The organism is Virgibacillus natechei (genome assembly GCF_026013645.1).
GTDB lineage: Bacteria > Bacillota > Bacilli > Bacillales > Amphibacillaceae > Virgibacillus_L > Virgibacillus_L natechei.
On the sequence record NZ_CP110224.1, the window covers coordinates 1,787,815 to 2,018,500 of the forward strand.

General features: G+C 35.7%; 245 protein-coding genes, 1 other RNA gene, 3 pseudogenes and 1 riboswitch (1 of these 250 cut by a window edge). Of the genes and pseudogenes, 120 read left to right on the top strand and 129 right to left on the bottom strand.

Annotated elements, in window-relative coordinates; translation table 11 throughout:
- Positions 1–268: 268 nt before the first annotated feature.
- From OLD84_RS09315 to glnA, 30 genes are all read left to right on the top strand, one after another.
- Complete coding sequence (locus tag OLD84_RS09315) at positions 269–994, top strand: GntR family transcriptional regulator (RefSeq protein ID WP_209461538.1); 726 nt, start codon at positions 269–271, stop codon at positions 992–994.
- Positions 995–1,088: 94 nt separating this feature from the next.
- Complete coding sequence (locus OLD84_RS09320; protein WP_209461286.1) at positions 1,089–2,192, top strand: BMP family lipoprotein; 1,104 nt, start codon at positions 1,089–1,091, stop codon at positions 2,190–2,192.
- 154 nt (positions 2,193–2,346) lie between these two features.
- Positions 2,347–3,873 (top strand): ABC transporter ATP-binding protein, encoded by a 1,527-nt coding sequence (locus tag OLD84_RS09325; RefSeq protein ID WP_209461285.1) that lies wholly within the window; start codon positions 2,347–2,349, stop codon positions 3,871–3,873.
- Positions 3,873–4,919 carry an ABC transporter permease gene (locus OLD84_RS09330; protein ID WP_209461284.1) on the top strand — a complete coding sequence of 349 codons (1,047 nt, stop codon included), beginning with the start codon at positions 3,873–3,875 and terminating at the stop codon, positions 4,917–4,919. Before OLD84_RS09325 ends, OLD84_RS09330 begins: the two co-directional genes overlap by 1 nt.
- Positions 4,920–5,879: an ABC transporter permease gene (locus OLD84_RS09335; RefSeq protein WP_209461283.1), complete on the top strand. Its 960-nt coding sequence runs from the start codon at positions 4,920–4,922 to the stop codon at positions 5,877–5,879.
- A 120-nt stretch (positions 5,880–5,999) separates the two neighbouring features.
- Positions 6,000–7,298: an EF-P 5-aminopentanol modification-associated protein YfmF gene (yfmF, locus tag OLD84_RS09340; protein ID WP_209461282.1), complete on the top strand. Its 1,299-nt coding sequence runs from the start codon at positions 6,000–6,002 to the stop codon at positions 7,296–7,298.
- Positions 7,291–8,574 carry an EF-P 5-aminopentanol modification-associated protein YfmH gene (gene yfmH / locus OLD84_RS09345; RefSeq protein ID WP_209461281.1) on the top strand — a complete coding sequence of 428 codons (1,284 nt, stop codon included), beginning with the start codon at positions 7,291–7,293 and terminating at the stop codon, positions 8,572–8,574. The genes yfmF and yfmH overlap by 8 nt, the downstream gene beginning before the upstream one ends.
- A 10-nt stretch (positions 8,575–8,584) precedes the next feature.
- Complete coding sequence (gene ymfI / locus OLD84_RS09350) at positions 8,585–9,304, top strand: elongation factor P 5-aminopentanone reductase (protein ID WP_209461280.1); 720 nt, start codon at positions 8,585–8,587, stop codon at positions 9,302–9,304.
- A 79-nt stretch (positions 9,305–9,383) separates the two neighbouring features.
- A complete protein-coding gene (locus tag OLD84_RS09355; RefSeq protein ID WP_209461279.1) occupies positions 9,384–9,644 on the top strand; it encodes a DUF3243 domain-containing protein in 261 nt (86 codons plus the stop codon).
- Between the two features lie 207 nt (positions 9,645–9,851).
- Positions 9,852–10,646 carry a YmfK family protein gene (locus OLD84_RS09360; RefSeq protein ID WP_209461278.1) on the top strand — a complete coding sequence of 265 codons (795 nt, stop codon included), beginning with the start codon at positions 9,852–9,854 and terminating at the stop codon, positions 10,644–10,646.
- Positions 10,647–10,663: 17 nt separating this feature from the next.
- Complete coding sequence (locus tag OLD84_RS09365; RefSeq protein WP_209461277.1) at positions 10,664–11,566, top strand: helix-turn-helix domain-containing protein; 903 nt, start codon at positions 10,664–10,666, stop codon at positions 11,564–11,566.
- Positions 11,567–11,644: 78 nt separating this feature from the next.
- Positions 11,645–12,223 carry a CDP-diacylglycerol--glycerol-3-phosphate 3-phosphatidyltransferase gene (gene pgsA / locus OLD84_RS09370; protein WP_209461276.1) on the top strand — a complete coding sequence of 193 codons (579 nt, stop codon included), beginning with the start codon at positions 11,645–11,647 and terminating at the stop codon, positions 12,221–12,223.
- Positions 12,223–13,470, top strand: a complete 1,248-nt coding sequence (locus tag OLD84_RS09375) for a competence/damage-inducible protein A (RefSeq protein WP_209461275.1) — start codon at positions 12,223–12,225, stop codon at positions 13,468–13,470. The genes pgsA and OLD84_RS09375 overlap by 1 nt, the downstream gene beginning before the upstream one ends.
- A 171-nt stretch (positions 13,471–13,641) precedes the next feature.
- The gene (recA, locus tag OLD84_RS09380; RefSeq protein WP_209461274.1) at positions 13,642–14,697 is read left to right on the top strand and encodes a recombinase RecA; all 1,056 of its coding nucleotides are present in this window, start codon (positions 13,642–13,644) and stop codon (positions 14,695–14,697) included.
- Between the two features lie 243 nt (positions 14,698–14,940).
- On the top strand, positions 14,941–16,506 hold the full coding sequence (rny, locus tag OLD84_RS09385; RefSeq protein ID WP_209461273.1) for a ribonuclease Y: 1,566 nt from the start codon (positions 14,941–14,943) through the stop codon (positions 16,504–16,506).
- A 173-nt stretch (positions 16,507–16,679) separates the two neighbouring features.
- Complete coding sequence (locus OLD84_RS09390; protein WP_209461272.1) at positions 16,680–17,477, top strand: TIGR00282 family metallophosphoesterase; 798 nt, start codon at positions 16,680–16,682, stop codon at positions 17,475–17,477.
- Between the two features lie 105 nt (positions 17,478–17,582).
- Complete coding sequence (locus OLD84_RS09395) at positions 17,583–17,843, top strand: stage V sporulation protein S (RefSeq protein WP_209461271.1); 261 nt, start codon at positions 17,583–17,585, stop codon at positions 17,841–17,843.
- A 346-nt stretch (positions 17,844–18,189) separates the two neighbouring features.
- Positions 18,190–19,758: a tRNA (N6-isopentenyl adenosine(37)-C2)-methylthiotransferase MiaB gene (miaB, locus tag OLD84_RS09400; protein WP_209461270.1), complete on the top strand. Its 1,569-nt coding sequence runs from the start codon at positions 18,190–18,192 to the stop codon at positions 19,756–19,758.
- Positions 19,759–19,760: 2 nt separating this feature from the next.
- Positions 19,761–20,189, top strand: coding sequence for a YlbF/YmcA family competence regulator (locus OLD84_RS09405; protein ID WP_209461269.1), 429 nt, complete (start codon positions 19,761–19,763; stop codon positions 20,187–20,189).
- 149 nt (positions 20,190–20,338) lie between these two features.
- A complete protein-coding gene (locus OLD84_RS09410) occupies positions 20,339–20,902 on the top strand; it encodes an outer spore coat protein CotE (protein ID WP_209461268.1) in 564 nt (187 codons plus the stop codon).
- A gap of 120 nt (positions 20,903–21,022) precedes the next feature.
- Positions 21,023–23,599, top strand: a complete 2,577-nt coding sequence (gene mutS, locus OLD84_RS09415; protein ID WP_209461537.1) for a DNA mismatch repair protein MutS — start codon at positions 21,023–21,025, stop codon at positions 23,597–23,599.
- Positions 23,600–23,626: 27 nt separating this feature from the next.
- Positions 23,627–25,486: a DNA mismatch repair endonuclease MutL gene (gene mutL / locus OLD84_RS09420; RefSeq protein ID WP_209461267.1), complete on the top strand. Its 1,860-nt coding sequence runs from the start codon at positions 23,627–23,629 to the stop codon at positions 25,484–25,486.
- Positions 25,487–25,544: 58 nt separating this feature from the next.
- On the top strand, positions 25,545–25,994 hold the full coding sequence (locus tag OLD84_RS09425) for a Dps family protein (RefSeq protein ID WP_209461266.1): 450 nt from the start codon (positions 25,545–25,547) through the stop codon (positions 25,992–25,994).
- A 23-nt stretch (positions 25,995–26,017) separates the two neighbouring features.
- A complete protein-coding gene (gene miaA, locus OLD84_RS09430; protein WP_209461265.1) occupies positions 26,018–26,953 on the top strand; it encodes a tRNA (adenosine(37)-N6)-dimethylallyltransferase MiaA in 936 nt (311 codons plus the stop codon).
- A 38-nt stretch (positions 26,954–26,991) separates the two neighbouring features.
- A complete protein-coding gene (hfq, locus tag OLD84_RS09435; protein ID WP_209461264.1) occupies positions 26,992–27,216 on the top strand; it encodes an RNA chaperone Hfq in 225 nt (74 codons plus the stop codon).
- Between the two features lie 151 nt (positions 27,217–27,367).
- The gene (gene spoVK, locus OLD84_RS09440; protein ID WP_209461263.1) at positions 27,368–28,312 is read left to right on the top strand and encodes a stage V sporulation protein K; all 945 of its coding nucleotides are present in this window, start codon (positions 27,368–27,370) and stop codon (positions 28,310–28,312) included.
- Between the two features lie 367 nt (positions 28,313–28,679).
- The gene (gene hflX, locus OLD84_RS09445; RefSeq protein ID WP_209461262.1) at positions 28,680–29,915 is read left to right on the top strand and encodes a GTPase HflX; all 1,236 of its coding nucleotides are present in this window, start codon (positions 28,680–28,682) and stop codon (positions 29,913–29,915) included.
- A gap of 9 nt (positions 29,916–29,924) precedes the next feature.
- Positions 29,925–31,157 carry a methionine gamma-lyase family protein gene (locus OLD84_RS09450; RefSeq protein ID WP_209461261.1) on the top strand — a complete coding sequence of 411 codons (1,233 nt, stop codon included), beginning with the start codon at positions 29,925–29,927 and terminating at the stop codon, positions 31,155–31,157.
- A 246-nt stretch (positions 31,158–31,403) separates the two neighbouring features.
- Positions 31,404–31,799 (top strand): MerR family transcriptional regulator, encoded by a 396-nt coding sequence (locus tag OLD84_RS09455; RefSeq protein ID WP_209461260.1) that lies wholly within the window; start codon positions 31,404–31,406, stop codon positions 31,797–31,799.
- 241 nt (positions 31,800–32,040) lie between these two features.
- Positions 32,041–33,378 (top strand): type I glutamate--ammonia ligase, encoded by a 1,338-nt coding sequence (gene glnA, locus OLD84_RS09460; RefSeq protein WP_209461259.1) that lies wholly within the window; start codon positions 32,041–32,043, stop codon positions 33,376–33,378.
- Between the two features lie 45 nt (positions 33,379–33,423).
- Here the strand turns inward: glnA and lexA are convergent, their stop codons facing one another.
- A complete protein-coding gene (gene lexA / locus OLD84_RS09465; protein WP_209461258.1) occupies positions 33,424–34,047 on the bottom strand; it encodes a transcriptional repressor LexA in 624 nt (207 codons plus the stop codon).
- A 514-nt stretch (positions 34,048–34,561) separates the two neighbouring features.
- Here lexA and OLD84_RS09470 point away from each other — a divergent pair.
- From OLD84_RS09470 to OLD84_RS09495, 6 genes are all read left to right on the top strand, one after another.
- On the top strand, positions 34,562–35,200 hold the full coding sequence (locus tag OLD84_RS09470) for a YneB family resolvase-like protein (protein WP_209461257.1): 639 nt from the start codon (positions 34,562–34,564) through the stop codon (positions 35,198–35,200).
- 113 nt (positions 35,201–35,313) lie between these two features.
- Positions 35,314–35,547 (top strand): DUF896 domain-containing protein, encoded by a 234-nt coding sequence (locus OLD84_RS09475; RefSeq protein ID WP_209461256.1) that lies wholly within the window; start codon positions 35,314–35,316, stop codon positions 35,545–35,547.
- Positions 35,548–35,672: 125 nt separating this feature from the next.
- On the top strand, positions 35,673–37,676 hold the full coding sequence (gene tkt / locus OLD84_RS09480) for a transketolase (RefSeq protein WP_209461255.1): 2,004 nt from the start codon (positions 35,673–35,675) through the stop codon (positions 37,674–37,676).
- A 141-nt stretch (positions 37,677–37,817) separates the two neighbouring features.
- Positions 37,818–38,246 carry a sporulation inhibitor of replication protein SirA gene (gene sirA / locus OLD84_RS09485; RefSeq protein ID WP_209461254.1) on the top strand — a complete coding sequence of 143 codons (429 nt, stop codon included), beginning with the start codon at positions 37,818–37,820 and terminating at the stop codon, positions 38,244–38,246.
- Positions 38,247–38,321: 75 nt separating this feature from the next.
- Positions 38,322–38,558 (top strand): YneF family protein, encoded by a 237-nt coding sequence (locus OLD84_RS09490; RefSeq protein WP_209461253.1) that lies wholly within the window; start codon positions 38,322–38,324, stop codon positions 38,556–38,558.
- A gap of 132 nt (positions 38,559–38,690) precedes the next feature.
- Complete coding sequence (locus tag OLD84_RS09495; RefSeq protein ID WP_209461252.1) at positions 38,691–39,593, top strand: tyrosine-type recombinase/integrase; 903 nt, start codon at positions 38,691–38,693, stop codon at positions 39,591–39,593.
- A gap of 812 nt (positions 39,594–40,405) precedes the next feature.
- On the opposite strand, the gene OLD84_RS09500 is transcribed toward OLD84_RS09495, so the two are convergent.
- On the bottom strand, positions 40,406–40,618 hold the full coding sequence (locus OLD84_RS09500; protein ID WP_209461251.1) for a helix-turn-helix domain-containing protein: 213 nt from the start codon (positions 40,616–40,618) through the stop codon (positions 40,406–40,408).
- A 137-nt stretch (positions 40,619–40,755) separates the two neighbouring features.
- Between OLD84_RS09500 and OLD84_RS09505 the strand changes: the two genes are divergently transcribed.
- The 49 genes and pseudogenes from OLD84_RS09505 (at position 40,756) to OLD84_RS09745 (ending at position 76,404) form a co-directional block, all read left to right on the top strand.
- Complete coding sequence (locus tag OLD84_RS09505; protein WP_264917446.1) at positions 40,756–40,890, top strand: hypothetical protein; 135 nt, start codon at positions 40,756–40,758, stop codon at positions 40,888–40,890.
- On the top strand, positions 40,887–40,991 hold the full coding sequence (locus tag OLD84_RS09510; protein ID WP_209461250.1) for an anti-repressor SinI family protein: 105 nt from the start codon (positions 40,887–40,889) through the stop codon (positions 40,989–40,991). The genes OLD84_RS09505 and OLD84_RS09510 overlap by 4 nt, the downstream gene beginning before the upstream one ends.
- Positions 40,988–41,194: a hypothetical protein gene (locus tag OLD84_RS09515; protein WP_209461249.1), complete on the top strand. Its 207-nt coding sequence runs from the start codon at positions 40,988–40,990 to the stop codon at positions 41,192–41,194. The genes OLD84_RS09510 and OLD84_RS09515 overlap by 4 nt, the downstream gene beginning before the upstream one ends.
- A 9-nt stretch (positions 41,195–41,203) precedes the next feature.
- Complete coding sequence (locus tag OLD84_RS09520; RefSeq protein ID WP_209461248.1) at positions 41,204–41,707, top strand: hypothetical protein; 504 nt, start codon at positions 41,204–41,206, stop codon at positions 41,705–41,707.
- A gap of 140 nt (positions 41,708–41,847) precedes the next feature.
- Positions 41,848–42,492, top strand: coding sequence for a YkyB family protein (locus tag OLD84_RS09525; RefSeq protein WP_209461247.1), 645 nt, complete (start codon positions 41,848–41,850; stop codon positions 42,490–42,492).
- Positions 42,493–42,522: 30 nt separating this feature from the next.
- Positions 42,523–42,759 (top strand): hypothetical protein, encoded by a 237-nt coding sequence (locus OLD84_RS09530; protein ID WP_209461246.1) that lies wholly within the window; start codon positions 42,523–42,525, stop codon positions 42,757–42,759.
- Positions 42,760–43,151: 392 nt separating this feature from the next.
- Positions 43,152–43,697: a hypothetical protein gene (locus OLD84_RS09535; protein WP_209461245.1), complete on the top strand. Its 546-nt coding sequence runs from the start codon at positions 43,152–43,154 to the stop codon at positions 43,695–43,697.
- Positions 43,698–43,769: 72 nt separating this feature from the next.
- Positions 43,770–43,964, top strand: coding sequence for a DUF5659 domain-containing protein (locus tag OLD84_RS09540; RefSeq protein ID WP_209461244.1), 195 nt, complete (start codon positions 43,770–43,772; stop codon positions 43,962–43,964).
- A gap of 45 nt (positions 43,965–44,009) precedes the next feature.
- Positions 44,010–44,942, top strand: coding sequence for a hypothetical protein (locus tag OLD84_RS09545; protein ID WP_209461243.1), 933 nt, complete (start codon positions 44,010–44,012; stop codon positions 44,940–44,942).
- Between the two features lie 374 nt (positions 44,943–45,316).
- A complete protein-coding gene (locus OLD84_RS09550) occupies positions 45,317–48,055 on the top strand; it encodes a hypothetical protein (protein WP_209461242.1) in 2,739 nt (912 codons plus the stop codon).
- 596 nt (positions 48,056–48,651) lie between these two features.
- The gene (locus tag OLD84_RS09555; RefSeq protein WP_209461241.1) at positions 48,652–49,224 is read left to right on the top strand and encodes an HNH endonuclease; all 573 of its coding nucleotides are present in this window, start codon (positions 48,652–48,654) and stop codon (positions 49,222–49,224) included.
- Entirely contained in the window at positions 49,225–49,536 is a 312-nt protein-coding gene (locus OLD84_RS09560; protein WP_209461240.1) for a hypothetical protein, read from the top strand.
- Positions 49,537–49,795: 259 nt separating this feature from the next.
- Positions 49,796–50,113 carry a hypothetical protein gene (locus OLD84_RS09565; protein WP_209461239.1) on the top strand — a complete coding sequence of 106 codons (318 nt, stop codon included), beginning with the start codon at positions 49,796–49,798 and terminating at the stop codon, positions 50,111–50,113.
- A gap of 102 nt (positions 50,114–50,215) precedes the next feature.
- Entirely contained in the window at positions 50,216–50,614 is a 399-nt protein-coding gene (locus OLD84_RS09570; RefSeq protein WP_209461238.1) for a hypothetical protein, read from the top strand.
- Positions 50,615–50,679: 65 nt separating this feature from the next.
- Positions 50,680–50,874: a hypothetical protein gene (locus OLD84_RS09575; protein ID WP_209461237.1), complete on the top strand. Its 195-nt coding sequence runs from the start codon at positions 50,680–50,682 to the stop codon at positions 50,872–50,874.
- Positions 50,875–50,909: 35 nt separating this feature from the next.
- Positions 50,910–51,200: a hypothetical protein gene (locus OLD84_RS09580; protein ID WP_209461236.1), complete on the top strand. Its 291-nt coding sequence runs from the start codon at positions 50,910–50,912 to the stop codon at positions 51,198–51,200.
- Between the two features lie 220 nt (positions 51,201–51,420).
- Positions 51,421–51,780, top strand: a complete 360-nt coding sequence (locus OLD84_RS09585; RefSeq protein WP_209461536.1) for an HNH endonuclease — start codon at positions 51,421–51,423, stop codon at positions 51,778–51,780.
- A 31-nt stretch (positions 51,781–51,811) separates the two neighbouring features.
- Positions 51,812–52,060 (top strand): hypothetical protein, encoded by a 249-nt coding sequence (locus OLD84_RS09590; RefSeq protein ID WP_209461235.1) that lies wholly within the window; start codon positions 51,812–51,814, stop codon positions 52,058–52,060.
- 3 nt (positions 52,061–52,063) lie between these two features.
- On the top strand, positions 52,064–52,228 hold the full coding sequence (locus tag OLD84_RS09595) for a hypothetical protein (protein WP_209461234.1): 165 nt from the start codon (positions 52,064–52,066) through the stop codon (positions 52,226–52,228).
- Positions 52,229–52,418: 190 nt separating this feature from the next.
- On the top strand, positions 52,419–52,799 hold the full coding sequence (locus tag OLD84_RS09600) for a phage terminase small subunit P27 family (RefSeq protein WP_209461233.1): 381 nt from the start codon (positions 52,419–52,421) through the stop codon (positions 52,797–52,799).
- A 16-nt stretch (positions 52,800–52,815) separates the two neighbouring features.
- A complete protein-coding gene (locus tag OLD84_RS09605) occupies positions 52,816–54,396 on the top strand; it encodes a terminase large subunit (RefSeq protein ID WP_209461232.1) in 1,581 nt (526 codons plus the stop codon).
- Between the two features lie 16 nt (positions 54,397–54,412).
- A complete protein-coding gene (locus OLD84_RS09610) occupies positions 54,413–54,580 on the top strand; it encodes a hypothetical protein (RefSeq protein ID WP_209461231.1) in 168 nt (55 codons plus the stop codon).
- A 14-nt stretch (positions 54,581–54,594) separates the two neighbouring features.
- Positions 54,595–55,866, top strand: a complete 1,272-nt coding sequence (locus OLD84_RS09615) for a phage portal protein (protein ID WP_209461230.1) — start codon at positions 54,595–54,597, stop codon at positions 55,864–55,866.
- Positions 55,863–56,459, top strand: coding sequence for an HK97 family phage prohead protease (locus OLD84_RS09620; protein WP_209461229.1), 597 nt, complete (start codon positions 55,863–55,865; stop codon positions 56,457–56,459). The genes OLD84_RS09615 and OLD84_RS09620 overlap by 4 nt, the downstream gene beginning before the upstream one ends.
- A 53-nt stretch (positions 56,460–56,512) precedes the next feature.
- Positions 56,513–57,643, top strand: a complete 1,131-nt coding sequence (locus OLD84_RS09625) for a phage major capsid protein (RefSeq protein ID WP_209461228.1) — start codon at positions 56,513–56,515, stop codon at positions 57,641–57,643.
- 17 nt (positions 57,644–57,660) lie between these two features.
- On the top strand, positions 57,661–57,933 hold the full coding sequence (locus OLD84_RS09630; RefSeq protein WP_209461227.1) for a head-tail connector protein: 273 nt from the start codon (positions 57,661–57,663) through the stop codon (positions 57,931–57,933).
- The gene (locus tag OLD84_RS09635) at positions 57,920–58,258 is read left to right on the top strand and encodes a phage head closure protein (RefSeq protein WP_209461226.1); all 339 of its coding nucleotides are present in this window, start codon (positions 57,920–57,922) and stop codon (positions 58,256–58,258) included. Before OLD84_RS09630 ends, OLD84_RS09635 begins: the two co-directional genes overlap by 14 nt.
- Positions 58,255–58,644 carry an HK97-gp10 family putative phage morphogenesis protein gene (locus OLD84_RS09640; RefSeq protein WP_245301407.1) on the top strand — a complete coding sequence of 130 codons (390 nt, stop codon included), beginning with the start codon at positions 58,255–58,257 and terminating at the stop codon, positions 58,642–58,644. Before OLD84_RS09635 ends, OLD84_RS09640 begins: the two co-directional genes overlap by 4 nt.
- A complete protein-coding gene (gp17, locus tag OLD84_RS09645) occupies positions 58,637–59,020 on the top strand; it encodes a tail completion protein gp17 (RefSeq protein WP_209461225.1) in 384 nt (127 codons plus the stop codon). Before OLD84_RS09640 ends, gp17 begins: the two co-directional genes overlap by 8 nt.
- Positions 59,021–59,052: 32 nt before the next feature.
- The gene (locus tag OLD84_RS09650) at positions 59,053–59,649 is read left to right on the top strand and encodes a major tail protein (RefSeq protein WP_209461224.1); all 597 of its coding nucleotides are present in this window, start codon (positions 59,053–59,055) and stop codon (positions 59,647–59,649) included.
- 71 nt (positions 59,650–59,720) lie between these two features.
- Positions 59,721–60,059, top strand: coding sequence for a phage tail assembly chaperone G (gene gpG, locus OLD84_RS09655; protein ID WP_209461223.1), 339 nt, complete (start codon positions 59,721–59,723; stop codon positions 60,057–60,059).
- A gap of 14 nt (positions 60,060–60,073) precedes the next feature.
- Complete coding sequence (locus tag OLD84_RS09660) at positions 60,074–60,253, top strand: hypothetical protein (protein ID WP_209461556.1); 180 nt, start codon at positions 60,074–60,076, stop codon at positions 60,251–60,253.
- 22 nt (positions 60,254–60,275) lie between these two features.
- Complete coding sequence (locus tag OLD84_RS09665; protein WP_209461222.1) at positions 60,276–61,289, top strand: phage tail tape measure protein; 1,014 nt, start codon at positions 60,276–60,278, stop codon at positions 61,287–61,289.
- A 66-nt stretch (positions 61,290–61,355) separates the two neighbouring features.
- On the top strand, positions 61,356–62,210 hold the full coding sequence (locus tag OLD84_RS09670; RefSeq protein WP_209461221.1) for an HNH endonuclease: 855 nt from the start codon (positions 61,356–61,358) through the stop codon (positions 62,208–62,210).
- A 217-nt stretch (positions 62,211–62,427) separates the two neighbouring features.
- Complete coding sequence (locus OLD84_RS09675; RefSeq protein WP_264917493.1) at positions 62,428–65,649, top strand: phage tail tape measure protein; 3,222 nt, start codon at positions 62,428–62,430, stop codon at positions 65,647–65,649.
- Positions 65,650–65,694: 45 nt separating this feature from the next.
- A complete protein-coding gene (locus tag OLD84_RS09680) occupies positions 65,695–66,477 on the top strand; it encodes a hypothetical protein (RefSeq protein WP_209461219.1) in 783 nt (260 codons plus the stop codon).
- A 13-nt stretch (positions 66,478–66,490) separates the two neighbouring features.
- A complete protein-coding gene (locus tag OLD84_RS09685) occupies positions 66,491–66,673 on the top strand; it encodes a hypothetical protein (RefSeq protein ID WP_209461218.1) in 183 nt (60 codons plus the stop codon).
- Between the two features lie 216 nt (positions 66,674–66,889).
- Positions 66,890–67,213 carry a hypothetical protein gene (locus tag OLD84_RS09690; protein ID WP_209461217.1) on the top strand — a complete coding sequence of 108 codons (324 nt, stop codon included), beginning with the start codon at positions 66,890–66,892 and terminating at the stop codon, positions 67,211–67,213.
- Positions 67,214–68,029, top strand: coding sequence for a phage tail domain-containing protein (locus tag OLD84_RS09695; RefSeq protein ID WP_209461216.1), 816 nt, complete (start codon positions 67,214–67,216; stop codon positions 68,027–68,029).
- Between the two features lie 26 nt (positions 68,030–68,055).
- Positions 68,056–71,460: a phage tail spike protein gene (locus OLD84_RS09700; RefSeq protein ID WP_209461215.1), complete on the top strand. Its 3,405-nt coding sequence runs from the start codon at positions 68,056–68,058 to the stop codon at positions 71,458–71,460.
- Between the two features lie 10 nt (positions 71,461–71,470).
- Positions 71,471–71,920 carry a DUF1617 family protein gene (locus tag OLD84_RS09705; RefSeq protein WP_209461214.1) on the top strand — a complete coding sequence of 150 codons (450 nt, stop codon included), beginning with the start codon at positions 71,471–71,473 and terminating at the stop codon, positions 71,918–71,920.
- Position 71,921: 1 nt separating this feature from the next.
- On the top strand, positions 71,922–72,155 hold the full coding sequence (locus tag OLD84_RS09710; RefSeq protein WP_209461213.1) for a hypothetical protein: 234 nt from the start codon (positions 71,922–71,924) through the stop codon (positions 72,153–72,155).
- A gap of 40 nt (positions 72,156–72,195) precedes the next feature.
- Complete coding sequence (locus tag OLD84_RS09715) at positions 72,196–72,486, top strand: hypothetical protein (RefSeq protein WP_209461212.1); 291 nt, start codon at positions 72,196–72,198, stop codon at positions 72,484–72,486.
- The gene (locus OLD84_RS09720) at positions 72,487–72,723 is read left to right on the top strand and encodes a phage holin (RefSeq protein ID WP_209461211.1); all 237 of its coding nucleotides are present in this window, start codon (positions 72,487–72,489) and stop codon (positions 72,721–72,723) included.
- Between the two features lie 70 nt (positions 72,724–72,793).
- Positions 72,794–73,801 (top strand): peptidoglycan recognition protein family protein, encoded by a 1,008-nt coding sequence (locus tag OLD84_RS09725; protein ID WP_209461210.1) that lies wholly within the window; start codon positions 72,794–72,796, stop codon positions 73,799–73,801.
- Between the two features lie 403 nt (positions 73,802–74,204).
- Positions 74,205–74,306: pseudogene (locus tag OLD84_RS09730) on the top strand (YneF family protein); the annotation flags it as partial.
- Positions 74,307–74,667: 361 nt separating this feature from the next.
- Entirely contained in the window at positions 74,668–75,375 is a 708-nt protein-coding gene (locus OLD84_RS09735; RefSeq protein ID WP_209461209.1) for a cytochrome c biogenesis CcdA family protein, read from the top strand.
- Positions 75,376–75,535: 160 nt separating this feature from the next.
- Complete coding sequence (locus OLD84_RS09740; protein WP_209461208.1) at positions 75,536–75,922, top strand: response regulator; 387 nt, start codon at positions 75,536–75,538, stop codon at positions 75,920–75,922.
- A 14-nt stretch (positions 75,923–75,936) separates the two neighbouring features.
- On the top strand, positions 75,937–76,404 hold the full coding sequence (locus OLD84_RS09745; RefSeq protein ID WP_209461207.1) for a CcdC family protein: 468 nt from the start codon (positions 75,937–75,939) through the stop codon (positions 76,402–76,404).
- A 55-nt stretch (positions 76,405–76,459) separates the two neighbouring features.
- On the opposite strand, the gene OLD84_RS09750 is transcribed toward OLD84_RS09745, so the two are convergent.
- Complete coding sequence (locus OLD84_RS09750) at positions 76,460–76,927, bottom strand: DUF2621 family protein (protein ID WP_209461206.1); 468 nt, start codon at positions 76,925–76,927, stop codon at positions 76,460–76,462.
- A 362-nt stretch (positions 76,928–77,289) separates the two neighbouring features.
- Here OLD84_RS09750 and OLD84_RS09755 point away from each other — a divergent pair, with 362 nt between their 5' ends.
- The 7 genes from OLD84_RS09755 (at position 77,290) to OLD84_RS09785 (ending at position 83,588) form a co-directional block, all read left to right on the top strand.
- Positions 77,290–78,411, top strand: coding sequence for an ATP-binding protein (locus tag OLD84_RS09755; protein WP_264917465.1), 1,122 nt, complete (start codon positions 77,290–77,292; stop codon positions 78,409–78,411).
- A gap of 272 nt (positions 78,412–78,683) precedes the next feature.
- On the top strand, positions 78,684–81,395 hold the full coding sequence (gene acnA, locus OLD84_RS09760; protein WP_209461204.1) for an aconitate hydratase AcnA: 2,712 nt from the start codon (positions 78,684–78,686) through the stop codon (positions 81,393–81,395).
- A gap of 182 nt (positions 81,396–81,577) precedes the next feature.
- Positions 81,578–82,168 carry a TlpA disulfide reductase family protein gene (locus tag OLD84_RS09765; RefSeq protein ID WP_209461203.1) on the top strand — a complete coding sequence of 197 codons (591 nt, stop codon included), beginning with the start codon at positions 81,578–81,580 and terminating at the stop codon, positions 82,166–82,168.
- A gap of 64 nt (positions 82,169–82,232) precedes the next feature.
- The gene (locus OLD84_RS09770) at positions 82,233–82,379 is read left to right on the top strand and encodes an FbpB family small basic protein (RefSeq protein ID WP_209461533.1); all 147 of its coding nucleotides are present in this window, start codon (positions 82,233–82,235) and stop codon (positions 82,377–82,379) included.
- A 132-nt stretch (positions 82,380–82,511) separates the two neighbouring features.
- Positions 82,512–82,742 (top strand): small acid-soluble spore protein Tlp, encoded by a 231-nt coding sequence (gene tlp, locus OLD84_RS09775; protein ID WP_209461532.1) that lies wholly within the window; start codon positions 82,512–82,514, stop codon positions 82,740–82,742.
- Positions 82,743–82,863: 121 nt separating this feature from the next.
- Positions 82,864–83,286, top strand: coding sequence for an acyl-CoA thioesterase (locus OLD84_RS09780; RefSeq protein ID WP_209461202.1), 423 nt, complete (start codon positions 82,864–82,866; stop codon positions 83,284–83,286).
- Positions 83,287–83,288: 2 nt separating this feature from the next.
- Positions 83,289–83,588 carry a hypothetical protein gene (locus OLD84_RS09785; protein WP_209461201.1) on the top strand — a complete coding sequence of 100 codons (300 nt, stop codon included), beginning with the start codon at positions 83,289–83,291 and terminating at the stop codon, positions 83,586–83,588.
- A gap of 63 nt (positions 83,589–83,651) precedes the next feature.
- Here OLD84_RS09785 and OLD84_RS09790 read toward each other — a convergent pair whose 3' ends face one another.
- The 4 genes from OLD84_RS09790 to plsY all read right to left on the bottom strand — a co-directional run bounded on the left by OLD84_RS09790 (position 83,652) and on the right by plsY (position 85,846).
- The gene (locus OLD84_RS09790) at positions 83,652–83,939 is read right to left on the bottom strand and encodes a HesB/YadR/YfhF family protein (protein ID WP_209461200.1); all 288 of its coding nucleotides are present in this window, start codon (positions 83,937–83,939) and stop codon (positions 83,652–83,654) included.
- 39 nt (positions 83,940–83,978) lie between these two features.
- On the bottom strand, positions 83,979–84,203 hold the full coding sequence (yidD, locus tag OLD84_RS09795; protein ID WP_209461199.1) for a membrane protein insertion efficiency factor YidD: 225 nt from the start codon (positions 84,201–84,203) through the stop codon (positions 83,979–83,981).
- Positions 84,204–84,221: 18 nt separating this feature from the next.
- The gene (gene folE2 / locus OLD84_RS09800; protein WP_209461198.1) at positions 84,222–85,154 is read right to left on the bottom strand and encodes a GTP cyclohydrolase FolE2; all 933 of its coding nucleotides are present in this window, start codon (positions 85,152–85,154) and stop codon (positions 84,222–84,224) included.
- A 104-nt stretch (positions 85,155–85,258) separates the two neighbouring features.
- Positions 85,259–85,846 carry a glycerol-3-phosphate 1-O-acyltransferase PlsY gene (gene plsY / locus OLD84_RS09805; RefSeq protein WP_209461197.1) on the bottom strand — a complete coding sequence of 196 codons (588 nt, stop codon included), beginning with the start codon at positions 85,844–85,846 and terminating at the stop codon, positions 85,259–85,261.
- A 591-nt stretch (positions 85,847–86,437) separates the two neighbouring features.
- Between plsY and OLD84_RS09810 the strand changes: the two genes are divergently transcribed.
- The 15 genes from OLD84_RS09810 to OLD84_RS09880 all read left to right on the top strand — a co-directional run bounded on the left by OLD84_RS09810 (position 86,438) and on the right by OLD84_RS09880 (position 106,133).
- On the top strand, positions 86,438–86,851 hold the full coding sequence (locus tag OLD84_RS09810) for a CoA-binding protein (RefSeq protein WP_209461196.1): 414 nt from the start codon (positions 86,438–86,440) through the stop codon (positions 86,849–86,851).
- 239 nt (positions 86,852–87,090) lie between these two features.
- A complete protein-coding gene (gene parE / locus OLD84_RS09815) occupies positions 87,091–89,055 on the top strand; it encodes a DNA topoisomerase IV subunit B (RefSeq protein ID WP_245301404.1) in 1,965 nt (654 codons plus the stop codon).
- Positions 89,056–89,174: 119 nt separating this feature from the next.
- Positions 89,175–91,625: a DNA topoisomerase IV subunit A gene (gene parC, locus OLD84_RS09820; protein WP_209461194.1), complete on the top strand. Its 2,451-nt coding sequence runs from the start codon at positions 89,175–89,177 to the stop codon at positions 91,623–91,625.
- Positions 91,626–91,744: 119 nt separating this feature from the next.
- On the top strand, positions 91,745–92,377 hold the full coding sequence (locus tag OLD84_RS09825) for a TetR/AcrR family transcriptional regulator (protein WP_209461531.1): 633 nt from the start codon (positions 91,745–91,747) through the stop codon (positions 92,375–92,377).
- 59 nt (positions 92,378–92,436) lie between these two features.
- The gene (locus OLD84_RS09830; protein WP_209461193.1) at positions 92,437–93,579 is read left to right on the top strand and encodes an acyl-CoA dehydrogenase family protein; all 1,143 of its coding nucleotides are present in this window, start codon (positions 92,437–92,439) and stop codon (positions 93,577–93,579) included.
- Positions 93,580–93,606: 27 nt separating this feature from the next.
- Positions 93,607–94,959, top strand: a complete 1,353-nt coding sequence (locus OLD84_RS09835; RefSeq protein WP_209461192.1) for an acetyl-CoA carboxylase biotin carboxylase subunit — start codon at positions 93,607–93,609, stop codon at positions 94,957–94,959.
- 14 nt (positions 94,960–94,973) lie between these two features.
- The gene (locus OLD84_RS09840) at positions 94,974–95,189 is read left to right on the top strand and encodes an acetyl-CoA carboxylase biotin carboxyl carrier protein subunit (protein ID WP_209461191.1); all 216 of its coding nucleotides are present in this window, start codon (positions 94,974–94,976) and stop codon (positions 95,187–95,189) included.
- Positions 95,190–95,227: 38 nt separating this feature from the next.
- Positions 95,228–96,028: an enoyl-CoA hydratase-related protein gene (locus tag OLD84_RS09845; protein WP_209461190.1), complete on the top strand. Its 801-nt coding sequence runs from the start codon at positions 95,228–95,230 to the stop codon at positions 96,026–96,028.
- A 17-nt stretch (positions 96,029–96,045) separates the two neighbouring features.
- Positions 96,046–97,575 (top strand): acyl-CoA carboxylase subunit beta, encoded by a 1,530-nt coding sequence (locus OLD84_RS09850; RefSeq protein WP_209461189.1) that lies wholly within the window; start codon positions 96,046–96,048, stop codon positions 97,573–97,575.
- Between the two features lie 167 nt (positions 97,576–97,742).
- Positions 97,743–101,381, top strand: a complete 3,639-nt coding sequence (locus OLD84_RS09855; RefSeq protein ID WP_245301420.1) for a dynamin family protein — start codon at positions 97,743–97,745, stop codon at positions 101,379–101,381.
- Positions 101,382–102,245: a 5'-3' exonuclease gene (locus tag OLD84_RS09860; protein WP_209461187.1), complete on the top strand. Its 864-nt coding sequence runs from the start codon at positions 101,382–101,384 to the stop codon at positions 102,243–102,245.
- 285 nt (positions 102,246–102,530) lie between these two features.
- Entirely contained in the window at positions 102,531–103,868 is a 1,338-nt protein-coding gene (locus OLD84_RS09865; RefSeq protein WP_209461530.1) for a D-serine ammonia-lyase, read from the top strand.
- Positions 103,869–103,918: 50 nt separating this feature from the next.
- Complete coding sequence (locus tag OLD84_RS09870) at positions 103,919–104,335, top strand: PH domain-containing protein (RefSeq protein ID WP_209461186.1); 417 nt, start codon at positions 103,919–103,921, stop codon at positions 104,333–104,335.
- 35 nt (positions 104,336–104,370) lie between these two features.
- On the top strand, positions 104,371–105,294 hold the full coding sequence (gene cysK, locus OLD84_RS09875; RefSeq protein WP_209461185.1) for a cysteine synthase A: 924 nt from the start codon (positions 104,371–104,373) through the stop codon (positions 105,292–105,294).
- 467 nt (positions 105,295–105,761) lie between these two features.
- Entirely contained in the window at positions 105,762–106,133 is a 372-nt protein-coding gene (locus tag OLD84_RS09880) for a VOC family protein (RefSeq protein ID WP_209461184.1), read from the top strand.
- 218 nt (positions 106,134–106,351) lie between these two features.
- Here the strand turns inward: OLD84_RS09880 and OLD84_RS09885 are convergent, their stop codons facing one another.
- Positions 106,352–106,486 (bottom strand): hypothetical protein, encoded by a 135-nt coding sequence (locus OLD84_RS09885; protein ID WP_264917477.1) that lies wholly within the window; start codon positions 106,484–106,486, stop codon positions 106,352–106,354.
- Between the two features lie 297 nt (positions 106,487–106,783).
- On the opposite strand from OLD84_RS09885, the gene mce (OLD84_RS09890) reads away from it, so the two are divergent.
- Complete coding sequence (gene mce / locus OLD84_RS09890) at positions 106,784–107,215, top strand: methylmalonyl-CoA epimerase (RefSeq protein ID WP_209461183.1); 432 nt, start codon at positions 106,784–106,786, stop codon at positions 107,213–107,215.
- 423 nt (positions 107,216–107,638) lie between these two features.
- Here mce (OLD84_RS09890) and OLD84_RS09895 read toward each other — a convergent pair whose 3' ends face one another.
- A complete protein-coding gene (locus OLD84_RS09895; protein WP_209461182.1) occupies positions 107,639–109,168 on the bottom strand; it encodes an FAD-dependent oxidoreductase in 1,530 nt (509 codons plus the stop codon).
- Between the two features lie 121 nt (positions 109,169–109,289).
- Here OLD84_RS09895 and OLD84_RS09900 point away from each other — a divergent pair, with 121 nt between their 5' ends.
- A complete protein-coding gene (locus OLD84_RS09900; RefSeq protein WP_209461181.1) occupies positions 109,290–109,574 on the top strand; it encodes an acylphosphatase in 285 nt (94 codons plus the stop codon).
- A 46-nt stretch (positions 109,575–109,620) separates the two neighbouring features.
- Here OLD84_RS09900 and OLD84_RS09905 read toward each other — a convergent pair whose 3' ends face one another.
- From OLD84_RS09905 to OLD84_RS09955, 11 genes are all read right to left on the bottom strand, one after another.
- Positions 109,621–109,857, bottom strand: coding sequence for a ferredoxin family protein (locus tag OLD84_RS09905; RefSeq protein ID WP_209461180.1), 237 nt, complete (start codon positions 109,855–109,857; stop codon positions 109,621–109,623).
- Between the two features lie 89 nt (positions 109,858–109,946).
- Positions 109,947–110,498 (bottom strand): histidine phosphatase family protein, encoded by a 552-nt coding sequence (locus OLD84_RS09910; RefSeq protein WP_209461179.1) that lies wholly within the window; start codon positions 110,496–110,498, stop codon positions 109,947–109,949.
- Positions 110,499–110,616: 118 nt separating this feature from the next.
- Complete coding sequence (locus OLD84_RS09915; protein WP_209461178.1) at positions 110,617–110,820, bottom strand: DUF6501 family protein; 204 nt, start codon at positions 110,818–110,820, stop codon at positions 110,617–110,619.
- Positions 110,821–110,891: 71 nt separating this feature from the next.
- Positions 110,892–111,851 carry a peptide-methionine (R)-S-oxide reductase MsrB gene (msrB, locus tag OLD84_RS09920; RefSeq protein WP_209461177.1) on the bottom strand — a complete coding sequence of 320 codons (960 nt, stop codon included), beginning with the start codon at positions 111,849–111,851 and terminating at the stop codon, positions 110,892–110,894.
- An 85-nt stretch (positions 111,852–111,936) separates the two neighbouring features.
- Complete coding sequence (gene vrrA / locus OLD84_RS09925) at positions 111,937–112,377, bottom strand: VrrA/YqfQ family protein (RefSeq protein WP_209461176.1); 441 nt, start codon at positions 112,375–112,377, stop codon at positions 111,937–111,939.
- A 350-nt stretch (positions 112,378–112,727) separates the two neighbouring features.
- Positions 112,728–112,946: a YozE family protein gene (locus OLD84_RS09930; protein WP_209461175.1), complete on the bottom strand. Its 219-nt coding sequence runs from the start codon at positions 112,944–112,946 to the stop codon at positions 112,728–112,730.
- Positions 112,947–112,959: 13 nt separating this feature from the next.
- The gene (gene tatC / locus OLD84_RS09935) at positions 112,960–113,724 is read right to left on the bottom strand and encodes a twin-arginine translocase subunit TatC (protein ID WP_209461174.1); all 765 of its coding nucleotides are present in this window, start codon (positions 113,722–113,724) and stop codon (positions 112,960–112,962) included.
- Positions 113,725–113,789: 65 nt separating this feature from the next.
- A complete protein-coding gene (tatA, locus tag OLD84_RS09940) occupies positions 113,790–113,987 on the bottom strand; it encodes a twin-arginine translocase TatA/TatE family subunit (protein WP_209461173.1) in 198 nt (65 codons plus the stop codon).
- Positions 113,988–114,010: 23 nt separating this feature from the next.
- Positions 114,011–114,217 (bottom strand): twin-arginine translocase TatA/TatE family subunit, encoded by a 207-nt coding sequence (locus tag OLD84_RS09945; protein ID WP_209461172.1) that lies wholly within the window; start codon positions 114,215–114,217, stop codon positions 114,011–114,013.
- Positions 114,218–114,341: 124 nt separating this feature from the next.
- On the bottom strand, positions 114,342–114,830 hold the full coding sequence (locus OLD84_RS09950) for a dihydrofolate reductase (protein WP_209461171.1): 489 nt from the start codon (positions 114,828–114,830) through the stop codon (positions 114,342–114,344).
- Between the two features lie 28 nt (positions 114,831–114,858).
- Positions 114,859–115,815 (bottom strand): thymidylate synthase, encoded by a 957-nt coding sequence (locus OLD84_RS09955; protein WP_209461170.1) that lies wholly within the window; start codon positions 115,813–115,815, stop codon positions 114,859–114,861.
- Between the two features lie 133 nt (positions 115,816–115,948).
- Between OLD84_RS09955 and OLD84_RS09960 the strand changes: the two genes are divergently transcribed.
- The gene (locus OLD84_RS09960; RefSeq protein ID WP_209461169.1) at positions 115,949–117,055 is read left to right on the top strand and encodes a C40 family peptidase; all 1,107 of its coding nucleotides are present in this window, start codon (positions 115,949–115,951) and stop codon (positions 117,053–117,055) included.
- 138 nt (positions 117,056–117,193) lie between these two features.
- Here the strand turns inward: OLD84_RS09960 and OLD84_RS19320 are convergent, their stop codons facing one another.
- From OLD84_RS19320 to OLD84_RS09970, 3 genes are read right to left on the bottom strand one after another with little or no spacing between them, the layout of a single operon-like run.
- Positions 117,194–117,442 carry an HD domain-containing protein gene (locus tag OLD84_RS19320; RefSeq protein WP_319962240.1) on the bottom strand — a complete coding sequence of 83 codons (249 nt, stop codon included), beginning with the start codon at positions 117,440–117,442 and terminating at the stop codon, positions 117,194–117,196.
- 28 nt (positions 117,443–117,470) lie between these two features.
- Entirely contained in the window at positions 117,471–117,779 is a 309-nt protein-coding gene (locus tag OLD84_RS19325) for an HD domain-containing protein (RefSeq protein WP_319962242.1), read from the bottom strand.
- Positions 117,779–119,452, bottom strand: coding sequence for a formate--tetrahydrofolate ligase (locus OLD84_RS09970; RefSeq protein WP_209461168.1), 1,674 nt, complete (start codon positions 119,450–119,452; stop codon positions 117,779–117,781). The genes OLD84_RS19325 and OLD84_RS09970 overlap by 1 nt, the downstream gene beginning before the upstream one ends.
- 333 nt (positions 119,453–119,785) lie before the next feature.
- On the opposite strand from OLD84_RS09970, the gene OLD84_RS09975 reads away from it, so the two are divergent.
- On the top strand, positions 119,786–119,986 hold the full coding sequence (locus OLD84_RS09975) for a cold-shock protein (protein WP_209461167.1): 201 nt from the start codon (positions 119,786–119,788) through the stop codon (positions 119,984–119,986).
- Between the two features lie 729 nt (positions 119,987–120,715).
- On the opposite strand, the gene OLD84_RS09980 is transcribed toward OLD84_RS09975, so the two are convergent.
- The 9 genes and pseudogenes from OLD84_RS09980 to OLD84_RS10020 form a co-directional block, all read right to left on the bottom strand.
- Complete coding sequence (locus OLD84_RS09980) at positions 120,716–121,231, bottom strand: isoprenylcysteine carboxyl methyltransferase family protein (RefSeq protein ID WP_209461166.1); 516 nt, start codon at positions 121,229–121,231, stop codon at positions 120,716–120,718.
- Between the two features lie 2 nt (positions 121,232–121,233).
- Positions 121,234–122,319 (bottom strand): type III polyketide synthase, encoded by a 1,086-nt coding sequence (locus OLD84_RS09985; RefSeq protein WP_209461165.1) that lies wholly within the window; start codon positions 122,317–122,319, stop codon positions 121,234–121,236.
- 382 nt (positions 122,320–122,701) lie between these two features.
- A pseudogene (locus OLD84_RS09990) lies at positions 122,702–123,013 on the bottom strand (zinc ribbon domain-containing protein); the annotation flags it as partial.
- A gap of 479 nt (positions 123,014–123,492) precedes the next feature.
- A complete protein-coding gene (locus OLD84_RS09995) occupies positions 123,493–124,629 on the bottom strand; it encodes a THUMP domain-containing class I SAM-dependent RNA methyltransferase (RefSeq protein ID WP_209461164.1) in 1,137 nt (378 codons plus the stop codon).
- Between the two features lie 812 nt (positions 124,630–125,441).
- Positions 125,442–125,820, bottom strand: an RNA gene (gene rnpB, locus OLD84_RS10000) — RNase P RNA component class B.
- Between the two features lie 75 nt (positions 125,821–125,895).
- Positions 125,896–126,225, bottom strand: a complete 330-nt coding sequence (gene gpsB, locus OLD84_RS10005) for a cell division regulator GpsB (RefSeq protein ID WP_209462763.1) — start codon at positions 126,223–126,225, stop codon at positions 125,896–125,898.
- 248 nt (positions 126,226–126,473) lie between these two features.
- A complete protein-coding gene (locus OLD84_RS10010; RefSeq protein WP_209462764.1) occupies positions 126,474–126,875 on the bottom strand; it encodes a cytidine deaminase in 402 nt (133 codons plus the stop codon).
- Positions 126,876–126,959: 84 nt separating this feature from the next.
- Complete coding sequence (locus OLD84_RS10015; RefSeq protein ID WP_209462765.1) at positions 126,960–127,310, bottom strand: DUF1798 family protein; 351 nt, start codon at positions 127,308–127,310, stop codon at positions 126,960–126,962.
- A 37-nt stretch (positions 127,311–127,347) separates the two neighbouring features.
- A complete protein-coding gene (locus OLD84_RS10020) occupies positions 127,348–127,584 on the bottom strand; it encodes a hypothetical protein (protein WP_209462766.1) in 237 nt (78 codons plus the stop codon).
- 159 nt (positions 127,585–127,743) lie between these two features.
- Between OLD84_RS10020 and OLD84_RS10025 the strand changes: the two genes are divergently transcribed.
- On the top strand, positions 127,744–127,848 hold the full coding sequence (locus OLD84_RS10025) for a spore protein (protein WP_209462767.1): 105 nt from the start codon (positions 127,744–127,746) through the stop codon (positions 127,846–127,848).
- A 90-nt stretch (positions 127,849–127,938) separates the two neighbouring features.
- Here OLD84_RS10025 and OLD84_RS10030 read toward each other — a convergent pair whose 3' ends face one another.
- On the bottom strand, positions 127,939–128,901 hold the full coding sequence (locus tag OLD84_RS10030; RefSeq protein ID WP_209462768.1) for a DUF2515 family protein: 963 nt from the start codon (positions 128,899–128,901) through the stop codon (positions 127,939–127,941).
- Between the two features lie 110 nt (positions 128,902–129,011).
- Between OLD84_RS10030 and recU the strand changes: the two genes are divergently transcribed.
- Positions 129,012–129,599 (top strand): Holliday junction resolvase RecU, encoded by a 588-nt coding sequence (gene recU / locus OLD84_RS10035; RefSeq protein ID WP_209462769.1) that lies wholly within the window; start codon positions 129,012–129,014, stop codon positions 129,597–129,599.
- Positions 129,600–129,617: 18 nt separating this feature from the next.
- Positions 129,618–132,359 (top strand): PBP1A family penicillin-binding protein, encoded by a 2,742-nt coding sequence (locus OLD84_RS10040; RefSeq protein ID WP_209462770.1) that lies wholly within the window; start codon positions 129,618–129,620, stop codon positions 132,357–132,359.
- Between the two features lie 56 nt (positions 132,360–132,415).
- Here the strand turns inward: OLD84_RS10040 and nth are convergent, their stop codons facing one another.
- The 14 genes from nth to OLD84_RS10110 form a co-directional block, all read right to left on the bottom strand.
- A complete protein-coding gene (gene nth, locus OLD84_RS10045; protein WP_209462771.1) occupies positions 132,416–133,069 on the bottom strand; it encodes an endonuclease III in 654 nt (217 codons plus the stop codon).
- Positions 133,070–133,072: 3 nt separating this feature from the next.
- Entirely contained in the window at positions 133,073–133,753 is a 681-nt protein-coding gene (locus tag OLD84_RS10050) for a DnaD domain-containing protein (RefSeq protein ID WP_209462772.1), read from the bottom strand.
- 160 nt (positions 133,754–133,913) lie between these two features.
- On the bottom strand, positions 133,914–135,206 hold the full coding sequence (gene asnS, locus OLD84_RS10055) for an asparagine--tRNA ligase (RefSeq protein ID WP_209462773.1): 1,293 nt from the start codon (positions 135,204–135,206) through the stop codon (positions 133,914–133,916).
- Positions 135,207–135,225: 19 nt separating this feature from the next.
- Entirely contained in the window at positions 135,226–136,407 is a 1,182-nt protein-coding gene (locus OLD84_RS10060) for a pyridoxal phosphate-dependent aminotransferase (protein WP_209462774.1), read from the bottom strand.
- Positions 136,408–136,429: 22 nt separating this feature from the next.
- The gene (locus tag OLD84_RS10065; RefSeq protein WP_209462775.1) at positions 136,430–136,969 is read right to left on the bottom strand and encodes a cell wall elongation regulator TseB-like domain-containing protein; all 540 of its coding nucleotides are present in this window, start codon (positions 136,967–136,969) and stop codon (positions 136,430–136,432) included.
- A 278-nt stretch (positions 136,970–137,247) separates the two neighbouring features.
- Complete coding sequence (gene dinG / locus OLD84_RS10070) at positions 137,248–140,049, bottom strand: ATP-dependent DNA helicase DinG (RefSeq protein ID WP_209462776.1); 2,802 nt, start codon at positions 140,047–140,049, stop codon at positions 137,248–137,250.
- A 77-nt stretch (positions 140,050–140,126) separates the two neighbouring features.
- Positions 140,127–140,510: an aspartate 1-decarboxylase gene (panD, locus tag OLD84_RS10075; protein WP_209462777.1), complete on the bottom strand. Its 384-nt coding sequence runs from the start codon at positions 140,508–140,510 to the stop codon at positions 140,127–140,129.
- 13 nt (positions 140,511–140,523) lie between these two features.
- Entirely contained in the window at positions 140,524–141,396 is an 873-nt protein-coding gene (panC, locus tag OLD84_RS10080) for a pantoate--beta-alanine ligase (RefSeq protein ID WP_209462778.1), read from the bottom strand.
- A 13-nt stretch (positions 141,397–141,409) separates the two neighbouring features.
- Positions 141,410–142,237, bottom strand: coding sequence for a 3-methyl-2-oxobutanoate hydroxymethyltransferase (gene panB / locus OLD84_RS10085; protein WP_209462779.1), 828 nt, complete (start codon positions 142,235–142,237; stop codon positions 141,410–141,412).
- A complete protein-coding gene (locus OLD84_RS10090; RefSeq protein ID WP_209462780.1) occupies positions 142,227–143,231 on the bottom strand; it encodes a biotin--[acetyl-CoA-carboxylase] ligase in 1,005 nt (334 codons plus the stop codon). Before OLD84_RS10090 ends, panB begins: the two co-directional genes overlap by 11 nt.
- Entirely contained in the window at positions 143,207–144,409 is a 1,203-nt protein-coding gene (locus OLD84_RS10095; RefSeq protein ID WP_209462781.1) for a CCA tRNA nucleotidyltransferase, read from the bottom strand. The genes OLD84_RS10090 and OLD84_RS10095 overlap by 25 nt, the downstream gene beginning before the upstream one ends.
- A gap of 22 nt (positions 144,410–144,431) precedes the next feature.
- A complete protein-coding gene (bshA, locus tag OLD84_RS10100) occupies positions 144,432–145,562 on the bottom strand; it encodes an N-acetyl-alpha-D-glucosaminyl L-malate synthase BshA (RefSeq protein WP_209462782.1) in 1,131 nt (376 codons plus the stop codon).
- Positions 145,563–145,595: 33 nt separating this feature from the next.
- Positions 145,596–146,381: a 4-hydroxy-tetrahydrodipicolinate reductase gene (gene dapB, locus OLD84_RS10105; RefSeq protein ID WP_209462783.1), complete on the bottom strand. Its 786-nt coding sequence runs from the start codon at positions 146,379–146,381 to the stop codon at positions 145,596–145,598.
- A 37-nt stretch (positions 146,382–146,418) separates the two neighbouring features.
- On the bottom strand, positions 146,419–146,739 hold the full coding sequence (locus OLD84_RS10110; protein WP_209462926.1) for a nucleotide pyrophosphohydrolase: 321 nt from the start codon (positions 146,737–146,739) through the stop codon (positions 146,419–146,421).
- A gap of 981 nt (positions 146,740–147,720) precedes the next feature.
- Between OLD84_RS10110 and OLD84_RS10115 the strand changes: the two genes are divergently transcribed.
- A complete protein-coding gene (locus OLD84_RS10115) occupies positions 147,721–148,593 on the top strand; it encodes a YitT family protein (protein WP_209462784.1) in 873 nt (290 codons plus the stop codon).
- A 77-nt stretch (positions 148,594–148,670) separates the two neighbouring features.
- Here the strand turns inward: OLD84_RS10115 and OLD84_RS10120 are convergent, their stop codons facing one another.
- From OLD84_RS10120 to sleB, 34 genes and pseudogenes are all read right to left on the bottom strand, one after another.
- Positions 148,671–149,357 carry a zinc metallopeptidase gene (locus OLD84_RS10120; protein WP_209462785.1) on the bottom strand — a complete coding sequence of 229 codons (687 nt, stop codon included), beginning with the start codon at positions 149,355–149,357 and terminating at the stop codon, positions 148,671–148,673.
- A gap of 60 nt (positions 149,358–149,417) precedes the next feature.
- Positions 149,418–149,699 carry a sporulation protein YpjB gene (locus OLD84_RS10125; protein WP_209462786.1) on the bottom strand — a complete coding sequence of 94 codons (282 nt, stop codon included), beginning with the start codon at positions 149,697–149,699 and terminating at the stop codon, positions 149,418–149,420.
- Positions 149,700–149,763: 64 nt separating this feature from the next.
- A complete protein-coding gene (locus OLD84_RS10130; RefSeq protein WP_209462787.1) occupies positions 149,764–150,345 on the bottom strand; it encodes a lipoprotein heptaprenylglyceryl N-acetyltransferase LhaT in 582 nt (193 codons plus the stop codon).
- A 116-nt stretch (positions 150,346–150,461) separates the two neighbouring features.
- A complete protein-coding gene (locus OLD84_RS10135; protein ID WP_209462788.1) occupies positions 150,462–151,238 on the bottom strand; it encodes a menaquinol-cytochrome c reductase cytochrome b/c subunit in 777 nt (258 codons plus the stop codon).
- A 16-nt stretch (positions 151,239–151,254) separates the two neighbouring features.
- Positions 151,255–151,929, bottom strand: a complete 675-nt coding sequence (qcrB, locus tag OLD84_RS10140; RefSeq protein WP_209462789.1) for a menaquinol-cytochrome c reductase cytochrome b subunit — start codon at positions 151,927–151,929, stop codon at positions 151,255–151,257.
- Between the two features lie 6 nt (positions 151,930–151,935).
- Positions 151,936–152,448 (bottom strand): QcrA and Rieske domain-containing protein, encoded by a 513-nt coding sequence (locus tag OLD84_RS10145; protein ID WP_209462790.1) that lies wholly within the window; start codon positions 152,446–152,448, stop codon positions 151,936–151,938.
- Between the two features lie 153 nt (positions 152,449–152,601).
- Positions 152,602–153,072 carry a DUF2487 family protein gene (locus tag OLD84_RS10150; RefSeq protein WP_209462791.1) on the bottom strand — a complete coding sequence of 157 codons (471 nt, stop codon included), beginning with the start codon at positions 153,070–153,072 and terminating at the stop codon, positions 152,602–152,604.
- A 94-nt stretch (positions 153,073–153,166) separates the two neighbouring features.
- A complete protein-coding gene (locus tag OLD84_RS10155; protein WP_209462792.1) occupies positions 153,167–153,742 on the bottom strand; it encodes a ReoY family proteolytic degradation factor in 576 nt (191 codons plus the stop codon).
- Positions 153,743–153,848: 106 nt separating this feature from the next.
- Positions 153,849–155,117, bottom strand: coding sequence for a tetratricopeptide repeat protein (locus OLD84_RS10160; protein WP_209462793.1), 1,269 nt, complete (start codon positions 155,115–155,117; stop codon positions 153,849–153,851).
- A 159-nt stretch (positions 155,118–155,276) separates the two neighbouring features.
- Positions 155,277–156,566 (bottom strand): 3-phosphoshikimate 1-carboxyvinyltransferase, encoded by a 1,290-nt coding sequence (gene aroA, locus OLD84_RS10165; RefSeq protein WP_209462794.1) that lies wholly within the window; start codon positions 156,564–156,566, stop codon positions 155,277–155,279.
- A gap of 14 nt (positions 156,567–156,580) precedes the next feature.
- A complete protein-coding gene (locus tag OLD84_RS10170) occupies positions 156,581–157,681 on the bottom strand; it encodes a prephenate dehydrogenase (RefSeq protein ID WP_209462795.1) in 1,101 nt (366 codons plus the stop codon).
- 2 nt (positions 157,682–157,683) lie between these two features.
- The gene (gene hisC / locus OLD84_RS10175) at positions 157,684–158,784 is read right to left on the bottom strand and encodes a histidinol-phosphate transaminase (protein WP_209462796.1); all 1,101 of its coding nucleotides are present in this window, start codon (positions 158,782–158,784) and stop codon (positions 157,684–157,686) included.
- Between the two features lie 104 nt (positions 158,785–158,888).
- Positions 158,889–159,974 carry a 3-dehydroquinate synthase gene (gene aroB / locus OLD84_RS10180; RefSeq protein WP_209462797.1) on the bottom strand — a complete coding sequence of 362 codons (1,086 nt, stop codon included), beginning with the start codon at positions 159,972–159,974 and terminating at the stop codon, positions 158,889–158,891.
- Positions 159,974–161,143: a chorismate synthase gene (aroC, locus tag OLD84_RS10185; protein WP_209462798.1), complete on the bottom strand. Its 1,170-nt coding sequence runs from the start codon at positions 161,141–161,143 to the stop codon at positions 159,974–159,976. The genes aroB and aroC overlap by 1 nt, the downstream gene beginning before the upstream one ends.
- 372 nt (positions 161,144–161,515) lie before the next feature.
- A complete protein-coding gene (locus tag OLD84_RS10190) occupies positions 161,516–162,292 on the bottom strand; it encodes a CheR family methyltransferase (protein WP_209462799.1) in 777 nt (258 codons plus the stop codon).
- A 67-nt stretch (positions 162,293–162,359) separates the two neighbouring features.
- Entirely contained in the window at positions 162,360–162,806 is a 447-nt protein-coding gene (gene ndk / locus OLD84_RS10195) for a nucleoside-diphosphate kinase (protein WP_209462800.1), read from the bottom strand.
- Between the two features lie 75 nt (positions 162,807–162,881).
- On the bottom strand, positions 162,882–163,853 hold the full coding sequence (gene hepT, locus OLD84_RS10200) for a heptaprenyl diphosphate synthase component II (protein WP_209462801.1): 972 nt from the start codon (positions 163,851–163,853) through the stop codon (positions 162,882–162,884).
- 81 nt (positions 163,854–163,934) lie between these two features.
- Positions 163,935–164,639 (bottom strand): demethylmenaquinone methyltransferase, encoded by a 705-nt coding sequence (menG, locus tag OLD84_RS10205; RefSeq protein ID WP_209462802.1) that lies wholly within the window; start codon positions 164,637–164,639, stop codon positions 163,935–163,937.
- 2 nt (positions 164,640–164,641) lie between these two features.
- The gene (locus tag OLD84_RS10210) at positions 164,642–165,439 is read right to left on the bottom strand and encodes a heptaprenyl diphosphate synthase component 1 (protein WP_209462803.1); all 798 of its coding nucleotides are present in this window, start codon (positions 165,437–165,439) and stop codon (positions 164,642–164,644) included.
- A gap of 174 nt (positions 165,440–165,613) precedes the next feature.
- Complete coding sequence (locus OLD84_RS10215; RefSeq protein ID WP_209462804.1) at positions 165,614–165,886, bottom strand: HU family DNA-binding protein; 273 nt, start codon at positions 165,884–165,886, stop codon at positions 165,614–165,616.
- A gap of 361 nt (positions 165,887–166,247) precedes the next feature.
- Positions 166,248–167,726, bottom strand: a complete 1,479-nt coding sequence (gene spoIVA, locus OLD84_RS10220) for a stage IV sporulation protein A (RefSeq protein ID WP_209462805.1) — start codon at positions 167,724–167,726, stop codon at positions 166,248–166,250.
- A gap of 366 nt (positions 167,727–168,092) precedes the next feature.
- Positions 168,093–168,818 carry a hypothetical protein gene (locus OLD84_RS10225; protein ID WP_209462806.1) on the bottom strand — a complete coding sequence of 242 codons (726 nt, stop codon included), beginning with the start codon at positions 168,816–168,818 and terminating at the stop codon, positions 168,093–168,095.
- Between the two features lie 21 nt (positions 168,819–168,839).
- Complete coding sequence (locus tag OLD84_RS10230) at positions 168,840–169,037, bottom strand: DUF2768 family protein (protein ID WP_209462807.1); 198 nt, start codon at positions 169,035–169,037, stop codon at positions 168,840–168,842.
- Between the two features lie 289 nt (positions 169,038–169,326).
- Positions 169,327–169,587: a stage VI sporulation protein F gene (locus tag OLD84_RS10235; RefSeq protein WP_209462808.1), complete on the bottom strand. Its 261-nt coding sequence runs from the start codon at positions 169,585–169,587 to the stop codon at positions 169,327–169,329.
- Positions 169,588–169,646: 59 nt separating this feature from the next.
- Positions 169,647–170,684 (bottom strand): NAD(P)H-dependent glycerol-3-phosphate dehydrogenase, encoded by a 1,038-nt coding sequence (locus OLD84_RS10240; RefSeq protein WP_209462809.1) that lies wholly within the window; start codon positions 170,682–170,684, stop codon positions 169,647–169,649.
- Between the two features lie 17 nt (positions 170,685–170,701).
- On the bottom strand, positions 170,702–172,012 hold the full coding sequence (gene der / locus OLD84_RS10245; protein WP_209462810.1) for a ribosome biogenesis GTPase Der: 1,311 nt from the start codon (positions 172,010–172,012) through the stop codon (positions 170,702–170,704).
- Positions 172,013–172,156: 144 nt separating this feature from the next.
- Positions 172,157–172,446: pseudogene (locus OLD84_RS10250) on the bottom strand (YIEGIA domain-containing protein); the annotation flags it as partial.
- Positions 172,439–173,041 carry a YphA family membrane protein gene (locus OLD84_RS10255; RefSeq protein WP_209462811.1) on the bottom strand — a complete coding sequence of 201 codons (603 nt, stop codon included), beginning with the start codon at positions 173,039–173,041 and terminating at the stop codon, positions 172,439–172,441. The gene OLD84_RS10255 and the pseudogene OLD84_RS10250, both read right to left, overlap by 8 nt.
- Positions 173,042–173,138: 97 nt before the next feature.
- Entirely contained in the window at positions 173,139–174,269 is a 1,131-nt protein-coding gene (gene rpsA, locus OLD84_RS10260; RefSeq protein ID WP_209462812.1) for a 30S ribosomal protein S1, read from the bottom strand.
- Positions 174,270–174,402: 133 nt separating this feature from the next.
- Positions 174,403–175,008 carry a lysophospholipid acyltransferase family protein gene (locus tag OLD84_RS10265; protein WP_209462813.1) on the bottom strand — a complete coding sequence of 202 codons (606 nt, stop codon included), beginning with the start codon at positions 175,006–175,008 and terminating at the stop codon, positions 174,403–174,405.
- 252 nt (positions 175,009–175,260) lie between these two features.
- Positions 175,261–175,941 (bottom strand): (d)CMP kinase, encoded by a 681-nt coding sequence (gene cmk / locus OLD84_RS10270; RefSeq protein WP_209462814.1) that lies wholly within the window; start codon positions 175,939–175,941, stop codon positions 175,261–175,263.
- A gap of 164 nt (positions 175,942–176,105) precedes the next feature.
- A complete protein-coding gene (locus OLD84_RS10275) occupies positions 176,106–176,765 on the bottom strand; it encodes a flagellar brake protein (protein ID WP_209462815.1) in 660 nt (219 codons plus the stop codon).
- A gap of 78 nt (positions 176,766–176,843) precedes the next feature.
- Positions 176,844–178,193: a germination protein YpeB gene (gene ypeB / locus OLD84_RS10280; protein WP_209462816.1), complete on the bottom strand. Its 1,350-nt coding sequence runs from the start codon at positions 178,191–178,193 to the stop codon at positions 176,844–176,846.
- 15 nt (positions 178,194–178,208) lie between these two features.
- Positions 178,209–179,165: a spore cortex-lytic enzyme gene (gene sleB / locus OLD84_RS10285; RefSeq protein ID WP_209462817.1), complete on the bottom strand. Its 957-nt coding sequence runs from the start codon at positions 179,163–179,165 to the stop codon at positions 178,209–178,211.
- A gap of 298 nt (positions 179,166–179,463) precedes the next feature.
- Here sleB and OLD84_RS10290 point away from each other — a divergent pair, with 298 nt between their 5' ends.
- On the top strand, positions 179,464–180,426 hold the full coding sequence (locus OLD84_RS10290) for an asparaginase (protein ID WP_209462818.1): 963 nt from the start codon (positions 179,464–179,466) through the stop codon (positions 180,424–180,426).
- Between the two features lie 167 nt (positions 180,427–180,593).
- Here OLD84_RS10290 and OLD84_RS10295 read toward each other — a convergent pair whose 3' ends face one another.
- From OLD84_RS10295 to OLD84_RS10495, 41 genes are all read right to left on the bottom strand, one after another.
- Positions 180,594–181,571 (bottom strand): YpdA family putative bacillithiol disulfide reductase, encoded by a 978-nt coding sequence (locus tag OLD84_RS10295; RefSeq protein ID WP_209462819.1) that lies wholly within the window; start codon positions 181,569–181,571, stop codon positions 180,594–180,596.
- Positions 181,572–181,670: 99 nt separating this feature from the next.
- Entirely contained in the window at positions 181,671–182,951 is a 1,281-nt protein-coding gene (locus OLD84_RS10300) for a Glu/Leu/Phe/Val family dehydrogenase (protein ID WP_209462820.1), read from the bottom strand.
- Positions 182,952–183,124: 173 nt separating this feature from the next.
- Entirely contained in the window at positions 183,125–183,709 is a 585-nt protein-coding gene (locus tag OLD84_RS10305) for a genetic competence negative regulator (RefSeq protein ID WP_209462821.1), read from the bottom strand.
- Positions 183,710–184,085: 376 nt separating this feature from the next.
- Positions 184,086–184,403, bottom strand: coding sequence for a hypothetical protein (locus OLD84_RS10310; protein WP_209462822.1), 318 nt, complete (start codon positions 184,401–184,403; stop codon positions 184,086–184,088).
- Positions 184,404–184,416: 13 nt separating this feature from the next.
- On the bottom strand, positions 184,417–184,983 hold the full coding sequence (locus OLD84_RS10315) for a CPBP family intramembrane glutamic endopeptidase (RefSeq protein ID WP_209462823.1): 567 nt from the start codon (positions 184,981–184,983) through the stop codon (positions 184,417–184,419).
- A complete protein-coding gene (locus OLD84_RS10320; RefSeq protein ID WP_209462824.1) occupies positions 184,983–186,515 on the bottom strand; it encodes a RecQ family ATP-dependent DNA helicase in 1,533 nt (510 codons plus the stop codon). The genes OLD84_RS10315 and OLD84_RS10320 overlap by 1 nt, the downstream gene beginning before the upstream one ends.
- 13 nt (positions 186,516–186,528) lie before the next feature.
- Positions 186,529–187,581, bottom strand: a complete 1,053-nt coding sequence (locus tag OLD84_RS10325) for a YpbB family protein (protein ID WP_209462825.1) — start codon at positions 187,579–187,581, stop codon at positions 186,529–186,531.
- A gap of 134 nt (positions 187,582–187,715) precedes the next feature.
- The gene (locus tag OLD84_RS10330; RefSeq protein ID WP_209462826.1) at positions 187,716–188,231 is read right to left on the bottom strand and encodes an ECF transporter S component; all 516 of its coding nucleotides are present in this window, start codon (positions 188,229–188,231) and stop codon (positions 187,716–187,718) included.
- A 4-nt stretch (positions 188,232–188,235) separates the two neighbouring features.
- Entirely contained in the window at positions 188,236–188,658 is a 423-nt protein-coding gene (locus OLD84_RS10335; RefSeq protein WP_209462827.1) for a DUF4430 domain-containing protein, read from the bottom strand.
- Positions 188,659–188,824: 166 nt separating this feature from the next.
- Positions 188,825–189,007, bottom strand: a riboswitch (cobalamin riboswitch).
- 53 nt (positions 189,008–189,060) lie between these two features.
- Complete coding sequence (locus tag OLD84_RS10340; RefSeq protein WP_209462828.1) at positions 189,061–190,830, bottom strand: ATP-binding protein; 1,770 nt, start codon at positions 190,828–190,830, stop codon at positions 189,061–189,063.
- Entirely contained in the window at positions 190,830–191,552 is a 723-nt protein-coding gene (locus OLD84_RS10345) for a response regulator transcription factor (RefSeq protein WP_209462829.1), read from the bottom strand. The genes OLD84_RS10340 and OLD84_RS10345 overlap by 1 nt, the downstream gene beginning before the upstream one ends.
- Positions 191,553–191,696: 144 nt before the next feature.
- Complete coding sequence (ccsB, locus tag OLD84_RS10350; protein ID WP_209462830.1) at positions 191,697–192,896, bottom strand: c-type cytochrome biogenesis protein CcsB; 1,200 nt, start codon at positions 192,894–192,896, stop codon at positions 191,697–191,699.
- A 21-nt stretch (positions 192,897–192,917) separates the two neighbouring features.
- Complete coding sequence (gene resB, locus OLD84_RS10355) at positions 192,918–194,564, bottom strand: cytochrome c biogenesis protein ResB (RefSeq protein ID WP_209462831.1); 1,647 nt, start codon at positions 194,562–194,564, stop codon at positions 192,918–192,920.
- Positions 194,565–194,638: 74 nt separating this feature from the next.
- A complete protein-coding gene (gene resA / locus OLD84_RS10360; protein WP_209462832.1) occupies positions 194,639–195,214 on the bottom strand; it encodes a thiol-disulfide oxidoreductase ResA in 576 nt (191 codons plus the stop codon).
- Between the two features lie 52 nt (positions 195,215–195,266).
- Entirely contained in the window at positions 195,267–196,007 is a 741-nt protein-coding gene (locus OLD84_RS10365) for a pseudouridine synthase (protein WP_209462833.1), read from the bottom strand.
- 75 nt (positions 196,008–196,082) lie between these two features.
- Positions 196,083–196,613: a spore maturation protein gene (locus OLD84_RS10370; protein ID WP_209462834.1), complete on the bottom strand. Its 531-nt coding sequence runs from the start codon at positions 196,611–196,613 to the stop codon at positions 196,083–196,085.
- Between the two features lie 2 nt (positions 196,614–196,615).
- Positions 196,616–197,200 carry a nucleoside recognition domain-containing protein gene (locus tag OLD84_RS10375; protein WP_209462835.1) on the bottom strand — a complete coding sequence of 195 codons (585 nt, stop codon included), beginning with the start codon at positions 197,198–197,200 and terminating at the stop codon, positions 196,616–196,618.
- A gap of 2 nt (positions 197,201–197,202) precedes the next feature.
- A complete protein-coding gene (locus OLD84_RS10380) occupies positions 197,203–198,294 on the bottom strand; it encodes a D-alanyl-D-alanine carboxypeptidase family protein (protein ID WP_209462836.1) in 1,092 nt (363 codons plus the stop codon).
- A 138-nt stretch (positions 198,295–198,432) separates the two neighbouring features.
- A complete protein-coding gene (locus tag OLD84_RS10385) occupies positions 198,433–199,305 on the bottom strand; it encodes a superoxide dismutase (protein WP_209462837.1) in 873 nt (290 codons plus the stop codon).
- A 96-nt stretch (positions 199,306–199,401) separates the two neighbouring features.
- The gene (scpB, locus tag OLD84_RS10390; protein WP_209462838.1) at positions 199,402–199,986 is read right to left on the bottom strand and encodes an SMC-Scp complex subunit ScpB; all 585 of its coding nucleotides are present in this window, start codon (positions 199,984–199,986) and stop codon (positions 199,402–199,404) included.
- A 2-nt stretch (positions 199,987–199,988) separates the two neighbouring features.
- Positions 199,989–200,726: a segregation/condensation protein A gene (locus OLD84_RS10395; RefSeq protein ID WP_209462839.1), complete on the bottom strand. Its 738-nt coding sequence runs from the start codon at positions 200,724–200,726 to the stop codon at positions 199,989–199,991.
- A gap of 148 nt (positions 200,727–200,874) precedes the next feature.
- Positions 200,875–201,249: a GNAT family N-acetyltransferase gene (locus OLD84_RS10400; RefSeq protein ID WP_209462840.1), complete on the bottom strand. Its 375-nt coding sequence runs from the start codon at positions 201,247–201,249 to the stop codon at positions 200,875–200,877.
- A gap of 221 nt (positions 201,250–201,470) precedes the next feature.
- Positions 201,471–201,950, bottom strand: coding sequence for a site-2 protease family protein (locus OLD84_RS10405; RefSeq protein WP_209462841.1), 480 nt, complete (start codon positions 201,948–201,950; stop codon positions 201,471–201,473).
- A gap of 45 nt (positions 201,951–201,995) precedes the next feature.
- Positions 201,996–202,430, bottom strand: a complete 435-nt coding sequence (locus tag OLD84_RS10410) for a peptidylprolyl isomerase (RefSeq protein WP_209462927.1) — start codon at positions 202,428–202,430, stop codon at positions 201,996–201,998.
- A 73-nt stretch (positions 202,431–202,503) separates the two neighbouring features.
- Positions 202,504–203,829, bottom strand: a complete 1,326-nt coding sequence (lysA, locus tag OLD84_RS10415) for a diaminopimelate decarboxylase (RefSeq protein WP_209462842.1) — start codon at positions 203,827–203,829, stop codon at positions 202,504–202,506.
- A gap of 81 nt (positions 203,830–203,910) precedes the next feature.
- Positions 203,911–205,392: a spore germination protein gene (locus OLD84_RS10420; RefSeq protein WP_209462843.1), complete on the bottom strand. Its 1,482-nt coding sequence runs from the start codon at positions 205,390–205,392 to the stop codon at positions 203,911–203,913.
- A 26-nt stretch (positions 205,393–205,418) separates the two neighbouring features.
- Positions 205,419–205,847, bottom strand: a complete 429-nt coding sequence (locus tag OLD84_RS10425) for a stage V sporulation protein AB (protein ID WP_209462844.1) — start codon at positions 205,845–205,847, stop codon at positions 205,419–205,421.
- Positions 205,825–206,445 (bottom strand): stage V sporulation protein AA, encoded by a 621-nt coding sequence (locus OLD84_RS10430; protein ID WP_209462845.1) that lies wholly within the window; start codon positions 206,443–206,445, stop codon positions 205,825–205,827. Before OLD84_RS10430 ends, OLD84_RS10425 begins: the two co-directional genes overlap by 23 nt.
- A 242-nt stretch (positions 206,446–206,687) precedes the next feature.
- Entirely contained in the window at positions 206,688–207,443 is a 756-nt protein-coding gene (sigF, locus tag OLD84_RS10435) for an RNA polymerase sporulation sigma factor SigF (protein WP_209462846.1), read from the bottom strand.
- A gap of 12 nt (positions 207,444–207,455) precedes the next feature.
- A complete protein-coding gene (gene spoIIAB / locus OLD84_RS10440; protein ID WP_209462847.1) occupies positions 207,456–207,896 on the bottom strand; it encodes an anti-sigma F factor in 441 nt (146 codons plus the stop codon).
- Positions 207,893–208,246 carry an anti-sigma F factor antagonist gene (gene spoIIAA, locus OLD84_RS10445; protein WP_209462848.1) on the bottom strand — a complete coding sequence of 118 codons (354 nt, stop codon included), beginning with the start codon at positions 208,244–208,246 and terminating at the stop codon, positions 207,893–207,895. The genes spoIIAB and spoIIAA overlap by 4 nt, the downstream gene beginning before the upstream one ends.
- 106 nt (positions 208,247–208,352) lie before the next feature.
- Positions 208,353–209,537 carry a D-alanyl-D-alanine carboxypeptidase family protein gene (locus OLD84_RS10450; RefSeq protein WP_209462849.1) on the bottom strand — a complete coding sequence of 395 codons (1,185 nt, stop codon included), beginning with the start codon at positions 209,535–209,537 and terminating at the stop codon, positions 208,353–208,355.
- A 108-nt stretch (positions 209,538–209,645) separates the two neighbouring features.
- Complete coding sequence (locus OLD84_RS10455; protein WP_209462850.1) at positions 209,646–210,950, bottom strand: pyrimidine-nucleoside phosphorylase; 1,305 nt, start codon at positions 210,948–210,950, stop codon at positions 209,646–209,648.
- A 21-nt stretch (positions 210,951–210,971) separates the two neighbouring features.
- Complete coding sequence (locus OLD84_RS10460; protein WP_209462851.1) at positions 210,972–211,793, bottom strand: purine-nucleoside phosphorylase; 822 nt, start codon at positions 211,791–211,793, stop codon at positions 210,972–210,974.
- A gap of 38 nt (positions 211,794–211,831) precedes the next feature.
- Entirely contained in the window at positions 211,832–213,007 is a 1,176-nt protein-coding gene (gene deoB / locus OLD84_RS10465; RefSeq protein ID WP_209462852.1) for a phosphopentomutase, read from the bottom strand.
- A gap of 95 nt (positions 213,008–213,102) precedes the next feature.
- Positions 213,103–213,996 (bottom strand): site-specific tyrosine recombinase XerD, encoded by an 894-nt coding sequence (gene xerD / locus OLD84_RS10470; protein ID WP_209462853.1) that lies wholly within the window; start codon positions 213,994–213,996, stop codon positions 213,103–213,105.
- 5 nt (positions 213,997–214,001) lie between these two features.
- The gene (locus OLD84_RS10475) at positions 214,002–214,208 is read right to left on the bottom strand and encodes a YqzK family protein (RefSeq protein WP_209462854.1); all 207 of its coding nucleotides are present in this window, start codon (positions 214,206–214,208) and stop codon (positions 214,002–214,004) included.
- Positions 214,209–214,438: 230 nt separating this feature from the next.
- Entirely contained in the window at positions 214,439–214,897 is a 459-nt protein-coding gene (fur, locus tag OLD84_RS10480) for a ferric iron uptake transcriptional regulator (RefSeq protein ID WP_209462855.1), read from the bottom strand.
- Between the two features lie 108 nt (positions 214,898–215,005).
- Positions 215,006–215,644, bottom strand: coding sequence for a stage II sporulation protein M (gene spoIIM / locus OLD84_RS10485; RefSeq protein WP_209462856.1), 639 nt, complete (start codon positions 215,642–215,644; stop codon positions 215,006–215,008).
- 99 nt (positions 215,645–215,743) lie between these two features.
- Entirely contained in the window at positions 215,744–216,913 is a 1,170-nt protein-coding gene (locus tag OLD84_RS10490; RefSeq protein ID WP_209462857.1) for an endonuclease Q family protein, read from the bottom strand.
- 1 nt (position 216,914) lies between these two features.
- Positions 216,915–217,460 carry an NUDIX hydrolase gene (locus OLD84_RS10495; RefSeq protein ID WP_209462858.1) on the bottom strand — a complete coding sequence of 182 codons (546 nt, stop codon included), beginning with the start codon at positions 217,458–217,460 and terminating at the stop codon, positions 216,915–216,917.
- Positions 217,461–217,612: 152 nt separating this feature from the next.
- On the opposite strand from OLD84_RS10495, the gene OLD84_RS10500 reads away from it, so the two are divergent.
- Complete coding sequence (locus OLD84_RS10500) at positions 217,613–218,530, top strand: aldo/keto reductase (protein ID WP_209462859.1); 918 nt, start codon at positions 217,613–217,615, stop codon at positions 218,528–218,530.
- A 749-nt stretch (positions 218,531–219,279) separates the two neighbouring features.
- Here OLD84_RS10500 and OLD84_RS10505 read toward each other — a convergent pair.
- The 3 genes from OLD84_RS10505 to OLD84_RS10515 form a co-directional block, all read right to left on the bottom strand.
- Positions 219,280–220,068: an SDR family NAD(P)-dependent oxidoreductase gene (locus OLD84_RS10505; protein WP_209462860.1), complete on the bottom strand. Its 789-nt coding sequence runs from the start codon at positions 220,066–220,068 to the stop codon at positions 219,280–219,282.
- Positions 220,046–221,023 carry an MBL fold metallo-hydrolase gene (locus OLD84_RS10510; protein ID WP_209462861.1) on the bottom strand — a complete coding sequence of 326 codons (978 nt, stop codon included), beginning with the start codon at positions 221,021–221,023 and terminating at the stop codon, positions 220,046–220,048. The genes OLD84_RS10505 and OLD84_RS10510 overlap by 23 nt, the downstream gene beginning before the upstream one ends.
- A gap of 69 nt (positions 221,024–221,092) precedes the next feature.
- Complete coding sequence (locus OLD84_RS10515; RefSeq protein ID WP_209462862.1) at positions 221,093–222,715, bottom strand: M20/M25/M40 family metallo-hydrolase; 1,623 nt, start codon at positions 222,713–222,715, stop codon at positions 221,093–221,095.
- Positions 222,716–222,783: 68 nt separating this feature from the next.
- On the opposite strand from OLD84_RS10515, the gene OLD84_RS10520 reads away from it, so the two are divergent.
- From OLD84_RS10520 to OLD84_RS10530, 3 genes are all read left to right on the top strand, one after another.
- Positions 222,784–223,527 (top strand): glycerophosphodiester phosphodiesterase, encoded by a 744-nt coding sequence (locus OLD84_RS10520; protein WP_209462863.1) that lies wholly within the window; start codon positions 222,784–222,786, stop codon positions 223,525–223,527.
- A 154-nt stretch (positions 223,528–223,681) separates the two neighbouring features.
- The gene (gene rnz / locus OLD84_RS10525) at positions 223,682–224,608 is read left to right on the top strand and encodes a ribonuclease Z (protein WP_209462864.1); all 927 of its coding nucleotides are present in this window, start codon (positions 223,682–223,684) and stop codon (positions 224,606–224,608) included.
- Positions 224,609–224,621: 13 nt separating this feature from the next.
- The gene (locus tag OLD84_RS10530; protein ID WP_209462865.1) at positions 224,622–225,992 is read left to right on the top strand and encodes an aldehyde dehydrogenase; all 1,371 of its coding nucleotides are present in this window, start codon (positions 224,622–224,624) and stop codon (positions 225,990–225,992) included.
- A 33-nt stretch (positions 225,993–226,025) separates the two neighbouring features.
- On the opposite strand, the gene OLD84_RS10535 is transcribed toward OLD84_RS10530, so the two are convergent.
- From OLD84_RS10535 to mce (OLD84_RS10550), 4 genes are all read right to left on the bottom strand, one after another.
- A complete protein-coding gene (locus tag OLD84_RS10535) occupies positions 226,026–227,276 on the bottom strand; it encodes a DNA polymerase IV (RefSeq protein WP_209462866.1) in 1,251 nt (416 codons plus the stop codon).
- 107 nt (positions 227,277–227,383) lie between these two features.
- Positions 227,384–228,508, bottom strand: coding sequence for a M20/M25/M40 family metallo-hydrolase (locus OLD84_RS10540; protein WP_209462867.1), 1,125 nt, complete (start codon positions 228,506–228,508; stop codon positions 227,384–227,386).
- Between the two features lie 27 nt (positions 228,509–228,535).
- Positions 228,536–230,083, bottom strand: a complete 1,548-nt coding sequence (locus tag OLD84_RS10545) for an acyl-CoA carboxylase subunit beta (protein WP_209462868.1) — start codon at positions 230,081–230,083, stop codon at positions 228,536–228,538.
- Positions 230,083–230,686 carry the 3' portion of a methylmalonyl-CoA epimerase gene (gene mce / locus OLD84_RS10550; RefSeq protein ID WP_209462869.1) on the bottom strand. It continues 221 nt past the right edge of the window, so the window shows 604 of its 825 coding nt (coding positions 222–825); the start codon falls outside the window, past its right edge; the stop codon is at positions 230,083–230,085. The genes OLD84_RS10545 and mce (OLD84_RS10550) overlap by 1 nt, the downstream gene beginning before the upstream one ends.

Below are 230,686 nucleotides of genomic sequence, written 5' to 3' on the forward strand. Positions count from 1 at the left end.
CGTATTAATTGCATACGTTCCACTACTCAAAGCTACGCCGCCTTGAACTTCTCGGTCCTTTTTATCCTCCTTTTTGAACACGCATTTATAGGACTAGTTTTGAAGAAAATTGTTATAACATGAGTAATATTTAATGAATTTGTCCTATAACTATTTCTTTATTTTTGTAAGAATGATATAGTTATGTTGAAGATTAAAGTGAGTCTTACGTCTGAGGTCGGATCTCTTTAAAATCTAGAAACTTACAAATTAAAAAGGAGGGATTATCATTTCTATTAAGACGGATTCACGTCAATTGTATTTACAAGTTATTGATGAAATTAAACGCGGAATAGAAAATGGTAGATATGAAGAAAGGCAAAAACTACCCTCCGAATTCCAGCTATCTAAGTATATGGGTGTGTCACGTGCAACATTAAGAGAGGCCTTACGTATATTAGAGGAAGATAATGTTGTAACAAGAAGGCATGGTGTTGGTACATTTGTGAATCCCAAGCCGATCTTCTCGTCCGGGATCGAAGAATTAAATAGTGTCACATACATGATAGAGCAATCAGGAAAGACGGCCGGTACACAATATTTAACTACAGAATTTCTTGATCCAACCGATGATGATCAAGTCAAGTTCTCCCCTAAACAAATTAACAAGCTTGCAAAGATTGAGCGAATTCGTACTGCGGACAATGACCCGGTGGTATTTTGTATTGATAAAATCCCAGAAGGTTTGATTCCATTGGAAGCAGTCCATAAAAGAGACTCCTTATTCAAAGTAATGGAAGATTATTCGGATAGACGTATTAATTATGCAGTAACTTATATAGAGCCTATTGGATACCATGATCGAATCCATGATTTATTAAAATGTGATCCTGGCCAACCGTTACTGTTGTTAAAGCAGGTGCATTACACAGAGGAAGATGAGCCAGTCCTCTATTCAGCAAATTACTTTCGTCCCGATGTATTTAGTTTCCACGTTTTAAGAAAACGTGTGTAAGGGTTGACTAAACCAGGGAGGTGATCGAAAAATTAGCCTGCAGGATTGTTTCTTTTTAATTTCCAATTAACCAAAAAATAGGGAGGTACATTAAATGAGAAAAAACCAATTTATTCTATTATTTGTCTTATTATTAAGTCTTGGTGTATTTTTAGCTGCCTGTGGCAATGGAGCTGATGAAGAAACAGATACGGGTTCTGATAATGATGAATCTGCAGAGGAAACGACTGACTATAGTGCTGCATTAGTTACAGATGAAGGTGGTGTAGATGATAAATCATTTAACCAATCATCATGGGAAGGTTTACAGGCATGGGGGGAAGAGCATGGTCATACAGAGGGAGAAGGATATGATTATGCGCAATCCGATGCGGCTTCCGATTATGAACCAAACTTAACACGTCTGGTTCGCAATGATTATGATTTGATTTTTGGAATTGGTTTCTTATTAGAAGATGCGATTGCGAATATAGCTGAGCAGAATCCTGAAACAGACTTTGCAATTGTAGATACTGTAGTTGATGCACCAAATGTGGCAAGTATAACATTTGCTGAACATCAAGGATCTTTCTTGGCAGGTGTTGCTGCAGCTGAGAAAACGAATACAGATCAAGTAGGATTTGTTGGTGGAGTTGAATCAGATTTAATCAATAAATTCGAAACAGGCTTTATTGCTGGTGTCAAATCTATTGATCCTGATATTGAAGTAGACGCTCAATATGTAGGTGACTTTAGTTCTGCAGATGATGGCAAATTAATTGCAACTCGTATGTACAATGATGGAGCAGATATTATTTACCATTCTGCTGGAGCAGCTGGTAATGGTGTGTTTTCTCAAGCCAAGGACCTTAAGCAAAATGACCCAGATCGTGATGTATGGGTGATTGGGGTAGACCGTGACCAACATGAAGAAGGCGTAATTGGAGACGAAAATGTTACCTTTACTTCTATGGTTAAACGTGTCGATATTTCAGTTCAAGAGGTAAGCGATTTAGGCCTCAATAGTGAGTTTCCGGGTGGTGAAGTGATTGAGTTCGGACTTGAAGATGAAGGTGTAAGTATTGCTACTACAAATGATGAAGCGCTTACGGATGAGATTATAGTTGAAGTAGAAGATTGGGAAGAAAGAATTATGAATGGCGATGTAGATGTTCCACAAACGCATGAAGAATTGGAAACTTATTTGGATTCATTATAAAAATATAAAAAAAGGCTAGTAAGGTAGCCTTTTTCAACCTTAATATTCATTGAAAATCGCCGAATGAAGCGTTTGTCATTACTTTCATCCCTCTTCATTTGGTGATTTTCTTATTAAAAATGAAAAGGGTTTTTAGTAAAGGAGTGAACAAAAGGTGGATTATGTAATTGAAATGCTAAACATACGTAAAGAATTCCCTGGTGTTGTTGCGAATGATGACATAACAATACAATTAAAAAAAGGTGAAATTCACGCGTTGTTGGGCGAAAATGGAGCTGGAAAGTCGACGTTGATGAATGTACTTTTTGGTTTATACCAACCGGAAAAAGGCGAAATTCGTGTCAGAGGTGAAAAGGTACATATTACGGATCCAAACGTTGCAAATGACTTGGGAATTGGAATGGTCCATCAGCATTTCATGTTAGTAGAACCTTTTACTGTAACACAAAATATCATTCTGGGTAGTGAACCTAAAAAAAATGGGAAGATTGATATAAAAAAAGCAGAAAGAGATGTTCAAGCATTATCAGACCAGTATGGACTAAAAGTTGATGCAAGAGCAAAAATAAGTGATATCTCTGTAGGCATGCAACAACGTGTGGAAATACTGAAAACGCTTTATCGAGGAACAGAAGTATTGATTTTAGATGAACCTACGGCTGTTTTAACCCCCCAGGAAATTATTGAATTAATGGATATTATGGAATCGTTAATTGCAGAAGGCAAATCTATTATTCTAATTACACATAAATTAAAAGAAATTATGAAGGCATGTGATCGTTGTACGGTTATTCGTAAAGGGGCAGGTGTGGATACCCTGAATGTAGCAGATACTACTGTCACAGAGCTTTCATCTCTCATGGTTGGTCGAGAGGTTAGTTTTAAATCCAATAAAACACCTGCGAGTCCTCAGGAAACTGTTCTTAAGGTTGAAAATCTAGTTGTTAAAGATTCTAGGAAAGTAGATATGTTAAAAGGTCTGAACCTTGAAGTACGTGCTGGTGAAATACTCGGGATAGCAGGGGTTGATGGTAACGGGCAATCCGAGCTAGTGGAAGCAATAACTGGATTAATAAAATCTGAAAAAGGTTCCATCCATTTAAAGAATAAAACGATAAAAAACTTACCACCTCGTAAAATTACCGAAAGTGGTATTGCTCATATCCCTCAGGATCGTCATAAATTTGGGCTGGTACTTGATTTTCCAATCGGGGAGAATCTGGCTTTACAAAATTATTATCAAAAACCATACTCCAATAAAAAAGTATTGAATTATAAAGAAATTTATGAAAATGCAGAGAAACTAATTGGAGAATATGATATCCGAACTCCCAGTGCATACACACTTGCTAGAGCATTATCAGGTGGGAACCAGCAAAAAGCAATAATTGCTCGCGAAGTGGATCGTTCACCAGATTTATTAATTGCAGCTCAGCCTACAAGAGGCTTGGATGTTGGGGCTATTGAATTTATTCATAATAAATTAATCGAAGAAAGAGATAAAGGAAGGGCTATTTTATTAGTCTCTTTTGAACTAGACGAGATATTTGACGTTAGTGATCGAATTGCTGTGATTTTTGATGGAGAAATTGTAGCAGATCTGAAACCGGAGGAAACAACTGAACAAGAGCTAGGCCTTTTAATGGCAGGAAGCAAGAAAGAAAAGGTTGGTGGAGAATAATGACTTCAAATAAAATGTTTAATATCCTTGTTCCACTAATCTCTATTTTTATTGGTTTGTTTGCGGGTGCCATTATTATGTTGGTTTTTGGTTATAATCCGATCGAAGGTTATGTAGCATTATGGCATGGTGCGTTTGGTGATTTGTACTTTATCGGTGAAACAATCCGTCAAGCCACGCCATATATACTAACTGGTCTTGCAGTTGCCTTTGCTTTTCGAGCTGGCTTATTTAATATAGGTGCAGAAGGACAGGTTTTTGTTGGTTGGATTGCAGCTGTGTGGATTGGTACTACAATGGATGCACCAATGTATATTCACTTACCTGTAGCAATAATTGTTGCAGCGGTTGCTGGTGCTTTGTGGGGATTCATTCCTGGATTATTAAAAGCAAGACTGGGCGTGCATGAAGTTATTGTAACAATTATGTTGAATTATGTAGCCCTATATAGCTCAAATGCTATCGTACGAACTGTCCTATCTAATAACGAGGATAGGACGGAGAATGTTGCTCCCTCAGCTTCACTCGCATCGGATTGGTTACAAGAATTAACTTATTTCTCACGTATGCATTATGGAATATTAATTGCTTTATTTGCAGCGGTTATAATGTGGTTTATTATCGAAAGGACAACGATTGGATACGAACTCAAATCCGTTGGCTATAATAAACATGCATCAAAATATGCAGGAATGAGTGTTAAACGGAATATTATATTAGCAATGGTTATTTCGGGAGCGTTTGCAGGGTTAGCTGGTTCCATGGAAGGATTGGGAACATTTCAGCATATGACAACCCAAAGTGGCTTTACGAACTTAGGGTTTGATGGAATAGCGGTTGCTTTGCTAGGGGCAAATACAGCCCTGGGTGTTGTACTGGCCGCACTCTTATTTGGCGCATTGAAAGTAGGCGCTTTAAATATGCCGACTGAATCTGGAGTACCTAATGAATTAGTAGATATTATTATTGCGTTAATCATTTTCTCTGTAGCTTCCAGTTATATCATTCGCCTGCTTATACTTCGCTTTAAAAAGGAGGGAAAATAAATGGGGTTTGTTGATCTATTACAATCTATTATTCCACCAGCACTTTTCTTTTCAGCACCTCTTATATTTACAGCGTTAGGCGGAGTATTTAGTGAACGATCTGGAGTTGTAAACATTGGTTTAGAAGGTTTAATGATCATGGGTGCGTTTGTCGGCATCGTGTTTAATCTAACGTTCGCAGATGTCTTTGGTGCATGGACACCATGGGTATCCATTATTGTTGCTACCATTGTTGGAGCGATATTTTCAATTATTCATGCAGTGGCTTCTGTATCTTTTAGAGCTAATCAAGTTGTTAGTGGTGTAGCAGTAAATTTCTTGGCACTAGGTTTGGGTGTTTTCCTTACGAAACAATTTTATGGAAAGGGTCAGACTGATATGGTTTCAGAACCATTTTATACGACGAACATTCCGTTATTAGCTAACATCCCAATTATTGGACCGATATTTTTTCAGAATATATATGTCTCATCATATCTTGCGATTGTATTAGCTTTTGTAGCATGGTATGTACTTTACAAGACCCCATTTGGATTACGTCTACGTGCAGTTGGGGAACATCCAATGGCCGCTGATACAAATGGTATTAATGTTTCTAGAATGCGCTATATAGCTGTTATTATTTCTGGAGCATTAGGAGGTTTGGGTGGTTCTGTATTTGCTTTGACAATCGCCCTAAACTTTTCCCATGCAACGATTGTTGGCCAGGGATTTATGGCACTAGCAGCTGTTATCTTTGGTAAATGGCATCCGCTGGGAGCGATGGGCGCCGCATTATTCTTTGGCTTTGCCCAAAGTTTAAGTGTTATTGGAGGAGGTATTCCTCTTCTGGCAGATGTACCTCAGGTCTACTTATTAATTGCACCGTACGTTCTAACCATTCTTGCTTTAGCAGGATTTATCGGACGTGCAGAGGCACCGAGAGCAAATGGAGAGCCCTATATTAAAGGCAGTAGATAAGCGATATTTAACTGACTTGTTGTCTAATAATAGCAAGTCAGTTTTTTTTCGTCTATAATGGATTACAAATGGTAAATATGTGCAGGATAAAGGTGATTATGTAGTATTGGAGGATGTTCAATGAATAAAGTTGAGGAAAAAGTAGTAAATGAAAATGGGATGAATATCCATTTTATTCAAAGCAACAAATTTAAAACAATTAATATAGTAGCTAAATTTAAATCTCCATTGGAACGTGAGACGATAACTAATAGAGCTTTACTTCCTTATATTTTGAAACAAGGAACAAAAAGTTACCCAAGCAGGCAGAATCTACAGTTGAAGTTAGATGATTTATATGGTGCAGTACTTTCAATTGATGGAGCAAAAAAAGGTGAAAATCACATTATCAGTTTCCGTTTGGAGCTGGCAAATGAAAAGTATATCCCGGAAGAATCCTCTATACTTGAAGAGGGTATTTCATTATTTAGTGAACTTTTATTTCAACCAAATGTTTCCAACAATGCTTTTGAGGAAGCTGCATTCAATCGGGAAAAAGATACATTAAAACAGAAGATGAACGCCATAAAAGATAATAAAATGAGTTTTGCAAATATGCGTCTAATCGATGAAATGTGCGAAGGAGAACCTTACCAATTACATGTACATGGATATGAAGAAGATCTTCGGTCCGTAACAGCTGAAACATTATATGATTATTATAAATCGATGCTTACAGAAGATATGTTGGATATCTATGTACTAGGTGACTTTGACGAAGCAGACGCAAAAGAAAAACTAATAAAATCGATGAAACGAAAAGAAGAAAAACCAAAATCAGAAGAGGCACAGCAAAACAAATCAGAAAGAAAACAAATAGATGAGCCTAAAGAAATAATAGAAGAGCAAAAGATTCAACAGGCAAAACTGCATATCGGCTATCGGACAAATGCTACAGTTCGAGATCAAGATTATTATGCTTTGCAGGTATTCAATGGAATGTTCGGAGGGTTTCCGAGTTCGAAATTATTTATCAACGTAAGAGAAAAGAACAGCCTCGCTTATTATGCTGCATCGCGACTTGAAAGTCATAAAGGGTTGTTATTGGTCTTAAGTGGTATTGCACCGAATGATTTTGAAAAGGCCAGGGATATTATTAAAGAGCAAATGAGTGCTATGAAAGCCGGAGATTTTACGGATACAGAATTAAATGAGACGAAAGAATTAGTAGTAAATCAGCTGTTGGAAATAATGGATAATCCACAAGGTATGATTGAGCTTCTATACCAGCAAGTACTGGCCGACAAAGAAATGAAACCTGATCAACTAATCGCCAATATTAAAAAAGTGACGAAAGATGATGTTTTAAATGTTGCAGGTAACATTGAAGAAGATACCGTTTATTTATTAACAAGTGAGGGAGGAAATTCTAATGAATAAACAAACGTACAATGATATGGATGAAACCATCTATACAGAAACGCTAGATAATGGTTTAACCGTTTTTTTGCTACCGAAGCAGGAAATGTCTAAAACATATGGTGTGTTCTCTACAGATTATGGTTCCATCGATCAAAGGTTCGTTCCGATTAAAGAAAATGAGACAACCACTGTACCTGAAGGTATCGCCCATTTCTTAGAGCACAAACTGTTTGAAAAAGAAGATCGAGATGTTTTTGCTGATTTTGCAAAACAAGCTGCTTCTCCAAATGCTTTTACATCATTTACAAAAACAGCTTATTTATTTGCTGCTACAAATCATATCGAAAAGAATGTAGAAACACTGATTGATTTCGTTCAAGATCCCTATTTTTCAGAGGAATCAGTTGAAAAGGAAAAAGGAATTATTGCTCAAGAAATTAATATGTTTGATGATGAACCAGATTCGCAATCTTTTATGGGAACGATTAAAGCTATGTTTGAAAAACACCCTGTAAACATAGATATTGCAGGAACAGTCAAATCAATCAACACGATCACAAAAGATGATCTGTATACGTGCTATAATACATTTTATCATCCGGCAAATATGACGTTATTTATTGCTGGAAACTTTGATGCGGAGAGTATGATGAACTTAATTCAAACGAATCAGCAATCAAAAGAATTTGAGGAAATGGATACTATAGAACGAGAGCTTCCAGATGAACCAGCTGAAGTGGCTAAGAAGGAGAATAAAATTTCCATGCCAGTATCTATTCCGAAATGTACCGTTGGAATAAAGGAATCGTCTTCTGAGTTAAAAGGTGAAGCATTTTTAAAGAAGGACTTATTACAAAGTATGATAATGGATCATTATTTTTCAAAAGGTGGATCATTTTATCAGAAGCTATATAGTGAAAACCTTATTGATGGAAGTTTTTACTTTGAAACGAATTTAGAAAAGAGTTTTGGCTATTCCCTGATAGGGAGTAATACGGAAAACCCTGATGATTTTGCAGAAAAAGTTAAAGCGTTATTGAAGTCCACAGCTTCAGATTCACTTTCCAGCGAAGAATTCGAACGTATGAAGAAAAAGAAGGTTGGTCAGTTATTAAGAGCAATGAATTCGTTGGAATTTATAGCGAACAAATATGTTGATTACCATACATTGGATATAGATCTATTTGACGTACTCCCAACGCTGCAAGCTATAACGCTTGATGAAGTAAATGATTTCTTGCAGGATTGGATAAAAGAAGACCGTTTAGCTGTATGTAAAATAGCTGCAGAGTAAGGAGAACCGTATGGGGGAAAACGTATTAATTATCGGGGCAAGCGGAGATATAGGCCTTGCGATAGCAGATCAGCTTGCAAGCGAAGGGTATCAATTATTGCTTCATTATAATAAAAACAGAAAGAGGATCGACGATTTCAAGAATATGCTTGAAAAAGAATGTCTGCTTACTGTCATACAAGCAAATTTAAGTAATGATGAAGAGATTAAAAAATTATTGAACCAACTGGTATTTCCAGTGGATTACATTATTTTTGCAAGCGGGGCGGCACATTATGGGTTATTTCAGGATACAAAAGAACAAGTTATGGATGACATGCTCACATTACATGTAAAAGCGCCGTGGATGATTACACAATATTTATTACCAACCATGATTCAAAAAAATACAGGTAAAATTATTGTCATTACGTCGTTATGGGGAGATATAGGTGCAAGTAATGAAGTAGTTTACTCTACCGTGAAAGGAGCACAAAATAGCTTTGTAAAAGCTTTAGCAAAAGAGATCGCCCCTTCCGGAATTTCTGTAAATGCTATTAGTCCGGGCTATATTGAAACGAAAATGAATAATCACTTAGCTGATGATGAAAAAGCAGCACTCATTTCTGAAATTCCAATCAATCGTGCTGGGTTGCCCAGTGAAGTAGCGCATACAGTTCGTTTTTTATTGGACCAGCGCTCCAGTTATATTCAAGGTGAGATAATAAATATGAACGGTGCTTGGAAGTAAATATTAATCCCCTTCTTTCATGTATAAATGAAGAAGAAATTCAAATACTATTCATGAAGTAATGGAAGGAGGCATATATATGTCAGTTCTTGATAATTTTGATTCATGGAAAGGTTTCTTAGCTAGTAAACTTGATCAGGCACAGCAGCAGGGAATGAGCGATCAAACGGTCTCCACTCTAGCTGAAGAGGTAGGAGATTACCTTGCCGCTAATGTAGATGCAAAGAATGAGGAAGAGGCAGTGCTAAGAGAACTCTGGAATGCCGCTTCTGAAGATGAACAACAGGCACTTGCTAATACAATGATCAAGATGGTGAAAAGTCAAGGAAATACAAATTAATTTCTTTAATGATGAAGAAGCTGTAAAACGCAGCTTCTTTACTTTTATCGGATAACGAATAACAACATCCCCCCACTAAATGTAGTTTTACTTTATACAGGTGAATCGCTTTTCACTGAACAGAAAATCATTTATTATGTAATATAGATATATTGTTTGCCTTTATATGTTAATATTAATACAGTATGCAATAAAAGGAGCTTTTTTATGGAAAAAACAGAATGGTACCTTGAATATGAAATTCAACATAACCGTCCTGGATTACTTGGTGATATATCTTCTTTATTAGGGATGTTATCCATTAATATTATAATGATAAATGGAATTGAGAATTCACGAAGAGGAATACTCATTCTCTCCAAATATGATGAGAATATCGCTCGTTTAAAGTCAATATTAGAAACAATGACTACGATTAGGGTAACGAAGATACGTAAACCAAGGCTATTTGATAAACTAGCTGTACGACATGGAAAGTATTTACACAGGGATACAAATGACCGAAAAACAATTCGTTTTGTTCGAAATGAATTAGGATTATTAGTAGATTTTATGGCAGAAATTTATAAAAAAGAAGAGCATAAATTAATTGGTATTCGCGGAATGCCGCGGGTAGGGAAAACTGAATCTGTTGTTGCTGCGAGTGTTTCGGCAAATAAACACTGGTTATTCGTATCTAGTACACTACTGAAACAAACTGTACGCAGTCAATTAATTGAAGGAGAACATGACCCCAATAATATTTATATTATTGATGGTGTTCTGTCAAAAAGACAAATAGATGATGAAAAGCATTGGCAATTAATTAGGGAAATTATGCAACTTCCATCTATCAAAGTTGTAGAGCATCCAGATATATTTGTGCAAGCAACACAATATACAATTGATGATTTCGATTACATTATTGAGTTGCGCAGTCATGAAAATGAAGAAATTACATACGAACCAATAGAAAGACAAGAATTTACTCAAAATGACGGTTTTTCCATGTTTGATTTTTAGAATAGGCGGTGTTATATATGGAATTAGGAGAAAGGCTACGTGAGGCTAGAGAAGCAAAAAACATATCATTGGATAGTTTACAGGAATCGACAAAAATACAAAAAAGATATTTAGCTGCTATAGAAGAAGGCAATTTTGATATACTTCCAGGGAAGTTTTATGCTAGAGCCTTTATCAAGGAATATGCTAACGCTGTTGGTATAGATCCAAATGATGTTTTAGAAGAATATAAGGAAGATATTCCCAAAACGGAAAATGAAAAAGATGTGCAGTATACACGAATACAACGGACGCGAAAAGAAAACAATACAGAAAAGAACCCAGCTATATTCTCACTTATGCCCACAATAATCGTCGTAATATTAGTAATCGGTATCATTTTGGCAGCATTTTTTTTCTATCAACAAGCGTCCTCTGATGAGGATGAGAGCATAACGCAAGGGGAACAAAATGATAATGAAGTTATTATAACGAACCCTGATGACGAGAATGGAACAGAAGAAGATGATGAGTCAAATGAAGCATCAGAGGACATAGAAGATACGCCGTCAGAAGAGGAGGAGGAAGAACAGCCTCAAGCTGAATTTAATTTGACGGAGGAAGGTAGTGGAACAGTACCTGTATCTACTTTTGAATTAAATAACGTGGGCGAAGAGCTCTCACTAGTTATGGAAGCAGATGGAAGCTCATGGGTGAGCATAACAAATGAAAATGAAGAAGTTTTGTATACAGATACGTTAACGGAGGAAGATTCACCTTTAGAATTAGACCTAACGGGTGAAGATAGAATTGAGTTTAATATTGGCTATACACCAAATATTCAAATTATGATGAACGATGTTGAATTAGAATATGCGGTTGATCCTGATGATCGAGATCATCAAAGAATATGGGTAGACATCAACAGCGAAACCGAATAATGCTTATAAACCCTTCCCTACATGTATGGTGGAAGGGTTTTATACCTTGGAAGATAGGAAATAGGAGGATATGACGTCATGAATATACCAAATAAGATTACCTTGTCACGTATTTTTTTAATTCCCGTATTTATTGTTTTATTAAGTGTGCCTTTTGATTGGGGTCAGTGGAATATAGGGGATACACAATTACCTGTTTCTCATTTTGTAGCGGCTTTACTGTTCATTTTCGCTGCAGCTACGGATTGGGTAGATGGGTACTATGCCAGGAGGTATAACCTTGTAACTAATTTAGGTAAGTTTCTCGATCCACTTGCAGATAAACTGCTTGTATCGGCAGCCTTGATTTTATTAGTAGAAATGGGATTAGCGCCGGCATGGGTTGTTATATTAATTATAAGTAGAGAGTTTGCCGTAACAGGAATCCGGTTAGTAGCGGCAGGTGAAGGTATAGTACTAGCAGCAAGTAGTATGGGTAAATTAAAAACAGTCACTCAAATTGTTGCAGTTGCAGCCCTGCTGCTTCATAATTTTCCTTTTTCCGATATAGGATTTCCGTTTGCTACGATTATGCTTTATGTAGCTTTATTTTTCACGGTATATTCTGGTTGTGATTATTTCGTTAAGAATTGGCATGTTATGAAGGAGTCTAAATAATGAAGAATGTTAAAGCAGAGTTTATTGCAGTTGGTACTGAATTGCTGTTGGGACAAATCGCGAATACCAATGCACAATGGTTATCACAACAGCTCGCTCGATATGGAATTAATGTTTATAATCATACAGTGGTCGGTGATAATCTATACCGGGTGGAGGATGCCTTTTCCGAGGCACAAAGTCGTGCGGATATTATTATAGTTACAGGTGGTCTAGGCCCTACAGAAGACGACTTAACACGTGAAGCATTCCAGCAAATAAGTGATTTAGAAATTATGGAGCACACACCTTCAATGAATAAAATAGAAGCGTTCTTTGAAAAGCAAAAATCTACGATGACACCAAATAATCGAAGACAAGCACGTGTTTTTAAAGGTTCCGAGGTACTCGATAATACAGTTGGAATGGCCCCTGGAATGATTGTCAAATATGAACAAAAAACATGGATTTTCTTACCCGGTGTTCCAAGGGAGATGAAACAACTTGTAAAAAGTGATGTCATTCCTTATCTTCAAAAACTAACTGGAAATGAAGAAATTATTAAATCAACTATTTTAAAATTCACCGGTATAGGTGAGTCCTCCCTAGAGCATGAATTAAGTGATATTATTCAAGCTCAAAGCAACCCAACTATTGCCCCATTAGCTCAGGATGATAGTGTTGTTATTCGTCTTACAGCAAAAGATCGTTCAAAGGAAAAAGTAGATGAATTACTTAAAGGTACGAAACAGGAGATATTAGCAAAGGTTGGTTCTTATTTCTATGGAGTGGATGATCAAACCATTGAAAGCCAGATAGTTGCATTACTGAAAAAGGAAAATAAGCATATTGCTGTTGCTGAAAGTCTAACAGGTGGTATGTTAACAGATAAGCTCATTTCAGTGGAAGGCGCTTCTTCTGTTTGTCATGGTGGTATTGTTTGTTATGACACAACAGTAAAACAGGATCTTCTAGGTGTTTCCAAAGAGCTTATACAAAATAAAGGAACAATTAGCGAGGAATGTGCTTTGGTGATGGCTGAAAATGTACGTGAAAAGTTGAATGCTTCTATAGGAATTAGTTGTACTGGAGTAGCGGGCCCAGATGAAGTAGAAGGGAAGTCTGCAGGGCTGGTTTATATTGCAATTTGCGATGATACTGGAGAAAAATTTGTTGAAAAGTTTAACTTTCAAGGTAATCGCAACTCGATTAGACGTCGAACGACTTTAAAAAGTTTAGAAATTCTTTTCAAACATTTAAAAGGCTAAAATAGAAGCTTATTTTAATAGAAATTGATGTTTTACGATAGGAACCTATTCTATTTATCTATTTTTGAGGGGAAAACATGGCGAAAACCAGAGAACGTTTATTCGATTTTTCTTGGCAAATCTTAAAAAACAATGTATGATGTAAGTAGATAATTAAAGGAGGCAAATACGGTGAGCGATAAAAAACAACAGGCTCTAGATATGGCGTTAAAACAAATAGAGAAACAATTTGGTAAAGGGTCTATCATGAAATTAGGAGATCAGGAAGTCCAAAAAATAGCAACAATTCCAAGTGGATCACTAGCACTAGATGTAGCACTGGGAATAGGTGGATACCCACGAGGAAGAGTCGTAGAAATATACGGACCAGAATCATCTGGTAAAACAACGGTGGCGTTACATGCAATTGCAGAAGCACAGCGAAAAGGTGGACAAGCTGCATTTATTGATGCAGAACATGCGCTTGATCCGACATATGCAAGGGCGTTAGGCGTGGATATTGAAGAATTACTTTTATCACAGCCTGATACTGGTGAGCAAGCGTTAGAGATTGCGGAAGCACTTGTGCGAAGTGGGGCAGTAGATATTGTTGTGGTTGATTCAGTTGCAGCTTTAGTGCCTAAAGCAGAAATTGAAGGTGATATGGGTGACGCTCACGTTGGGCTGCAGGCTCGTCTTATGTCCCAAGCATTAAGAAAACTATCTGGATCAATTAATAAATCGAATACGACTGCTGTGTTCATCAACCAAATTCGTGAAAAAGTTGGTGTGATGTTTGGTAATCCAGAAACAACTCCAGGTGGACGAGCCCTTAAATTCTACTCTTCTGTCCGCTTAGAAGTACGTCGTGCGGAAACGTTGAAGCAAGGTAACGATATAATGGGAAATAAAGCTAGAATTAAAGTAGTTAAAAATAAAGTAGCAGCACCATTTAAGCAAGCAGAGGTCGATATCATGTATGGGGAAGGAATTTCAAAAGAAGGTGAAATTATCGATATTGGATCCGATCTGGAAATCGTTCAAAAAAGTGGTGCATGGTATTCATATAATGGAGAAAGACTCGGTCAAGGTCGTGAAAATGCTAAACAATTTTTACAAGAAAATAAAGATATGATGGCAGAAATCCATGAATCTATTCGTAAACATCATAATTTGGATGAAACGCAAGAAGAACCAGACAAAGAACCAGAAAAAGAATTAGAAAAAGAAAGTACAGATGTAAAATAGGTTTATATAGTTCATTACCAGTGATCCCCTACCGATATTTAGTAGGGGATCATTTGATTTTAACTAATCCCCTACATGATTAGTTGTGACGTTTCCTTGACATTAAACATATAGACAATTAAAATTAAGATGTATATTTATAATTTCCATTATAAGATATATTATTATTTATGCATTGAACATGGTACATGCCGACAATAATGAATGGTACGTAAAATTTTATAGCAATAGGAGGTGAAAATCGTGGACAATCCTTTAATCATCTCCATTTTGCTTGCTCTAATCCTAATCGTCGGTATTGTTGTTGGTTATCTGATTCGTAAATCTATTGCTGAAGCTAAGATTTCCAGTGCAGAATTTTTAGCAAAACAGATAGTTGATGAAGCACATCGAAATGCGGATGCCGCTAAAAAAGAGGCGCTTCTTGAGGCGAAAGATGAGAATCATAAGCTTCGCCAACAGTCAGAAGAAGAATTACGTGAAAGACGTTCAGAAGTACAAAAGCAAGAAAATCGTCTGATGCAGAAAGAAGAAAATCTGGACAGAAAAAGTGAAACACTGGACAAGCGTGAACTCTTGTTAGAGGAAAAAGAACAATCACTTACAGAAAAACAACAACAAATTGAAGAAATGGAAAGCAAAGTGGAAGCTACGAAACAGGAGCAGCAAACTGAGCTTGAGCGCATTTCGGGATATACAACTGACCAAGCAAAACAGATTATTTTAGAACGAATTGAAAAAGAGGTTACACATGAATCAGCATTAATGGTAAAAGAAGCTGAAAACCGTGCGAAGGAAGAAGCTGATAAAAAGGCGAAAAATATTCTTTCATTAGCTTTACAGCGTTGTGCTGCGGATCACGTTGCTGAAACTACAGTATCTGTTGTAAACCTTCCTAATGATGAAATGAAAGGTCGTATCATCGGTCGTGAAGGTCGTAATATACGAACACTAGAAACATTAACTGGTATTGATTTAATTATTGATGATACACCAGAAGCGGTGATTTTATCCGGTTTTGATCCAATACGTCGAGAAACAGCTCGTATGGCGTTAGAAAAACTGGTACAAGATGGCAGAATTCATCCAGCAAGAATTGAAGAAATGGTGGATAAAGCCAGACGTGAAGTTGATGAATATATACGAGAAATTGGAGAAGAAACAACATTTGAGGTTGGTATACATGGACTGCATCCAGATCTAATAAAAATACTCGGTCGTTTAAAATATCGTACAAGTTATGGTCAAAATGTCTTGAAGCACTCAACAGAGGTTGCTTACCTCTCTGGTTTACTGGCTGCTGAATTAGGTGAAGATGTAACGTTAGCAAGAAGAGCTGGTTTACTTCATGACATTGGAAAAGCAATCGATCATGAAGTGGAAGGTAGTCACGTTGAAATTGGTAAAGAGCTAGGAGTCAAGTACAAAGAGCATGAAGTAGTCATTAATTCGATTGCTTCTCACCACGGTGATGAAGAAGCAACTTCCGTCATTTCGGTATTAGTAGCTGCTGCAGACGCTTTATCTGCCGCACGTCCTGGTGCAAGAAGTGAAACATTAGAAAACTATGTGAAGCGTTTGGAAAAGCTTGAAGAAATTTCGGAGTCTTTTGCAGGTGTAGAGAAATCATTTGCAATTCAGGCCGGAAGAGAAATTCGTATTATGGTTAAACCTGATGAAATCGATGATATTGAATCCGTAAGTATTGCCCGAGATATTCGAAAACAAATTGAAGGGGAACTTGATTATCCAGGTCATATAAAAGTAACTGTTATTAGAGAAACAAGATCAGTTGAATATGCGAAATAAAAGCGGTCATATGACCGCTTTTATTTTTAGGAAGTTTTGATATTTTGGCAGATAGAAAAGCTAAAACTTTGTGTAACAAAGGCCTAAAGGCTGGCTAATGCCAAGTTTTTCTAAACAATGCATAAGCATTATGAAAAACTGATTCTATTAATGAAGATAGGAGAATTTATACGATGAAGATTTTATTTATTGGAGACGTAGTAGGTTCCCCAGGCAGGGATGCGGTACAAGAATATTTACCTAAACTAAAAGAAAAATACAAACCGAATATGACCATTATAAATGGAGAAAATGCAGCCTCAGGAAATGGAATTAATGAAAAAATTTATAAACAATTTTTAGAATGGGGAGCCCAAGTTATTACAATGGGAAACCATACATGGGATAAGAAAGAGATTTTCGAATTTATTGATGATGCAAAATATATGATTCGACCAGCAAACTTTCCAGAAGGTACACCTGGGAAAGGTTTGGTATTTGTGAATTTTAACGGAATAGAAATAGCAGTTATTAATCTGCAGGGACGTACATTTCTGCCTCCTATTGATGATCCGTTTCGCAAAGCTGATGAATTAATTGATGAAGCCAAAAAACGAACAACTATCATTTTTGTAGATTTTCATGGGGAAGCGACCAGTGAAAAACAAGCTATGGGTTGGTATTTAGATGGTAGAGTAAGCGCTGTGGTTGGTACGCATACACATACACAAACAGCGGATGAACGCATTTTACCACAAGGGACTGCATATATATCAGATGTGGGGATGACAGGTCCTTATGATGGGATATTGGGTGTAGATAAAGATGCAGTGATGAAACGATTTTTGACGTCACTACCAGTACGTTTTGAAATTACAAAAAAGGGTAGAACACAATTAAATGGTTTTATGGTTACAGTTGACAATTCCAATGGAAAAGCGACGAAGGTAGAGCGAATTTTAATTAACGATGATCACCCATTCTTCGGTTGATTAATTGAAACTTTCAAATTATTGATGCATAATAGGGAATAAGCTAACATCTCCAGGAATATAGTAGCAATAGAACTACAATAGTGAATGAGGGAGGTACTAGTAATGGACGTATTAAAAGTTTCAGCAAAATCAAGTCCAAATTCAGTAGCAGGTGCACTTGCGAATGTATTACGTGAAAAAGGCTCAGCGGAGATGCAGGCAATCGGTGCTGGTGCATTAAATCAATCCGTTAAAGCGGTAGCTATAGCGAGAGGGTTTGTGGCCCCGAGTGGAGTAGATTTAATTTGTATACCGGCATTTACGGATATTATGATTGATGATGAAGAAAGAACAGCAATTAAGTTAATTGTAGAGCCAAGGTAATCCTAAAAATAGTAATAAGTAGTGTTGCGTATATGCGTAGCACTATTTTTTATTTTGACTGTTTTTGATTAAGGTCTATAGAACGCGGCTAATCGTAACCTATCGCTGCAGGAAATACATTGCGCGCAACTTAGAGGGCTGAAGATCTTATTGTTGCTAATGCATTTCGCACCTATCCTATGCCTTTTCTATACCTTACTTAAATATGACGTTTTCATGACAGTTCTTTAAATATGAAGATGTTTTGTTTGCGCTCAATATAGGATGTATTGTTTAATTTACATATAGCCTTTATACTGAAACAATACAGATTTATACACAGATCTATAATGAAAGGAGATTCATTATGAATGAAGAACAGCGAAAACAACAATCGCAAATAAAGCAGGTAGATGTTACAGATGTAAGAACAGATCAACACAAACCCCTGCATGACAAAACAAGTGATGATTTTGCAAAATATTTCGAGACAACATATGAACCTCCTAATTTAAATAAAGCTCGTAAACGTGGGCGAGATCAAGTGAATGTTCATTATGATTTCGGTATCCCTGAAGATATGCAAAACATAGGAGAAGGAAAAAAATTCTTAATTCGTACATATGGGTGTCAAATGAATGAACATGACACAGAAGTAATGGCTGGAATTTTAACTGAAATGGGTTATGAAACAACTTCAGACACAAATGAAGCGGATATTATACTATTAAACACTTGTGCGATTCGGGAAAATGCTGAAAACAAGGTCTTCGGTGAAATTGGGCACTTAAAGCCACTTAAACTAGAGAATCCGGATTTAATCTTAGGTGTCTGTGGGTGTATGTCCCAAGAAGAATCCGTAGTAAATAGGATTTTGCAAAAGCACCAGCACGTTGATTTGATTTTTGGAACACATAATATTCACCGCTTACCGCAATTGGTGAAAGAAGCAATGTTTGGCAAAGAGAAAATAGTTGAAGTGTGGTCTAAAGAGGGAGACATTATTGAAAATCTTCCAAAGCAACGTAAAGGAAAAATTAAAGCATGGGTTAATATCATGTACGGCTGTGATAAGTTCTGCACCTATTGTATTGTCCCAATGACCCGCGGCAAGGAGCGTAGTCGGCTACCTGAAGATATCATTCAAGAGGTGCGTCATTTAGCTGCTCAAGGGTATCAGGAAGTTACATTACTTGGACAAAATGTTAATGCATACGGAAAAGATTTTGAGGATATGACTTATGGCCTTGGTGAATTGATGGATGATATTCATAAAATCGATATACCACGTGTGCGTTTCACAACATCACATCCAAGAGACTTTGATGATCGTTTAATCGAGGTTTTAGCTCAGGGCGGAAATCTCCTAGATCATATTCACTTGCCAGTTCAATCTGGGAGTAGTGAAGTTTTAAAGAAAATGAATCGAAAATACACGCGAGAAGAGTATTTAGAGTTAGTTCGTAAAATACGTGAAGCTATACCAAATGCAACGCTTACTACAGATATTATTGTAGGGTTTCCAAATGAAACAGAAGAACAATTTGAAGAAACAATGACATTGGTGGAAGAGGTTGGCTTTGAAGCTGCATTTACATTCATTTATTCACCGCGTGACGGCACACCAGCCGCACGTAAAAAAGATGATGTGCCTGAAGAGGTCAAGAAACAGCGCTTATATCGTTTGAATGATCTTGTAAACAAGCAAGCCGCGGCGTCAATGAAAGAATATGAAAATGAAGTTGTTCAGGTGCTTGTTGATGGCGAAAGTAAAAAAGACCCAGATGTTCTAGCTGGTTATACAGAAAAGAATAAACTGGTAAACTTCAAAGGCCCAAAATCATCAATTGGTAAAATTGTTGATATCGAAATTACAGAAACCAGAACATGGTCATTGAATGGTAAAATGGTTGAAAACACAGTAGAGGTGAATTAAAGATGGTTAAATATACAAGAGCTCAAGTATTAGACGAAGCTAAAAAATTAGCAGAAATGCTTGCTAGTACAGAAGAAATTGATCGATTTAAACAAGTGGAAGCAAAAATCAATGATAATAAAAAAGTGCAGCAATTAATTAAAAAAATAAAAACACTACAAAAACAAGCGGTTAATTTTCAAGCATATGAAAAAACGGAAGCACTCAAGAAAGTAGAGGCTGAAATTGACAGGTTACAAGAAGAAATTGATGAAATTCCAGTTGTTCAGGAATTTAAAGAAACGCAAATTGTTGTAAATGATGTCCTGCAGCTAGTATCGGGAACGATTGCCAGAGAAGTTACCAATAATGTAATTGAATCAACTGGTGGCGATATTTTAGCAGGAGAAACTGGTTCTAAAGTAAGTAACAGTCCAGGAGGCTGCAGCTAAATAAAGAAACAGACAGGAGGAAAAACACCTGTCTGTTTCTTTATTTTTGCTTCATAATTTTATCTTTTCTTGTATTTAAGAAATAGCTATGCACTTTAGGTATTTGTCTTGCATAAAATGACAATGAAAAAGAGGAGGTAAAAGTAATTATGACTTTTCTTGATAAAGAGTATAGAGAAATCATTACAAAAGCTGTCTGTGGCAAGGGGCGCAAGTTTACGCAAGCTACTCATTCCATCGCACCATCACATCGCCCGACAAGTATTTTGGGGTGCTGGGTGATTAATCATTTATATAATGCCAAGAAAAAATCAGAGGATACGGTAGAAATTAATGGTAGCTATGACATAAATATTTGGTATTCGTATAATGATAATACAAAGACAGAGGTGGTGACAGAGAGGGTAACTTACTCTGATATTATTCCACTTTCTGTTAAAGATGATAACAGCATCAATGATGAATACGATGTTATTGCTAAGGTGATCCAACAACCAAATTGCCTGGAATGCAAAATTGGTAGTAAAGGGCAAAAGATTTCTGTTGAGATTGAGAGAGAATTTGTAGTGCAAGTCATTGGTGAAACCAAGATTAATGTAAGAGTGGATCCAAAATGGGATAAACACGATGACGATGATGATGGGTGGGATTTTGAATTAACCGATGAAGAGTTGGGTGACGTAGATCCTGATTTCCTAAATGAAAAGGATTAGCTGAATTACGAGGGATAATCTTCCTCGTAATTTTTCTGTCGTCTAACATCAACATCTCGATTAACCTGCTAACAATGTGTTATAGTAGTAGAAGTATATATCGGTTTTGGAGGATAGATGATGGCAAAACACACACCAATGATGGAACAATATTTAAAAATAAAAGCAGAACATCCGGACGCCTTTTTATTTTATCGATTAGGTGACTTTTATGAGATGTTTTTTGATGACGCAATAAGTGCTGCCAGAGAATTGGAAATAACACTGACGAAACGTGATCCAGGTCAAAAGGAACCTATTCCTATGTGCGGGGTACCCTATCATGCAGCGGAAAACTATATACAAATTTTAATCGAAAAAGGCTATAAGGTAGCTGTATGCGAACAAGTGGAAGATCCAAAAACATCAAAAGGCGTTGTGAAAAGAGAAGTTGTACAACTTGTCACACCAGGAACTGTAATGGAAAGTAAAATGTTAAATGAAGGTGAGAATAATTACATTGTCAGCCTGTCGCATTTTAGCGATGGGTCATATGTCATTGTATATAATGATTTGTCTACAGGCGAAAATCGGATTGCGCTTATTACAAATGGTTGGAATGCCGTTATTCATGAATTATATAATCAACCGGTTAGTGAAATTGTCATTTCCTCCAATTTACCAGAGGATTTAAAAGAACAGTTACGTGATCGGTTGCAGGTTACATTATCTTATCAGGATGACGTTAAGTTCAATGCTGAATTTCGTATGCTTAGTGAAAATTTAAATGATGAACGGTTAATGAAAGCTTTTAGTAGACTATTGAATTATATTCAACATACGCAGAAGCGTTCGCTTGATCATCTACAACAGGTGGAGGTGATTGAACTAGATCATTATATGTCACTTGATATGTATTCAAAACGTAATCTTGAATTAACAGAAACGATTTTAAAAAAAGGAAAGCATGGTAGTTTATTATGGGTTCTTGATAGATCAGTAACGGCTATGGGCTCACGAATGCTAAAAAAATGGTTGGAGCGGCCTTTATTAAATCAGAAGCATATTGAAGAAAGGCTTGAAATTGTAGAAGGTTTTTATCAGGGCTTTATGGAACGTGATACATTACGTGATATCTTAAAATCAGTTTATGACCTAGAGCGTCTTGCTGGACGTATTGCTTTTGGTAATGTGAATGCTCGCGATCTTATTCAATTAAAACAGTCACTACAGAAGATTCCTGAGCTAAAATCAACCCTGGATCAGTTTCCTCATGAAGAGATTAAAGCAGTAGCTGATAACCTGGTTTATCCTGAACATTTAGTAGATTTATTACATTCAAGTTTAGTAGATAACCCGCCAATATCCGTTAAGGAAGGATCACTTATTAAAGATGGATACAACGAGCAGCTTGATACCTATCGATATGCTTCTAGAAACGGAAAAAACTGGATTGCCCAACTGGAGCAAAAGGAGAAGCAGGAAACACAAATTAAATCTCTTAAAATTGGTTATAATCGAGTATTTGGGTACTATATTGAAGTGACAAAAGCGAATTTACATCTATTACCAGAAGGAAGATATGAGAGGAAACAGACACTAACGAATGCTGAACGTTATATAACACCAGAGTTAAAAGAGAAAGAGCAACTAATATTAGATGCCGAGGAACAAAGTGTAGAACTGGAGTACAATCTATTTATCGAAATTCGTGAACAAATCAAAGAAGATATACCACGGTTACAATATTTGGCGGATATGGTTAGTACGATTGATGTACTGCAGGCCTTTGCAACAGTGAGTGAAGCAAATAATTATAAGCGGCCTCAATTTGGGAAGAATCATCTAACAATAACGAGTGGTCGACACCCTGTGATTGAACAGGTTATGAAAGAAGGTTCATTTGTTCCTAATGATATTTCATTGAATGATAACAAAAATATATTATTAATAACCGGACCCAATATGTCGGGAAAAAGCACCTATATGCGTCAATTGGCATTAACAGTAATTATGGGGCAAATTGGATGTTTTGTTCCGAGTGACGAAGCCGAGTTAATTATATTCGATCAAATTTTTACAAGAATTGGGGCTGCTGATGATCTTGTATCTGGCCAGAGTACGTTTATGGTAGAAATGCTTGAAGCGAATCATGCGATTGCCAATGCGACCGACAGAAGTTTAATTCTACTAGATGAGATCGGTCGAGGGACAAGTACATATGATGGAATGGCATTAGCACAATCAATTGTTGAATATATTCATAATAATATCCAAGCTAAGACGCTTTTTTCAACCCATTATCACGAATTAACAACTTTGGAAGAATCCTTATCAAATTTGAAGAATATTCATGTACGTGCTGAAGAACATGAAGGAAGTGTCGTTTTTTTGCATCAAATTAAAGATGGGGCAGCAGATGAAAGCTACGGAATTCATGTAGCTAAATTAGCAGATCTTCCGGAGCCTTTAATTGAACGGGCAAGTTCGATTTTAGAGGAATTAGAAAGCAATGATAAGCCCAAACCAATTACAGGGAAAATAGAGTCTGGACAGTTATCATTTTTCGTAGAAGAAAAGAAATCAGCAAAGAGAGAAGTTATACCTGAATCCAATGAAAAAGTAATTGATGATTTAAAAGAGTTGAATCTATTTGAAATGACTCCTTTAGAAGCCATGAATGCATTGTATAAATTACAAAAAAACGTAAAAAAGTAAGTGATTTTCTCAGAAAGGATTGTTTGCATGAAAATTGTACAAATGCCTGATGCATTAGCTAATAAAATCGCGGCTGGCGAAGTTGTTGAACGGCCTGCATCTGTTGTGAAGGAATTAGTGGAAAACAGTATTGATGCAAACAGTACATGGATTAAAATTGAAATCTCGGAGGCAGGATTACAGCAAATAAAAATAACGGATGATGGGGATGGCATGTCTGAAGAGGATGGTGAAAAAGCCTTTTTACCTCATGCCACAAGCAAAATAAAAGAAGAAAATGACTTGTTTCATGTAAAAACACTTGGTTTTCGTGGGGAAGCACTTGCCAGTATTGCATCAGTTAGCCGATTAACTGTAAAGACATCTCAAGGGGACGCGGCAGGTACTTTGTTATCATTAGAAGGCGGAAAAATCGTCGATAAAACAAAAAGTGATGCGCGAAGGGGTTCAGAAATTGTTGTTAACGATTTGTTTTATAATACACCAGCAAGGTTAAAATATATGAAAAGTCTTCATACGGAACTAGGACATATTACAGACCTGCTTAATCGAATAGCCTTAGCTCATCCTGAAATAAGGTTTGAAGCAACACATAATGGGAAATCGCTGTTTCATACGCCTGGTACTGGTGACATGCTTAACGTTATTTCACAGGTATATGGGATGGGTACAGCAAAAAAAATGTTACGAATTAAACAGGAGACACTTGATTTTTCTATTCAGGGTTATATCGCTAGACCGGAAGTGACAAGGGCGTCAAGATCCTATATTTCTACTATTATCAATGGTCGTTTCGTTAAAAGCATTCCGCTAAATAAGGCTATTATTCAAGCCTATCACACCTTATTGCCAATTGGTCGTTCGCCAATTGTTGTGCTATCCATTCAAATGGACCCTATTTTAGTTGATGTTAATGTACACCCAACAAAGCAGGAAGTCCGCTTTAGTAAAGAAAAGGAATTATTTGCAGCAATTGAAGAGACGATTAAAAATAAATTCAGAGAAATAACCCTAATTCCAGAAGTGCATAAACAGCAATTCAAAAAGGATAAATCCGAGCAACATACCATGCGTTTTGAAGAACCCATTAACCAAGCTCAGTCATCTGTAAGGACTACAGACGACACCATAATCAATGAACCGCAACCTGTAATGATGGACAATCAACAGCAGGAACCGCACAGTGGAACACCATTTCTTCAGAAAAGTGTTCAAACGGAGCAGTCACCATTAGAAGCAGAAGCAGAAGCAGAAGCAGAGTTAAAGGATAACTCGAATTATAAGGAAGAGGAGTTCACGAAACAACGCATTCCTGCCATGTACCCAATTGGTCAACTGCAAGGAACCTATATACTAGCGCAAAATGAAAATGGCTTGTATATGGTAGATCAGCATGCTGCCCAGGAACGAATTAAATATGAATTCTTTAAGAAAAAATTAGGGGATACGAATAATGAATTACAGCAACTGTTACTCCCACTAACATTTGAATTCTCCAAACAAGAATCTATTTTTATAGAACAATATAAAGCGGAATTAGAGAATGTAGGTTTATTTTTTGAATCGTTTGGTCAGCAAAGCTATATTATACGTTCACATCCAAATTGGTTCCCGAATGGATTTGAAGAAGAGGTAATACGGGAAATGATTGACCAAATTATGCAAGACGAAAAAGTTAATGTAGAAATAATTAGAGAAGACGCGGCAATTTTAATGTCGTGCAAACGATCGATTAAGGCAAATCATTATTTAAATCATGATGATATGTTTCGGTTATTGGATGATTTACGGCAATCAACAGATCCATTTACATGTCCACATGGTAGACCGATAATTGTACACTTTTCTACGTATGAACTCGAAAAGATGTTTAAACGTGTGATGTAAGATGTATAAATAATCTGTGCCACGTTAAAGCTATAAAAAAAGCAAAACGAGGTGCACGATGGAAAATCAAAAGCTTGTTAATTTCTTGAATCAATTATTATCAAATCACTTTGTTATGTACGTTAAGTTACATCGATATCATTGGTTTGTTCAAGGACGGCATTTCTTTGTGTTACATGAAAAGTTCGAAGAGTTGTATCAGGGTTTCGCAGAAGATCTTGATGAAATTGCGGAGCGTATACTAATGATAGGCGGGAAGCCCCTGGCAACCATGAGTAAATTTTTGAAAGAAGCAACTTTAATTGAAGCGAATGCAGATGATAAGGAAGATGAAATGATAGCCCAGCTCATCCAGGACTTTGAACAAATAATTTCAGAAATTCGTAATGAAGGGATGACTTATGCAGAGGATCAAAAAGATGAACCTACTATTGATCTGCTAATTTCTATTCAAGCGAAAATGGAGAAACATATTTGGATGCTTAGGGCTTATCAAGCATATGAATAAAAGGATCATTTAGGGGAATACGAATGAAAAAAACGGTAATAGTCATTGTCGGACCAACTGCAGTAGGTAAAACTAAATTAAGTATTGAAATTGCCAAACGATTTAATGGTGAGATTATTAGCGGTGACTCTATGCAGGTCTATAAGGGCATGGATATAGGTACAGCAAAAATTACTGAAGAGGAAATGCAGGGAATTAAACATTATATGATTGATATGAAAAATCCTGATGAAGATTTTTCTGTGGCTGACTTTCAATATTACGTTCAAACATATATTAATGAAATTTCTGCTCGCGGAAAAACACCTATTATAGTTGGAGGCAGTGGTTTATACATTCAGGCTGCACTATATAATTATAATTTCTCCAATCAAAAAAGAGATGATTCTGTTACAAATTATTTGGAGAAAGTAATAGAGAAGGAGGGAATTCAGCCTCTTTACGATCGCTTGAGAAAATTAGATCCAGGTCAGGCTGATAAAATTCATCCAAATAATCATCGCCGGGTTATTCGAGCGCTGGAAATCTATGAAACAACAGGCATGACGATGACTGAATACCAGCAAGAACAAAAACGTGATTCAGTATATAACGAAATCATGATTGGATTGGAGATGGATAGAGAACTTCTATATAAGAGAATCAACCAGCGTATTGATGTGATGTTGGAAAGTGGCTTAGTAAATGAAGTGAAGCATTTATATGAACAAGGCTTTGAAAAATGTCAATCCCTGAAAGCAATTGGCTATAAAGAATTTATACCTTACATAAATGGGGAGCAACAAATTGGTCAGTGTATTGAGTTACTAAAACGAAATTCCAGAAGGTATGCCAAACGCCAATATACATGGTTTAAAAATAAAATGGATATTACATGGTATGGCCTTACACCAGAAACAAGTGATATAACATTTGAAATAATTTTAAATGAACTAGCAGGAGTTTTAAAAAACAAATAGAATTATATAGATATAGATAGAAAAGAGGAGGAAGGGTTATGGCTCAAACAGTGAATATCCAAGATCAATATTTAAATCAACTAAGGAAAAATCACATCTCAGCTACTTTATTTTTAACAAATGGATTTCAATTGAGAGGAATTGTTAAAGCTTTTGACAATTTCACTATAGTGTTTGAAACGGATGGAAAAGAGCAACTTATTTATAAACACGCGATATCTACATTTGCGCCTTCTAAAAATATTAGCCTTGAAAAAGAATGAAAATAAAGAACAGACGCGGCAACGCGTCTGTTCTTTATTTTTATCGCAGTTTAACGAGCAGTAAAACCCTCACTGAATAAGTTTTACTTTATAGGCATTTGTCACAACATTTTATATACAGCGTATACTGTTTTGAATAAGGAGTGATGGTATGGAGACACAAATGATTCGAAATAAAAATGGAAAAATTAATATCGTGCTACAGGATAAAAAAGAATTGAAAATGGAAAACCACAATCAAGTGCACTATATTGAAAACAGTCCATATTCTCATATCGATCAGCAATTTTCATCGTTTATAGCTATGAATGAATTGAAACGAACGATAAAGGAAATATATGCTACTATTATAATTAACGAAAAGCGAAAAGAAATAGGATTAATCAGTTCAAAGCAAGTGCTTCATATGCTTTTTAAGGGTAACCCAGGTACAGGTAAAACAACGGTTGCAAGAAAACTTGCTAAAATATACTTTGAGATGAACCTTTTATCAAAAGGACATTTTATTGAAGCAGAAAGAGCTGATCTGGTAGGTGAATACATTGGTCAAACTGCGCAGAAAACGCGAGCTATTATTCAAAAATCAATGGGTGGAATATTATTTATTGATGAAGCCTATTCATTAGCACGTGGTGGCGAAAAAGATTTTGGCAAAGAAGCAATTGATACATTAGTAAAACACATGGAAGATGATCATAATGATTTTGTGTTGATTTTAGCAGGATATCCATATGAAATGGATCGCTTTTTAACATTAAATCCTGGGCTTCAATCCAGGTTTCCATTTATCCTGGATTTTGAGGATTATGAGGTGGATCAACTAATGGATATTGCCAGGCAAATGGCTTCAGAAAGAGAATACAGGTTAACCAAGGAAGCTGAATGGGAATTAAGAAGTCGGTTATATAAAAAAACGACTGAAATGAAAAGAAACTTTTCTAATGCACGTTATGTGCGAAATGTTATTGAGAACGCAATTAGAAAGCATGCAGTGAGATTATTGGCGCAGAATCAAATTTCCACCGAAGATTTAATTCAGTTAAGTTGGAAGGATATAAAAGGAGAATTATCGGATTCACAGTCGAGGTATATATAGCTTTTTGTACTATGCATTCTTTGGTATGATATAAAGTATAGCATTATGATGTTCTTGCAGATAGGGAAGTATAACTTACCTACTGCTCACTGGATAAACCGTCATGTCCTGGGACTGCGCGTAAATGCTCGCCCCACCGAAAATCATTGGGACTGCGCGTAAATGCTCGCCCCACCGAAAAACAGTGTCGAAATGCTGGCATTAGCAAGCACGTCGTATGCGTCATAAGTGCGGGCTAGGACATTCGACTAAAGTTTTGCACTCCAAGTATAAGGGAGTCTAAGAAAGCAATGAACTTATTTCTAAGAATCCCTTTAACGAAAGCCACGTTTTCTAATAAGTGTGTTACAGAAAGAGGTTAGCATAAATGTCAGAAGAAAAAATACTAATCATTGCAGTTAAAAGTCCAGAACAGACCGATGTACGGTTCCAATCCTCTCTAGAAGAGTTGGTAGCTTTGAGTAAAACAGCGGGTGGTACAGTTAATAAAGTTATGACTCAAAATCGTAGTCGTATCCATCCTGCTACTTACATTGGTGAGGGAAAAATCGATGAAATTAAACGAGAGATAGATGAATTTGATATTGATCTAGTTATATCTAATGATGAATTATCTTCAGGGCAATTGAGAAACTTAGGTAATCGTTTTGGTACTCGGCTAATTGATCGCAGTCAGCTTATTTTGGACATTTTTGCACAACGTGCCCAAACAAAAGAAGGAAAACTCCAAGTGGAACTTGCTCAATTGGAATATCTGTTACCAAGACTTCATGGTCAAGGTGAAGCAATGTCACGCCTGGGGGCAGGAATTGGTACTAGAGGGCCTGGTGAAACAAAATTAGAAACAGACCAACGTCATATCAGACGCAAAATATATGATGTTAAAAGACGATTGAAATTAGTTATAGCCCAACGTGAACAATATCGCAAACGAAGAAAATCAAATGAGGTTTTCCAAATAGCTATTGTAGGCTATACAAATGCAGGAAAGTCCACTTTGTTTAACCAGTTAACCAATAGTAATTCATTAGAAGAAAATAAATTATTCGCCACACTTGATCCATTAACACGTGAAATACAGCTTCCATCTGGTTTTCACTCCTTAGTTACAGATACAGTAGGATTTCTTCAGGATCTGCCTACATCCTTAATCGCATCCTTTCGTTCTACTTTGGAAGAAGTTACCGAAGCAGATTTCATATTGCATGTTGTAGATAGTTCACATCCCGACCAAGTACAGCAACAAGATATTGTGATGAAGCAACTCGAGGATTTAGAGGCTCAACATATACCAATGCTTACCATTTACAATAAAAAAGATTTAGTTATGAATGATATAATTCCAGTTAATCATCCGTATATCTTTATAAGTGCATATGAAAGACCTGATTTACAATCGGTACTGGAGAAAATAGAAGCTATTTTAAAAGAACAATGGGATAGATATACAATAAAATTAGAACCTCATGAGGGTAGAACACTTAAGCGCCTTGAATATGAGACCATCGTAATAGATCAATATTTCGATGAAGAAACGGACCAATATATTACGAAAGGCTTTATGAGGAAGGCACACCCATTCACAGGATTGTTAAAGGAGTAGTAGCAACAAATGATTGACCACATGATAAAACAGGCAGAAGAAGATTGCGATATCGAATACAAAAAAATCAATTCCATAGTTGAGAAAAACCAAAAGCGGGTTCTCGATGCATTCAAGAAAAACAGGATAAGTGATGGCCACTTTAGTTCAACTACAGGTTATGGTTATGATGACTTAGGGCGTGAAGGTTTAGAAGCGGTCTACGCAGACGTATTTGGAGGAGAAGATTCCTTAGTAAGGCCGCAGCTAGTTTCAGGAACACACGCAATATCCACTGCTTTATTCGGCTTATTGCGTCCAGGTAATGAACTACTGTATATAACAGGTAAACCTTACGATACTTTAGAAGAAGTGATAGGCAAGAGAGGGGATAACACCGGTTCATTAATGGATTTTAATATTACATACAATGAAGTGAATTTAAATGAAAATGGAACTGTCGATTTTGAAGCGGTCAAACATCATATTTCCAACCAAACGAAGGTTATCGGGATACAACGCTCCAAAGGTTATGATGAACGTCCATCTTTTACAATAGCTGAAATTGAAAAAATGGTTCGCTTCATCAAAAATTTAAATGAAGACTTAATTGTTTTTGTAGATAACTGTTATGGAGAATTTGTGGAAGAAAAGGAACCACTACATGTAGGTGCAGATATTATTGCAGGATCATTAATTAAAAACCCAGGAGGAGGCATTGTTCGTGCAGGAGGCTATATTGCCGGAAATGAGGAATTGGTTTTTCAGTGTGCGAACCATTTAACAGCGCCAGGTCTGGGAAAGGAAACTGGCGCAACCTTAAACATGTTGCAAGAAATGTATCAGGGTTTCTTCTTAGCTCCGCATATTGTAGGCGAAGCATTAAAAGGTGCAGTTTTCACGGCTAGATTTTTGGAATTAAACGGTTATTTAACTGTTCCTCATTATCAAGCCAAACGGACAGACCTCATTCAATCGGTTACATTTAAGCAACCGGATCAAATGATAGCTTTTTGCCAAGCCATACAGCAAAACTCTCCAATCAATTCTTATGTAACACCGTATCCAAGTGCTATGCCTGGGTATGAGGATGAGGTTATTATGGCAGCAGGGACTTTCATTCAAGGAGCAAGCATTGAATTATCAGCTGATGGCCCTATTAGAGAGCCCTACACCGCCTTTGTGCAAGGTGGGCTTACATATGCTCATGTTAAGCTTGCATTAATTGAATCTGTAAAAGTATTGGAAAGGAATAACCGTTAGCGAAAAAGAAGAGATCATTCATGAATGTTCTCTTCTTTTTTAATGCAGGATCTTTCGTAAGTATTATTGTATTTATATTGTCGGATTGATATAAAAGACGACGTAACTACTGTTCTTTTCGGTGTGACGAGTAACCGCAGTCACAATCTTTTAGAAAACAGCCTTAATGTAAGAAATACTAACATAAAATTGACACATTATCTCACATCAAATATACTACTAATAAAAGGTTAGGAGGATTACTGATTGAATGATAAAGATCGTCGTTCTATGCCCTTGTTTGGAATAAGTATTGTTAGAAAGCTCACGGATCTGACAGCTAGACAAATTAGATATTATGAAGAGCATAATTTAATTCGTCCAGAGCGAACGTCGGGAAATCACCGTTTATTTTCTTTCAATGATGTCGATCGCCTGCTGGAAATTAAAAATTTATTAGATAAGAGACATAATGTAGCGGGTATTAAATTGTTGTTTGATACAGGAGAGAATAAGAAAGTTGGATCACCCAAACAATCCAACTTATCGGACAAAGAACTTAGAAAAATATTAAGAAATGAATTAGTTGACGCTGGAAGGTATGGGAAAACTAGTCTAAGGCAAGGTGAGTTATCTGGTTTTTTGACACATAGGAAAGCATAATACCTTTGTATGAAAACACATATATTTTACAGGATAAATGCCTACTACGTGAAGCGGATCCATTGGTTTCCTATCTGTATAAATGCAACTAAAGAAATCCTTTAAAGGCTTATCCACGTCAAGTTTTCTAATTAAGCATTAAGGGTATCAAAAAAACATAAGCCCTGTTTTTAACTTAAGACTAAGAATTAGCTCAGATCTCTGAGTACATACTTATAATAAATCCTTAGGAGGAATATGAATGGGAAATAGATTTTCAAAAAAAGAAATCATGAAACAAATTGAAGAGGAAAACGTTAGGTTTATCCGCTTGCAATTTACTGATATCCTTGGAACAATTAAGAATGTGGAAATTCCGCTCAGCCAATTGGATAAAGCTTTGGATAATAAAATGATGTTTGATGGATCTTCAATTGAAGGGTTTGTTCGCATCGAAGAGTCTGATATGTATTTATATCCTGACTTAGATACTTTTGTCGTATTTCCATGGACATCTGAGAAAGGGAAAGTAGCACGTTTTATTTGTGATATTTATAACACAGATGGTACTCCTTTTGCTGGTTGCCCAAGGTATAACTTAAAAAGAAATGTCGAGAAGATGGAAGAATTAGGCTTTGATGCCTTTAACATCGGAACAGAGCCGGAGTTCTTTTTATTTAAGTTGGACGAAGCAGGCAACCCTTCATTAGAGCTTAATGACCATGGTGGTTATTTTGATTTAGCCCCGACAGATTTAGGAGAAAATTGCCGTAGAGATATTGTTCTTGAATTAGAAGAAATGGGTTTTGAAATTGAAGCTTCTCACCATGAAGTAGCACCAGGACAACATGAAATTGATTTTAAATATGCAGAAGCTGTTAAACATGCAGACGATATTCAAACATTTAAATTAGTTGTAAAAACAATTGCTAGAAGGCATAACCTGCATGCGACATTTATGCCCAAGCCATTATTCGGTGTAAATGGATCAGGAATGCACGTTAATATGTCTTTATTTAAAAACGGTGTAAATGCATTTTTTGATAAACAAGGTGAAATGGAATTAAGTGATATTGCATATCAATTTACAGCGGGAATTATTAAACATGCTACGAACTTTACAGCCATTACAAACCCGACAGTAAACTCATTTAAAAGACTAGTGCCTGGATTCGAAGCCCCTTCTTATGTCGCATGGTCCGCAACAAATAGAAGTCCATTAATTCGTATACCATATTCAAGAGGAGTGAGTACGCGAATTGAAGTTCGAAGTGTTGATCCTTCCGCTAATCCATATATGGCTTTGGCAGTTTTGCTTGCTGCAGGTTTAGATGGTGTGGAAAATAAACTAACACCACCAACAGCTGTTGATCGAAATATTTACGTGATGACGAAAGCTGAGCGCGAGGAAATCGGAGTAAAAGATTTACCAGCAACATTGATGGATGCATTGAACCAACTACAAGAAAGTAAAGTAATTGTAAATGCTCTAGGTGAACATTTATTTGAACACTTCATCGAAGCGAAAGAGATTGAATGGGATATGTTCCGTACACAAGTTCACCCATGGGAGAGAGAACAGTACTTGAGAACTTACTAGGATTGGAATTAAAAATAAGCTGCCTATTAAACAGGCAGCTTATTTTTAGTGAATATTACGATACAGACCAATAACTTTACCAAGAATAGTGACATTATTGTAAAGTAATGGATCCATGGTTGCATTTTCAGGTTGCAGACGTATGTGGTCTTTTTCTTTGAAGAAGCGTTTTACTGTAGCTTCATTCTCTTCGGTCATTGCAACGATAATATCGCTATTTTGTGCTGTGTTTTGTTGTTTAACAATAACCATATCTCCATCTAATATTCCGGCCTCAATCATGCTTTCACCATCAATCGCAAGTATAAATAAATTGTCATCTGGACTAGCAGTTGAGGTTGGTAATGGTATGAACTCTTCTATATTTTCAACTGCAGTAATAGGAAGACCTGCTGTAACCTTACCAATTACTGGTGCATATCTTGGTGCTTCTCTCGGAATATCGCTACCTTCTGATAGATCTAACACTTCAATTGCTCTTGGTTTAGTTGGATCCCTTCTAATATAGCCCTTATCTTCAATTCTAGCAAGATGGCCGTGTACGGTGGAGCTTGAGGCTAGTCCAACTGCTACTGCTATTTCACGTACGGAAGGGGGATAGCCTTTTTTACTTACTTCATCTTTAATGTACTCAAGTATCATTTGCTGTCTTTTAGAAAGTTTTGTCATCTTGTAACACCTCGCTTATAGGATTTTATCGCAGTTTAACTGGCGGGTTGTCTAAATACGGCGCGCATCCTTGAAACAGAAAACCACCTTTTTGCGTGTGATGTTTCTCAAGGGGCCTGTGCCAACCTCTGCACTAGCACGTCATGTGCATTGAAAACTTCCAATGAATCATTAATTATAGTTTACCATTTTCATACAATGAATGCAAACGTTCGTTCGAATTATTATTGACATGATACGACAGTTCATGCAATACTATATAAAATTCGTTTAGTTCTTTTAGGTGTATAAACATAAATTGTAGAAATATATTCCAAGTATATCATACCACTAGTTTCTCGTAAGTGCTTTAATACAACCCACGTCGTGTGGATCGAACAAACATTCAGTGGGGAGGCAGACTAAATACGCCACGTCCTGGGACTGCGCGTAAATGTTCGGGCACCGAAACCATTTGTGCGCCGGAACCCCTACTGAATGAAATTTTACTTTATATAAGGTAGGGGAGATCGGATTGAAAGCAATTTTGTATTGTCGTGTTAGTACAAATAAAAAAGAACAAGAGACATCATTAGCTAGACAAAAAGAGGAATTAACAAAGCTTGCAGAACGTTATGGTTATTCGGTGGTGGCATGTATAGAGGAACAGGTAAGTGGTTATGAGGTAGATCGTGACGGTATATTTCAAATGCTTGATTATTTTTCTTCAGGAGCAGCAGACACCCTTTTTATACAGGATGAAACTAGATTAGGTCGTGGAAATACAAAGATTGCTTTATTTTATCAATTGGAAAAGTTGGATATATCCATCTATACAGCAATTCATGACGGTGAGCTTGAGTTATCCGAATCTGACTCGATGGTATTACAAATCGTTGGAGTTGTAGAAGAATACCAACGGAAGATCCATAACGCAAAAATTAAAAGAGGGATGAATAAAGCAATAAATGAAGGCTATAATCCTAGTCTTAATCTATCTAATCAACATAAGGCACCGGGTAGAGAAAGAATCGCATTTCCAATCGAAGAAGTCGTTCGATTAAAGCAAAATAATTTAACATTTGAGGAAATTACAGCAACATTAAATGGCATGGGTTATTCAGTGTCTAAAGCTACAGTAAACCGAAGATACCAGGAGTTTCATAATACGTGATAATAGGGTATAATAAAGAGTGACTCACGGGACGGGCTGTCAAAAAGGCAAAATTTTATTTTTGACCTTTTACTATATAATTTAAAGTAATTCTACCTGGAGGTTAAAGCTAAATGCTGTCCAAAGAAAAAATAGAACGTATAAATAAACTATCGAAAAAATCCAAAGAAAATGGTTTAACCAATGAAGAAAAAGAAGAGCAGAAAGAGCTTCGTGAAGCATATCTCAAAAATGTACGCAGTTCATTTAAAAATCAACTCAAATCTGTGAAAGTAATGGATCCTGAAGGAAAAGATGTTACGCCTGAAAAAGTAAAAAATATGCAAGATCGAAATAATAAACATTAGAGCAAACGCTAATGTAACGGATTTTTTTAAAAGCTTCTTCTTATTACTTGTGACAGAAGGAGTTTCATTATAGAATAGTATAGGGGATAAACTAATTAGTCGTTAAACACGAAAGGAGAATAAAATTGTCAAATAATACAGAGCAACTATCAATTAATACAATTCGAACTATCTCTATTGATGCAATAGAAAATGCCAATTCTGGTCATCCTGGCCTTCCGATGGGTGCAGCGCCTATGGCTTATACTTTATGGACAGATTTTATGAATCACAACCCAAAGAATTCAAAATGGTTTAATAGAGATAGGTTTGTTCTTTCTGCAGGCCATGGATCAATGCTTTTATATAGCTTACTTCATTTATCTGGCTACAATGTAACAATGGATGATTTAAAAGGATTCCGTCAGTGGGAATCAAAGACTCCAGGACATCCTGAAGTACACCATACAGATGGAGTAGAAGCTACAACTGGCCCTCTTGGTCAAGGATTGGGTATGTCTGTTGGGATGGCAATGGCAGAAGCGCATCTCGCTGCCAAATTTAATAAAGAAGATATTTCAGTTGTTGATCATCATACATATGCTATTGTGAGTGATGGTGACCTAATGGAAGGTATTTCTCATGAAGCAGCTTCTTTAGCAGGCCATCTTGGTCTAGGAAAGTTAATAGCTCTATACGATTCCAATGATATATCACTAGATGGTGATTTAGATCGTTCATTTTCCGATAATACGGAGCAAAGATTTAAGTCATATGGTTGGCAGGTTATTCGTGTCGAAGATGGCAATGATGTAAAAGCGATAAGAAATGCAATTAGTGAGGCACAAAATAATACGGAGCAACCAACATTAATTGAAATTAAAACAGTTATCGGGTATGGGTCACCCAATAAATCAGCTTCGGCAGCTTCACACGGAGCCCCACTAGGTGAAGATGAAGTAAAACTTACAAAAGAATATTACAAGTGGACACACGAGGATTTCCAGGTACCAGAAGAAGTGTACTCAGATTTTAATGAGAAAATCGTTAAAAAAGGTGCCGAAGTAGAGCGTGAATGGAATCAACGACTAAAGAAATATAATGAGAAGTATCCAGAGCTTGCAAATGACCTGGAACTTTCAATGAAAGGTGAACTTCCTGCACAATGGGAAAAAGAATTACCAGTATTTGAACCTGAAAAGGATACAGTTGCGACAAGAGCCTCTTCAGGTAAAGTTCTAAATGCAATTGCTAAAACGATACCGAATTTATTTGGAGGTAGTGCGGATTTAGCCGGTTCAAATAAAACAACACTTAATGATGATGATGATTTCACGCGTGAGAATCCAGCAGGCAGAAATATATGGTTTGGTGTACGAGAGCATGCAATGGCAGCTGCCTTAAATGGCATGGCATTACATGGTGGATTGAAAGTTTATGCTGGAACATTCTTTGTCTTTAGCGATTATTTAAGACCATCGCTTCGTCTCTCGTCAATCATGAATACACCAGTCACATATGTATTCACACATGATTCAATAGCAGTCGGTGAAGATGGTCCAACACATGAACCTGTTGAGCATTTAGCTGCATTACGTGCAATCCCTGGTTTTTCACTAATTCGACCAGCAGATGGTAATGAAACTCAAGCAGCGTGGAGGTTATCTATGGAATCAGTAGATCAGCCAACTGCATTAGTTTTAACTAGACAGAACCTTCCTACTTTAGAAGGAACAAAAGAAAAAGCATATGAAGGTGTGAAAAAAGGTGCCTATGTAATAAGTAATTCTGAAAAAGAGACACCTGACGCCCTATTACTTGCAACAGGATCAGAAGTACAATTAGCTGTTGATTCACAAAAAGCACTGACAGAAAAGGGAATTGACGTACGAGTGGTTAGTATGCCTTCATGGGATCGATTCAATGCTCAAGATAAAGCATATAGAAATGAAGTGATTCCTGCACAAGTGAAAAGTCGGTTGGCCATTGAAATGGCCTCACCATTTGGCTGGGAACGCTACGTGGGTGATGAAGGAAAAGTGTTAGGTATTGATACATTTGGAGCTTCTGCAAATGGAGATAAAGTAATTGAAGAATATGGTTTCACAGTTGAGAATGTAGTTCAACATGTAGAATCATTAATTAAGTAGAAATTAGAAAAGATGGTTCCATATATTATGGAACCATCTTTTCTGTGTGTTCGACAAAACTAGTGAAATCCAGCACTATAAACTGACATGATTTTAAAAATAGAATACGTATAATAGATTGTAAAAAGGGGACTGGCTACAATGTATGAGTATTCTGTTTTTTGGATAAAAGAAGATATTGCCAAACATTACTTTCATAAAAGTGATATCTTATATCGTTTTATTAAAGCGTATCAAAAAAGTCATGATAGAATCGACTTGAAGAAACAATATGACTATATTACAAATGATTTCCCTGAAACCGAATTGATCTCACACATGAAAAATTATCATCTGAATAATGTTGCAGTTCAAGTAGAAGGATCCCAAATTAAATTAAACAAGAATTTACATCTAATTTCTTTACATATCAGTGAAAAACATTTAAAATTTCGTTGTGAAACATTGCAGGATGCTGAAGAAACATTATTCCCTATCCTGAGACAGTTTCAGTCAATTCTTTTCATTATAGGAAATAATATAGAAAATTACGGATGGATTTCCCCAGTACCTTATATTAGCAAATATTAAAGGGTACAAGTATTGTATTCTTGTATGTAATTTACTATACTATGTAAGGGACAACACGAAGGAGGAAAGCAAGACATGAACACAATATGGGTTGTATTAATAGCTATAGCAGCATTAATTGCTGGTGTTGCGCTTGGGTTTTTTATCGCAAGAAAATATATGATGAATTATTTGAAAAAGAATCCACCAATCAATGAGCAAATGCTGCGTACAATGATGATGCAAATGGGACAAAAACCATCACAGAAAAAAATTAATCAGATGATGCGTTCAATGGAAAACCAAAATCAATCTGATAAAGGAAAAAAATAACGCAATATGCTGTTATGCCAACCTTTATAAAGCTATAATTAATTTTTTTCATCACTTAAAACTTGATCCGATTGATTTTTTAGAACCACTTTTTCTGCTAGGAAAGATAAAGCAGAGAAGGTGGTTTTTTTGTTGTTATTAGAAGATGTTTTAGAAGAATATTACTATCACTGTTTAGCAAGTGGATTCACAGATAAAACAATGATCAACAAAAATCAGGAATATAAGCAACTTAACAAATTCATTATCGAGGAAAGACAAGTAACAGAATTAGAATCTATCACACATCACGATTTAAAAAGCTATATCAGATCAAAGCAGATGAGTGGACTTCAACCATCATCTATCGTATCGATGTCAAAGCAAGTGAGAGCATTCTTCAGTTGGTGTGTAAAAGAAGAATATATACAGATTAATCCTATGGATAAAGTTACGCTTCCTAAAGTTGGTACAAAGATGCTTACTGGATATACAACACAGGAAGTCACAACGATGATCAATTGCTTCAACAATAAAGAATATTTAGAGATACGTAACAAGGCTATAGTCTCATTAATGGCAGATTGTGGCTTACGCTCAATTGAGATCAGGAGATTCACTCATTCATCTATTCACGACAATTTTATATTGATCAGTGGAAAAGGAAACAAAGAGAGAATAGTCAATCTCAGCTCTATCGTCAAGAAAACACTGATCAAGTATGAGCGTGTGAAAAAGCAATATTTTAAAGGAAAAAATGTCCCATACGAGAATTATTTTCTGAATTATCGTGGGGAAGAGATGAGTCATGTTGGCATTCACAATCTAGTTAAAGAAGCTGGCAGACGAGCAAAAGTTAAAGAGGCTAGACCGCATAAATTTAGGCATTTCTTTGCTGTTCAGAGTTTGTTGAATGGGATCGATATTTATAGTTTATCTAAGTTGTTGGGACACTCAGAAGTGAATACAACTGAGCGCTATCTCACTAGTCTCAACGTAAAGGATTTGCTTGAGGATTCAGTTAAAACTAGTCCATTGACTAATATGAAAAAATAACACAAAAAAGGCTCAGTAGGTGCTACCAACACCACTCAGCCAACGGATTATCAAAGCTTCACAACGCTAATTGAATAGGCTCTGATACCTTTCATTATACCATTTAATCTGGTGTATGGCAAGGTGTTTGAGCAGACGTGGACTGCCCAATAATACGTCTATAATCTAACCTTGATATGTTACGGCTTATCAGATGCATAAACTAAGCCTAGGATACAAAAACACCTCCCTGTTGGTGTGGTATCTGAAGGGTGAAAGCTACCATAACGCTGATCGAAGGAAGGGTATGCATCTAAGGATGCGTAGGACAAGCCACATACAATCAAACTCTGATTATCGGAGTTTGATTCAACTGTCAGGGATACTTGAAACAGTAGGCTTGTTTAGAAGAGATTCTAACGATAATAGGGGTGCTATACGGATACTTCGGGTCAGACTAGACCATATATCACAATCGGCTGCTACTTACATTGATAATTTTATATTTTTATCCGTGTAGGTAGTCGATTTGTGTCTAGCCGTTGCTTGGTATCGCCTACCCATATATGGGGAAGTCAAGAGATAAAGTCAAGTAATAACAACCATATAAGATAATTAATTATGGTCTGATGGTGGACGTGTCATATTTCAGCTAGCTAGCGCAAAGGTTTTTGAGAAGTATACTTCTCAATTTGATTACAACCACCTTAAATGCACTTTAAATCTATAAGCTGTAACACTAACACATTAAATGTACCTTAAGTCTGCATTAAGAATTAAAATATATCGCCAAGAAATCTTAGCGATAAAAAAGACTGAGCAACATAAGTCACTCAGTCATCATCCGATACAAATTCAACAATATCACACGAAGAATCTACATCCAGAGCCTTACAAAGTAGATCCAGTGTCTCAAACTGTATTCCATTAGAATTGCCATTGAGTAGCTTGCTGATAGTATTACGATGTACTCCAGTCAATTCAACTAATTTAGAAGTTGATAATCCTTTTGTCTCCATTTGGTATCTTAAATTTAATTTAATCATGTTAGCCTCCAGTTCATGTGTCTGACCTTAGTATACATCATGATGTGCATTTATTACAAATAGATGTTGACATGCACACTATGATGTGCAATAATAAGGTTAGTTAAGAAATACGAAAAAAACAGGAGGTATTTAATATGAAGCTGATTTATAAAATGAACAACTATTTCTTTGATGAAGATACAATCCTACTATCAGATGCACTATGGTTCTATGCTCTAGTACCATCATCTATGATTATCGTCTTAATTATGCTGGGAGGTCTCACATGAATAACCAAGAGTGGACTGAGTTAATCAAAGAAGCAAAAAATCTAGGATTAACAAAGGAAGAAATATCACATTTTCTAAAACGTGAAGGAGGTCTCAGATGAAGATTGAAAAATATTTTGCAAAGGATAACAACTATATTCGTCAACTATCAGTAGAATCTTCAGAAGAAATGACTGCAATAGAATTAGCATTGCAGCAATACAAGCAGACTTTAAATGATCTCAATGCTGATCAAGAAACTGGCCACATGAGAAAAATATATAACGCAACTTGTCGCATGATTGATGAGATTGAAAAGAAATAGGAGGGAAATATGGACATACTTAAAAAGCGTTTAGATGTCATTCTGGCAGTAATTGTAGTAGTAGGTATTTGCATCGGGTTACTCATTTCAGCCATTCAAGAGGATATGGAAGTGGCTTCTAATGAGGAACCTGAGATAGTTGGAGATGAAAGTGTAGTAGAAGCTGGAAAAAGAGAATCAATACCAATATCACTGGAAGATTTTTTATATGAATATACTCTAATCGCTATCAATAAAAACATGACTTATCCTGATACCGACAGTGACAAAACGCATATTTCTTCGGCTAACACTACGCTTTATGTTGAAGGAGAGTCTGACGAAGCAACAATCATGATTAGTTTTGAAGATGACGATAGTTACACGGTTAATAGCATCACATGCTTTGACTGTACGCAAGAATACAGAAAAGCGATAAACGATTCCTTAGAAATAAATGGGTTAGAAGTTGATGAGGATTATAATATCGGATATAAAAAGGAAACAAAGTCCTTGTTAATCAGAGGGATTTAATGTGACAAAATTGTGAACAAATATAGAGTTTTATACCATGTATAGTATAAGAATATTCTGACAAGTCTATTGACAATTAATAGAAACCGATGTAATATAGTAGATAGATACAAAATAATAATAGAAAAAGGGGACATAACATGACAACAACTGCAAAAGAAATCCCGCATTTTAAAGGATGGTCTAAAATTCCTGAAGGTTACTATACAAAAACAGCCTTAAAACGTGACATGAAATTAAAGCCAGTTGACGAAAGCAAGCATGATGCTACATTGTGGGCAGTAGGTGGTGGAAAATGGAAAGATTTTGTTCTGTATCACATTGATAACACTATTGAGATTAAGCAGCGTAAAGTGAAATTATTGGACGTTACAGACAAGAATATTGCTGAAGCGCTTTACACAATAAATAAATCAGCTAAATTAAGTAGGGATACGAAGCAATCAAGCTATCACAATAAAAACTTTCAAGTGGTCGGTGCATCGAAAACTAGGCAAAATAAACTGTATGATCTTAAAGATGAGGTAATTAAGAAGTTGTTAAATGAAGATAGAATGAATATTGAAGGGTATCATGAACAAGAATCTTACAATGGAGATACAAATTATTTAATGATGTTAAAACTGGAAGGTTTTACTTTTCACATTCCGACTAGTGAAAAAGAAACAGCTGGCTTAAAATCACTCGGTGAAATAGGTGTGATATCGGCAGAAAAAACTAGAAGTACAACTATTAATTTCTATGAGTCTGAAAAGCTACTAAATCACTTTGTAAATAATCAATAAAAATAACAACACAAAAGGGGATAAACTAACATGAAAACAATCAATGATGTAAAATTCAACCAGAAAAACCAAGAGGATAACACATATTATGGAGAAATCACATTGTCGGTAGCGATTAAATCATCTGATCCACTTCACGAAATCCAATCTAAGCTAGATGAAGATGGACTCAGAGCAGAACTATCATTAGATCCAGTAGGAGGCAACAAAGTAAATACTGAAGTATTAGCCGTATGGAAAACCGAATGGAGCAACATGGATGACTAACACAACAGTATTTACAACACAAATAAACCCAGCTAATGTAGGTGTTTGACGAAACTATTAATCTATGTTAAGCTAGAGAGTACGTATGATATACATTGACAGACGTATATACTTATAGAATGTGAGGGCTGTTGAACAGCCTTCTAGTTTCTTTTACTATTTTTTTGGGAGGATATAGTTTACCACTATGTATGGTATAACTCGATGATATTTCTTATTATATAGCTTAGTTTTCTGAATGTCAATGTTATACCACCATGAATTTAATTTTTATACCACCATACAATTTTTTAAGGAGGTGATCTATGAGTAAGGACAAGTTGATTCATTACCTAGACACAATGTCACTATAGCCAATAAGGAAAAATAATAATAAAAAAGGGGAAATTAAAATGACAAAAGTATACAGCTTTGAGAATGCGGTAAAAGCTAAAACAAAATTAGAGCAAGTTAAAGAACAACTAGTTGGTGGGAATGTGTCGGATGCTATCAAGGATCAGATTTCAAATGTGATTGAAGAATTATTTCAGGAATCATCTGAGGGCATGGAAGGAATAACTGAGAGCTTGGAGGGAATATCTGAGGGATATAAGAAACTAACTATTCAAGCACAGGATCAGGCTGAAGAGGCAATCAGAAACTTTAATAAAGTGAGTGAAAACAATGAATGGCTCACTGAAAAATTTCACACAGCTCACAATATAATCGAACGACGAACAGCTGAAAATGCATTACTTACCTACTTTATCGATAAACAGGACTTACATGGAGAATTTCTGAGTTTTGTTCAACACATAGCTGACACTGAGAATGATCGAGAAGATATTAAACAGGCTGCCAATGATTTATATAGAGATCATGAAGACTACATGTTTGCTGAATATAGGTGGTATCGAGAAGAAAAGGAAAATGAAATAGAGATGGCTGAGACTGAATGATGGTTGCGGGGCAGTATCTGCCTCTGATTATTATATTGCGGTATTAATATTAGAAAGGGGAGGAATGTTGAAATGGAACAACAACTAACTAAGAATTACGTAGTATTTTCACAAACAATGGCAGGTTACATGATGTTAAACGGTTGTAGATTAATAAAGGCTGCACCACATCGGAAACAGCCTACTAAGAATGTATACTACTTCCCTGACACAGAATACGTTAGGGAATTTGCCAACAATTACATAGAATTACGAAAGAATGCTTAAACATAATAAACTAATCTAAGAAATCAATCAGAAGGAGAAAATTACATGAGCAATACATACGAGGAAATTATAGAAATATTGAATTATAGAGAACAAGAAAAAATACACTTTATGCCCAATGAAATATTTGAGGATTTGCAGACAAATTTATCTAAGAGTCCTCATATTACATTTGCGTATAGTTACTATTATTTAATTAGTTGGCTATATAGAAATGCCAAATATGGTACACAGAGTATAGATGTTGCAACGATTAAGCAACTATTAGGATACAGCCCAACCACCAAAACAATCAATCATATCATCAAGAATGGTGGTGTATTGGATTTGTTGGGATATACAGAAACAACTAGTAATTATCCAATAGCTTGGGGAATGGATGAATACAATGATCCTGAATTCTTCTTGATTGATGATGCAGATTATTTCATGAAGAAAGAAATAAGAATGGAAAATGGCAATAGGTTTACTGCGAAATATCCAATTAAGCATCTTCATATCAATCAAGAAGATTATGAGGATGAGATGAAAACTGGTGTATTCTATGATGTTAGTAATACTCATATGATTGACTTTGAGACATTTATACATTGTATGAGTATAGAAAAATTAGGAGTTACAGGCTTCTATTTATATGGCTTCTTAAAGAATAAAAATCAGATATATGGTGAGGGATATGATGTTCCTTTGCCTAAGTTATGCGAAGAGACTCAGCTATCATATCAGTCATTAGTCAGCTACTTAGATGCTCTGAGAAAATACAACCTTATCGATGTTGTACATAATCAAGATTATTATGCGCCGGGCTTAGAGGATGAATATAGGAAAGCTAATACATACATAACAAACGATCCAATTAGATTTACTTTCATAGAACAAGGATATAAGAAGATGAATGTTAAGACTTATGATGAACATATCAAGATAATTTCTAAGAAGAAAAAGAAGGTTGCATTTGGAGAATTACCATTCAATTAATGCAAACCTGAAAGGTAGTTTATTTGTACAAGATGAAACTCGGTTTAACAGTAGTATTCCGAAAGGTAGTTTATTTGTACAAGATGGAATCCAGGTCATAACTTAGATTTATATTAACAATATACAAATAATAACAACTATATAATATGTATTATATGTAGTCAAAATAAACTACCTTTCAAAAATAACAACTAGTAGATAACTGTATTATATGTAGTCCAAATAAGCAACCTTTTGGATTCTATAGTTTAATCAATGTAAATACAATGTTACTAAAAAGCGTTACATAAATCAAGGGGAAACTAGCTAAGTCAGACATTCAATCTGACTTAGCCGACCAAAAAACACATAAATCATAAAGGGGAAATTATATAATGGCTAACTTAACGAATCAAGTATTAGTATACTCAGTTTCAACAGATGCATTTTTCAATAACGAGGAAAATCAAATTGGCAGCAAGCTAATGGATCTACGTATAAAAAAGAATGAGCTATTGTCTTCCGAAGAGAATACAGGTGAGGTTGATGATCTACTCAAAGATGTCAACGAATCGATCAACACTTTAAGCAAAGAATTAAATGTTCTACTGGATAACAATAAGGATATCAGAACACTCAGACGTGACCATCTATATACATATAATAAAGAACAGAAGAAAGAAGTCAACAAATCTAACAAAGTTGTAGCACTGTTTGAATCATCATTTACTAGGCTACTAGGATTGAGTACAAAGGATGTAAATGAAAGTGTTGTTATCGTCAAGGCTTACCATTATAAGGCTCTTGAGAATCTTATTAATAAAGGGTTCTACTACGGTGATGATAATGAAGAGTTTGTGTTTTGGTCATCAAGTGCTGGCCAAATGAAAAATAAAAAATGTGTTTTCGTCAAGAAGACAATTTTGGATCAGAAAAGGGTTAATGATCAAGGTGTAGAATATACAGCCAAGGATTCTCTAATCGCTGGACTGGATTGGGGTAGGATCAATAACACTAAGTTTAATAAAGGTGAAGATGTTGAATATGGCATCAATATTAATAAGTATCTGGCATATTTAAGTCTACAGAATACAGCAACTGTTAAATGGGATGATTTTGATATAAATCAAGTTATAGTTGTTCCTGACTTAGAGATTGATGTTACTGATACAGTTGAATTTATCGACAGAGATACGTATCAGATACATCCACCAGAAGAGAAAACATTGCCTATGAATGTATCTGATGGAGTTGGATTAATTTTACCCACTTTAGCTGATAAGAATTTTCAGTTTAGGATTCCGTTTGGGAAAGGACTTTTATCTCCGTATGACTTCTTGGCACATGCTAAAAAGGTTGGTAATTATGAGGTTGTAGATGTTTGGGGAGAAACACATCATTTAGTTAACGATAACGTGAAAATTATATTATCTGCAAGCCAATTAAAGACTTGGAAATATTATAACAGTATGGAAGAATATCGTGAGTTGTTCCGGAAGTACGAGTGTGAAGCCGGCAAATGCAACGAAGAAGTTGTGACAAAGGATATTCATCTTAACTATCAGTACATACAGAGTTTAGACATGGAGTTTGACGAGCTTGAAAAAATTGCTGAGAAAACAAATGATGATATTAAGCAACTAGGAAACAAGAAAAATGTAATGTTACGGTCATTAGGAGCGACAGAGGAAAATGAGAAGAAGAATAATTTCCAACAAGCATTGTTAATGTATGACAACTTGTTAAATGATTCCCATGCTAAAGAAATGATCAAAAGTAAGAAGTCATCAATGGTTAAGGATGCTAAATCAGGAACGTTGAGAGCAGATGGAAAAAGAATGTTTATACTGCCTGATTTGTATGCTTACTGTGAGTTTTTACTAACAGGTAATAAGAATCCCGAAGGTTTGTTAAATAAAGGTGAGGTGTATACCAAGAAGATTAAAGCAGGTACTGTTGATATTCTAAGATCACCACAGCTCTACAGAGAGCATGGGATACAGAAGAATACTAGAGGTAGTGATTTGAGCAAATGGTTTAACACTGGTGCTATTTATATTAACAATAAAAATTTTCTCGCACGTTTGCTTCAATGTGACTTCGATGGGGATCAAGTTAATGTGGTCAACCCAAATACTAAATTTGTAGAAGTTGCCAAACGTAACATGGAAGCTGATAAGATTGTTCCATTGTACTATGAGATGTCTACAGCGCCTTTACAGACGTTATCTGAGAAGTCTATATACACTAGTCTCATATCCAGTTTTGGGTCTGCCATAGGGTCGATTAGTAATGATGTGACGAAGGTGTGGAACTCGGGAAAACTGGACAAGGATAAACAGGATGCAATAAAATTTTTGACCATGTATAACAACTTTATGATAGATTTTAGTAAGACTAATTTCTTGCCGAAGCCAAAAGGTGATGCTAAGAGACTGATACGACAATACACTAAAGCCAAGTCTCCATACTTTTTCCAGTGGGCAAAGGATAAAGAAGTATTCGAAGATAAAGTTGTTGCTGAGACAGAAAAGGATGTAGATGAAAATGGCAAAGAGTATGACAAAGTGATTAGTGAGTACATGCCAGTTATGAATATGCTAGAAGATATTATTGTAGATAAAAGGATTACATTCAAGAGTGTGGCCGACACATTCGATTACACTAAGCTGATGAGTGTGGTTAATTTTAAAAGTGAGGGCAAGGATCTAGACAAAGCTATTGTCAGTGCCTATAAGAAAATCAACAGAAGAAAAAAGTCTATGATCGATCAAAACTCTGAGACAGATAAGGAAAATAAGTATGTGTACGCTGCTAGAGCAATGAAGGATGAGATAATGGATGCCGCAAGAGAAATAGAAGAAGATGTGTCTGATGTTTATGTTGCTGATTGCTTGATTTATCATTTTCATGTAACAAATAAGAATGGCAATAAGAAGACAATGTGGGAAGCATTTGGAGATATTATAGTGACAAATTTAAACTATAAGCTGAATGGAATTAAGATTTGTCAGTATTGTAGTGATGGATTTAAGGCTAAGAGTCATAAGAATAAGTATTGTTCTGATGCGTGTTCTAAAGAAGGAGAGAAGATTATTAAGAAGGTTAAGAGAAAAAAAGCAAAAAATAATTAAAAATGGCGATTGACAAAATTTCAATCTGTTAAAATACCGATCAATACTATGTTTTAACAGATTGAGATAATCGACTATATAGGGGAGAGCAGACAGAAGATTAATAGATCACAAAGAGTTTATAAGTCTGCTTTTCCTTTTATTATTTTTAACTAAAATTGTACATAGGTAATTTTATTATATCACAGGTTAAATAACATTACAAGCAAAATATCAAAATTAATCAAAAGAAATTTTACAGGAGTTTCACTTCCTTTAAACGTGAGCTTTAAAATACATACTGACAGAACCCACCACGCCTCTTCACAATGCGTACCAAGGTGGGACTATTTATTTTTTATTTAAATTTATTTATACGATTCCGTAATTAAATATTATCACAGGTTAAAAGTAAAGTAAAGAGGTAAATTAAAATAAATTAAAATAGTACAAGTGTTCTTATTATGTCGTTGATTCAGCGACTATAAATAAGTGGATTCCCCGATTAAACCACGCAACATTTCCCCGAATTTAATAGTCAATAACTGGCTGAGATCATTATCCCCTTTTTGATCTTGGCTTTTTGTTGATTAAAAAAATTTAGAGGAGATAGGAAAATGGAAAAGACAGTAGAAAATTTTAGAGACGATTTAATCATAGTAGATGGGCAGGAACTATATCCTATTCCAAATTTCAGCAGGTATTATGTTGATCTTGATGAAGGCAGAATATGGAATAACAAATCTGAAAGATGGATAACTGCCAATCCAAATTATCTTGGATACTGTTACGCAAGAGTGAAGGCAGATGACGAGGGAAAAAGTAAATCTATATCAGTACATAATTTAGTCATGATGGCTATGACAGGAAAAGATAAGACGATGTGGAGATCACAAGGACTAGAAGTGCATCACATAGATAATGATACGAAAAATAACGAAGCGACCAATTTAATGCTTGTCTCTAGAAGTCAACAATATCAAGACCCAATCACAAAAATTACGCTATCAAATCGAAGTAATAAGCGATTAACTAAAATTGATGTGATTGCTATTAAAACTGATTGGATTGAATGGGAAGGTAGAAAAGGCGAGTTTTATAGTAAGTGGGCAGATGAGTTAGGGATGCATACACGAGGAATACAAGATGTCATTTTGGGTAACACATGGAAGAATGTTGAGGTTGAATAAATGAATAAAGAGACCAGAGGAGAACTTTTAATTCGTATGGAAGCCGCATTAGATCGTATGGAGTTAGATGGAGCTAAAGAGGAAAAAGATGAGGATTACATAAAATTTAAACGTAAGTATGATGCCATAAAGGATGGAGCAGATTATACGGTTAGAAGCGTAGCACTAGAAATGATTGCAGCATATGCTTGTATGATACCTTTATGTAATTATGGCTTTAACAACAAACCTATTAAACCTAGAGGTGATATACGTAAGGTGGTAGAAAATGCATCTGCTTTTGTGAAGGAATTAAATGGGTGGAAACAATGACTTCTCAATCAGAGTTGTTCAATAAGCTTAGGAGAATAGTACAGAATCAGATGAAAGAGACAGATACTACATATCAAGATGTGCTGGATGTTATTAAGAAAGAGAATACATAATAAAATTTTCAAGAGTGTAAACATTTTGTATACATAGGATAAATTACTACATATTAATATAAAATAGTAAAATGGTAGAAGGAATATAGTCATACCTTGTCGAATATTGGTAGTGGAAGATAATATTTGATAAGGGGTGTTGTTGGATGAGCGCTGAGGACATAAGAACACAAGTTACAGATGAGTGGTTACAAGAGTTAAAAAAAGAATTACAGGATAAAAAAATGGAACTGGAGAAAAAGGAAACAAAGTTACAAAGGTTAGAGGTAATGAAAAAGACAATCAATACTGTTTCATCCTGCTTTTCAAATGAAGAAGGATATCAGGACAAATATCTACAGTTTTTCAATTTTGATGAATTGCTCAGTGAAGTAGAAACTATAAATGAAGGAAGAAATGACCTTGAAACCAACGATGAATTATATTTTTTGAAAACTACTATAGATGAATTGGAAAGAAAATAAATTAAATTAAGGCACTCGCTAATGTGGGTGTCTTTTCACCTAGCTTATATTGCAAAATACTTTCATCTAAATCATAATAAGCTTATGAAGGAGGTTTGTAGGATGAAGAAGATATTGTTGATGCTATCATTATCTTTAATATTATTATCTGCTTGCAATAGCGTGAACATACATGAAGATGTAGATGAAGAAGTAGCAGAAGATGCATTGCAGTTGATGGATGTTGTTACTACCAATGTTGACAAAGGAACACTATACGAAGATGCAAGCAGCGAAGATCAAAACGTTGTTGATAGTTACTATAGTAAATATATGGGTGAGTTTAGCACTAAGAAAGATTTGTATGATGATGTAGACGAAGACATATTAATCATATCTAACGCAACAACAGCAAGATATATGGAAGGAATAACCCTAGAAACTGAAAAGGATAGTTTAAAAGATAGCGAAGAACGATTGAAAGAATTTGTTGAGTCTGGTGAAGGATATAATATTGATTAGTTAAGACACTTGCTATTGCGAGTGTCTTTTATTATGGACAAATTTAGTTATTGGAGGAAGCTGAGATGTTAAAAATTGGAATTGAATCTGAAGGTGCTAATTATTTTGTTTTTATAGATTTTCCTCCTGATATGGGAATGGTTGGATTTAATACATTAGAAGATGCTGAAAAGTATTTGGCTGAACAAAAGTTAAATTCAGTTGATGACAGTGTTCTTGATCATTACATTGTTAAATTTGTAAAAAAGGAATCGTTTTGAATTAGTGAGTTTAAAAAATAAAGGGGATATGGATAATGGACTATGAATTTTTATATGGCAAGGATGCAGAAGATTTAACATCAAGAAATTACTACAGTCACTATCACATTATAAATAATATGAGGAATAAACTCATAGAAATTGGTTGTATCAAGGAAAGTGAGATTACAGCAGAGGTCATTAAAGACATTGATATGATTAAAAGATTGACCGATCAACTGGACTCAAAGATTGATCAAGTCAAAGATACATGGAGGGTTATTGAAAAGGTTGAAGATAGTGAAATGAATGAAGAAGAATTAGAAAAGTTAAAGGGGAATGGATAATGAGTAAAATTGATAAGTTGGTAGTTTGGCATGTGAGCTTAATAATAGGATTACTGATGATAATAGGAATGATATCTATCGTTAATACTATATTCGGGATCAGTGTGAGTTATACAGTTGCAGCTATTGTGTATGTAGTTGTTAAGATTATTGATTCGGTTGTGAGTAGTCTGAGGGAACGGTCACAGTCTGTGAAGGTGGTAAGCGATGAGTGAGCCAGATGATTAGTAAGAAGCCATTGAAGCCATGCAATAAGTCTGGGTGTGCTGAATTGGTACGTGATGGAGCATATTGTGATAAGCATAAAAACGATAGAGTTAAACAGTATGATAGGTATGAACGGAATCAAGAGAGTAGGAAGTTTTATCAGAGCAGCAATTGGAAGAAGGTTAGAGATTACATAAAGGCTAGAGATGATGGATTGTGTCAGTGGTGCTTAAAGGATAAGAAGATAACTAAGGCTGATGTTGTCCATCATATTATAGAGTTGACTGAGGACATGAGTAAGGCATTAGAGCCTAGTAACTTAGAGTGTGTCTGTCATTCATGCCACAACGAACATCATAGTAGTAAAGGATAACAATAATATAATAGAAGGAGATTGATTAATAATGGAACAAAACAAAGAGAAGTTACTGGTAATAGAGTTGGATAAGGTAAAGAGTTTGCCGAGAGTATACTACAAAGGTGAAGAGATCAATATGAAACAGAAGATACAGTTTGAATGGGAAACTGGAGATGAGTCTGATGAAGGGTTTGCGGAGTTTTTAATACAAAATGTTACAGATGATCTGACTACAGAGATTGCTAAGAGTATACATAATTCTTTTCGTAGTAAGTCGAGGATCAAAGGAGAGTAAAGAATGAGCATAGAGAGATTAGAAGATAAGATGGATAGATTGATTGAGAAGCATGAAGAAACAATGAAACGATTCGATGAGGTTGTTAGTAGGACTGATAGCATATTAGAAGAAATGAAATATCAGAGTCGTTTATATAGGAAAAAAGAAGGAATCGAATATCGATAAATAGAATATCGATAAAATAAAATCATAAAAAAGTAAAAAGTTGGAAAATAAATTTGAAAAAGAGGATCGGGGCTTGGTAGAAACTTTATTTAGATTTCGCTCTAGACCCCCTGCCAATCAACTGTGCAACTTTTTGAGGTTTTTAATAGGGGCGGTTTCAAAATTTTACAAAAAAGTAGGTGAAAATCATATGGAAGAAATTAAACCACCAACATTTTTAAACGCAGCTACAAAAAAGAAATATATTCAAGTAGCTCAAATGTTGATGGAAGATGGGAATTGGAAAGATGGTGATGATATAGCTCTGTCAGCTTTATTTGCTAATTACCAGAGATGGATTCAAGCAGAACGAGCCATCAAGAAAAATAAAAGTTTAACATTTACCACAGACTCAAATTATTCTCAACAAATACCAGAGATATCAATCGCAAACAATGCCATGAAGTCGATGCTATCATTCATTAAAGAGTTTGGCTTATCACCAAAAGAGCGAAAAAAATTAAAGGATACATTAATGGGGGATGGGTCGAGTGGTGGAGATGATGAGTTAAACAACATGATTGTAAAATAGAAAAAGGTGAAGAAAGGTGGAAAATAACAAGTATTATTTTGATGAAAATGAAGCAGAAAATGTAATCAAATTTATAGAAAAGTTAAACTTACCCAAAGGAAAACAAGGTCAGAAAATTAAATTGTTGCCATACCAGAAGAAAATTATAACAGATTTAATCGCTACTAAACGTGTTAAAGATGATTTAAGACGTTACAGAGAAGCCTTTATTACAATGGGTAGGAAGAACTCTAAATCATTCATAGTAGCCTGTCTGTTTGTCTATGTGTTATTTACTGACAAGGAAACTGGACAGGAAAATATTATAGTAGCCAACTCCAAAGATCAAGCGAACAATATTTATAATATGGTTGAGTTCATGATTAGAACGAATAAAACATTGGCTAAACATTGTACAATCGTGAATAGCAGAAGAAAAATCTTAAGGAAAACTACAGATTCCTATATACAAATCTTATCCTCTGATACATCTAAACTTGACGGATATAATCCTTATTTTGCTGTAGCCGATGAAACACACGAGGATAAAACAGGTGGCAACAACTATACTAAATTACAAACAGGTATGGGCGCACGTAAACAGCCTCTAATGATTAGTGTTACAACAGCAAGTAACGGACAAGACGAATATAATACTGAATATAAAAAGTATCAATATGCCTTAAAGGTAATCAATGGTGAAGTAGAAGATGATTCATTTTATTCAGCTATCTTTGCAGCAGATGATGACTGTAGATTGGATGATGTAGAACAATGGTTAAAATCAAATCCTGCATTAGATACAGAAGAAGGTGGCTTTAGATCATCGGAAGAGTTGGAAAGGTTATCTAAGCAAGCACTTGCTAATCCAATTGAAGAAGCATCATTCAGACGTTATTACCTTAATCAACACGTTGTACTGGATAATGAGCAAGCTATCAATATGTCTAAGTGGAAACTCTGTGGTAAAGACTTTGATATGTCATTCTTAAAAGGAAAAGAATGCTATGCTGGACTAGATTTATCAATCAAAAAAGACTTCTCAGCATTTGTAATGGTATTCCCAATTGACGATAATTACTATATCGTTCCCCATTTATTCAAGCCTGCCGATACACTTCAAACTGATGAAAAATTAGATAGATTCCCTTATGTTAAATATGCTAATCAAGAACGTTTACATGCTACAAAAGGTGATCATGTTAACTTTAGATATGTTCGACAAATCATAAATGAATTAAGCATGGAGTATGATATCAAACAGATTGCATTGGATAAATTTGCTAGTGGTGGCATTGCTTCAGATTTAATGAATGATGGGCATATTATGGTAGATACTAAACAAGGATTCTATTTAAGCCCAACTATATCAGACTTCTATGAGTTGCTATTTGATCAAAAGCTAGTACATAACAACAATCCTGTTATGAATTGGATGGCTCAGAATGTTGTCGCAAAGGAAAATCCAAACGGAAAAATTATGTTTGATAGGGAGAAGGCTAGTTTTAAGATTGATGGAATAATAGCTTTGTTGATGGGATTGAATAGAGCTGTGTTAAGTCAGAAAAATAGTGATTATGATTCAAACGAAGCAATTGATGACTGGCTTGATATGTAGGAAAGGAATGTGATAAATGAAATTTATTAATAATTACATAGTAGAAATTTTAGTGATATTAGGGGTGCTGCTGATCATAACAGCTACTGCATTGATTAATCCAATTGCAGCAGTGTATGTATCTGGAGTGCTTTTTATTTTGTCTGCCATTTGGTTGATGAAATGGACAAAACCTAATGATTGAATGGGGGTGAATAAATGAATCTATTTGGAAGAGAAATAAGAAGTAACAGTAAAACAAGAACAACATTTACATCTGATGATGCAGCATTTGCAAAGGCATTAGGAATTGATATAGACGGTATCTCAGCAGATAAAGCAAAGGAAGCAACCTTTTATACTTGCTTAAGAATACTGTCTGATGCAGTCTCTAAATTGCCCTTAAAGTTACATCAGTCAAGTGATGAAGGTACAACAAAAGAGAATAAACATTACCTATATAATCTACTTAAATTAAGACCGAATCCAATTATGTCCAGTTCTACATTTTGGAAAACAGTTGAATTCCAACGCAATTATTTTGGCCATGCGATTGTAGCTATTGATTATCACAAGTTTGGTAAAGATGCAGGAAAAGTTAAATCTTTAATTCCTCTCGATATGTCCACTGTAGATATTTGGATCGATGACAGAGGAATATTAGGCAGTGAAAATAATGCTATTTACTATATTTATATTGATCAAAGAGGACATCAGTATAAATTTAAAAATAGTGAAGTGTTGCATTTCATCGGAATGACTAAAGATGGTATGCAAGGAATGGCAATCAAAGACTACTTAAAGACACTTGTTGAAAATGCTCAAGCTAGTACATCGTACACAAATAACTACTGGAAAAATGGTTTACATAGTAAAGGGATAATTAAATATATCGGTGATTTAGATGAAGGAAAACAGAAACAGCTACAGGAAAAAATGAGCCGTATTAGTGGGGGGATTGCCAATAGTGGAAAAATAATGCCATTACCCATAGGCTTTGATTATCAATCAATTAGCACGAGTATGGCAGATGCTCAATTTACCGAGCTATCACAATTAAACATAACACAGATTGCTTCAGCATTTGGAGTGAAGATGCATCAACTAGGAAGCCTCGAAAGATCCACAAATAGCAACATAGAACATCAAAATAAAGAGTTCTATGTTGATACGTTACAACCAATTCTCACAAATTATGAACAAGAATTAACTTACAAACTACTCACTTCTAATGAGGTTAGCAGCGGTTACTTTTTCAGATTTAATGTTGACTCAATCCTGAGAAGCAACACAAAAGAAAGAGCGGAGTATCTCACGACATTTGTTGAAAAGGGTGTAATGACACCAGCAGAAGCTAGAAAGCAGATTGATCTACCTCATTTAGATGGATCAGATCAATTAATTGTTAATGGTAGCTACCTCAGCTTAGAAGATGCTGTTAACGGTGCTAACTATGATAGAACAGGCTTGGAAGGGGGTGAAAATGAATGAGTGAGAAAGAAATTAGAATGTTGGATAGCCAAATAGAGATAAGAACAATTGGCGAAGAAGATGAGAAAAAGGATGTCATTGTAGGCTATGCCTTGCGCTTTAACACCTACTCAGAGGATTTAGGAGGCTTTATTGAGACTATCGAGCCTAGAGCACTAGATCAAGCTAGAATGGATAATGTGGTAGCTTTAATCAACCACGATAGTTCACTGGTATTAGGTAGATCAACAAGTGGTACTTTGAAACTTGAAACTGATGAGTTTGGATTAAAATATACTATTGATCCACCAAATACTTCTTATGCCAGAGATTTAATGGAGTCTATGAAACGTGGTGATATTAGTCAATCAAGTTTTGCATTCTCGTTAGATTATGCCGATGACGGTGACGAAAGTTGGGCACACGATAGGGATAGAGATATCTACATACGCACAATTAAGCGATTCAAGAGTATCTCAGACGTATCTGTGGTGACTGTTCCTGCCTACAGTGATACTCAAGTAGTAGTTGCTCAGAGGTCTTTAAATGAACACAAGAGCGAGCTACAAAATGAAATAAACAAACGGAAAATGTTAATCGAGTTAGAGCTATAAGCTCTATTTTTTTATGTCAAAAATACAAAACAATTTTAAAGGAGACAAAATACATGGACAAATTACAAGAACTACGTCAGCAACTAGCAGCAAATAAAGAAGAGGTACGAGGACTTCTCAACGACAACAAAGTAGAAGATGCAGAAGCAAAAATGGAAGAGGTACGAAACTTAGAGAAGACGATTGAATTGCAAGTTGAGCTGGACAAAGAAGAAGAGCGTGAAATGGACAACAAGTTTAAAGAAGAAAAGCGTGAAAATAAAGGAGACAGCAAAGTGGAAAAAAGAGAAGCATTTTTAAAAGCAGTGCGAGGAGTTAAATTAACAGATGAGGAACGTGCTCTAGTAGTGACAAGTCCAGATGAAGATGGTGGTTATCTAGTTCCTGAGACAGTATCTACTACTATTGAAGAGTTGAAACGTAACTACAAATCAGCAAAATCATTAGTCGATGTAGTACCGACAAGCACGAAGGCAGGCTCATTCCCTGTTGAAAAAGGTGGAAACAACACTGAGCTAGTTAATTTTGATGAGGATAATACTGGTTTAGCAGAACAAACACCTAAATTTACAAATGTTGAATATAGTGTTGCTGCTTACGGTGCTATCACTCCACTTTCTAATTCCTTCCTACAAGACGAAGCAGGCAACTTCATGAGCTATTTGAATCGTCTATTCGCTAAGAAAGCTATTAAAACTGAGAATAGCAAGATTTTTGCAGCATTGAAACAAGGTAAAACAGCTAAATCAGTTACAGATATTAAAAGTATTAAAGCATTGTTCAATAAAGATTTAGATGCAGCGATTGCTGAGAATGCACGTGTGATTACTAACCAGACTGGCTTCCAATTCCTAGATGAAATGGAAGATAAGCAAGGTCGTCCACTATTACAGCCAAATCCAGCTAATGCTACTCAGAAGCTATTGCAAGGTCGTGTAGTAGAAGTGTTCTCCGATAAGGAATTGCCTAACGTTTCAGGAAAAGCGCCTATCTATGTAGGCTCATTTACCGATGCAATCAAAATGTTTGATCGTGGAGTTTACGAAGTGGCTATTTCTAAGGAAGCAGGATTTACTAAGAACCAAACAGTGGCACGTGTAATTGAGCGCTTTGATGTGAAGAAAGCTGATGCAGATGCTTACGTATACGCTACTCTAGCTGAGCCTGCTGAACCTACAGAGTAAGAAAGAGGTGATAGCTAATGTTGGAATTGGCTAAGGAGTACATAAGAATAGATGGAAGTGATGAGGATTTAACTATTCAAATGCTCATTGATACAGCTAAACAATATATCAAATCAGCAACTAATGTTGACTTCACAGAGAACAATCATGCTTACAAAATGGTTGTTCTCTTATTGGTTGTACGCTGGTATGAAAATAGAGGTATGGAACAGGCAGATGAATTAGATTTTACTCTATCTTCTATGTTGCTTCAGATCGAGCTAGAAGGTGTAAAAGATGAAACCAATTAATCCTGCAAAATATCGTAATCGCATTTCATTTCAACGTGAAGATGAGTATCAAACTGATGAAGGGCATTGGGTAACTGAATGGATAGATGTAGCTGAAATAGGCAAAGTTTGGGCTGAGATTAAGAGTGTCAGAGGCAATGAATTTATCATGGCTGGAGCTAACGCAGTAGATGTCACAGCACGTATAACAATTAGATACAACAAGCGTGTTACCGATGATATGAAAATTAAATACGGTGATCGAATGTATGATATTACCTTCATAAATAATCTCGAAGAAAGAAATATCGAGCTAGAAATTCTAGCTAGTGAGATACGACAATGAGCAGAATGAAAATGGAAATTGAGGGCTTTGACGAGCTTGTTCAACACTTTGAGAAGATGGGCAATGGAGCTAAAAGGTTAGAAGCAGAAGCCTTAAAAGAAGGTGGAGAGGTAATAGCAGAACATCAAAGAAAAGGTGTTAATCGTTCTGCTAAGAATCAGCCACACATTGAGGATAATATCGAAGTGGGAAGAGTGACAAATACTCAAGAAGGCTCAAAGGTGATTATCAGACCCAACAAAAAGGTAAGATGGAGAGCAAAGTTTTTGGAGTATGGTACTTCTAAGATGCCTCCTAAACCTTTTATAGAAAGAAGCGGAGAATTAGGACAGGCAGAAGCTTATGAATTAATGCAGGCTAAATTTGAGGAGGTCATCAATGACTAAATTTAAACACTATGATGCTCAAGTAGAATTACTGCAAGCATTGAGAAGTAACGAGGAATTGACTAGATTAGTCGTTGGCGGCTTCCACAATATGGTTGCTAGACAGACTTCTAGTTTTCCTCGAATTGTATACACAGAAATTAAGAATGCTGATGAGGATTTTAAGGACAATGAGCTGAGTATGGCAGTTGTCAATTTCCAAGTCAGTATTTTTTGTGATGAGAAAACAATCATTGATCAGACAGCAATTACAAAGGAAGTTGCTAGGACAATGAGTGAAATTGAGTATCACAAATATGACCAAGAAAATTTATACGAAGAGGATACAGAGTTGTATCACAGAGCAATGAGATTCACGAAAAATATTTATTTATAAAACTATAAAAAATGAAAAGGAATGATTTAAAAATGGAAAACAAAACAAAATTGGTACACGGACTATCGGACTTTCACATCGCAATTTTAACAGAGGATGATAAAACAGCAGTTGAGTATGAATCACCTGAGGAGTTGGAGGGAGCAGTTGATGTTAGTGTGAATCCTAACACTGAAACTAACACTAAATATGCAGACAATGGTGCATTTGGTGTCTTGAATAGTTTGGGGGATATTGATGTTGATCTAACAGCAGTTGATCTACCACAACACATTCAAACGAAAATATTCGGTCATGACCAGTCTGGCGATGTTGTATTCAGTAACGTTGCAGACGAAGCATCAGAGTTGGCACTAGGATTTAAAGCTCAAATCCAAGGTGGCGGACATAGGTTCTACTGGTTGTTAAAAGGTAAGCCAGAATTGACTAATATCGAGCATTCAACTGATGAAGGAACGGTAGAAAGTCAAGATACACAGTTAACACTGAGGTTTACACCTTTGCGACACAATGGCAACTGGAAAGCACAATTAGACAGCAAAGAAGTTACATCAGCAAAATGGTTTGAAAATGTTGTTTACGATGAAGAAACTGCAACAGCCGTACAAGGAACTGAAACAACTGAATAATAGCACAGTAGAGAGTCATTAATTTGGCTCTCTTTTTTTAATGAAATTTTAACTATAAAGGAGAATGTTAAATGGAAAATTTCACAATCGAACTAAAAATAGATGGCAAGAAAAAGAGATTTACAACACCTGCATTTGTTAAGGGCGGACTGTTTAGACAAGCGGTAGAAATATCTCAAAGTATAGAAAATGAGGTATTTGATATAAACAAATTTGATGGATATATCCAATTTGTAACAGAAGTGTTTGGTGAAAAATTTACAGTAGATGAATTTGAAAATGGGATTGATGGACGTGAGTTACTGAAAACCATATATGCTACAACCTTCTTTGTTTTAGATCAGGTAAGCACAGCTACCAAGATGCTAGCAGGAGATACAGAAGCAAAGCAAGATGATGGAAAAAAATAAGTCTGGGTGAGTCTGTGAAAGACATGTATTCCTCTCTAATTGAGTTGGGCTACACTCAGAATCAAATTGATGAAATGGATATTATCTATCATATGAAATTGTTAGCACATAGAAAAGCAAACAGAAAAACAAAAGGAAAAGGTAAACAATCGAATCAATCACAAGTCACGATTGATCAAATACCCGGATTCTAACTTAGAAAGAGGGTGAGAATAAATGTCAAGAGATATGGGAATTAATCTCATAGCTAATACGAGTCAGTTTAAATCTGATATGAGCGCTGTTAATAGGTCTATGCGAACGGTTAAGACTGAAATGGAAGCAGCAAGAAATGAAACAGATGAATATGGAAATAAGATTCAGGATAATGAAACAAAGGTTCAGAGCTTAACAAAGCAAATGGACAATCATAGAGAAAGAGTCAGTCTACTCGAAAAAGCACATGCTGATTCTGCTGAACAAACTGGTGAAAATTCTAAGGAAACTCAAGAGTTGGAAGCTAGGCTAAACAAAGCAAACAGTGAGATGAATAAAACTGAGGGTCAGTTAAAACAAACTCAAGCTGAAATGGAAGAGTTAGAGTCTGCCACTGAAGATGCTGGAATGAGCTTTGAGGAATTTGATCAGAAATTCCGCGATGTCGGCGGAACAATGCGAAATGTTGGTGGAACAATTGCAGGGGTCTCTGGTGTTGCATTAGCAGGATTGGTCAAGCCTATGCGGGATGCAGCTGAGGTTGCTATAGACTTCGAATCTCAGATGAGCAGTGTAGAATCTATAAGTGGAGCAACAGGTAGTGAATTGGAAGCCTTAGAGGATCAAGCTAAGGAACTTGGCCAAACAACAAAATATTCAGCGAGTGAAAGCGCAGAAGGCATGGAGATGTTAGCCCGCGCAGGATTCGATACAAGCGAAATTATTTCCAGTATGCCAGGGCTGCTTGATCTAGCTGCATCATCTAATATGGATTTAGGTAGAGCTGCGGATATAACTTCCAATATCATCTCAGGATTTGGAATGGAAGCTGAAGAGGCAGGTCGAGTATCTGATGTACTAGCAGCAGGAGCAGCATCTGCAAATCTCGATGTGGAAGGTTTGGGAAACAGCATGGCTACTGTTGCCCCAATTGCTGAAGGTTTAGGTATAGGCTTTGAAGATTTAGCAGCAGCGACAGGTATCATGGCAGATTCGGGTATTTTTTTAATGCCCCTTATGCAAGCAATTGCATAACGACAATTGAGGAAAATCGGTGAAGGCTAAGGTTATTGGTTTATTAATCAACTCTAATCGGTAGGAGTGATTAATATAATAGAAGAAAAAGAGTGTAGTAAATGTAATGAGATTAAGAGTTTAACAGAGTTTTATAAAGACAAAAACAATAATGATGGTTGCGACTACTATTGTAAGAAATGTCAGAGGGAAAAGAAAAACAAGTATATCATTACTTGCAAAACGTGTGGGAATGAACATAAAACAGCTAATAAGAAAGTTAAGTATTGTAGTAATAAATGTAAACCTCAAAACGCATCACAAAAAATAAAAGTTGAATGTTTTATATGCAAAGATACCAAGGAGATTAAACCATCTCAGAAGCTGGGGAAAAAGCACCATTATTGCTCTGAGAAATGTAAGAATAAAGGATATAGTCTACTGTATGCTGGAGAAAACAGTAAAAGGTATAACCAAGTTTCGGTCAATTGTGATACTTGTAAAAAGGAATTTAAAAAAGTAAAATCGCAATCAGAAACGTATGAGATTAGTTACTGTTCCAATGAGTGTAAAGCAATAGGTCAATCTAAAAGGTTTGCAGGTGAAAATCATCCTAGATGGGATAGTTCTATTACCAATGAAGAAAGAATAACAACTAGAAAATACCCTGCATATCACCAATGGAGAAATGACACGTTCAGACGTGACAATTATACCTGTCAATGTTGCAACGATAGTAAGGGTGGAAACCTAGTTGCACACCACATTTTAAACTACTCCGAACATAAAACCCTCAGAACAGAGTTATCAAACTCTATCACCCTCTGTAAAACATGCCACAAATTATTCCATGATACATACGGATACACGAAAAATAACTTAGAACAATTAAATAAATTTATGGATAACACTCAAAAGAGTGTTATTTTTTATGCTTATTAATAAACCAATAACTAAGCTAATACCGAGAGGGCTTGTATCACAAGTCTTTGTAACGCATAGGGAATGAGCGATATGATAGCAAAAATTTCCCCAAGAGTCTTCAACAACCTACTAATTAGGTTGAAAATATATGCTGAGCTAAGGATGAATTGACATCCTATAATGCGAGGAAACTCCTAGAACTAGAGGATAAAAAGCCTTTAGGATAACAAAACTGATTGAAGGTCAAAAATCTGGACGTATGCTAAGACAAGGTTTACTAAGACTATCCGATCCAACAGGTGAAGCTGGCGATCTCATCGAAGAATTAGGTATTAACGTGTTTGATGCAGACGGCAACATGAAGGAAATGCATGATGTAGTAGGTGAGTTAGAAGGCGGATTAGATGGAATGTCTTCCCAAGCAGAAACTGCTGCATTATCTACTATATTCGGTTCAGAGTCTACAGCGGGTTGGTCAGCTTTATTAGCTGAAGGATCAGATGAACTTGAAGATTACACAGGAGAGCTTGAAAACTCTGAAGGCGCTGCATCTGACATGGCTGATACAATGCAAGATAATGCACAGGGTTCTATTGAAGAGTTTCAATCAGCAGTCGAAGGCTTAAAAATAGAATTTGGTGAGGAGTTATTACCAGTTTTTGGTAATGCAGTCGATGGATTAACTGATTTGGTCAGAGGGTTCACGGAAATGGATGACGCAACTACTACAACAATAGCACAGACAGCTTTAATGGCTGCAGGTGTGTTAGGTGTTGTTACAGCAGTAGCATCATTAACAGCAGGTATTGGAGCTTTGATGGCATTTGCAGGGCCGGTTGGATTGGCGATAGTAGGGTTGACCGCTGGACTTGGCGCAATAGGAACAGGCATATATGCAGCCACCACTTACACGGAAGAAAATAAGAAAGCTAACTTAGATAATGTTGAAGCTCTAAATGATCAAGCAGTCGCATTAGAAAACAGTGCTGACACATTTGATAGATTATCAGAAAAAGCAAATATAAGTAACAGTGAACTCGGTGAACTCTACGATATTAACCAACAAATCGCTGATGCCACACATAGCGAAGAAGTAGATAAGTTGCAATCACAGTATGACAACTTAGCAGAAAAATCTGGCTTATCGCATGAAGAGTTAGACACTCTATTTGAAGCTAACGAAGACCTCATTGAACAATCTCCGAATATTGAATCCTCTATATCAGATCAAGGTAATGCGTTTGTAGACAACACAGATGCAGTAAGAGAGTATATTGATTCTCTGCATGAAGCTACTATGGTTGAAATGGAAACTGAAAGAAATAAGGCATTAGAACAAGAAACAGAACTAAGAAAAGAGATTAAAGCAGAACAAGAAGAGATTAACTATTTAATCGATCAGCAAGGTATATATACCAATGCCATTGATATGTCTGAATCAGAAATAAGAGACAGAAAGGCAGAAATTAAAGAGCTTCAGAAAGATACAATAGCTGGTAGTGAAGAAGAAAAACGTTTACAGGACGAATATACAGCATTGTTAGATGTTGAAAACGGTCATTATCTTGAAGGTGTTGAACGCTTACAAGAACAAGTCAAAGAAAAAAGAGAATCTGTTGACGCTTCTGAAGAAGAGTTGGCTAAGATTGAAGCATTGGATGAAGGTTTAGCAGATATACTGCTTAAACGTGAAGGTATTAGTGAAACTGGTCAAGAAGGTATTATCACACTAGAAGAAACAATAGCTAAAAATAAAGAAAAACTATCTGACTTAGATGAAGAGCTAGAAAAAAATGGTGAACTTTCTGATGATCAACAGGAGAAGTATGACAGTTTAGTTGAGCAAAATGGAGAGTTAGCAGAAGCACAAAACTATATAACTGATGAATTAGAATTATATGGTACTGTCAATTCTTTAGTGGAATCTCAGCGTGATAGTTTAAGCGAAGGAACACAGGAAAAATTAGAAAGTTTAGAAGCTACCCACGATATTGAAGTTGCTGAAGGTAATATCCTTGAACAAATTCAGAATAAAAATGGAAAGCTTATTGAGGAAAGAGAACAACTTGTTGAGAACAGAAAAGAACAAGGTGCTAATAAAGATGAAATAGATGAGCAGATTGAAGCTATTGATAGGAAGATAGACAAAGGCGAAGGCGTTGCCCTTCAGATGCTTAAAGAGTTGGATATACTCGAACTAGTCAGAGATGGTATTCAGCTTAACGGTGATCAATTAGTCGAACATCTTGAGCAATTAGGTTACACGACTGAAGAAGCTTATCAACTAGCTTCAGACTTGTCTGGTGAAACTGTTGAAGCACTTAAAGAAGGAACAGAAGAATCTGGACAAGCTGGTAAGGATAAAGGTGATGCCCACAAAGATGGCATTGACTCAACACTAGATGATAACGTAAACTCAGCACGAAATATAATTGGTTCTACTGACAGCGAGCTAGGCAAGGGAAATCCCGAATCTAAACAACATGGTAAAAACAAAGGTGATAACCACAGCTCAGGCATAATCGGTACTAGAATGAATAACATTAACAGCGCATGGGAGATCATTAACTCATCTGTTGATACCTTAGGTGAAGGAACAGCACAGTCTCAAAAAGCTGGTGAGAACAAAGGTAGCAGTCATGATACAGGGCTAGCGAGCACTATTGGATTAAACTTAAGAACTGGTAGGAATCTATCCTCTGACGTAACTGGTGCACTTGGAAGCACCACTGATGGCGGTGGTGGAAGTAGTGCAGGTTCAATGTTTAATACAGGTTTAGGAAACTGGTCAAGTCGAATAAGAGGTACAGGTAGCTCAGTTGCAAGCAATGGTCGAAGTGGATTAAATTCTGTTAGTACAACTGGCGCAGGAACTAACTTTGCTTCAGGATTCCAACGAGGGATGAATAATAGAAGTGACTCTATCTGGAGCACAGCTTGGAGCATGGGTCAAAATGCATTAAGCGCATTAAGCTCATCTATACGTACTGCCTCACCTTCAAGGGAAACTGCAATAACAGGTGGATTCTTTACAGATGGCTTTGCGATTGGTATAGAAGATCAAGAAGAAGAAGCCAAGAAATCAGCCACATCGATGGCTCAGAATACACATAAAGCTATGACAGATGAAATAGATGGTTTGGCACGTACTTTTAATGGCGCTGCTTATGAGATACAGGCTAACAAAGATGTCTTACAGGTTGAACATCAAATAAACAATAGTGGCATGGAATCAAGGATGGAACAATTAAGTGATTCATTAGATCAACTTACTGAGTTATTTGCAAACGTACTGGGACAACAACAGCAGCAAATCGAATCGAGTAACCGCCCTATCAATATTACTATGGATAAGGAAAAAGTTGGTCGAGGTGTTTACGACACAGTGGATAAAACTCAAATGGATAAAACTGATATACAAATGATATTAAACGGTTTCAGACCTAGTTCGGATTAAATTCTGTGTTAGGTCTTTTTAAAACAATAAGAAAGGATTGATTAAATGGCAGCAGAAAATGAGAAGTTAGTAACTGCTAAGAATAGCGAAGGAATGCCTGTTCCTGCACCTCAACATTACAATAGTAAAGCAGACAGATACGAACATGCAACAGGGGAAGATGGAGCAAGTCATGTCAATGTTAGCAATTTACCTACCAACCAAGACGTAACTATTACAAATCAAAAGGATACGCAAACGGTAGATGGATCAGTTGAAGTCGATAATTTTCCAGAAAATCAACCTGTGAGCGATGCAGAAGTATTAAATAAGCTAAATGAGTTGGATGCAATCAAAGAAACACAAGGGCAGATAATCGATGTTTTACAAAACACAAATGAAAGTTTATTAGCAACAAATGAAAAGCTAAGTAGTGTTATTGAGGATGGTAGGTTACAAAGTGATACTCAACTAACTGGGAGTAATGTTGAAAACGTAGTGTTTATAGAAGTGTTTGAAAGACATACAGAAATAGGTGCGGGATCAAGGGTGAGAACTATGGTTGATCCTGACGGCTTTAGCTTTAATCAATTTTCTGAAGCGATTTTTGTTACGAACTTTGAAACAAGTCCAGAAGAATGGAAAGTTGGAATAGCTCAAAAACAATTTAATTCTTCGTCTAGTAGAGATATTAAAGTCTTATTAGATGAAGGAGATATTACATCCATAAGGGCGGAATTTGATGCCTTCAGAATTATCGTTGAGCCTTATTTTTTAAGTGTAGAAATCTATAATGAAGGTGAAAGTGATGCCGTTTTAGGTGTATCGGGATTATATTTAATTAGATAGGGAGTGAAATTAAATGGATAAAGGAAAGTTTAAAGATTTAATCATAAAAACCTCAGAAGAGCATTCCATTATACTGAAAAAAATTCCACTGACAACATCAAACATAGAAGTGGTTGAAACACAGGTAGAAAAAGAAGGAACAACAACTTTTTGGAAAGAAATTATAGGTAAATGGAATCAAGAAGGACGTATTTAATACTCAACTAACGCACGTCGTATGATGAACAATTCTAGAGTCACTTTTTAGTGGCTCTTTTTTATTTATATATTTATGAAAGGAAGTGATCAATTTGAACCAAGTTGATGTAAAAGAGAAATATAACAAAGTAGATATTAAATTGATCCGCATTCATTCTGATTATTATTTTCTTAGGAATAATCAAATTATCACTGATAATAAGAAGGTGGAGCAATGACGGTTCACATTAAACAGTACGATAGTAGGTATGCTATTGAAGCTACTTTATCTAACGAAAGTGGCGCAGTAGATTTAACCAATACCACCATAAAATTTTCCATGCATAGCTACAGTGGAAGCAAAGTAATAAACCGTGTAGCAGAAATTAAGGATGCAAATAATGAGGTTGTATGGGCTATATTACAAGGCACTGATACAGCAGAAGCGGGTATGTTCAAAGGAGAGTTTACAGCTACTTTTGCTGACGGTAGAAAAGCCACTTTTCCAAGCAAGGACTATGTAAGAATTAATATTCAAAAGGGTCTTGGAGGTGAATAGATGGATTTAACTATAATCAAAAATGGTTATGAAGTTGATTTATCAGAATTAGGGTTAGATTGTTTATCCTTTCAAGTTGATTCCTTATCTTCAGAGCACAACAACGAAAATATAGAGGGGAAAGATGGACAAGTAGACAATGGCACTACTTACAGTAGCAGAATGATACACACTCGGTTCCTTTTTAAGGTTGATTCTCATGTTGATTTCCATGATAAGAAAGATGAAGTTTACAAGCTATTTGAATCAAAGGTTGAGCTAATCTTGATCGATGAAAGACAACCCTATAAACGTTGGAAAGTAAAAGTTAATTCAGATTTTATCATCGATAATGAGGAATCGCCTTCATGGAAGGAATTTGAGGTTGATTTCATATCGTTTTCCCCTTACGCAGAGTCTAGAGAGACAATGACAACCACACGTAATACACGAGTTACAGAATATTATTTCCTTAAAAACACACAAGTCAATCAGAACCAACAAGTAGATGAAACAGGTTCATTCTATGTTTTTAACACAGGTACAATCTCTATTGATCCAAGACAGTATAATTTACTGATCAAATTTACAGGTGCGTCCGACAGGCTTAGGATTCTTAATCGAATGAATGATACACAGTGGCAATACTATGGCACTACAACAACATCTGATGTACTTACATTTAGAAATACTTATGTAGACAAGAATGATGAATCCGTCTTTCGAGACACAAATTATGGCTTCATTGAATTAGAAGTGGGCAGTAATGAACTACAAATTTATGGGGCAACAGGAGACTGGGAAATTTACTTTGAGTATCGCCCATTGTATATATAAAAATTTTGCAAGAAAGGAGGTAACCAATGTTAATAATAAGTGACATACATGGCAACACAGAGCCACTAGTTGATTGCGAGCCACCAAAAAGAACAAGAGGAGTTAACAGAGATCACATATTAGAGGTTGCTATCCAATCAACTGATCGCAACGAAAGAGCCTTTAATCTCATAAAAAATGAATCTACTGTTACATGTGATGGAAGAGATTATATTATTAAACAATCACAAAGATCGATGGTTGGTGACAAAGTAGGAATTATTCTAACTGCTGTACATAAGTTTTTCGCAACAACGCTGGATAATTACCAGTATGATGTAATTGCAGGTGAAAGAGTATTATCATTGCATCAAGCATTAGAACATGCTTTAGCTGGTACAGATTACACTTTTACCATAACAGATAATTTTGATGGCTATTCATTTGAGGATTTTGGCGACGATAACTCTTTGTCATTGTTCAATAACGCTCAAGATAACTTTGGTTTTGAATATTTAATTGAAAATAAATTGATTACAGTTTATCAACAAATCGGGATAGAAACAGATGAACAAGTAAGATGGAAACATAATATTAAAACTATATCGGCAGATGAAGATACAAATGATTTTGCAACTTATATACGTGGTACTGGAAAACCTGCAGAAGATGAAGATGGAAGAGAAGTAGAAGGCGAGTATGTAGTTGAAGCTGAATACACGTCACCTAATGCTGAAATATTTGGTGTTCGACATGCACCACCGGTTGCGGATAATCGTTTTGTTGATGAGGATGCATTGATTAATTACATAAAATCACATCTAAATGATTATCCTCAAACTGAATATCAAATTGAGTATGAAGAATTAAGTAGCAATGGATTGAATGAAGTGTTAAACGTAGGTGATAGATTATTTCTTATTCACGAGCCACTAGATCTAGCATTCTTTACACGTATCATTGAAATTATTGATTATCCTCTAAACCCTCAACTTAAGCCTACATATACACTATCCTCTAAAAAGGAAACAACAGCAAACAGAGCAGTTACTGATAGAAAGAGTAATAAAGAAATCAAACAAGAGCTAAACAAGGTGACAGGCAGACAAACTGAGCTTAACCACAATCTTGAGGAGACGGCACAAGCTGTATCAGAAGTAGAAAATGCTATGGTGTTTGTCAATGAGGAAATGGAACGATTAGAAAATGAAGTTAGACAAGAGATAGAACAAGCTGTGGACGATACAAAGATCCTCAAACAAGTTAATCCCCCTCATCCCATACCAGCCTCCAATTTATGGTGGGATACTTCTGTCAATCCTCCAAGGCTTATGAGATGGGATGAATCTGATGGGCAATGGGATCCACTAGCACCTACAGAATCAGAAATAGATCAGCTTATAGAAGTCATGAGAGATGAGGCAATACAACAAGGAGAAACTTACACAAACGAAGAAATAGAAGCTACTGAATCAGCTATACTGGATGAATTGAACGAACAGACAGACGGAATCAATACCATAATCAGTGAATTAGATGTATCCGTTGATGGTATATTAGGACGTGTATCAAGTACAGAATCGGAAATCGATACTTTAAGTGGTGAAATAACTTCTACTCAAAGCAATCTATCCGAATTAAGTGTAGATGTCAATGGGATTAGCGGAAGCGTAAGCAGTATTACAGATGACTTAAGCGGTACACAAAGACAATTATCTGAATTGAGTGTAGATGTTGAAGGTATCACCAGTACTGTTAGTGACATAAAAATTGATGCTGATGAAGTAGAAAGTCGCATGTCATCAGCAGAATCATCCATAGAGCAAAATGCAACTAGCATTGAGGCAAAAGTAGATGTAGACGGTGTAGTAAACTCTATCAACCTATCCAATGAAGGCTTAACAATTGATGCTAATATGGTTGATATTCATGGATTAGTGTCATTCATCAACTCTGACGGAACAGCAGGAACAGCTATTGATGGAAGCACATTGGTTACTGGGAGTGTCACAGCAAACGAATTAAATGTTGACGAAATATTTGCCAACTCTGCTGTCGTAAGTGAAATCCGTTCAGGAATTATTCAAACTACAGACTTAGATGCTTCCAATATTACAACTGGTACATTGAACGCTGGAGACGTATCTATAATAAATCTTTCTGCTTCCAATATTACAGCTGGTACATTAGATGCTTCTCAAGTTAACGTGGAAAACCTAAATGCATCTTCCATTAAAACTGGTATTTTATCTGGTTTGGTGATTGATGGTGGAGCAATAACACAGAGTTCTGATGGAGCTGAACTTCAGATAGTGAATGGTGTTGTTAGCTCGTATTGGAATAATCAGTTATCCATGTCGTTTGGTCAGTACAGTTTAGAATTCTACAACAAGTCAGATGATCCATTAGGTAGAATTATACCTATATCCGAAGTGGGGTCGAATAAAAGAGGACTAGGGTTTATTATTGATAATGATATACTAAACATTGGTTTTGAACACAATAATCTTTATCGAGGTATCCTTAGAGCGGATATGGATGACAGTGTAACCACTATAACAGGCCCTTATAATAACCAAAATGATGGGGCAACACTACGACTGCTTGCTAACCGAAGGGCTGTTTCTGAAGGTAGATTCACATCGCATGACCAACCTGCTATCATACTTGATCAATCTGATACTACTAACGATGTGGACATATGGTTCGGTGGATTTAACAGAAGATCAAACGCAAGCACATACTTCCGCCACCGCTCGTCTGATAGCACGTATTCCACTTCTATGAGAGTATCAGGAAATTATGTACGTGTTTATGATGAGTTAAGAGTTGGAGGTGCGAACAATCCATCTGGCATTCTTCCGTATAGTAACAGCGTTCACTGGAGGTACAACACCAACAATTATATTCGGCAACAAAGCGATGGTAGAGTCAGTTTTTATATGGGAAATAATCAACGGCAAACGTTTAGTCCTGAAGGCGGAGCTGAGTTTCCCGGAAACGTGGCGGTTGAAGGAGATATTAGGTATAGAGGTCATAGGACAACTTCTAACTCGGTCAACACGCATATTTTTAGCAATACAGGCAGAATTGCAAGGTCGACATCCGCAAGAAAGTATAAGTCTGATATACAATTAGCAAGTGATGTTGATTATGAAAAAATATTAGATTTGAACGTAAAAAGTTGGTATGACAAGGAAGAAGTAAACGGAAATGTCGAAGAACAAGAAGAGGCAACGAGATTTTATGGTCTGATTGCAGATGAATTTGAAGAAGTGGGATTAGGAGAATTTGGTGTTTATGTTAATGGAGAAATTGAGAACTACAGCGATAGAGCATGGACACTGTTAATCCCTATAGCTAAGGATCACGACAATGACATAAATGACTTAAAAGTAGAAAATCAGATGCTAAAAGAACGTGTTAGACGATTGGAAAGTAAATTGGCTTAGGAGGAATAAAGTGGAAGTAAAAATTAAAAATGTATTATTAGAGAAGTCCATTGGGCTTCTCTTTAATTTGTCGTTAAAAGGTAAGCAGAGTAGGCATAGAACTAAGTTTATCAAACGATTAGAAGAAAGGTTGCAAGAGGTAGCTGAGGAAGATAAACAACTACTTCAGCAACATTGTCGTTTAGATGAGCAAGGAAATCCTAAGATAATCAATGGTGAACGTTATGATGTAAAGGATATTGAAGCATTTAGCAAGGACAAACAAGAGTTGTACAACGAAGAGTTAGTTATCGATGATGGTGACAGTCAAGCAATATTAAATACAGTCAGAACCATCCTAGATGAATGTAATGTTGAATTTAAAGATCAACAAGCTACACTGTACGATTATCTATGTGATCAGTTTAAAGTAGATGAAACTATAGAAGAAAACAATAAAAATGAAAAGGATGTTGGATAAAATGAGAATAGAAATAAATTCAGTAAATGTAAGCTACAACGATAAAAATATCGAGAGTGTAAGAGTTAACTTTAATGGAAGAAATGATGACAGAAGTATTAATGTGAATGGTAATTTGCGATTATCTGAAGATGAATATAAAGGTAATGAATCATTGGATATACTGGAAGAAATGGTTAGGGATTACGTTGTAACTGAGCTAACTGAAGATAATGGAGATAACACTGCTGAATAAGTAGTGTTATTTTTTATGTCTGAAATACAGGGGGTTGAGTATGAGTGAAGAAAATCAGTGGTATACGAATAAAGAATTATTTGAACAGTTAAATGGCATGAGAGGTGAATTTAATAACCTTAGAGTAGAAATGAAAGAAACCAGATCACTGATGAAGCAGTATAACGGTTTACGTGAAGAAATAGGCATCGTCAAGGAAAAAGTTGAACATATGGAAGCTGAGAAAAAAGGTAGAAGCTCAGTAGGTTCAGGTATTAGAAACTGGGGCGGTTGGATAATTTCATTTATTACATTGATTATCCTATTAGCCAAATTTTATGGAGGTGCTTAAATGAAAAAAGATAACACAATAGTAAGGCTAATTGTAATGTTGTTAGTAGGTGCTAACAGTATTGGCACGATGTATGGGTATAGCTTAATCCCATTTACAGATGAAGAGATTAGTATGGGTATCTCTGCAGTCGCATTGGTTGTTAGTGAAGTATGGAATCACTTTAAGAATAATAACTACTCAAAAGAAGCTAAGGAAACTCAGCAAGTGTTGGATAGGAAGAAGAAACAAAAATAAATACATAACTTTGAGGGGTGTCATATTTGACACTCCTTTTTTTATGGGGAAAATAAGGAGACGATTATTAATGGTTAAAACTCAAGATGTAAGATCACAGATGCCCGGTGGAAATAGTAAACGTAACATCTCACAGATTAAAAACATTGCAAGACATCATAGCGCAACTACAGAAGGCACAGCACAATCATTTGCCAACTATCATGTTAATCATCATGGTTGGAACACATCAGGCTATCATGAGGTTATATTACGTGATGGCACAGTGCAAATAGCTTACGATGATAACGTTGTAACGAATGGTGTAGGAGGTCATAATACACCAACTTATCACATTTGTGTGGTTGGTAGTGGCTCATTTACAGACAAACAAGAAGAAGCGTTCGAGGAACGTGCTAAAGAGGCTATGAGTCGATTTGGTTTAGATGTTGGCGATGTATTAGGTCACAATGAATTCTCTAATACAAATGGATATAGTCATAGTTCTAATAGTTGCCCTGGTATTGATATGGACAAAGTTCGTGGATGGTTAGGTGGTAGTAGTACGAGCAATTCTAAACCTTCCACAAGCTCATCTGCAAGTGGTAGAGTAGAATCTAAAGTAAATGGATTACGTTTCTACAGTAAGCCGTCATGGTCAGATAGTGATGTTGCAGGACGAGTAGATGAAGGAATAGGCTTCCCTAACATTGTGAGAAAGATTAAAGTTGGAAATGGTTATCAATATGAGGTGAAGAATTCAAAGGGTGCTACATATTATATTACCGCTGCTAGCAAGTATGTAACAACAACAAGTGGATCTACATCATCCACATCAAGCTCAGGGGGAACGAAATTAAGTTTACCTACAGGTGTCTACAGCATGAGTAGAAACAGTAGTGAACAATTAGCCGATGTCAAACTGATACAAGCAGCCTTAAACGCAGCTAACTTTAATTGTGGTGAAGAGGATGGCTATTTCGGAGCGAAGACAGATGATGCATTGAGAAGATTTCAATCGGTGTATCTACCGTATGAAATTGATGGTGTGTATGGGCAAAACAGTAGACGTGAATTAGATAAAGTTGTAAATGGATAAATAATATTATAGATGCTACTCATTAAATTGGGTAGCATCTTTTTTTCCTTTTTTAAGTGTAATACACAGTAGAATAACACAGGAATCATTTAGAGGGATGTAGGAGAGTAACAGTATAGTTTGAATGTAATATGTCTAGTTGTAATACTATTGTTGTTCTATGACTCTGTGTGTGATTCGGTTTTTGTTAGGCTTTCCGTCAAATTAGACGTATAGGTTTCCCAATCTTAGGAGAAAGTAATAAGCATAAAATTTAAAGATATATATACACTATATAATAGGAAGAAACTCGACAGAAGGATTAATCGTTTTTCTGATTAAACTGGACAAACCTATCAATCTGTGTTAAATTTTACTTAGCAGAAAAAGTGATCGGATAAGTTGGTTGAAACCTTGATGTATCAGCGTTTTGATGCAAATGGGACAAAAACCATCACAGAAAAAAATTAATCAGATGATGCGTTCAATGGAAAACCAAAATCAATCTGATAAAGGAAAAAAATAACGCAATTATTCACTATTAAATTGATATTGTAAAATATTGCACACGATTACCCCTTTCTATTCTGATAGTAAGGGGTATTGTGTTCAGTTTATCGCAATTTATCGGGCAAATCGACTAAATACGGAAGGTCCTGGGACTGCGCGTAAATGCTCGCCCCACCGAAAACATTTGGGACTACGCGTAAATTGCCGCGACAAAATATTTGTTCGTCGAAAAACCCCCACGGAATGAAGTTTTGCTTTATCACTTTTACAGCTAATTTCCTCTTTCTTAAAAGAGTCAGCTAATTGTCAAATTCGTTTGCTTTTGTTGACACTTTTTCTAGTATGATAGAAGTAGTGAATAGTTTGGAGGGATTTCAATGTCCGAAGAAATTAATATCTTTATTGCTTTTGGAGCTGGTTTTTTATCATTTATTTCACCATGTGTGCTACCACTTTTCCCAGCTTTTTTATCTTATATCACAGGCATGAGCGTAAGTGAATTAAAAGACGATAATACAAAAATAAATAAAAAAGCTTTATTACATACGATTCTTTTCTTACTTGGGTTTTCAAGTGTTTTTGTTATGCTTGGTTTTACGACATCATTTATTTCCGAATTTTTATTAACATATCAGGATATAATCCGACAAGTCGGTGCCATTTTAATTATTTTCTTTGGGCTTGTCATTGTAGGGATTTTCAATTTTAATTTTCTAATGAAAGATAGAAAAATAAATTTTAAAAATCGACCGTCAGGATTTATAGGTTCCTTTTTTATTGGTTTGGCATTCTCCTTGGGGTGGACTCCTTGTATGGGGCCTATTCTCGCAATTGTTCTTTCACTAGCTGCAACAAACCCTGACATTGGTATGATTATGATGATTAGTTATGTACTAGGATTTTCAATACCTTTCTTAGTGTTATCCTTCTTTGTCGGTAAGTTAAAATGGATTAGAAAACATAATGCACTTATCGTTAAAATTGGTGGCTATATAATGATCTTTGTTGGGATTGCATTATTCTTTGACTGGATGACTAAATTGACTGCATTTTTAGCGGGATGGTTTGGATTTTATGGATTTTAATTTTTCTAATAGTATTCGTGGTATAATATGCTATAATGGAAGAATATTTTAATACTAGGACTTTTGTAATGTTGCAACAGTTATTAATAATTGAAATGACACTAAATAAAGTGGTGGTTTTTCCCAATACCGAAGTCATTATTAAAAGGGGGAGAGTTGAATGGCAAAAATTCTTGTAGTTGATGATACGAAGTTTATGAGGGTGACACTGTCAAATTTGTTAACTAAAAATCATCATGAAATTATTGGTAACGCAAAAGATGGAGAAGATGCTATTAGCCAATATAAAAATTTAAAGCCTGATTTAGTAATGATGGATATCACGATGCCTGTAATGAATGGAATTGAAGCCATTAAAGAGATAATGAAAATAGATGGTCGTGCCAATGTCATTGTATGTTCCGCCATGGGACAGCAAAAGGTAGTCGTAGAAGCCATTGAATCAGGTGCGAGGGATTTTATTGTGAAGCCGTTTGACGAAAATCGTGTATTGGATACAGTGAGCCGTGTTTTGAATGAATACATCGAAAATCCAATAGACAGTTAGCTTGGTGATCTAATATGTTTTGGTTAATTGTAAGTACCGTAGTTGCAGCTTTCATGGCTAGTGTTATGATAGTGGTTCGATTAAAAGTAGCAAAAAAACCAACTTCCATTAAAAAAATTATTCTACCACCATTATTTATGAGTACAGGTGCATTAATGTTTATTTTTCCTGAATTCCAAATTAAATGGATACAGGTTTTTGAAGCTTTAGCGGTGGGGATGATTTGTTCAGTTTTTTTAATAAAAACATCTAAATTCGAAATACAAGAGCAGGATATTTACTTAATCCCATCCAAAGCCTTTGCTTTCATATTGATAGGGCTCTTACTTTTTCGAATCATTTTTAAATTGGCAATTGGTAGTAGTATCTCGTTAGGAGAAACGAGTGGAATGTTCTTTATGCTTGCATTTGGCATGATCGTGACCTGGCGTATCTCTATGTTGTATAAGTTTGTGCAGCTTGAAAAGAAAATCAATTACTAATGTACATAGTTAATGCGCCTGCCCGGTTGAGGGGAGGCGCATTATTAATATGAATTTATTTCTTATTGTATCGTTTTTGCCAACTTTCGGAGTAGTCTGCCTGTGATTGATTGAAAAAGGCTTCATAGGGAGTTACATCAATGTCTTTCTGTTTTAATTTTTTTCTAAGAAATTTATGATCGCGTTTTGGAGTGGCTATGATATAGCCTTCTATAAGGATATCTTGTGTGATTAGCTTGCGTTGCTTTTTTAGTGCTACTTCACCTATTTTGCTTGCTATTTTATGCCTTGCTACGTCTCTGAATAACTCTGGAACGGGAGAGACCAATTCCTCCAAGAGGATTTTTTCATTTTCTTCCCACATATATCTTGTTTGTTCCATATAATATTCTTCCCAATCCATGTTGGAATTACCATCTTCTTTCGGTAATTTTTTCAGGAATTTACGGAACATAAAAAATCCACCAATTCCCATTAAACCAATCATTATAAATCCCCATAATATTATTAAATAATCAACCATTATTGACAAATTCCTCCTTTCCTCTATGTCTATTAAAATACCTTTCATATGTGAGCCAAACGTTTTAGAATGCAGGAAAAGTGATTTTCTTTCCAAGGAATGGAAAAGAAAGCTAACCTCTTTTTTAAGTCCGTAGTTTAACATAATTTTTTAAATGTTTTATTTTTCATCATCTTTATAGTAAGATACTAATAATTGGGCGTTATTGTATTAGAAAAACAACTAATCGTTATTATAATAGTAATGTCTTAAAGAGACAAGCGTCATATTACTGTATAATTTATCATATAATCGAAAATAAAGAAAAACATTTGTTGAAATTTGCTATGAAAAATGACAAAGCTTTAAAAAGGAGGATAAATGTGGGATTTGAAAATCTGAATCCGGATAATAACGAAAACAACCAAAATTCTAATACGTTGAACACGATTCAATATGATGATACTTTTTCTGGTTTATCATCATTGCCCTCCTATATGCTCACATGGATTGAAGAAAATAAAAATGATGTCATCACCGTATGGGATCAGTATGGAAGAATGCTTTATATTTCAAAGTCAATTGAAAGAATTTTAGGATACAAAACATCTGACCTTCATAATTTGGTCTGGTCCGAAAAGATTTCACCAGAAGATGTCAGGTACATAGAAAAAAACTTTGATCGTGATATAAATACTGGGCAGGTTTTTAACGTTAAGATTCAAAACAAACAGGGGAAATATATTTGGTCGGAGTGTGTAATTGCAAAATTACAAAGTGAAGATAAGAATGACGTTCATTATATTGCTACTATTAATGATATTACAGATAAAAAAGAAGCAGAAGAGATGATGCTACGCTCTGAAAAAATGTCAGTAGCTGGTCAACTTGCAGCAGGAGTAGCACATGAAATTCGAAATCCACTTACTTCAATAAAAGGATTCTTACAATTATTGCAAGCAGGGGGTAAAGGTAAAGAGGAGTACTATAGTATCATGTTGGATGAAATTGAAAAGATGGAAGCTATTACTTCTGAATTGTTATTTATATCAAAACCAATAACAGAAACGATGAATAAGGAATCTATTGAAGAGATGATGGATGATGTTTTAACTCTAATGAACTCACAAGCAAACTTAAAAAACATTAAACTCGAAGCTAATTTTACATATAAAGGTTTTGTCCATTGTAACCGATCCCAAATAAAACAAGTCTTAATTAACTTAGTTAAAAATGCTATTGAAGCAATGGATGATCCTGGTACCATAACACTGGTATCTAATGCATCTGAAAAGCAAGTTGAATTAAGTATTATTGATGAGGGGCCTGGTATCCCCGAGGAAATTATACATAAATTGGGTGAGCCTTTCTTTACGACAAAAAATAGTGGTACAGGGCTAGGAATTATGATAACCAAACAAATACTTGAGCGTCATGATGGAACATTAGAAATTGAACAAAACATCGATAAAGGAACTACATTTCGTATACTAATGCCGTTATAGAAACAAACATAATTTATTTTTGCAAAATATGAATATTAGTATAAGGAATACTTATCACTTGAAATAAGTTATTTATATAGGATTCGTACATTTATTTAATTGTTTTATCCAGCAAATTCATATAAGATAGATAGTGTAGTAGTGTTTTTTCATAGGTTTATATTCTGAAATTATGAAAACAAGTTAAACATTTTGTCCACTTCATATTAGTTTCATAGATTCTTCAATATTGATAAATTAGGACAAAATATGACGGAGAGGGGATTAGGTATATGGGTAAGAGTAATGAATTTAATGCTAAAAAACAATTTGAGTTAAATGGAAAAACGTATAATTATTATGAGTTAAAAGCTTTAGAAGAAGCTGGTATGGGCAAAGTATCACGCTTACCATTTTCTGTTCGCGTTCTTTTAGAATCACTGGTGCGTCAGCATGATGGCCATCAAATAAAGGATGAGCATGTACAAGGACTTTCAAAGTGGGGTACAAAAGAAGGGAAAGGATCAGATGTTCCATTCAAACCTTCACGAGTGATTTTGCAAGATTTCACAGGTGTCCCTGCAGTAGTTGATCTGGCATCATTACGTAAAGCGATGGTTGATATGGGAGGAGAACCTGATAAAATCAATCCTGAAGTTCCAGTGGACTTAGTAATTGACCATTCTGTACAAGTGGATCAATATGGTACACCAAATGCACTTCAAGCTAATATGGATCTGGAATTTGAAAGAAATGCTGAGCGCTATGAATTTTTAAATTGGGCACAAAAAGCATTTGATAATTATCGTGCTGTTCCACCTGCAACTGGTATCGTTCACCAGGTTAACCTGGAATATATTGCAAACGTTGTTCATGGTCTAGAAAACGAAGATGGTGAATATGATGCATTTCCTGATACACTTATGGGAACCGACTCTCACACCACAATGATTAACGGATTGGGTGTACTCGGATGGGGTGTTGGTGGTATTGAAGCTGAAGCTGGAATGCTAGGTCAACCATCTTTCTTCCCTGCACCGGAAGTAATTGGTGTTAAATTTGTAGGAAGTTTCCCAAATGGAACTACGGCAACCGATTTAGCTTTAAAAGTAACAAAAGTGTTACGTGATAAGAATGTTGTAGGTAAGTTTGTTGAATACTTTGGACCAGGACTACAAGACATGCCACTAGCTGACCGTGCAACTATTTCAAATATGGCTCCTGAATATGGAGCAACTTGCGGATTTTTCCCTGTAGACCAAGAATCGCTGAATTATATGCGCTTAACTGGCCGTAGCGAAGAACAAATTGATTTAGTTGAAAAATACTCTAAAATAAATGATCTTTGGTATTCACCGGATCAAGCTGATCCTGAATATACGGAGGTAGTTGAAATAGACCTATCTGAATTAGAGCCGAATCTATCTGGGCCAAAACGTCCACAGGATTTAATCTCTTTATCAAACATGAAAGAGGAATTTAATAAAGCTATTACAGCTCCAGAAGGAAATCAAGGTTTTGGGTTAGATAAATCTGATTTTCAAAAGGAAGTAACAGTTGAGCACGCAAATGGTAATAAATCATCGTTAAAGACGGGGTCACTCGCAATTGCAGCCATTACTTCTTGCACCAATACATCGAATCCATATGTTATGTTAGGCGCTGGGCTTCTAGCTAAAAATGCTGTTGAAAAAGGATTAGATGTGCCTGACTATGTGAAAACATCGTTAGCTCCGGGTTCTAAAGTTGTTACACGTTATCTTGAGGATTCTGGATTAATGACATATTTAGATCAATTAGGATTCAATCTGGTTGGATATGGTTGTACGACGTGTATCGGTAACTCAGGTCCATTACTACCTGAAATTGAAAAGGGAATAGAAGAAAACGAATTAATCGCTTCATCTGTTCTGTCTGGAAACCGTAACTTTGAAGGGCGTATCCACCCAATGGTGAAAGCAAATTATTTAGCGTCACCACCATTAGTTGTTGCCTATGCTTTGGCTGGTACCGTTGATTTAGATTTAACAAAAGAAGCATTAGGAACAGATAAAGACGGAAATGAAGTTTACATGAATGATATCTGGCCAACAATGAAAGAAATAAAAGAGCAGGTAAATAGCGTGGTAAAACCAGAAATTTTCCGAAAAGAATATGAAAATGTATTCGAATCTAATGAGAAATGGAATGAAATTGATACAACAGATGAACCATTGTTTGAATGGGATAGCGAATCAACATATATTCAAAATCCGCCATTTTTCGAGGAATTAACAAAAGAACCAGGTACGGTTAATGCTTTAAATAACTTACGTGCAATTGGTAAATTTGGTGATTCTGTAACAACGGACCATATTTCTCCAGCAGGTGCAATTGCAAAAGATATGCCAGCAGGTCAACATTTGCAGGAAAAAGGGATTTCTCCACGAAACTTTAATTCTTACGGTTCACGTCGTGGTAACCATGAGATTATGATGCGTGGAACATTTGCTAATATACGTATCCGTAATTCATTGGCACCAGGCACAGAGGGTGGTTATACAACATATTGGCCTACTGAAGAAATCATGCCAATTTATGATGCTGCAATGAAATACCAAGAGCAAGGTACTGGCTTAATTGTGATGGGTGGTAAGGACTATGGAATGGGCTCATCACGTGATTGGGCTGCAAAAGGTACAAATCTTTTAGGTATTAAAACAGTAATTGCGGAAAGCTTCGAACGTATTCACCGTTCAAACTTGGTTATGATGGGTGTTCTTCCATTACAGTTTGAAAAAGGAGAAAGTGCAGAAACGTTAGGTTTAACAGGCAGAGAAACCTTTAACGTGGAAATTGATGAATCGGTTAGCGCACATGATCTAGTGACTATTACTGCAGTTGATGAAAAAGGAAAAACAATTAAATTTAAAGCAGTTGCTCGCTTTGATAGTGACGTGGAAATCGATTATTACCGTCATGGTGGTATTTTACCAATGGTATTACGTGATAAATTGCAAGGATAATATTATACGAATAAAAGCTCTTACACATTTCGTGTAGGAGCTTTATTCGTATAAATGAATTTTTTTCGAACAATGAGTGTATTCTATTTACAAATGATAGAAATGGACATACCATTAAATTATATAGAATATAAATGAATAATAGTTACTTATACATGCAATACGAACCTAGGGGGGATTAAATGTATAAACAAATACTCGGTATAAGCCTTATTTTGATATTAGCGGGGATTATATTAGTAAATTTTGTACAACAAAATAATGAAACACAAGAAGATGATTTGAGTGAAATGAATGGTGATCCACCTTCACAAGGTGGGGCGATAGCTCCTGATAGTATTGGACTTGACCCAGGTGAGGATGCACCGGAATTTGAGTTGGAAACATTAAATGGAGATAGGATAAAACTATCTGATCTAGAGGGTAAAAAGGTTATTCTTAATTTTTGGGCGACATGGTGTGGACCTTGTCGTGACGAAATGCCCGAAATGCAGGAATTTTATGATGAGCATGATGACGAAGTAGAAATGCTTGCAGTTAATTTGACGGATACGGAAACAAATGAGTCGGATATACCAAAATTCATTGATGAATTTGGGTTCACATATCCTATACTACTGGATGAAGATGGTGCTGTAAGTGATGAATATAAAGGGTCTATTGCAGTTCCTACAACCTATTTTATCGGCACAGATGGTGTTATCCAGGCTCCTCCCAGAATTGGACCTATGACCTATGAATTTATGGAGGAGACAATAAATTCAATTAATTAAATGAATTAATTGTTATAAATTTGAAATAAGTGGTGATACTTCTAAATAAAAGGAGTGAGCCACTATTTCTTTAAAGAAAAGACTTGCATTTGATGAATTAGTCCAGGAGAACCGTCAACAGATTATGAAAGACCATTTACAAATGGAGAAAATTGAAGAAAATATAGAAAAGAAAATGCATCAATCCGTAAAACGTAAAGAAATCGAATAATTTGTTATAATGTCCCTGAGGAGGCTCTTATAAAAGACTGCCTCAGGTTTTTTTTACCATGATCATTTTCAGTATAGTAATCCTTTTTCATGAAAAAATAGTAATAATTCTGTTGGAAAGGAGTATGAGATGATGACTAATAAAAATAACCAGCCAAAGCCAGATGATCGCAGTGATAATGTAGAAAAACTTCAGGACATGGTTCAAGATACGATTCAAAACATTGAAAAGTCGCATGAAACAATGAAATTTTCTTCAGGGCAAGCAGAAGAACAAATTAAAGCGAAAAACAAACGTCGTGAAGAAGCAATAGATGGAATGCGAAATGAAATTAAGGATGAATATTACGACAACAAACAATGATAGCTCTAAAGAACCTTCAACCAGTAGTGTTGAGGTTCTTTTATTATGCTTAATAAGCTAGTATAAATTATAATTATGATACGATAGAATGTATATGGAGCAAAATGGAGGGGAATACAACGTGAATAAAGTAAGCACACCAATTGATGTAAGATACCAAGAAACAGATCAGATGGGAGTTGTATACCATGCTAATTATTTAGTGTGGTTTGAAATAGGTCGAACGAAATATATTGAAGAATTGGGGTTTAACTATTCTGACATGGAGAAGAACAATGTTGTATCACCTGTTACTGATGCTCAAGTTTCATTTAAGAAGCCTATTCGGTATGGGGAGGAAGCTATAGTAGAAACCTGGTTAGCAAAATATGATGGTATACGCACCGAATATGGCTACAACATAAAAGATTCCGATGGTGCTATTGCAGTCAGTGGTACTACGCAGCATGTAATTGTAAAAAAGGATAATTTTCGTCCGTTATCACTGCGTAAGGCCTTTCCTGACTGGCATCAATCCTACATACAACAAATTGAAGGAGAATAACAATGGCTTTTGGAGTGAAAAGGGAAGAGTTAACTCTATGGAAAAGAAATGTCGAGAATGGCAATATCGCTTTTTTAACTCATTATTGGATGGATGATCGGTTTCCTAATTGCAATACTGTTACAAAGGTCGGCTGTAGTAATATAGAAAAGTTAAAATCCTGGGGAGAATCTTATGGACTACTAGAAAATTGGATCCATCGAGATGAGAAATATCCACATTTTGACTTATTTGGTGAATACCAAAAGGATATATTGCAACGGGAAGATAAGTGGGATCATATAGAAAGGTTTAGATTGTAAGAAATCTTATGACTTTTGACTAGGACATAATAAAAAAAGGCGCACAATGCCTTTTTTTATTATTTATATATATTTAAAATCCGGCTCCATTAATTTTCTATTCATGTTAATTTTTAAATCGTTATCTTCAAAATACCAGACATCTTTGCTTTCAATATAAAAAATTATATTATCTATCTCAGCAGAGGAATAAATATTCTCAGGATTTTCCTTTTTTATTCCTAATGAAAATCCAGGGATATTCCCTCCAAAACCACCGTACCTTACATAGAACCGTAAATATGTAGGTTCTGTTATATCCAATTCCTTTTGGTACCATTTAGCTGCCTCTTTGCTGATTTGTAATTTCAATGAATTCATCTCCTTACAGAGTCAATTTTTTAATTATGGTTATTTTTTCTTTTTTTCAGGTACTAAATCGACCCCACCAGGATGTAAAGGGTGGCACTTACCAATTCTTTTAAGTGTTAAGTATCCACCTTTAACAGCTCCGAAACGTTCGAAAGCTTCAAGGCCGTATTCGGAGCATGTTGGATAAAATCTACAAGAAGGTGGTTTCAAGGGGCTTATCCCTTTACGATAGAATTTAATTAGTCCTATAAAAATATATTTCATATGAATAGTCCTTTTTACTCACTTTTCATCATTTCGCTTATCATAACTTACGGAAGCAATTGCATCGTGTAGATGAATGGACTCTTCATTTCTGCAGGAAACTTTAAATGCAGTTACATGAGGCATTTCATATAAATCTGCAGCTACTAGACGAACCATATCCTCAACAAAACGAGGATTCTCATACGCTTGTTCCGTTACCATTTTCTCATCAGGTCGTTTCAAAACAGGATGTAGTCTTGCACTGGCATTACTTTCTGCCGCTTCCAGTAGCAACTCTTTCCAGTCACTAGTTGTTTCATCAAAGTCATCTGAGAGCGATGTTTCCATTGTGATTTCTCCCCTTTGATTATGTGCGCTATATTCACTTATTTCTTTAGAACAAGGGCACAATGTCGTAATTAAACCAGAAAGAGATGTATTAACTGTATACCCATGTAAGCTATCATAGGAAACATGAATGGTAACATCTGCATGATTGATTCCTGATAAACCTGATGCAGGAGCTTTCCTTTCAAAAAACCAAGGGAATGCTAGTTTTATCGTTGCATCTTCCTGGTCGAGTCGCTCTGCTAACTCTTTTGTAAAGTTTTTAAGTGTAGCTATATCAACTGTAAATCCTTTTTCATAATAATCATTTAATTGTTGTGTGAAACGACTCATGTTCGTCCCTTTACTTGTGTTTTTTAAACTTGATGTAAATTCTATGGTACCAACACTAGTCTGAGTAGTTGGTTTTAAATTACTCAATATAGTAATTGGGTGCTTCACGTTTGCTACTCCAACAGCATCAATATCAAAAAGAAAATCTTTTTTTGTATTCTGTAAATCTGCCATGTCATTCTTCTTGACAGGTTTTGATTTTGGAAGAGGGTTTACTGAACCGAATAATTTATGTCGATCTGCTTTTTTTGGTAATTTTTTAATTGGAAATGTTGTCGTTTTATCCATAACATAACGCCCTTTCTAATATGACTAACTGTAAGTATACTAAATGCTACCGGTTATATTCAATTGATTGGATTCAAGATGTGTTGATCCATGATTTTTTTGTATTACATCCATGAGATTTTCGGCTCGGTTTTATTTTTAATTCGTTTAATATTATCAATATGCCTATAAAGAATAAAAGCAGCTAACAAGGAAGTGACAATTATGAGACCCACTTCATTTAAAATGATAGACGCAATCACAGCAACCACTCCAGTAATCATCGAGGCAAGGGATACATACTTTGATATATAAAGTGTTAAAAGAAAGCTTGTAATTATAATGAGAAATAGCAAGGGATTAATACCTAAGATTATCCCACCAGAAGTTGCTACAGATTTTCCGCCTTTAAATTTAGCGAAAATAGGGTATGTATGCCCTATGACAGCAAATAATCCAATAACTAAACGGGACATTTCTGCATCAGCTAAGAATAATAAAGGAATTAATGTAGCAATTGTTCCTTTTAATATATCGGCTATTGTGACGATACTTCCTGCTTTGAATCCTAAGGTTCGAAAAGTATTTGTTGCCCCCATATTTCCACTTCCGTGTTGACGTATATCTATACGATACCCAAGTTTACCGACAATAAGCGCTGAAGGTATTGACCCTAACAGATATGCTATTAACCCAAACAGTAAATACTCCATAATTCATCCTACTCTCATCGTTATTATAAAATAAGTGCATACTATGTTACTTATTTTAGCACGAAGTAAGGAATGAAAGAACCTTTAATAGATTTATATTGCTTTGTTTTTTGAATATAAAGCGGATCATGTTTTTACCCTGTATAATTAGGGTAGTTAAATGAAGTTAATTTTGAAGTGGAGTAAGGAAGGAAACTAGGATTGAATTTAAAATAAAAATGTGAATAAAGCATCCTTAGAGGGTACTCAGGCTTTACACTGGAATTTAATGATAGGTATGATGGATATGTAGGGGGGAAAGATATTTATAGACTCAATCTCGTCTTGAAAAATAAAGAGATAGGTATCATTGATGCTTATGCAACAGACAGTTATATGATAGAATTGAACTTAGTCACATTAGACGACGCTTGAAAATCTTTTTCCACCATATCAAGGAACTCCCCTTCTACGGGCAAATACATTAGATGAAAACCAGAATTTAACAGGATTTAAACAAATTTGCTGGTCAAATAACATTGAATGATATCTTCAGAAGTAGTAGAAAAAAATGAACTTAAAAAAATAATTATATAGAAGGAGAATGGTACTATGAGTTGGGAAAATCCATCAAATGAAACGTTGAAGCACGTGTTGGAAACTGCGCATACAATTGCTGTTGTTGGCCTGTCTGATAACCCTGATAAGACTGCCTTTCAAATCTCAAAAATCATGCAGGAAAACGGATATAGGATTATACCAGTTAATCCAAACGTGGAAGAGGTACTCGGCGAAAAAGCCTATCCGACGCTTACGGATATTCCTGATAACATTGATATCATCAATGTTTTTAGAAGACCAGAACATTTACCTGATATAGCAAAAGAGGCTGCTCAAACGGATTGTAGTGTATTCTGGGCACAACAAGGTATAATAAGTGAAGAAGCATATGACTATTTAAAAGAACGTGACTTTACTGTAATGATGGATTTATGTATTAAAGTTGTACACAGTGTCTTAATTTAAAATTTAACAGTAAAAGGATGACAAAAGCGTCATCCTTTTTATCTGCAATCCGCTTCAAGCAAACCATTATATCAATGCATGGCTCATTCAAGTATAGTATACTTATTATCATGTTTTGGTTACTATTAGTTTTAAAGTATAATCAATTAGGTATTTACAATGAAAAACATTTGTTCTATTATGATGTATAAAGATTAATGAATAGGACGTTCACTAGAGCGAAGGGGGTCGAGAGTGATTTGACTAAAAATCCAACACAATATTCAGAGGATTCCATCCAAGTTTTAGAAGGTCTTGATGCTGTTAGGAAAAGGCCTGGAATGTATATAGGTAGTACAGATACTCGTGGTTTACATCACTTAGTATTTGAAATTGTTGATAATGCAGTTGACGAGGCCTTATCAGGCTATGGCAATTTTATTAAGGTGAAACTACATAAAGACAACAGTATTTCTATTGAGGACAGCGGACGAGGAATACCCACTGGCATGCATAGTACTGGAAAACCTACTATTGAGGTTATTTTTACTGTTCTTCATGCTGGAGGAAAATTTGGACAAGGTGGTTATAAGACGAGTGGTGGCTTACATGGTGTAGGTGGATCTGTAGTAAATGCTTTGTCCGAATGGTTTGACGTGACAGTGTATCGCGATGGTCATACCTATCATCAACGTTTTGAAAATGGCGGTAAGCCTGTTGGGTCATTGGAAACGAAAGGAACTACAAGGAAGACTGGGACGATTATTCATTTTAAACCGGATGCTTCTATATTCACGGCTACTGTTTATGATTTCGAAATATTATCGGAAAGATTACGTGAATCTGCATTCTTATTAAAAGGTTTAAAGGTTCAATTAGTTGATAGTCGAAAAGATCAAGAAGATCAAGATGAAATTTATCAATATCCGAAGGGACTTGAGTCATTTGTTGATTATTTAAATGAAGAGAAAGATTCCTTACATCAAGTTGTATCATTTGAGGGAGAACAACAGGGGTTTGAAGTCGACTTTGCTTTTCAATTTAATGATGGGTATGCGGAAAGTATGCTTTCCTTTGTTAACCATGTTCGAACAAGGGATGGGGGAACGCATGAATCTGGTGCGCGTACAGGAATTACAAGAACTTTTAATGATTATGCACGAAGAGCTGGTCTCTTAAAGGAAAAAGAAAAAAACCTAGAAGGTACTGATATTCGTGAGGGATTAACAGCTATTGTTTCTGTTCGTATTCCCGAAGAGAAGTTGCAATTTGAAGGTCAAACAAAAGGGAAATTAGGGACGACCGAAGCCCGTTCCATTGTAGATTCAATTGTTTCTGAGAAACTCTCTTATTTTCTAGAAGAAAACCCTGACATATCTGGATTATTAATCAGAAAATCGATTAAGGCGAAAGAAGCACGAGAAGCAGCTCGAAAAGCACGAGAAGATGCCAGAACGGGAAAGAATAAGCGTAGAAAAGACACAATTTTAAGTGGGAAACTAACACCAGCACAGTCAAGAAATGCTAAGAAGAATGAACTCTATTTAGTAGAGGGGGATTCCGCAGGGGGTTCTGCAAAACAGGGAAGAGACAGGAAGTTTCAAGCTATTCTTCCCTTACGCGGAAAAGTTATTAATACAGAAAAAGCAAAACTGCAGGATGTGTTCAAGAATGAGGAAATTTCGACCATCATTCATACGATAGGTGCTGGTGTAGGGGGGGACTTTGATTTAGAGGATGTACAATACGACAAAATAATCATCATGACAGACGCTGATACTGACGGCGCTCATATTCAAGTCTTATTACTAACTTTCTTCTACCGTTATATGCGCTCACTTGTTGAATCTGGTAAAATTTTCATTGCGCTTCCACCTCTATATAAAGTTTCCAAAGGAAAAGGTAAGAAGGAGAAAGTTGCTTACGCTTGGGATGAAGAAAAGATGAAGGAAGTAATAAAGGAATTTAAGAATGGTTATATTATTCAGCGGTATAAGGGGTTAGGTGAGATGAATGCAGACCAGCTGTGGGAAACTACTATGAACCCTGAAACCCGTACATTGATTCGAGTTACGATAGAGGATCTGGCCAGAGCTGAACGACGAGTGACGACCTTAATGGGGGATAAAGTTGAACCAAGAAGAAAATGGATCGAAGGGAACGTAGAATTTGATATGGATAAAGATGCTAACATTTTAGAGAACGATAAAATTCATACGGATTAATCAAGATTAAGTCCCCTTCTTCTACCCCGAAGCATATTTAAATACCACGTTTTTCTTTTATTAACATGGTTATTACGATACAGAAAAAAATATTTTATTAAAGATTAGGGGGGGTTGTTTTGGTACAGCCTGAAAAATATTTAGACCTGCCGCTAGAAGAAGTAATAGGTGATAGGTTTGGAAGGTATAGTAAGTATATTATTCAAGATCGAGCATTACCGGATGCCAGAGATGGATTAAAGCCGGTTCAACGCCGGATTTTATATGCGATGCATGAAGAAAAAAATACACACGATAACCACTTTAGAAAATCTGCTAAAACGGTTGGTACAGTTATTGGTAATTATCATCCCCATGGTGATTCGTCTGTATATGAAGCAATGGTTCGCATGAGTCAGGATTGGAAAATACGAAATTCACTCATTGAAATGCACGGAAATAACGGTAGTATTGATGGTGATCCGCCGGCGGCTATGCGTTATACAGAAGCGCGACTTGCGACCGTTGCTTCTGAACTATTAAGAGATATTGATAAAGAAACAGTTGATTTTTTTCCTAACTTTGATGAAACTACAGAAGAACCTGTTGTATTACCTGCTAAATTTCCTAATCTGCTGGTAAATGGATCAACCGGAATATCTTCAGGATATGCAACAGATATTCCACCACATAACCTGGATGAAGTAATCGACGGTGTTATTATGAAAATGGATAACCCGTCGGTAACGGTTGATGAATTGATGACCGTTATCAAGGGGCCGGATTTTCCTACGGGCGGAATAATTCAAGGTGTGGCTGGAATTAAAAAGGCTTATGAAACCGGGAGAGGTAAAGTGATTAACCGGAGCAGTGCAAGAGTTGAAGATGTACGGGGTAATCGCCAGCAAATCGTAATCAACGAAGTTCCGTATGAAGTGAATAAAGCAAATATGGTTAAGAAAATTGATGAACTACGAATTGATCGTAAAGTAGAAGGGATTGCTGAAGTTCGAGATGAAACTGATCGAACAGGGTTACAAATTGTTATAGAACTGAAAAAAGATGCAAATAGTGAAGGTGTTTTAAATTATTTATATAAAAACACTGATTTGCAGGTGACGTACAATTTCAATTTGGTAGCCATACAGGATAAAAAGCCAAAATTATTATCATTACCACAAATCCTTGATGCGTATATTGTACATCAGAAGGACGTTGTTACGAGACAGACAAAATTTGATTTGTCAAAAGCAAAAAAACGTTCCCACATTGTTGAAGGACTAATGAAGGCAATTTCCATATTGGATGAGCTAATTGTTACAATCCGTGAATCCAGGGATAAACAGGATGCAAAGAAACGAATTATAACGAAATATGATTTTACTGAAGAACAAGCAGAAGCTATCGTTATGCTGCAGCTATACCGATTAACCAATACAGATATTACATCGCTTGAAAAAGAATCGGAGGAATTAAAGAAGCAAATAGCCGAATTAGAAACAATTTTGGCGAGTGAAAAGAAACTTCATCAAACCATCAAAAAGGAATTAAAGCAAATTAAGAAGACGTTTTCTGATGCTAGAAGAACTAAAATAGAAGATAAAATAGAGGAATTAACGTTTAACATTGAAGTAACAGTGGCAAGTGAAGACGTACTTGTTTCCACTACAAAAGATGGCTATATAAAACGAACAAGTCTACGTTCCTATTCAGCATCAAATGGCGAAGATATGGCAATTAAAGATGAGGATTATTTAATAAAATTAGTCGAATTAAATACCACCGATAAGATACTGCTTTTCACAAATAAAGGTAAGTATATGCTCCTCCCAGTACATGAATTGCCAGATATACGCTGGAAGGATATTGGACAACATATTTCTAATATTGTATCTACCGGTAAGGATGAACGGATCATTCAGGCTATCCCGATTCGAGAGTTTAAAGAAAATAATAATCTGATTTTCTTTACTAAAAATGGCATGATAAAAAGAAGCGAACTAAAGCTTTATGATGCACAAAGATATTCTAAATCCTTAATTGCCTTAAACCTTAAAACAGATGATGAAGTGGTTAATGTATACCAAACTAATGGTAATTCTGATGTTTTTCTTGCTTCCAATAGAGGGTTTGGACTCTGGTATCATGAATCAGAAGTATCAATTGTCGGACAACGAGCTGCAGGTGTAAAGGCGATTCAATTAAAAGAAGATGAATATGTTGTGAATGGTCAGGTGTTTGATGATCTGGCTCAACCATCACTTGTTGTTTTAACACAACGTGGAGCATGTAAACGAATGAAAATGAAGGAATTTGAAAAAGCAACTAGAGCAAAACGAGGTACCATCATGTTACGAGAATTAAAGAATAAGCCGCACCGAATAAAAGGTTTTTTTGTTATTAATGATAACGATACATTGTATTTTCAAACAAATAATGGAAAAACACACCGGATATTCCCATTAGAGCTATCCTTTAGTGAACGATCTAGTAATGGATCCTTTATTATTGATACGGATAGTCACGGGGATGTGAGTGAAGTTTGGAAAGATGTAAGTTACGAAAAACCGTTTGATGACGATTTTGAATAAGGAACAAGGGCAGATTTGTATAAAACCTGCCCTTGTTTTATCATATAAATTGTAATGAAAACGCTTTATATATTCTGAAAAGTGTGATAGAGTGTAGATATATTTATTGAGGGGGGTTTATAACGGATTTACGTCAAAAGATTATCCAATCGTCATTGCTTCTATTTGAAAAATATGGATTTCATGGTGTAACCGTAAATGAAATTGTGAAAAATGTTGGTACGTCTAAAGGTGGATTTTACCATCACTTTACAACCAAAGATGAATTATTATTCGTCATTCATGATACGTTTATTACTTATGTACTGAAGAAAGCAATAATCGCTACTAAAACATATCAGTCACCGACTAAAAAGCTGCAAGCGATCATTAAAGATTTTGTAAAAGTTTTTGATCTTTATAAACCTCACATATCTGTGTTTTATCAAGAGAGCATCTATTTAAAACCAAAATATGAACGTTTAGTAAAAAAGAAGCGGGATCAATTTAAAGAAATTATAAAACAAGCAGTTTATGAAGGGAAGGAAAGTGGGGAGTTTCGCGAGGATATTCCAGTCGAGATAACAACAATGGCAATTTTAGGTATGGTTAACTGGACATATAAGTGGTATCAACAATCTGGAGCTAAATCAATTGATGAAATCGGCGATATATATGTTGATTTAATTTTACATGCTGTTTTAAAAAACGAAACGGTGGCCAGTACAGCATATGATGAACTATTAATAGAAAAACCCTTTTTTACACTATAGAACTATATCCAATACAGACCAACCAGTCGGTCTTATTGTCAAATAACAGGAGGGTGTACATGAATTTCGAATTATCAAAAGAACAACTCATGATTAAAAAAATGGTAAAAGAATTTGCGGATGAGGTTATACAACCAAGGGCTATAGATATTGATAAGGAGGCAAAGTTTCCAGTCGATATTTTTGAACAAATGGGGGAGCTAGGGTTATTAGGAATTCCTTTTCCAGAGGAATATGGTGGTTCCGGTGGTGACACATTATCTTATATTTTAGCAGTTGAGGAAATTGGTCGTGTTTGCGGAAGTACAGGTTTGAGCTATGCTGCAGCTGTATCTCTTGGAGCGAGTCCCATTCATTCATATGGGACACCGGAACAAAAAGAAACCTTTCTTAAACCATTAGCAGAAGGGAAAGCCTTAGGTTCATTCGGACTAACGGAACCGAATGCTGGTTCTGATGCGGGAGGAACAGAAACAACTGCAGTAGAGGCTGGAGACGACTTTATTATAAATGGTGAGAAATCATTTATAACGAATGCAAGCTTTGCAAAAACAATTATTGTAACAGCTGTAACCGGGAAAAATGAGAAGGGAAAAAATATTATATCTGCTATCCTTGTTCCTACTGATACAGAAGGGATGACCATTACAAGTAACTATGACAAAATGGGAGTTCGTGGTTCCGACACAGCAGAAATTGTTTTAGAAAATGTACGTGTTCCTAAGGCTAACCTGCTAGGTGATCCACAAAGAGGATTTAATCAATTTCTTCACACACTGGATGGTGGAAGAATATCTATCGCAGCACTTGGGCTCGGAATCGCTCAAGGTTCACTGGATAGAGCATTAAGCTATGCGAAGGAAAGAACACAATTTAAAAAACCAATTTCCAGCTTCCAGGCAATACAATTTAAGTTAGCGGATATGTCTATGGAAGTTGAGCTTGCAAGAAACATGGTACATAAGGCTGCTTGGTTAAAAGATAATGGGAAACCTTTTGGTAGAGAAGCGGCCTATGCCAAATTGTATGCAACCGAAACTGCTTTTCGATCAGCGAATGAAGCGATTCAAATTCATGGTGGTAATGGTTATATGCGTGAATATGAAGTAGAACGATATTTGCGTGATGCGAAGCTCCTGGAAATAGGAGAAGGTACATCTGAGATTCAGCGAGTAGTTATTGCAAGACAACTAGGTTGTTAGAAAACTCGAATACTAGGGAGAGAGTTTATGATTAACAAAGTACTTATAGCTAATCGAGGAGAAATTGCAGCAAGGGTTATACGAGCGTGTAAAAAACTTAATATTCAAACGGTTGCAGTGTACTCAGAGGCTGATCAAAAATCAGTATATGTGAGTATGGCGGATGAAAGTTACTTAATTGGTCCACCACGGGTAAACGAAAGTTATCTAAATGTGGAAAAAATTATTTCCATCGCTAAAGAAGCAGAAGTTGATGCTATTCATCCTGGATATGGATTTTTAAGCGAAAGTGCAAATTTTGTTGAAAAATGTAACGAACAAGATATAATCTTTATTGGTCCTGCTGCTGAAATCATGAAAAAGATGGGAAGTAAGATTGCCGCAAGAAGAGCGATGCAAGCAGCTGGTGTTCCAGTTATACCTGGGACAGATGGTGCAGTAGAATCCGTTGAAGAAGCCAAATTAGCAGCGAGTGAAATAGGTTATCCCATCATGCTTAAAGCTTCTGCTGGTGGAGGCGGAATAGGCATGCAGGTGGTACAATCGGAAGAAGAACTAACAAAAGCATTTGAAAATAATTCAAAGCGTGCTTTAACATTTTTTGGCGACGGTTCCATGTTTCTCGAAAAAAAATTAGATAACACTCGACATATTGAAATTCAAATTTTAGCAGACCAGCATGGTAATGCCGTGCATTTATTCGAACGTGAATGCTCTGTTCAGAGACGTAATCAAAAAGTAGTTGAAGAGGCCCCCTCTACATTTATATCTGAAAACACCCGTAAGAAAATGGGGAGATCAGCTGTCAATGCAGCAAAAGTATTAGGTTATACAAATGCTGGCACCATTGAATTTTTGGTAGATGAAGAGGAACGATTTTACTTTCTCGAGATGAATACAAGAATTCAGGTTGAGCACCCAGTGACCGAAGAGATAACAGGGGTAGATATTGTCAAAGCCCAAATACAGATTTCTAATAATGAAAAATTACCTATCATTCAAAATGATCTCGTTATTAACGGTCATGCAATAGAAGTTAGAATTTATGCGGAAGATCCAGTTACCTTTTTTCCATCACCGGGGCATATATATAAGTTTGAACTCCCTGTAGGGGAATATATACGCAATGAAACTTCTGTGACCAACGATTTTGAAGTTACACCATTTTATGATCCATTAATTGGTAAACTAATCGTTAAAGGTTCAACCAGAGATAAGGCAATTTTTCGTTTAAAGGAAGCACTTCAGATTTACCAAATTGAAGGAATTAAAACGAATATACCAATGTTATTAAAGATTATAGATATTCCAGAGTTTCTAGCAGGGGATACTACTACATCCTTTATTCAGGAACATTATTTACCACTAGTGAAAAAATAAGGAGGAAACAGTCAATGCAAGAAATAAAAGCAAGTATGGCAGGTAACGTTTGGAAGATTGTTGTAGAACAAGGGGAGTACGTTGAAGAAGGTCAAGATATTGTTATTCTGGAATCTATGAAAATGGAAATCCCTATTGCAGCAGAGGAGGCAGGAACAATAAAAGAATTCAAAGTAGCTGAAGGCGATTTTGTTAACGAAGAGGACATTATTGTAATTATAAGCAAATAATTATGGATTCGTTATCTACGTACCGAGGGGTATTAGCTATGAGGGAGAAGGTGATTACTATAGATCTTGTAGATTTGAAAATAGTGGAAGAACATATAGCACTTATTACGCTGAATCGATCAGAAGCAGCAAATGCCATGTCCAAATCGTTGCTTGATGATCTTAATCATACTATCCAGAAAGTAAATCAGAATACAGATATCTATTGTACAATTATTACCGGTTCAGAGGAAAAGGCTTTCAGTGCGGGTGCAGATTTAAAAGAACGTAAGGGGATGACAGAGGATCAAGTGATAGCCGCCGTTCAATATATTGGTGAAACCATTACCACTGTTGAAAATATGCGTATGCCAGTTATTGCAGCACTTAATGGTGTTGCTTACGGTGGTGGACTTGAATTGGCGTTAGCTTGTGACCTTCGTATAGCTGCTGATCATGTGAAAATGGGATTAACCGAAGTTTCACTTGCAATTATACCAGGTGCTGGTGGGACACAGCGCTTGCCTCGTTTAATTGGTTTGGGGCAGGCAAAGCGTTTGATTTATACCGCGAAACCGGTTAGAGCTGAAGAAGCATTAACGATCGGTTTGGTAGAACAAGTAGCTGAAAAAGATAAATTGTACGATGAAACAATCCAACTGGCTAAAACCATTGCAAGCAATGGCCCTATAGCATTAAATCAGGCAAAAACAGCGATTAATAATGGGATGCAAACAGATATTGCTTCGGCTTTAACTTTAGAGCATTCAAACTATAAAAAAACAATACCAACAACTGACCGAATGGAAGGTCTGATAGCTTTTAGCGAAAAGAGAAGACCGGAATACAAAGGAAAATAAAAGCAGGAGGGTACATAATGTCCGATGTGGAAGATCTGCAAAGTAGAATAGAAAAGATTGAAAAGGGTGGTTCTGAAAAATATCATGAAAAAAACGAGGAAAAAGGAAAACTTTTTGTTCGAAAACGATTAGAATTATTATTTGATGACGGTATTGATGTGGAAGATGCATTCTTTGCTAATAATATGGATGATTCGCTGCCATCTGATGGGGTGGTAACAGGGATCGGGAAAATTAATGGCCAATCGGTTTGTGTTATGGCCAATGATTCTACTGTAAAAGCAGGATCATGGGGGAAAAGAACAGTAGAAAAGATTATTCGTATTCAGGAAACAGCTGAAAAGTTGGAGATTCCGATGCTCTATTTAGTTGATTCAGCTGGAGCAAGAATTACAGATCAAATTGAAATGTTTCCAGGACGTCGTGGAGCAGGACGAATCTTCCATAATCAAATTAAATTATCTGGACGTGTGCCGCAAGTTTGTCTATTATTTGGCCCATCAGCTGCGGGTGGAGCATATATTCCAGCATTTTGTGATATCGTTGTCATGGTTGATGGCAATGCATCGATGTACCTTGGTTCACCTCGGATGGCTGAAAAAGTAATCGGGGAGAAAGTGAGTCTAGAAGAAATGGGTGGTGCAAATATGCATGCCTCTGTATCTGGTGTTGGTGATGTATTGGTTAAAACGGAGGAAGAGGCGATTGAATACTCCCGAAATTATTTAAGCTATTTTCCCGCCAATTTCAGAAATAGAGCAAAATCAGCAGAGCCAAAAGAAGTAAAATCCTTTGAGAAAACAATTACGGACTTGATACCAGAAAATCAAAATGCTGCTTTTAACATGTATGATTTGATTAATCGAATGATTGACGAAGACAGCTTTTGTGAAATCAAAAAGAAATTCGCTCCGGAGTTAATAACTGGCTTAGGAAGAATTAACGGAAAATCAGTGGGCATCATCGCCAATCAACCTCGTATGAAGGGAGGAGTACTTTTCCCAGATTCAGCTGATAAAGCTGCAAAATTCATTCAGCTTTGTGATGCGTTTAATATTTCATTGCTCTTCCTTGCAGATGTTCCTGGATTTATGATCGGTACAAAGGTGGAGCGAGCAGGAATAATTAGACATGGTGCTAAAATGTTAGCCACGATGAGTGAGGCTACTGTTCCCAAAATTTCAGTAATCGTAAGAAAAGCATACGGAGCAGGATTGTATGCGATGGCGGGACCCGCATTTGAACCGGATTGCTGTATTGCATTACCATCTGCGCAAATCGCCGTTATGGGGCCAGAAGCAGCAGTAAATGCTGTATATGCTAACAAGATAGCTGAATTACCTGAAGAAGAACGTCCAGCTTTTATTAAAGAGAAACAAGATGAATATAAAGATAATATTGATATTTATCGGTTAGCATCCGAAATGGTAATTGATGCAGTTGTTGAACCTGCAAAATTAAGGGATGAATTGACGAGTCGTTTAGCTCTGTATGAAAATAAAAATGTTACGTTTACAGAACGAAAACATGGTGTATATCCAGTTTAAATTAAAAGAAGCTTTGATCTTAGATCAAAGCTTCTTTTAATTTAGTGTTAACCATAATATTATTATGTTAACTAAATTGAGATAATTCATAAGGTAGAAAAACTACATATAATCTCGTATAATAGACGCTAGTAAAGTTATGCGAGAAAGGACTTGAAAATGCCGTGATGATTAAAAGTTTAACGCGAACACGTACCGAGTTACCGCATTTAGTTGCGCTTTATAAACAAATGGTTGATAACAAAGATAAATCAAATGCTACTAAAATACTGGATATTTATGAAAAATTGGAAAAAGAAGAACTGATAATCAGTTTTGCTGGTCATTTTTCTGCTGGGAAATCATCGATGATCAATGCGCTTTTAGCAGAAGATATTTTACCGAAAAGTCCCATTCCGACAAGTGCCAATGTCGTCAAAATTAATTCAGGTGAAGGTATGGCTAGAGTGTTTTTTAAACATAGTAATCCTCTAGCATATAAAGAACCATACGATATTGATAGGATAAAGGAATATTCAAAGGAAGAAGACACGATAGAAAAAATAGAAATAAGCACTGGAAAAAAGGTTGTACCTGAAGGTTCTGCAATTATTGATACACCTGGTATAGACGCCGCAGATGATGCTGATCGCTTAATGACAGAGGGTTCATTATACCTCGTTGATATATTGTTCTATGTAATGGATTATAATCATGTACAATCGGAAGTTAATTTACAATTTTTAAAATCATTACAAGAAAAGGGTATTCCGTTTTATGTAATTATTAATCAAATTGATAAACATGATGAAACAGAAATTTCATTTAACACGTTTGATAATAGTATTAAACAAACGTTTGACCTATGGGGTTTGTATCCACAAGGAACTTTTTATTGCTCATTACTTTATCCTGCAGAAAATCATAACCAGTTTAACGAAATAAAGCGAACTCTGTTTTCATTAATGAGTATCTATAAGGACGAATATTTAAATATTGATAGATCTGTGACGCAAGTAATGAAAGAACATAAACATTATTTGAAGACGAAATATGAAGATGAAATGGATAATGATGCTACTAATAATGAATCTCAGGTTAGTATGGAAAACATTAATAATACAGAAACAAAATTACATCAATTAAAAAATGAACCTTTGGAATTGGAGAAGGCTTTTAATAGTGAATTACAAAAGACATTACAAAATGCATATTTAATGCCTTCTAGTATTCGGGATAATGCTGCAGCATTTTTAGAGTCGCAGCAATATAATTTTAAAGTAGGTTTACTTGCAACAAAGAAGAAAACAGCTGAAGAAAAAGATGCTAGGGAAGCGGCTTTTTTGAATCCTTTGCTGGAAATTATAGAGGCATCTGTTCAGTGGAGATTGCGTGATAAATTTATAAACCTATTAAAAGAAAATGGTGTGGAAGACCACGAAGTTCATAAGCGTGTCCAGAGGCTATCAATTATTTACTCGAGAGAAGATCTTATAAAATTAATGAAGACTGGGGCAAAAGTGAATGGTGATTATATATTAAATTATACAAACGATGTGGCTGCTGATATAAAAAGTAAATATAAACAAGAAGCACGTTTAGTGTGGAAAACAATTCATCAAGCTGTTACTGATAAAAATGAAGAGACAATTAATATATATGAAACACATCTCAGTCAACTTCAGGAAAAACGTGCGCTACAACTAAAAAAGGACGATCTTCAAACAGAATTAGATGAGAAATATAGTAGATTGGATAAACAGTTGGAGTATCCAGAAAATGTTGATGAAGCTCAGTTATTAATACAAAATGATATAGAATCGAGAAAGCAAACCATTTCATTAGCAGATGATTCAAAAGAAAATAAGGGTTCACCAACTATTAAAATTAAAAAAGAAGAAGTTTCAGAAGTAAAAACGAAAAGAGAGAAAAAACACTCGGTCGACAGTGTGCTTGATAGTATTGACAAAACACTTCAAACTATAGCAGATTTACCAGGATTTCAGACATTGACAGCGGATCTCAATGGGAAATATGGACGCTTAATAGATCGTACGTATACGATAGCACTATTTGGTGCATTCAGTGCTGGGAAGTCATCATTTGCAAATGCTTTGCTTGGAGAAAGAGTATTGCCTTCATCTCCGAATCCGACAACAGCCACGGTAAATAGGATACGTCCTGTAACAAAAGAAAATAGTCATGGTACAGTTATTGTTACATTGAAGGATGAAAATACATTAAGAAATGATATATTAATGGTTACGAAGAACTTCTCTCCAATCGAAGCAGATTTTAAGTCTCTAGTACATTGGGTAGAAGATAAGCAGATTCATAAAAATGTGGAACTAAATAAAATGTATCAATCGTATTTACAGGCAATAATTACAGGCTTTGATAAAAATAAGGATTCTATAGGTAATACAGTACGGATTTCAATAGAAGAATTTGCTAGTTATGTTACAGATGAGACAAGAGCATGCTACATTGATTCAATCGATCTTTATTATGATTGTTCGATAACGAAGCAAGGAATCACACTCGTTGATACACCCGGTGCCGATTCTGTAAATGCTCGTCATACGAATGTGGCTTTTGACTACATTAAGCACGCTGATGCTATCCTATATATAACCTATTATAATCATGCCTTATCACGGGCTGACAAAGACTTTCTAATCCAGTTAGGGCGTGTGAAAGAAGCATTCCAGTTAGATAAAATGTTCTTTGTTGTAAATGCAGCAGATCTAGCATCAAACGACGAGGAACTAAAACTAGTTACAAGTTATGTACAGGATCAATTGGTCCAATTAGGAATTCGTTTTCCACGGTTATTTGCAGTATCTAGTAAACAGTCATTAAAAAACAAGTTGAACAACTTAGCTTTGAATAAGCAAATGCGAGATTTTGAAGATGACTTCTATCACTTTATTCACAGTGATTTAACCGAATTAACGGTAAAAGCTGCTTTATGGGATATAAAACGAGCCCATCAAACAATGGAACATTATAGGGAATCATTGAATCTCAACGCACAAGAAAAAGAACGTCATCAACGTGATTTATTATCAAAAAGAGATCATGCAAAACAACAATTATTAAATCTTTCTGTAGATGTTTATAAGGAACAGGTATCACAAAAAATAGATAAGCAATTATTTTATGTATTAGAAAGAATATCTATTCGTTTTCATGATATGTTTAAAGAAACGTTTAATCCAGCAACTATAACGGAATCTGGAAGAAAAGCACAAATGCAATTACGTAATAGTTTACAAAATCTTATTGAGTATGTTGGTTTTGAATTAGTTCAAGAACTTCAGGCTGTTTCCTTACGGGTTGAAGCGTTTATTCAATCTCAAGCTACAGATGTGTATAAGAATTTAGCAAAAAGCAGTAAACAAATAGATGAGACATTTATTTTGCCTGAGTTTGATCAGGTAGATTTAAATACACCATACTTTATCAATGCTTTTCAGAATTTAGATATATTGGAATTTGATCAAGTTCTAGCTAAGTTTAATGGAACGAAGGCTTTCTTTGCAAAAAATGAAAAGGAAGTTATGAAAGAACAATTCCAAACAATCATGAAGCCATATGAAAAAGAATATATAGAAGAAAACAAATCTATAATGGACACGACCTATGTACAACATTGGGATAAATTGATGGATGAATTGAAAAACAAAGTTATAAAAAATTTGGATGCCCATATTAACAATTACCTGGAGATCATGGAGTCTCCGGTTAATGGGAAACATTTAACAGAAAAACATAATATATTGGATTCTATAATGGATAAGCATGATATAAGGGATGTGCAGTAAATGGAGAAACAAAAAGTATTATTAGTTGATGGAATGGCTCTCTTGTTTCGTGGCTTTTTCGCGACAGCTTTTCGAGGGAACTTTATGAAAACAAGTAAAGGGGTGCCGACAAACGGAATTTATCAATTTATGCGCTATTTCTTGGATGCAGTGGATACATTTCAACCTACCCATGTTATCTGCTGCTGGGATATGGGAAGTAAAACATTCCGTACCGATCTATATGCGGGATACAAAGCGAATAGAGATGAACCTCCTGTAGAGCTCGTTCCGCAATTCGATCTTATAAAAGAGGTAATGGATGCATTCGACATGCCGAATATTGGAATGGAGAACTATGAAGCGGATGATTGTATTGGCACGTTAGCGAAGGTATATGGTATTGACAATGATGTTATTATTCTTACCGGCGATCAAGATATTCTGCAACTAGTTGATAAAGGGGTAGAAGTTGCAATTATGCGAAAAGGTCAAGGGAATTATGAGGTATTTAATTATATTAATTTTCATGAAAAGAAAGGCATCACACCAAAACAAATTATCGATTTAAAAGGATTGATGGGGGATAGTTCGGATAACTATCCTGGCGTTAAAGGAATTGGTGAAAAAACAGCATTAAAGCTATTACAGGAATTTGAAACAATAGATAATATACTTCAAAATATAAAGAAATTGCCAAAAGGGGTACAAACAAAAATTAACTCGAATATTGATATGCTTCATTTGTCGAGAAAGCTTGCCGAAATTAAATGTGATGTGCCTATTAGTTGTCAGCTTGATCGTGCATTATGGCAATATGATAAAATGAAAATTGAAGAAAAGTTTGACGAGCTGGAATTTAAAAATTTAGCATCTTTTTTATAAACCACCTGCATGTGTGTGTACGCATGCAGGTTTTCTTATTCATCTCAGTAAATCTGATTCCGATGAAAAAACATAAAGCATGCGTTGAAACGCCTGCCGAATCAGGTTTATTTAATGCGAGGGGCATATACATATAGGGGTACTAGTATATACCTTTACCCCTGATTAAGAGACGTTTTTATATAGAAAGACTAATTTATAAATTGACCCTTTCTTGTTTTTTTGCAGCATCAAATAGGGTATACTGTATATTGAGTTACCAATTAAGGTAAAAAGGGTGAAGTTATAGTGTTTTCAGCAAAAGAGTTGTCAACTTGGAAGGAAAAACATCCATTATTGAAGCAGATAATAAATGTAGAACCAGTTACATGGTTAAACTCGAATTTAAAAGAAAGTAAACATATTCCTAAATTACCTTTTACCAAAGCAGACATCTATGAAGCAGAAAAATTATGGACTCGGTTCACTCCATTTTTGAAAAAGGCTTTTTCTGAGCTTGAAGATACAGATGGTTTTATTGAATCTCCTCTAAAAGAGATTGATGAGTTAAAGATAGCCCTAGAAAATACTTATGATTCAAAAATAGATGGAAAACTATATTTAAAAATGGATAATGAACTCCCGATTGCTGGATCAATTAAAGCGAGAGGTGGGTTTTATGAAGTTCTTCACTATGCGGAAACTTTAGCGATAGAGAATGGACTTATTAATTACAACGAAAATTATGAAGCGTTTTTAACTGCTGAATTTAAATCATTTTTTCAACAGTACGCAATTGGTGTTGGTTCGACAGGCAACTTGGGCTTAAGTATTGGAATAATGAGTGCGAAGCTTGGTTTTAATGTGTCGGTTTATATGTCTGTAGATGCGAAACAATGGAAAAAAGATTTACTTCGCGAAAAAGGAGCTACCGTATATGAATTTTCCGGAGACTTCAGCGAAGCTATTTATGCAGGACGACAGGAAACAATAGCGGATCCGAAAGGGTATTTCGTAGATGATGAAAGCTCAAAGCATTTATTTCTAGGCTATAGCGTAGCGGCATTAAGGTTGGAAAAACAATTGGAAGAAAAAAGTATTAAAGTAGATGCAGATCACCCGTTATTTCTTTACCTACCTTGTGGGGTTGGCGGATCTCCAGGTGGAATTGCTTTTGGCATGAAGATGATTTTTGGGGATCACGTGCATTGTTTCTTTGTAGAGCCAACTCATTCTCCGTCTGTTTTAATAGGACTGTTAACAGGAGAAAAGGAGAAAGTAAGTGTACAGGATTTTGGTATTGATAATCGCACAGAAGCAGATGGATTAGCTGTTGGTCGACCATCGAGCTTTGCGACGTCTATTAGTGATCATTTAATAAGTGGTATCTACACGGTGGAAGATGATGAATTGTATAAGTTACTTACTATGCTTGCTGATTACGAGAATATTTATGTAGAACCATCCGCCACTGCTGGTCTTATAGGACCACAACAGGTATTGAGCTCAGATTATATAAATAAGTATGGCCTGGATAAAGATAATGCAACTCATATTGCTTGGGCAACAGGAGGAGATCTTGTGCCAGAATCGGATATGAAGCAGTTTTATCAAAAGGGGAAATCAGTGCTGAACCGAGCATAGAAGTAGAACGAAGAAAATATAGTTGATACAAACTATAGGAGGCTTGAAATATGCATTTCCCTTCGAAGAGAGACTTATGGATGACGATGGTATTGTGGGGGATAGCGTTAGTAGGAGTTATTATGCCTATTGTGAATGGCGAAATGATCGCATTTTTATTTCTATTACCGTTGTCCGCACTCTTATTATGGTTTTGGTTTAGTACAGGCTATAAAATAGAAGATGACATAATTAAGATACGTTATGGCCCAATCAGAATGAAAGTACCTATAAAAAATATACTAATTATAAAGAAAAGGAAAAATCCGTTTACAGCGCCAGCGTTGTCGGTAGACAAGTTGGAGTTAGTCTCTGGTCGATTTGATGTTATTTCTATTTCTCCTGAAAATCAAGAGGAATTTGTAAAATCCGTCTTAAAAGTAAATGATGAAATTAAATTAGATAGCCGAATAAATGTTAAGGAATAATTTTTTAGCATAGGAAAGAAGGTTGTTTTTACGTTATGAGAGTTGTACAAGATATTACGGAATTAATCGGAAATACCCCACTTGTAAAACTAAATGAAGTTGTACCGGATGAAGCTGCAGAAATTTTTGTGAAGCTTGAGTCATTTAACCCCAGTAAAAGTGTAAAAGATCGTGCTGCATATAACATGATTAAGACAGCAGAAGAAAAAGGCTTGATCAAACCAGGAGATACTATTATTGAACCTACTAGTGGAAATACTGGAATAGGGTTAGCGATGATTGCTGCAGCAAAGGGTTACAAGGCCATTTTAGTTATGCCTGACAATAGTACATTAGAAAGAAGAAATATATTGAAGGCATACGGTGCTAAAGTTGTATTGACGCCTAGTGATGAAAAAATGCCTGGAGCAATAAAAAAGGCGCTTGAACTACAAGAAGAAATTCCAGGTAGCTATATCCCACAGCAATTTGAAAACGAAGCAAATCCAGCTATCCACCGTACAACTACAGCACATGAAATTTATGAACAAATGAACGGGAGGATGGACGGTTTTGTTTGTACTTCTGGAACAGGAGGCACAGTAACTGGAACTGGAGAGGTTTTAAAAGAAAAAATTCCAGGTATACATATTGCAGTGGTAGAGCCAGAAGGCTCCCCCGTATTATCTGGAGGGAATCCAGGCAAGCATATGTTGGTAGGTACAAGTCCTGGATTTGTACCAGAAATTCTTAATACGGATGTTTATGATGAAATCATTCAAATACTCGATGACGAAGCTGTGGAAATGTTAAAAAAACTCGCACAAACGGAAGGGATATTTGTTGGCCCTTCAGGAGCTGCAGCTATTTTTGCAGCAATTAAGGTTGCGAAGAAGTTAGGAAAAGGGAAGAGCGTAGTATGCATTGCACCAGACTCAGGCGAGCGATATTTAAGTATGAATTTGTTTGATAATGATTAGAATTTTATAGAAAAAAGGTGTTAATAAAATGCATTTTATTAACACCTTTTTTCATTAGGAGAAGTCATCTCTTGTTACGTCGTAATTACTTAATCTCCTTTGAAATAAATTAAGTCACCGTAATTTATTTCAAAGGAAGATTGGAATAAATGAATTTTTAGAATATCTATAAACTCAAAGAGAGTGCTCAAAACGAGTTTTGTTAATTTCTATTTTGATTTAATTACCATATAATAAAATTTGCAGATGAATTAGGAAGTGCAGTGTGTTGAGGACATTTGGAATTAATTATCAATCTGCAGCAAAAAATATTGTAAAAGGGCAAACAATTCCAGAAGAAGCCATGAATTAATTCATGGGTCGATTCACATAAAAAATAATTATCAACCTTTATAATATATAGGTATTTTACCTTATTGATAAGATTATGTAAGATGAAAGTATAGATTACTATGGAGGGGTTTTATATGCTATTTTCGTTTAAAAAAATTGACCATGTTCAACTAGCTGCACCAGAGGGGTCAGAAAACATCGCAAGAAAATTCTTCACTGATATTCTAGGTTTTGAGGAAGTGGAAAAACCGAAAACATTAAAAAAACGAGGTGGGGTGTGGTTTTCATTTGGTGTTAATCAACTTCATATAGGAATTGAAGAACCATTTTCACCAGCTAAAAAGGCACATCCTGCATTTGAAGTAGAAAATATCGAAGAATTAAAAAATCATTTGGCAAATAATGAAATCAAGTATGTTTTAGATAATAACCTTCCTGGTGCGAATAGAATATACGTCGACGACCCATTTGGGAATAGAATTGAATTATTAGAATGGCGAAATTGAAAAAGACAGGTGATAATTCTAATGGGGGAAGAGAGTCAAATAAACGATGAATGAGATGTATCTATCATTCGGCAAATGATAGGACGAGTCTGTCGTATCAGACTCATCCGATTACCATCGTCAAGTCAGCATTAAAAAGACAAAAAAGGTGATCAGCTAATGTGCCGTCTGACTCGCCGAGCATTAGGTTATTTATTTTAATGCTGAAGACTAAGTGACTACAGTTTAAGACGTTTAAGATGTTCCCGTTTAACATCCCAATAATAAATGGATGGAAGCCCTCTATATATCCAAAATTCATGTACTAGAGAAGAACCTACAAATAGTATCATTTGCCAATCCAGATCTTTCATAACAATTCCTCCTCGTATTAATTAGTTATATTAACGAGTAAAGTTGTCTAAGAACAATTATTGCAATTGCAGTTGTTGGATCTCACAATATGTGGAAGGGTTTAAATAATATGCATGTCAACTATACACGTGTTTAAATTTCAAATCGATTAGAAATCGGCATTGCTGTTCTAAGCGCTATCGTTCGGTAATGTGCATTTTATTGTTTAGAAAGACTGATAGTATTTTTGCGAATTAGTTATTAAGACAAATATCTATATGATAAAATAAAAGCATTATGAAATAAGGAGAATATATATGGATTATAAACTGGATCATATTGGTATTGCTGTTCGAAATTTAGAAGAAAGTATAAATTTTTATGAAAACATACTTGGTGCTAAATTAATTGATCGGTACAGAAGTGAATCAAAAGGTGTAGAAAGTGAAATTGCAACTATGGAAATCAATGGGAATCGTACCGAATTACTCTCACCGACTAACAATACGACCTCTCCAATTGCCCGTTTTTTAAAGCAGAAAGGAAAAGGTGTTCACCATATCGCTTATTACGTTAATGACCTTGATGAGGCGTTAGAAGATTTAAAGCATAAAGGAATTCGCACATTGGAAGAAACGCTTCGCATTAACCAACATGGAAGACGATTAATTTATTTGAATCCAGCTGATACAGAAGGAACAATTATTGAATACTGTGATTATCCGAATCAAGAAAATAAAATAGAATGAGCCATAAATGTTTGGGAGAAATTAGGGCTTGTTGAATTTGTTTCAGGTATTTCAGGTAGTGGAAGGGCAACTAACATTAAGAGTAACAGAACAGGTGCTAATCCACGAACATTTGAGTGTCTCTACTATGATTTGAACGAATGTTTTTCTGTAATAAAGCATGACGAATAATTATGGTCAAGTTGAAAAAGAGAGTGCTTAATAATGATTGTTATAGAATCCAAGACGTTTTCTTATTGTTCATTCGAAATCCAAAACGGGTTTACATAATATTTATTATAGGAAGTTGATTTAAAATCATTAAATTTCATCTCAATAAAAAGTATACTCTAGATAGTGAGATAGAATTGAAATTTACGCTATAAAATTCATTTGAATTTTATAGCGTATTCTAATAAACATATTATTCAGCCGTGGGATTTTTTACATTTCATTCTCTACTTTTGCTAACGGTTCTGTAGCTGGGCCTTCAACAACATCTCCAGTATATGAAAACCTTGATCCATGACATGGACAATCCCACGTGCGTTCGCCTGAATTCCAGTCAACTTCACATTTCATATGTGTACATGTTGTATCTACCATGTGGAGTTCTTTATTTTTATCTTTGTATACGCCAGTGCGTTTTCCGTTAATTCTTGTAACGGTTGCATCATCAGCAGAAAGCTCATCAATATCATTCTTCTTAAAATCCAGTTTTCCTTTAATCATGTGTTTTGCTACATCTGCGTTTATTTTACTGAATTCTTTTACTGCTGGATTAGCCTCAATTCTAGATGGCGAGTATAATGCTTTATATGGGTTATCTTTTTCTAAAATGTGGTCACTTAAAATTTTTGCTGCAATTGTGCCATTAGTCATGCCCCATTTGCGAAAACCAGTTGCCACCAATACAGTGTCCTCATCTTCTTTAATCGGCCCAATATATGGCACTTTATCAAGTGTTGTTAAATCCTGTGCTGACCACCGATAGACCAATTCATCAATACCTATATGTTGTTTAGCAAATTCTTTAAGTTCGTTGTAATGCGTAATTGTTGATTCACCTTGACCAGTTTTATGGTTTTCCCCACTAATTAACCACAGGTCCTCTCCATTAATGGATGTGCTGCGTATGGATCTTGTAGGAGATTCTGCATTTATGTACATGCCACCAGGAAATTTTTTGTTTGATTTAATGGCCGTAACATAAGCTCTTTCAGGGTACATTCGCGCAAAAAAGAAACTTTGCTTATCATAAAACGGGAAATGTGATGCGGAAATAACATAGTTACATGTAACACGTGGGCCATCGCTAGTAATAATTGTAGGTTGCTTGTTGTATTCCAAATCTTCAACCATTGTCTGTTCAAAAAATTGCACGCCAAGTTTTTGGCATTCCTCAGTTAATTCTTTTAAATACTTTAATGGATGAAATTGTGCTTGGTCTTTCATAATTAGTGCTGATTTCATCGGTATATTTAATGGTATGTTTTCTGTTAATTCGCTATTTATTTTAAGTTGATCATAGGCCTTCTTTTCATTTTCCAACTTGTTGATGTAAGATTCAGTATTCGTGTATAGATAGGCATCTTCTCTTTGATAATCACATTCAATTTGGAGCTGATCAATTGTTTCTTTAATAAACTGTTTAGCTTCTGTAGCAGCTTGATAATAAAGTGAAGCTTTTTCAATACCTGAGTTTTGAATGATTTCATCATATATAAGCCCATGCTGTGCAGTTACCTTAGCAGTTGTGTAACCTGTTGTCCCATCTAATATTTCACCTGCTTCGAATAATGCAACATTTAAATTTTGTTTTCCTAATAAATAGGCTGCTGTTATTCCTGTGATGCCGCCGCCTACAATTCCTACATCTACTTTCATAGACTCTTGTAATTTTGGGAATGTTGGCAGGTTTACAGACCTACGCCAATAGGATTCAGGAAATTCTGGTAGTTGTGAGTTAGTCAATATATGTCTCCCCTTCTTAAAAGTATGGATACTACTATTATTCACTTATTGTAGTTGTTTTATGTAAAGCTTTATCGTTTTAAAACTTCAAGTAAAGGTTATATAGTAGAGTGAGGCAGAAATGATTAGAGGTGGTAAAATCAATAAATATTTGATAGTAAGTGGTCGTGTACAAGGTGTTGGTTTTAGATATTCAGCTGCACAAAAAGCGAAGGAATTGCAGCTTAGTGGTTGGGTTCGTAATAAAATTGATGGTACAGTAGAGTTGGAGGTTGAGGGTGACGAAAATAAAATCAATCACTATATTGATGAAATGAACGCTGGTTTTAATCAATTTATTCAAGTAAAGGATATCAAAGAGATTACTTATCAAGAAAAGGGATATAATAATTTTTCAATTAAATAAATAGAAAAGAAAGCCACTAATCATGTTTACAGTGGCTTTCTTTGTTTTATTCCTCAAAAAATTTACGATTTATTTCAATAAATTCATGTTCTTTTTCTGGTACCTCATCTTCCATATAGATAGCCTCAACAGGACAAACTGCTTCACATGCTCCACAGTCGATACAGATATCTGGATCAATATAAAACATGTCTTTCCCTTCCTCTATACAGTCAACAGGACAAACTTCCACACATTCCCCTGATTTTTCTTCTATACACGGTGATGTAATTACAAAAGCCAAGTAAATTCCTCCTCATAACTATGATCCGTGCAATCATTATAACGTATTATTGCTCAAAAACGAAAGATCATTCTTTTGATTGAATTTTATTAAGCATTCCATAAACATTCAATTGTCGATGTGTCCGTATTATAGTTAATTAAATAGATATCTGGATTTTGTAGTTCTTTCCATTTTTCAAAACCAAAATTACCATCGTATTGCTGCAATAATAAAGCCATTATATTACCATGACTCACTATAATTACGTTTTTGATGTTGTCATCTGAATAAATCGATTCAAGTACTGTATTTGCTCGTTGAATGGCATCTTTAGCTGATTCACCACCAGGTAATGCGAAATTATGATCATTAAAAGACTGCTCCAAGACTTCTATCCAATCGTCAATTGGTTCATCACTTAATATCCGTTCACTTAATCGATCATCTATTTCAATCTCAGAGCTCGATTTTGTAGCAAAGGGTTTGATACTTTCTATTGCCCGTAAATATGGGCTTGAGATAATTTTGTCAATTGCAATGTTTTCTTTACTAAAAAAATTCGAAAGTAGGTGTGCCTGCCTCATACCAATTGTTGTTAATGGTGAATCTTTATGTTGACCATCAGCAGAACAATGACGAACAAAATAAATTTTTTTCATTTTAATTCATTCCCTTTTGTGTGGATTTGGCGAGCCCTAATCAAATTCTAAATAGCAATTAAATTATAACACTAATCGACATCGTTAATCTATAAAAGTAACAGGAAATTATCTCGTACTATAGTTCCTTAAAATAATATTTAAGAAATCCTCCTATTCGATTGCTATTATCATTAATGAAATAAAACTCATCTGTTTCATTTTTAACATCATATTTTTTACCTGGTGTTAATTTATCATGAACTACAAATTTTTTCGCATCAGCATGTACACATTCAATTTGTTTTATCGTTTCTCTATTCTCCCAGTCTAAATGAATCATATTATACCCTCTTTCTGCAGTAACTTAATACCTTTTGTTTACAAAGTTGTAAATCGTCAATTCCTTAAAGTTTATTTGAAAAGATAAGAGTAATTACCATATCCTTCATCAGCCATTTTATCTTTAGGAATAAATTTCATAGCAGCTGAGTTCATACAATAACGCAATCCTCCCGCTTCTTTTGGACCATCTTCAAAAACATGGCCAAGATGAGAATCAGCGTTTTTACTTCTGACTTCCGTGCGAATCATGCCATGTGTTTTATCGGTTTTTTCTGTGACTTGATAATTATCTACTGGTTTTGTAAAGCTTGGCCAACCACAGGCCGCATCAAATTTATCCTGTGAAGAGAATAATACATCTTTAGAAATAATATCAATATAGATCCCTTCTTCTTCGTTATCCCAGTACTCATTTTGATATGGTGTCTCGGTGCCACTCTCTTGTGTGACATTATATTGTATAGGAGTTAATTTTGCTTTCAACTCATTTTTGTCCCATTTTTGTTGCCAATTATTTTTTATAAAGTCTTCCCTTCCAGATCCTTTTTTATATAATTGATAATGAAACGACTGTTTTTTATAATAATCCTGGTGTTCAACTTCTGCAGCGTAAAAAGTTTTAGCTGGGATAATTTCAGTTACAACTGGTTTGGAGAACTTTCCGCTTGTCTCTAAATCTTGCTTAGACTGCTCTGCTATTTGTCTTTGCTCTTGATTATGATAAAATATTGCCGTTTGATAAGACTCTCCTCTATCATTAAATTGTCCATTAGGGTCGGTAGGATCTATTTGCTGCCAAAACGTATTAACAAGCTGCTCATATGTCATTATTGTTGGATCAAATGTAATTTGTACAGCTTCCAAATGACCTGTTGTGTTTGTGCAAACTTGTTCATACGTAGGATTCTCAACTGTACCTCCTGTATAACCTGAAACGACATCTATTATACCTGGGCGCTCGTCAAACGGTTCTACCATACACCAAAAGCATCCACCAGCAAATGTTGCTATTTCTCTATTTGAACTCATATATAATTAATACCTCCAGTGTTTTTTTATCCTACACTCTATTTTTTCGTTTATAGACAAAAAAATCAAGTTCTATGCCTCGTATTTAGATAAATAGTTTCGGTATTGACTCACCACTATCCTTTTTAGGCTCAAAATCTTCTTTATCGTCTATTGTATTTTCTTTATTTTCTGTTATGTCTTCTTCTTCTGTTTGATCTTTCTTTATTTCTTTATTATCATCCGTACTTTCAATATCCTTAAACGCCTTCATCATTTTATACATCGCAGGTAGGTTTTTAACCATTGGTCCATATTCCTGTACTAGTGGCGTTGTAGTTTCAACCATTTTTAATACCTGCTGGACATTATTTAATGTATTTGATAGCCCACCTACCCCTTTGTTCACTAATCCAGCGGTTGATTGATTCTTAAATAAATTCTGTAGTATATTATTACTGCTTGTTGGATTAGGATTATTTAAACTTCTATTTGGGAACATTAAATTATTTGCAGTATTTCTGGGGTTTTGTGTTGGAAACAACATTTTTTAGCCTCCTCCTTCTTATTGGTGAAGATCATTTAGGTTATTGTACGTGATCATTAATAATGCGTGTAGGCTATCGTTATAAGATTCGATGTTTAAATTTTAAAAGAAATAATGTTTGGGTATTTCCCGGGCAACCGCAGAATCTAACAAGATCTTCACTTTTAAAATTGCTTGTTGGAGAAATCGGGAGAATAATGACGATTTTTAATGGATTATATAACTGATGTAAGTAGTAATAATTATTAGTTAATTGATCAAACGTTTGTTTAAATTTTAGTTGGTTCATACATTACACTGTTGTACCAGATTAAAAATGGCGCTTGAAGGTAAATTCCAGCGCCATTACGTTATTCATTGCTTAAATTATATAATTCCCATATTTCATCGAATACAATTAATGCATTAGAAAAAGGGCTATTCCATTCTAAATAGGAGCTTATTTCATCATAGTCATTTGAGTATTTAGGAAAACCATGATCAAAAAACACCCAATCCGCTAGATAGCTTTGATCATCTGGCTGTTTCTTTCCTCGAAACGTCATTAAAAATTGGTAAAAAGATCGCAATTTATTCACCCCATCATTCAACACGATCACTTTCCATAAATTCTTGCTGTTTCTTTAGTTTCTTACGATATACCACTGAAGACAAGTAAATACTAATTTCATATAAGAATAATAATGGTATAGCTATAACAATTTGCAGAATAAAATCTGGTGGTGTCACGATTGTTCCAACAATAACCAATAATAAATAGGCATACTTTCTATTCTTGCGCATAAAGTCTGGTGATAAAATTCCTATTGTTGTTAAGAACATCGTAATAATTGGTATCTCAAATAGGACTGCAAATGGTAATGTCACACGAAATAAGAAACCAAAGTATCTCTCGATCGTGAACATTTCATTAAACATACCGTCATTTAGTGACAGTAAAAAGGGTAAAATGAGTTGAATAAACATAAAATATCCAAAAACTAATCCGGCAAGAAACAACAGGAATGTAGCTGGAATATATGCTAAAGATGCTTTTCTTTCCTTAGAGGTCAGTCCTGGTTTGATAAATGCCCAAACTTGATAAAACAAGAGAGGAATGGTACCTGCAATTGCTACTATTCCAGCCATTGAGAAATAAATCCATATAATTTCTCCTGGACTGATAACATGTAGTTCAAAATCCAAATCGTTCACAAAGAACCAATAAATATCTTGTACAAAAATAAAACCAACAATAAAAAAAGCAACAAAAAAAACAGCCGTGACAATTAGTCTGTTTCGTAATTCTGATAAATGTCCAGTAAGATTCATTTCTTTATCACTTGATTGTATATTGTCATCAACCATTATTCCACACTCCTATGTATAAACAAAAGAAGATGCAAGGTTATGTACCTTACACCTTTCACTTATCACTTTTTAGTTGATGTGTGATCATCATTTTTATTTGGAGAATCGTCATCAGATATAATGTCCTTGGTAGCATTTTTAAATTCTTTTAATGAACTTCCAACAGCTTTTCCGATCTCTGGTAATTTGGAAGGTCCAAAAACGATTAATGCTATTATTAGAATTAGTATTAACCCAGGGATGCCTATACTACTAAACATTTGTAATCACTCCCAAAAGAACTTTACTTATTTTCTTTTCCATTAATTATTTCTTTTGTCTCGTTTATTTCATCTGTAACATCACTAGTTAAGTCTTTTGTAGAACTCTTAAATTCACGTAAAGTTTGTCCTGCTGCCTTCCCGATTTCTGGTAACTTTTTTGGTCCGAAAATTACCAACGAGATAACCAGTATTAAAATTAAACCAGGAAATCCAATACTTGAAAACATTTATTACACCTCTTTTAAAGTTGACATTATTATAATATGTGTTTTTTAACTCTATATACTTGTTCGACTATAGTTTAACACGTTTTTCTTTTAATAAACAAGCTCCACCTATTCCTTTAATCCGTTATTTTCGATCATATTGAAAAAAATAATAGTCATAAGGGTTTTTATCGTCCTTTTCTCCTTTTACTTTTGATGTTACATGCCACTCATATTCAGAGAAAACCGGGAAATAGATATCACCTTCAAAGGATTCATCTATTAACGTAATATACATGCGATCAGCAATATCTATTACTTGTTTGAAAATTTCTCCACCGCCGATAACAAAAAATTCTTCTTCAGGATTAGCACGGTTCCATTCTTCTACAGTTTTTAAATCAGTAATCACTTCGACTTCATCTGGAAATTCAATGTTTTTCTTTGTGATTACAACATTTTTTCGGTTCGGTAATGCCCCGTTTAGTGAATCATACGTTTTTCTCCCCATTATAATGGTATGGTGAGTTGTTTTATCTTTAAAATAACGAAAATCCTTCGGCAAATGCCATGGCAAGTCATTATTCAGGCCAATAATATGATTGCGATCCATTGCTAACATTAATGAAATCATTATTGAATTCCTCCCATTTACTTTTTGTTTAGACTGCGATTGGTGCTTTGATAACCGGATGCGGGTTATAATCAATTAAATCAACGTCAGTTAGTTCAAAATCAAAAATAGACTTCTTTTGTTTGTTAATTTTAAGTGTCGGAAGCTCTCTAGTTACACGTGCAAGCTGTGTATTAATCTGCTCCACATGATTTGTGTAAATATGTGCATCGCCTAGCGTATGAACGAACTCTCCTACTTCCAAATTCGTTTCATGTGCTATTAAGTGTGTTAATAATGCGTAACTTGCAATATTAAAAGGCACGCCCAGAAAAACATCAGCACTTCGCTGATATAGCTGACATGACAATTTCCCCTCAGATACATAAAACTGAAACAGTGTATGACATGGTGGTAACGCCATACTAGGTATATCTTCAGGATTCCATGCAGAAACAATATGCCTACGAGAATCAGGTTTTGAACGTATGGATTCAATGACTTGTTTTAATTGATCTATCGTATCATTCTTAGAAGTTTCCCACTCTCGCCACTGTTTCCCATATACAGCACCTAAATCCCCAAATTCATTAGCAAAATCATCGTCATGGAGTATTTTTTCCTTAAAACGGCTCATTTGTTCTTTATATTTTTCGTTAAAGTCAGGATCCTGTTGACTTCTATTTCCAAAATCATCCATATCCGGACCATTGTATTTCTCACTTTTTACCCATTTTTCAAAGGCCCATTCATTCCATATATTATTGTTGTTCTCAAGTAGATATCGAATGTTTGTATCCCCCTTAATAAACCAAAGCAGCTCACTTGCGACTAGTCGAAACGGCACTTTCTTTGTCGTTAATAAAGGAAATCCATCACGTAGATCAAATCGCATTTGATGACCAAATATAGAATAAGTACCTGTGTTCGTGCGATCTTCTTTCTTTATACCATTATTTAAAATGGATTCACATAATTTTAAGTATGCCTGTTCACCTGTCACCACAAAATCTCCTCCGCTTATTACGCATAATCGCTTTTATTACATTGCATACATTGTAACATAAACGTAACTCATAACGTACATTTTTCCACATAAATCTGTATAAGTACAGTCACAAAAGAAAGGGGATATTTGCATGATAAATGGTACTGTAGAACATGTAGTAAAAAATTCACTCCTCTATAGCTACGTGTTGGCACAACCGTTCGTTGCTTATGTTGAAGCATCTCCTGCAATTCAAAATAAAATACTGTTGGAATCTGAACAACTGCAATATGGACAGCATGGTGAATCGGTACGGGTGTTACAGCAAAAACTTAATAAATTGTCCTATTATGACGATGAAGTTGATGGTGATTATGGTCTATTAACCGAACATGCGCTGAAAAAATTTCAGGAAGATAATAGTGTGATAATCGATGGTCAGGCAGACAAAGAGACCTTATATGCTTTAATAAATGTGGAGCTAAAACAATACTTAGATACGATAGATAAATTGTCGGAAACCATATATCCTGGTATGCACAGTGACGATGTAAAAGTTGTACAAAAAGCATTAGAATACTTTGGTTATTATGAAGGAGAAATAGACGGTATATATGGTCCTCTTACTACAAAAGCATTAGAAATTACAGAGGAAGAACATGATATTGAGTTGACGGAAGAAATTACGCAGGAAGACTTGGAAGCATTATATGGTACAGCAGTTACAGAAGAACAGGAAGATGAAGTAGAAGAAGAATCAGAAGTAGAAGAAATGGAGGAAGAAACGGAAACAAACGAGGGAGTAAATGAAATTGATAAAGACATAGAAGAAGAAAAAAACGTAAAAGAAGAGGATGAGGAGACAAAAGAAAAAGAGATAAAAAAAGCTGAAGTAAAGGGTGCAAATGGAAACAATGTCGTTCAAGATGCACGATCATTAATAGGGACCCCTTATGAATGGGGTGGTGATACGCCTTCTGGTTTTGATTGTAGTGGTTTTATACAATATATTTTTGAACAGCAAGATATAACGCTGCCAAGAACAGTGAGTGAAACTTGGAACTTTGCACAGTCAGTAGACAGACCATCAGTTGGAGATCTTGTCTTCTTTGAAACTTATCAACCAGGACCTTCACATATGGGCGTTTATATAGGAGACGGAAAATTTATTCATGCCGGATCCACGAATGGAGTAGAAGTAAGTGAATTAGGTAGTTCATACTGGGAATCGAAATATATAGGCGCCAAGAGAATCTAAAATAAGGTTTGGCTGAGGCTCTACTGAGACAGTTCTGCTACGTTTTGATAAATAATAGGCGGGAAGAAAATGCAGAGTGTGTGCATAGAATTACTAAAAACAATCCACCCCAGGACGACCATAGGTTGGATTGTTTTTTTACCACTCTTTATAAAATTGTTCTAAAAATTTTATCATAAATTCATGTCGTTCGTAAGCAATTTCTTTTGCTGCTGTAGTGTGTAATCTATCTTTCAATTTGAATAACTTATCATAAAAATGTTGTATAGATGTATCATCCCCTGGTGTATCATAAATCAGCTGTCCTTTTGCCCCACCATATGCAAAAGTTCTAGCAATACCTATTGCACCTATCGCATCGATTCTATCTGCATCCTGTACAATCATTCCTTCAAGTGTCCTGGGGGTGTGTCCTTTACTGAACGAAACCTCTTTGATAGCTGCTTGAATATCGAGTATTTCTCCAAGGTATGTTAATAGATTCTAAGAAGCTACACATGTCTTCTATGGCACGAACGGGATTGGAAAACAGCTTCGGATCTCCAATATCATGAATCCATGCAGCAGATTCTGTTATAAAAATATCTGCTGGTTCCTTTATTGCAATTTCTTTAGCTATTCTTGTTACGCGTTTCATATGAAAATAATCATGACCAGTAGAATCATCGTGAAAATGCTTGTATACATATTCTTCTATAGCTTGTAATTGTTTCTTTTTGTCCATTAAAATAAACCAACAACTTTACCTTCTTTGGTTACATTCATATTAAGTGCGGCAGGCTTGGCAGGTAAGCCTGGCATTGTCATAACATCTCCAGTTAAAACGATCATAAAGCCAGCACCTATTGAAGGCTTAACCTCTCTAATGGTTATAGTAAATCCTGTTGGTCTACCTGTAAGTGTTGGGTTATCAGATAGTGAATATTGAGTTTTTGCCATGCAAATTGGCAAATCCCCCCACCCTTTTTCTGTATAAAATGTTACTTGCTCTTTCGCTTTAGGAGTTAACTCTATATCATCAGCACCGTAAACTTTTTGAGCAATTTTTCTCATTTTTGATTCTAACGTTTCTTCCAATTTATAAAGGTGGTTAAACTCTTTATTATTATTTTCTTCTGTTTTCGCTATAACTTGTTCAGCTAAATGAGTCCCGCCTGCTCCCCCATTTTCCCAAACATCGGTTAATGCTGTATCAATATCTCTTGATTCACACCATGTTTGAATTAAGTCGGTTTCAGCTAATGTATCTGTTGGAAATTTGTTAAGCGCAACGACAAATGGTAAACCAAATGACTCGATTGTTTCGATGTGTTTTTTTAAGTTTTCCATGCCAGCGTTTAATGCATCAAGATTTTCTTCTTTCAAATTATCTTTCATAACTCCTCCATGCATTTTTAAAGCGCGAACAGTAGCAACTATTACGACCGCATCCGTATCAAATTCACCAACTCGTGATTTAATATTAAAGAACTTCTCAGCACCCAAGTCTGCACCGAATCCTGCTTCTGTTACTACGTAATCTCCCAATTTAGCAGCTGTTTTTGTTGCCATAATGCTGTTACATCCATGTGCAATGTTGGCAAATGGCCCACCATGAATGATAGCAGGTGTATTTTCAATCGTTTGTACCAAATTAGGTTTAATCGCATCCTTCAATAATAAGGTTAACGCCCCTTCTACCTGTAAATCTTTAACTGTAATTGGTATATCTTCGTATGTGTATCCAATCACAATTTTAGAGATTCTTAATTTAAGATCATCGAGACTAGTTGTTAAACATAATATGGCCATTATTTCTGAAGCAACTGTAATATTAAATCCGTCTTCTCTCGGAACTCCCCGTTTAGGCCCACCAAGCCCAACAACCGTTTGTCTCAATGCACGATCATTCATATCCATCACACGTTTCCAATCAATTCTACGGGGATCGATATTCAACTCATTTCCACGATGAATATGATTATCAATCATTGCAGAAAGTGCATTATTGGCACTGGTTATAGCATGAAGATCACCGGTGAAATGTAAATTAATATCTTCCATCGGGAGTACTTGAGAATAGCCACCGCCCGCAGCTCCACCTTTCATTCCCATTACGGGGCCTAGGGATGGCTCACGTAGAGCAATAACCGATTTTTTGCCGATTTTATTTAGAGCTTGTCCAAGTCCAACAGTTACTGTAGACTTCCCTTCTCCAGCTGGAGTGGGATTAATAGAAGTTACTAATATTACCTTTCCATTTGGTTTATCTTTGAGTTTGTCTATAAGCTGATCAGACAATTTTGCTTTAGAATGACCATGTGGCTCCCAATCTTCTTCATTTAATTGAAGATTCTCAGCTATCTCTTGGATTGGTTTAAGCGTAGCTTGTTGAGCAATTTCAATATCTGTTTTCATATCCAGTGCTCCCTTCTTGTTTTATCTACTAATAGTGTACATCTTCTTGTGCTTTATTTCACTTTTTTTAAAAGAATTTATTGAATAAATTTTATAGTATAAAAAATAAATTACTAACTAAAAATATATGTTAATTTCTTGACTGAAGTAGGTAAATAAGCTATATTAAGGACAAGCAAAGAAGATGCATGGAATCATTAGCGACAGGTAGCTTCTATAGAAGTGGATGTAGTAATGATCCTAAACTTTTATAGGTGCTGCCTTTTTTGAAGTCCCATCTATCTACTTTGTATTAACACGTTTCACGTGAAAGTTTTTAGGAGGATTATTTACATGGAAAACGGAACAGTAAAATGGTTTAACGCAGAAAAGGGCTATGGCTTTATTCAATTGGAAGAAGGAAATGATGTTTTTGTACATTATTCAGCAATCCAAGAAGAAGGCTTCAAAACGTTAGAAGAAGGACAAGAAGTTTCTTTTGAAATTGTTGAAGGCGATCGTGGTCCTCAAGCAGCTAACGTAACAAAAAAATAACGCAGTAAATATAGAATTGATATAAACGGCAATCTTAGCGGATTGCCGTTTTTTTGTTTGCATAGGAAACTATAGAATTTAAAAGCTGTGGATAACTTATTTGCCGAAATATCCACGTCCAGCTCCAGCGCCCAGCAACTATCAAACTTCACACTCCTCCACTACGATAAAGAAGACTTGCCGATTGGCTCCGCCAGAGGCTTAGTCGCACTTATACCCTTGTGGTGAAAGTCAACATAGACTCACTTGGTTTAAGGAAGGCCGACTAAAACCGGGCTTGCGCTCAGGCGTCGGCATACCCCTATGAAGGGGCATGTTTCCTTTTCGCTTTCCAAGCATAAGATTCACTTTGACTTTCGCCACTACTGGCGATAAGTCAAGTTCATCTAATCTCATTGCGGGGTGGAAGTTCAACTAAAATCGCCACTTTGCGTGGCAACGTTGAACCACCCGCAGCGCTGAGCGCAGTTTGTACGTTGCTAAACGGGCGCTTGCGCTTTTGTTCTTGTAAAACTTTGTTCAACTTACTTATGTAAATAAGGAAGATTATCGTTATAGGTTCGTTCCCAAAAAGGTCGACTCCGTACACAAAGCTTCAGAAGCACAATATATGGTGAATGTCAATCCGTGATATTGACATTCACCATATATTGTATGTAACCACCTGATCTGGCCTTTTTGGGCGAGAAACGTTATAGACTTCTTTAACGAATGCAAAGTTTTCTAATTTTAATCTGAAAATTTTTCTGCTAAAGCTTTTTGCTCTTTTGGTATTCTTACTGTTAACAAGAGGATGTGCAATAGTGGAAATACAATGGCTGTTACATATGCACCCAATAGTAAAGGAATAACCAATAGTTCAATTCCGACAATAATGTAATTGGGGTGGTTCACATATTTATATGGTCCCTCTTTAACTAAGGAAAAGTGCGGGGATATGATGATTTTTGTGTTCCAAAATCTACCTAGCGTTCGGATGCACCAGATTCTTATTATTTGAGTGAAAATAAATAAAGAAAGTAAAATGTAGTTAATTTTCAAATTTGACACATCACGCATCCATATTTCCATTAATATAGAGACAAAAAACAAAACATGGAGGATAATAAAGAGTTTATAATGTTCTTTGCCCCTTTCGATTCCACCTCTAGCTTTCATCCAATTTTCATTTCTTCTTGCAATGATTAATTCAATTAATCGTTGGCAAATGATAATACTTAGTAAAACCCACATGAATAAAGGCATTATTAATTCCACTCCAATAATAATAGTTCTGAACTAAAGCCTGGACCTAAAGCAGATAATATACTTAGTTCATTACGATTAGTATTTTCTTTCATTGCTTCATAGAGCACATAAAAAACCGTAGCGGAAGACATATTTCCATGGTTTCTAAGCACTTTATAAGAATTAGAAAACTTCATACTCGAACTTTCTATTACATCCTCCATTGCGTTCAATACTTTTTTTCCGCCTGGATGTGCAATAAATGAATGAATCATTTTTTCATTCAATCCTAACTCTCGCATAAATGCATGAATGTGGCCATCCCAAAAAGAATTAACCATTGCAGGAATGCTTTTGGAGAATATGACTTCTAAGCCACTGTTGTTGATATTCCACCCCATAACTGATGTACTGTTCTTTTTTGTTAACGAACTACTACGACGTATTTTTGGTGTATTCCTTTTGCGGTACGAAAGAAATGGTGATTTCTCTCCAATAGCTAAAACAGCACTAATACCGTCACCAAAAAGAGCACTACCGATTAAATTGCTTTTTTTCATATCTTCTTTTTGAAAGGTTAAACTACATAGCTCACAGCATACAATTAAAGCAGTTTTTTCTGGATGGGCAGCAATCCAATCAAATGCTCGTGACAATCCGATAGCTCCACCTGCACATCCCAACCCCCATAGTGGCATTCGACTTGTACGTTCACTAAAAGGCCGCTCGTTAAGCAGATGTACTTCCATGGATGGTGTTGCAATTCCTGTACTCGATACAAAAATAATCATGTCTACAGCTTCATAAGGTATATCCTCTGTTAGGAATTCCTGATTTGATAAACAGTGATCAACAGCTTGTAGCATATGTTTCTTGGCAAACGTTTGATAAAGGTCATTTTTTTCCTTAAATGTGTGGCTCTCCTTTAACCACTTCTTATCTACTACGAATTGCCTGTTGTCTATTTCTGCATTATCAAATACAGGTAGTAATCTATTAACTCGTTTTGTAGAATGGGAAAACACATCTAATACTAATTCCTTTACCTCGTCTTGTGATAAATTATTTTTGGGAATGCTAAGACCAACAGAACCAATGAAAGCCATGAAATCACCTTTTTATGTCATATTGTTTTTCTTTTTCAGACTTATAGATTATATAGCTCGGTGAACCTCTCCGCCTAAATCAAAGATTTTGATGAAGTTTCCCTATTTAGGGACGATGGCTTTGCTCTATTGAACCGAGTCTTACATCATCTCCCAGGGCTTTGTTTTATACTGTTCGGATTGACCTTGCCCTACAGTCGAAACAATTTATTTATGTAGTTGGATACAAACCCGTGAAATCCAGTCCAACCTTTTCGATACATAGGAAACTATAGAATTTAAATGCTGGGGATAACTTATATACTGGAATAGCCACGTCCAGCTCCAGCGCCCAGCAACTATCAAACTTCACACTCCTCCACTACGATAAGTCAACATCGACTTACTTCGTTCGTCGTGTTTCCTTTATCTCATTGCGGAATGCTCCAGTTTGTACGTTGCTAAACGGGCGCTTGCGCTTTTGTTCGATATTGATGGCAGCATTATGGTCGCGATCTAAAACTGTCCCGCATGAACTGCATACATGCGTGCGAACGGACAGAGACTTTTTCACACGATTCTCGCAGCCAGAACAGCCTTGACCCGTATAATGCGGTTTAATTCTTACAAGTTCTCCACCATTGTTTTTACATTTGTATTCGAGCTTATTACAAAAAGGACCCCAGCCAGCGTCATGAATCAAGTTTGCCAGATAGTTTGGATTTAAATCATCTTAGTCCCATCTTTACTAATTTCCAACGGATTTTTCATTTTTCCATACCGATATCAACCAGTCTGTCAATAAACTGTAATTATTATTCAATATGATTTCTTCAAAGTTATGCTCCTTTGAAAAATGATACAGTTGGGCTGCGTACATCTAGCCTAATACATAGGAATTTTGCGATTTCGTTATTAATTTCCTTCACATTCAACCAATATCCTTTGAATTACTCTATCATGTGTAGGATCTTTTAAACGATCAATAAAATACTTCATTTTTCTGATGTCTCAATTTGATGTCGTTTCGTTTTTCTGCGAGGAATCCAACAACTTCAGACCGTTGATTGATGCCGCTTTTTGGTGTTTTCGTTCGAATGTCTCATTAGATTAACAAGGGAGATTCCTGATAAGAGCTGAGTTCTTTTAACAATGCTTTAAAGTCCTTTTCATTTAAGTGGGTATCGTTCAAATTTAATCCTGCCTGCTTTTACGCCCAAAATATTGATAATAATCAGTCTGAATAAATCCGTTAAAAAGCTTTCTTTTCTTGGTAGCCTGCTGACCGTATTGTTTTTCAAACCCTTCGAACGCAGTTAAAATATAAACACTCCAAGTTGGGTGGTCTTTCATTACATTGCCAAGTTCTCTGTATATAGTTGCTACCGCCTCTTTATCCCCTATTCGTTGTCCATAAGGTGGATTACCTATCACATATCCATTTTTATTTCGAATAAATAAGTCCTTAACCTGCATTTGCTTCCACGTTATTAAATCTCCTAAGCCTGCTTCAACTGCATTTTCATTTGCAATCTTTACTAAATTATAATCAATATCTGACCCAGTGATATCTAGCTTTTGATCGTAATTTGCCTTTTCTTCTACTTCTTCGTAAGCAGCTTCCCAATGCTTATTCTTAATAAGCGGCCAATCCTCACAAGCAAATTCACGATTAAAACCAGGTGCTATATTTTGGCCTATCAAAGCTGCTTCGATTGCAATCGTACCAGAGCCGCAAAAAGGATCTATTAAAGGATGATCAGGTTTCCAATTTGTAAGCATCACTAAAGCAGCTGCCATCGTTTCTTTTAAAGGCGCTTCCCCTTGGCCAATGCGATAGCCTCTTTTATGTAGACCAGTACCAGACGTATCAATGGTAAGTGTTGCTATATCCTTAAGTATGGATACTTCGACTTTGTATAACGGTCCAGATTCGGGCATTTTAGAGGCCAATCCATATTTAAGTTTCAGTCGTTCAGCTATTGCCTTTTTAACGATTGACTGGCAATCCGGGACACTATATAACTGGGACTTTACAGATTTACCACTAACTGGAAATTGTCCCTCTTCTGCTATAAAATCTTCCCATGGAAGGGATTTAGTTGATTCAAATAATTCATCAAATGTGGTTGCAGTAAACGCTCCGATACGTAATCTGACACGATCTGCTGTACGAAGCCATAAATTGCAACGTGGAATTGCTGATATAGGTGCCTCGAATAGTACTCTTCCATTCTCTACGGTAGCTTCATATCCTAACTGTTTTACTTCATTAGCAACTACAGACTCTAGACCCATAGCAGCTGTTGCGATTAGAGTTACGTTCTTCATATAACTTTTCCCTTCACTTCTAGATTAAATTAGCTTAAGTTTATCATATCCTAAACCAAAAACTAAAAACATATCCTTCTAAATTAAAAAATTCACAGAACAAAGCGCCCGTTTAGCAACGTACAAACTGCGCTCAACGCTGCGGGTGGTTCAACGTTGCCACGCAAAGTGGCGGTTTTAGTTGAACTTCCACCCCGCAATGAGATTAGATTCACTTTGACTTATCTCCAATAATGGAGAAAGTCAAAGTGAATCTTATGCTTGGAAAGCGAAAAGGAAACATGCCCCTTCATCGGGGTATGCTGACGCCTGAGCGCAAGCCCGGTTTTAGTCGGCCTTCCTTAAACCAAGTGAGTCGATGTTGACTTTCACCACAAGGGTATAAGTGCGACTAAGCCTCTGGCAGAGCCAATCGGCAAGTCTTCTTTTCACCCACAGGGCATAAGTGCGACTTTACTTCTGCCTACGCCTGCCGGCTTGGCAATCAGTAAGTCTTCTTTTCACCCACAGGGCATAAGTGCGACTTTACTTCTGCCTGCGCCTGCCGGCTTGGCAATCAGTAAGTCTTCTTTTCACCCACAGGGCATAAGTGCGACTTTACTTCTGCCTGCGCCTGCCGGCTTGGCAATCAGTAAGTCTTCTTTATCGTAGTGGAGGAGTGTGAAGTTTGATAGTTGCTGTGCGCTGGAGCTGGACGTGGCTATTCCAGTATACAAGTTATCCACAGCTTTTAAATTCTATAGTTTCCTATGCAATGAAAAAAACCTTGCTATATAGCAAGGTTTGCCTTTTACAGTATAGACCATTAAGTATTCGATAAGCCATGTTCTGTTCCTCAGTACTACAAACGGAGGTCAGCCTCGTACATTCGGTGTAATCATCTATCTACAAGCATTCATTGCTTGTCCCTTATTCGGTTGAATTCCCTACTAAAGGATGCCCCTACCTTAATTTGGGTTGCTCACTTATGGGGTTTACCTCGTTCCACCCGAAATGTTTCCATTCCAGCTACGTCACTGTGGCACTTTCAAGGATAGAATCCCCTATCAGTAGACTTAGGGATGTCTCCTGCCGTTAACCTCGTAATGTTGCCTTGACTTATGATTTCATCAAGCATAAACACTACAAACATCTCAGTTTGTGTGAGCATGGACTTTCCTCTGTACGTTAATACAGCGATTACTTGAATACTTAACTTTAGTGCGAAATTAAGTATACCATGTCTAAGACAATTATTCAATATGCTCCGAGTTGCTTGTTCACAGATTATTTCAGTGTCTCTTCATCTATATTCTCAGATTCTGCAAATTTCTTACCAAACACCGCTTTTTCTAAGTTGGATACCCGTTTCAGAACATCATAATTAGGTTGTTGGGCTGGTTGAGAAGAACGTGACCTAGTCTGGTCTGAAGCCCCACGCTTAAGCCGCTCGTTTTCTTGTTGCAGTCGCTCAATTTCCTGTTTAAATACATCATAATCCTGAATAACTGTATCAAGAAACTCATCTACTTCCTCTTGATTGTAACCACGCATTGCAGTTTTAAATTCTTTTTCAAGAATATCTTTTCCATTTAATTGTACACGAATCGAACTCATATTATAACCACCTCATAGTTTCCATAAGTTTATTTTTTCAAATATCAATGATGATGTCAATTTTAAGTTTAGCAGGTAGAAAAGTATAAAACTTTCCTATTGCATAAATGCAACTAAGGGCATTCACCGAATACCAAGTTTTCTAATTAATAGATCTATATTCTTATACCTATGTCTTTAAAAACTATTATACCACAAAAAAAGGAACCTGAAAAAATCAGCTTCCTTCTATACATAATTTTATGCTGTTATGTTCTATTTAAATCACTCGGTTGGAAGGAAAAAGGTAGTAATTCTTCCATCGAGATTGTTTTTGTATCTTTGTTTAAATTTGTTAAATGGATATTCATATTACTGCTAAAGAACTCGCTCATTACTTGGCGACAAGAACCACACGGCGGAACTGGTCGTATTGTGTCTGCTGCAACTGCCATCTCAACAAATTTTGTTTCCCCTTCTGAAATGGCTTTAAAGATGGTTACACGCTCTGCGCAACAGGATACAGGATAGGCTGCATTTTCAATATTACAACCCGTATAAACCTCACCAGATTCAGCTATAAGAGCTGCTCCAACAGGGAATTTAGAATAGGGTACATATGCTTTATTTCTTATTTTAATAGCTTCTTCAAGTAATTTATCTTTACTCATGATTTCCCCCCTTTATATTATTGGGAGATAATTATAAGAGAAATAACGGCTGTTGTAAAGCGTTTTCAGGGTTTCACCTCACCTTTAGTTCATTTCTCTTAATAATTGATCAAAAATATAGGCGATGGAATTGTTAAGTTCCATAAACCGTTTCCGTTTTACATCAATATAAAAGCTATGCATTAAAAGTAATTCCATATTTTCTCTGGTTGAAGTTATTTGTTGTGGATGGACATTGATTTTTCTTTCTTTAACAATTTGCAGGGAATCCTCTTCCCATTTAGCTAAAAGTTCATAAATAGGTGTTGATTCTTCTTTCACCTTTAAAAAAAACTGTCTATCCTTTTTATTCTCTGGAGGTTCATCATTTTCATACTTGTCCTTTAAACGGTTTAGGTGTTGCTTTAGTTCCACTGTTTGATTTTTTAGATCCATATTAAAACCGCCCTTACTACTAATTTATACATTCTTTTTATACTGTATCATTTTTAGATAAGGTTGACATCTTTTTGATTAAAGATTTTGTGTTGCTTATTTCCTGTTGGTTGTTTTGAAAGCCTTGTGATATTTTCTTGTCTACTTTCATTGTAAGCTTTTGATCAATCCAACGAACTTGATCCGTAATTCGTTGCATCGAATCTTCAAAATCCTTTTTTTTAGCACCATCACAACGTTTTGTACGTTCAAATTTTCTAACCGCTAGTGACATAGTCCTCACCCTCATTCTTTTGAATTATTAACATATTCGGCTGAAATATGAGACTCTCCTTCCTGTTCGACAAAACTAGTAGTAAGGATACAAAACTAGTGTTATTACTTATCTTTTTTACGAAATTAGACACACTAATATATAAAGGAGGTTTTAAAAATGAAACATAAAAAACCAGACCCTAAAAAACCTGGTAATAAACAATCAAAATCACTAAAAACTGGTGATAAAAAATTAGATGGACCAAATAGACCTTCAATTTAATGATGAACAAAGAAAAAGGGTTTGTGGATTGGAACAAATCCTTTTTCTACATAAAGTAAAACTTCCTTCCGATTCTATATGGGTTGTTCGTTAAACGGAGGTAACTATATTTTTCAGATGATAATAAGCGTACAGCATATTTCTTTTTTTGTAGAAGGCTGACCCTATATCACTTTTTTTTGTGGAAGCGTTATGGTGTTGTAACCATTTCTTTTTCACACCCCTTGATTTAGACCAATCATTACGAATTATATCTTGATGAGAAATCACAGGGTAAAGTAAGCGTAACATTGGACTCTTTGGCAACGTCATGTTCAAATAAATTTCATAATCAATACGCGACCCGGTATGCTCATTCGTCAATGCGAATTCTATCAGCGTTGGGAAAATGTTAGGAGAATATATTATTCCAGCAATTTTCTTTCCTAATTCAATGCGTTTTGTTACATTTGTGAAGTCATGTACAAAAGCTCCATATAATTTGGGAGATCGTGTTGGTAAGATAACCGCATTCATAAATAAGGAATCCTGTAAAAGGTATGGAAATTTATGAAAGACGTGATGCTTGAAAAAGGGTTGTTTAATCACGGGAGTTTGGATAACATTTTGTTCATTTATTATAAGTGCTATCATTAGTCTCTCTTGGTTATTGCTCTTCCAAAAATGATACCACTCGTTTATCATGAATTGAGACGCATTATATTCCTTTAATAGGTAAAACATTGGCTTTTTGGAGGATAGTGAAAGTTTATAAACAAGCAGTTGTGGATATGCATCTGAAAATATCAACCAGTTTGCTCTCTCGTACGTCATAAATAAGCGACTTCGTTCTTTATCGCTTAGTATTTTTTGAAATGGAGGCAAATGTAAATCAGTCATATTCCATCCTGCATTTCTTGATACCATACTGGCAACAAAGGCCCACTTTATCTCAGGAAAATCAACGAAAAAATTTTGATAGGCTTTTGTTCGAGATATATTGTCAATATTATGCGCTCTTGTGCAATTTGTTATATAATGTATATAAGACTGTTCTTTTTGTTCATTATACATGGATAGACCTACTTTTCCCCTAGTCTTTGTTTAACTAGCTGCATTTATGCTCTGTTCTATGCTTTTATAGTTGTTTTTTGATATGATAATGTACTGTAGGGGGTTGTTTGATGAATTATCCAAATGGTAAAAAGAAACCAACAGTAAGAAAAACGTCTGATAAAACAAATAAAAGTTTCAGCAACCGGGGAATGACACTAGAAGATGATATAAATACAACGAATAACTATTATTTAGCTATCAATAAAGCAGTTATTCATAAGAAACCAACACCAATACAAATTGTAAACGTTCATTACCCGAAAAGAAGCGCAGCTGTTATTACAGAAGGATATTTTAAACAAGCTTCAACCACCGATTATAATGGCCTATATCGCCATAAGCACATTGATTTTGAGGCGAAAGAAACTAAAAATAAAACGTTGTTTCCATTAGCAAATATTCATGATCATCAAATAAAGCATATGGAATTAATCATCGAAAATGGTGGAATCTGCTTCTTAATCATTCGTTTTGCAGCATATGATGAAACATACTTCATACAAGCTGAGAAACTGATTTCATACTGGAAGGAAAAATTAAATGGAGGTAGAAAATCAATACCTTATGAAATAATAAAGCAAGAAGGATATCTTATCCCATTTCAATATCAAGCAAGAGTTGATTACCTAGCAATTATAGATAAGCTATACTTTTAGAGACGGAGGTATGGAGTTATGGCAGATAATAGCCAATCTCGTACAGCAAGAAGAAAACAAAAAAAATCAAAAAAGAAACCAGTTTGGAAAAAAATACTCCTAACTGTACTTCTTGTTATATTAGCAATTGGAATTGGTGTAGGTGGAGTATTCACGTATTGGATTGCAACAGCACCGGAACTGGATGCATCCGAATTAGCAATACCTTTTTCATCGATAATTTACGATCAGGATGGGAATGAATTTGCTGATTTAGGATCTGAACAGCGTACAAGAGTTGAGTATGATGAGTTTCCTCAAGTGTTAATTGATGCAGTTGTCGCTACAGAAGATGCACGATTCTTTGAGCATTCCGGGATTGATTTAAGACGAATTGGTGGAGCTATAATTGCTAATATTAGAGGTGGTTTTGGCTCAGAGGGCGCGAGTACTATAACCCAGCAAGTAGTTGAGCAATCATTTTTAACACCTGATAAAGATTTGAGTATAAAAGTTCAGGAGCAATGGCTTGCATTACAGCTGGAACGTGAATATTCAAAAGAAGAAATTATGGAAATGTATTTAAATAAAATTTTTTATGGAAGCAGGGCTTATGGAGTAGGAAAAGCATCCGAAGTTTATTTTGATAAAACGGATTTGGAGGAACTTACATTACCAGAAGCCGCAATTTTAGCTGGGTTACCACAACGTCCTACTGCTTATAATCCATATGAAAGCCCAGAGTTGACCGAGGGAAGAATGGATACTGTACTAACATTAATGGTGAGACATGACAAGATTTCTCAAGAAGAGGCTGATGAAGCTAGGGGAGTTGATATCACTGAACTATTAAATCCAACCGATCCTGAACCCACACATTATGAAGCCTTTCTGCAGCAAGTTAGAGACGAAGTTGAGGAGAAAGTTGATGGTGCAGATATTTATACAGACGGACTAGAAATTCATACAACATTAGACCCTAGTATACAGGAACATGTAGAGTTTCTATTAACAGATAGTGAAGAAAACCCTATACCTTACTACGATGAGGAAATGCAAGCCAGTATGGCGGTTTTAGATACGAATAATGGTGCGATTCGGGCAATTGGCGGAAGCAGAAATAATCAAGGATTGGATGGGTTTAATTACGCTACCGACTTAAATCGTCAACCTGGTTCTACAATCAAACCTATAGTTTCATATGGTCCTGCTATTGAACATGATCAAATTTCTACTTATCAGCAAATAAATGATGATCAACCGTACGAAGTTCAAGGAACAGATCCAATAAGAAACTACAATCGCTCCTACGCTGGTTGGGTATCGGCACGTGATGCTTTAAGTCGATCATTAAATGTCCCAGCTGTAAAAGTATTGGAAGAAACAGGTTATGAAAATGCTCAAACTTTTGCTGAGGGATTAGGTATTAACTTTGCCGATGATAATATTGGAATTCGTGATGCCATTGGGGGAACAGAAACTGGAGTCAGTCCTCTTCAGTTAGCTGGAGCGTTTCGCGCATTTGGTAATGAAGGGATATATAATGAGCCTTACGCCGTTACAAGCGTAGAATTTGCGGATGGTCGATCGATTGATTTACAACCTGAGCCTGAAGCTGCTATGTCAGATTATACAGCATATATGATTTCAGATATGTTAAAAACAGCAATTAGTGAAGGTACAGGTACAAATGCCAATATCCAAGGAATGCCGGTTGCTGGTAAGACTGGAACAACAAATAGAGATGGAATTGAAGGGGCAGCTGATTCTTGGTTCAGTGGTTACACAACCAATTACACGATATCTGCTTGGACTGGGTATGATGAATATGATAGAGGAATAGAAGATACCCAAATCCCTCATGCACTATTTAGGGAGACAATGACAGAGATATCAAATGATATAGAAACAGCAGATTTTACAAGACCTAGTTCTGTTGTGGAAGTTGATGTAGAAAGGGGCTCAAATCCTGCGGTATTACCTAGTGATTACACCCCTTCCTCAGAAATTATTACGGAGTTATTTGTGAGTGGTACGGAGCCAAGTAGTACGTCTGAGCGATTTGATCAACTTGATTCCGTAAGTGGTCTCCATGCTGAATATGACGAGGATTCTAATTCAATAACAGTAGAATGGGATTACGATACCGATACGGATGTTTCATTCGAAGTAAGTGCAAGTCAAGATGGTGGACAAATGCAAGGCCTATCCTCTACTGACGACACATCAATCGAAATTTCAGATGTTGAGTCTGGTACGGAATATGAAATTCAAGTTGTGGCATTAAGTAATGAAGATAGTGGAAGCACGAGTGACCCTGTGTCAACAGCAGTAACAGTGCCTGGAGAAGATGATGAGGAAGAAGAGGGTATTCCGTCAGTTAATGGGTTGAGTGCATCTTACAATGAAGGTGATTCACTTATTGATGTTTCGTGGCAATATGACGGACCGCCTGCATCATTTGAAGTAGACGTAAATGGAGAAACACAAACTGTCGATTCGAATGGCATAGAAATTAGTGGTGCTACTCCTGGTGAAACATACACCATAAATGTTACTCCAGTTGGACAAAACGGAGATAATGAAGGTGTCAGAGGAGATACACAAAGCACAGAAATTACAGTTCCTGAAGAAGAGGTAGAAGAAGAGCAAGAACCGGAAGAAGAACAAGGAGAGGAAGAAGAGCAAGACGAAGAGGTAGAAGAACAAGATGAGCAAGAACCGGAAGAGGAAGAACAAGAAGAAGAAAACGAAAACGATGATAACGGTGAAGATGATTAATGCATAACGAAAAAGAGGTAAACTCCCATGAAATTAGGTAGTTTACCTCTTTTTTATCATACCGTTTCTTTTTTCATGCGCTTCTGCCCTTCTCTGCAAATTTCAAGTAATGGACACGCTGGACAATTGGGGGTCTTAGCTTTGCAATGATATCTTCCAAAGAAAATCATCCGATGATGTGTTTCACTCCATTCATTTTTGGGGACTTTACGCATTAATGTTTCTTCAACTTCTAGCACAGAGTCTTTCCAGCGGCAAATCCCTAGACGTTTAGAGATGCGTTCTACATGGGTATCAACCGCTATTGCAGGCTCATTAAAAGCAACCGAAGCTACTACATTGGCAGTCTTTCGGCCAACCCCAGCAAGCTTCATTAGTTCCGTTTTTGTACATGGTACTTTGCTGTCATATTCAGAAATTAAAACCTGGCAAAGTTTTTGGATGTTTTTTGCTTTATTGCGATATAAACCAATTGATCTGATATCTTGCTGTAGCTCTTCAATGGATACAGATAGGTAGTCACTTGGAGTTTTATACTTTTTAAATAATTCTTCAGTCACTCTGTTAACAAGTACATCTGTACATTGTGCAGACAATAATACGGCAATTATTAATTCAAATGGATTTTTGTGATTTAATTCAGCTTTGGCATGTGGAAACATTTCCGCCATTGCATCTAGACAATATCTTATTTGTTTCTTATTCAGCATATCCTAGTCTTCCCCTTCTAACCAGTTATAATAAAATGAAGTATCTCTTTTCTTCGTATTTTCTTGTTTACTAGTTTGTTTATTATGGAAATCTCTACTGGCATTGCGTGCTTCTTCCACTGAATGAATTCCTTTTTTCTTCCAATCTCTGAGTATGCGATCGATATACTTAAAATTAAGTTTGCCCATTAGAACAGATTCTCTCAAGCCTGCTTTGATTAATGATGGAGCTATTTCATCTTCATCCAGCCATGCATTGATGGTTTCAATTTCAAATGGCGAGAGCGGTCTGCCGAATTCTTGTTCAAATAAAATAAATATAGTTCCGTCCGTTTGTTCGTTTTGCGGTTTTTCATTAGTTGAATAGATCTTTTCCCAGAGAGGGTCTAAGGAATATGCTTCACTTAATTGATTTTCTTCATTTTTATGTTGATTAATAGACAGTAAATTTTTCTGAATAAGCTTACGTAATAAATTGGCACATTCTTTCTCATCAATTGTTAAATAAGATGAAATTTCATACGGTGTTGGAAAATCATTATTTTCTTGTAAAAACCGATGTAATTGCAATAAGATCATTAATTCCTTTTCATTTAGCCCTAACGATGTATAGGTGGTTAGCAATTTGATCGGTATTGGTAATTGATTTAACAATATTGGTTGTAATGAAATGGATTTTGTCATAACAAGTAGCACCTCAATTATAGTATAGCATGAATATATCATTGAATTGTTCAACATACTTCTAATCTGTAAGTAAGTGGACACGAATGAATAGTTACTTACAATTTAAAATCCCTTGCCTGAAAATTGCAAGGGATTCTAACTTATACTTTGGAATTACTTATGGATATAAACGGTTTAATAATCTTGGGAATGGAATAGTCTCTCTAATATGGTCCACACCGGACAACCATGCAACCGTTCTTTCTAATCCGAGACCAAATCCTGAATGTGGAACACTACCATATTGACGTAGTTCCAGATACCATTGGTAAGCTGGACCTGTTAAATCATGCTGCTGGTATCGTTCTTCCATCAAGCTTAAATCATCAATACGCTGCGATCCGCCAATAATTTCTCCATAACCTTCTGGAGCAATAAGATCTGCACACAATACAACATCAGATCTTTCTGGGTCTGGTTTCATGTAGAATGCTTTAATTTCGGCTGGGTAATTTATAATAAATACTGGTTTGTCATAGGCTTCAGCAATAGCCGTTTCATGAGGAGCGCCAAAATCTTCGCCCCATTTAATATCAGTAAAGCCTTTTTCTTGCAGTAAGACAACAGCATCATCATATGAAATTCTAGCGAAAGGTGCCTTGATTTTTTCTAATTTCGATGTATCACGTTCCAGCACATTTAATTCCAATTTACAGTTATCCAGTACGGATTGTGCAATAAAACTCACATATTGCTCTTGTATTTCTAAGCTTTCTTCATGATCAATAAAAGCCATTTCTGGTTCAATCATCCAAAATTCAATTAAGTGTCTGCGTGTTTTCGATTTTTCTGCACGAAATGTCGGGCCAAAAGAGAATACCTTGCCAAACGCCATTGCAGCAGCTTCCATATATAATTGACCACTTTGTGATAAGTAAGCTTCTTCATCGAAATATTGAGTATGGAATAATTCAGTAGTTCCCTCTGCAGATGATCCTGTTAAGATTGGTGGATCAATTTTCACATACCCACCATCATTGAAAAATTGATAGGTTGCTCGAATAATTTCATTTCGAATTTTCATAATAGCATGTTGTCTTTTGGATCGTAACCATAAATGGCGATGATCCATTAAGAATTCAGTACCATGTTCTTTTGGTGTTATAGGGTAGTCTATTGCTTCATGTATCAATTCAATATTACTAACCTGCATTTCATATCCAAAAGGGGACCTTGCATCCTCCACGATCTTCCCGGTTATGTACATGGAAGATTCCTGTGGCATACTTTTAGCAAGTTGAAATGCTTCTTCGCTAACATCGCTTTTTGCTACTACACCTTGCATAAACCCTGTTCCATCACGTAACTGCAAAAATGCGATTTTTCCACTTGATCGTTTATTGGCAAGCCATGCTCCAATCGTTACTGTTTCTTCATTATAATTAGGTGCTTGTGAAATTGTTATTTTCAAATGTATGACCTCCGTAAAACTATGCTTGATGACTTGTTACAAATCTTTTTATACGTTTGGCTGCTTCTTCTAATGTATCAATTGATAAAGCATAGGACAACCTTACATTGTTTGGTGAACCAAATCCAGAACCAGGTACTAGTGCAACCTTCTCTTCTTCAAGTAATGCTGTCACCCAATCATCTGTGTTATCAAAGCCGTTCATGGCTACTGCTTCTTCTACGTTCGGAAATAAATAAAATGCTCCTTTTGGCTTAACACATGAGATCCCAGGTATAGCCACGATTAACTCATACATTGCGTCCAGTCTTTCCTTAAATGTTTGTTTCATCGCTTCCGAATCTTCTTTACTTTCATATGCAGCCAAAGCTGCGTATTGTGCAATAGATGTAGGATTAGATGTCGAATGGGAAGCCAGATTTGACATTGCTTTAATAATATAAGTTGGTCCAGCAGCATACCCAATTCTCCAACCAGTCATTGCGTGAGATTTGGATACTCCATTGATTAAGATAGTTTGTTCTTTTAATTCATTAGACAAGGCCCCTATCGAAACATGCTCATCATTGGTATAGATTAATTTTTCATAAATTTCATCTGAAACAATTACAATATTATGCTTTAAGCAAATTTCTCCTAGTTTTTCTAATTCTTCTTTATTATACATCATTCCAGTAGGATTACTTGGTGAATTAATAATAACGGCTTTTGTTTTATCCGTGATTGCATTTTCAAGTTCTTCTGGAGTTAACTTAAAGTCATTTGCTTCTTCAGCATTTAGGAAAACTGGTTGTCCACCAGCCAATTTGATTTGTTCTGGATAACTGACCCAATAAGGTGCGGGAACAATTACTTCATCTCCCTCATTTAACAAGACTTGAAACAAAGTATATAAAGCGTGTTTAGCTCCTGTTGTTACAATTATTTGGTCTGTTGAATATTCTAGGTCGTTATCATCTTTACACTTACGTACAATAGCCTGTTTAAGCTCTGGGATGCCACCAGCTGGTGTGTATTTGGTCATTCCATTATCCATTGCTTTCTTTGCGGACTCAAGAATATAATCAGGTGTATTAAAATCGGGTTCCCCAACACCTAGACCTATAACATCATGCCCTTGCTGCTTTAATTCTTTTGCCTTTGCGGAAATTGCTAATGTTGATGATGGTGTTAACGTTTTTACTCTGTTTGCTAATTGCATTTATAAAGTCACCTCTCTATGTCTAATTAAACATCCGATTAAAACGATATTGTTCATAACGTGATCCGTCGTACATGGATAAATAATCTAATATATATCGGTTTGAGTCATCATTATATGCTAATTCCCATAATGGCTCATCATCAACCATCGCTGGTACTATATTAATGAACTCACAACCGGTACATTGTTCGCTCCAGCCGCTTTTTATAGTTTCTGCAAGTACTATTTCATTTTTTTCAACAGTAGTTAGTGTCTTTTCATTACCTTCTAAGGGATAAAAGATAATTTTCTCTTCATTATCTTCGTTCTTCCCAAATATAACATGGTATGCTTCAGCACCGTTAAATTGTTCAATTTTCTCTATTTCTGTAATGGAAGTAGCTTGTATGATTTGTCTTTCTGTTTCCTCAAATCCAGCTGTTTTACTTTCTTGTATGTCAAGGTATAAAAAAATAACATATATAAAACAGGAAACAAGCAGAATTAGAAGTATAAGGAAAATCCAAAATATTTTTCCGCGACGCCCCGTATAACTAAAATTTTGTTGCTTATATTTCATTATTCTCACCCAATTATTAGCTTATTACTTGTTTGGTTATCCATCTTCTTCCAACCATTAATAAAAGCTTCTTCTATTATCAAATTTTGTAATTCATAGTTAAAGTTAGCTTACAGATACTACTCATAAGGAAGGTTGATTTCAATTAAAGGAAAGCATATATAGTATAACAGCCCATGCTGAGATTATGTTTTGTTTTCCTTTAATTCAACAAAATTTTCCTACCCATACCATACTATAATATACTGATGTGTGTGATTAGCATCAGTATATCTTTTTTAAAACCAATCACCTGCTTTATTCATTAATTTATGTGTAGAATCAATTGTTATTGGTACATCCGGAATGGATTGAATAAAATACTTACCATAACGAGCTTTGGTGATTCGTGCATCACAAACAAATACAATTCCTCGGTCACTAGTTGATCGGATTAATCTTCCAAATCCTTGCTTAAACCGGATAACTGCATTTGGTAATGCTAACTCAAAAAACGCATTTCTTCCTTCTTCTTTTAAATAATTTGATTTTGCTTCATAAACCGGATGATTTGGTGGTTGAAATGGAAGCCGAACAATCATTAAACAAGATAGATCATCTCCAGGTATATCAACGCCTTCCCAGAACGAGCTAGTTCCAAATAATATGGCCTGGTCAAAGGTTTGAAAGTTTTTCTTTAGTCTACTACGACTTCCACTTGATATACCTTGAGCAATAAGCACATATTTATTTACATCTATGGTTTCTTTTAGTAATGTATGTGTTTTTCTTAACATGTCATATGATGTAAATAAGACAAGCATTCTTCCATCTGTTATTTCAGCTAAAGAAATGATGGCTTCACATGTTGCATAAATAAATTCATCCAAATTTCCTTCCTTAATATCTGGAAAATCATCTGGGATCATGAGCTGTACTTGATCCTGATAAGAAAAGGGTGACGTGATTTTCTTTGTAAACAATCGGTCTGTTGGCAAACCGAGTCTGTTTTGGATAAAGGAAAAAGAATTTTTCATTGTTAAAGTAGCGCTAGTTAAGATAACACTTTCCTTTTTATCAAAGAAATCGTCCGCTAATAGTGTAGAGATGTCTGTAGGTTCACTATAAAGATAAACAGCATTTTTAGCCCCATGTGTATCAATTTCAATCCATTTTACCTGAGGTATTGAATTGTCTATTAAGAATAATTGTTCGATTTGATCATTGAATGACTGGAGAATCTGCATACTTCCTTTTATTTCATCATCATCATATTTTTCAAGAACCTGTTTTTTATCAAGATATTGTTCAACTATTGTAAGTATATGGATTAGATCTCTTATAAAAAAAGTTAATCTTGTTGCCATCTCTTTTATGGTGTTCCATTTTTGTGGTTCTTCGCGTTCATCTTCAAAACGGTATTGCGTTCTCCCGATATCACTAATTGATTTATTGTTTTTTTGCTGATCCAAAACATATTGATATAAGGTTCGGAATAAATCATCAATTTCATATTTAGCTTTTAAAAATATATCATCCCATTTTTTCAAGGGCAAATCATCTTGATTAAAAGTATATTTTTGCAGTAACTTACTGAATATCTTAGATTCATCTGTCATTCCAAGTTGATTGAATGTGTATTGCAAACTGATATAATCTAATTTTAATCCATAATGATGTGAAGCAGTTTCTTCCAAATGATGGGCTTCGTCTATGATAACTTTGTCATATCTGGGTAAGAATTGATAACCATTAAACATATCCGTACATAGCAAGGCGTGATTCGTAATGATAATATCTGCTTGCTGTGCTTTTTGACGTGCTTTTTGATAATAAGACCTTGTAAACCAAGGTGAAGATGGATCGACATAGCCTTCTGTTTCAGCTGATATTTTTTTATAAAATAAATAACCACTGGATGGTAACTGAATTTCGTCAATATCTCCAGTATCCGTTTCTGTTAGCCAAACAAGTATCATTGCTTTTGTAAGAGCAATATCATAATTATTCTGTTGATCCGTAGCTAACTCTCGCTCTAGCTTTTCAAGACTAATATAATGATTTTTTCCCTTTAATAAACTTGCTTTGAATGGGAAGTCAATTAATTTACGAATTAGCGGAATCTCATTTTCCAATAATTGTGATTGTAATTGCGTCGTATAGCTGCTGATCACAATCCGTTTTTTTGTTTTAACGGCTTCATAAATAGCAGGAATTAAATATGCCAGCGATTTTCCTGTTCCTGTTTCTGCTTCAATTAAAGTGTGATTATGCGATTGAAATGCATCAAAAACCGTTTCTGACATTTCACGCTGTCCATCTCGTTTTTCGTACTTTTCCATATACTGTTGCATGCTGCCATTCATTTCATAAATATCATCCAAATAGTCACCATAAGAACTTATCTGTACATCATCGGATACTGTATTATTTTCTGTTTTTTTAAATGCAAGTCCTCTGTAAGAAACAATTTCATCATTTTCATCTGTCGAAAACGCCAATTGCCTATGCCTTTCAACTAATAACTCCCTTAAATCAGATTTAAACATAGTTTCAAGTGTTAATAAATGGTCAATTGTTTCATATGGCAAGGATTCCAGCTTCTCCTTGAGTTTTATAAATAACTTTGCAGTTACATAAGCATCAGATAAGGCCCGGTGAGGATCATCATGATAAATATCCAAGTATTCCGTTAACTGCTCCAATTTAAAACTCGGTGATTTTGGATACAAGATTCGCGCAAGTTCAACCGTATCCAAAACTGGATTCGTCAGCTGGATCATTTCATTATTAGCAAGTTCTTGATTTAAAAAACCTAAGTCAAACGGAACATTATGAGCTATTAAGTATCCGCCGTTAAATATATTTGTTATTTCTTCTGCTTTTTCTTCAAAAGTCGGAGCATCAGCAATATCTTCATCGAAAATTCCCGTTAAGTTAGAAATAAATGGAGGGATGGCCTTATTTGGGTTAAGCAAGGTGGAGTAACGATCGGTTATTTTATTGTCTTCAATTACAACAACACCTACTTCGATGATTTTATCATCCTTTACCGGGGAATTTCCGGTAGTTTCAAGGTCAATTACGACATATTTATTCATGCTTCCACCTAACTTTCTTGTACCACCTTAAAAATAAAACCCTTACCATATATTTTTGATAAGAGTTTTACATCTACCTACATCTCTGTTAATGGAGGTTCTTGCTCAATAAGTTGCTCGATTTCATTATTATCATTCATAATGGCAACTTTTGGTTTATATGATGTTAACTCTTCATTACTGACAATTGCATAGGAGACAATTATTACGGTGTCACCTTTTTGTACAAGCCTCGCAGCAGCTCCATTCAAACATATAATTCCAGATCCTTTTTCTCCAGGGATTATATATGTTTCTAGTCGAGCTCCATTATTATTATTTACAATTTGTACTTTTTCGTGTGGCAAAATGTCAACTTGCTCCAATATTGATTCGTCCACTGTCACACTTCCAACATAATTTAAATTGGCTTCTGTCACTCGTGCACGATGAATCTTCGCTTTCATCATGGTACGAAACATAAGGTTCCCCTCCTTACTTAAACTGACTCACTAATTTACCATTTTTATCTAATAGAAGGTTATCGATTAATCTGGTATTTTCAAAATTTACGGCTACTGCAAGTATTACCTGTTCATCTATTACAGTAATAGGTTTAAGCTGTGGATAGCTTAGAATTTCGACATAATCAATTCTAGCACTTGTCTTATCATTAATCGTATTCATAACCTCTTTAACAATGATAGCAGGATTTTTTTCATCGTCAACTACTAATTGCTGTCCTTTTTGCAATGCTTTATATATCCACACAGCTTCTTCTCGCTCATGACGGTTTAAATGAACATTTCGGCTGCTTTGTGCTACACCATCCTGTTCTCTTGTTGTCTGTATTCCAATTAGTTTAATTGGAAAATTTAAAGAAGTAATAAGTGCATCAACTACTGCAACCTGTTGTGCATCCTTAAGTCCGAAATAAGTTTTACTTGGTTGTATAATGTTAAATAATTTAGTTAATACCGTAATTACACCTTCAAAATGGTTAGGACGGGAGCGTCCACACATGACATCAGCCCGTTCCACGGTAGACAAAGCAATAAGCATTTTACTTGGATACATTTCATGCGCTGTAGGAATAAATAAAATATCTACACCAATCTCTTCTGCAAGCAGTAAATCCTTTTCTTCATTCCGTGGATATTGTTCATAATCTTCATTTGGACCAAATTGTAGCGGGTTAACAAAAATACTTGCAACTACAATATCGTTTTCTTCTTTTGCATGTTCCATTAAGTTTAAATGTCCTTCATGAAGGAAACCCATTGTAGCCACAAAACCTATTTGTTTATCCTGTTTAATTAACTCGCGGCATTGATATTGCATTTCTTCAACTGATCGAATAACTTTCATACGAATCCCTACTTTAACTTTTTGGTAACAAATCTTTATTTTTAGTTAAAAATGAATGTTGATCTAATGGGAACAAACCTTTTTTTACATCGGATACATAGCCTTTAATCGCCTCTACCCCTTGCGTGTTAAAATCTCCATAGGGTTTAACAAATTTAGGTAAACGGTCGACACCATATTTTAATATATCGTGATAAACCAATACTTGTCCATCACAATAAACCCCAGCACCAATCCCAATTATCGGGATGGGTGTATTCTCTGTAACAATTTCGGCTAGCTCTTTCGGAACGCATTCCAATACTAATGAAACGGCTCCATGCTCAGCGAGTTTCTCAGCATCTTCAAGAAGCTTTTTAGCTGTTTCTTTATCTTTTCCTTGAACTTTAAAACCACCTAAGACGTTGACTGTTTGAGGTGTTAAACCTAAATGTCCAACAACTGGAATCCCTGCTTCAGTGAGCCGCTTTGTTAACAGCAAGATTTCTTCAGAAGCACCCTCTAATTTTAGTGCTTGCGCATCCGTTTTCTGAAAAATTTCTCGGGCGTTTATTAACGATTCTTCCAAAGAAACATGATAGGACATAAAAGGCATATCCACAACAGTATACGTATTTGGTGCCCCTCGTTTTACCGCCTTTCCATGGTGGATCATATCATTAACTGTTACTTGAACTGTAGATTCATATCCTAAGACAACCATACCTAAGGAGTCGCCAACCAGTATCATATCAATTTCTGACTCTTCTGCTGCTTTTGCTGAAGGATAATCATATGCAGTAATCATCGTAATCTTTTCATCGTTTTCTTTCATTTTCTGCAAATCCAATCTATTTAACATAATCCATTTCCCCTCCTTGAAACCATTCAATTTCTCCAGAATATAGCCTTTTCTCTTCTTTATCAATACCTTTATAAATTAATGCCCCATCTTCAGCAATTCCTAAAAACGCTGCTTCCCATTGGTCTCTTGACGTTTTGATTAGAATGTTTTCTCCAATTTTGAACCCGCTATTTTCCCATTTCTGCTTCACTTCAGAAAAACCATTTTTCATATAGGTTTCATAAGATTTTTCAAAAGTAACTAATAGGTCTTGGATAATATTTTTAATCGACCAATCTTTATTCGTTTCGATTTGTAAGGAAGTTGCATTTAAATTTACATCCTGGGGCAACTCATTATATGTTTGATTAACATTTACGCCGATTCCAATTACAACATATTGAATTTGATCTTGCTCTGCCTGCATTTCTGTTAGAATTCCTGCTGTTTTTTTGTTGTTTAATAAAATATCATTTGGCCACTTAATCAGAGGCTCCGTATTCGTATATGAACGGATTGTTTCTGCTAGCACAGTTGCAGTTAATAAAGTTAATTGCGGTGCAAGGTACGGTAATATTGCAGGTCGAAGAATAATACTGAGCCAAATACCCTTATTCTGTGCAGAGTGCCATGTGCGATCCATTCTTCCTCTGCCCTTCGTCTGTTCGTCAGCAATAATGATTGTACCATGTTTAGCATTGTCCTGAGCAGCTTGATGCGCAATGATCTGAGTAGAGGCAGTTGTTTCTTTATGTATAATTGTTCTACCAAGCCATTGTGTGTTTAACCCCCATTGAATCGTGTTCTCACTAAGCTTATTAGGAGTATTCGTAATCTTGTAACCTTTATTAGATTTTCCTACAATTACGTACCCATCTTTTTCTAACTCTTTCATATGTTTCCATACGGCGTTGCGGGATATGTTTAACCTTTCTGATAAAAGTTGTCCTGATATATATTTGTCTTGATTGCCTGCTAATATTTTGATTAGTTTATTTCGGGTGGATTCCATTTTATCCACTCCTTTAATTCAAATTTTATATTTTTGAGCCCCCCTATCACAACTTCTTTCTCTATTATGTTGAGTGTTCGTTGTATCCAAGGGCCTCTTTTCGCATCAGGAAATAGATCTACAATTTCATTCCCATTAATTTCCAGATCTTTTTTTGATTGGATCGTAAGGTTTTGATCGATTTGATATAAATCCTCATGCATTAATGAATAATCTGGTTGAAATGTCTTAATTAACCTAATAAAACCATTATAGTAACTAGAGGATAGTTGATAAACCAACCATTGATCGAGTCCGTGCTTCTTAAAGTAGTGAAAAGAATAAACCAATTGATTAGCTTCATTTTTCATCTTATTGGAACATTTCCAACTAGTTATCCAATTTTCAACACTTGCGCGTGGTTCAACAATATGAAATAACGCGATAACTTCACCAAAGGAATATAACGGTGTTAAGGATTTGGGAAGTGAATGAATAATATATGGATATTCTACCATAATTGGAAGATGTTTATATACTTCTGTAGCTTTTAAGTATGAAATTCCATTAGCAAGGTATCTACCAGCAAATAGTTTTGTAAATTCATTTACTATTCGCTCCATTGCGAGGGTTTCAATAGCTTCTTTTACCTTTTTCATGTCATTCAATGTCTGGTGATGGATATCAAAACCTAATTGACTAGAAAATCGAAGTGCCCGAACAATACGTAATGGGTCTTCTGCGAATCGTTCATACCCATTACCTACTGTTCGAATAAGCTTATCTTCTAGATCAGCTTTACCATCAAATAAGTCGATGGTCTTACCATACTTATCCATAGCCAATGCATTGATTGTAAAATCTCTCCGTTTTAAATCTTCATGGATTGTATTTGTGAATTGCACGAAATCTGGATGACGTTGATCCGTGTAATCTCCATCTACTCTAAATGTTGTTATTTCATAGGATTGGTGCTGATGGCGCACAATGACGGTTCCATGTTTGATGCCAACAGGAATAACCTTTTCAAAAATTTGTTGAATAAGATTTGGTTGTGCGGATGTTGCGATATCAATATCTCCAATTGGACGTTCTAATAAGAGATCACGAACACATCCACCAACAAAAAAAGCTTGATGATTACATTTTTCTATTTTATCAATAATAGGACGTGCTATTTGAAAAGGTTCCGTAAGCATTATTATCACCATATTTCAAATTCTAATTTTGATTCATTAGTACCTTATCATATAGGGTTGAATATTGATTAACTATTTTCTCAGAATGAAAATAATTTTCGGCATGCGCTAATGCATTTCGCGAGAATTTTCTCAATAAATCAGCATCACTTAATAAATGAACCGCATATTTCGCTGCCTTATTCCTATCACCGAGTTCAACAATATAGCCTGTTTCATTATGTGTGATTACTTCCGGGATACCACCAACATTCGTACCAATACACGGTACTTCACAAGCCATTGCTTCAAGTAGCACCAACCCAAAGCTTTCCTTTTCCGATAATAGTAATTTTAAGTCAGCTATAGATAGTAAATCACTAATATTTTTTTGTTTGCCTAGAAAAAGAACACGATTAGCAATTCCGAGTTTGTTAACCAATTCATTAGCTGCAGAATAATCTGGTCCGTCTCCAACCAAAAGCAGTTTGCTATTGATCTGTTTGTTAATCATATAAAAGGTTTGGATAACGTCTTCTGTGCGTTTTACTTTCCGAAAATTAGATATATGAATGATTACTTTTTCATCTGGGTTAATGCCATATTGCTGTTTAATGAAAGGCATTTCTTTTTTGAAATATTCCTGTTCGTTTACAAAATTATATATAACAGAAATGTCTTTATTAACTTCCAGCCTATCTTTTGTTTGGTTTACTAAACTTTTGGAAACAGCAGTTACTGCATCAGATTGTTCTATACCATACTTAATCATCTTTTTAAACGTATGATCAATTCCTAACACAGTAATATCCGTTCCATGCAATGTAGTTACAATTTTAACATCATGTTCTGCGATATCTCTTGCTAATATAGCAGAAATAGCATGTGGCATGGCATAATGAACATGAAGTATATCAAGCTTCTCACGGTCAATTACTTCCGCCATTTTTGAAGCCAATGCAAGGTCATATGGTGGATGTTGAAAGACTGGATAATGGTTCAGTTCTACCTCATGAAAATAAATTTTGGGATAAATCTGATTTAACCGAAAAGGTAAACTGGATGTAATAAAGTGTATTTCGTTTCCCTGTTCTGCCAGGAGCATACCAAGTTCTGTAGCAATAACGCCCGAACCACCAACAGTAGGGTAGCATGTGATTCCTATTTTCTTCATAAACAGTTTCCTTTTTCTTTGTGACTTCAAGCCTTACAAGATATTTTCCAATCCATAGACGAGCTCCTCTAAATTTTGAACTTCTTTTATTGAAAGTTTAATTCCTTCCATAAACGAATCTCGATTATAAGAATCATGTTTAATCGATAAAGTTTGGCCAGGACTACCAAACAACACTTCTTGATGTGCAACAAGTCCAGGCAGTCGTACACTGTGAATTTTCATTCCATCAAAATCAGCTCCCCTCGCGCCTGGTAAGACTTCCTTTTCATTTGGATGTCCTTGTTTTTTGGAAGTTCTTCTATCTTTAATAAGTTCCGCTGTTTTAATCGCAGAACCTGAAGGAGCATCTAATTTATTATCATGATGCTTTTCAATAATATCAACGTCTGAAAAGTATTTCGCAGCCATTTTAGAGAATTTCATCATAAGGACTGCTCCAATCGCAAAATTCGGAGCTATAATACAACCAATTTTCTTTTCCCATGCCAAGGTTGATAGTTCATTTAATTGTTCATCTGTAAAGCCCGTCGTTCCAATTACAGGGCGAATATTTTGTTCTAATGCAGCCTTTGTATGTACATATCCAACATCTGGTACAGTTAGGTCGACAAATATATCTGTTTCTATTTCGGTAAAACATTCTTCTGCATCCTCAAAGCTAGGTACATTTAGATGAGAATGAGCATCTACACCATTTTCCGCTGTTTTACGGTCAATACAGGCAACTAACTGAAAATCTGGTTCATTTGTGATCATCTTAATTGCTTCAGCGCCCATTTTGCCTCTTGGGCCAGCTACGACTATTTTAGTATTCATTGTTGTATAAGCCTCCTAATGTTATCAATATAATAGTTTAATCTTTATATGTCCAACGATCTTTATCCCTTGTTTCTATTTTATTTATTGCAATATCAAAAGCTTCAGACATATCAATTTCTAATGAGTTAGCAAAACAAGAGAGAACAAATAGTATATCTCCCAGTTCTTCTTCGATCGTTTTTTCTTTTTCTGTTGTTTTTTTTGGCTTTTCTCCATGATGATGATTTACCTCGCGTGCCAGTTCTCCAACTTCTTCCGATAACCTGGCCATTAAACTTAATGGGGAAAAATATCCTTCTTTATACTGCGAGATATAATCATCAACTCGTTTTTGAATTTGATTTGTGTTATATATAGGTGTATTGATAGTAAAACCCCTTTATTATGTCTATTCTACTATTATGTTAGCTAATAGGCTTCATTTTGACAAATTATTTATTTTAAATAGCAATAACTAGTTCAGGATTCTCTATAAGATTGTTGTTTTTAACAGCTAAGCAAGTGTAAAACGTTCATATGGCATACGTGCAGGCATTGGTTTTACTATAAAGCTTGGCGCTTGCTAAATATGCTAAAACATTTGACTAACAGTCCGAATACACGTAGCCTTTCTGCGGGAAAGTGGTAGTGTAAGGCCAACGCAATCTACGGTGGCATCCTAATAACAACGTATATAAAAATAGAAGGCTGTTTTCTAAAAGATTCTTGTTTTTGACACATGTTTTATAAATTGCGACTTAATTTACCGCCGCTCTGGAAATACACTACGCTTTCCGCGGGCGGCTGGTAAGCCTCTTCATGCTAAAGCACTTCAGAGTCTCACCTATGCCTATCCCCCCGCCGGAGTCTTCGTGTATTTCCGCCGCTGGTATTGTTCTTTGTAACTTTTTAGAAAACTGGCATTCGTTAAAGGGATTTTTAGAAAGCGTTCTTTGCTTTGTTAGAACCCCTTATGCTCTGGAGTACAAGCCTTTCGCTGAATGCTTTAATTGCACTTATGCAAATAGGAAAGTTTTATGCTTATTATTCAAACAAATACTAGCAGATTTGTGATGGTTGATTGGAGCGGAGGACCGTTGACTCCTGCGGGAACAAGGGTTTTCGGTGGGGCGAGCATTTACGCGCAGTCCCAGCACGAGTCTGAAGACCCCGCAGAGTGGGCTTCTCGAGGAGGCTGAAGCCGTGCCCGCGGAAAGCAACGGTCCGCAGCGGAAAACAACCCAGCGCATACGTCGTCTTTTATATCAACTACGAAGATTTAAAAGCAGTAATATTTACGAAAAAAGAGCCAAATAGAAAAAAGAAATTTTATAGAAATTACAAGGAGGGTTCATAAATGCTAAATGGATTAAAATTTAAAAATACATTTTTTATTCTTTTAGGTGCAGCTATTTTTTCTTTTGGCATTGTTCATTTCAATATGCAGAATAACCTCGGTGAAGGAGGGTTCACCGGAATTACGTTATTGTTTTATTTCTTATGGGGATGGGATCCAGCTATAACAAATATTTTACTAAACATCCCTTTATTTTTCATTGGCTGGAAATACCTCGGGCGGACAACTTTCATTTATACGATTATTGGAACAGTTGCAGTATCCCTGTTTTTAATTATCTTTCAAATTAATCCATTCCCTATGTATTTACAATCTGATATGACATTAGCAGCCCTTTTTGCAGGTGTGTTTATCGGTGTAGGTCTTGGTATCATATTTCGTTATGGGGGAACAACTGGCGGTGTGGATATAATAGCAAGGCTCGTCAACAAATTCGTTGGTTGGAGTATGGGGCGAACAATGTTTCTTTTTGATTTTCTGGTCATTACAACCTCTGTGTTTGTTATTTTAGATTTGATAGAAGGTATGTATACATTAGTGGCAGTTTATATTGCAGCCAGACTAATTGATTTTATTCAGGAAGGAGCATATTCAGCGAGAGGAGCAACAATAATCTCAACTTATAGTGATGAAATAGCAAACCAAATTTTAAAGGATATGAATCGCGGGGTAACTGTACTCAACGGCAGTGGGAGCTTCTCAAAAGAAAAACGGGAAGTGTTGTATTGTGTTGTCGCAAGAAACGAAATTGTTCATTTGAAAAATATAATTAATGAGTGTGATCCACATGCATTTGTAGCTGTAGGCACCGTACATGATGTGGTTGGTGAGGGTTTTACTTTAGATGAGAATAAAAATCCAATCAATGATTGATAAATGCGAGAACCAAACCAGAACGATTGGAAATTAAACAGACAAAAGGGATGACAAATTGTTGTCACCCCTTGTTATTAATCGTTACTCGCTACATACATCATGATAAATCTAACTAACTCCGCTACAGCTACTAATGCAGCAGCGACATAAGTTAATGCAGCAGCATTTAACACTTTTTTCGTTGGTCGTTCTTCGTTATTCCGTATAACACCTGATGCGACTAATTGTCCCATCGCTCTATTAGAGGCATTGAACTCAACCGGTAGTGTAACCAATTGAAACAATACGGCTGCTGACATAAAGATAATACCAAGTAGTAGCATTTCTCCCATACCAAAAATGATACCGGCAAAAATGAAAAAGAATGAAATATTAGAACCAAAACTTGCTGCTGGAACCAATGCACTTCTGAATTTCAAAAAAGCATATTCCTCTGCATCCTGGATAGCGTGTCCAACTTCATGTGCCGCAATTGCTGAAGAAGCCATCGACATACCATGATAATTATCACTCGAAAGTCTAACCACTTTTTTCCTTGGATCATAATGGTCACTAAGTTTGCCTTTGGTCTCCTCTATATTCACGTCAAAAAGCCCATTATCATTTAGAATTTTTCGAGCAACCTCCGCTCCTGACATTGAGGACGATGTTGCTTTTTTCGAATAAGTTTTATACGTGTTTTTTACTTTTGATTGCGCCCATAATGGGATAATCATCAATAGGGCTATATAAATAATAAACCCACCAAGTCCTCCAAACATGTTCATTCCTCCATCATTTAAAATTGTTTCTTAAGGTCAATTTTAGTCAAAATTAGCTTATCAGTCAACTGATTTGTCCTGATTTTTTTCTTTCTCTAATTGCTTTTTCTTTTCACCCTTGTATTTTCTATAACTAACATAGGATAATGTAATTACAATACATCCAGCAATTACTCCAGCTATCCAATAAAATGAAATCTGTTTCGAATTATCTTTAACAGATTCCCCAAATTCGGTTGCGGCTGAACTTGTATCAAGAGAGCCTGTATAAAGTAATTGTATAACAATCCCTACGGTTAGTATCAAAAACTTTAGGATATATATCCTTTTCTCATTTACCATAGAGATCACCTCACATACATTCTATCCACTACTATATGCTGTGAGCTGATCATATATAACCAATCTATAGTTTCATTTTCTCTTCAGGTTTAAGTGTAAGCTTATATGTTATAAAGATTGATAAAATACTGAGCCAAAATGTAAAATAGCCAATTTCGTTCATATATTGAGTTAAGGAGGAGTATATTGGCATCATTCCAAAAACATAGTCTATAATATCATTATGTAATACCCAAATCGCTGCTATAGTAATATGTCTTAATTTAATTCTATAGAACGGAGCATATAGTAACCCTTGCAAAGCCATAGCACCGTGTGAAGCCATTAGCATATATCCCTGCCAGCTAAGCGTCCCCTCAACCACGAGTGTCAAAAGATTCATAACGACAGCCCATACTCCGTATTTAAATAAAGTCATAATAGCAAGGGCTTCAATATAAGGTACATGCTTTTTAAATATAAAAAAGAATAAAAAGATAGTGAAAAACAAAGTTGCTGTCGGGCTATCTGGAACAAAAAGAACAAAAATGGCTGGAGTGATAGCCAACTGACTCTCGTACCACATAAATCCATAAATCGTACCAAATAAATTAATCAAAAATAAGCAAGTTAAAAAAACCCTATCAAGTAAGATATACTTAATCATTATGTAAGTCCCTTCTTTTCAAGATGATTGAACCGGCAGTATCAAAAAGCACCTTCCCCAGTTGATATGGCAAAGGTGCTTTTTTATTTATGGAAGTTTTACTTTATATATGTCTCTTATTCTGCATCTTCATTTACTGAAAGTATAAAGTCTACCAATTGATCCAGTTCTTCATCGGATCCTGTAAATTGATCAGGAGGCATGTCACCAATTCCATCTGTGGATATAGTAGCGATTTCTTCTGCTGAGAAATCAATCCCAAGTAAAGATGGTCCTGAGGCTCCGCCTTGTAAATCATCACCATGACAAGCCATACAATTATTTTCATAGATAGCGTATCCTGGATCCTCTTGATCAATTTCTACATCTTGTTCAGGGATCGGTTGATTTTCTTCCGCACGAGTCTCCCAATCCACAACCGCTACTGAAGCGTAGGTTAACCATATTACGGAAGCTAAACCAAGAAGCATCATACTGACAGCTATTGGTCTCGAGTGTGGTCTTCGTCCTGGTCCCTGGTCTAAAAATGGAGCTAGAAATAGTGCACCAAACCCTATACCTGGGATAACTAATATACCCATAATTGTCCAGACACCACTTGCAAATTCATATTTCAGCAATTCATACAAGAACAAGAAATACCAGTCTGGTAAAGGTATATAGGCAGCATCGGTTGGATCAGCCACGGCTTCCAAAGGTGCTGGATGAGCTAAAGTTAAGCTCAAGAACCCAACTAAGAACACAGAACCTACTAACCATTCTTTTAGTAAGAAGTTTGGCCAAAAAGCTTCAGTTCTCCCGGGATATTCAGAATAATCTTTTGGTATATGTGGATTTGATTCGGCGGAAATTCTTGAATCTCCGACAAACTTCATCCCTTTTCCCTTCTTCACAGCTTTCCCCTCCTTTTTATAGCGGTCCGGCAATACCTTGTTTACGGATTAAGATAAAGTGTACTGCTAATAATGCAAATAATGCAGCTGGCAGGAAGAACACATGGATCGCAAAGAATCTCGTCAGGGTTTGAGCACCTACAATAGATGGGTCACCAGCTAACAGTGTCTTCAATTGTTCACCTATGAATGGAACCTGTTCTGCAATTTCCAAACCAACTTGGGTTGCAAAGAATGCTTTATTATCCCAAGGTAGTAAATAACCAGTAAAACCAAGGCCCAGCACAATAAAGAAGATTAATACACCGACCATCCAGTTCAATTCACGTGGCTTTTTATAAGCGCCTTGGAAAAAGACACGCAAGGTATGTAATAGAAGCATTACAACAATAACACTAGCACCCCAATGGTGCATACCGCGTACGATTTGACCATGTGCAACCTCTGTTTGTAAATAGTAAACAGACCTCCAAGCGTTCTCAATGTCTGGAACATAATACATTGTTAGGAACATACCCGAAAGAATTTGTATTACAACAACGAAAAAGGTTAATCCCCCAAAACAATACACAAAAGCTGAGAAATGATGAGCGGGATTAACATGCTCTGGCACCTCATGATCCGCAATATCACGCCAAATAGGGGTAACATCTACACGTTCATCAATCCAGTCATATAATTTCTGTAGCATAAATTATTACGCCCCCTCTCTTGGAGTTGCATCACCTAGGAATAACATTCCATTTTCCACATCTTGTTCATAGACATCTAATGGAGCTAATGGCGGTGTTCCTGGCACATTGGTACCGTCTTTATAGTAGCGTCCATCATGACATGGGCAGAAAAATTCGTTTGGAAATTCATCGCTTCCTTCCCATGTAACAACACAACCAAGGTGTTTACAAATTGGTGAAAAGGCTTGAATTTCATCATCTTCATTTCTGAAAACCCATGCTGTTTTGCTAACTTCTGACTCATACCAGCCATCTACTTGTGTAACTTGCCAATCCACACGTTGTGGCTCGGTTGTAATATCATCTACAGATATACCGACATTTGCCAAATCACCAACACTTGACTCCTGCAAAACAGGATCCACTGCCATTCGTAACATAGGAACAAGCATACCAGCCGCCATAAAACCGCCTAGACCAGTAAGCGTATAATTTAAAAACTGTCTACGGGATACTTGTTGCTTTTTTTCGCTCATGATTTTCCCCCCTCTTTACATTAATCACGGACAATCATTATTTAATCAGATTACTAGGACAATACTATGATAGCGCAATCTGATTGCTTGGTCAATATATAATCATTATTGTTGCACCAAAAAATATGGCAACGTTATGAAAAACAACAACATTTATTGACTGGTTTTCCAATAGGATCTAATAAGCTCAACAACCTGTTCAACCTGATCGCGTATTACATTATGCATTTCTTTTGAGTTTAAATCACCGGAATGAATACCTGGTAACCATAATAACTCGCCGTGTAATGCTTGTTCATATTGTCTCCAACTGGAATCAAACGATATAAAAAATATTTGGGTGAAGTTCTGTTCCTGTATATCTTTGATCCATGTGTTAATTCTTTCAACCTCATTATCTTTACTAGATGATTTTAAATAATGATAAGTTGGTGTTAATAAGATTCTACCGGTTAGTTCTTTTTCAATTTCTTGTGTGAAAACAGTTAATACTTCGCTCTGAAACGTAATTTTCTCTAAGTCATTATCGTTTGATAACTGAAAAGGGTTTAAAGGGACTACTATGGTGTCTATGTATTCCTTTGAATCCATATATGTCTTTATATCTTTCTTTGTCCATCTCATATTTATATCACGCTTCCTCCTCTATTCTGTTCTAAGTATCAAATAATATAACCCTATTTGTAAAGTTTATATCATTTACACAAAAAAAATCAACCTATTGCTTTAGCAATTTAGGTTGATTCGCATTTGACATTTCCAGTCTATGTAACTGGTTCACTAATTTTGTGAATTTCTTTTGATCCATTTCGTCCAATGACTGGTCAATTTCTGTTAGAAGTAAGTCTTTTTTATATGTGAAAAGAGACTTATCCAATAATTGTTTTGCAAGGTCCTGATCCTTTTTGGTTATAAAATATTCATCTGGAATATATGGATTTTCTTCTAAAACAGATACATAGAATGAATTTTGATTTGCATTTTTAAAATTAAGTTGTAAATATAATGGTTCGTGTTGATTTAATCGAATATCGTGAAAAGACTTTTCGGCGTCAGTTGTAACGAGATGATTTTTATAAAAGCGGAACGGAGCCTCCTCGGAGCATTGGCTCGTCATTACGATACCTCTTGAGCAAAATTTTACCTCTCTTACAAAATGAACATTAGCTAGAAGTTCATTATGATTTACCAAGTAATTTAATATCCAAACACTTTCTCGTTTTTTTAATTGATAATGGTCTAAAAACCATCGAATAAAACTTTTTTTATCTTGCACGGAAATAGGAGTTTGCATACGTATACGATACCTCCTTCATGATTTCTCTTTTTTAAAGAGAATATGACATGCATATATCTTCATAATAGAACAAGTCAGGTCAGTCCAACTGGGTAATAATATTCTATTCTTGGCCATCCTTTGCCTGCTTCAAACGATTGAGAAAATCCTCTATTTCTATATCCAATGGCTGTTGGGCTAAGTACGCTTCTAAAATCGGAATGGCATCCTCTGTCCTCCCTTCTTCTGTAAGAAAATATCCATAGTCCTTCATAAAGTCACTATCCTGATTAAGGCTATTATATGCTTCCTTATAGTGTTTTAATGCATCATCATATGATTCAATTTCATTATATGCTCGAGCAAGTTCCCATTCATATAGGGAATCGTCTGCACCTAATTCTTTAATTTCTACTATTAAATCTACAATTTCAGCATATTTATCCTTCGTTTTAAACTGTTCAATTAAAAATAATATGGCTTCTTTATAATCGTGGTCTAAGACAATTGCTTCTCGAACCCATTTTTCACTTTCATCATCATTATTCAGTTGATGCGCTAATACACCTGCTAGAAAGAACAGTTCTTTGTTAAACTCATCGATTCCCAGTCCCTGCACAGCTGTTTCATATGCATCGTTAGGCATTCCCTCTTCGTCATAAACATTAGCTAACTGATAATAGACTGTATGGTAATAAGGGTCGATTTCCATTACATGCTCCCAGGCTTTTATTGCAATATCATTTCGAGCAGCCTGATAAGCAGTGAGTCCATATTTAAATAGCGTGTCAGGGTGTTCGCTTTCGATATCCTGGAAAAATGTTAGTGCTAATTCGTAATCTCCTGAAGCAGCATGTGCCTCTCCTAATCGATCGTTAATCGATATATTAGCTACTTCCTTCATTTGAGGTAAGATTTTCTCGTAATAAGTAATTGCTTTTCTGTACTCACCAATCGAAAACAATAGTTCGCCTAATGCAAAATCAATAACCACTTCATTTGGGTCATGCTGTTTAGCCGTTAGCAACTTTTGTTCAGCAACCTCGAATAATCCTTGTGCTTGATATAGATCTGCTAACTGAATTAAAGTTTGTGTATATGCTGGATCACCTACTGGAATTTCATTTAATAAATTTATAGCTAATTCATCATCTTCCATGTCTATATATATATCAGCAAGCATAACCTTTATTTCACTTTCATTGGGATATCGCTGTAGTAACTCATTTAAAATCACACTTGCCTCATGTAAAAAACCCCATTGAATATACAATTCGGCAATGGTGTGCCGTTCCTCTTCATCAGCTATAGGTAGATAACTTTCTAATACTTCTACTGCTTTTTCTGATTGATTACTTTCCATTAAATTTACTGCTTGCATTATGGTGTCCATTAAGAACATCCTCTCTCTAAAGTAAAACTTCATTTAATCCTATCTTACCTACCACATGCGATAAACAGGTATTCTTAATCGGTATGGTACATTTCATAATACCAAAAGCTTTTTTATATTCAAAAGAAAAGGATCTACAAATATGCAGATCCTTTCACACTAATTCAAAATAGTTTGTAAATCATCAAAAAATGTTGGATAGGAAATAGCAATGGAAGAAACATCATCAATCGTCACGTCATCTTCTGCAACCAGGGATGCAATTGCAGCCATCATTGCAATGCGATGATCATTGTATGACGATACTTCGCCTCCGGTTAATGTCGTCTTTCCATAAATAATGATACCATCAGTTGTTGCCTCTAAATTTGCACCTAAGGTAGATAAGACATCGACCACAGCTGCAATTCGATCGGTTTCTTTAACACGAAGCTCCGCTGCATTACGTATAATGGTTGTTCCTTCAACTTGCGTAGCTAGTAATGCAATGATCGGAATTTCGTCAATTAATCTAGGGATAACTTCGCCTTCAATCGTTGTACTATGAAGTGCTGTATGTCCAATGGTTATATCCCCCAGCAATTCCCCACTACTAACTTGCTGGTTATGCACCTGCATATTAGCTCCCATCGTATTTAGCACATCAATTATACCGGTTCTTGTTTGATTAAGACCTACGTTTTTTAATTTTACATTACTACCCGGAACAATTGCTGCTGCAACTAAAAAGAATGCGGCAGAAGAAATATCACCCGGAATATAAACATCAATTGCTTTTAGTGATTTTTTATTGGTGATCTTTGTATCTAATCCATCCGTAGTTATATCAGCACCAAAAGCTTTTAGCATATTTTCTGTATGATTTCTCGTAATAGTTTGTTCAGTGACCTTTGTTTCCTCATTAGCAAGTAAACCTGCAAGAAGAACTGCAGATTTGACTTGTGCACTTTTAACAGGTAATGCATAATTGATTCCGTTCAGCATTTTCCCTCGAATGGATAACGGTAAATAATTTCCATCTCCTCTGCCATCAATTATAGCGTCCATTTGTTTTAAAGGACTAACCACACGATCCATCGGACGATTTGATAAGGAAGGGTCCCCGTATACCGTAGTGAAAAATGGAAATCCTGCTAATAAACCAAGCATTAACCTAGCAGTCGTTCCAGAATTGCCAAAATAGATTGGCTCTTTTGGCTCCTTCAGTGCCGCGATACCTTTTCCTTCAATAATGAGAGATGTTTCTTTATGTTCAATGGAAACCCCCATAGAACGAAATGCCTTCACAGTGCGCATGCAATCTTCTCCGTCCAAAAAATGAGAAACATGAGTTGTACCTTGAGCCAAAGAACCTATCATTACAGCTCTATGTGATATTGATTTATCTCCAGGCACCTCTATTTCCCCTGATAATACGTTTTGAGAGGGATGTAATTTACGTTCATTCAATAGCAAGCACTCCTTTAGTTTTGAACCATCACTTCATGGCCATGATTTTGTAATAAATGATAGCTTTGTATTTGTAAATCCTGTGTAGGAAAACTTAATCTTAAAGCGCCAGTAATGCCCTCACGAATTTCTAGAATTTGTATATTTTTAATACTTATCTCTTTACTAGCTAACAGTTGTACGACGGATGCCAATGCTCCGGTTTGATCTTGTATGTCAACATATAAATCATGGAAGGAAGGGATGGCCCCTTTATCCTTCTCGCCTAACCCATCTCGATAGACTTTGGCATTTTTTAGATATGTAATCATACTTTCTTTATCATTTGTATCCAATAACTCCTTAAGTGATGACATCTCAATAATCCAATCTTTTAATAACTTAGACATTTTAAATTTATTATGATAAAAAATGTCTTGCCACATTTCAGGGTTACTGGAAGCAATTCTTGTAATATCTCTGAATCCTCCCGCGGCCAGTGTTGGTAAATATGTATGTTTATCCCCCCATTGTTTGGCTTGATGGACAAGAGATGAAGCAATTAAATGAGGAAAATGTGAAATAACACCCGTCATCTCGTCATGCTCATTTGAGTTTAAAGTAACAAAATTACTATTGGTATGTTTTAAGATATTTTTAAGTGAAGCTATTTTTCCCTCTGTACTTCGTATAGATGGTGTTAGCACATAAATGGCATTTTCAAATAGATGCTCTTTCGCAGCTTCGACTCCTTTTTTATGGGAACCAGCCATTGGATGACCACCTATAAAAGTAATATGTTCATTTGTTAAGGTGTTAGCTGTTTCCAAAATGGAGGTTTTGACAGAAGCTACATCCGTAACAATAACATCCTTCTTTAAAGGTAGTGAATCTAAATCATGCAATAAGCTAATCGTTTCAGATATTGGTGCTGCCAGTATAATAAAATCTGCCTGTTGCACTGCCAAGGTAAAATCAGTTGTTGATTCATGTATCATCTCATTCAATTGTGCGTATTCTAATGTTTTCAAATCAACATCATACCCGACGATATGATGTTGATTCGACTGGAATATACTTTTGGCAAGTGATCCACCAATTAAACCCATGCCTGCTATTACTATTGTTTGTTTCAATTCTAAATCTCCTTACTTAATTGTTGCTGCATAGCATATAATAGATTCTGTAATTGACTCATATCCTTTTCATTACCAAGTGTGACCCTAATTGTATTTGGACAACCAAGAACCTCACCTGGACGTACAATGAAACCATTCTCTATTAAATACTGAAAGACTTCATTCCCACTTATAGGTGTGTTGACCAGTAAAAAGTTTGCTTGCGATTCATAATACGTCCATTCAATTGTATCAAGAAACTGCATGAAATCTTGTTTCACAGTATTATTTTTAGACTTTGTTTCTTCAATGAATGCTGAATCTTCCAGTGCAATTAAGGCAGCTTTTTGTGCAATTGATGTGGTATTAAATGGGCCTCTGACTACATCCAACTTCGTAATCAAGTCTTCGTTTGCGATAGCGTAACCGATTCGTAATCCAGCTAACCCATGAGCTTTTGAAAATGTCCGTAATATAACAAGATTTTCATATGTTTCTATACGATGAACAGCTCCCGGATCCTGACTAGCATCCATATATTCATAATAAGCTTCGTCCAGTACAACTAATACATCTTTTGGACAGCGATCCATGAATGAATAAATGGCTTCCTTTGAAAGGCTAGACCCTGTTGGGTTATTAGGAGAACATAGCCATACAACCTTTGTATATTCGTCAATAGATTCAAGCATTTTTTCAAGATCATGGTAGCCATCTACAGTAGGAATCTCTTTAATGTCTGCCCCTTCAATTAACGTATTGTGTTTGTACTGCGGGAAAGTAGGTGTAGGCATAACTGTGTTTACACCCGGGTACAAAAAGGCACGGCAAATCATTTGAACGATTTCTTCAGATCCACTACCGAATAATAACTGCTTTTCGTTTACAGCTAATTTAGAGGCTATAGCTGTACGTAATTCAGCTGTATACCCGTCTGGATAAATTTCAAAATCTGTTATGTTATTTGAAAAATAATCTTTAACATGCGAAGAGTAACCATATGGGTTTTCGTTTGATGCTAATTTAACAATACGATCTAACCCGTACGCTTCTTTAATGTCTTTGATTTGCTTCCCTTGTTGGTATGGTGTTAATTGTTTGAGAATTAATTTTCCTTCCATATCTCCCCGCCTCTCTTTTAATTAAATCAGCGCGTACTGATTACTGTCCTTATGAAACAGATGTTGGATATTTGATTTCTCTCTCTTATTACAGCATGACGAGATTATTCCACCAGTGACGCAATCTCCAATTTTTTAGTAAATGATTTTAAATAGATTTTCATATCGTAATCATTAATTTCTTGCACGATTGGTTTGCCTATTTCCTTCAACAGCACCATTTGAATGGTATTGTTCAATGTTTTTTTATCAGTCTTCATTTTTTTGATGATTGAATCTTCGTTTAATTGTAAGATATTCAAAGGATAATTATTCTTCTTTAACCATTGAAAAGTAGAATCGTATGGTAGTTTGCTTGAAAACGTTGATTCACTTACATGCAGGGAGAATAATAGGCCTATTGCAACAGCTTCTCCATGGGTAATTTCTCCATATCCTAACTCTGCTTCAAGTGCATGCCCTAAGGTATGACCCAAATTAAGGTTTTTTCGGACACCAGACTCCTGTTCATCAATCTCGACGACAGATGATTTAATTTTTATGCCTGCAGACAAATGCTCTTCCAGTTGGTTATTCTTTACGTTTATCAGGTTTACATTTAACAGTTTATTGAAAAAAACTTCGTCTGCAATTAGAGCTTCTTTAACTAATTCGGCATAGCCTGACCGTATATCCTTTTCACTTAATGTTTCAAGTGATTGTGTGTCATAAACAACAGCTGCTGGAGGGTAGAAACTTCCGATTAAATTTTTCCCCAATTCATGATTAATCGCAACCTTCCCGCCTACACTGCTATCATGAGCAAGAATGGTTGTCGGCATTTGAATATAATCAATTCCCCGCATATATGTTGCAGCAGCAAAACCAGCTAAATCACCAACAACACCGCCACCTAAAGCAATAATTAGCGATTCGCGATCCAAGCCAAACTGAATCGCATCCGTCTGTAATTGATAGTAATATTCTAAACGCTTTGACTGCTCTCCGACAGGGATGATCGATTGAAAAACTTTTTCGTCAGGAAAGTTAGTTACAATATCATTTACATACAATTCTGCAACTTTTTCGTCAGATACGATCAAAATTGAGGAGTACTTTTTTTCTATTAATTTATTTAAACGAAAACGTATATTTTCTCCTATAAAAATAGGGTAGGAATGCTTGCTAGCTTTAACGAGAATTCGTTCCACTAAAAACACCTTATTTCTTCACGATAATCAGCCACTGCTTGCTGAAGCTTTGGAAACTGATCGCTTGGAAATTGTTCTGTTATTGCCTTAGCTAGTTCAAAAGCTACAACATGTTCCATTACGACAGAAGCTGCAGGAACAGCGCATGCATCCGATCTTTCAACAGTTGCTTTGAAAGGCTCTTTTGTTTCAATATCGACACTTTGAAGTGGTTTAAGCATTAAAGTCGGGATAGGTTTCATCACACCTTTTACGACGATTGGCATTCCAGTTGTCATTCCACCTTCAAAGCCGCCTAATCGATTGGTACTTCTATGGTAGCCATTTTCTTCATCCCAGATTATTTCATCATGTACTTCACTACCATTTTTTCTTGCTGCTTCAAAGCCGATTCCGAATTCTACGCCTTTGAATGCATTGATGCTAGTGACACCACCCGCAATGCGACTATCTAACTTTCGGTCATAATGGACGTATGAACCTATACCTGCAGGCATTCCTTCTACATAAACTTCAACAACACCGCCAATTGAGTCGCCTTCTTTTTTAGCTTGATCGATCGCACTCATCATCGGCTGTTCTACATCTTTATCTAATACCCGAACAGGTGATTCTTCAGAATTCGCTTGACGTTCACCTATTGTTAATGAATGATCGTCTTCTGCACGAATACCGGCAATCTCCTTAACATAGCCAGACACCTCGATACCCAGTTGTTTTAATAATGTTTTCGCGACTGCACCTGCTGCAACTCGCACTGTAGTCTCACGTGCTGAAGATCGCTCAAGTACATTACGCATATCACGATGACCATATTTAAGAGCTCCATTTAAATCAGCGTGTCCTGGTCTAGGTCTTGATACAACTCGTTTAACCTTTGTATCCTCTTCAATAGGGTCTTCACCCATGATATCTTCCCAATGCTTAAAATCATCATTATGTACTACAAGAGAAATAGGAGACCCCAATGTATAGCCATGTCTTACACCACTTGTAATCTCCGCAAGGTCTTTCTCTATTTGCATTCTTTTGCCCCTACCATGCCCTTTTTGCCTACGTAACAAGGATTCATTGATATCCTCTTTAACTAAGGGCATATTCGCTGGTACCCCTTCTATAATCGTTGTTAGTTGTTTTCCGTGAGACTCTCCTGCTGTTAAATAACGCATCAAACATTCTCCTTTTCTAAAAGATAAATATACTTTTTGTGAAAATTAGCTTTTTAGCAAATACGCACAAGTTTTTCTAATAACTATATCATATCTTCTATTATTTTTGGTGGAAATAATAAAAAAACTACTACAAGGTTATTAATTATTAGAAAGTTTGGCTTATCGTTAAGCTTTTAGCGGCGTCAGCCAGTATCCGTACTTACGACTCATAGGGCTGTGCGCCGGAAGTCTAGTTCAGTGGTTGTCACGGTGTGGGATGCGCATTTACGCGCAGTCCAAGCACGTGACGGTTTTCGCTAGTGAACAGTAGGTGGTTTTTTCTTATATACAAAAAACGCTTATCTATTCGAGACAAGAGCAGGGAGTGAATCATTCTTTCTGATAAAAAAATGTATCAATCACGTTTAAATCATATTTGTTTGCACTGAAAATTTGTTCTGTACTGCCGACAAATAAAACGCCATCCTTATTAAGACATGCACTGAAATTGCGGTATATAATATCCTTAGCTGTGTCTGTAAAATAAATCAGAACATTACGACAAACAATCAAATCAATATTTCGAGGATATTTATCAGCCAATAGGTTATGTTTCTTAAAGGTAACCAGTTGCTTTATTGTATAATCGATATCATATAAACCATTTTTTTTAGTAAAATACTTTTTCTTTATTGATTGAGGAAGTTCTTTTAAGGCCTGTTCTTTGTAAACTCCTTGCTTCGCACTATGTAGTGCACTTTCATCAATGTCCGTTGCTGTGATCGAGAAGTCAACGTCAGGAAATAATTCTTTCATCATGATAGCGATAGTATATGGTTCTTCACCTGTGGAGCACGCAGCACTCCATATGGATAATTGTTGTTGTTTTTGATTTACTAAAAGCGGAAGAATTGTCTTTTGAAGAACATCCCATCTTTTTGGGTTTCGATAAAATTCGGAAACATTAATAGTTAGTCTATCAACAAATTCTTTTAGTAAAAGCTCCTCGTTATTTAATGCTTCATAGTATGAAGTAAAGGTGGCAAAACCTCTCTTGTCTCTCAATGACGTAATGCGACGTTTCATTTGAGCTTCTTTGTATAAGTTAAGATCAATTCCGAGCTTTCTATTAATTCGATAGATAAAGTCATTATATTCTTTTGTCATTTTATCACGCCTTTTATTCACCTATTAAAAGTAAAGGCCTCCGCATAACGGAGACCTTATTGAAATATTAGTAAATCCATTCACTATCCTGTTTTGTGTACGATACAATTTCATGTTCAGAAAAGAATAATCCAATTTCTTTATCGGCACTTTCTATGGAATCGGATCCATGGATAACGTTTTTTCCAACAGTAATACCAAAATCTCCACGTATTGTACCAGGAATAGCTTCCGATGGTTTTGTTGCTCCCATCATATCTCGTGCGGTTGTAATTACATCTTCACCTTCCCATACCATCGCAAAAACAGGTCCAGAAGTAATGAATTCAACAAGCCCTCCAAAAAATGGCTTGTCTTTATGTTCACCATAATGGTTATATGCTAAATCATCTGAAATGATCATAAGCTTTGAGCCAACTAATTTAAATCCTTTCGACTCAAATCTTTTTACTATCTCTCCAATTAAGTTACGTTGGACCCCGTCTGGTTTCACCATAACAAATGTCTTCTCCACTTAAGCACCCCATCAACAGAATTTTTTATGTAACAAACAAAATTTTAACAAATTTTACAAAAAATTACAACTATATTATGAACGTCTTTTTCCAATATATTTAGCTATATCCTGTAAGGTCTGTTTTGCTTTTTGGTCAGGCACTTCTTCTAAAGCATTTAATGCTTTCTGTAAATATAGATCGCTTAGATTATAGGAGCGTTCAATTGCGTTTGTTTTTTGTAACCCGCTCAATACTGCTTCCATGTCTTCCTCTACCACGTTTTCAGGATTTGAGAATGTTTCTCTTATTAAATTATTAAATGATCGATCCTGCATAGCATAGAGTACCGGAAGTGTAACATTGCCCTGTAATAAGTCATTTCCTGATGGCTTTCCTAATTCTTTTGAAGTAGAAGTGAAATCAAGTACATCATCGATGATTTGGTATGACATACCGATATAATAGCCATACTTATATAATTTATTTGCTTGATCCTCTGGTAAACCACTTACAATAGCCCCTAATTTACAGCTTGTTGCTATAAGTAAGGCTGTTTTCCGTTTGATTCTTCGTAAATAATGACGTAGTTCTTGATCCCAATTATATTTCTCTTTTATTTGTTCTATTTCTCCAATACAAACTTCAACAATTGTTTGTGCCAAAAGACGGTGTATGTTTGCATCTTTAATTGTCGTAATTTCTTCTAAAGCACTTGCCAATATGTAATCCCCTGTATACATGGCTACACGATTATCATATAGATGCTTTATTGTAGGCTTTCCTCTGCGTAACGTTGAATCATCAATAACATCATCATGAACAAGTGTTGCCATATGAATCAATTCAAGGGAAACAGCTGCTGTTTTAATCCGGTTTAGGTCAAAGTTTCCTAGCTTTCCAGACAACAAGACAAAAACTGGTCGAATTCGCTTTCCACCTGCTTGCAGCAAATCAGTGGATGCTTCTCGTAACACAGGGTGCTCAGCCTTTATAACTTTATTGAGAGATTCTTCAATTACATCTAAATCCTTTTTTAAATATCCATAAGTTTTCGCTATTTTCATGTGTGTGTCACCTTTTATTTTCACTATAAGAAGTATCTATTTTATAAGACTAAAGTATAATATAACTATAGCTTAATGTTGTCATTTAAACCCCATATGCATGGCCGCTACTCCACCCGTATAGCTTTTAACCTGAACAGAAGAAAAGCCAGCTTCCAGAAACATTTGTTTCAATTCTTTTTTATTTGGAAAGTTTTTAGCTGATTCTTGAAGCCATGAATATTCTTTATAACTTTTGGCAAATATTCTTCCAATTAGAGGCATAATAAAACGAAAGTATAAATAATATAATTGCCGAAACCCAAATATTGTTGGTTGTGAAGTTTCCAAGCAAACAACGCTCCCACCTGGTTTCACCACACGATGTAGCTCTTCTAAAACAGTCATATAATCTGGTACGTTACGCAATCCAAAACCTATTGTTACATAATCAAATGAATTCGCTGCAAACGGAAGCTCCATAGCATTCCCTTGAATTAAACGGAGTTGCTTAAGGTTAAGGTCCTCTTTCTTGTCCTTAGCAACAGATAACATATTTTGGCTAAAATCCAGACCAACAACATTTCCCTGAGTCCCCGCTGCTTCTGCTAAAGAGATAGCCCAATCACCAGTTCCGCAACAGACGTCGAGTGCTTTGGATCCTTTTCTAACACTCATACGTTTTAAAACATCTTTCCGCCATGATTTATGTCTTTGGAAAGAGATGATAGAGTTCATCGAATCATATTTTTTATATATTTTCTCGAAAACATAATGAACACGTTCTTCTTTTGATTGTTCTGTCATGGCTACCCTTCTTCCGCTATTGAAATATTTTCACGTATATATTCATTTAACCTGGAATCAAGATGAGCTTTAATGGCTGTATACTGAACAGGTAAATTCAACTTTGAGCGTTCTAGTTGTTGCAATTTATCTTCTATTATCGTTTCAATTGTATTTAACGTAGATGTATAAGAATCTTGAGAAGTGTTTCTTAACCAATTATCTACAAAAGAGGAAGATTCATTATTGACAAGTTTTCTTTTTTCTTGGATTAATTTATTCGTTAATAACCATTCGCTTGCAACATAATCAAGTGAAGTATCATCTACATATTTAGCGACTTTCAAAATTAATATCGATTCAATTTCTTTGACTAAATTTGTATATTCGTGAAAAGAACTTTCTTTGCTGTAATAAAGCTTCATTTTAGATTCATTAATTTCTTTTATAGCAGATGCCAAGTTATGTATGAGGTCAAAGTCTTCAATTTCTGATAGTAGTAAATAATAGAGACCGCTATAATAGTCCCCAGCTAATACACTTAATTGTTTTGATAACTTTAATTCTTCACTCTCATCCGAGTTATTTGTTTTTGGCACCAGTTCATGCGTATCCAGCGCAACCTGAACAAGCATAGTTGTGATGATATATCTTTCTTTTTGGTTAGCTGCTAAAGCAGTATTATTTATGATTGCAGCTAGGATAGTAAGCTTTTCTTCATCAATAATGGGCTTTTGCATATACTTTTCAAGGTATGCATGTCGAATTTTATCCTCAACAAGAGCCTTAAGATGTCGAATTTCTATACTAGGAGTATTCAAGGAAATCACCTGAGCCCTTTCATCTATTCAATAAACACTTTAGTTATTATATCATAATTTACATACAATCGATAATAAAGAATTTCGAAGAATAGATTACGGTCCAGGAGTTAATTTTAGTACACATCACATTAAAAAAAGGGTGCGTGTACACGCACCCTTTGCCCTATGTAATTATTTCACGGTATCTTTAAGGGCTTTTCCTGGTTTAAAAGCAGGAACTTTGCTTGCAGGAATTTCGATCTCTTCACCAGTTTGTGGATTACGACCTTTACGAGCTGAACGCTCACGTACTTCAAAGTTACCAAATCCAATTAACTGTACTTTTTCACCATCTTTAAGTGAATCCATGACAGATTCGAATACTGCATCTACCGCTTTTGTAGCATCTTTCTTAGAAAGTTCACTTTTCTCTGCTACCGCATTAACTAAGTCTGTTTTGTTCATGACATTCACCTCCTCCCGGGTAGTTTCAATCGACATTGTAACAAATAATTAAACTATCATCATTTGTTCACCAATTTGCCAGTTTTTATACTTAGATATCATCTGCTTGATAAGATGACAAGGCTTATAATAACTGAGTTTGCCACAAAATTCAACAATAAGTATCAATTTTTTAGCTTTTAGTGCATTATATGCCTGATTTTCTATTAAAAATGGGGACATAGATACAATTATTGGTAATTGGTTAACTCCAGATTTCATAATTATTTTTGCCTTACTAAAGTATATACGACATTGTATGGCGATTTCCTGCCGTTTCTCTATATATTTTTTCAAGAAAAAAAGCAGCTAATTAAAGCTGCTATAATATAATGGCTATTAAACCACCAGATCCTTCATTTATGATTCGCTCCAATGTATCCTTTAATTTATATCTGGCGTTTTCAGGCATTAGTGATATTTTCCCCTGTATTCCTTCTCTTACAATCGAACTGAGAGATCTACCAAAAATGTCTGATTCCCAAATGGATAATGGATCATCCTCAAAATCTTGCATTAAATATCTTACTAATTCCTCACTTTGCTTTTCTGTACCAATGATTGGGGAAAATTCTGATTCCACTTCCACCTTTATCATATGAATGGAAGGAGCTACGGCTTTTAAACGGACTCCAAATCTAGAACCCTGCCTGATTATTTCTGGTTCATCCAGTATCATGTCCTCTAATGTCGGTGCAGCGATACCATATCCCGTTTGTTTCACCATTTTAAGTGCACCTGATACCTGATCATATTCTCTTTTCGCGTGAGAGAAATTTTGCATTAATTCCAATAAATGATCTTTCCCTCGAATTTCTTCGCCAACAATTTCTTTTAAAATTTCGTCATATAGGTGGTCTGGTGCGTGCAAATCAATTTCAGCAACACCCTCACCCATTTCCATTCCCGCTATATTTGCTTTGTCAATATAATCATATTCGGAGAAATTGCCAACAATTTCGTCCACATCTCTTAATCGTCTAATGTCCTTGACGGTTGATTGAATTGCTTTTTGATAGTTCGTTCTTAACCAATGATCTTCTTTAAGTACCATTACCCAGCTGGGGAGATTCACATTAACTTCAAGTACAGGAAATTCATACAATGCTTCACGTAAAACATTATAAACATCATGTTCCGTCATTGACTCAATACTCATAGAAAGTACGGGTATGTCATATTTTTCTGTTAGATCCTGACGTAGTAGTTCTGTGTTCTGACCTGTTGGATTAGTTGAATTAACTACCATTATAAATGGTTTGCCAACTTCTTTTAATTCGTCTACTACTTTTGCTTCTGAATCTTCATATTCATTTCGTGGGATTTCACCTATCGTCCCATCTGTAGTTACAACAACACCTATTGTAGAATGCTCTTGAATTACCTTTCTAGTACCAATCTCAGCTGCATCATGAAATGGTATTGGTTCCTCGTACCATGGCGTGTGGATCATTCTAGGACCATTCTCATCTTCAAACCCTTTAGCACCTTCGACAGCGTACCCTACACAGTCTACCAATCGTACATTTACATCAAGTCCATCCTCTACATTAATGGATACTGCTTGATTTGGAATAAACTTCGGCTCTGTTGTCATAATGGTTTTACCGGCTGCACTTTGCGGTAATTCATCATGTGCTCGAGAACGCTCGCTTTCTTCTTCGATATTAGGCAGGACAACCAACTCCATAAATTTCTTTATAAATGTTGATTTTCCTGTACGGACAGCTCCTACAATACCAAGATAAATATCTCCATTAGTCCGTTTAGAAATATCTTTAAAAATATCAACTCTTTCCAAAAGATCCCCTCCCGATCCCCGTACTTATTATTATTATTATTAGGACAAACGACGAATAATTAACATTACAAGTCTATGATGTTGTCCTATCAAAATATGCCTTAAATATGTGAAAAACAATATAAATCTGCACAAACCCTTCTAAGAGGTTGTTCGATGGTTGTTCAAAAAGTCACCGATTAGTAGTTGCGAATCTCTTCGTTAGCTTGTTTTTCGTTAATCAGGTAGTAAGGATAAGGGCCTTCTACTAAAACCGCCCTTTTTGATCAAAGACTCTCATGTATTTTCAATCAAAAAAACAGATGAAAACAAATTATCCCTTGCAACAATATATGTTACAAGGGAATTAATATGATATATTTATTTCTATTTTGTAGAAAAGACAGGCTCTCCATCACGAATTGTATAAGGGAGGGAATAGGCAGGTACAAATGGTGTATTCTCCGCTAAAATATACCTAATATCATCACCTTCTTCATAATCGTGTTCAAATTCGTTCAATGCATTATTTAATTCTATGCGATAATCAACATACAAATTCCCTTCCACATCCATAATTATAGGAAGGTTTTCATTCGAAAATGGGCTTTCTACACTGGGTTCAGTGTCTAATCCTAATTTTTGATAGTCTAACGTATATACATCATCTGCAATCTCTTCCCCAAAGGGAGGGTAAATATTTTCATTACGATAAAAATCAAGCTGTACATTTATGCTACGTATAGCTTCCGTAATTTGTAGATCGATTAGCTTTACACGAGGATCTTCTTCTGGAGTTAACAGTGTATATTGATAGACTCCTCCGTTTTCATAGGCAGTTCCAGGAGTTTCAGAAAGAAGATTGCTTTCTTTTAAAGCAGTGAAATCAATTTGGTACCTCTGGAAAACCGGAGTATCACTTGACATCGTTTTAATAGGTACAAGACCTTGTTCTTCTTCCTGATACGTTTCAACTGCAGTTTGAACTCGCTCCAGCTGTGCTTCATTAGATGGTTGATTTTTAGCTAATTCATTAGTTGGAGATAAACAGCCGCTTAGTATCATCGTAAATATTAGCAAAGTTAATATACGATACACATATGTAAATTTCATTTGAATACCCTCCTTGTAGGCCTAACTTGCTGGCCCGCTAAAAACAATATAAAAAATAATTAAAGCACCTAATAGTAAAAATAAGTAAGCAAGAAGTGAAACAATTCCTGCTAACCAGCCCTTTAGTTTATATCTGCTAAACAAAATAAGGCCAACGGCTAAAACTAAAAAGATAATGCCTACAAATGATATGTACATTTTAAGCATTCCTAATGACATTTAATTCACTCCTAAAATCCAAATAAGTTTCACTTTCCATGAGGTATTATAACATACCGCTCATAATCTAAGTATCAAAACCTTTTATTCAAAATATTATGTATCTGGCTATCCGATATTTTCCTGAAAGGAGTGGTTTTGTGTAAAAAAAATAAAATCCGAGATGAAGGGGGCTATCCTCATCCCGGTCTGACTAAATAATGTCCACAGCAACTCTATCCATGAATGCTTGTGCGATTTATTTTATGCAAGTATACGCCTTAATGTATCCTCACTTGCCCAAGTACAGTTATTTATTAAATAATTGATTTAAAGATTCTGTATCCATTGGCATATTATTTTTAATAATAGACTCTACAATTTTATCCTCTTTTCCCTTTGATAACGGTTTATCAGCTAATTTTGATAATTGCCGAACCAATCTTCTCACTGTTTTTTCATCGGAAAAATCCGCATTTTTTACAGAGTCAGCCACTTTATATACATCGTTGGGATTAATGTTTGCATTTTGTTGTATTTTGTCGAACAAACCTTTTTGAAAATTATTCACAAACTCTCCTCCTTGCTAACTTATTTCAACATATTATATGCAAGAAAGGTGATTCCGTGTTATTGTGAATAACGTTCCGTTAATAATTGCGCTAGGTCGTCCATTTCCTCTCGCTTATTTCTATTCATTAGTTGTTCTACAACCTCTTTTGGCTCTAATTCATCAAATAATATTTGGTGAATTCCTGTAGTTATTGGCATTTCTACATCTTGATCTGCAGCAAATTGATGGGCTGCTTTAACGGTTCTTACACCTTCTACAACCATCCCCATTTGTTCCAGTACATCGTCTAATTTATACCCTTTACCTAATAAGTTCCCGGCACGCCAATTACGACTATGTTCACTCGTACATGTGACAATTAAATCTCCAACCCCAGGTAATCCCAGAAAACTAAGTGGATTGGCTCCAAGAGAAGTTCCCAAGCGTGCTATCTCAGCTAAACCTCTTGTTATGAGAGCAGCCTTTGCATTATCTCCATAGCCAAGCCCATCCGATATACCAGCACCTAGGGCAATTATATTCTTTAATGCACCACCTAATTCTATACCTAAAATATCTGGACTGGTGTAAACGCGGAAAGATTCATTAATAAATAAATCTTGAGCAAAATCCGCATTTTTAATATTCATAGAAGAAACCGTTACCGTAGTTGGTTGTCTTAATGCAACCTCTTCCGCATGACTAGGACCAGATAAAACAACAATGTCTTCAGCCTTATAACCATCCAATTCCTCACTGATCAGTTGAGAAACTCTTTTCAATGTAACTGGTTCAATTCCTTTAGCGGCATGGATAATTGTAACGTCATCTTTACGTATTTCATTAAGTTGTCTGCATACATCGCGTATAGCCTTTGTAGGAACAACAATAATAATTGCGTCGACATCATTAATTGCTTCTTCTAGGTTATAAAATGCTTGTATGTGTTCAGGTAACATTACATCTAAGTACTTTTCATTTTTGTGCGTTTCATTAATAGTATTCACTTGATCTTGGCGATGAGACCAAAGGCGAACTTCGTTTGAATTGTCCGCTAAAACAATACTTAATGCTGTCCCCCAACTTCCCGCCCCCAATACTGCGACCTTTTTCATATGTCACCACTCCCTTCTTATTGCCTTTGTCGAGCGAATATTTTAATTGGTGTACCAACAAATCCAAATGCATCTCTTATCTTATTCTCTAAAAATCTTCTATAAGAAAAATGCATAAGTTCCGGATCATTTACAAACACAACGAAACTTGGTGGTTTGACAGCAACTTGTGTTGCATACAGTACTTTCAAACGCTTCCCTTTAAGTGTAGGGGTTGGATTCATTGCTAATGCATCCATTATAACATCATTTAGAACATTAGTAGGTACTCGTTTGGCATGATTCTCACTAGCAATTTTTATAGAAGGAATTAGTGTATGTAATCTTTTCTTTGTTTTTGCAGATAAAAAAACAATTGGAGCATAATCCAGAAACTGAAATTGATTACGTATTTTTGTTTCAAATTCTTTCATTGCTTTTTCACTCGATTTGATGGTATCCCATTTATTCACAACAATTACAATTGACCGCCCAGCATCATGTGCATAACCAGCGATCTTTTTGTCTTGTTCTATTATTCCTGTTTCAGCATCAATTAAAACCAAGACGACATCTGACCGTTCAATCGCTTTTAATGCCCGAAGTACACTGTACTTTTCTGTTGTTTCATAGACCTTTCCGCGTTTTCGCATTCCCGCAGTATCTATAATAACAAAATCTTGATTATCTTTTTGTAAATGTGTGTCAGTGGCTTCTCGTGTTGTACCTTCTATCTCACTTACGATAACTCGTTCTTCATTTACAATTGAATTAACCAAGGACGATTTCCCGACATTTGGTCTTCCGATTAAACTGAAGTAAACGGTATCTTCGTTTATTTCCTCATTATTCTTTTCGGGAAAATGCTTGACTACCTCGTCTAATAAATCACCTAAACCAAGACCATGTGACCCAGAAATGGGAAATGGTTCGCCGAAACCAAGCGAATAATATTCATATATATTTTCGCGCATTTCTGGATTATCAATTTTGTTAACACCGAGTACTATCGGTTTATTTGATTTATATAACAGTTTCGTTACTTCTTCATCAGCTCCTGTTATTCCTTCTCTTCCATCTGTCAAAAAGATAATAACATCGGCTTCATCAATGGCGACTTCGGCTTGGTGACGCATTTGTACAAGTAGTGGTTCGTCACCGACCTCAATTCCACCTGTATCAATAACGTTAAACTCTTGCGTTAACCATTCTGCTTGAGCATATATCCTATCTCTTGTTACACCGGGAACATCTTCTACAATTGATATTCTTTCCCCAACTAGTCTATTAAAGATAGTTGACTTACCGACATTAGGTCTTCCTACAATAGCTACAACAGATTTCCTCATGAAAGGAACATCCTTTCTCTACGCATTCTATTTATTTCTAATAACCTCATTCATTTTAGCAAATGTGGTTGATATTAACAATGAATTTTAGTGCTTTACAATTATAAAAGCTCTTTACTGAGTGCATGAGCTATCCCGTCTCTTCCCACGGGAAACTAATTCAAACCCATCTACTTCTGTAAGCGTTTTTCTTTCCATATTACGAACTTCTCTAAATTGTGTTGCAGCAACTGTTAGAAAAGTAACTGCTGTAAATTCCATTTCCATAATTGCAGGAATTGCTATTGCACCAAGAGAAGCTGCTATGAATCCAAGTGACAAATGAATTATTTTACCATTCAAGGGTATTGTCTATAATCTGTACGTAACATCATAATTCTTGTAATCGTACCGAGCATAACACCAAATAGGATCAGAATCATATATTCATTCATTTTGCCACCTCATCGATTGTTTATTATTATTGAGAACTGAGCTTAATTTGTATTTTCCTTTATGTAATCCATTTACAAATACGATTATCACCAAAAGAAATAATACATTATCAAAAAATTGCATTTCACCTATAGATACATTAAAACCGTAGCTTGACAACATAAGTCCATGAACTATCTCTCCGCATGATAGGCCTAATAAACAAATACCTAACTGGCTATACAGCCCCTTTGCGAGTAATATCACCACCAACCCTAGAATGAATGAAATTAGAATAACCCTAGGTAGAATAATCAATATTGGTGAGCTTATTTCCCATAAAAGAATTGCAGCATAACCAATCATTATTGTAAATGAAGCGGATAAATGATAGATCAAATGCGGGGATTGCAGGAGTAAAAGAATAGATCCAGTGAGCATTAGTAACAATGCTATAGAAACAGGATAACTACCGATCACAACATAGATATCGGAACTGAGAATGGATAGTAATATCCAGCAAGCTAAAATAGTTCTGTTTTTACTTTTTTCCATAAAAAATGTAACGACAATCCATAAAATCCAACTAAACCAATAAAATAAAAGGCCACTCATTACAGCATCACTTCCCATTAGCATTATAGCTGCAATGAAAGAATTCTATACAAAAAAAGACTCTTTCCAATAAGGAAAGAGTCTAAGCGTTTATTATTTACTTGTATTTATTCAGCTTGTCTCCGATGAAGTCACCGATTTGAAAGCCAGATTGATCTTCTGATTTCTCATATTGCTTATAATCTTTTTCTTCTTGCTCCTGTTCCAATTCTTTAATACTGAGAGAGATACGCTCTTCTGTTTCACTTATGTCTAATACTTTGACCTGTATTTGTTGACCAACATCCAGTACTTCTTGTGGGGTTCCAATATGACGATTTGCAATTTGTGAAATATGAACTAACCCTTCTACTCCTGGTTTTACTTCAACAAATGCTCCAAAGTTAACGAGTCGTTTAACCGTTCCTTCTAACGTATCTCCTCTTGATACACGGTCCTCTATATTAGCCCAAGGACCTTGCAATGTTTTCTTGTGTGATAATGAAATACGTTCATTATCAAGATCTACTGATAACACTTCAACTTTTATTTCGTCCCCTTCAGAGACAATTTCTGATGCGCTCTCCACATGTTCATGAGCTAATTGGGAGATATGAACGAGTCCATCAACGCCACCAATATCAACAAAAACACCAAAGTTTGTAAGTCGCTGAACGGTACCATTCAGTACTTGCCCTTCTTCTAGAGATTCCAATAAGCTTCTTTTTCTTGCAAGGCTTTCTTCTTCAATTACAGCTCGATGAGACAGTATAATTCGATTCTGATCTTTATTTAAATCCTTAATTTTTACACGTAATGTTGTATTTATATAATCAGAAAAATCATCAACAAAATGTGTCTCAACTAATGATGCTGGAATAAACCCGCGGATTCCTACATCCACAACCAGACCACCTTTGACAACTTCTTTTACTTCTGTTTCAAATATTTCATCATTATTAAATTTTTCCTCTAAATCAATCCAAGCCTCATCTGCTTCTATTGCTCTTTTAGAAACAATTACTTCATCGTCATCTATTTTTTTCACTTTTAATGAAAGTGAGTCTCCCTCTTTTACTACATCACTTGTTAACTCAACATGAAGACTTGATAATTCACTAATCGGGAGTATGCCTTCTGTCTTATACCCAATATCTACAAGAACTTGCTTTTCTTCTACTTTTACAACTTTTCCTGTTAACGTATCTCCTACATTTACCTCGACTAGTTCATCGTTAATTTCACTCATATCCATAGCCCTCCTAATATACAGTTCGAAACATCATATCGTTTTAATGACGAGTGCTCATATTCTTCAATATAAAAAGTAAAGAAGTTGCGTCATTTTAAAATCTCTTATTTATAACTTCTAACAATTACAATTATTTGTCAAGTAAAGCAGTTTTTGACGCGTGATTTTCTTTTATTATCTTTATCTCAGACATAATGGCTTCCGCGGCTTCTTTTGCAGAAGCTTTAGAAGCTCGATAATATTCAATATCCATAGGCTGTCCATAGATGACAGTTAACCTTTTCCCAACTTTATATGGGCCAATAATAGCACATGGAACAATAATCGCATTTGACCGCAAGGCAAAAAAGCCAGCTCCAGCTAAAGGTTCTCCAAGTTCACCCGTTTTACTTCTGGTACCCTCAGGGAATAGTCCCAGTGTTTCATTATTGCCTAGTATACCAAGGCCTTTTCTTAAAGCATTACGATCACTCAGCCCTCGCTTAACCGGAAATGCATGAACCCATAATAGTAGTTTACCTAAGAAACGCTTTTCAAATAACTCGCCTTTTGCCATAAAGTAAATATCTCTTGGTGAAGTAATTCCAACTACTGGTGGATCCATGTTTGAAATGTGATTCGAACAAATGATAACGGGACCTTCCTTGGGTATGTTTTCTTTACCTATAACTTTAATTCGAAATAACGGATAGAAAATAATTGCTATTAGAGTTTTTCCTATTTTATAAAGACTCATATCATAACCCCTTTACAGAACTTATTAATGCTAAAGGAGAATAACAACGACGAATTCGGCTAAAGTGGCAGGTCCCCATCTATAATGCCGACACTAGCACGTCCAGTGCGTCAAAGGCAGTGTAGGTCCTAGTAGCGGACTTGTATAGAAAGTTATGACCTTCTATCTTGGTTATTGACGGTGTAGTGCTTAGTCGAAGATCCCCTTTCGATCATTTTTACCAAAAGTTTAAACATACTTTATTTCGTTAATTTAATCATGAATTATTTTATAAACCTCCGCTAGTATGCGCTGGGCTACTTGGTTAATTGAAAGTGACGTCGTATCTATTTCAGATGCATCACTTGCTTTAATTAATGGTGAAGCTTCACGCTTAGAATCGATAAGATCTCTTTGTTCAATTTCTTGTTTTAATTCCTCCATATCGGAGTAATATCCTTTTTTAGAGTTTTCTTCATATCTTCGTTTTGCCCGTTCCTCGACTGTTGCGATTAAAAATATTTTAACTTCAGCATTAGGAAGCACGTGCGTTCCTATGTCCCGACCATCCATTACAACACCAAGATTTGTTGCAAAAGATTGTTGCCTCTTAACCATTTCTTCTCGTATAATTGGATGTTTCGCCACATAAGATACGTGGTTTGTAACTTTCTGCGAACGAATCTCTGCTGTGACATCCATATCATCCACTATTATAATTTGTCCTGCCTCACTTTGTTTTAACTTTATGTCTGTACGTTCTAGCAAGGAAATTAAAGAATTTTCATCATCCAATTGAATATTTTCTTCTATAGCTTTTAATGTTAGTGCACGATACATTGCTCCTGTATCAATATAAATATAAGAAAGGCTTTCTGCCACTATTTTTGCAACGGTACTTTTCCCAGCTGCAGCTGGGCCATCGATTGCAATTGCAATTGCGTTATTCTTCATTTCTAAACTTCTTCCTCTCGCCAATAAAAATTATGTTTGTTTAACTAGATGAAAAAACCTGAACAGCCAAGCTCATAGTGAACATGGTTATGTAAATAATAACACATCTATAAAAAGGTGGTCTATCTGTTCATTGTCGACTTTCTAAAAATAAGATGTGATCATTAATACTGCAGTTCTTTTTTTCTTAACTCCCGTTGTTTTTCAAAACAGTAACGTATCAAACCTTGTTGAGCTTGCTTTGTAATGGAAATAAACTTTAAAGAAGCCTTTGATAGTGATTCATTTACTGGCTTTATGAGGACGATTTCAGCTTTTGCAAAAATATATTTATAGTCTCCTGTTTGGCTTATTAAGATTATACAAACGTCCATATGTTGATCAGTATTTAAAGTTATATGCTTAGGGATAGTAAACGATAATCCTCCACCACTTATGTCAGATGTCACGGATGTAAATGGTGAAAATTTATTATCTAAACTATGAACTGCAATGTCAACAATTGTTTCAACACGTACAAATTCACGGCGTTGAATTCGTTGAATACGACTTTGCTCCGGATATTCAATTACGAGAGCAGGTACAGTTAATGTAGCCTTTGATATAATTTTAGTATGAAAAGAATAAACTCCCATATCCGAACCTAAATATGAAGCAGAACAAGTTGTTCCTATTGAAAAAAAACTTGTTTTCCTTGTTTTCTCGTGAATAGGATAATCAACATATAAATATTGATCATCTTTCTCAATGACTTTACATTGATACTTCTGTATTTTTTCTCCTACTCGCTTAATCTCCAAATTCAGAAACGTCCCTATTTTCATATACTAACCTCCAGTAACAGTAGTATTATTTACTTATTGTCACAGAAAAATCAAAGAAAGGGAAGGCATACGCCCTCCCTAAATATTATTACCGCCATAATTAATTTCTGTTCCATCCAATTTTTCGACTTCTTCTTCTCTTCCATTCATTGCATTAATAAATATTCGATACGTTTCATTACCCATTACACCAAGAAATTCATAGGTTAAAACTTCTTCACCTTCATCATCATCAATAACAGCCAAAAATTCTTCTTGTATTTCTACATGTGGATTGACCATTTCTTTTGCTTCTTCTTCAGAGATCTCTGGCTCAGGTATGTCTCTGTCTGTATGGTTCATAAAGTAATTCCTTGATGTAATTCCTAATATTTCCCCATCATCTAATGCAACCTTAACCTCAATCGCATCTGAGAAAATTCGAACATCATTTTCATTACTCAAGAAGGCGTAGAAACCGACGTTATTATATTCGTTACTCTCAAATATTGTCATATTTTCAAACTCATTTTCCTCTATATAATCCGTCGCTACTTCTAATCCTTCGTTTAAACTCATCTGTTGATCTTCAACTGGTCTGTCTACTAACATTGTAATTGGATGTCCACCTTGAACGGACATATCCATATAAGCACGCTTTTCATCATTTTCATAGGATATACTATACATCGGGATATCCGATCCCTCACCAGTCTGTGTTAGACTTAAATTCTCTTCGTTTTCTACATTAAATTCCTCTTTACTAAAAGCCAATGCTTCTTCCTCAGTGACGTTGTCTCCTTCTAAAAATTTAAACTCATGTTGTTCCTGTGATGAGCTTCCAACTATAGGGGAATCAATATTTGTTTCTGAATACCCATCCATTGAGTTTTCAACTGATTCAAACCCATCAACAATAGTATTATCTTCTTGGTCTTCTTGATTATCCAACGCTACTTGAACATCCATCCAGCGTAAATTATTATCCAAAACAACATGTTGCACTTGCCTAAGCTCATCTTTTATTTCTCCAGATTGTTCATATAAATTCTCTAAGGACTCTGTCTCTTCATCTGTAAGAGGGGCATCTTCTAAATCTCTAACAGCAGTTTGATACATAAAATCACCAATATTAGATAAATATTGTTCTGTTTTGTTAAAGGGTAACACCCCTAATGGAAGTTGACCTACATTAGCTAAGGCTTCAGATGTTAAACGCCATATATCGACTAATTGCGGAGACAGCCTTTGCTCTGAATTCATAGCTAAAGCTGATCCAATTTTGTCATTTAATAGATCAACATGATAAGAAAGTTCGTGAAAAGAACGTTGATACGTATTTTCTGCTTGAATAAGTACATCGTTCTTTTCCTGTTGCTCTTGATAACCCCAAAAACCAGTTCCAGCAATCCCTATAGTAAGTACTGCTATCAAAATCCAGCGAATCATATACCTCACACCTTTCTATTCAGCAAATATGTGTTTTCCAATTTGTTTAATTGTCTGCCTTGAAAAAATCCAATCTGATGTTGCTGTTACAGGATTATAATAGTATTCTGCATTACCTGAAGGGTCCCATCCGTTAACCGCATCTAAAACAGCTTCTCTGGCTCTTTCATTCGGTTCTAACCAAATCTGTCCATCAGCAACAGCCGTAAATGCTCTTGGTTCAAAAATCACTCCTGACACTGTATTAGGAAACGTGTCACTTTCAATCCGATTTAATATAACTGCCGCAACGGCTACTTGTCCTTCATATGGCTCTCCTCTAGCTTCTCCATAAACAGCATTTGCCATCAGTTGTATATCATTTTGTGAAAACCCTTGTGGAACATTTACGGAAGCTGTATCCGTATCTCCAGCTTGCTCATCTTCTGGTTGTCCCTCTTCTGGTTCACCCTCAGACTCTCCTTCGGCTGTTCCTTCTTGTCCACCTTCTCCCTCAGCTTCAGGCTGTGTCCCTTCTGCTTCTCCACCTTCTGGTATTTCTGGTTCTGGTTGTTCCTGTGATTCCTCACCACCAGGAGCTGTCTGGTCTTGAAGATCCATGCTCCCATAATGTGTAAACTTGTTACCTTGTCTTATTTGTTCTTTTACAAAACCTTCATCATAATTACTTGCGTTCTCTAATCTTTCTTTAGTTTGTTCTCCAGCCAACCCATCTACCTTCATTCCAAACTCTTCTTGAAAGTTTCGTAACGCCCAGTACGTGCCCCATCCAAAGGCACCATCAATATCTCCGTGAAAAAAACCTATATACTGCAATCTAGATTGTAATTCAATCACATCATCCCCTACGGCTCCTTGTTGAATCACTTGTGGACTAAAAGCATTTACTGTTTTTGATGAATTAGAAGCTTCAAATCCTATAAACATAAAACATATTATTAACAATAATAGGGACTGCTTCTTATAGGTCATCGTTTTAACCTCCTACTTTTAATTTGTATTATGATTACTATTTTTCAGCTAAATGTCTATTTTATTCATAAATAAATAAATGTGTTAAAATAGATTGTGTATTTCATGCACAATAAACACCTCTACATTTTTAATATAGAGGGCTCAACATGACGACTAATCCACTCTTGTAAAGCGTTACTCCAATATTATTTAATTTACTTCGAAAACGTTTTTAGAGAAGAATTAAACAAAAATAATAGCAATTCTTTATTATTGTTAATTGAAGGAAAGAATAGAAGTTAAAGCAGGTGAAGAAATGAAAAATATTTTGCTCATTCATACAGGTGGCACCATTTCTATGTTGGAAAATAAGGAAACTGGTGAAATTAGCACTACAACCAAACATCCTTTAACAGATTTATCCATTCATTTTCAAGCATTTGCAAATATAGATGAAATTATTGAATTCGAACTCCCGTCACCACATATCACTCCACAGCATATGTTAAGGTTGGCCAACAAAATTAAAGAAGTGATCTCTCTTTATGATGGTGTCGTTGTGACACATGGGACAGATACATTAGAAGAAACAGCCTATTTTCTAGAACTAGTTCTTGAGACAGATAAACCGGTTATTGTCACTGGAGCGATGCGATCAAGCAATGAAATTGGGTCAGATGCATTATACAATTTAATTAGCTCATTACGAGTGGCTGTTGATGATGAAGCGACTAATAAAGGCGTCTTAGTCGTAATGAACGACGAAATACACACAGCCACCAATGTAACAAAGACTTCGACCAGTAATGTAGCAACATTTCAAAGCCCACAATATGGCCCAATTGGAATTATTACAAGGGAACACATCATTTTTTATCATGCACTACCTGTTAAACAAAAGAAAACTGTTAATCAAATATCCAAAAATGTTTTCTTGCTAAAAGCCTTTGCTGGTATGGATGAAAATATTTTACAGGCTATTTATCAAGCAAGACCGGATGGGATTGTAATCGAGGGGTTGGGTCAAGGTAATCTTCCAGAAAGAACCATACCAACACTTCAAAATATGTTAAACGATAAAATTCCTGTAATTCTGGTATCGAGATGTTATCAAGGAATTGTTCAGCCAACGTATGGCTATAATGGTGGAGGCAAACAATTAAAAGAAATGGGCGTCATTCTCGCTAATGGGTTAACAGGACCTAAGGCAAGAATTAAATTGCTTATCGAACTGGAAATCACAAATGATGTGTTTTTGTTGCAAGACCTGTTTTCATAAATAAAACTTCATTCGGTAGGACGAGCATTTACGCGCAGTCCCAATGATTTTCGATGGGACGAGCATTTACGCGCAGTCCCAGGACGTGCCATATTTAGTCGAACCGCCTGTTAGACTGCGGTTAATATAAAAAATGATAGCAAAGCGCATCTGCTATCATTTTTTAACTATTTGTTTTTCATTATTTCCCTTGCAATCGCTTGTCCGTGAAAACGTCCATTTTCAATGAAAATTTCATTGTTATTATACCCCGCAGCAACGACACCTGCTACAAATATACCAGGGATGTTTGTTTCGAATGTGTCTTGATTATAATGTGGGGTTCCATCATGCTCATTAATCAAGATCCCCGTATCTTTAAGAAATTTTAGATCCGGCCTATATCCAGTCATTGCAAACACAAAATCATTTTCAATACTATATTCTACATCATCAACTGTATAATAAATATAGTTAGTTGTTATTTTTGTAATTTGAGAATTAAAGTTCATTTGAACAATGCCTTTGCTTACTAATGCATCAAATTCCGGGAGAATCCAGGGTTTTATGCTTTTAGAATATTCGCTACCTCGATAAAAAACGCTGACATTTGCTCCTGCTTTATGGAGCTCTAATGTGGTATCAACAGCAGAATTCTTTCCGCCGATAACAGCTATATTCTTATTATAATACGGATGTGCTTCTTTGAAATAATGCATAACTTTATTTTGGTTTTCACCCGGTATGTTCATATAATTAGGTTGATCATAATATCCAGTAGCAATTATTACATGATCCGCATGATACTCATATTTTTCTTCGTTATTCTTTCTTGAGCTAATTACAAAGTGCTTATCCTCCTGTTTTACCTGTAATACCTTTTCATATGTATTTACTCGCAATTGCATTCTCTCGGCAACCGTTCGGTAATAGGCTAAAGCTTGATTTCTAACAGGCTTTTGCTTATCTGTAATAAAAGCAACTTCTCCAATTTCTAATTTTTCACTTGAACTGAAAAATGTTTGATGTGTCGGGAAATTATAAATGGTACTCACGATGCTCTCTTTTTCTATAATTAATGGATTAATACCATGCTTTTGTAATTCAATAGCACAGGACATTCCACAAGGTCCTCCACCTATAACAATAACGCTTTCGTTTTGCAAAAGTTACACTTCCTTTTTCTAAATTAATAACATAAAAAAACCCCTACCTAACTATACCTGATAAGGGTTTTTTCGTCATTTCGTTTGTTTATTAAATATCTAAACCCATCCTCGGAATCTTGACGCTTCTGCCATTTTTCTAACACCAACCATGTATGCTGCCAAGCGCATATCAACACGTCTTGTTTTTGCTGTATTATAGATCTGATTAAATGATTTAATCATGATTTCATGAAGTTTTTTATCAATTTCTTCTTCTGTCCAATAATAACCTTGATTATTCTGTACCCATTCAAAATATGAAACCGTAACACCACCGGAAGATGCCATGACGTCTGGTACTAAAAGTATCTCTCGTTCCGTTAGTATTTTAGTCGCTTCCATCGTTGTAGGTCCATTCGCTGCTTCCACGACAATACTCGCTTTAATATCATGCGCATTATTAACTGTAATCTGATTTTCTACAGCTGCTGGAACTAAAATGTCGCAATCTAATTCCAGTAATTGTTCGTTTGTTATCGTTGTATTAAAAAGCTTTGTTACCGTTCCAAAGCTATCTCTTCTATCTAGTAAATAATCAATATCGAGACCGTCCGGATCATGTAGTGCGCCGTATGCATCGGATATCCCAACAATTTTCGCACCTAAATCGTGTAAAAATTTCGCTAAGAAACTACCTGCATTTCCAAAGCCTTGAACAACAATGCGTGCATCTTTTATATCCATACCTTTTTTCTTAGCAGCTTCATTTATACAAATTGTAACACCTTTTGCAGTTGCAGATTCTCTTCCATGTGAACCTCCAAGCACGATTGGTTTACCTGTGATAAAACCAGGACTGTTGAATTCGTCAATTCGACTATACTCATCCATCATCCAAGCCATAATCTGTGAATTAGTAAATACATCAGGTGCTGGAATATCTTTATTAGGGCCAACAATCTGACTTATTGCACGCACATATCCACGACTTAGACCTTCCAATTCACGAAATGACATTTCTCTCGGATCACAAACAATTCCACCTTTACCTCCACCGTAGGGTAGGTCTACAATACCTGCTTTTAAACTCATCCAAATTGATAATGCTTTAACTTCAGTTTCTGTTACATTGGGATGGAATCTAATTCCACCTTTTGTTGGGCCAACTGCATCATTATGCTGTGCACGATATCCAGTGAATACTTTAATGGATCCATCATCCATACGAACAGGTATTCTTACTGTGATCATACGAATCGGATCTTTTAATAGCTCAAAAACCTCATCAGGGTAACCCAGTTTTTCCAATGCTTCTTTCACAACAGTCCTAGTTGAACTTAAAATATCTGCTTTTTTATTATCTTCTTTGGTAGAATCTACTGCTTTATCGGCTACCATTAACTTACCTCCTAGAATGTCTGTAAATAATTAAAAATAGCTGTACTCAGAGTTTAGTATACACCTTCATAATAAATATGCAATAAAATATGTTTCTTTTTAAGATGCTTTTAAAATATTTGAAATTTGTGGACTTTTAGCTGGTTAAACGACTTGTTTTAACCATTATTCCATCATCTATTAATAAAGACCTGAACGATTTGTTCAACTGCATTCGTTTTATAGATTTCTTTTCCGTATTCCTTTAATCGATAGGAAGTAATAATGCTTGGATTGGAGTGTTCAGACATTATTGCAATAATATCTTCTTTGTCTTTATCTTGAAGGTCATAATCATTCAATAACATATAATAAAGACTATCCATGTAATACACTTGGCCACCATCAATCGACAGTGAGGACAAGTATGTCGCCACTCGTATCACATCCTCAAAATCTTCAAAGGAAAATATCAACTCTTCACTTTCATCTAATGTCACTTTCATTTCAATAAAATCCTCATCCCAACTTATATCCTCAAAATTCTGCGTCACGATAACATGCATTCCTTGTGCTTGCATTAAGTGTACTTGTACAAGCAACATCCCTTCCAGTTCAAATCCCAACTCCGTACTCGCTTCATGCATCATGTCACTAAACAGATTCCGGACACTTGACGCATCATGCCACAAATCATCTCTTGTAAACCCTCTTTCAATTAAGTCATCAAACGTTAAAAATATTGTAAATTGATCATCGGCCACTCGCTCAATACGCATACAGTATCCTCCTATTCACTGTTTTAAAAAACATAAAATATGTTCAGAAATTGGTTAAATATCTTCTGTTTATTTTAGCAACTATAACTTGAAAATGAATGCTTTATACATTGTATGCCTTTTATGTAATTGTTGAACTTATCATTCGTTTTTATTCTGCTTAAATTTTATTATCCCTAACCACTAAAGTGAAATTTCATTAGTAGGGGTTTCACGACGTATAGGATGTACCGTATTTAGTCGACTTGCCCATTAAACTGCGATAAATTAAATAGTATCATACAGTTCTTAATTATCGTACCATGACGTGATAAAATTTTCACTTATTCGTTCACTAATTAAAAATAGCCAGCTCATCAAGACTGACTATGAATAGCTATAAATTAGTTATGAAGTTAATTAATTCTTCACCCCATACATAATATGCACCTATAAATACACTCAGAAGAATAATAAACACAATGATGAAACGTAACAAGGGATTACCTATCCTTAAATGTGTGCGCTTCTTGTTATGACTGTGCACATCTTTCCTTGGAGGTAAATTGAGTATATCTACTTTCTGATTTTCCTCCATAGAGTGAGTTCGCTTATCTGATTGATTAACCTTTTCCCGTCCGCCCTGTTCTACGTCATTTAATAATGATCTTAATTCAGTTGCCTGATCTTCTTGGTTTGATGAATTATGGTTCAATTTAAGTAGTACCTCACTTTCGAAAACGAATTAGTAACCCTAATACAAAGTCCACGGTAAAATGAGCGGTTATCGTTACAAGTAAATTGCCTGTTGTTTCAAACATATATCCAATATAAAAGCTTACGAATAATACAGAGATCAGCAAGACAGGTTTTTTCAAATAACGAAAGTGAATAAGTGCAAATATGAAACTTGCAAATACGTAGCCAAATGTTGTTTGAATAACTCCTCTAAATAGTAATTCTTCTGAAATAGCGACTACTAATGAAAGGATGAATATGTATCCGATAGACTGATTTTTAAAGACACGTTCGTTAATTCCGCCATCATCGTAAAAGCGTTTTGGAAAAATTAGCATAAGAAGAATATCAATAAACACGATGATGAGTCCAGGAATTATTCCATAATAAATAATCTCTTGTATGTCCCAATTCAAGTATAACAGCCATTCACCTATATTTTCGAATAAAAATATACTTAATACGATCGCAAGAACTGCAAATATAAATTGCGACAGTAGTAATTGCTTTTTTAATTCTTCATCTGACATCAACTTGATCATTTCACTTTGTTTCATTATTCTTCTCCAATTAATAATAGGTTTTTCAATTTACTTTCCCATGTACCTTCAGGAATTGCTTTTATATTCTTCTGTTTTGGTTTCCAGTTAGTGAATGAGAACCCACAATTGCTGCAACATTGATATTTCGGTTTATTGTAGGAGGATTGAAAGCTCTTATATAAATGCTTTCTTAGACATTCACTCTCATGTATCCATTGCAGCATTTCTCGTAATTTATTTTCTTTTAGCAATGTTCTTTCAGCCCTATGGTTATTTATCCATTGAAACGCCTGTCTCCAATTTTCTTCGTGAAAAATAATATTATTTCCTTCAATCATACCATGTTTCTCAAATTGATACTGTAAAAACCGCCATTGTGTTTCACTTATTTGAAATAAATTTTCAGCACCATTCTTTGGAAGTTGATCACCAGCTTTATATAGATTTTGTAATTGTTGAAAGACTACTTTTAAATCCTCAAATGATGGAAGTTCTGATTTTATCATATTTTTTGGAAGGTAGATATCTTTCTCCGAAAAAAGCAATAAACTTGCACTTGTCTCTCCATCTCTTCCAGCTCTACCAACTTCCTGAATATAGGACTCTATTTGTAAAGGGAGATGGAAATGAATTACCAAACGAATATTATCTTTATTTATTCCCATTCCAAATGCACTTGTACAACATATAATATCTAATTGATCGTTCATAAATTGCTGTTGTATGGTAATACGGTCACCTTGTTCCATCCCACCATGATAATATGCAATTCTTTTGGAAGCTAGTTTTTCACTAAGAATTTTTGCTGTATCTTCAGTGGCTTGTCTGCTTGAAAAATAAATGAGTGTCGCAACGTTATAATGAGACAGCAAGTTAATTATTGTAGATTGTTTCTCTTTATCATCCATTACCCGTTCTACAGAAAAGCTTATATTGTCTCTGTCCATTGGATGCACATGTTTCGTGATGCTGGGCGTGTTTAACGCAGAAATAATATCTTGTTGAACAGCTGGGGTGGCTGTTGCACTTAAGGCTAATATGGATGGTTTTTTTAAAGTTCTAATAATGCTGTTCAACTTTAAATAATCCGGTCGAAATTCATGTCCCCATTGTGATATGCAATGGGCTTCATCAATAACAAATAAGCTTATATGCAACTGACGCAGACGTCCCAACACTTCTTCTTTTTGTAGGAGTTCAGGAGAAATATAGATTAACTTATATGTATGCAGGTTATCAAATACGAGCTTTCTGTCGGTAGGTGACATAAAACTGTTCAGGGCGACAACTTTTTTGAAATGGAAGGCTTTTAATTCTTTCACCTGATCAATCATTAAAGAAATTAAAGGTGAAACCACAATCGTAACACCATCTAACAGTGTTGCTGGCAGCTGATAACAAATCGATTTACCTGAACCAGTTGGCAGTACACCAAGAACATCTTTTCCTGACATAACATCTTCAATAATTGCTTTTTGCCCTAATCGAAACGATGTATAGTTAAAGTGAGTTTTTAGTTTTTCTTCCAATATATGTCGAGTACTCATTTTATTAATCACCTTACTTCAGAAATTTTTTTGCTTTAGCTAGTACCAAACGAATTTGAAAGTAACTTATTTCTTCATCCACTAATTGCATGATATCTCGCAGTTTATAGGAGTTTGCTTCCGTAACGGCATTTGTGATATCGAGTTGACTTTCTTCGCTTACATAATTAATAATTGAAAAATCAACATCATACAGTGCAATTTCCACAATGTGATCATAAATCGTGTTCGATTTTAAATTCCTAATACGGGAGATCTCATCAATAGAATGCTTTTTTTGTAAAAGATTATAGGTAGTGGCTGCTGAATTTGTTAATAATGTAGTATTCACAAGATCTTTGATAACCAAGCCCAAAATGGGAAAATTATTGTTATTTTCAATTGTTTCAAACATGCGATGAGTTATCGCTACAAGCATTAACTGTACATCATCTGGACTGAACTTATACGTATCAGCTAGTTGTGTAATACTCATACCATAATTTTTAAAGCCAGTTAATCGATCGATAAATAATTCAGCTTCCTGGTCAGATAGATTTTGTAAGAGGATATGTAACTCCTTATATATAACGGGTAATAATTTGGGTTCATGGGGTTTCATTTTTATATAAAATGATTTTACCCAATTTTCAATTGGCAGCTTATCAATTACTGGAATGAACGTGAAATAATTCATTTTACTATTGGTTAATGTTTGTATAAGCAATGTCAATCTATCTAAAAAGATAGTACCAGTATCATGATATTTTAAACCATTATAGTAATTAAATGGTAAATTTGGTTTATGTTTATGAAGCCAATCTTCTCCTGCTATAGTAGGCGTATATATGAGAGTAGTGCTAGTTTTCTGAAGCCTATCATAAGTCATCAATTCCCTTATTATAGCGTTAAATCTTTGCTGACTTAACCGTTTATGTACACCATAAAAGCTTGTAAGATTATATACATGCGCATCTTGAACCGTTTGAATAGATTTTTTCCCATTAAGTAAGTGATAGATGGACGCTCCTGTACGCTCTGTTCCGATTTGTGAACTGCAATATAATATAATTCCTTCTAACAACAAGGACGATCTTCCTCCTAACGAAACGATGACGGCTTAAGAATTGATATAGATTTTTTTGGTACGCCAATGTCATAGGTTTAAGTATTCCATCTAGTGTTACTATAGTATAAAAAAAGAAAAAATACCAACTTCAATTAGTTGGTATTTTGAATAACAAACCGGTTATCTGCATATTTTTTAAAATAATATGAAATAATCGGAAACAGTAAAATTATAAATACTGCATTCCCTATTGCATGGTTTGTATCAAAAGGCAAACCGGCAATATAATATGGCCAAAAATGTCCTGTTATTTGGTAAGTTGTTACGGATACGATAAAACCATATAAATACCCGCTAAATATTGCATATATTACGATAGTCCATATTGGGAGTTTTATTGGGATTTTCCCAATTAGACCACTTAAAAGTCCGATTATAGCCCATGAGACAACTTGCCAGATTGTCCATACACCCATTCCTAATAACATATTAGATAAAAATGTTGTTAGGAATGCTAGCAAAATGGCTGCCATAGGGCCAAGAAACAAACCACAAATAATGATTATTGAAGTAACCGGCTGTACACTCGGTAAGAATGCAAAAACAGACCTACCAACAACAGCAAGTGCTGCAAGCAATGCTAGTAATGTTAATTTATAAGTATTCACACGATCATTCCCAAGCTTGTAAGTCGAATGTAACCTCGTCACCAGGAGTTAATTCAAATTCCTCTGCTCCTACAGACCCCATTTCGCCATTTACAAAGAACATCCAAGATTTTTCCTCGTTTTCTTCTGGGGACACACCTTCAATGGAAATGATAAATCCCCCCTCTTCTTCTACGTCAAAGTTTTCTTTCAATACATCCATTAGAATAGCGTCTTCCTCTATTACAACCTCTTCTTCTGTAATGATTTCTTCTTCATTATCTTGGGAGATTGTCATTGAAGCTAATTCTTCATTTTGTTCCGAATTTTGATTAGCTTCTGCTTCTTCCCCTGTTTCGTTATTGGGATTTTCCTCTTCAGAAGCACAACCAACTAAAAGACCAATAACTACTAATACTGATGCTAAACGTAAAATCCACTTGTTCATTTTTCCCCATCCTTTTTGTTTTATTGTAATTAAGAATAGTTATGCGAATGGAAACTGCTAGAAAGAAAAAGCTAACCCTACTTCTAGAGTTAGCTTTCAGACAAACGAATTATAAATCACTATATTATATGTATTCGGTTGTCCCAATCGCTCATATCCTCGAAGGATTGAAACAAGAATTTTGGCAGGTCTACTGACTTATGATTAAACCTACTTCTAAGCCCTTCCCATATGAATAAGTCATACAGTGGTTTCGCTTATTTCGTAATCATTAACAGTTGCGAGGACAGTTCCAGATTTTCACTGGATTCCCTATTAAGTACAAACACCTAAAATTCAAGAAAACTGTATTCAATTTAATTACTATTAAATAATATCATACTTACATAACGAAAAACAGATTTAGTCGCTATTATTTTGTGGAATCTTAAAAGTAAAACTAGTTCCTTGGTCCATTTTACTGTTAACAGTAATAATTCCTTGATGTATATCAATCATATTTTTCGCAATTGCTAAGCCTAACCCAGTCCCTATTTTCGTTTTATTCCTTGTTCTAGCTTTATCTGCTTTATAAAAACGTTCAAACACAAAAGGTAAATCTTCTTCAGGAATGCCACTTCCGTTATCTTCAACAGTTACATGAAATTCATTTGTTGTAGATTCAATATAAACCTTAACAAATCCATTTTCAGCTGTATATCTTATCGCATTATCAATTAAATTTGTGAATACTTGTTCTAATCTGTCTGGATCTGCTATTATATTCGGTTCAGCTATATTCTTTTTAAATGATAATTCTATTTGATTATCAGTTGCTAACCCATTAAATTTCTTCATAATGCGGTCGACATATGTTTCTACATCAATGGTTTCCAGATTCAGTTGGATATTCCCTGCTTCCATCCGGGCAATATCTAATAACTCATTAACAAGTCGCCCCATACGTAATGATTCCTCATGAATAATTTGTGCAAGTTCATTTTTTTCCTCTTTACTATCAGCTATATCGTCAACTATCGCTTCACTATAGCCTTGAAGCATTGAAATTGGCGTACGTAATTCATGGGATACATTTGCTATAAAATCTTTACGCAACTTATCTGACTGTCTTTCCTCTGTCATATCTCGAATCACAGCAACTGCACCACGAACATACGACTGGTCATATAATGGTGTCATCAGCATCACGTAATTTCTTCCTTGTAAACTTATCTCATGTAATACTTGCGTCTCTCCATCAATTACGTTTTGCAAAACCTGATTCAATTCATGTGGTAACTTTTGATTTTCACCTGTCACCTTTATATTATTTTCAAAATACCAATTCTCAAAGAATTTTTCCGAGGGCGGATTGGTTACAATCATATCACCATTACGATTGAGTGTTACTACGCCATCTGCCATGGAACTTAAGATACTGGAAAGCTGTTCTTTCTCCTGACGTAAGGCGTTTATATGAAATTTAAGTTGTTGCCCCATTCGATTAAATGCTATAGCTAATTCACCAATTTCATCATTTGTTAATTTAGGTACCTTTGTATTAAACTCACCTCTCGTTAAGTCAAAGGCAGCCTCTCGCATTTTGATTAATGGTGACGTAATACGCGTTGATAAGAAGAATGCAAATATAGTAGTTAAGATGATAGCAATTCCAGCAGCTAGAAAGATTATCCTAGTAGTCTCTCCCTTGGTTTGTTCAATAACATCTAGAGACTGATATACAAATACAGCTGCGTCACTTGTTAATATTGGTTCGCCAACAATCATTGTTTCTATATCGCTCGCGGCTAATTCCATCTGTCTTCTTATTTGTTCGTTATTTATTAATACGTCTGTGAATTCCTCTATATTCTTTATCCAATTTGCATCCAATCCAGATAGATTTTCATTGGAACTACTGGAGACCCATATGTCATTCTCACCAAATATAATTGCTATACGACTATCCGGATCCTGTATACGTTCTGTTGTATCAATAATCGTTGATCTATTGGGTTCTTGCTCAACCAACTCAGATACTTTAGTCGCCGTTTGTATCATATCTTTTTCTGCTTCATCAATATGAAAGTTCTCAAAAAACTCCAATAATAAAATTGTCAGTATAAGTAAAACAAACGAAACTAGCAATAATATCGTTATCGCTAGTTTACCTACTACACTACGCCAAAACATTAGTCATCATCTACCTCAAATTTATATCCGACACCCCATACTGTTACAATCATCTTAGCAGCTTTTTCGGAGACCATATTTAATTTCTCCCTTAAGCGCTTCACGTGGGTGTCAACTGTACGTAAATCACCAAAGAACTCATATTGCCATACTTCTTTTAATAATTGTTCACGGTTAAACACCTTATCTGGAGATTCTGCTAGAAAACAAAGTAATTCATATTCTTTTGGTGTTAAAAATACTTCCTCCCCATCGGCATTTACACGGTGTGCGTCATGGTTTATCGTCAGGTGAGGAAAAACAAGAACATTCTTTGCAGCAGTGGTCGTCTCGCTAACAGATGAAGGAGACACTCTTCGTAACAACGCTTTGACACGCAAAACGACTTCCCTAGGACTAAAAGGCTTTACAATATAGTCATCTGCCCCCACTTCAAATCCTTGTACTCGATTTCCTTCTTCACCTTTTGCTGTTAACATAATTACTGGGGTTGTTTTTTCTTTTCTTAATTCTTTGCAGACCTCTATGCCATCCATTTCCGGCATCATAAGATCCAATAATATAACATTATAATTATTATTCAGCGATTTTTCTAAGGCATCAGCACCATTATCCGCTTCCTCTACTTCATATTCTTCTCTTTCCAAATACATTCGAATTAATCGGCGAATTCTTTCTTCATCATCTACCACTAATATTTTACCATTTGTGTCTATACCCATATAAATTCCCCCTATTCGACTTCTGCTACTGTTGAGCTACTTATAAGTATAACAAGACGAGGCATTAATTAGTTACTAATAATGCCTCGTACTATCTTACTATTTTACTTCTTGTCTTTTACTAAGCTCAAACTACGAAAAAACTTATGCATACGAATGTAAACCAGCCAAGACTAAATTAACAACTATTAGGTTAAACATGATTATAGCAAATCCGATCACAGCCAACCATGCGGACTTTTCTCCATGCCATCCCCTTGAAAGTCTCAAATGTAGGAACGCAGCATAGAAGAACCATGTTATTAATGCCCAAACTTCTTTAGGGTCCCATCCCCAGAATCGATCCCAAGCTATTTGTGCCCAAATTGCAGCAAATATTAAACCTCCCAATGTAAATACTGGGAATCCAATCGCTACTGCTCGATAATTAACTTCATCTAGAAGATCCGCTTTTGTATTTTTAAGTTTCGGTTGAATGGCTGCCCCAATTCGTTTTCTTAAAATTAAACGTAGCAAGCCATATATGATGGAACCAGTTATTACGGACCATATTACAGTGTTAAATTGCCGGCCAGCATCTTGACCCTGCATCCAACTAGGTGTTTCAAATAGCGGTTGCATAACATCATCTGTAACTAATTCACCTTCATATGGTGCAGCGATTGCTGGTAAATGGTAATCTGTCGTTACTTCATTGTTTTGTTCTACATATTCAAATGTAGCATTGTAATCCATCAGATTAAACACGGTTGTAATAACAATAAATCCTATGAAGAGAAAGACTGTATACAATACAATCTCGAGCCAAGTCGTCCGTTTACTTGTCGCAGACTGGTCAATTTGTCTAATCAAATAAATCAAACCTGCAACAAAGCTAATTGCTAAAATTCCTTGTGCTAAGGAAACGGTTGATACGTGTATCCACAACCAATGGCTTTGCAAGGAAGGGACTAATGGCGATATTTCAGTTGGGAACATACTTGCATACGCAATCATGATAAGTGCAAAAGGTAATGCAAATAATCCTAATACATTTAGCTTATAAATAAAGTAAATGATTATGAAAGCAAGAACAATACACATTCCCAAAAATGTCATAAATTCAAATAAATTACCTAGCGGAGCATGTCCACCAGCAACCCATCTCGTGATAAAATAGCCAAGTTGAGCAATAAAACCAATAATACTTAATGTAATACCAATATTCCCTGCTATATTTTTTTTGTTTTTTAAATCTGTTGTGCGCTTATCTCTTATCGTAGCACCAAAGAAAAAAGTTGCCACTAAGTAAAGTACAAAAGCAGTATAAAGCAATGTACTACTTATACTCACTAAACTATCCATAAATAATGCCTCCTGTTACATCTATTCATCTTCATCTAATTCTTTTTGATCGTCAACCATCTTAACATTCGTATCTTCTATTATTTTTTCGATGTCCTTTTTGATACCAAACCAGTTTTTATTTGTATGAGCAGCTAATAATAACCCATTATCTTTCGGATGGATCCAAATTCTTCTATGATACCAGTACATTCCCTGAACAACACCGATCATAAAGATCGCTGCACCTAAACCAAAAAACGGTAATGTATAATCACGTCTGACTGTTAATCCACTGACATCATGTGTATCAAAGTTTTCTATTGCAACGTTATATTGGTTTTCTTCAGTTGGATCAATATTGCTACCAATCCCTAAGAAGCTTGTCTCTGTAATATCACTGTCAGGAGGAGATACAAAGAGTACAAACGCAGGATTTCTCGAGTAATTTGTTTCTGATGCAGGCATTCCATCATCATCTAGATAAAAATCGGGATAATATTGTGCCAGTTCTACATGAAATCCATTATCTAAGTCATATTCCATATCAGGCGACGTTAAATCAATTGTAAATTCATCTAATGCTTCTTGACTGGGGTCGTCTGATTCATGAATTTTAAAGGTCATCGTTGAAAATTCATTCAACTGATATCCAGCTTGATATAATGTATATCCATCAAATTTAAGTGGTTGATTCAATCGGATTTCACCTTCTTTGATTGGTTCAAGTTCCGGATCCGTACCCGCTACCGATTGGTCCGCTTGCGAAATAACTACATTCGTTTGATAATTACTTGCAACCATACCTCCTTGTTGCTCTATGGCATCGGCGAATCGTTCGTCCTCTTCATCGTGGGTCTCCATAATAAATTCCTTGTTCTCTACATAGTATTCCCTCTCAGTTCCGGGAATAACAATTTCCTGGCCTTCTCTAACCCAAACGTATTCATCCATATATAATATAGGGGTGAAACGTAATAACGCCGCAAGTAAGATTATAATTAAACCAATGTGGTTAACATATGGACCCCATCTGGAAAACCTGCCTTTTTCAGCCATAATATGTCCATTTTCATCTCTTACTTTATAACGCTGTTTTTTAAGGCTTTCTTTCAGCTTTATAATTTCCTCATCCGTAACTGTTTCTGTTTCACTATATAATCGCTGTCTGTTTAAAAAAGACTCGTGTCGTTTCGCTTTTTGGTTTTTCAATGCTTTATACAGTGGAACAAATCGATCAATACTACAAATTACTAAAGACACACCGATTAATGCAATTAAGGTTATGTACCACCATGAGCTATATAAGTTATGGAAACCTAATTGATAAAATATCAGCCCAAACAGACCATATTGATCTTCATAAAAGATTGTTGGATCACGTGATTCTGCTCCAGCAGGTATGTACATTTCTTGTGGTAAGATAGAGCCTACTACGGAAGCTAGTAAGGTTATAACGATAAGCCACACGCCAACTTTCACCGAAGAAAAGAAACTCCAAATCTTATCTACTATAGATTTGTTATATGTCTGCGACCTGCGTGCACTACCGTCATAACGCATATTTAATAGTTTCTTTCCTTCGTTCCCATCAATATGCTGATTTCCCTCTACAGGTTTACCACAAGCTTCACATAGAACCGTTCCTTCCGGATTAATGTGTCCACATTCACATTTAATTTTCTTCATTTAAAACCCTCACAATATACTTCTTTTTGTCGCATGTAACGAGCAGTAAAACCTCCACTGTTAGGAGTTTCACTTTATAATTCAGGTTGAATATCTTGTAAATGTCCTTCTAATCGTTCCAATGTTAAAGCTCCATTAACTACTTCCTCTATTTCTCCATTCGGATTAATAAAAAATGTGCTTGGAATCGGGCCTACTTTGTATAAATCCATTATCTCGCCGGTTGTATCATGAGGAATTGGAAATGTAAGTCCAAAATCGTCGATAAACCGATCGATAACTAATGTGGTTGCATCTAAACTTACTGCAACTATTTCTACTCCTTTATCTTTATACTCAGGATATAACTCTTCCATATAAGGCATTTCATCTTTACAGGGCTCACACCAAGTTCCCCAAAAATTAAGCATAACACCCTTGCCTTCCAACTCACTTAATTGAATTGTCTCTACTTCATTATTTTCATTCACTTGCTCTAATTCAAAATCAGGTGCTTCATCTCCTGCACTGTATATGGTATTATCTTGTTGGAAGTTAGATACTAAAGCAAAAACTACTGCAACCAATAATACTGCCAAAATAGCCGATCTAAATATTAATCGATTTCTTTTCTTGTTTTTTTTCTTTTTTTTGATTTGGTCTAAACTCATTCAGATCACCCCAACACATTATACCACGTATACCCCGTGTAAAATTTGTCTATTATTTAACAATTTCACTTGCCTTATTCCATATCTGTTTAACTTCTTTTGGGTTTAATGCTCTATACTCACCAGGTTTTAGTCCATCTAATGTTAATACTCCATATCTTTCCCTCTTTAATTTCATCACCGGATACCCCAGTTGTTCCATCATACGTCTTACATGCTTATTTTTACCTTCATGTAATGTAATTTCAATTATCATTGTATTTTTTTTCTTGTCTGTCGATAAAATGTTATAGTTTGTAGCTTTTAAAATATCTTTATCTGATTTGACCCCTTTACGTAACTGACCTAACTCCATCTTGCTCGGAATTCCTTTTATTTTAGCTACGTATATCTTTTCTACTTCATATTTCGGATGCATAAGCTGATTAGCAAATTCTCCATCATTCGTTAATAACAATATTCCAGAAGTATCATAGTCGAGCCTACCAATTGGAAAGATACGTTCACTGATTCCCTCTAGGAAATCGGTCACTACTTTTCTTCCTTTATCATCTTTGACACTCGAAATAACACCGCGGGGTTTATATAGCAAATAATATACTGGTAATTCCTTTTCTAAAGGCACACCATTAACTTCAATCTTATCGTTTGCAGTAACTTTAGATCCTAATTCATCGACAACTTTATCATTAACCTTTATTTTTCCATCTACAATAAGTTGTTCTGCTTTTCTTCGTGATGTCACACCACTCTGTGCAATAACCTTTTGGAGTCTTTCTTCTCTGTTTGTCATAAATACCACCATATTTTAATTTTATTTTCTTACATAATAATAGCGTTAACTTTATGTTAACGCTACTTAAACGTACTATCCAAATATAATTGTAACAATAATGATTGATGCAAGTATACCAATTAAGTCGGCCAATAGTCCAACCTTTAATGCATACCTCATTTTTTTAATCCCTACAGCACCGAAATATACGGTTAAAATATATAAAGTAGTATCCGTACTGCCTTGCATAGTTGATGCTAATCTTCCGATAAACGAATCAGGTCCATGGGTGCTTATTAGTTCGGTCGTCATCCCAAGTGCTGCTGTACCTGAGATGGGTCTTACTAATGCCAAGGGGATGATATCGGGTGGAATACCAATTGATATCAACAGTGGTGAAATGAAACCGACAAAAGCCTCCAAAGCACCAGAACTTCTCAATATAGAAATGGACACTATCATACCTACTAAAAAAGGAAGTAAAGAAAATGCCATTTTGACACCCTCCTTTCCTCCTTCCACAAAAGTTTCATATGCTGGGACTCGTTTCCATGTTGCAGCAACGAGAACAAGTAATATAAAACATGGTATGAGCCACGTACTAACAGAAGTTATAATCCCCATTTCTATTTCCTCCAGATACTTTTGTAGTAGAAAAATCTGTCAATTAAAATTGCACTAACAGTTGATATCATCGTTGCAATAATGGTAGTTCCAACAATTTCTGTTGGAGATATGGAATTGTATTGCATACGAATTGCAATAACAGTTGTTGGAATTAACGTTAAGCTTGACGTATTTAAAGCTAAAAACGTGATCATCGACCGGGAAGCAGTATCGCTACCGCTTAATTGCTTCATCTGTTCCAATGCTTTAATTCCCATTGGTGTAGCTGCATTTCCTAAACCGAATAAATTCGCAGTTATATTTGATAATATATACCCCATCGCTGGATGATCTTTAGGAATATCAGGAAAAATCCTACTAATCACTGGTCTGAATAATTTGCTAAGTACTTCTAAGATACCGGCTGATTCTGCTACTTTCATAATACCAAGCCAGAACACCAAAACACTGATAAGCCCAATTGACAGTGTAACAGCTTCATTCGCGCTTTCAAACACCGCTTGATTTACTTGATCCATTGTTCCATTAAACATTGCATAAACGATTCCAATTATTGCCATACAGGCCCAAATAATATTAACCATAATTAATACAACCCAATGACTTTCTTGTAAAGGGAGAAAACATTTTGAAAAAAACCTTCTTCCTCTAATCCCGAATGGTCGTTAAAGATAGATGTTTCCATAATTTTATTTTCACCAAGATAAAACTCAGTTCTTCCGATTACATTGTCCGTTCTATTATTTTCTTTTAATAAATAAGATTGATTGTCAATATTCGCCATTTCATCTTCCGTTAAGGGAAATACCAAGTCTCGATGTAAATAACCAATAGTATCCGATTTCTCAAGTAGATACTCTTGCTTCCCTTCTCCAGCGATAGATTTCATGTCAAAATTTTCAAATCCCCATTCAAACATTGCTATATGATCCTCCCAGTCATTCGGAGCATTTAATGTAACCGCAATGAGATCCATGCCGTTTTTATTCGCTGAGGAAACTAATGTTCTTCCAGAACTCCTCGTAAATCCAGTTTTTCCCCCTGTGCTGTTATCATAATATTGTGTTAGTAACTTGTTTTTATTCTGCCAACTATAAGAACGATTACTAGATTGATAAGAAGTAGTTTCTGATACTTCGCGGAATTGTTCATTATCCATTGCTCTGCTCATAAGTAGTGCCATATCGTAGGCTGTTGAATAATGATTGTCCGAATCAAGTCCATGTGGATTTTCAAAGTTGCTATTCGTCATTCCCAGCCAGTTCGCTTTTTCATTCATTAAATAGACAAAACCTTCTTCACTCCCGCCAATATGCTCACTTAGGGCAATCGCAGCATCATTTCCTGACCTTAGCATTAAGCCGTAGACAAGATCTTCTATTGTTATCTTTTCACCTTGTTCCAAGTAGATGGAAGACCCCTCCGTATAAACAGCTTTTCTGCTGGTGGTTGCCTTCTCCTTCATCATTCCTGATTCAATTGCAAGTAATCCGGTCATGATCTTAGTTATACTTGCAATCAACTCTTCTTCATGTGCTTGTTTCTCAAATAAAACTCTTCCTGTAGATTGTTCAATCAAAATGGCATTACTGGCAGATACTCCAGGTTCAGCTTGTCCGGTTGAAGGATAAATAAGATTTAATAATAATAAACAAATCACGCATAAAACGAATCGCATAGTAGGGTTCCTCCCACAGGTATTGTGTCTATACATTTTATGCAGGATGTAAGGAGATATGAATAAATAAAAAAAATAATAGGTTCATCACCGTATCTTACATCGATCAATAACCGCAGGAGAAACACTATATTTCTATTAAAATAAAGGCCACTCCAGTTTTCTAGCTTCTACATACCGATCGTTTACATTATCCCAGTTAACGACATTCCACCAATTTTTTATATATTCTTCTTTGTCCGTTTTATATTGCAGGTAATATGCATGCTCCCACATATCTAATACGAGTAAAGGAATTGAATCTGCTAATTGAAATGATTGATGCTTTTCAAACGATTGTACAGCCAGTCTCCCGCTCCTCGGGTTCCATAATAATACAGCCCATCCGACACCTTCAACAGACGCTGCTACATCAGAAAATTTCTCTTTAAATTTATTCCATGATCCAAAGTCTTCTTCGATACGGTTTCTTATTTTACCAGAAGGTTTTTTACTAGAATCTGGTGTCATATTGTACCAAAAGATGGTATGCAAATTATGCCCCGATCCATGAAATGCTTGTTCTCTCAGCCAATGTTTGATTTCATCTGTATCATTGGTATATAATTCTTTTTCTGCCTTATTTAAACCATCGACATAGCTTTGATGGTGTTCGTTATGATGGAGGCGCATTATTTCTTCACTAATATACGGTTCAAGCGCATCATACTGATATGGTAATGGTGGCAATTCATGTTTTCCATAAGGGATATAATTAGGTTGTGCTTTCTTTTTTTCTTTGTTTTTTATATCAAACACGATTCGCTGCCCTACTTCTTGTAACGATTCAACATCCTCTGTTGTAATTTCGCTGCTCCTATTCAAATTTTTTATTTCTGTCTGCCAATTTTCTATTTGTTCCTTCCATTTATTTATCTCACTTTCTGGTTCACTAACACTGTTTAATGTATCTTTTGTATAATCTCCCCATTCAATAAGCTTTTCTAAATAAGAATGTTTATTACTCTCCATATGATCACCCCGAAGTAGCCTATGCATAGGTAAAAACATATGTGTAAAAAGAAATTCTACATTGTTATTCGATCAACGTAGAATTCCAGTAAAGTTTCACTTCGTATTTTGTTGTTGGAAGCGTTCGAAAAACAAGTCCGCTTCCTGCTTTAGATCGTCCGTATCGGCATCTTCAGGTAAAGGTGGTAATTCATCTAAGGACATTAAACCGAAGTAAGTCAAAAAATCTTTACTTGTTCCAAATAATATTGGCTTACCAATACTATCTTTACGGCCAGCTTCTTCAATTAACAACCTTGAAAGAAGTGTTTGTACAGGACGGTCACTTTTAACTCCTCTAATTTCATCAATTTCCGTTCTTGTAATGGGTTGCTGATAAGCAATAATGGCCAGTGTTTCGAGAGCTGCTTGAGACATACGTGTTGTCTGCGGAGTTTCCAGTAATTTTTTATGATAAACGCTATGTTCAGGTATTGTCGTTAAATGAAAAATTTGATGGGATTGCATGATCATAATGCCGCGTTCTGCTTGCTCATAATCGTATTTGATTTCTTCAATCAACTGTTCAGCGGACACTTCTGTTATTTCTACTATTTTTGCTAATTGTTTTATTGAAACACCCTCGTCACCACTTGCAAATAATAAACCTTCTACAATGGCCTTTAGTTTGGTAAATTCCACAGCTATCCTCCCCTGTAAAACACATATAAAACGTCTAATTGCTGCTGTTGTTTACAATATATTTCATTGGCCTTCATCAATTCCAATAATGCCATAAAAGTAACAACAATATGAGAACGCGATTTATAGGTGAATAATTGGTCAAATGAGATTCCTTTTTTTGAGTCTTTTACTAATTGCAATACTTCCTCCATTTTATATTCAATTGAAATTTCAGCCCGCTTTATTTTTGTATCTAATGGTTCGTTCCATTTTTTCCGCTCCATCATCTTCCCTAATGCGGAAAGCATTTCGTACACAGAAACATTGCCTTGTACGACTGGTTGGTTATCAAGCTTCAGCTTTTCCGATGAAAAAGGAGGTCTCGTAAATAATTGATTGGCATTTATCTCTATCTTTTTTAATTTATCTGCAGCTTCTTTGTATTTTCGATACTCAATTAAACGCTTCATCAATTCTTCTCTCGGATCTTCTATGAATTCTTCTGATTCATCCGTTAATTTTTGTTTTGGCAAAAGCATTTGACTTTTAATTGCTACCAGAGTTGCTGCCATTACCAGGTATTCACTAGCAATATTTAAGTCCAGACGTTGCATTGTATGAATATAATGCATATATTGATCTGTAATTTGTGACATTGGTATATCATATATGTCTATTTCGAATTGATTAATTAAATGTAATAATAAATCAAGCGGTCCTTCAAATACATCTAATTTTACTTGATAAGCCTGATCCATATCCTAGCTTCCTTTCTTAGCAGAAATGAAAGTAAAGAGTAAAACTTCATTCAGTGTGGGGTTCGACGTACAAACGTTCTCGATGAGTTATCCTATCAGCGGAACAAAAGCCAGCCCTTTTCATAACGGGCTGGCTTATCTTTTATCTTTAGTCCTGTTGATCCTGTTTACCAGATTCATCACATTTATTTTGAAATTGCTGTAATTCATCGGTTGCTGATACTACATACTTATGTTGATAAAGCTTACGAACTTCATTTACCATTCGCTTACCAATTCCTATATTACGGTGCGATGGATTAACGGAAACATGTTGAATAACAATATTTAAATCATCTTCCTCCCTTAATCCGACCGCACCTAAGATATCGTCCTCTTTCCATAAAAAGAGATGCCAGTCTGAATTTGTTTCATATTCCTTGATTGTTTGCTGCAATTTTTTTACATCTTTCTTTTCTTCTGGCATAAAAGATAGTAAACCCATCGCAATTTTTTCCATATTTTTTTTATAGCGAATTAACATAGATACCCCTCATTAACAAAATAGCTTACAATCATTTTACGTAAAGACATATCCTCATTGTAGTAGTTGCAATTCAAAAATCAATTTAATTTAGTTGAACCCTTACCATTATTACGATGCCTATTAAAGTTTGTAGTTATATATTTATGTATTATATCATTGAATTGTCAATAAGAAAACATACACTAAGATCATCATTAACAACTTACACATAAAACATACTACTTTTCTTTTTTAATTTTGAATTGTGATTTCTTTTGTAAAATTGTTTTAAGGATCAAATAACCGTCTGATGTTTTTCCTTTAATGTTAAATGGGATACTATTTATAAAAGCTAGCCATATATTAAATAAAAACAGCAAGTGCCAATAATTAGTTGGAAAAATTGTATATAATATATAAAAGAGGCAAGCAAATAACCCACTCGCAACAGGGCCTAGAATGGATATCCATATAATCTCCTTTTTTTTGTATGGAACTATCCTTTGATTATGTGCCAAGCCGCCTAAAAAGAAAATAGCATGAATGTTAAAGTTAATTTCCTTAAAGGTAAATGTGTTAATCCGTTTCCCTAGGCCAATTGAAAATGTGATGTTATCCGCATTTACAACTCGCGCAGCAATAGCATGGCCCATTTCATGTAACAATGTGCTAAGTGGAGCCACAATAAATATAAGGTATAGCAACAAATAAATATCCATAATAACTTCCTTAGAAGAACCCGAATTACTATCAGGTATTATCTATTACTCTGAAAATACCTTCATTTCTTTCATAACATCTCCGTTGCTCATCTCTTTTGCATATTCTACACCTGAAGTAACTTGGCCGAATACGGTATGAACGCCGTTCAAATGCGGCTGCTCATCATGAACAATGAAAAATTGTGAACTACCAGTATCCTTGCCTGCATGTGCCATTGATAATGATCCTTCTACGTGTTTATGAGGGTTACCTTCTGTTTCACACTTAATCGTATAACCAGCATTCCCAGCACCAGTTCCATTAGGGCATCCGCCTTGACTGACAAAACCATCTATTACTCTATGAAACGTCAACCCATCATAGAAATTACTATTTGCTAACTTTTCAAAATTAGCTACGGTGTTTGGTGCTTCATTTGGATAAAGCTCAAATTCAATTTTATTGTCATTTTCCATTACAATATATCCTTTTTTAATCATTTGTACATCTCCTTAGTATTATAATTCTTTAATTATTTTATCACTTAATGTGTTTATTTAAAAGAAAATGTTACATTTCAATTTTTTCTTCGCTATAAGATAAATCATTTTTTACAACATCTTTATAGGTTTCTCTACGTACTACCAGTGTGTCATTACCATTTTCTACGAACACAACAGCGGCTTTGGGTATCCGGTTATAGTGATTCGCCATAGAATACCCATAAGCACCTGTGGAGAATACAGCAAGTATATCTCCATTATCAACTTCAGGTATAGGTAAATCCCAAATAAGCATGTCACCAGATTCACATGCTTTCCCTGCTACAGAAGTGGTGTTTACAGGCTTATAATCAGCTTTATTTGCAAGTACAGCCTCGTAGGTTGCTCCATATAAAGCAGGCCTTAGATTATCTGTCATACCTCCATCAACAGAAATATAATTTCGGATCTCAGGTATGTTTTTCACAGCGCCTATCGTATATAGAGTTATACCAGCATTCCCTACAATTGCTCTTCCTGGTTCAACCCATATTTCCGGTAGGGGTATGTTCAGATCACTAGCATGATATTGAACAGATTGTACAAGCTCTTCAACGAATGTGTGTAATGATAATGGTGAATCTTCGCCTGTATAACGTATCCCAAAACCTCCACCTAAGTTTAACACTTCTGGGACAAATCCATCTTGTTCATTCCATATTGCAATATGTTCAAACAACACTTTCGTTGCCATTACAAAACTTCCCGTTTCAAATATTTGGGAGCCGATGTGGCAATGCAGGCCTTTGAAACGTATAGATTTATGGTTATGCAATAAATGAAATGCTTCTTGTGCTTGTCCATTTTGCAGGTTGAAACCAAACTTGGAGTCTTCATTTCCTGTCATTATATACTTGTGCGTTTTCGATTCAATACCAGGGGTTACACGCATTAAAACATCTATCGTTTTATTGTATTTTTTCAGTAGGTTTTCAATCATTTCAATTTCAAGGAAGTTATCGATAACGATACAGCCAATATCATGAGAAATTGCCATTTCTAATTCGCTTAAACTTTTATTATTTCCATGCATATGAATTTTTTCTACAGGAAAATCAGCCTGTAATGCCGTATATAATTCACCTTCAGAAACAACATCCAATGATAATCCTTCCTGTTTCACAACTTGCAGCATTGCTATTGAAGAAAAAGCTTTGCTCGCATAAGCCACTTCCGCCTTTATATCTAGCTCTTTAAATGTATTCACAAAAGCTCTGCAATTCTCACGTATCATGGATACATCATATACATATAACGGTGTACCATATTTGTTTGCCAATTCCATTGAATCCATTCCGCCAATTTCCAAGTGACCTCTTTTGTTTGTTTGAAATGGATGATTATCTAATATCATTTTATTTTCCTCCACGCTAATTTTGAAGTGTAAAAAAACTTTATCATATTGATAAGAAAAATAAAAGAGCTAACTATCAAGTTAACTCTTATGAGGAGGTTGTCGGTAGTTATTTTTTGGATGTACAATACTTGGTCTACTGTTCGAATATGGAACTGGAATACGTACCAACACATGTAACATGGCCTTCGCATTAAAGGGTATAAATGGCCAAAAGTAAGGTGTTTTTAGCGACCTTAAATTAACTAAAAACAGTAAATGCATGACAAAGCCAATGACAAAGCCAATTAGTCCAAAGAAGCCTGTAGCAAGAATTAGCAATAAATTCATCACTTTATTTGCTACGCTTAGCTCATAACTTGGTGTCACATATCCTCCTATAGCAGCTATAGACACATATAAAATCACTTCTGGAGTAAACATTCCTACATCAATGGCTATTTGTCCTATTAATACTGCGGCAATTAATCCCATAGAAGTAGCAAGTGCGGTCGGGGTATGGATCGCGGCCAGTCGCAAAAATTCTATCCCTACAACTGCCATGACTATTTGAATGTATATTGGGATATTACCTTCTTCGTTTGGTCCTATAAATGACAATTCATTAGGAAGTAACGCCGGTTCCAACGTAAATAGGAGCCATAATGGTAATAAATACATCGATGCCAGAATTGCTATAAATCTAATGGCTCTAACAAAAGTACCAATGGATGGCGCTTGTCTAAATTCCTCTGCATGCTGCAAATGATGAAAAAAAGTAGTAGGAAGAATAATTGTACTAGGCGATGTATCTACGATAAGCAATACATGTCCTTCTAATAAATGATTTGCTGCAACATCCGGCCTTTCCGTATACCTTACTAATGGGTACGGTGACCATTTACGGTCAATGATATACTCTTCAACCGTTTTATCAGCCATTGTAATACCATCGATTTCAATCTTATTAATTTTTTCTTTTATAATATTAACAAGGCCGTCATCTGCCACATCCGCCAAATAACTTATACATACATCGGTCTTGGAACGTTCCCCAACTTTTAATATTTCCTGGCGTAGTCTTGTATCACGTAATCTCCTCCTTGTTAAAGCTGTGTTCTCAATAATGTTTTCGGTATAACCATCTCTTGATCCTCTAATAACCCGCTCTGTATCAGGTTCTTCCGGTGTTCTACCTGGATATTGGCGAACATCTATAATAAGAGCTTTTTTTACTCCGTTCACAAACACAATAATGAGACCTGAAAGCATTTGATCTATTGCTTCATCCATCGTCTCAGATTTCTCTAATTGCTGATGTACAAGTCGATTTTCGACCGTTTCAAATACTTTTTTTGTATTACTTTCATTATCATTTATTTCAACTAATTTCTTCAATAACTCCTGAATTACAGCTGTGTCACATAAACCCGTAACATAATAGATGTGTATTTTTTCTTTTAAAACAATAAGCTCACGAAAGTCCACATCAAATGAAACATCTAAACCCAATCTCTCTTTCATATATGTTTTATTTTCTTCAATATTAGCAGAGACAGGGATTTTATTATCAGTACTTTTCATTTTATTCACTCCACTCTGGCTACGTTCTACGTAACAAAGTATACCCACTGAAATAACGATCCAGCTATTTTACCAAATACTATTGCCATTAATAACCATAATGTATACTTTTCTATACCAATTCTTCTTGTTAATATCGGGAACACATTTAATACCTCTGTTAATGCAGCTGCCAGCATTCCATTGAATATACCTTGGAAAGCACCCCAAATTACTAATAAAATGATTGGCTGATCCCAAGTTATATTCGTAAAAGTCAAATACGTACCAAATAATGTACCTGCTATCACAACTGATGAATAGACTTTCAATAATCGTTCGGTCTTCGTTAATTGAATTAATCTGGGTATAATTCCTAATACGGTTAAAAAGGCGACAAATCCAGCACCGACTGCAAGACCTCCACCAAGCCCAATTATAATCTGAATAATATTAATTAGGAGGTTTTGTATCATTTAATTCATTTTCATAGTGATTCACGTAGTTATCAAGATTTTGCTGATACTTAAATATCTCAACTTCAAGTGGGCTTGGCTCTTCATTAAATCGTTTATTAAACCAATGATTAAAAAATAATAACATACCAATTCCGAGGCCAAAGGAGTATGGAATCTGAATCCATAATGGAAATTCATTCTGTTCTCCTGTCAGTAAAAAATGGATCCTTTGCTGAACTTCTTGCATACTAACATCATAATGAAAATTCATGATCGTCATTGCAGTACCTACAAATAGAAGCAGCCACACACTAGAAATCACTAATATAGGTGCTTTTTTCTTCTTTTCATTAATTCGTATAAGTGTTTGTGTTGGTCCAATAACTTCGAACTCCAGATCGTTATATTCACTATTTAGATGGTCTATTACTAAAAAACTGTCAATGACCACGATATTGTTATCTTTTTCACTAATTCGATATATGGTGGTATCTTCTAGTTTCTTCCTCTTTTGTGTAGAAGAAGTAGATACATACGCTATGTGTTTTATTTGAACCTGCTGCATAAAGGACAACTCTATTTGCTTTTTAAAACGTAAATACACGATATCCGCCATCGGCATATCACCCTTTGCAAGTCGATAAAAATAGTATTTGTCAGAAGTACAGATTTTATCATTAGAAAATATTGGTTATCAGCTAATTTGTTGAAACCATAGGATTTTTTATTTTTACATCGCAGATATACGTGTTTAGAAAACTTGGCATTCGTTCTAGGGACTCTTAGAAAGCGTTCTTTGCTTTGTTAGGCAGTTTCCTATTTGCTTACATAGAAAAACCATCACATGGTGTGATGGTTTTAAAAATCCATATTTATTCTCATTTCTTGTAATATCTTTTTTTCCAATCGAGAGACTTGGACTTGTGATATTCCAAGTCTCTCGGCCACTTCAGTTTGTGTTTGATCTTTGTAATAGCGAAGATACACAATTAACCTTTCTCGTTCATTCAACCCTCTTATTGCTTCCTGTAACGAAATCTTATCAAACCAATTTGTTTCCTGGTCAGCTATTTGATCTAATAAAGTAATTGGATCTCCATCGTTTTCAAATACAGTTTCATGAATAGAATGTGGAGATTTAGAAGCTTCCTGTGCATGCACGACCTCTTCTGATGAGATTTCTAAAGCTTCAGCAATTTCGTTTACGGTTGGAGATCTACCGTATAGTTTTGTTAGTTCATCCTTTTTTTTACGAATTTTATTTCCAACTTCTTTTAATGATCGGCTTACCTTCACGCTCCCGTCATCCCTGATAAAACGTTGTATTTCCCCTATTATCATTGGGACGGCGTACGTAGAGAACCTTACATCATAAGATAGATCAAATTTATCAATTGACTTAATAAGTCCTATACTTCCAATTTGAAATAAGTCGTCTGGGTCGTATCCTCGATTAATAAAACGTTGTACGACAGACCATACAAGGCGCACGTTTTTCTCAACTAAGAAATTTCTGGCTTGCAAATCTCCTTCTTGACTTTTAAATATATAATCTTTCACCTGTTCATCCGATAGGTTCTCTTTACGGCTACTATTTTTAACATTTACATTCATAGGCAGACACCCCTAATTACTAACCGTTTCACTTTTCATTAATTGCTTGGTCATGTTTACGGTTGTACCATGATCAGGTGTTGACATAACTTCAACTGTATCCATAAAGTTTTCAATGATTGTAAATCCCATACCAGACCTTTCTAATTCAGGTTTGGACGTATATAACGGCTGAAGCGCTTCGTCAATATTACCAATTCCTACTCCACTATCCTTAATCGTTAATTCAATTTCTCCATCATGAATCTGACAGCTAATAGAAATAGTATGATGCGCTTCATTGTTATAACCATGAATAATAGAATTCGTTACTGCTTCAGAAACGACCGTCTTAATTTCTGTTAATTCTTCCATAGTAGGATCCAATTGCGTAATAAAAGCTCCTACGCTGACTCGTGCAAATGATTCATTCTGACTGACACTAGAAAATTCCAAAAACATTTCATTTTTCATGAAGCCACCCCCAACGTTTCTAAAGCAAATTCTTCATTCTCCTCTAAGCGAATAATTTTAAATAAACCTGACATCTCGAATAAACGTTTAACTGGTGGTGAAATAGAACATACTACCATCTCTCCGCCAATTTGGAGAACTTCTTTATATCTCCCCAACACAACACCTAATCCAGAACTATCCATGAATGTCATAGACTCCAGATTTAATAGGACATGCTTTACGTCATTTTTATACATCATATCTTTCCATTGTTCACGTAATAACTCTGCTTCGTGGTGATCCAATTCTCCAGAGAGCCTTACGATTAATACATCTTGTTTTAGATCAAACAGTGAATTCAAACCCATTTAATTTCCTCCTTGTAGATACGCTTATAATTTACTTTTCTCGATTAAGTGGGTTAATTCCTGCCTTACTACAAAAGTAGAAGTTATTCGATTAAATTAGATGAAATTACCGATATTTCGCCATTTCCTGCATAGACCTCTTTATAAATGTGAAATAGGAAGCCTTTTCGATACCTCGGTCCACTACTAATGGTGTCTCTGATAACGTATCATTTTCATTTTCTACGATCAAAGTCCCTACTTGATCACCTTTCTTAAGTGGAAGCGTAACATCCTCTTCAACATTTACAATTGTTTGTAGGTTCTCAGTCGACTCTCCTTTTGCATGAATCGTACTTATTGATTGAGATGCTACAACATCTATATCTTTATTTTCTGCTTTTAAAAGCTGCATCGTTGTAATTATTTCATCTTTATCAAAGAGTTTCTTTGTATCAAAATGATTAAATGCATAATCGAGCATTTCAGAGACAGTAGCATTTCTTTCCTTTGGAGTTTCTACACCCATTACAACAGCAACTACTCGCATATCATCTTTTTGTGCTGTAGCCGTCAAACAATATTTTGCCTCATTCGTAAATCCTGTCTTCAAACCATCTACTCCAGAGTAGAACCGGACCAGTCTATTTGTATTTACTAACCAAAATTCATCTTCTTCGCCTTCTCTTAAGTAATCTTCATAAACAGATGTATAATCTGTTATCGTTTCGTATTTTAATAATTCTTTTGCTATTATTGCCATATCATACGATGTACTGTAATGGTCATCAGCAGGTAAACCAGTTGTGTTTTGAAACTTCGTATTTTCTAACTCTAACGTTTCTACTTTATCGTTCATTTTTTGTACAAAAGCTTCTTCACTACCAGCAATCCTTTCTGCCAAGGCTACACTAGCATCGTTACCAGAAGCAATAGCAACACCTTTCAACAGATCTTCTACGGACATCTCTTCACCTGCTTCTAAAAACACTTGTGACCCACCCATTGAAGCCGCGTATTCGCTAATTTGTATCACTTCGTCTAATTCTAGATCACCTTGATCCAGCGCCTCCATAATTAAAAGTAATGTCATTACTTTAGTCATACTGGCTGGCGGAAGCTTCTCATGAGCATTTTTATCGAAAATTAATTTTCCAGTATCTCTTTCTATTAAAATGGCCGATTCAGCATCTGATGCAAGATCTAATGATTCATTAGAATTATCATTATTTTCTTCTTCTGCAAAAACAGGAGCGGCTATCGCGAATGTCATTAAATATATGAAGCTGACAATTAAAACAAACTTTTTCATTATTTTACCTCCAGCAATTAATATAATTTTAGGATTGCCATCATCGGTGTTTTTTATACTTTCGTAAATGAAAAAAAGCACACTGAAATGTGTGCTTTTTTCTTCATATTATTTCGTGATCATATCATAAACTAAAGTAGGTGCTTCCACATCTGTATTTGAGATATCAATACTTGCATATAATTTTTCTTTCACATCTTCAACAGCATCCTGGTTTGCATGTATTGTCAGTAGAGATTCACCTTCTTGTACGCTATCACCTATTTTTTTATGCAGGACGATACCTACTGCAAGGTCAATCTGAGAATCTTTGGTAGCTCTCCCGGCTCCTAGCATCATTGCTGAATAACCAATATCATCTGCAATTATCTTTGCAATAGTTCCTGATTGTTTTGCTGGTAATTCAATCTTATAGGTAGATTGCGGTAAGGTTTCTGGTGAATCCGCTACACTCGCGTCTCCACCTTGTGATTCAAGGAAAATCTTAAACTGTTCCAAAGCTTTCCCATTAGTAAGATTGGTTTCTAGTTTTAATCTTGCTTCTTCGATATTATCCGCTTTATCAGCTAAGACAACCATCTGGCTACCTAAGGTGAGACACAGTTCAGTTAAATCTTCTGGCCCCCTTCCTTGAAGGGTATCAATTGCTTCTTTCACCTCCAAGGCATTTCCAATTGCGTTACCAAGTGGCTGACTCATATCGGAGATAACTGCCATTGTATTTCTTCCAACTTGATTCCCAATAGATACCATAGCATTAGCAAGGTTTTTGGCTTCTTCAATCTCTTTCATGAAAGCACCTGCACCAGTTTTTACATCCAGTACGATGCCATCCGCGCCTGACGCTATTTTCTTACTCATAATCGAACTGGCGATTAAAGGAATGGAATTTACTGTAGCAGTTACATCTCTTAATCCATATATTTTTTTGTCTGCCGGTGTTAAGTTACCAGATTGACCAACTACCGCAACTTTATTCTGATTCACAAGTTCAATAAATTCATCATTCGTTATTTCTACATGGAATCCTGGAACTGCTTCGAGCTTATCAATTGTACCACCAGTATGCCCAAGTCCTCTTCCGCTCATCTTCGCAACTGGGACACCTACTGAAGCTACCAATGGAGCCAGGATCAAGGTTGTTGTATCGCCAACGCCACCAGTGGAATGCTTGTCTACTTTTATACCAGAAATCGCAGAAAGATCAATTTGATCACCGGATTCAACCATGGATGTTGTTAAATTTGCACGTTCCTCTTGTGTCATATCCTGAAAATAAATAGCCATTAATAATGCGCTTGCTTGATAATCTGGGATTTCGTTATTTGTATATCCCTCTATAAAAAATTGTATTTCTTCTTGTGTTAGCGAGTGCCCATCTCTTTTTTTTTCAATGATGTCATACATTCTCATATTAATCAGCCTTTTTATAATTTATTGTGGTAATGTTTTTATGATTTTTTTGATAAATTGCAAGAAGTCCTCTCTCACCTTTTCTGTTGTTTCAATTACTTCTGTATGGGTTAATGGCTGGTCCAATATCCCTGCTGCCATATTAGAGATGCATGAGATACCTAATACGCGTAAACCAGCATGTCCTGCTGTAATAACTTCCGGTACTGTAGACATCCCTACAGCATCACCGCCAAAACTTCTAAGCATCTTAATTTCGGTAGGTGTTTCATAAGTCGGCCCTGTATTTCCTACATACACGCCCTTTTTCAAACCTATTCCAAGCTCATTAGCACAAGAAATTGCATGTTGCATATATTCTTTATCATATACTTGTGACATATCAGGAAAGCGTACACCTAGGTCATCATCATTTTCACCAATTAATGGGTTATCTCCCATATTATTAACATGATCCGAAATTAACATTAAATCACCCGGGTTAAAGTCAACATTAATCCCCCCTGCTGCATTAGTCACGATAATGGACTCAATACCTAGCTGTTTCATAACACGCACTGGAAAGGTTACCTGTTGCATCGAGTAGCCTTCATAATAATGAAATCTTCCTTGCATGGCTATAACCTGTTGTCCTTCGAGTTCCCCTATGACTAATTGACCTTTATGACCCGTAACTGTTGATGTAGGAAAATGTGGTATTTCTTTATAAGGGATCTTTACCGGATTTTCAATTTCTTCTCCCAATACACCGAGGCCAGAACCTAAGATTAAGCCAATTGTAGGTTTTACAGATAATTTTCCCGAAATATAAGAACTTGCTTCTTTGATACTCTTTTGTTTCATTTGATTAAACCCCTTCCATATAAAATTTCTGAAGCACGTTACATTTCACTTAGAAAACTTTTACCAAAGGCTGGCATTGTCACGCCAAAGTTATCAGCAATTGTCGCACCAATATCCGCAAAAGTCTTTCTTATCGGTAATTCTTTTCCATCTGTGATCGATGAATGATGAACAATCAACGGAACGTATTCACGTGTATGATCCGTTCCATGATGAATAGGGTCATTCCCGTGATCCGCAGTTATAATAAGTAGATCATCTTCTTTAATTTGATCCAGTACCTCTGGAAGCCTTGCATCATAAGCTTCAAGCGCTTCACCATACCCTTGTGGATCACGGCGGTGACCAAATTTAGCATCAAAATCAACTAGATTTAAAAAACTAATACCAGTAAAATCTTGATTCATGGACTCAACTAATTTTGTCATTCCGTCGGCATTATCAGCTGTACGAATCGCTTCTGTAACCCCTTCGCCATCATAAATGTCATCTATTTTCCCTAAAGCAATTACATCATAATCAGCATCTTTAAGTTCATTCATTACAGTCCGGCCAAATGGTTTCAATGCATAATCATGACGATTGGGTGTCCGTTGGAAATTCCCATGTTCACCAACGAACGGACGCGCAATCACTCGTCCAACCATGTATTTCTCATCCAATGTCAGCTCCCGAGCGATTTTACAAATTCGATACTGTTCTTCAATCGAAACAATTTCTTCGTGTGCAGCAATCTGAAGCACAGAATCAGCTGATGTATAGACAATTAATGCCCCAGTATCCATGTGTTCTTTACCAAGTTCCTCTAGAATAGCCGTTCCAGATGCAGGTTTATTTCCAATAATCTTTCTTCCGGTTTTCTCTTCTAATTCCGTTATTAACTCAACTGGAAAGCCATTAGGAAATGTTCGAAATGGCTTCTCAATATTTAAGCCCATGATCTCCCAGTGTCCTGTCATTGTATCTTTGCCATTTGAGGCTTCTTCCATTTTTGTAAAATGTGCTTTGGGTGACGTAGCTTTTGGTATCCCTTTGAACTGTTTAATATTACTAAGACCTAAACCAGCCATATTTGGCATATGCAAACCATTCATATGCTCAGCAATATGACCTAATGTGTCTGCATTTTTATCATTAAACTTTTCTGCATCAGGTGCTTCACCAATTCCAACAGAATCCATCACAACTAAAAAAACACGCTTAAATTTTGTCATTTAAATTACCTCCTCACTATAATTATATTCCCAACAATCCTTTTATCTATGTCTCTTGTGTATGTTGTAAGATGTCTGACCACTATTTTAAAAAATTATGCTCTTGGATGATACGTTTTATATATATCTGTGAGTCTAGCTTTTGTCACATGGGTATAAATTTGTGTGGTAGATATATCGACATGCCCCAGCATCTCTTGTACCACACGTAAATCTGCACCATTTTCAAGTAAATGAGTAGCAAAAGAATGCCGCAATGTGTGTGGTGTAATCGTTTTGTTTATGCGCGCACTGCTTGCAGCCCCTTTTAGTATTTTCCAAAAACCTTGTCTTGATAATGGCCTACCATGTTGATTAACAAATAATACATTGTCATCGTTTTGACGTTTTACCAAAACTCCTCTTGCATGAGTTAAATAATCCTCTACAGCTCTTTTTGCGACGTTACCAAGAGGGACTATTCTTTCTTGTGATCCTTTGCCTAGACATTGAACAAAGCCCATCGTTAAGTGTAGGTCGCTTACTTTTAACGTTATTAATTCGCTTACACGTAATCCAGTAGCGTATAATAATTCAAGCATCGCTTTATTTCGAATGCTTAATGGTGAATCTCCATTTATTGTTAGCAACGTTTCGACGTCTTGCTTTGATAACACATCTGGTAGCTTTTGTTCCTTCTTGGGGGTTTCAATATGCAAGCTCGCGTCCTGTTTCACTAGCTGCTCACCTATTAAAAACCGATGAAAGGATCGTATGGATGCTATATGTCGTGATATGGTTGCTGAAGATTTTCCATTATCCTTTAACATATACAAAAACCCAATAATATCAGTTCTTACTACTGTTTCCCAATCCGTTTTCTGCATAACTGTTCCAATATATTGAAGGTAACTTGTCAAGTCACGTTTATAGGATTTTATTGTATTTTCAGACAAGCCTCTTTCTATTCGCAAGTAATGAAAAAAATCTTCAAATGCATATGTCAGCATATTTCTTACTCCCCTAATCGAAAAAACAAATTAAATCGGTCTATAATACTTTGATCTTCATTGAAAACTTTAACAGCAGGCCCTTCTGGTGGGTCATAACGGTGATAATGTTCATATTCTGCATGCATCGTGCGCAAACCAAAATAAAATAAGAATGTACATATAATAAATAGTGCAAAAACCTTAAATGTATCCCATATCCTTCGCTTCATATGGCATGTCCCCTCTTTTAATAATCTAACCTATTAAAAGATATGCCATAAAAGAATAACTTTATACATCTAAATGTAAATAAAACTAGATTATTTGGGAACTTCTACAAATCAAATGTACCCTTTTTCCATCTATTTGTAAATTATAAACTCAAAATGGGGTACAAACCAAGTCCCCTCCTCATGCATAAAAGCCTTTATCCCTAAGGGAAAAGGCTTTTATGCATGATTTAATGAGTTGCTTCAACCTTTACCTCCTGGCATTGTTTGCAAATACCATGAAAGGTCAAACGATGATCCTTCACTTGGAATCCCCAATCATTTTGAACAATTTTCTCTACATCTTCTAATAAATCATCAACAATTTCTTCAACAGAACCACATTCTATACAGACAAGATGATGATGAAAATGCTTTGCACCTTCCTTGCGAAGGTCATAAGAGGAAACACCATCGCCAAAATTAACTTTATCAACTATTTTTAATTCAGAGAGTAGGTCAAGTGTACGGTAAACAGTAGCCAAACCAATTTCAGGTGCAATTTCTTTTACAAGTAAGTATATCTCCTCTGCACTTAAATGATCTTCCTCCCTTTCCAGCAATATACGAACAATTGCCTCTCGTTGCGGAGTAAGCTTATAGCTCTGGGCATGGAGCTGTTTTTTAATTCCTTCAATTCGATGTTCCATGGCATGTTAACCTCCCTCATTTCCCACCTTTATTATATGCATCTAAGAAACATGTGTCAAAATATTTCTTATTACTTTGTATTTATAATAATTATAACCTAAGATTAATTATTGATAAAATGATTGAATTATTGATTCCATTGCTTCATTGGCAACATAAGCTTCTAAGACTGCAGCGATAAAGGAAATGGCGAGCAAAATAGAAAAGATCATTACATATCTGCCAAATGGTTGGAACACAGGTTGCGAAATTTTCCGGGTAAACAATTTATTTAATAAAGTTAATGAAAAAATCATCGACAGACTTCCAGCTATAATGTAAACAGGGATAATCAGAATATTTTGCGGAGCAATCGAAAGAGATGCTAGCAAAAGCCCTGATCCTCCAAGTTGATTTACAATAAATCCTACAGAGAAACCAATTACCAAACCTTTTATAAATAGTAAGATCCAAACAACCGGTAAACCAATAACCGATAAACCCAAAATAAATAAGAGTAATAAATATTTAACATGATAAAAAAAACTACTTTTTAATATTTCTACATTATCTACAGATTGGTTATTCGCAATTTGGCCGAAAAACCGTTCTAAATAAAAGAATAAATCCTGTTTTTGTACAAAACTCATGCTATTAACAATAATTGCTCCGAATATGATCCCTGTTAAAAATAGAATAATCATAAACAGATAGATCGTTGCATGTTCCTTTACGTGATTCATTAGTAGCGTTTTATTTTTGAGCATCGGAATCCTCCATTCGAGAGATGGGTCTATCATTAAAAACTATGAAAGATTCCTGTTAAAAATACCAATTTATCTATCTTTTTATTTTATTATTATGTTTTATGATGGACTCACACTTCCGTATTTGCCGCCACCACCTGCTTTGATTGCTAATTTTCCTTCTCGCATTTGAATAATAGAATTTGCTAGTTTCTCAGGAATTACTTCACTTAATTGGTCGAAAGTTGCGAAGTGTAACACATTCATTTCTGTATCAAACTGATTTATTAGCTTTTCAAATGTTTTTTTACCTAAAGATGGTAAATACTCTAATGGTACTTGGTATAAGTATGGGGGTCTCTCTCTTAATCGCTCATTTATATTTTTCAATTCTAAAATTCGATCCAGTACACCCTTTATTATTTTTACGCTACCACATTTATTGCATTTCAATGTTTGTGATGGTAACAGTTCTAAACAGTTATCGCAAACGGTAGTATGGTATTTTCCAAGTTGCGGATTCATCCCAAAATTTTGTCTTATTTTTCTATCATTTACCTCGTGAAGAGCCCAGTTAAATTCTTTAAAAGAAGGCTCTTTCATATTTATCTCCTGATATTCACGTGCTATTTTGGGTAATGAATGCGCATCAGAATTCGTAATGAACGTGTAGTTATGCAATTCTTTAATTTGGTCAGCCATTCGTGTATCTGAACTTAGGCCAAGTTCAATTCCATCAATCAAATCAGGATCAAATACTTCATTTAATGAAGCCTCTACCCCTCTTCCATATAAACTTTTAAACGGTGTAAATACATGAGCAGGAATAAAAATCCCCTCTAATTCCTTCACTTTATATTGTAATTCTTTTGCAGTTCCATAATACCTTTGCGAACTAAGCGTGATATTTTTCATTTTTGTGGTCAGCCATTCAGAGAATTGCTCGATTTTCTCTAAGGTAGGGAAATAGCACAACACATGAATAGGGCCCTTACAATTTTCATCATAAACTTCTATTTCTGAGCCTGGTAGCAGGGTTACGTTCTCAAATCTAATCCCACCATCATCTAGCTGATACGCTTCATTTGCTTCTATTAGTTGCTTGATTTCCTGTTGAACAGCTGGAGATTGGCTATCGATGACGCCAATCATGTCAATTCCTTTATTACGACTCGATTCCTTTAAAATGTTTGTAAGGGTCAAACTTTTTGCTCCTGTTATTTTCACGGGATTACCATTCATATCTCTTCCAATGTGTATGTGCATATCGGCAAAATAGGAAGTAAGCATGTTAATTCAATCCCATTGCATGCAAATACAGAATTGCATAATTCGTTTTAGCATCATGAATGCGCTCTTCTTCTACATATTGCTTTGCTTCGTCTAATGTTAATTCGAGTAACTTAACAAATTCATCATGATCGCCTTTTACTGGTGTTTCCAACGCTTCTAATTGGTCTGTAATATAAATGTATAGAAGCTCATCAGCAAATCCAGGAGATGTGTAAAAAGAGGTAACGAAAGATAGATCTTTTGTCGTATACCCTGTTTCCTCTTCCAATTCACGAACAGCAGTTACTACCGGACTTTCGCCTCGTTCCATTTTACCAGCTGGTATTTCAATAAGAGATTTTTCTAGTGGCTTGCGATATTGCTCAACAAAGATAATTTTATTATCCTTTGTAAGTGGAATCACTGATACCGCACCTGGATGCTTAATAATTTCCCGCTTTGAAGCTTTGCCATTTGGCAATGTAACATCATCTACTTGCAGTTGAACAACGCTTCCATTATATATATTTTCAGTTTTCATCGTTTTTTCTTCAAATAATTTCATACTAATCTCCTTTGCTTCCAAAATACTTCTTTCTAGTTTAGCATAAATTTAAGATTTAAAAGTGAATGATACACTTCATCATTGTGAATTAATTGTAAAATAACGCAAGCATTTCTACAATAGAAGTAGAAATAGAAACGGAGGCTAGTAAAATGAATTTAAATCAATTAGGTAAATCAGATATATATGTATCTGACCTAACGCTTGGCTGCATGTCATTAGGTTCAAACACAAGAGAAGCAACGAAGATCATTAATCAAGCTCTGGATGCTGGGATAAATCATTTGGATACGGCTGATTTATATGACTTTGGAGAAAATGAAAAAGTTGTTGGAGCAGCTATTAAAGAAAAGCGCGATCAACTTGTATTAACTACCAAGGTTGGAAATCATTTTAATAAAGAGAAAAAAGACTGGTTCTGGGATCCATCAAAAAAACATATTAAAAGTGGCCTAAAGGATAGTTTGCGTCGATTACAAACCGATTATATCGACTTTTACATGCTACACGGAGGCACCATGGAGGACCCTATTAGTGAATCAATTGAAGCATTTGAAGAATTAAAAACGGAGGGGCTGATTCGTGCATATGGTATATCGTCGATTAGGCCTAACGTGATTCGTGAATACGTTAATCGTTCTACTATTGATGCTGTTATGATGCAATATAGCCTGTTGGATCGTAGGCCTGAAGAAATACTGGATTTTTTACACGAGAACCATATTAGTGTACTTGCACGTGGGCCTTTAGCAAAAGGAATGTTAAGTAACGATGCAGAGAAACAAATACAAAAAAAAGGACAGGATGGGTACTTAGACTACACATATGAGGAGCTTTATGAATTCTATGAGAACATCTCGAAAAAAGTTAGTGAAAAACAAACATTAAATACAATGTCCTTACAATATGTGCTTAAGCACCCTGCCGTGTCTAGTGCAGTATTCGGTGCAAGCTCGGTAGACCAAGTAGATGAAAACATCAGCATTAAACATTCAAAAGAATTAACAGACGAAACATCTGACACACTAAAAAACATAACAAAAAATTCGATCTATGCAAATCATCGGTAATTCATAGGCTGTTTCCTAAAAGATTGGGACTGCGGTTACTCGTCCCACCGAAAAGAATTGTTTTTTTAACAGAAAATCTATAAAAGACGACATAACTACCAGGTTGATTTCCGCTGCGTACAGTCGCTTTCCGCGGGCACGGCTTCAGCCCTCGACGCACAGGACGTGCTAGTGCAGGTGTTGCGACAGGACGTCGCGAACTTAACCTGCCTCGCAGTAAACCGCTGCTGCGGGGTCTTCAGACTCGTGCTGTTCCCGCAGGAGTCGACTATACTCCGCTCCAATCAACCTTCATAAGAGTGCATGGCTATATTTGTTATATAATTAAGCAATATAATTTTTTTGATGAAGTTGCAGGATCATCTGAATCAGCGTAGGAAACACATGAAGACTCCTGCGGGAGGCAAGGCCTCGGTGAGACCCCGCAGTGCGCCAGCACAAGGAGGCTCACCAGCCGCCCGCGGAAAGCGAAATGTGTTTCCGTAGCGAATCCTTGCTCTCAACCAGCGTTTGCAAATGAATTGTCACTGCGTCGTCTTTTATATCAATTGCGATGAATTAAAAGCAACAATGCTTACAAAAAGAGCCTTCCTAAAAGATTGTTGATTTAAGTATGTAAGCTATAATTGTATCAAATAGATAAAAGTGAAGTGGCAGATAGGAACCACTGGCTCGCCTTGAGCGAGCCACCAGCTAACATGAACGTGGATTCTTAGCCCAAGGAACAGTATATACCGTACTAATCATATTTATTTTTTATTAAACTGCTTTCTCAATACAAATTCCATTAAACCCGGGAATAACTGATATAGCTTGCTACCGAATTCCATCCAATAAGGAAGATTTATTTCACGCTTTGTTGTAAACATATGCCTTACTATTTTTTGAGCAACTTTATCCGGATCCAGCATATAGCGATCAACACTTTTTTGATATGTCCCTTCAGGGTCTGCAGAAACAAAAAAGTTTGTTCTTACTGGGCCAAGATTCACACCGGTAACATTTATTTCTTTACTTTCTAGTCTTAAAGAATTCGTAAACCCGAGGACAGCATGCTTTGTTGAAGCATAAATCGCTGATTTCGGTGTAGAAATTTTTCCAGCTTGTGATGCAATATTTACAATATGTCCTCCCCCATGAGTAGAAAAATGTGGCAGTAAAAGTTGTGTCATGTTCATTAATGCAAACACGTTTAACTGAAACATATGATGCACATCCTGCCAGGCCACATCCTTTACATAAGTAAACTTTCCAAAGCCAGCATTATTAATTAATCCATGTATTTGGTTATGCTCCAATAAAACCTGCTTCATCACAGCCTCTATTTGTGTTTTATCTTGTAAGTCGACCTGATATATAAAACTTTCTGCATGTAACTCCTGATCAAGTTGTTCTTGCTGCGTTTGCAATTTATCAATAGAGCGTGCAAGCATTATTGGAATGCCCCCATTTTTGGCAATATGCCAAACTATTCTTTTTCCAATTCCACTTGAGGCTCCAGTAACTACTATTTTTTTATTTGCTACTTTTTTTTGCATGGTAGAAAAAGATACCGTCCTCTATTGTTTTATCGACTTTGCCTTCGTTTTCTAAGTAATCCAGTTGCGCAATCGTTTCGGACATCGTTAAATCAAGCTGTTTTTCATATTGATGCGGAAATATCTGCATACAAATCTGAAAAGGAGTTTGGGGGTTATCCATCAATAACAACTCGACTTTTTTTGCACGCTGTTCTTGTTTATGCAAGTGCCTCGGAATAATTTCTTCTACATTTGAGAATATATCTCCATGACCAGGGAGAACGGATTGAATCCCTAATGACATACATTTCTTTAAGTTAGCACGATATTGTAATATGGGTTTTGGTCGCCCTTCCTGATCCATATCTGGATGTGGTTCAATTAATGGATTCGGGGATATATGACGTAGTAAATGGTCGCCCCCGATAAATGAACCATCCGTTTCCCGGTAAAATGACAGATGGCTTTGTGCATGTCCCTTCGTTTCAACTACTCGCCAATCCTCATGTCCAGGAAGAGAATCACCCTCTATAATTGTAGAAGTTAGATGACCCTCACCTGCATACTTTAACGGTGCTCTTAGGTTATCCAACAGACGATGAAAATGCTGAGGTATACCACTAGCAATAAAATATTCTTTAAAAAATTGCTCATAATGTTGGAAGTATGTTTCATTTCTCGTTAACCATAAATCGACATTTTTATGTGCGACTAAACGTTCAGCTCGAGGGAATTCTTCCACTAACCCTGTATGGTCAGGATGGTGATGTGTTAAAATTATTTGTTCTATATCATTGGGGGAATACCCAATTTCTTTTAATTGAGTTTTTAAAGCTTCCCAAGCTTCTGTCGTTTTCACACCAGCATCCACAAGGGTCAATAAATCTCCTTTTATCAAATATACATGTGTATTGCCGACCGCAAAGGGTGTTGGGATGGTAAGTTGACTAATTGTTTTATCTAATACTTTCATTATATTTTTTCCTCCAAAATGAATGCTCATTCAGTTCTATCTTTATTGTATCCTTTTTACTGATAAAAGTCATTCATTAAGCAGGAGTTGATGAATAGCCTCGGTTAAAATAGTTGGTAAATACTCAAAGCTGTACGTTAATTCCAGCCGTTCCGTCCATTGATGAGGATCTTTACCCAACGGACCAATATTTAATATGGGCATCGTTAATTGCTCCATCACATCCTCTGGAAAAACAAATCCATTATGCTGCAAAGGCATGTTGGTTGTTAGTTGTTGCAATCTGCTTTTAGAAGATGCAGGACCGACAAAGCTTAGGTCAGATAGACCTGTGAAAAATTCGGATACGGTTAAATCAATTGCATGGTTTGTTTTCGTATAATTTTTAATATAATTCATTACTTTCTTAATAGCTGGATCATCATGAGAGGAAACAGCTGGATAAAACGGTGGACTATAAAATAGCACGATAAGTGGCGTTAGGTCCTTACACATAGAGGCTAAGTCCTGAACCAGCAATGTAGAAAAATCGCGATCACCTTTTTCCCGCTGTCTAACTAGTAAATTTTGTCTACGTGTTATTTCTTCTTCCCCGTATCGCTTGACAGCCTCCGTATATAATTCTTCGTACATCATTACATTTATATTTGATGCTGGCATAGTAAATTCTGAGCCAATCTCAGCAAAACTCGCTGCTTTTTGAGACACATATGTTTCGGTGTTACGTGCTGCCTTTCTAGCCCCGTCTAAAAGCTTTTCGTTTATTTCGTTAAAAGGTTGTTTCAAATACAACACATTGTACATAGCAACAGCGGCATGCGGTGTTTGTACCGAATATTCCTCTTTTAAATCACGTTGCATGAGGCTCACAGGTGGCGGTGTTACTTCATCGTCGATTTTTTCAATAAACGATTCATTTAATTCCAGTTGCTGTGAGAGAAAACTTAGCATTAAGTTGGGGTTTATCCCAGAAAAAGGTTCTCCTACATGTGATTCTTTGCCATAGCAATAAAATCCAGGTAACACTTTTCCAATAGATCCTGTATACATATATTTAGCTGGGTCTCCTGGGTATTTCGTAAACATTGGCTCTCCATTTAGACAAGCCTTAAAAGTTAAATCCCCCTTATCTTTTAGCTGTTTTAAGACAGGCAAGGCGGCCAACATGCCCTGAGAGTTTACCTCTTCATCCGGGACTGTTAACAATAAAATATTTCCATCAAATTCCCCGGCGATAGCTTTTTCAAGCATAGATAAATGCAAAGCTAGGCCTGCTTTCATATCCATTGTACCTCTGCCAAATAACCAATCTCCGCTTGCTAAATCGTCCTGTACTGCTTCAGTGAGTTCCTTCATTTGCGCCATTTCCTTTGTGAGTTCCTTCGGGTGAAAGGCTAGGTTTTCAAGAGAACCATAATCTTCAACACCAACAACATCGAAATGACTTAATAAAATTACAGTCTCTTTCGTATTTTCATTTCCTTTAACTAATGCTGTTAAAAGATGTCTTCCATCTTCTAGTGGATGTAAATTTAAATTAGAGGGATGGTTTTGAAAATAAGATTTCTGTGCTAATAAATGATGCAGATATTCTGGTAATGCTATTTCTGCATTGCTTCCTGTAATACTTTGTTGATTAACAAGAGAGCAAACTAATTCCGTTAGCTCTTCTTTTGATTGCCAGTTTTTCACTTAAATTCCTCCTATGTAAATTGACTTTTTTCATTAAATAAAACACAATTAAACGAGAGGTGAATCGATTGTATCCAAAAATTATAGCGCATCGTGGTGCTAGCAGGCTAGCACCTGAAAATACAATGCCTGCATTTAAGATTGCTCATCAGCAGGGGGCTGAGGGAATTGAAACAGACGTTCAATTAACGAAAGATAACATACCAGTGTTGATTCATGATGAGCGCGTAAAGCGAACAACAAATAGTGTCGGTTATGTAAAAAATTTCACATTTAAGGAATTAAAACAGCTCGATGCTGGATCCTGGTTTTCTCAAAAGTTCGTAGGAACACCTATTACTTCCCTTGAAGAGTTTTTACAATGGGTATATGATAAGTCTTTATATTTAAACCTGGAACTAAAAAATAATAAAATAGACTATAGGGATTTGGAAGCAATCGTATATGAAAGGATCGAACACTATCAATTACTAAATAGTACCACAATTTCTTCGTTTAATCCAAATAGCTTGAAACGAATGAGAGAAATTAATAATGATATTGAGGTAGCTCTTTTACTATCTCGGAAGCAAAAAAATCTTGTTAGAAACGCTCAAGAAATAGGTGCAAATGCAATTCATCTAAATTACCGGTTACTCAACCATTCCATTGTGAAGAGCTTACGCCAAGCAAATATGGCAATTCGCATCTTTACTGTGAATAAACAATCACATCTGAATCGGTGTATTGCCCATGGCTGTGATGGTGTTTTTACGGATGTACCAGGTCAAGCATTAAACTATCGTCGTATTTATAACGATAAAGAATTATAAGCAGAAATAATCATGAGACCTCATTTTTATTGGACGTTTGCTTTTGCAAAATCGATACTAGACAAAAACGGTTGCTGATGAATGAAACGACTCATTAGAAGCCCTACTTCACTATAGGAAAGCTTGGAAATAATTACCTTGGAGGATTAGGAATATGGAATTAAAATTTCTTGGTACTGGTGCTGGTATTCCTTCGAAAGAACGAAATGTATCAGCAATTGCCTTAAAATTGTTACAGGAACAAAATAGTATATGGTTGTTTGATTGCGGGGAATCCACACAACATCAAATATTACGCACCTCCATAAAACCTGGAAAGATTAATAAAATTTTCATTACGCATATGCATGGAGACCATATATTCGGCCTACCAGGCTTCTTAAGCAGTCGTTCTTTTCAAGGGGGGAACGATGTACTAACCGTTTACGGACCAAGTGGTATTAAAGATTTTATCGAAACAAGCCTCAAGGTTAGTGGCACACATTTAACATATCCCTTATCGATTATTGAAATAACAAGTGGACGACTATTCGAAAATGAGAAATTTCAGGTTGATGCTGAAAAATTGGATCACGTTATACCTACTTATGGGTTTCGAATAACTGAAAAGGATAAACCTGGGGAACTGCTCGTTAATAAATTAAAAGATAACGGTATAATGCCTGGTCCTATCTACCAACAAATAAAAGAAAACGATAAAGTAAAAACAATTGATGACCAAATTATTTATCGCAAAGATTATATTGGTCCCGATAAAAAAGGTAGAATTATAAGCATTCTTGGTGATACACGTTCTTCGTTCCAATACAAAGCATTTGTACAACATTCAGATGTACTCGTACATGAATCCACATTTGCTAATGAGTTGGAAACATTAGCAAATAAGTACTTTCATTCCACGACTAAACAGGCAGCAATGCTTGCCAAAGAAAGTAATAGTAAAAAGTTAGTACTGACACATATATCTTCTCGATATCAATCAGAGGATAACCAAATGTTATTAGCCGAAGCACGCGAAGTATTTCCTAATACTGAGTTGGCCAGTGACTTTCACCAAACATCAGTAAGTACAGAAGAATAGAGGAGAGTTTTCAGTGGAGAAAATTGAAACAATAATTGCAAATCAACGCGCATATTTCTTGAATGGAAATACAATCGATTATTCCGTTCGAAAAGAACAATTACAAAAACTGAGAAGAATGTTAAAGGAACATGAAAGAGAGATATATCATGCCCTTAAAAAGGATTTAAATAAATCCAGGCAAGAAACGCTCACTACTGAATTAGGATTGCTATATAGTGAAATAGATTTTGCAATTAAAAATCTCAGTAGTTGGATGGAACCAACTAAGGTACCTGCTCCTCTCACGCATAAGGGAAGCAAAAGTTTCATCTTAAAAGAACCTTATGGTGTTACATTGATTATTTCTCCTTGGAATTATCCATTACAATTAGCACTCGCACCTGCAATTGGAGCAATAGCTGCAGGAAACTGTGTTATACTAAAACCTTCAGAGCATGCAGAAGCAACTTCAGCCCTGCTGGCAGATATGATAGAAAATACCTTCCCTGCGCCCTTTATCACCGTAGTAGAAGGAGCCAAAGAAACGAGTGAAAAATTATTAAAACAACGTTTCGATTACATTTTTTTCACGGGAAGCACAGAGGTTGGAAAAGCGATTATGAAAGAAGCCAGTGCCCACTTGACACCTGTTACACTTGAATTAGGTGGTAAAAGCCCGGCTATTATTGACAAAGACGCTAATATAAATGTTGCAGCCAAACGAATTGTATGGGGGAAATTTACAAACGCTGGTCAAACCTGCGTGGCACCAGATTATTTATATGTGCATGAAAAAGTCAAATTTAAATTACTGAAAGCCATAAAGAAACAAATAAAGAACTTCTATGGTAAGGAACCACTAGAAAATGATGACTATATACGTATTATTAATGAAAAGCATTTTCATAGATTGGTAAATTTGTTGTCGAACGGTACAACATTACATGGTGGAAACACGGATCGAGATTCATTAAAGATTGAACCAACAATTCTAGATAAGATTTCGTGGGAGGATCCGATTATGGAAAATGAAATATTTGGTCCAATTCTACCAGTATTAACCTTTACGAATGTCGAAGATGCTGCAGCGATCATTAAAACCAGAGAAAAACCTTTAGCACTTTATTATTTTGGAGAAACCGATAAAATGCAAGAACAAATCATGCAATATTTATCATTTGGTGGAGGCTCCATAAATGATACCATTTTTCATCTAGCAAACCCTCACCTGCCATTTGGAGGTATCGGTTCAAGCGGAATGGGCTCCTATCATGGAAAATATAGCTTTAATACATTCACACACGAAAAAAGTATTTTAAAGCAATCTACAAAATTTGACCTCCCTTTCCGCTATCCTGGTGGAAAAATAACACAATCTGTAGTAAAAAAAATAATGAAATAACAGGAGCTCACACCTTCATAACTAGGTGTGAGCTCATCGTTTATAATCATCAAGAAAATCTTTTTGAAAGCTTGTTTTTAACTGTTCTTCATCCTCACTATTGGTCAATTGCTTAAAGGTGTTCTTGCCATATTTCGCTGATAATGCATCCATTGCTATATAAAGATTTTCTTTTTTGGCTCGTTGCTCATATGTGAATAGATTTAGCTGTTCGCCAATATTTTTCTTTTCCTCAACATCTTGAAGGGTTATTCCAAGTAAACGAATTGGTTCTAAGTTCCAATGTTTTTGTAACAACTCATTTGCTACTTGTAAGATATCCTCTTTCGTTTCAATATACGTATTTAGTTTTTTACTGCGTGTAATGGTAGTGTGATCATAATAACGTATCATAACCTGTATACTTCTCCCCGCCGCTTTCTTTCGTTTCATTCGACGTTCTACATTGTCCGATAATTGATGCATGAGATTACGTATTTCTTTTTCATCGGTTGTATCATGGGATAAAGTTTGTGAACTTCCAATACTCTTAAATTCATGTACGGCATCTGGATCAACTGTTCTTGTATCCATTCCATTTGCTCTATTCTTTAATCGTTCACCATTTATACCTAAAACCTGTTTAAGCTCGTATACATCCTTCTTGGCAAGATCGCCAATTGTATTAATTTCTAATTTATTTAATTTTTCTCCAGTTTTCTTACCAACTCCATACATTTTCTCAATTGGCATTGGCCAGAGAATATGTGGTAATTCTCTCTTCCTGAGGACAGTAATTCCTAGCGGCTTTTTCATATCTGAAGCCATTTTTGCTAGAAATTTATTTGGTCCTATTCCAATACTGGATGGTAAATCAAGTTCATCAACTATTCTTTTTTGTAAATTGGTTGCTACATCAATTGGATTTCCATCATGTTCAATATCTGTAAGGTCCATATAACCTTCATCAATGGAAACTGGCTGAACATGTGGTGTTATTTCGGATAACATTTTAAATATTTCTTTAGAAGCCGCACGGTAACGATCAAAATTAGGACGCATCACAATCAATTCTGGACACAATTTTTTTGCTTGCCATAGTGGCATCGTCGTTTTAACACCTTTTGCTCTGGCTTCATAGCTGCTTGTTACGATAATTCCTTTACGTTCTTCTGGATTTCCAGCAATAGCTAAAGGTTTCCCCTTGAGTTCTGGATTATAAGCCATCTCCACAGAAGCGTAAAAACAATTCATATCTATATGAAAAATAATCCGACCTTTACTTGTATTAAAATGTTCTCCCATACAGATTACATCCCTTTAAAATCAATTATCTTTCTCTATTATATCATATAAGAAAAAAGACTCTTAAGAAAGAGTGTTTTCCTTCAAGAGTCTTACTTCATCCATTTTTATTTTGCTGCTTCTTCTATAATTGCTGTCACAAACTTCGTTATTTTTACCAGTTCATCAACAGGAATGCGTTCATTGGTAGTATGAATTTCTTCATATCCTACAGCTAAATTTACAGTGGGGATCCCAAGTGCTGCAATGACGTTTGCATCACTCCCACCGCCGCTTTCTAATAGACTACTGTCATGCCCGATTTTTTTCGCAGCATTTCTTGCTATTTCAACAACTTGATCACCGGCCTGCTGCTTATATCCTGGGTATTTAACATCAACAACTACCTCGGCTGAACCTCCTAATTCTTCAGCTGTCGTTTCGAATGCTTCCTTCATTTTTTCAACTTGTTTGGTCATTTTTTCTGGAGTCAAAGATCTTGCCTCTGCTAAAATTTCAACATGATCTACTACGATATTTGTTTGATTACCACCTTCAAAACGACCGATATTAGCCGTGGTTTCTTTATCTATACGGCCAAGCGGCATTTTAGAAATAGCCTTTGCAGCTATTGTGATAGCAGATACACCCTTTTCAGGTGCTACACCAGCGTGAGCAGTCTTTCCTTTAATGATAGTGGAAAGTTTTGCTTGTGTTGGTGCTACGACAATAATATCACCTACTTCTCCATTACTATCTATCGCATAGCCATACTTTGCATGTAGTAAAGAGGCGTCCAATTCTTTTGCTCCTACTAAGCCAGATTCTTCTCCAGCCGTTATCACGAATTGAATATCACCGTGCTTTATATTGCCTTCTTGTAGTGTTCGAATTGCTTCCAACATGGCAGCAAGACCTGCTTTATCATCTGCTCCTAAAATAGTAGTACCATCTGATACAATGTACCCATTCTCAATAGAAGGCTTAATTCCTTTGCCGGGTACTACCGTGTCCATATGGGAAGTGAAATAAATAGGATCTATTCCTTGTTTATTCCCCTTTAAAGTACAAATTAAATTTCCCGATCCATGTCCTGTTCGATCCTTGGATGTGTCCTCAACTACGTCAAGACCCAAATCCGTAAATTTGTTTTTTAATACATCTGCTATTCGAGCCTCATCTTCCGTTTCGGAATCAATTTGTACTAGTTCGAGAAATTCGGTGATTAATCGTTCTTGATTAACTTTAGTCATCTTTTAAAAATCCTCCAGCATTATCAATTATAATGGAATATTTCCATGCTTCTTCTTCGGTCGTTCCTCGTGCTTGTTATATAGCATTTCCAATGCTTGTACAAGTTTAATACGGGTTTCCCTTGGATCAATTACATCATCAACCATACCCAGTCCTGCTGCAACATATGGATTGGCGAACTTTTTGCGATATGTATCAATTTTCTCTTGTCGCGTTTTTTCTGGGTTATCACTTTCTGCTATTTCCTTTGCAAAAATGATATTTGCAGCACCGTCAGGACCCATGACTGCAATCTCGGCATTTGGCCATGCATAAACAAGATCTGCACCGATGGATTTACTATTTAAAGCCACATATGCTCCACCATAAGCTTTTCTTGTAATTACCGTGATTTTAGGAACCGTTGCCTCAGAGTAAGCGTACAAAATTTTAGCCCCATGACGAATAATACCAGCATGTTCTTGCTTTACACCAGGGAAAAAGCCGGTTACATCCTCAAAGGTTATTATTGGAATATTAAAGGAATCACAGAAACGGATAAATCTAGCTGCTTTATCACTGGAATCAATATCAAGCCCTCCTGCTAAAACTTTTGGCTGATTACAGACTAACCCTATTGTTTCTCCTTTAATACGTGCAAATCCAACTACAATATTCTTTGCAAAATCTCGATGAATTTCAAAAAAGCTTCCAGCATCAACTACCTCATCTATTACTTTTTTAACATCGTAAGGGGTTTTGGCATCAAAAGGAACAACATCAGTTAGATCTGTGCGGAAGTCTTCTTCATTCTCTCTCTCTTTAATTGTAGCTTTAAGTTGGTTATTCGCAGGTAAATAATCAATAAGATGCCGTACTTTATCCAGTGCCTCTTCTTCAGTATTTACTTTAATATGTGCATTACCGCTTTTTGTATTATGAATATGGGCGCCACCTAAATCTTCAGAAGATATTTTCTCACCAGTTACGGTTTCGATAACTTTGGGACCTGTTATAAACATTTGAGATGTTTTTTCTACCATAATGACAAAGTCTGTAATAGCAGGAGAATAAACAGCACCACCAGCACTTGGACCAAGAATAACTGAAATTTGTGGAATAACTCCTGAATAGATAGAATTACGATAGAAAACGTGTCCATATCCATCCAGTGAGGATACACCTTCTTGTATTCTTGCTCCACCGGAATCATTTAATCCGATAAATGGAACTCCGTTTTTAGCAGCTAGGTCCATCACTGCTGCTATTTTCTTTCCATGCATTTCACCTAGTGCCCCGCCGTAAACCGTAAAATCCTGAGCAAATAAGTAAATTGGTTTACCTGAAATTTTCCCATATCCTGTAACCACACCTTCTCCTTTAGCATTGTTGCTATCCATGCCAAAATCAGATGTGCGGCTTTCAATAAATGGATTTAACTCAACAAATGTTCCTTCATCCAGTAAATAATCCACTCTTTCTCTAGCAGTCTTTTTCCCTTTTTCATGCTGTTTATCAATTCGTTTGTCCCCACCGCCAAGCTCAGAGAGTCTCCGTTTATCGTATAATTCATTAATTTTATCAAAAATATCCATTACTCTTCACTTCCTTCAGCCTGTTGACAAAGTTCAAATAAAACGCCATTCGTAGATTTTGGGTGTATGAAGGCTATTTGGCTATCACCTGCTCCGGGTTTTGCTTCCTCATCAATTAATTGAATTCCTTCAGACTTTAACTTACTTAAACGTCGTTCCAAATTATCAACCTCTAATGCAATATGATGGATTCCTTCTCCCTTTTTATCAAGAAATTTTTTAATTGAAGATGAATCATCCAGGGGTTCCAGTAATTCGATTCGTGATTCGCCAACTTTTAAGAAAGCTATTTTTACCGCTTGAGACTCAACGTTTTCTACGCCCTCTATCTCCATACCTAATGAGTCTGTATAAAACGAAATTGCCTTGTCTATATTTGTCACAGCTATTCCAATATGGGAAATTTTTTTAGGACTGGTTACAGCTGAATCTTTTGGATAAATCAGTTCCTGAATATAATTAGCAAGGGACTCGGTAGAAGAACCACTTGTAAAAATACGTTTAATTCCTTTTTCTAATAAAAAAGGTATATCTTCACTTGGAATAACGCCACCACCAACAACTGGAATGTCATCCGCATGACGTTTCTTCAATTCATCCATA

What these genes read in the sequence shown, in the direction of transcription:
- OLD84_RS09320 (WP_209461286.1), top strand. Translation starts at nt 1,089, where the DNA reads ATGAGAAAAAACCAATTTATTCTATTATTTGTCTTATTATTAAGTCTT.
- OLD84_RS09330 (WP_209461284.1), top strand. Translation starts at nt 3,873, where the DNA reads ATGACTTCAAATAAAATGTTTAATATCCTTGTTCCACTAATCTCTATT.
- OLD84_RS09335 (WP_209461283.1), top strand. Translation starts at nt 4,920, where the DNA reads ATGGGGTTTGTTGATCTATTACAATCTATTATTCCACCAGCACTTTTC.
- yfmF (WP_209461282.1), top strand. Translation starts at nt 6,000, where the DNA reads ATGAATAAAGTTGAGGAAAAAGTAGTAAATGAAAATGGGATGAATATC.
- yfmH (WP_209461281.1), top strand. Translation starts at nt 7,291, where the DNA reads ATGAATAAACAAACGTACAATGATATGGATGAAACCATCTATACAGAA.
- ymfI (WP_209461280.1), top strand. Translation starts at nt 8,585, where the DNA reads ATGGGGGAAAACGTATTAATTATCGGGGCAAGCGGAGATATAGGCCTT.
- OLD84_RS09355 (WP_209461279.1), top strand. Translation starts at nt 9,384, where the DNA reads ATGTCAGTTCTTGATAATTTTGATTCATGGAAAGGTTTCTTAGCTAGT.
- OLD84_RS09360 (WP_209461278.1), top strand. Translation starts at nt 9,852, where the DNA reads ATGGAAAAAACAGAATGGTACCTTGAATATGAAATTCAACATAACCGT.
- OLD84_RS09365 (WP_209461277.1), top strand. Translation starts at nt 10,664, where the DNA reads ATGGAATTAGGAGAAAGGCTACGTGAGGCTAGAGAAGCAAAAAACATA.
- pgsA (WP_209461276.1), top strand. Translation starts at nt 11,645, where the DNA reads ATGAATATACCAAATAAGATTACCTTGTCACGTATTTTTTTAATTCCC.
- OLD84_RS09375 (WP_209461275.1), top strand. Translation starts at nt 12,223, where the DNA reads ATGAAGAATGTTAAAGCAGAGTTTATTGCAGTTGGTACTGAATTGCTG.
- OLD84_RS09390 (WP_209461272.1), top strand. Translation starts at nt 16,680, where the DNA reads ATGAAGATTTTATTTATTGGAGACGTAGTAGGTTCCCCAGGCAGGGAT.
- OLD84_RS09395 (WP_209461271.1), top strand. Translation starts at nt 17,583, where the DNA reads ATGGACGTATTAAAAGTTTCAGCAAAATCAAGTCCAAATTCAGTAGCA.
- miaB (WP_209461270.1), top strand. Translation starts at nt 18,190, where the DNA reads ATGAATGAAGAACAGCGAAAACAACAATCGCAAATAAAGCAGGTAGAT.
- OLD84_RS09405 (WP_209461269.1), top strand. Translation starts at nt 19,761, where the DNA reads ATGGTTAAATATACAAGAGCTCAAGTATTAGACGAAGCTAAAAAATTA.
- OLD84_RS09410 (WP_209461268.1), top strand. Translation starts at nt 20,339, where the DNA reads ATGACTTTTCTTGATAAAGAGTATAGAGAAATCATTACAAAAGCTGTC.
- mutS (WP_209461537.1), top strand. Translation starts at nt 21,023, where the DNA reads ATGGCAAAACACACACCAATGATGGAACAATATTTAAAAATAAAAGCA.
- mutL (WP_209461267.1), top strand. Translation starts at nt 23,627, where the DNA reads ATGAAAATTGTACAAATGCCTGATGCATTAGCTAATAAAATCGCGGCT.
- OLD84_RS09425 (WP_209461266.1), top strand. Translation starts at nt 25,545, where the DNA reads ATGGAAAATCAAAAGCTTGTTAATTTCTTGAATCAATTATTATCAAAT.
- miaA (WP_209461265.1), top strand. Translation starts at nt 26,018, where the DNA reads ATGAAAAAAACGGTAATAGTCATTGTCGGACCAACTGCAGTAGGTAAA.
- hfq (WP_209461264.1), top strand. Translation starts at nt 26,992, where the DNA reads ATGGCTCAAACAGTGAATATCCAAGATCAATATTTAAATCAACTAAGG.
- spoVK (WP_209461263.1), top strand. Translation starts at nt 27,368, where the DNA reads ATGGAGACACAAATGATTCGAAATAAAAATGGAAAAATTAATATCGTG.
- hflX (WP_209461262.1), top strand. Translation starts at nt 28,680, where the DNA reads ATGTCAGAAGAAAAAATACTAATCATTGCAGTTAAAAGTCCAGAACAG.
- OLD84_RS09450 (WP_209461261.1), top strand. Translation starts at nt 29,925, where the DNA reads ATGATTGACCACATGATAAAACAGGCAGAAGAAGATTGCGATATCGAA.
- glnA (WP_209461259.1), top strand. Translation starts at nt 32,041, where the DNA reads ATGGGAAATAGATTTTCAAAAAAAGAAATCATGAAACAAATTGAAGAG.
- lexA (WP_209461258.1), bottom strand. Translation starts at nt 34,047, where the DNA reads ATGACAAAACTTTCTAAAAGACAGCAAATGATACTTGAGTACATTAAA.
- OLD84_RS09475 (WP_209461256.1), top strand. Translation starts at nt 35,314, where the DNA reads ATGCTGTCCAAAGAAAAAATAGAACGTATAAATAAACTATCGAAAAAA.
- sirA (WP_209461254.1), top strand. Translation starts at nt 37,818, where the DNA reads ATGTATGAGTATTCTGTTTTTTGGATAAAAGAAGATATTGCCAAACAT.
- OLD84_RS09490 (WP_209461253.1), top strand. Translation starts at nt 38,322, where the DNA reads ATGAACACAATATGGGTTGTATTAATAGCTATAGCAGCATTAATTGCT.
- OLD84_RS09500 (WP_209461251.1), bottom strand. Translation starts at nt 40,618, where the DNA reads ATGATTAAATTAAATTTAAGATACCAAATGGAGACAAAAGGATTATCA.
- OLD84_RS09505 (WP_264917446.1), top strand. Translation starts at nt 40,756, where the DNA reads ATGAAGCTGATTTATAAAATGAACAACTATTTCTTTGATGAAGATACA.
- OLD84_RS09510 (WP_209461250.1), top strand. Translation starts at nt 40,887, where the DNA reads ATGAATAACCAAGAGTGGACTGAGTTAATCAAAGAAGCAAAAAATCTA.
- OLD84_RS09515 (WP_209461249.1), top strand. Translation starts at nt 40,988, where the DNA reads ATGAAGATTGAAAAATATTTTGCAAAGGATAACAACTATATTCGTCAA.
- OLD84_RS09520 (WP_209461248.1), top strand. Translation starts at nt 41,204, where the DNA reads ATGGACATACTTAAAAAGCGTTTAGATGTCATTCTGGCAGTAATTGTA.
- OLD84_RS09525 (WP_209461247.1), top strand. Translation starts at nt 41,848, where the DNA reads ATGACAACAACTGCAAAAGAAATCCCGCATTTTAAAGGATGGTCTAAA.
- OLD84_RS09530 (WP_209461246.1), top strand. Translation starts at nt 42,523, where the DNA reads ATGAAAACAATCAATGATGTAAAATTCAACCAGAAAAACCAAGAGGAT.
- OLD84_RS09535 (WP_209461245.1), top strand. Translation starts at nt 43,152, where the DNA reads ATGACAAAAGTATACAGCTTTGAGAATGCGGTAAAAGCTAAAACAAAA.
- OLD84_RS09540 (WP_209461244.1), top strand. Translation starts at nt 43,770, where the DNA reads ATGGAACAACAACTAACTAAGAATTACGTAGTATTTTCACAAACAATG.
- OLD84_RS09545 (WP_209461243.1), top strand. Translation starts at nt 44,010, where the DNA reads ATGAGCAATACATACGAGGAAATTATAGAAATATTGAATTATAGAGAA.
- OLD84_RS09550 (WP_209461242.1), top strand. Translation starts at nt 45,317, where the DNA reads ATGGCTAACTTAACGAATCAAGTATTAGTATACTCAGTTTCAACAGAT.
- OLD84_RS09555 (WP_209461241.1), top strand. Translation starts at nt 48,652, where the DNA reads ATGGAAAAGACAGTAGAAAATTTTAGAGACGATTTAATCATAGTAGAT.
- OLD84_RS09560 (WP_209461240.1), top strand. Translation starts at nt 49,225, where the DNA reads ATGAATAAAGAGACCAGAGGAGAACTTTTAATTCGTATGGAAGCCGCA.
- OLD84_RS09565 (WP_209461239.1), top strand. Translation starts at nt 49,796, where the DNA reads ATGAGCGCTGAGGACATAAGAACACAAGTTACAGATGAGTGGTTACAA.
- OLD84_RS09570 (WP_209461238.1), top strand. Translation starts at nt 50,216, where the DNA reads ATGAAGAAGATATTGTTGATGCTATCATTATCTTTAATATTATTATCT.
- OLD84_RS09575 (WP_209461237.1), top strand. Translation starts at nt 50,680, where the DNA reads ATGTTAAAAATTGGAATTGAATCTGAAGGTGCTAATTATTTTGTTTTT.
- OLD84_RS09580 (WP_209461236.1), top strand. Translation starts at nt 50,910, where the DNA reads ATGGACTATGAATTTTTATATGGCAAGGATGCAGAAGATTTAACATCA.
- OLD84_RS09585 (WP_209461536.1), top strand. Translation starts at nt 51,421, where the DNA reads ATGATTAGTAAGAAGCCATTGAAGCCATGCAATAAGTCTGGGTGTGCT.
- OLD84_RS09590 (WP_209461235.1), top strand. Translation starts at nt 51,812, where the DNA reads ATGGAACAAAACAAAGAGAAGTTACTGGTAATAGAGTTGGATAAGGTA.
- OLD84_RS09595 (WP_209461234.1), top strand. Translation starts at nt 52,064, where the DNA reads ATGAGCATAGAGAGATTAGAAGATAAGATGGATAGATTGATTGAGAAG.
- OLD84_RS09600 (WP_209461233.1), top strand. Translation starts at nt 52,419, where the DNA reads ATGGAAGAAATTAAACCACCAACATTTTTAAACGCAGCTACAAAAAAG.
- OLD84_RS09610 (WP_209461231.1), top strand. Translation starts at nt 54,413, where the DNA reads ATGAAATTTATTAATAATTACATAGTAGAAATTTTAGTGATATTAGGG.
- OLD84_RS09615 (WP_209461230.1), top strand. Translation starts at nt 54,595, where the DNA reads ATGAATCTATTTGGAAGAGAAATAAGAAGTAACAGTAAAACAAGAACA.
- OLD84_RS09620 (WP_209461229.1), top strand. Translation starts at nt 55,863, where the DNA reads ATGAGTGAGAAAGAAATTAGAATGTTGGATAGCCAAATAGAGATAAGA.
- OLD84_RS09625 (WP_209461228.1), top strand. Translation starts at nt 56,513, where the DNA reads ATGGACAAATTACAAGAACTACGTCAGCAACTAGCAGCAAATAAAGAA.
- OLD84_RS09630 (WP_209461227.1), top strand. Translation starts at nt 57,661, where the DNA reads ATGTTGGAATTGGCTAAGGAGTACATAAGAATAGATGGAAGTGATGAG.
- OLD84_RS09635 (WP_209461226.1), top strand. Translation starts at nt 57,920, where the DNA reads ATGAAACCAATTAATCCTGCAAAATATCGTAATCGCATTTCATTTCAA.
- OLD84_RS09640 (WP_245301407.1), top strand. Translation starts at nt 58,255, where the DNA reads ATGAGCAGAATGAAAATGGAAATTGAGGGCTTTGACGAGCTTGTTCAA.
- gp17 (WP_209461225.1), top strand. Translation starts at nt 58,637, where the DNA reads ATGACTAAATTTAAACACTATGATGCTCAAGTAGAATTACTGCAAGCA.
- OLD84_RS09650 (WP_209461224.1), top strand. Translation starts at nt 59,053, where the DNA reads ATGGAAAACAAAACAAAATTGGTACACGGACTATCGGACTTTCACATC.
- gpG (WP_209461223.1), top strand. Translation starts at nt 59,721, where the DNA reads ATGGAAAATTTCACAATCGAACTAAAAATAGATGGCAAGAAAAAGAGA.
- OLD84_RS09665 (WP_209461222.1), top strand. Translation starts at nt 60,276, where the DNA reads ATGTCAAGAGATATGGGAATTAATCTCATAGCTAATACGAGTCAGTTT.
- OLD84_RS09680 (WP_209461219.1), top strand. Translation starts at nt 65,695, where the DNA reads ATGGCAGCAGAAAATGAGAAGTTAGTAACTGCTAAGAATAGCGAAGGA.
- OLD84_RS09685 (WP_209461218.1), top strand. Translation starts at nt 66,491, where the DNA reads ATGGATAAAGGAAAGTTTAAAGATTTAATCATAAAAACCTCAGAAGAG.
- OLD84_RS09690 (WP_209461217.1), top strand. Translation starts at nt 66,890, where the DNA reads ATGACGGTTCACATTAAACAGTACGATAGTAGGTATGCTATTGAAGCT.
- OLD84_RS09695 (WP_209461216.1), top strand. Translation starts at nt 67,214, where the DNA reads ATGGATTTAACTATAATCAAAAATGGTTATGAAGTTGATTTATCAGAA.
- OLD84_RS09700 (WP_209461215.1), top strand. Translation starts at nt 68,056, where the DNA reads ATGTTAATAATAAGTGACATACATGGCAACACAGAGCCACTAGTTGAT.
- OLD84_RS09710 (WP_209461213.1), top strand. Translation starts at nt 71,922, where the DNA reads ATGAGAATAGAAATAAATTCAGTAAATGTAAGCTACAACGATAAAAAT.
- OLD84_RS09715 (WP_209461212.1), top strand. Translation starts at nt 72,196, where the DNA reads ATGAGTGAAGAAAATCAGTGGTATACGAATAAAGAATTATTTGAACAG.
- OLD84_RS09720 (WP_209461211.1), top strand. Translation starts at nt 72,487, where the DNA reads ATGAAAAAAGATAACACAATAGTAAGGCTAATTGTAATGTTGTTAGTA.
- OLD84_RS09725 (WP_209461210.1), top strand. Translation starts at nt 72,794, where the DNA reads ATGGTTAAAACTCAAGATGTAAGATCACAGATGCCCGGTGGAAATAGT.
- OLD84_RS09735 (WP_209461209.1), top strand. Translation starts at nt 74,668, where the DNA reads ATGTCCGAAGAAATTAATATCTTTATTGCTTTTGGAGCTGGTTTTTTA.
- OLD84_RS09740 (WP_209461208.1), top strand. Translation starts at nt 75,536, where the DNA reads ATGGCAAAAATTCTTGTAGTTGATGATACGAAGTTTATGAGGGTGACA.
- OLD84_RS09745 (WP_209461207.1), top strand. Translation starts at nt 75,937, where the DNA reads ATGTTTTGGTTAATTGTAAGTACCGTAGTTGCAGCTTTCATGGCTAGT.
- OLD84_RS09750 (WP_209461206.1), bottom strand. Translation starts at nt 76,927, where the DNA reads ATGGTTGATTATTTAATAATATTATGGGGATTTATAATGATTGGTTTA.
- acnA (WP_209461204.1), top strand. Translation starts at nt 78,684, where the DNA reads ATGGGTAAGAGTAATGAATTTAATGCTAAAAAACAATTTGAGTTAAAT.
- OLD84_RS09765 (WP_209461203.1), top strand. Translation starts at nt 81,578, where the DNA reads ATGTATAAACAAATACTCGGTATAAGCCTTATTTTGATATTAGCGGGG.
- tlp (WP_209461532.1), top strand. Translation starts at nt 82,512, where the DNA reads ATGACTAATAAAAATAACCAGCCAAAGCCAGATGATCGCAGTGATAAT.
- OLD84_RS09785 (WP_209461201.1), top strand. Translation starts at nt 83,289, where the DNA reads ATGGCTTTTGGAGTGAAAAGGGAAGAGTTAACTCTATGGAAAAGAAAT.
- yidD (WP_209461199.1), bottom strand. Translation starts at nt 84,203, where the DNA reads ATGAAATATATTTTTATAGGACTAATTAAATTCTATCGTAAAGGGATA.
- folE2 (WP_209461198.1), bottom strand. Translation starts at nt 85,154, where the DNA reads ATGGATAAAACGACAACATTTCCAATTAAAAAATTACCAAAAAAAGCA.
- plsY (WP_209461197.1), bottom strand. Translation starts at nt 85,846, where the DNA reads ATGGAGTATTTACTGTTTGGGTTAATAGCATATCTGTTAGGGTCAATA.
- OLD84_RS09810 (WP_209461196.1), top strand. Translation starts at nt 86,438, where the DNA reads ATGAGTTGGGAAAATCCATCAAATGAAACGTTGAAGCACGTGTTGGAA.
- OLD84_RS09830 (WP_209461193.1), top strand. Translation starts at nt 92,437, where the DNA reads ATGAATTTCGAATTATCAAAAGAACAACTCATGATTAAAAAAATGGTA.
- OLD84_RS09835 (WP_209461192.1), top strand. Translation starts at nt 93,607, where the DNA reads ATGATTAACAAAGTACTTATAGCTAATCGAGGAGAAATTGCAGCAAGG.
- OLD84_RS09840 (WP_209461191.1), top strand. Translation starts at nt 94,974, where the DNA reads ATGCAAGAAATAAAAGCAAGTATGGCAGGTAACGTTTGGAAGATTGTT.
- OLD84_RS09845 (WP_209461190.1), top strand. Translation starts at nt 95,228, where the DNA reads ATGAGGGAGAAGGTGATTACTATAGATCTTGTAGATTTGAAAATAGTG.
- OLD84_RS09850 (WP_209461189.1), top strand. Translation starts at nt 96,046, where the DNA reads ATGTCCGATGTGGAAGATCTGCAAAGTAGAATAGAAAAGATTGAAAAG.
- OLD84_RS09855 (WP_245301420.1), top strand. Translation starts at nt 97,743, where the DNA reads ATGATTAAAAGTTTAACGCGAACACGTACCGAGTTACCGCATTTAGTT.
- OLD84_RS09860 (WP_209461187.1), top strand. Translation starts at nt 101,382, where the DNA reads ATGGAGAAACAAAAAGTATTATTAGTTGATGGAATGGCTCTCTTGTTT.
- OLD84_RS09870 (WP_209461186.1), top strand. Translation starts at nt 103,919, where the DNA reads ATGCATTTCCCTTCGAAGAGAGACTTATGGATGACGATGGTATTGTGG.
- cysK (WP_209461185.1), top strand. Translation starts at nt 104,371, where the DNA reads ATGAGAGTTGTACAAGATATTACGGAATTAATCGGAAATACCCCACTT.
- OLD84_RS09880 (WP_209461184.1), top strand. Translation starts at nt 105,762, where the DNA reads ATGCTATTTTCGTTTAAAAAAATTGACCATGTTCAACTAGCTGCACCA.
- OLD84_RS09885 (WP_264917477.1), bottom strand. Translation starts at nt 106,486, where the DNA reads ATGAAAGATCTGGATTGGCAAATGATACTATTTGTAGGTTCTTCTCTA.
- mce (WP_209461183.1), top strand. Translation starts at nt 106,784, where the DNA reads ATGGATTATAAACTGGATCATATTGGTATTGCTGTTCGAAATTTAGAA.
- OLD84_RS09900 (WP_209461181.1), top strand. Translation starts at nt 109,290, where the DNA reads ATGATTAGAGGTGGTAAAATCAATAAATATTTGATAGTAAGTGGTCGT.
- OLD84_RS09910 (WP_209461179.1), bottom strand. Translation starts at nt 110,498, where the DNA reads ATGAAAAAAATTTATTTTGTTCGTCATTGTTCTGCTGATGGTCAACAT.
- OLD84_RS09915 (WP_209461178.1), bottom strand. Translation starts at nt 110,820, where the DNA reads ATGATTCATTTAGACTGGGAGAATAGAGAAACGATAAAACAAATTGAA.
- msrB (WP_209461177.1), bottom strand. Translation starts at nt 111,851, where the DNA reads ATGAGTTCAAATAGAGAAATAGCAACATTTGCTGGTGGATGCTTTTGG.
- vrrA (WP_209461176.1), bottom strand. Translation starts at nt 112,377, where the DNA reads ATGTTGTTTCCAACACAAAACCCCAGAAATACTGCAAATAATTTAATG.
- tatC (WP_209461174.1), bottom strand. Translation starts at nt 113,724, where the DNA reads ATGGTTGATGACAATATACAATCAAGTGATAAAGAAATGAATCTTACT.
- tatA (WP_209461173.1), bottom strand. Translation starts at nt 113,987, where the DNA reads ATGTTTAGTAGTATAGGCATCCCTGGGTTAATACTAATTCTAATAATA.
- OLD84_RS09945 (WP_209461172.1), bottom strand. Translation starts at nt 114,217, where the DNA reads ATGTTTTCAAGTATTGGATTTCCTGGTTTAATTTTAATACTGGTTATC.
- OLD84_RS09950 (WP_209461171.1), bottom strand. Translation starts at nt 114,830, where the DNA reads ATGATTTCATTAATGTTAGCAATGGATCGCAATCATATTATTGGCCTG.
- OLD84_RS09960 (WP_209461169.1), top strand. Translation starts at nt 115,949, where the DNA reads ATGATAAATGGTACTGTAGAACATGTAGTAAAAAATTCACTCCTCTAT.
- OLD84_RS19320 (WP_319962240.1), bottom strand. Translation starts at nt 117,442, where the DNA reads ATGATTGTACAGGATGCAGATAGAATCGATGCGATAGGTGCAATAGGT.
- OLD84_RS19325 (WP_319962242.1), bottom strand. Translation starts at nt 117,779, where the DNA reads ATGGACAAAAAGAAACAATTACAAGCTATAGAAGAATATGTATACAAG.
- OLD84_RS09970 (WP_209461168.1), bottom strand. Translation starts at nt 119,452, where the DNA reads ATGAAAACAGATATTGAAATTGCTCAACAAGCTACGCTTAAACCAATC.
- OLD84_RS09975 (WP_209461167.1), top strand. Translation starts at nt 119,786, where the DNA reads ATGGAAAACGGAACAGTAAAATGGTTTAACGCAGAAAAGGGCTATGGC.
- OLD84_RS09980 (WP_209461166.1), bottom strand. Translation starts at nt 121,231, where the DNA reads ATGCCTTTATTCATGTGGGTTTTACTAAGTATTATCATTTGCCAACGA.
- OLD84_RS09985 (WP_209461165.1), bottom strand. Translation starts at nt 122,319, where the DNA reads ATGGCTTTCATTGGTTCTGTTGGTCTTAGCATTCCCAAAAATAATTTA.
- OLD84_RS09995 (WP_209461164.1), bottom strand. Translation starts at nt 124,629, where the DNA reads ATGAAGAACGTAACTCTAATCGCAACAGCTGCTATGGGTCTAGAGTCT.
- gpsB (WP_209462763.1), bottom strand. Translation starts at nt 126,225, where the DNA reads ATGAGTTCGATTCGTGTACAATTAAATGGAAAAGATATTCTTGAAAAA.
- OLD84_RS10010 (WP_209462764.1), bottom strand. Translation starts at nt 126,875, where the DNA reads ATGAGTAAAGATAAATTACTTGAAGAAGCTATTAAAATAAGAAATAAA.
- OLD84_RS10015 (WP_209462765.1), bottom strand. Translation starts at nt 127,310, where the DNA reads ATGGATCTAAAAAATCAAACAGTGGAACTAAAGCAACACCTAAACCGT.
- OLD84_RS10020 (WP_209462766.1), bottom strand. Translation starts at nt 127,584, where the DNA reads ATGTCACTAGCGGTTAGAAAATTTGAACGTACAAAACGTTGTGATGGT.
- OLD84_RS10025 (WP_209462767.1), top strand. Translation starts at nt 127,744, where the DNA reads ATGAAACATAAAAAACCAGACCCTAAAAAACCTGGTAATAAACAATCA.
- OLD84_RS10030 (WP_209462768.1), bottom strand. Translation starts at nt 128,901, where the DNA reads ATGTATAATGAACAAAAAGAACAGTCTTATATACATTATATAACAAAT.
- recU (WP_209462769.1), top strand. Translation starts at nt 129,012, where the DNA reads ATGAATTATCCAAATGGTAAAAAGAAACCAACAGTAAGAAAAACGTCT.
- OLD84_RS10040 (WP_209462770.1), top strand. Translation starts at nt 129,618, where the DNA reads ATGGCAGATAATAGCCAATCTCGTACAGCAAGAAGAAAACAAAAAAAA.
- nth (WP_209462771.1), bottom strand. Translation starts at nt 133,069, where the DNA reads ATGCTGAATAAGAAACAAATAAGATATTGTCTAGATGCAATGGCGGAA.
- OLD84_RS10050 (WP_209462772.1), bottom strand. Translation starts at nt 133,753, where the DNA reads ATGACAAAATCCATTTCATTACAACCAATATTGTTAAATCAATTACCA.
- OLD84_RS10060 (WP_209462774.1), bottom strand. Translation starts at nt 136,407, where the DNA reads ATGCAATTAGCAAACAGAGTAAAAACGTTAACACCATCATCAACATTA.
- OLD84_RS10065 (WP_209462775.1), bottom strand. Translation starts at nt 136,969, where the DNA reads ATGAAATATAAGCAACAAAATTTTAGTTATACGGGGCGTCGCGGAAAA.
- dinG (WP_209462776.1), bottom strand. Translation starts at nt 140,049, where the DNA reads ATGAATAAATATGTCGTAATTGACCTTGAAACTACCGGAAATTCCCCG.
- panD (WP_209462777.1), bottom strand. Translation starts at nt 140,510, where the DNA reads ATGTTTCGTACCATGATGAAAGCGAAGATTCATCGTGCACGAGTGACA.
- panC (WP_209462778.1), bottom strand. Translation starts at nt 141,396, where the DNA reads ATGAAAGTTATTCGATCAGTTGAAGAAATGCAATATCAATGCCGCGAG.
- panB (WP_209462779.1), bottom strand. Translation starts at nt 142,237, where the DNA reads ATGTTAAATAGATTGGATTTGCAGAAAATGAAAGAAAACGATGAAAAG.
- OLD84_RS10090 (WP_209462780.1), bottom strand. Translation starts at nt 143,231, where the DNA reads ATGGAATCCACCCGAAATAAACTAATCAAAATATTAGCAGGCAATCAA.
- OLD84_RS10095 (WP_209462781.1), bottom strand. Translation starts at nt 144,409, where the DNA reads ATGCTTACGGAACCTTTTCAAATAGCACGTCCTATTATTGATAAAATA.
- bshA (WP_209462782.1), bottom strand. Translation starts at nt 145,562, where the DNA reads ATGAAGAAAATAGGAATCACATGCTACCCTACTGTTGGTGGTTCGGGC.
- dapB (WP_209462783.1), bottom strand. Translation starts at nt 146,381, where the DNA reads ATGAATACTAAAATAGTCGTAGCTGGCCCAAGAGGCAAAATGGGCGCT.
- OLD84_RS10115 (WP_209462784.1), top strand. Translation starts at nt 147,721, where the DNA reads ATGCTAAATGGATTAAAATTTAAAAATACATTTTTTATTCTTTTAGGT.
- OLD84_RS10120 (WP_209462785.1), bottom strand. Translation starts at nt 149,357, where the DNA reads ATGTTTGGAGGACTTGGTGGGTTTATTATTTATATAGCCCTATTGATG.
- OLD84_RS10125 (WP_209462786.1), bottom strand. Translation starts at nt 149,699, where the DNA reads ATGGTAAATGAGAAAAGGATATATATCCTAAAGTTTTTGATACTAACC.
- OLD84_RS10130 (WP_209462787.1), bottom strand. Translation starts at nt 150,345, where the DNA reads ATGATTAAGTATATCTTACTTGATAGGGTTTTTTTAACTTGCTTATTT.
- qcrB (WP_209462789.1), bottom strand. Translation starts at nt 151,929, where the DNA reads ATGCTACAGAAATTATATGACTGGATTGATGAACGTGTAGATGTTACC.
- OLD84_RS10145 (WP_209462790.1), bottom strand. Translation starts at nt 152,448, where the DNA reads ATGAGCGAAAAAAAGCAACAAGTATCCCGTAGACAGTTTTTAAATTAT.
- OLD84_RS10150 (WP_209462791.1), bottom strand. Translation starts at nt 153,072, where the DNA reads ATGAGATGGACAAAGAAAGATATAAAGACATATATGGATTCAAAGGAA.
- OLD84_RS10155 (WP_209462792.1), bottom strand. Translation starts at nt 153,742, where the DNA reads ATGCAAACTCCTATTTCCGTGCAAGATAAAAAAAGTTTTATTCGATGG.
- OLD84_RS10160 (WP_209462793.1), bottom strand. Translation starts at nt 155,117, where the DNA reads ATGGACACCATAATGCAAGCAGTAAATTTAATGGAAAGTAATCAATCA.
- hisC (WP_209462796.1), bottom strand. Translation starts at nt 158,784, where the DNA reads ATGGAAGGAAAATTAATTCTCAAACAATTAACACCATACCAACAAGGG.
- aroC (WP_209462798.1), bottom strand. Translation starts at nt 161,143, where the DNA reads ATGCGTTATTTAACAGCAGGAGAGTCTCACGGAAAACAACTAACAACG.
- OLD84_RS10190 (WP_209462799.1), bottom strand. Translation starts at nt 162,292, where the DNA reads ATGACAAAAGAATATAATGACTTTATCTATCGAATTAATAGAAAGCTC.
- hepT (WP_209462801.1), bottom strand. Translation starts at nt 163,853, where the DNA reads ATGAAAATAGCGAAAACTTATGGATATTTAAAAAAGGATTTAGATGTA.
- menG (WP_209462802.1), bottom strand. Translation starts at nt 164,639, where the DNA reads ATGACAGAACAATCAAAAGAAGAACGTGTTCATTATGTTTTCGAGAAA.
- OLD84_RS10215 (WP_209462804.1), bottom strand. Translation starts at nt 165,886, where the DNA reads ATGAACAAAACAGACTTAGTTAATGCGGTAGCAGAGAAAAGTGAACTT.
- OLD84_RS10225 (WP_209462806.1), bottom strand. Translation starts at nt 168,818, where the DNA reads ATGAAATTTACATATGTGTATCGTATATTAACTTTGCTAATATTTACG.
- OLD84_RS10230 (WP_209462807.1), bottom strand. Translation starts at nt 169,037, where the DNA reads ATGTCATTAGGAATGCTTAAAATGTACATATCATTTGTAGGCATTATC.
- OLD84_RS10240 (WP_209462809.1), bottom strand. Translation starts at nt 170,684, where the DNA reads ATGAAAAAGGTCGCAGTATTGGGGGCGGGAAGTTGGGGGACAGCATTA.
- der (WP_209462810.1), bottom strand. Translation starts at nt 172,012, where the DNA reads ATGAGGAAATCTGTTGTAGCTATTGTAGGAAGACCTAATGTCGGTAAG.
- OLD84_RS10255 (WP_209462811.1), bottom strand. Translation starts at nt 173,041, where the DNA reads ATGAGTGGCCTTTTATTTTATTGGTTTAGTTGGATTTTATGGATTGTC.
- rpsA (WP_209462812.1), bottom strand. Translation starts at nt 174,269, where the DNA reads ATGAGTGAAATTAACGATGAACTAGTCGAGGTAAATGTAGGAGATACG.
- OLD84_RS10265 (WP_209462813.1), bottom strand. Translation starts at nt 175,008, where the DNA reads ATGAGTCTTTATAAAATAGGAAAAACTCTAATAGCAATTATTTTCTAT.
- cmk (WP_209462814.1), bottom strand. Translation starts at nt 175,941, where the DNA reads ATGAAGAATAACGCAATTGCAATTGCAATCGATGGCCCAGCTGCAGCT.
- OLD84_RS10275 (WP_209462815.1), bottom strand. Translation starts at nt 176,765, where the DNA reads ATGAAAATAGGGACGTTTCTGAATTTGGAGATTAAGCGAGTAGGAGAA.
- ypeB (WP_209462816.1), bottom strand. Translation starts at nt 178,193, where the DNA reads ATGATTCGCTGGATTTTGATAGCAGTACTTACTATAGGGATTGCTGGA.
- sleB (WP_209462817.1), bottom strand. Translation starts at nt 179,165, where the DNA reads ATGACCTATAAGAAGCAGTCCCTATTATTGTTAATAATATGTTTTATG.
- OLD84_RS10290 (WP_209462818.1), top strand. Translation starts at nt 179,464, where the DNA reads ATGAAAAATATTTTGCTCATTCATACAGGTGGCACCATTTCTATGTTG.
- OLD84_RS10300 (WP_209462820.1), bottom strand. Translation starts at nt 182,951, where the DNA reads ATGGTAGCCGATAAAGCAGTAGATTCTACCAAAGAAGATAATAAAAAA.
- OLD84_RS10305 (WP_209462821.1), bottom strand. Translation starts at nt 183,709, where the DNA reads ATGCGTATTGAGCGAGTGGCCGATGATCAATTTACAATATTTTTAACG.
- OLD84_RS10315 (WP_209462823.1), bottom strand. Translation starts at nt 184,983, where the DNA reads ATGAAACAAAGTGAAATGATCAAGTTGATGTCAGATGAAGAATTAAAA.
- OLD84_RS10320 (WP_209462824.1), bottom strand. Translation starts at nt 186,515, where the DNA reads ATGAGTACTCGACATATATTGGAAGAAAAACTAAAAACTCACTTTAAC.
- OLD84_RS10335 (WP_209462827.1), bottom strand. Translation starts at nt 188,658, where the DNA reads ATGAACAAGTGGATTTTACGTTTAGCATCAGTATTAGTAGTTATTGGT.
- OLD84_RS10340 (WP_209462828.1), bottom strand. Translation starts at nt 190,830, where the DNA reads ATGTTTTGGCGTAGTGTAGTAGGTAAACTAGCGATAACGATATTATTG.
- OLD84_RS10345 (WP_209462829.1), bottom strand. Translation starts at nt 191,552, where the DNA reads ATGGGTATAGACACAAATGGTAAAATATTAGTGGTAGATGATGAAGAA.
- ccsB (WP_209462830.1), bottom strand. Translation starts at nt 192,896, where the DNA reads ATGGATAGTTTAGTGAGTATAAGTAGTACATTGCTTTATACTGCTTTT.
- resB (WP_209462831.1), bottom strand. Translation starts at nt 194,564, where the DNA reads ATGAAGAAAATTAAATGTGAATGTGGACACATTAATCCGGAAGGAACG.
- resA (WP_209462832.1), bottom strand. Translation starts at nt 195,214, where the DNA reads ATGAGTTTAGACCAAATCAAAAAAAAGAAAAAAAACAAGAAAAGAAAT.
- OLD84_RS10365 (WP_209462833.1), bottom strand. Translation starts at nt 196,007, where the DNA reads ATGACAAACAGAGAAGAAAGACTCCAAAAGGTTATTGCACAGAGTGGT.
- OLD84_RS10370 (WP_209462834.1), bottom strand. Translation starts at nt 196,613, where the DNA reads ATGGGGATTATAACTTCTGTTAGTACGTGGCTCATACCATGTTTTATA.
- OLD84_RS10375 (WP_209462835.1), bottom strand. Translation starts at nt 197,200, where the DNA reads ATGGTTAATATTATTTGGGCCTGTATGGCAATAATTGGAATCGTTTAT.
- OLD84_RS10380 (WP_209462836.1), bottom strand. Translation starts at nt 198,294, where the DNA reads ATGCGATTCGTTTTATGCGTGATTTGTTTATTATTATTAAATCTTATT.
- OLD84_RS10385 (WP_209462837.1), bottom strand. Translation starts at nt 199,305, where the DNA reads ATGGAGAGTAATAAACATTCTTATTTAGAAAAGCTTATTGAATGGGGA.
- OLD84_RS10395 (WP_209462839.1), bottom strand. Translation starts at nt 200,726, where the DNA reads ATGGATCAGGCTTATCAAGTAAAATTAGATGTATTTGAAGGACCGCTT.
- OLD84_RS10400 (WP_209462840.1), bottom strand. Translation starts at nt 201,249, where the DNA reads ATGTTAATTCGCTATAAAAAAAATATGGAAAAAATTGCGATGGGTTTA.
- OLD84_RS10405 (WP_209462841.1), bottom strand. Translation starts at nt 201,950, where the DNA reads ATGGATATTTATTTGTTGCTATACCTTATATTTATTGTGGCTCCACTT.
- lysA (WP_209462842.1), bottom strand. Translation starts at nt 203,829, where the DNA reads ATGATATTAGATAATCATCCATTTCAAACAAACAAAAGAGGTCACTTG.
- OLD84_RS10420 (WP_209462843.1), bottom strand. Translation starts at nt 205,392, where the DNA reads ATGAAAAGTACTGATAATAAAATCCCTGTCTCTGCTAATATTGAAGAA.
- OLD84_RS10425 (WP_209462844.1), bottom strand. Translation starts at nt 205,847, where the DNA reads ATGATACAAAACCTCCTAATTAATATTATTCAGATTATAATTGGGCTT.
- OLD84_RS10430 (WP_209462845.1), bottom strand. Translation starts at nt 206,445, where the DNA reads ATGGCGGATATCGTGTATTTACGTTTTAAAAAGCAAATAGAGTTGTCC.
- sigF (WP_209462846.1), bottom strand. Translation starts at nt 207,443, where the DNA reads ATGAATGTAAATGTTAAAAATAGTAGCCGTAAAGAGAACCTATCGGAT.
- spoIIAB (WP_209462847.1), bottom strand. Translation starts at nt 207,896, where the DNA reads ATGAAAAATGAAATGTTTTTGGAATTTTCTAGTGTCAGTCAGAATGAA.
- spoIIAA (WP_209462848.1), bottom strand. Translation starts at nt 208,246, where the DNA reads ATGGGTTTGAATTCACTGTTTGATCTAAAACAAGATGTATTAATCGTA.
- OLD84_RS10450 (WP_209462849.1), bottom strand. Translation starts at nt 209,537, where the DNA reads ATGAAAAAGTTTGTTTTAATTGTCAGCTTCATATATTTAATGACATTC.
- OLD84_RS10455 (WP_209462850.1), bottom strand. Translation starts at nt 210,950, where the DNA reads ATGAGAATGTATGACATCATTGAAAAAAAAAGAGATGGGCACTCGCTA.
- OLD84_RS10460 (WP_209462851.1), bottom strand. Translation starts at nt 211,793, where the DNA reads ATGAAACAAAAGAGTATCAAAGAAGCAAGTTCTTATATTTCGGGAAAA.
- deoB (WP_209462852.1), bottom strand. Translation starts at nt 213,007, where the DNA reads ATGACAAAATTTAAGCGTGTTTTTTTAGTTGTGATGGATTCTGTTGGA.
- xerD (WP_209462853.1), bottom strand. Translation starts at nt 213,996, where the DNA reads ATGCTGACATATGCATTTGAAGATTTTTTTCATTACTTGCGAATAGAA.
- OLD84_RS10475 (WP_209462854.1), bottom strand. Translation starts at nt 214,208, where the DNA reads ATGAAGCGAAGGATATGGGATACATTTAAGGTTTTTGCACTATTTATT.
- fur (WP_209462855.1), bottom strand. Translation starts at nt 214,897, where the DNA reads ATGGAACATCGAATTGAAGGAATTAAAAAACAGCTCCATGCCCAGAGC.
- spoIIM (WP_209462856.1), bottom strand. Translation starts at nt 215,644, where the DNA reads ATGCTCAAAAATAAAACGCTACTAATGAATCACGTAAAGGAACATGCA.
- OLD84_RS10490 (WP_209462857.1), bottom strand. Translation starts at nt 216,913, where the DNA reads ATGCTTACTTCCTATTTTGCCGATATGCACATACACATTGGAAGAGAT.
- OLD84_RS10495 (WP_209462858.1), bottom strand. Translation starts at nt 217,460, where the DNA reads ATGAAATTATTTGAAGAAAAAACGATGAAAACTGAAAATATATATAAT.
- OLD84_RS10500 (WP_209462859.1), top strand. Translation starts at nt 217,613, where the DNA reads ATGAATTTAAATCAATTAGGTAAATCAGATATATATGTATCTGACCTA.
- OLD84_RS10505 (WP_209462860.1), bottom strand. Translation starts at nt 220,068, where the DNA reads ATGCAAAAAAAAGTAGCAAATAAAAAAATAGTAGTTACTGGAGCCTCA.
- OLD84_RS10510 (WP_209462861.1), bottom strand. Translation starts at nt 221,023, where the DNA reads ATGAAAGTATTAGATAAAACAATTAGTCAACTTACCATCCCAACACCC.
- rnz (WP_209462864.1), top strand. Translation starts at nt 223,682, where the DNA reads ATGGAATTAAAATTTCTTGGTACTGGTGCTGGTATTCCTTCGAAAGAA.
- OLD84_RS10535 (WP_209462866.1), bottom strand. Translation starts at nt 227,276, where the DNA reads ATGGGAGAACATTTTAATACAAGTAAAGGTCGGATTATTTTTCATATA.
- OLD84_RS10540 (WP_209462867.1), bottom strand. Translation starts at nt 228,508, where the DNA reads ATGACTAAAGTTAATCAAGAACGATTAATCACCGAATTTCTCGAACTA.
- OLD84_RS10545 (WP_209462868.1), bottom strand. Translation starts at nt 230,083, where the DNA reads ATGGATATTTTTGATAAAATTAATGAATTATACGATAAACGGAGACTC.